Below are 192,916 nucleotides of genomic sequence, written 5' to 3'. Positions count from 1 at the left end.
AGTGGGGGAGCCAGCGGGCGCGGGGGTAGGCGGCGTGGCCGGTGGGGCGGGATTGGGTGGGCGGGGTGGTGGGGCGGCTGGGTTGTTGGGGTTGGTGGCTGGGTTCGCCGGTGGGGTGGGGATTGCTGTGCAGGCGCGGATCAACGGGCAGTTGGGGGCGGCGCTGGGGGATGGGGTTGTGGCGGCTTTGGTGTCGTTTTCGGTGGGGTTGGCGATCTTGGTGCCCGTTGTCCTGGGGTCGGGGGACGGGCGGCGGGCGGTGCGGCGGTTTGGGGTGGCGGTGCGGGAGCGGCGGTTGCGGGTGTGGCAGTGCCTCGGGGGTGTGGGTGGGGCGCTGTACGTGACGACCCAAGGGGTGACGGCGTCGGTGCTCGGGGTGGCGGTGTTCACCGTCGCGGTGGTGGCGGGGCAGGTGGTGAGCAGCCTGGTGGTGGATCGGGTGGGGGTCGGGCCGGGTGGGGTGGTGGCGGTGACGTGGACCCGGGCGGTGGGGGCGGCGCTCGCGGTGGTCGCGGTGGGGGTGGCGGTGTCGGATGAGTTCGGCAGGCCGGAGGCGTTGTGGCTGGCGGTGGTGCCTGCCGCCGGTGGGGCGGCGATGGGGTGGCAGCAGGCGGTGAACGGGCTGGTCGGGGCGGCCTCGGGAAGCGTCACGTTCGCCACGATGGTCAACTTCGCGGTCGGGACGGTGGCGTTGGTCGTCGTCGCGGCGGTGGATGTCGCCGTGCGCGGGCTGCCCGAGGCCGCGCCCGGTGAGTGGTGGCTCTACCTCGGCGGGTGCATCGGGGTCCTCGCCCTCAGCGCCGCCGTCTTCGCCGTGCGCCATATCGGCGTGCTGCTGCTCGGCCTGGCCGCGGTGTGCGGGCAGCTGGTCGGCTCGATCGCCGTGGACCTGCTCGGGCCGGGTGTCGACGCGGCCACGCTGGCGGGTGCGGCGGTCACGCTCGTCGCGGTGGTGGTGGCCGCGGCCCGTCAGCCCGCAATGAGAGGATGACGGCCGTGACCGCGACGATTCTCGACGGCAAGGCCACCCGTGACGCCATCCTCGACGAGCTGCGCGTGCGCGTCGCGGCCCTCGCCGAGGAGGGGATCGTGCCGGGGCTCGGCACGATCCTGGTGGGCGACGACCCGGGTTCGCAGGCGTACGTGCGCAGCAAGCACAACTTCTGCCGCAAGATCGGCATCAACTCCATCCGCCGCGACCTGCCCGCGAGCACCACGCAGGCCGAGCTGGAAGCCACGATCGATGAGCTGAACGCCAACCCGGACTGCACCGGCTACCTCGTCCAGCTCCCCCTGCCCGGCCACCTCGACGCGGGCCGCGCCCTGGAGCGCGTCGACCCGGCCAAGGACTCCGACGGCCTGCACCCGACGAACCTCGGCAAGCTGGTCCTCGGCGACTCCGCCCCGCTGCCGTGCACCCCGGTCGGCATCGTGGAGCTGCTGCGCCGCTACGACGTCCCGCTCGCCGGCGCCCGGGTCACCGTCGTCGGCCGCGGCGTCACCGCGGGCCGCCCGCTCGGGCTCCTGCTGACCCGCCGCAGCGAGAACGCCACCGTCACCAACTGCCACACCGGCACCAAGGACCTCGCCGCCGAGGTCCGCCGCGCCGACATCGTCGTGGCCGCCGCGGGCAGCGCGGGCCTGATCACCGCCGACATGGTCAAGCCCGGTGCCGCCGTGCTCGACGTCGGCGTCACCCGCACCGAGTCCGGCCTGGTCGGCGACGTGCACCCGGATGTCGCGAAGGTCGCGGGCTTCCTGGCTCCGATGCCCGGCGGCGTGGGCCCGATGACGATCGCCATGCTGCTGCGCAACACCGTCGAGGTGGCCGAGCGGAACCTGCGCGGGTGAGCGAGCCAACCCGCCACCCCGCCCTGGTGCACCTGCCGTTCGTGCTGGTCATGGCCGTGGTCACGGTCGGGATCGTGCGGATCAGCATGTACAACTGGCGCGAGGGCAGCGTGTGGATCGGCCTGGCGCTGTTCTTGGCCGCCGGTCTGCGCGCGGTGCTGCGCGACGAGCAGGCCGGGCTGGTCGCCATCCGCAGCCGCCCGGTCGACGTGCTCAGCTACGCCGGTTTCGGCGCGATGGTCATCGCCGTCGCGGTGACCATCGAGGGCGGGCCGCTCAACTAGCCCGCGTGAGCTGCCCGATGCGGGTCAGCGTGTCGGCCTCCGACAGCGCCGTGCTCAGCAGCTCGACCACGACCCGGTCGTAGTGCTTGACCTCGGCCGGGTCCTCCACGAACAGCCGCGACGTGCGCTTGTCGAGCACCACGACCGCGCCCCGGTGCGGGAACTGGAGCCGCTGGAAGGACCCGCCGAGGCCGGGGTGCCCGTGCGCCAGGTCCGGGATCAGCCGCAGCGTCACCGTCCGCCGGGCGCCCGCCTCGATGAGGTAGCGCAGCTGCTCGCGCATGACCGTCCGCCCGCCGACGGTGTTGCGCAGCGCCGCCTCGGCGATGATCGCGTAGTAGCGCGGCGGGTTCGGCCTGCGCAGCACCGACTGCCGGTGGATGCGCTGGGTCCAGCGGTCGAGCACGGCGTCGTCGTCCAGCATCGAGACCTCGCGCAGCGCCGCCTGCGCGTAGGGGACGGTTTGCAGCAGCTCGGGGATCAGCGCGGACTGGTAGTCCACGAGCATCGCCGCGCGCGCTTCCAGGAACCGCAGCGCCGCGTCCGTGCCGTCGCCCGCGAGGCTGCCCGCCACGTCGAGCAGGTCCTCGCGGCTGAGGCCGGTGACGCCGTAGAGGCCCAGCAGGGCGGCGACGTCGTCGGGGGCCTGGGCGGCGCGGCCGTTCTCCATCCGGCTCAGCTTCGCCGCGCTGATGCCGACCTTCGCCGTCACCTCGGCGAGGCTGAGCCCGACGCGGTCGCGCTGGGTGCGCAACTCCGCGCCCAGCAGTGCGATGCGCACGTCGGTCACGCGCTCTCCTTCGGGTTCCGGGCTGATCAGCGTCATGATCGCCGCCGCGCGCGACCGCGCGGTGCCGTCGTCGGCGGTGTCGCGGCAGAACCACCCGATGGGGTCGCCGGAGACCCTGCTCACCGTGTACCGCGCCGAGTCCGCGAGGTTGGTAGCCTCCTGTCCGCCGGGCGACGCCGCAGGCATGGCAGCCCGCTGATCTCTTCGGGAGGGACTGCCAAGTGGCACCCGTCAACGTGACCGTCACCGGAGCCGCGGGCCAGATCGGCTACGCGCTCCTGTTCCGCATCGCCTCCGGCCACCTGCTCGGCCCCGACACCCCGGTGAGCCTGCGGCTCCTGGAGATCCCGCAGGCGGTCAAGGCCGCCGAGGGCACGGCGATGGAGCTGGACGACTGCGCGTTCCCGCTGCTGTCGGGCATCGAGATCACCGATGACCCGAAGAAGGCCTTCGACGGCGTCAATGTGGCCCTGCTCGTCGGCGCGCGCCCGCGCACCAAGGGCATGGAGCGCGGCGACCTGCTGGAGGCCAACGGCGGCATCTTCAAGCCGCAGGGCGAGGCGATCAACGCAGGCGCCGCTTCGGACGTGCGCGTGCTGGTGGTCGGCAACCCGGCCAACACCAACGCCCTCATCGCCCAGTCGCACGCCCCCGACGTCCCGCGCGAGCGCTTCACCGCGATGACCCGCCTGGACCACAACCGCGCGCTGTCGCAGCTGTCGGCGAAGCTGGGCCGCCCGATCACCGACATCAAGAAGCTGACCATCTGGGGCAACCACTCCGCGACCCAGTACCCGGACCTGTTCAACGCCGAGATCGACGGGCAGTCCGCGGCCGCGCTCGTCAACGACGAGGCCTGGCTGGCCGACACCTACATCCCGACCGTCGCCAAGCGCGGCGCGGCGATCATCGAGGCCCGCGGCGCCTCCAGCGCGGCTTCTGCGGCCAACGCGGCCATCGACCACATCCACGACTGGGTCAACGGCACCCCCGAGGGCGACTGGACCTCCATGGCCATCCCGTCGGACGGCTCCTACGGCGTCCCGGAGGGCATCATCTCGTCCTTCCCGGTGACCTGCTCGGGCGGCGAGTACTCCATCGTCCAGGGCCTGGAGATCAACGACTTCTCCCGCGCCCGCATCGACGCCTCGGTCGCCGAGCTGGTCGAGGAGCGCGACGCCGTGAAGTCCCTCGGCCTGCTCTGATCCCCCCGCGGGTACGCGGACCCCTCCCGACCCGGGGGCAGACCCCCGTGTCTTGATGCTATCGGCGGCCACCGACAAAGCCGGGGCGTGACTCGGCCGGGCCACGTCGAGCTGTAGGCGAACGGCCCCTTTCCGCACCGGGAAGGGGCCGTTCGGCTTGTTACGGTGCCCGGGTGAGCCTGATCGCCTGGCCGGTGCCCGCGCCGGACCTCCACGCCGACGTCCACCCCGCCCTCGCCGAGGCGGCCAGAGCCGCCTCCGCCGCGTACGGGGTCATCCGCCGCTCGCACGGTCGCACCGCCCTCGCCGAGGAGGTCGCGATGGGCGCCGACGGCACGCCGACCATGCGGGTCGACGCCGCGGTCGAGGACGCGATCGCCGAATCGGCGCAGCGCAGCGGGGTCAACCTGTTGTCGGAGGAAGCCGGGTTCCTCGACCACGGGTCGGCGCTGACGCTGGTGGTCGACCCGGTCGACGGATCGGCCAACGCCGCGTCCGGGGTCCCGCTGTCGTGCTTCGCGGGCGCGCTGGTGCGCGACGCCTCCCCCAGCGAGGCGCTGACGGTGTGGCTGGACACCGGCCGCACGTGGTGGGCGCGCACGGGCCACCCGACGCCGTACCGGACCAGCGGGCGCACGTCGCTGGACGGTGCGACGGTCAACCTGCTGCGCCCCCGCCGGTCCAACCGGGACGCCTGGCTGCGGGTGCTGGACCGGGCGGGCAGGCTGCGTGTGCTCGGCACGACGTGCCTGGAGACCGTCCTGGTCGCCGAGGGCTCGGTCGACGCGTTCGCCGACGCGGGTTCGGACACGCTGCGCATCTGCGACCTCGCCGCCGCCATCGTCACCGTGCCCGCCGCGGGCGGCGCCGTCATCGATGCCCGCGGCCGTCCCCTGGAGTTCGACCCGGACCTGACGCGGCGCTGGTCCGGTGTGGCCGCCGCCACCCCGCAGCTCGCCGACGACTTGGCCGCCACGATCCTCGGATGAGTGGCGACTAACGCGAAAGGATTGCGCTTTGTGGACGAAGTACTACTGAGCGGGGAATCGAACCGGTAATAGCGCATTCACCGCAGTGATCTTCCCCCAATCGAGGGAAACCGCAGGTAGCGGCGTCACGGTCTGCTGCCGCACGCGTTTCTCTGCTGACGGACTCGCGGACGACCAACACCGCGGGCCTGGATGATCAGGGAGGCACTGATGAACCGCGAGCACACCGAGCAGCTCATCTCGCGCTACGGCGGCAGCATCCCGGTGCGGTCCCGGTGGACCTACCGCACCGAGGAGCCGTTCACGGTGTCGGCCGCCTTCCAGACCGACAACGACAGCTGGGTCGAGTGGGTCTTCGCCCGCGACCTCCTGCTGACCGGTCTCACCGCCCCCGCGGGCGAGGGCGACGTCCGCTTCCGCCCGGGCGAGGAGTCCGGCCAGCGCGTCCTGCTGGTCGAGATCGAGTCCCCCGACGGCCACGCCATGCTGGTCATGGACCACGCCGACGTCGCGGGCTTCGCCGCGGCGACCGCCGCGCTGGTCCCCGTCGGCGGGGAAGACGACTTCTTCGACGTCGACGCCCTGATCGCCGAGATCACCAACGTCTGAGCCACCGCCCTCCCGCGGTAAACGGCGGCCGCCCACCCCTGACGAGGGGTGGGCGGCCGCCGGTCTTCGCTCTTACAGGCAGGCCTGCGACAGGGTGTTGAACGCGTCGAGCTTCTGCTGGGTCCAGTCGGCCAGGTTCTGCGGGTCCAGGTTGGCGGGGATCTCGCGCAGCTGGTCGGCCATGCCGGTCAGGGCCTCGCTGAGGGTGGTGTCGCCGACGTCCTGGGCGAGGGTGTTCAGCTCGTCGGCCTTCTGCTGGGCTTCCTCGACGGCCTGGTCGGGGTTGCTGGTGTCGGGGGTGAACCCGGCCAGCTCCAGCGCCTTGACGCAGACGCCCGCCTTGTCGGCGACGTTGCCCGCGGTGTTGGCGGCCTCCTGGATCTCCGAGCAGGCGGTGAGCGCGCCGAGCAGCGCGGCGGCGGTCAGGGTGGTCGCAATCCGAGAACGCATCGTGGCCCCGTCTGTTCGGTGGTTTTCGGACGCCAGGCTACAGATCACCCGGACCGGAACGCGCTGCCGGTGCTCGGCTCGCCCGGCTCCCCGCCCAGGCAGAGCGCGGATTCGCGGTCGTCGGTCGGCAGGAGTTCCACGCGCCAGCCCGCGGTGTCGCGGGTCGCGCGGGCGGCCATCACCTCCGCTGAGCAGGCCTGGGCGACTTCCGGCAGCTTCAGCAGCTCCGCGCCGGGCAGGCCCTCGGCCTCCGGCGGCAGCACGACGCCGCTGAACGCCTGCCACGAGTGCGACTCCGCGCACGGGACCGGGCGGGCGGTGAAGATCATGTCGGAGGTGGTGACGATGCCGCCGAAGCATCTGTCGGTGACGCAGTAGCCGCTGGCCTCGTGGCCGTCGCACGCGACCATGCCCGCGGGCAGGGCGGGCGGCTCCGGGGGCGTGGTCGTCTCCTGGGTCGTCGGGGGCGCGGCGGCGGCCGTGTCGTCGGTGGGCAGCAGACCGCGGGCGAAGAAGCCCGCGGCGAGGAGCACCGCGACGGCGACCGCCGCGGCGACGCGCCGGGGCGCGCGGGAGCGGCGCTCGGCCATCCTCGGCAGCGCCGGGACCGGGCGCAGGCCGCTCAGCTCGTCGCGCAGCTGCTCGGCCGATGTCGTGCGGTGGGCGGTGTCGGGGGACAGGGCGCGCAGCAGCGCCGTGTTCAGCGCCTCGGGGGCGTTGCGCAGTGGCGGGACCGGCGTGTTCAGGGCCCCGACCAGCTGGTCCATCGAGTTCGCGGGCCACGGGATGTTCCTCGGCAGCGAGCCCGCGAGCAGCGTGTAGAGGGTCGCGGCGAGGGAGTAGATGTCGCCGCCGGGCGTCGGCGCGGCCATCGCGAAGACCTCGGGAGCGGCGTAGTGCGGGCTCAGCGCGCCGACGGTGATGGTGCTCTCGGCGTGCGCGTCGAGGATCGCGGCGAGTCCGAAATCGGCCAGCTTCACCGCGCCGAAGGCGTTGATGAGGATGTTCGCCGGCTTGATGTCGCGGTGCAGGATGCCCATGCCGTGCATGCGGGCGAGCGCGTCGGCCAGCTTCGCGCCCATCTCCACGACCTCGTCGACCGGCAGCGAGCCGCGCTGGGCGAGCACGTCGGACAGCGAGCCGCCCGTGCACAGCTCCATGACGATGTAGGGCCTGCCGTCCTCGGCGATCCCCGCGTCGTAGACGTTGACGACGTTCGGGTGCCCGGACAGCCGCGCCGCGGCGCGCGCCTCCCTGAGGAACCGGGCCTGGTCGCGCTCGGTGCTCAGCACGCGGTTGTCGAGCTTGACGGCGACATCGCGGTCGAGCTGGTGCTGACGGGCCAGGAACACGGCGCCGAACCCGCCCTGGCCGAGGGGCCGGACGAAGGTCAGGCCGGGGACCGTTGGAAGCATGTCGCGGACTCTGGCACAGTAGATCTCCCATGGACGAGCCGCCCACCGTCATCGCCCGAGCAACCGGAGCCGCGGGAGAACTCGTCTTGCGCCGGTCGGGCGAGCACCACGAGATCATCGCCGACGGCATGTTCCTGATGGACACCCGCGCGGGCGACTCCGAGCGCCTGCTGGTCAACGCCGCCGCCGACCGCATGCCCGCGGGCGCGTCCCTGGTCGTCGGCGGCCTTGGCGTCGGCTACTCCCTCGCCGCAGCCCTGGCCAACCCCCGCGTCGGCGAGGTCGTCGTCGTCGAGCGCGAACCGGCGGTCATCGACTGGAACCGCTCCTACCTCGGCAACTCCACCCTCCTGGACGACCCGCGAACCCGCTGCGTGGAAGCCGACCTGGTGGCGTGGCTGTCCACTGTGGAAGAGAAGTTCGGCGCCATCTGCCTGGACATCGACAACGGTCCGGAGTGGACGCTGGACGGAAACGCGGGGCTGTACGGCGAGCGCGGCCTCCATGCCCTCGCCGGCCGGACGGGTGTCCTCTCCGTCTGGAGCGCCAATGCCACCCCCGCCTTCGCCACCCGCCTGCGCACCCACTTCGCCGAAGTGACCGAACTCCCCGTCCCCGTCCCCCGCGGCGAACCGGATGTCGTCTACCTGGCTAGTCGGCCTTCGCCTTCGCGGCCTTCTTGAACGCCCGAACCTGCTGCAGCGAGTCGGCGTCCACCACGTCGGCGACACTGCGCTTGGACCCCTTGATGCCGTAGTCGCCCGCGGCCTTGCGCCAGCCGTAGGGCTGCACGCCGAGCTGCTTGCCGATCAGGGCGAGGAAGATCTTGGCCTTCTGCTCCCCGTAGCCCGGCAGCGCCTTCAACCGCGTGAGCACGACCTCAGCGGTGGGCTTGTCCTTGGTCCAGATCTGCTCGACGTCCCCGTCGTACTCGTCGACGAGGTACCGGCAGAGCGCCTGCACCCGCTTGGCCATGCTGCCGCCGTAACGATGGATGGCAGGCGGCGTCGTCGCAAGCGCGGCGAACTCCTCGGCGTCGTAGTCGGCGATGACCCGCACGTCCAGCCCACCGATGCGGTCGAACAGCTTCTTCGGCCCGTTGAACGCGACTTCCATCGGGATCTGCTGGTCACAACAAAAATGTTTATGTATGACTATGGTCGCCCGACTGGCTTAGTGCTAGTGGCTGTCAGTGGATCTCGGGCGCGCTAACATGATCCACTGAACAAGGGGGTTAAGTGAGCGCGCCAGAGTCCAGTGATGGCTATGTATACGCAGACGAGGGAAAGTCGGCTGAAGAACGGCACCGGTCGGCAGTGCACGCGCTTGAGTCAAAAGTTGACGAGCTGCGAGCTGCGCGCTCCGCGCGTCGCCTCCACTATTTGTGGTTAATTGCGAGCATTGTTGCGGTAGTCCTACTGGGGTATAGCGGAGCTCTTGCCTTCTGGCAGGCGGATCCTGATTCGCTTCGGGTTATCGGCCTGATTTCGGTTGTTCTCTCAACGGTCGGCGCTTCATACACATTGGTGAAGAAGCGCCCAGCCCTGGTCGACTTGAATTTCGAGGCCCGCCAACTCCTACACGTTAAGCACTCTCTGGCGGCCAAGGTCCCCGTAGACTCTGTCGAAGCTCTAAGAATCTATCGAGAGTCCTCCCTCGACCTTGTTGAGCAATTCCGAAGGAATGCCACCCGTAATCGAGGGGTGCATAACGCTTTTCAGGGATTCGTTATTGCGGGTTCCATCATGGGATCGACGATGACGGCACTTGTAGGTGAGCTGCCCGATATTCGATGGTACGCCACTGTTGTGACTGCATTGGTGAGCATCTCGGCGGGACTGACTGGATACTTCAAGTTTCGAGAGCGTGGGTACAATGAACAATCCACCGCAGATGACATTGAGCGACATTACAATGCTGTCCAGTTTCGAATCGGCGAGTATCAACTAGCTGGTGGTGAAAGTGAAGAGGAGGCGGAGAAGATTCGGCTTCGCAAATTCGCCGAGAATGTGGAGAAACTTAAGGAGGAGCAACGGAAGCGAGAGCTTCAGCTTGAACAATCTCCAGGTGCTTCCGAAGAGCGTACTTAGCTGAAGATTCTACTGTGCGGACCGATCGGGAGGGCGTCGGAAAATTGTCGCGGATCGAGGATGATCGCGGTAATCTGCTTCGCTTCCCCGGGTGCAGAGGTGGCCAGGGTTACGTGTCGACCTTGGCCACAGCCTTCCTGGCCTTCTTGTAGGCGCGAACTTCTTGGAGGGTTTCGGGGCTGGTGACGTCGGCGACGGACATGCGGGTGTTGGTGCCGCCGTAGTCGCCTGCGGCTTTGCGCCAGCCGTAGGGGGTGACGCCGTATTGCTTGCCGAGGAGGGCGAGGAAGATCTTGGCCTTCTGCTCACCGAAGCCCGGGAGGGCCTTGAGGCGTTTGAGGACCTCAGCTCCGGTGGGCTTGTCCTTGGTCCAGATCGCGGCGGTGTCGCCGTCGTAGTGGTCGACGATGTACTGGCAGAGTGCCTGCACTCGCTTGGCCATGCTGCCGCCGTAGCGGTGGATGGCGGGTGGGGTGGTGGCGAGGGCGGCGAAGGCGTCGGGGTCGTAGGTGGCGATTTCGTGGACGTCGAGTTTGTTGCCGAGGCGGTCGTAGAGCTTCTTGGGGCCGTTAAAGGCTACTTCCATTGCGATTTGTTGATCTAGCAGCATGCCGATCAGCAGGGCGAGGGGTTCGCGCTCCAGAAGGGCGTCGGCCTCGGAGTTTTGGGCGATGCACAGCTTCGGCGTCATGGCGGAAGGATCGCATATGGGGCGTCCTGGGCCTTCCCCAGACGCGGGTAGTGCCATCCCGTCGACCTGGCGTAGCCCGATCAGGGGGGAGTAGGGCCGCAACCTTCGGTGGGGGTGAGGGGCGGTGCCAGGATTGCGGCCCTGGTCCGGCCTGATAGCCCTTCGGGAGGTCGGCGGGATGGCACGGGCGATCACCAGCTGACAGGACCGGAAGGGCGTTGCGGCCATCCCGGAGATCTGCCTGCCCGGCGAGGGCGTTCTTTGCGGGTCGTCGCGCGGCTGGCGAGGCTTGCCGCCGGTGAGAGTGCCGCCCGGGCGGGCGGAGCGGAGCGGGAGCCCGCCCGTGGCGTGTGCTCTCACTGGTCGGCGGCAAGCGGTGCCAGGTCGCGCGTTCGCGCCGCGCGGCGGCGCGCTTGATGAGGGAGAAGAAAGTCTGAACCAGGGCTATCCGGCTCGGCGCTGCTCGCGGATGTGTTCGGCCCAGGTCTCCTCGGCGGTGGTCTTGTAGCCGGTGCCGATGACCTGCCAGGTGCCGAAGCGGTCCGTGTGGTCGGGAAGGGGCGGGAGTCCGGCGCTGTCGCGGGCCTGGGTGGCTCGGTGGTCGGCGCGGTCTCGGCGGATGGTGGTCAGGGTGGTGGAGTAGCGGCGGCTCTTGGTGGAGAAGTGGCCTCCGTAGCCCAGCATGTGCGCCCAGTCCCGTAGGCGGGGGTAGTGGGTGGACTCGGCCCAGCAGGCTTCGATCATGCGGCGGGCGTGTGGCGTTAGTCCTCGGATGCGGTCCAGGTGCTGGATGTTGCGCAGCGGGCGGTTGACGGTGCCTGCGGCTTCGGCGCCCTTCGTGGCGTACTTAGCGATGTAGCGGGCTACACGCTTGTCGGTCCATCCGGCGTCGGTGGTGATGGGGCGGATGTCGAGCTGCTTGCCCCAGCGGAGGGTGCGGCCTGGGAGAGCGACGGTGGCGGAACGGGCTGCGGTGGTGATGGCGCTGGTGAGGTCGTCAGCGGTGATGCCGAAGGGTGGGTGTTCCGCGGGGCCGTTCGGGCCGTCGAGGCGGACCACGGCGTGGAAGTGGACCAAGCCGCGGCTTTGGTACTCGGCGACCTTGGCGTACTCAGCCCGGAGGTGGTCGTTCAGCTTGGAGCGGGGCACGGCCAGGTGCTCGGCGAGCTGGCGGCGCAGGTAGACGGTGAAGACGTGCCACAGTTCGGCCGCGTGGTGGTTCCAGAGAACGGCTCCGGCGTAGTCGTACGTGTCGGGGTCGATGGCTTGGCCCAGCTTCGGGTCGTCCTCCTGGTGCCGGGACAGGCAGGTTGGGCCGTTGTCACGGGGGTGGCAGGGACGGGTTCGGCCGTCTCGGGACAGGCTCCGGGAGTGGACGGGTCCGAACGATGGGGCCGTGAAGGTGGCGAACACGCGCGGATGAGCGGCGACCGACTCCGGGACGTCTCGACCTCCGGCTAGGCCGGAGCGGATGAGGTGGAAGGTGTCGTCGGCGTAGACGCGGGCGCAGGACTCGCAGCGGCTTGCTCGGCGGTTGCCGCAGGCGGTGAGCAGGTAACCGGTGGGTTCGTCTGCGGTGTCGTAGGTGGCCAGGACTTCGCCAGTGGTGGTGTCGACGGTTGATGAGCTGCCGACCAGGCGGATGGGGTGGGTGCATCCGCCTGCGGCGGTGACCATCTCGCGCCAGCGGTGGAAGTCGGGGGCGGCGGCGCGTTCGCCGAGGTGCTGCATCCAGCGTGGGAGGTCGGTCATCACGCGGCCTCCGCCCACTGCTGGACGGGCTCGGGCTCGTGACGGGTGAGACGGCGGCCGATGATGGCGTTGGTCCGCGCCAGCGCTCATCGGTCCACGGCGGGGCGGAGGCTGCTACGCGCTCGGCCCACGTCCAGAGTTCTTCCTGCTGCTCCAACGCAAACACTTCCATTCATGCTTGCGGCGGGCGCGCGACAAGGGAGAAGTTCGCTGCTGCTGCATGAATGGAAGTGTTTGCGTTCGCGGCTCTGCATGACCGCAGCCCGTGGGCTCGTCTCTGTGTGTTTTGTCCGCAGCTATGGATGTCAAGGAAGTCGCGTCGCGGCTCGCCTGGGGTTATGGATGGTCGGCAGGGGTGGCTGGGTCAGCCGTCGGAGGAACCACCCCTGCCGACCTCGGTCGACTCACCCCGTCCGGGGTGGCGTGAGTGAGTCGGCCGGGACTGTGGGGTGCGACCTGAGGTCGCGGACGGCGCGTTGCAGCTCGGTGATGAGCATGGTCGCGCCTGCCGAGGTGAGGCCCAGGAGAACGACGGATCGGTCACCGACCACCTGGACCGAGATGACGGCGTCTTCCTCGTGGATGGCCATGTTGAGAGGGGTGTGCTGGCGAACCATCGCGACGGCGACCGGTAGACCGTGGCTCCTGGGTATCGCGCTGCTCGTCATGGGTGCTCCCTCCTCGTGCCGTTCACGATGCGGTCACCGCGGCTCGATTCCCACGACCTGAGTGACTGAGATATCCAGTTTGTGGATAACCGCAGGTCAGAGCGTGAGTGCGTGGTTACACTCGGTTCGATGGGCACTGCGCGGACCTGCACGGGATGCGGCGCACGGCTGGCGGCGGACAACCGCCAACCGATGTGCAGCCCTTGCACGCGCCGCGAGTCCCGCAGGGCTGAGGCACCGGAGAAGCCCGAGGAGTTCTGGCGACGGCCCGCCCTGCGCGACGCCTTCCGGGCTCGGCACTTCGGCCAGGTCGTGTACGCCTATCGGTACGAGCACCGGCCGGTGCTGACTCAGGCCAGGGTGGGGCGGTGGCTCGGACTCACCCAGGGGCAGGTGAGTCGGCTGGAACGATCCGAGCCAGTGCGGGACCTGGCCAAGCTCGATTCCTGGGCGCGGGTGCTGCGGATTCCGCAGACGTACCTGTGGTTTCAACTGGGGGAACAACCAGTCAGCGCATACCCGGGCGGCCTCGAAGCACCTAGCCTCCGTGACGACTCGGCGGAAGGGGATGACGTGCGGCGGCGGGATCTGTTCAAGGTGGCGGGGCTGACCGGGTTCGGGTGGTTCGGGCCGTCGGTGCCTGCCGCTGCGGTGGGGCGGAAGCTCGGGGCCGCCGAAGTGGCGACGGTGCGGGAGATGACTCGGACGTTCCGGCGGCTCGACAACCGCTTCGGGGGTGGGCACGCGCGGGCGACGGTGAGCAGCTACCTGGCGTCGGACGTGGCCCCGATGCTGCGGGACGTCCGTTCGACGGACGAGGTGCGCTCGGAGCTGTTCGGGGCCGTGGCTGAGCTGAACCAGCTCGCCGGGTGGATGGCGTACGACGTGGGGGACGCGGACACGGGCGGAAAGCACCTGCGACAGGCACTGCGGCTGTGCCAGGACGTGGACGACGATGCGCTGGCGGCGGAGATGCTGGCCGGGATGAGCCATCAGGCGGCGTTCTTCCGGTCCGGGGCGATCGCGGTCGACCTGGCGGAGGCTGCGCGGTCGAATGCTGCTCGATCGGGGCTGGCGGCGCTGGTGTCTGAGTCGGCGGTGATGGCGGCGCACGGGTATGCGTTGCAGGGGCACGCTCGGCCGTGCCTGGATGCGTTGGGGGAGGCCGAACGCGCGTTGTCGTCTGCTGAGGGGCAGGACGCGCCTGAGTGGCTGGGGTACTTCGATGGGGCGTACTTGGCGGCGAAGTTCGCGCACTGCTTCCGTGATCTTGGGCGGCCGGTGGATTCCGAGGTGCACGCTCGGCGGTCGTTGGAGATGAGCGAGGGGTACGACCGGGGGAAGCTGTTCAACCTGTCCGTGCTGGCGTCGGCGCTGGCTGATCAGGGGCGGGTGGAGGAAGCGTGCTCGACGGCCTCGATGGCGGTGAGCATGGCCGGGAGCGTGCGGTCCGTGCGGACGGTGGCGTACCTGGCGGATGTGGGGCGCAGGTTGACGCGGTACCGGTCGGCTGAGCCGGTGAGGGAGTTGTTCTCGGCGATGTCGGCGGCGTCGATCCCGGTGCCGGGGCGTTAGCGCTCGGCGAGGACGAACATCAGGCCGAGCTGCGCGCCTGCGCCGATGATCTCGCCCTTGGAGATGCGGTCACGGACGGTGTCCAGGGCGATCCACTCGACGCGGGCGGCCTCGTTGATATCGGGGCCTTGGCCGGTGTCCTCCGCGCCTTCGGCTGCGTAGATCAGGTTCTCGAAGTCCGCGGTTCCGGCGAGGGGCTGGAAGGTGGTCAGGGGGCGGATGGTGCGGGGTCGCCAGCCGGTCTCCTCCTCGACTTCGCGGGCGGCGCAGATCTGTGGGTCTTCGTCGGGGTCGACGTAGCCACCCGGGAGTTCCCAGGTCCAGCGATCCATGATGAAGCGGTGGCGGTAGATCATCAGGGCGTGTGTGCGCTCGTCGTTGAGGACGACGGTCATCGCGGCCTTGGGCATCCGCAGGACGTACTGCTCAAACGTCACGCCGTCGGGCAGCTCGACGTGCGCGATCGACAAGTCGAGTCGTCGGGTGCTGTCGACCGGCCGCTCACCGTGGATGGTCCACAGCGTTGAACTAGATGTTTCCTCTTTCTCTACCACTCCAACGACGGTACCCGAGTAGCGCTCGGACAGTAAGACTGGCCGGATGGGATGGACAACATGGTCAAACGTGTTGATAGCGCTTCTGGGTGTGACTGTCGGCGTTCTGAAGGTGTGGGAGACGCATCGGGCGAGATCTGTTCGTCTGACCGAACTCAAAACGATGGCCGAGTTGGCCAATCTACTTCCGGACAAGAGCGCAGCTCGGAAGTCGACGATCGAGCACATCGAAGCTCGGATTTCGAACTTGGTTCGTGACGAGCAAACCAAGCGACGCGACGCCACCGGCTTCACGCTCGGTCTGCTCTTCACGGCAGGCGGTCTGTGGGCTACCTATGGCGCGATCAGTTCAAATTCCTGGTTGTGGGCATTAGCAGTACCGCTACTTATCTTCGGAGTTACCGGGATCGTGCAGGATGGCGTCCCCCGGGAACGGGACGAGCGGGGGCGCGCCCTGCGAGGCTCACGTAACAACTCAAAGAAGTAGAGGTCCTCATTCTTTGCTGCGCCAGACCAACTCCAACCGATCTGGCGTGAAGCCGCGACGGCCGTTTGCGGGGAGCACGACTACCGCCACCAGCGCCTCTTCGATGAGCGCGCGCCTCTGAGCCAGCGGGAGGGCAGGCCAGTCCATGCGGAGAGTCGGGTGAGTCGGCGACATGGCGGACCGGGAAAGCCAGCGTTCGCGGTCGGCCAGGAGAGCGGACTCCTGGGCTTCGAGGTCGGGCAGCATGGAGAAGTAGCGCGCGGCGGAGATAGTGCGGGCCTTACGCGCTTTGGCCAGTTCTTCGAGGTCGGCGCGGACCTCGGCTAGTTCGGCCTCGTTGGGCCAGGGTTCGGGCTCGGTGGTGGCCTTGCGGCGTTGAGCCTCTAGCTCGTACTTGGCGATGACGGCGGCGGTTACCCACTCGTCGGTTTCGTTGCCGGGGATGCTGACGCCTCCGCCGCAGCCGCCTTGGGACTTGGACTCGCAGGTGTAGTAGAAGCGGGTGGGGTCTTTGACTCGGGTGTGGTGAGCTTTGAGGGCGCGGAGTTTGCCGGTGCAGTCGGGTTTGCCGCAGCGGAGGGTGCCGGTGAGGAGGTAGGTGCGGGTGTTCTTGCCTCGGCCGGAGAGAGTGCGGTCGCCGATGATGGCGGTGACGGACTCCCAGTCCTCGACCGAGAGGATCGGGGTGAACTGGCCGATGACCGGGTTGCCGGAAGTGTCGCGGACGATCTCGACGTGGAAGGTGTCTTTGCCCGTGTCCGGGTTGGTTTCGCGGACGTTGCGGGAGCGGTAGCCGCAGAGGCGGGGGTTGCGGAAGACGGTCTTGACCGCTTGGGGAACCCACTTGTTGCCCAGTGGGGTGGTGATTCCGCGGTCGTTCCAGTCGGCGACGATGGCGGCGATGGGGGCACCTGTGCGGAGGCGTTCCGCGGCTTCTCTGATGAGGGCGGCTTCGGGCTCGTTGAGGGTGCGCTTGTCGGGTTGCCAGCCGAAGGGGCGACGGCCTCCGGTGGGGATGCCCGCTTGTTCCAGGGCGCGGTGTTTGCGCTTGACGCGACGGGCGGTGTCGGCGGACTGCTTGTTGTTGGTGGCTACGACGATGCGGGCGACTGTGCGGCCGTTGTCGGTCAGCAGGTCCAGGGTGCCGGTGATGTCGATGATGGGGCGGCCGAAGTGTTCGACTACTTCGATGGCGTCTTCCAGGTGGCGGTTGTCGCGGGTTAGGCGGTCGATGTCGTAGACGACCAGGCCGTCGATGCGGGTGCCGTCGTCCAGGTGGCCTCGCTTGAGGTCGTTGAGGGCGGCCTCGAAGACGGGGCGGATGACTCGGTAGCCGAAGCGGCCGTCGGGCAGTTGGACGCGCTTGCGCTTCCAGGCTGAGGTGTGGGGCTCCACGTAGGTGTGGGCGTAGGTGCCGCCTCGGTACTCCACATAGGAGCGGCAGTCCTTCTCCTGCTCGTCGCGGCCTCGGATGTCCTTGCCGCTGACGGGGAGCCTTGAAGGCGTAGCAGGGTCCAGCTCGAACGACAGGCGGACCAGCCCGGCGAGGTGCAGGCCGGACAGGTCGCCCCAGTGGGCGCGTCGTACCTGGTCAGCGGTCATGCTCTAGTCATACATCAAGCAACGTGCTGGTTGAGCAGCATGCCGATGAGCAGGGCGAGGTGGCTCTGCTCCAGCAGGGCGTCGGCTTCGGGGTTCTGGGCGATGCAGAGCTTCGGGGTCATGGGCGACATCGTGGCATGACTGGGGGCACGGCGAGGTGACCGCGCACCTTGAGTGGGGGAGGTACCCAGGTACCCTTGGGTACCGGAGGTCAATCATGAGTGCTTCGCCAGTGAAGGTGGATCAAGAGACACACGCGCTCATCGCGCATGCGGCGACGGCGCTGCGCGTCAGCCAGAAGGATCTTCTGGCAGCCGCAGTACGGGAGTACCTCGGCGCGCACCGTGAGGAGATCCGCGCTGCGCTCCGTCGCACAATGGAGGCGCTCGATGGAACGAATGCTTCCCGGGGTGCCGCGTTGAGCGGATTGTCACGGGAGCGGCTTGATGAGCTGGGTGGAGTCCGCGAGCCCTGATGACCGTTCGTCCCACTTTGCGGTGCATGCGAGATGGCCTGCGCGTTGCCCTGCCGACAGTCGATGTCCCGCTGAACGAGATTGATCATCCAGTGGTGCGGAAGGCGAACGAGCAGTTCGCTGAACCGACCGGGCCGCGCGAGCGCGTACGCGGCCTCGACGACATCGTGGCCTTCAAGGTGAAGATCCAGCGGTGGCGCGGCGCTGTCCTGGACGACCGGGAGCCGAGCTGGTTGCTTGCCGCAGGCATCCGCGAGGATGGCAGCCGTGATGACTTCTACGAAGCGTTGACGAGTTCTGCCAAGGCTGCCCGCGCTCGCCTGAACGCGGAGGGTGTTCCGTCAGGCGGCAAAGAGACCTTCTCCGGACCTTGGCTTCCGACAGAGGACGACCGTGATCGTTACGCTGCCGAGGGTGCTGGGCGCCTGCTGGCAGAACTTGAGTCGATCATCGGCGAGTTGGTGTGCAAGTCCCTGCTTGATGGACGAGAGCACGAAGGTCAGATCGCCGGAGCCGAACGGGCTCACGCTCAGCGGGTCGCGCTACGTCATCATCCAGAACCTGAGCTTCCGCAACTGGGACGACGACGCGATCAACATCGAGTCCGGGTCGACCAACGTCTGGGTGGACCACAACTCGTTCACCAACGGCTATGACGGCGCTGTCGACGTCAAGCGCGGCTCGGACTTCATCACCATCTCGTGGAACCGCGTCTACGGCCACGACAAGTCCATGCTGCTCGGCCACAGCGACGACAACGCCAGCCAGGACCGCGGCAAGCTGCGCGTGACCTACCACCACAACTGCTTCGACGGCTCGGCACCCGCCACCCGCGCGTGCGGTTCGGCAACCCGGTCCACGTCTACAACAACTACTACCGCGACAACGAGTACGGCGTGGCGTCCACTATGAACGGTGGTGTCCTCGTTGAGGGCAACTACTTCGAGGGCGTCGACGAGCCGACCCTGGTCGGGTACGCGGGCTCGGACCCGGGCACGCTGGTGCAGCGCAACAACGTGTTCGTCAGCTCCGGCTCGCCGGAGTCCGCGGGCTCGGTGAACAGCATCCCCTACTCCTACAGCCTGCAGAGCGCGGCCAACGCGAAGTCGTCCGTGCAGTTGGGCGCGGGCGCGCGCTGACCCCCGCCTGGCGGGCCTGGTCGCTCCCCGGCCCGCCAGGCGGCAACCACAACCCTGTCGCGTCCCGGGTTGCCGGGAGCGGTGCTCGGGCGCAGGCTTGCCGGGACGAAAGGAGCACGTCCATGGCGGTTTGCGATGTCTGTGGCAATGACTACTGGATGGCCTTCGAGGTCCGCACGGTCAGCGGGCAGGTCCACACCTTCGACTCCCTGGAGTGTGCCGCGACCCGGATCGCGCCGGTGTGCGAGCACTGCAAGTGCCGCATCCTCGGGCACGGGGTCGAGGTGCACGGCCGGTTCTTCTGCTGCGCGCACTGCGCGCGCAACTCCGGCGAGGACCTCGGCGCCCAGATCCGCGACGCCGTCGGAGCCCACCCCGGCTAGGTCCAGGGGAGCAGGTTGATCCCGTCGAGCATGGGCAGCGCGCCCGCGCGCTGCAGGGCCGCGGCGGACATCCAGATGGCGACGCCGGTGATGGCCGGGCCGACGATCGCCATCTCGACGCGGCCGCCGGTCCGCATCCGCATGATCTTCGGCGGGGCCACCGGGTACCACGTCTTCCAGGCGATCGGGACCGGCCACAGGATCGGGCAGCCCTGCTCGGTGATGGCGTCGCCGAGGTAGTGGGCGATGCAGCCGATGGCCACGGCGACCCCGCACGCGGCGGCGTCGGGCGAGGTCGGGTCGGTCCATTTCAGACAGGCGTAGGTGAGGACCAGGCTGGTGCCGGTGATCCAGAGCGCGTCGTTGCGCGGGCACCACTTGTGCATCAGGCCGCGGACGGCGAGTCCGCAGAAGAAGAACATGAGGACCGGCAGCGCCCAGGACCTGCTGGTCTGGATGATGGCCGTGGTGACCACGGCGGCCACGAGCGCGAAGACGAGCGTGTGCGTCAGACCGCGGTGGCCGCCTTGGCGCTTGGAGTCGCGGCTGGTCCTGGTGGCCTTGTAGACGAGGCTGCTCAGCCAGTTGATCAGCTTCGACGCCGCAGCCGACACCGGGCCGAAGGTCGTGGAGACCGTGGACTCGGGGTGGTCGAGGTCGGGCAGCAGCGCCGCGCCCGAGGCCAGCACGGCGCCGACCAGCCAGCCCTTGACCGACAGCTCGCCCAACGCCGTGCCGCCCGCCAGCGCGGTCGCCGCCGCCCAGCCCGCCAGCCCGCTCATCGCGTGCGTCGGTCCCGTCGCCATCGGCCCCTCCACCTAATCCGCACGCCCTGCGCGTCGGGAAACCCTACGATCTGTGGGGTGCTGCGACCCACGTACCCGATCACGACACCCCGACTCGCCCTGCGACCCTTCACCCCGGCCGACCTGGACGCCCTCTACAAGATCCAATCACGTCCGGACGTCATGGAGCACCTGTACGAGCAACCCCGTACCGCCGACGAGGCGCGGGAGACCCTGCAGCGGTACATGGCGGTCACCGCGCTGGAGAAGGAGGGCGACGCCCTGCGGCTGGCGGTCACGGTGGACGGGCAGGTCATCGGGCACGTGATGCTGGAGTGGCTGAGCGAGGCCAACCGCGGCGGCGAGATCGGCTTCGTCCTGCACCCCGACCACCACGGGCGCGGCTACGCCACCGAGGCGGGCCGGGAGATGCTGCGGCTGGGCTTCGACGGCCTGGGCCTGCACCGGATCATCGGCCGTCTGGACGCGGCGAACACGGCGTCGGGGCGGGTGCTGGCGAAGCTGGGGATGCGCAAGGAGGCCCACTTCGTGAAGAACGAGTGGGTCAAGGGCCGATGGGCCGACGAGGCCGTCTACGCGATGCTCGCCGACGAGTGGTCCGCCCGCTGAGCCTGCGATGAGCCGATTGCCGGATCGTTGAGCGATGCAATCGTTGAGTAATCTGATCGTTGAACGATAGGATCGTTGAACGATCGCGGGGAGCGGGCGGGATCCGCGGCGATCCGAACGTTCATCCGGCGGATTTCCGGCGGCGGGGCGTCTGCGCGCGGTCGGGGTGGTGGGTCTGGCCTAGCATCGGCACCCGGTGAGAGTGCCCACTACGGGCACCGTTGTCGACCCGCTACCAGTACGCTTGTACCGTTTTCGCGGGCAGCCCACAGGCGAGAGGAGCATCGCGGCTCATGGCCAAGATCAAGGTCCAGGGAACCGTCGTCGAACTCGACGGCGACGAGATGACGCGGATCATCTGGCAGTTCATCAAGGACAAGCTGATCCACCCGTACCTGGACGTCAACCTGGACTACTACGACCTGGGCATCGAGCACCGCGACGCCACCGACGACCAGGTCACCATCGACGCCGCCAACGCCATCAAGGAGCACGGCGTCGGCGTCAAGTGCGCGACCATCACCCCGGACGAGGCCCGCGTCGAGGAGTTCGGCCTCAAGCGGATGTACGTCTCGCCCAACGGGCAGATCCGCAACATCCTCGGCGGCGTGGTCTTCCGCGAGCCGATCATCATCCGCAACATCCCCCGGCTCGTCCCCGGCTGGACCAAGCCGATCATCATCGGCCGCCACGCGCACGGCGACCAGTACAAGTCGACCAACTTCAAGGTCCCCGGCGCGGGCACGGTGACGATCACCTACACCCCGGCCGACGGCTCCGAGCCGATCCAGCACGAGGTCGTGAAGATGCCCGAGGACGGCGGCGTCGTCATGGGCATGTACAACTTCAACAAGTCCATCGAGGACTTCGCGCGGGCCAGCTTCTCCTACGGCCTGCAGCGCGACTACCCGGTGTACATGTCCACGAAGAACACCATCCTCAAGGCCTACGACGGCGCCTTCAAGGACATCTTCCAGGCCGTCTTCGACGCCGAGTTCAAGGCCGAGTTCGAGGCCAAGGGCCTGACCTACGAGCACCGCCTCATCGACGACATGGTCGCCGCGGCCATGAAGTGGGAGGGCGGCTACGTCTGGGCCTGCAAGAACTACGACGGCGACGTCCAGTCCGACACCGTCGCGCAGGGCTTCGGCTCGCTGGGCCTGATGACCTCGGTGCTGATGACCCCGGACGGCAAGACCGTCGAGGCCGAGGCCGCGCACGGCACCGTGACCCGGCACTTCCGCCAGCACCAGGCGGGCAAGCCGACCTCGACCAACCCGATCGCGTCGATCTTCGCCTGGACGCGCGGGCTGCAGCACCGCGGCAAGGTCGACGGCACGCCCGAGGTCACCGGCTTCGCCGAGACCCTGGAGCGCGTGGTCATCGAGACCGTCGAGAGCGGCAAGATGACCAAGGACCTGGCGCTGCTGGTGAGCAAGGACCAGCCGTTCCAGACCACCGAGGAGTTCCTGAACACCCTGGACGAGAACCTGCAGAAGGCCATGGCGGGCTGATCTTCCCGGACACGGCGGGGCCGCGCGGAGACTTCCGCGCGGCCCCGCCGTCGTGACCGGCCTGTTCGGGACAAGCCTGTTCGGGACAAGCCTGTTCGGACAAGCCTGTTCGGGTGGTTCGGGTTGTCAGGGGTGCCCGCATGCGCGACCGTGGGCACGTTGGGTTGACCCGGGTGGGGAGGCGTCGTGCTGGTGCCGAAGCGGGCGCTGATCATCGGTGGCATCGCGGTGGTCGGCGTCATCTACTCGATGGGCGTCGAGAAGCCAGGCGCCGTGCCCGCCAGCGGCGCCGGGGCCTGCAAGGTCGTGGTGACCGCCGACGTGCTCAACGTGCGGGAGAAGCCGGACGTGGCCTCCAAGGTCGTCGGGAAGTTCAACCAGGGCGCCGAGACCGTCGCCGACAAGGTCGTGCAGGACGGGTTCCGCAAGCTCGCGGCGGGCAAGTGGGTGTCCGAGGAGTTCGTGAAGCCGCTGCCCGGCCACGACTGCGGATGATCGGTTCATCCGACCTACACCACGGCCCTGCGTAGTTGATCGACTACCCCCTTCCGGCCGCTTGGCGCGCCGAGGGATACGCTCGCCGACGTCAGCGCGTGATCTTCACCGTTGTGGGTCACGTGTGGTTGACACACTCGGTAGTTTCTTGTCGGTCCACGCAGCGTGCTTAGTCCAATCGAGGGACGGTGCATCGGTGTCAGGCGTATCGGCGACGCTCGCCCAAGTGACGGCCACCGTCAGCGAGGGTGGCGTGCTGGTCGGGATCCTCGCGGTCGTGATCGGCGGTGGAGGGCTCCTGCTGGGGCTGCTCCGGCGCCGTCGCGTCGAGGTGAAGGCGGCCCTGGTGGCCAAGGCCGCGCGCGTCGCGGTGGACGAGCCCGCGCACAGGTGAGCCCCCGCGGCCCTGGGGACCACGGGGGCTCGACTGGGGAGATCAGCGCCTGACGGCGTCAAGCGCGTCGATCAGGCCCGCTCCGTAGAACCCGCGGCCGGACGTGCCGCCCTCGCAGTTCGCCAGCCAGGTGCCCGTGCCGTCCGGGTCGTACACCCCGCCCGCCGGGCAGGCAATGCGGTCGGCGTCGCGCTGCAGTTCGATGACCGTGCGCGAGGAGCTCCAGCCCGGGTGGGTGGAGCGCAGCAGCGCCACGACGCCCGCCGCGTGCGGGGCCGCCATGGACGTGCCCTGCTTGTAGCCCCAGGCCCCGTTGAACGTCGTGGACAGCACCCGGCCGTTGGCGTCCGGGGTGGTCGGGATCTGGCGCGAGTCGCCGCCGGGCGCGGCGACCTCGGTCTCGCCGACGCCGTAGTTGGAGAAGAAGGACTTGCGGCCCTCGACGCCGGTCGATGACACGCCCACCACGCCGCGGACCTCGGCGGGCAGCTTCACGCACTGGTTGCCGGTGAGCCTGCTGACCGGGGTGCCGTTGTTGGGGCTGCCCTCGTCCAGGATGTCGTGGGCGAGGTCCCAGTTGCTGTTGCCCAGCGCGGCCACGTTGACCACGTCCTTGCGGGCGGCGTAGTCGACCGCGCGGGTCACCGCGGTGGCGACGGCGCGCTGGTCGGGGTCGTCCTTGCACCACAGGTACCAGGGGTCGACGAAGTAGGAGCTGTTGGTGACCGAGATCCCGCGCTCGGCGGCCCAGACGAAGCCGCAGATGGCGAACTCGGGGTAGATCATGCCCTCGTCGTTGACGACCTTGATCGCGGCCAGCCGGACGTTGGGCGCCACGCCCGCCACGCCGACGCCGTTGCGCGCCGCGGCGATGATGCCCGCGACGTGCGTGCCGTGGTCGCTGGTCGTCGGGGCCCACGCGGCCGGGGAGGTGTCCGGCACGCCGCGGTCGGTGCAGCCGACCGAGCGGCTCGCGTCGAGGTTCGGGGCCAGGTCCGGGTGGGTGGCCTCGATGCCGGAGTCGATCACGCCGACGACGACGCGGCGGCTGCCGCCGCTGACCGCGTTGGCCTTGTCGGCGCGGATGGCCTTCATGTTCCACTGGTTGGCGGCCAGCGGCTCGGCCTCGGCCGACCTCGCCGCCGCGGGCGCGGTGACGACATCGGTCGTGGCTTCCAACGACCGGTCGGCGGCGGCCAGTGCTGTCGGAGCGGCCGCGGGCTGGGCCAGCTCGGCCAGGTTGCGGGTGGCGCCCGCGCCCTGCACGCCGGGCTTGCGCCGCACGGCCGAGGCGAACGCCGCGCTCGGCGACGCGGCGACGACGACGCCGATCTGCGGCCAGCTCTGCACGACCGAGCCGCCGGACTCGCGCACCGCCTTCTCCACGCGCTTGAGCGCGTGGCCGGGGGCGCCGAGCACGACGAAGTGGGCGCTGGGGCCGTCGTCGGCGGGGGCCGCCGCGGCCGGTGAGCCCGCGGCGGTGGCCAGGCTCGCTGCGCACACCGCCGCGAGTGCCGCGCCGGTGAGTCGGGATCTGTGCACTGGGGTACCTCCGAACCCTCGGTGTCCGGTATGTCCGCGCCGGTCGGGCGCGGTTCCGGCCGCACGCGAACCTGCCACCCGCCGACCCTAGGAGGCAATCGGCCGGACGGCTCAGCAGCTCACCCGACCGGGGCGCGCCGGGCCGGGCCTGGGAGAATCGCGGCGTGTCCGCCGAGAACGTCCCCGCAGAGAGCCCGGCCCGCCTCCCGCGCGTGCTGTCGGGCATCCAGCCCACCGCCGACTCGTTCCACCTGGGCAACTACCTCGGTGCCGTCCGCCAGTGGGTCGCCCTGCAGGAGACGCACGACGCGTTCTACTTCATCGCCGACCTGCACGCGATCACCGTCGAACACGACCCGAAGCTGCTGCGCAAGCGCACCCGGGTCTCCGCGGCGCAGCTGTTGGCCCTGGGGCTGGACCCGGCCCGCTCCACGCTGTTCGTGCAGTCGCAGGTGCCCGAGCACGCCGAACTCGGCTGGATCATGCAGTGCCTGACCGGGTTCGGCGAGGCGGGCCGCATGACGCAGTTCAAGGACAAGTCCGCCAAGCAGGAGACGGTCAGCGTCGGGCTGCTCACCTACCCGATCCTGCAGGCCGCCGACATCCTGGTCTACCGCTCGGAGTTCGTCCCGGTCGGCGAGGACCAGCGCCAGCACCTGGAGCTGACCCGCGACCTGGCCCAGCGCTTCAACACCCGCTTCGGCAAGACGTTCCCGCTGCCCGCGCCGTACATCCTCAAGGACACGGCCAAGATCTACGACCTGCAGGACCCGAGGGCCAAGATGAGCAAGTCGGCCTCCAGCCCCGGTGGCATCGTGGAACTGCTGGACGACCCGAAGGTCTCGGCGAAGAAGATCCGCTCCGCGGTGACCGACGCCGAGCGCGAGATCCGCTTCGACCAGGAGAACAAGCCGGGCATCAGCAACCTGCTGGGCATCTACTCCGCGCTGACCGGCCGGACGGTGGACGAACTGGTCGCCGACTACGACGGCAAGGGCTACGGGGACCTGAAGAAGGACCTCGCCGATGTGGTCGCGGACTTCGCGGGCCCGGTGCGCGACACCGTGAAGTCCTACCTGGACGATCCGGCGGAACTGGACAAGATCGTCGCGGCGGGCTCGCAGCGGGCCAGGGAGATCGCGGCGGGGACGCTCGCGCGGGTCTACGACAAGGTGGGCTTCCTGAAGGGGTAGCCGTTCGAGTGGCGGGTGATCTCGGCGCTACCTAGGGTTCAATGGTGGCAGACGAGAAGTCCGGCGAGACCAAGGTCGAGCGGCTGCGGCGCACGAAGCCGGGCATCGACCACCTCTTCCGTGCCAATGAGGCGTTCACGGAGCGCTACGGCAACCACTTCGCGGCGTCGATCACGTACTTCAGCGTGCTCTCGCTCTTCCCGCTGCTGCTGATCTCCTTCGCGCTGCTCGGTTTCGTCCTCGCCGGGCAGCCCGACCTGCTGAAGTCGCTGCAGGAGGGGATCACCTCCGCGGCCCCGGAGAACCTGCGCGGGCTGCTGACCGATCTGGTCAACACCGCCATCGAGGAGCGCGGCCGGGTCGGTCTGATCGGTCTGCTCGCGGCGGCGTACACCGGTCTGGGTTGGATGAGCAACCTGCGGGACGCGCTGACGGCGCAGTGGGGGCAGAAGCACGAGGAGCGGCCGTTCTTCAAGGGGATGGGGCTGGACCTGCTGGCGCTGCTCGGACTCGGGCTGGCGATGGTGCTGTCGTTCGGGCTGAGCGCGGTGGGCAGTGGGCTCGCCGGGTGGCTGCTGGACCTGGTGGGGCTGGGTGACGTCGGGTGGGCTCGGGTGGTGCTGTTCTGCATCACCACGGCGCTGGCGTTGGGGGCGAACTGGCTGATCTTCTTGTGGGTGATCGCGCGGTTGCCGCGCAAGCCGGTCAGTGTGAAGTCGGCGGTGAAGGGGGCGCTGGCGGCTGCTGTCGGGTTCGAGCTGTTGAAGACGATCGGGACGATTTACCTGAACTCGGTGCTGGGTGGGCCGTTGGGGTCGCTGGTGGGGCCGATCGTGGGTTTGCTGGTGTTCGCGAATCTGGTTTCGCGGTTCCTGCTCTATGTGACGGCTTGGACGGCTACGGCTGCTGAGAATGTGGTGGAGGAGGATGTCGAGGCTCCGCCGCCTGCGGTGATCAAGCCGGTGGTGACGGTTGGGGGGCGGCCCAATGCTCGGCAGGCTGCTGGGTTGTTGGGGGTTGGGGCTGTGGTGGGGCTGGTGGTGGGGAAACGGCGGCGGTCGGTGGAGTAAGCCTTCCGCGTGGCTGCTGTGGGCTGCTGTCGGGTGGGGGTGGTGGGGAGCTGGTTGGTCTCGTTGGGCGAGGGGCGTGGCGCCTGGCGCGTTGCTGTGGTGGTGGGAGCGGCCTCAGGCCGTCGGGGTAGGGGCGTAGCGCACGTTGTGGCTTGGTGAGGCGGAAGTGGCGCGCTTCTGTGCCTGCTGGGCAAGGGAGTGGCTGGCCCGGGGTGGTGCGGGTGGAGAGGTTCGGGTCAGGCTGTCGCCCTGGCGGCGGCTCGGGCGGCTCGGGCTCGGGCGGCGCGCTTCTTGCGGATGAAGAGGGCCAGGCCTAGGAGGATGGCCAGGCCTGCGGCGACGACCAGGGGCATGCCGTAGGTGCCGAAGGCTGAACGCTCGCCGGCGGGGGGTTGGGCCTGCTGGTCGCCGCCGTCCGCTGGTGGGGCGACGGTGGGGGTGGCGGTGGCGTTGGTGGGGCCGGTGTCCGGTTTGGGCTGGACGTTGGGGGCGGCGGTGACCAGTTCGCCGACGGGCTTCTGGGAGGCGGTCAGCAGGTCGAAGCCGTAGTCCAGCAGCAGGGCGCCCTGGCGGGACAGGGGATCGGGGTTGGGTTCGCCGCGGAGGAGGACTACCGCGATCCTGCGACCGTCGCGTTCGGCGCTGCCGAGGTAGGTGTGGCGGGCGGAGTCGGTGAAGCCCGTTTTACCGCCGGTGAAGCCCTGGTAGGCGCCCCAGAGGCGGTTGTCGTTGTAGAGCTGGAAGCCTGCCCGCTCGCCGTAGCCGGGGAAGGGCATCGAGCGGGTCGAGATGGCCTTGGCGATCTCGTCGTGCTCCATGGCTTCGCGGAAGATCAGGGCGACGTCGTAGGCCGAGGTGCTCATGCCGGGGCCGTCGAGGCCCGATGGGGTGGCGGCGCGGGTGTCGAGGGCGCCGAGTTCGGCGGCGAGGGCGTTCATCTTGTCGAGGGCCACGTCCACGCCGCCCAGGGCGCCCGCGAGGGCGTGGGCGACGTCGTTGCCCGAGCGCATCAGCAGGGCGTTGAGCAGCTGTTCGACGGTGTACTCGCCGCCGGGGCCGATGCCGACGCGGGTGCCTTCCTGGTTCGCGTCCTCCTGCGTGCCCTTCACCACCTGCTCGGGGCGCAGTTCGCGGACCACGACGATGGCCAGCAGGACCTTGATCAGCGACGCGGGGCGCTCGCGGGCGTGCGGGTCCTTGGCGGCCAGGACGGCGCCGGACTCGACGTCGGTAATCGTCCAGGCGGCGGCGTTGACCGCGCCGGGCAGTTCGGGGGCCCCGGTCGGCAGCACCAGGCCGCACTCGCCCATGCGGGTGCCGCCGACGGGCTCCTCCGGCACGGGCAGCGGCTGCGGGGTCGGGTCGCCCGGCTTGGGCTCCTCCGAGGTGTCGATCGGCGGCGGCGGGCGGTCGTGGTTGCGGCACTGGGCGCTGGTCTGCATCAGCGGCTCGCCAGTGGCGCCCGGCTGCGCCGCCGCGGGGGCGGCGGTGAGCAGGGCCAAGAGGGCGGCGACGGTCCCGCGGGCTGCGAAGCGCACGCGGCCAGGGTAGACACCATCACGATAGGGCCACGATCCGGCCTATCACCCACACGGGCGTGCCCGGTGTCCGCGCCGGTCGCGGCGGGTGTGAGGATGCTCCCGTGCTCCCGTGCGCCACCATGGGAGAGGGACGCGACCGGAGAGGAACTCGCCGTGGAGTTCGTTCGTCTGCTGCTTGTCTTCCTGCACCTGCTCGGCATGGGCCTGCTTGTCGGAACTTTCCTTGTGCAGATGCGCGCGAGTGACGGGACGCTGAACAAGGGCTGGCTGCACGGCGCCGGTCTGCAGTTGCTCACCGGCTTGGCCCTGATGGGGCTGGCTCCGCTGACCGACGCCGAGTACAGCCACGTGAAGCTGGGCATCAAGCTGGTCGTCGTGGTGGCCATCGCCGGGATCGCGTTCGCCTTCGCCCGCAAGACGCCGCTGCCGAAGTGGGTCGGCCCCGCGCTCGGCGGGCTGGTCGTGCTGAACGTCGGCCTGGCCGTCTTCTGGACCTGAGCGGGCGGGCTGCGGGCGTTCACCGCCGGTAGTCGGGTTAGGGTCTCCTGTCACCGCCGCCCACGACGACCCGGGGGGACCTGTGTCACTGGCCGTCGAGAACCCGGCGCGCCCCGAGCCGCAACCCGTGAAGCGCACCGCGAAAGCGGGCTACCGGCCTGAGATCCAGGGCCTGCGCGCGCTCGCCGCGATGCTCGTCGTGGTCTACCACGTGTGGTTCGGCCGCGTCTCCGGCGGCGTGGACGTGTTCTTCCTGCTGTCCGGGTTCCTGGTGACCGGTCAGCTGCTGCGCTCCGCCGAGCGCGGCGGCCTGAAGCTGCGGCGGGTCTGGGCGCGGATGGCGACGCGGCTGTTCCCGGCCGGGCTGTTCGTGCTGGCCGTGCTGCTGGTGGTCTCGCCGTTCGTCCTGCAGCCGAACCAGTGGGGGCAGACGATCCGCGAGATCGTCGCCTCGGCGCTCTACCTGGAGAACTGGCAGCTCGTCGCCGCGTCGGCGGACTACTTCGCCGCGCACAACGAGGCCAGCGTCGTGCAGCACTTCTGGTCGCTGGCGATCCAGGGCCAGTTCTACCTCGTGTGGCCGCTGCTGGTGCTGGCCGTCGGCCTGGCGGCGCGGCGCTTCGGCTGGCCGCTGCGCACGGTCCTGTTCAGCACCATCACGGCGATCCTCGTCGCCTCCCTGGCCTTCTCGGTCTACCTCACCGACGCCGACCAGCAGCTGGCCTACTTCCACTCGCTGACCCGCGCCTGGGAGTTCGCCCTCGGCGGGCTGCTCGTCTTCGGCCTGGCCGAGGTGAACCTGCCCAAGTACGCGCGCGTGCTGCTCGGCTGGGCGGGCGTGCTCGGCCTGGTGTCCTGCGGGATGCTGCTGCAGGTCGGCACCGTCTTCCCCGGGTACGCGGCGCTGTGGCCGACGCTGTGCGCCGCCGCCGTCATCGTGGCCGCGACCTCCGGTTCGCGGGTGGGCGTCGACCGGTTCCTGGCGACCAAGCCGATGGAGTACCTCGGCAACCTCAGCTACTCGCTGTACCTGTGGCACTGGCCGGTGCTGGTGCTGTACCTGGTCGCCCGCGAGCGCGTCGAGGTCGGGCTGGTGGGCGGCGCCGGGATCATCGCGCTCTCGCTGGTGCTGGCCGCGCTGACCTTCCACTTCGTGGAGGAGCCCGCCCGGCGCGGGCGCTGGATCAACCTGCGGGCCCGCAACGGGATGGCGTTCAGCGCGCTGGTCATGGTCCCGGTGCTGGTCGGGGCGGGCGTCTGGCAGTGGCGGCTGGACGACACGACCACCACCTACGAGGTCGCGGCCGGTGACCCGAACTACCCGGGCGCACTGGCGCGGACCCCCGGGTTCACCTACACCGGCAGCCCGGACGTGGAGCCGGTGCCGCCGTTGGCGGCGCTCGCGCAGGACTGGTCGCGCGGCAAGCACACCTGCGAGGACTCGAAGTACTTCGCCGAGCTGAAGGTGTGCCGGACGGCGCCGCCAGGGCAGCCGAAGGGCACGATCATGCTGGTCGGCGACTCGCACGCCCAGCAGCTCTACGGGGCCGTCGTGCCGATGGCCGCCTCCCACGACTACGACGTGCTGCGGCTGATGCGGGGCGCGTGCCCCTTCTCCACCCGCTCCGAGGTCGCGGGCAACGAGAAGTCCGAGGGGTGCGTGGCGCACAACCGGGCGGTGATCTCCGAGGCGATCGACCGCAAGCCCGACGTCGTGCTCACCTTCGCGACCCGCGACGTCCGCGAGGGCAACACCGAGGCCACCCCGGACGGCTTCGTCGAGGCGTGGCGCGAGCTGGACGCGGCGGGCATCCCGGTGGTCGCCGTCCGGGACAACCCGCGGTTCAAGACCGGGCCCGCGCAGTGCGCGGCGAAGCACGGCTGGGAGGACCGGCGCTGCTGGGTGCCGCGCGAGGACATCCTGGCCGAGCGGCCCCCGTACGCCGACATCGCGAACGTGCCCGACAACGTCACCTTCGTGGACTTGAGCGACTACCTCTGCCTGCCCGACCGCTGCGGTCCGCCGATCGGCAACGTGCAGGTCTACATGGACTTCAACCACGTCTCCGGCACGTTCATGAAGACGCTGGCGCCGATCCTGGACGAGCAGATGGCGCCGGTGATGGGCTGGGGCTAGCCGTGAGCGTCCCGAGCTAGACCAGCTCGGGGTCCAGCACGTCCGGGGAGAGGGCGTGCTGCACGACCATCGCGGCGGCCCCGAGCATGGCGGCGCTGTCGGCGGTCTGGGACGGGACGATGCGCAGGTGCTCGGTGGCCAGGGGCAGCGAGCGGCGGTAGATGGCCTCGCGGACGCCCGCCAGGAGCATCTCGCCCGCCTGCGACAGCGAGCCGCCCATGACGATCAGCGACGGGTTGAACAGGCTCACCCCGCCGGCCAGCACCTCGCCGATGTCGCGTCCGGCCTGGCGGACCGCCTGGCCCGCCGTGGGATTGCCCGCTTGGACCAGCTCCACGACGTCCTTGCTGGTGCGCGCCGGGATGCCCACCGCGGTGAGCTGGGCGGCGATGGCGGGGCCGCTGGCCACCGCCTCCAGGCAGCCGGTGTTGCCGCAGCGGCAGGGCACGTCGCCCGCGCCGGGGGCCAGGATGTGGCCGAGGTCGCCCGCCGCGCCGACCGCGCCGCGGTGCAGGGCGCCGTTGCTGATCAGGCCGGAGCCGATGCCGGTGGCGACCTTCACGACGATCATGTGCTGCTCGGTGGGGTGGCAGCGGGTGTGCTCGCCGAGGGCCATCAGGTTGACCTCGTTGTCGACCAGGACGGGCACCGCGAAGTCCCGCTGCACGCGGGCGGGCACGTCGTAGCCGTTCCAGCCGGGCATGATCGGCGGGTTCGTCGGGCGGCCGGTGGAGTGCTCGACCGGGCCGGGCAGACCGATGCCGATGCCTGCGACGGGCGCGCCGTGCCGCTCGACCAGGCCGCGCCAGGTGGCGGCCAGGGTGCCGAGGACGATGTCGGGCCCGTCGGCGATGTCGAGGTCGATGCGCTCGGTGGCCAGCGGCTCGCCGGTCAGGTCGGTGACGGCGACCGTGGCGTGGGTGGCGCCGACCTCGGCGGCCAGCACCAGCCTGGAGCGGGAGTTGAAGACGAAGCGGCTGGCAGGCCGCCCGCCGGTCGACGCCCCGTTGCCGCGGTCGGACACCAGCCCGGCGTCGACCAGGGCGTCGAGCCGGGCGCGGACGGTGGAGCGGGCCAGCCCGGTCTCGGCGACCAGCTCGGCGCGGGTGCGCGACTGACCGTCGCGCAGGAGCCGGAGCAGCTCGCCGGGAGTGGCGCTCGGGGACATCTGCACGGGTACCAGACTAGCGGCAATACCGAACGAAACTGTGACCAACCTTGTCAATGTTTTGCTCACTGACCGCCATAAGGGTGGGATGGTTTTCATGGTTACCGGTCGGTAATATCCGGGCATGGGTTCGCGCCGGAAGTACGACATCGTTCTGTTCGGGGCCACCGGGTTCACCGGCGAGCTGACCGCGGAGTACCTGGCCAGGCACGCCCCGGCGGGCTGCCGGTGGGCGCTGGCGGGGCGCAACCAGGCGAAACTCGCCGGAGTTCGGTCCCGCCTGGCGTCGATCGACCCGGAGTTGGGGTCGATGGACCTGCTGGTGGCCGACGTCGGGGACGCGGAGTCGGTGGCCGCGGTGGCGTCGGCGGCGCGCGTGGTGATCACGACCGTGGGGCCGTATGTGGCGCACGGGGACCCGCTGGTGGCGGCCTGTGCGGCGGCGGGGACGGACTACGTCGACCTGACCGGGGAACCGGAGTTCGTTGACCAGACGTATGTGCGTCACCACGCGACCGCCGTGGCGTCCGGGGCGCGGCTGGTGCACGCGTGCGGGTTCGACTCGATTCCGTACGACCTGGGTGTGCTGCACGCCGTGACGGAGTTGAAGGCCTCGGGGGCGGTGGCGGTCGAGGGGTTCGTGCGGGCTTCGGGGACGTTCTCCGGCGGGACCTACCAGTCGGCGGTCACGGCGTTCGGGCGGATGAAGGCCAGTGCGGCGGTGGCGGCGCAGCGCCGGGAGCTGGAGGAGCGGCCCGCCGGGCGTCGGGCGCGGGGGGCGGGGAAGCCGCATCGGTCGCGGTTCGGGTGGTGGGCGTTGCCTGTTCCGACTGTTGATCCGCAGATCGTGCTGCGGTCGGCTCGGGCGTTGGAGGTCTATGGGCCCGACTTCACCTATGGGCACTTCTTGGCGTTCAAGCGGTTGCCGACTGTGGTGGGTGTTGTTGGCGGGGTGGGGGTGTTGTTCGGGTTGGCCCAGGTGTCGCCGGTGCGGAACTGGTTGTTGGGGCGGGTGAAGTCGGGGGAGGGGCCGTCGGCTGAGCGGCGGGCTCGGTCGTGGTTCAAGGTGCGGTTCGAGGCTCGGGGGGATGGGCGGCGGGTGGTCACCGAGGTCAGTGGTGGGGACCCGGGGTACGGGGAGACGGCGAAGATGCTGGCGGAGTCGGCGTTGTGTTTGGCGTTCGACGAGTTGCCCGCTTGTTCCGGGCAGGTGACCACGGCGGTGGCGATGGGGGAGGCGTTGACGTCGCGGTTGGTGAAGGCGGGGATCTCGTTCAGCGTGCTGGAGGGCTAGGCCGTGTGCTGATTCCGGGAGTCGGTCGCCGCAGCTCGCCGCCGGGTCAACGACCGTTGCCGCGAGGATGTGGTAGCCGCCTTCCGCGGCTTCCATGAACGACTCGTCGGCGAATGCTCGGCGAGGGAGACCGCTCGACACGGGGACAGGGTGACAAGGGTCGCCCTCGCCCGATCGGGATACCCCGGAGACGCGGCGAAGGCTCCCGCTGTGGGGCGGGAGCCTTCGCCGTGATGGGTGTGGGTGTCAGGCCGTGACCTCGCCTCGGCGGGCGGGGGCGCTGACGTCGTGGAGGAAGTGGGCGACCTCCTTGTACGAGGCCCAGAAGCCCATCTCGACGTACGGGATTCCCTTCTCGGCGCAGTACTCCATCGTCAGTTGGCGGGCCCTCGCCAGGGAGCCCTGGGGCATCGAGGGGAACAGGTGGTGTTCGATCTGGTAGTTCAGGCCGCCGTACATGAAGTCGATCAGGGGGGACGGGTTGATGTTGCGGGAGGTCAGGACCTGGCGCTCCAGCCAGTCCAGGGTCTCCTCCTCGCCGTCCCTGATCTCCATGCCCTTGTGGTTCGGGGCGAAGATCATTCCGAAGTAGACTCCCATGACGGCCTGCTGGATCAGCAGGAAGGCGATGGCCAGGGCGGGGGAGAGGACCAGGAAGGCGCAGGTGATGTAGATCGCCAGGCGGGCGAGGATCAGGGCGGCTTCCAGGAGGGGGTTCTTCACCTCCCGCCTGATGATCATCTTCCAGGCGGTCTTCTGCATCTTGTAGGACTCCAGCGTCAGGAGCACGAAGAACAGGACGGCCTGGTAGCGGACGATGAAGCGGCCGACGCGGGAGCGGGTGGCGTACTGCTTGATGTCGAAGATCGCGGTGCGCCTGCCGATGTCGGGGTCCAGCGTCAGGTGGTTGGGGTGGCTGTGGTGGCGGTTGTGGTGGTTGACCCACCAGCCGTAGGAGAAGCCGTTGATCAGGTTCGCGTGGGTGTAGCCGACGACGGTGGCCGATGCCTTGGCGCGGAACATCGACTTGTGGCCCGCGTCGTGGAACATGAAGGACGCCTGGGCGCACCAGACGCCGATCCAGACCGCGTTGGCCAGCTGCCACCAGGAGTCGCCGATGACGAAGAACGCGCCGATGCCCAGGGCCAGCATCGCCAGGTTCACCGCGATCCTGCGGTAGTACCAGCCCGACTGGAGGTCGAGCAGGCCCTCCGCCTTGACGCGCTTGAGCAGCTCGGTGAAGGTCGCCGAACCCGTGTTGGCCCCCCGCGCCGCAGGTGCGAGGGTGCTGACTTGCGTGGACTGCATTCCGTGGCTCCTTAAGCGACAAGGGGAGACGGGGCCAGCGTGGTGGGCCGGGCTGATCCGGGGCTGACCCTGCGGTGATCAGCCCGCGAGGGCCTCGTGCAGGGCGGCCAGGGTGTCGTCGGCCGCCTCGGCGACCGCCGGGTCGTCCGGGGCGCCGAAGATGCCCATGAGCTGGCCGACCGTGGCCTGCATCAGTTCCTCAGTGGACATGGGTGAACTCCGATCAGAAGGCGCCGCAGGCGCGGAAGACGTGGGCGAAGGCGTGCAGGGACGCGCGGTCGGGGAAACCGATGTACTCCGGGATCACCAGCGACGGCGCCCACTTCTGCTTGTAGGCCAGCTGGCTCTGCGCCGGGTACAGGTCGCCGCCCTGGGCGAACAGGGCGTGCATCAGCCACTGGTAGCCCAGGTTGTGGCCGGTCAGCTCCTGAGTGGAGTCCAGGCCGGTGAACGGGGTGAACCCGAAGTGCAGCCACGGCACGCCCTCGCCGCGGAAGGTCTCGATGGCGACGGAGTTGATGGCCTCCATCAGGCCGGGGGAGGTCTCCGGGATGCGCCGGGACAGGTCGTGCATCCAGCCGTGCCGGGTGCCGTACACCGGCGAGTAGGAGATGTAGCCGACCGGGCGGTCCTCGATCGAGCCGACGAACAGCCGCCGGTACGGGCCGCCGTCGCCGCCGGTCTCGCCGACGAGGAACTCCAGCTGGTGGGCGCCCTCGCCCTTGGAGCCCAGCCACGCGCGGTCGATCTCGGTGATGGAGCCCTGGTAGTGCTCGGCGTTGACCTCCTCGACGGTCAGGCCGTTGCGGAAGGCGCGGGAGATCTTGTTGCGCAGCTGCATGAAGCGCGAGCCGCGCAGGGTGAAGTCCGGCAGCGACACCGCCCAGGACGCGCCCATCTGGTTCACGGTGAAGCCGTGCCTGGCGTAGATCTCCGCGTCGTGGCGCTGGAGCTGGACGGTGACGACCTTGCAGTCCAGGGACCGCGCGTAGTCGAGGAAGGCGGTCAGCAGCTTGCCGTAGTCCTCCGGTGGGGCGAACACGCCGCCGAACTGCACGAGGTAGTCGCCCGCGCGCCGGTAGGCGACCGCCCCCTGGATGCCGGGGCTGGTGAAGGTCGCGGTACCGGAGTTGAGCGCGAGGAAGGCGGACGGGTTCTCCGCCTGCGTGTACGCCCGGATCGCGTCCAGCGCCGGGATTGCTGTCCTGCTCACTGTGCTGGTCACGCCTGGCACCCCTTTCTGCGTTTCGTCGGCGAGGCCTGTGAAGTAGAACATCGCGGCTATAGCTGGGAAAGCGGCTGTCAGGACACCATCAGGTCCTGGTCAGACGCACTGGGGATGGTGCACTCTCGGCCGCCGACCCCTCGGCGGTGGCACGGATGCGCGGGGAGCGGGCGATGGGCGGGCCGGTGACGGACCAGGTTCTGGTGATTGCGAACCCCACCGCGGGGACGGCGAAAGCGGAGCTGGTGGCCGCGATCCGCGACGCCTGCGCCGCGCACGCCGAGACGTCGTTGCACGTCACGACCGCGCGCGGGGACGCGACGGAGACCGCGCGGCGCGCCGTCGCCGCGCGCACGCCGCCCGGGCTCGTGGTGGTCGTCGGCGGCGACGGCACCGTGCGCGAGGTCGTGGAAGGCATGATCGACACGACCTCCTCGACACTGCTCGTGCTGCCCGGCGGCACCGGGAACTCGGTCTACCGGATGCTCTGGGGCGACCGCCCGTGGCAGGAGGCCGTCCGTGCCGTGTTCGGCGGACAGGCCGCGCGCCGCAGGCTCGACCTGGCCCGGCTGGCGGAGACCGGCGCCGTGGTCTGCCTGGGCGCGTGCTCCGGCGTCGTCGCCGAGGCGCTGGAGTTCGCCCGCCGCACCCCGATCACCGGCCGTGGCCGCTACACCAAGGCCTTCGCCGACGCGTGCGCCGCGCACAAGCCCTACCCCGGCCGCGTCAGCGTCGACGGCAAGGTCCTCTACGAGGGCGACACGGTGCTGGCCAACGTCGGCGGCGGGCGCTACCGCGGCGGGCAGTACCTGCTGCTGCCGATGTCGGAGCTGACCGACGGCCTGCTCGACGTGTGCGTCATCAGCGGCCAGGTGGACCCGCTGCGCGTGCCCGACCTGATCCGCACCGGCGCGCACCTCGGTGAGCCGGGCGTCTACTACGGACGCGGCAGCCGCGTCGAGGTCGAGCGCACCGACGGCGCGAACCTCGTCTTCGAGCACGACGGGGAACTGCACGCCGACACCGCAGGGTCGATGACCCTGCGGGTCGCGCCCGGCGCGCTGCCGGTCTGGGCCGACGCCGCCGTCGCCGCGGGCCCGGACTGGTGAGCGGGCTGACCCGGCTGGCGGACTGGGCGGCCGGGCTGGCCGACGGCGACATCCCGGCCAGGGTGCGCGAGTACGCCGCCAGCCAGGTGCTCTCCCAGCTGGCCGCCATCCGCGCGGGCGGCGCCCACCCGACCGGCGCCAAGATCATCACCGCCTTCGGCGGCCCGGCCCAGCCCGACCGCAAGGCCGCCGCCGGGGTGCTCGCGGCGGTCGGGTCGTTCCTCAACCTGGACGACACCGCCTACGCGGGCCACCTGTCCAACTCCACGGTCGCGGTGCCGCTGGCCTACGCCGCCGACGGCCCGAGCCTGATCACCGCCGTCGTCGCCGCCAACGAGTGCGCCGCCCGGATCACCGCGGCGGCCACGCTGGGCCCGCTGCGCGGGCAGAGCGCCATGCACACGCACCTGGCGGGCGCGGTCGCCGGCAGGCTCAAGGCCGAGGGCGCGCCGCCGGGGGTGTGGGCGGACGCGCTGGCGATCGCCTTCGCCATGCCGCACTGGCCGATGCTGCGCTCGTTCCTGGCCTGCGAGGCCCGCGCCGTGGCCACCATGGCCCCGGTGCGCGCGGGCCTGGACGCCTGCGACGCCGCCCGCGCGGGTATCGCCGGCGCCCACGACATCCTGGAGCACCCCGACGGCTTCCTCGCCCGTTACGCCGACGTGCCGCTGCCCGAGCAGGTCGACCACGCCCTCGGCGAGCAGTGGCACACCGAGACGCTGTCGTTCAAGCTGCACCCCGGCGGCCCCGGCATCGACGCCGCCGTCGACTGCGCCGCCGACCTCGCCCCGGTCACCGACCCCGACGACATCGCCGAGGTCCTGGTCGAGGCGTCGGCCTACACGCTCATGGCCCAGCGCACCGCCGAGCGCTACCTCGACGGCCCGGACAGCCCGCTGGGCGCACTCGTGCTGGACGTGCGCTACCCGGTCGCCACGGCGCTGCTCAGCGGCCACTTCACCGCCGCCGACCTCGGCAGGCCCGCGACCGCGGACCCCGGGCGGCGGGCGCTGGCGGCGAAGGTGCGCCTGGTGCACGACCCGGAGATGACGCGCGCGCTGCTGGAGTCCGACGCGCCTTTCGGCGCCGCGCTGCGCATGGCGGGGCCGCGGGCCCAGGCGTGGCTGGCCGACTACGGCCTCACCGCCCCGGAGAACGTCCAAGGCGACTTCAGCGCGGCCACCAAGGCCACGCCCGCACGGGTCACGGTCGTGCACGGCGACGGGCGCAGGCGCTGCCGGGAGCGCGCGATTCCGCGCGGCGCCGCCGGGCCCGAAACGCGGGCGGACCACATATCCCTGATACGGGAGAAATTCATCGATTCCGGCGGCGACGCCGCAATTGCCGAACGTGCCGCGAGCCTGGATTCCATGAATGCCAGCGACTTTCGGTCCTGGCTGCGTGCGGCGCTGACCTGATCAACCGTCATCACCGGGCTGTCAGGAGCCGGTCAGACGATCCTGCGAGAGTCGTCAAGTGTGGCGCGGGGCGAATGCGCGCCGGGAATCGTCACGTACCCGCTGAAATGTCGGGAAGGGCATGCGATGAAGCTAATCGAGGGAGACCCCAACCAGCTGGCCGGGGGAGCGGCGCCGGGTCGGGAGAAGCCGCTGCGCAGCTACGACCTGTTCATCGGCGGCAAGGACGTCCCCGGTGACGGGTGGGTCTACACCACCAGCGCCTCCTCGCTGTTGGAGGACGTCTTCACCAGCATCAGCCTCAAGCGCGCGCTGGAGAAGAACCCCGACGACGAGGCGTCCAACCACCGCTACGTCGTCGGCCGCTGCGCCGTGGCGAGCACCGAGCACATCGACGAGTCCCTGCAGGCCGCCGCCGACGCGGCCAAGGAGTGGGCTCGCGTCCCGCTGGAGCGCCGCCTGCGCCTGGGCGAGATGTTCCGCCGCACGCTGCTGGCCAACCAGGACGAGTTCCTGGAGCTGCTGGTGGCCGAGTCGCACCCGGTCAAGCTCGCCCGCTGGGAGCTGAGCTGCCTCTACCAGCTGTACGGGCAGGAGTCCGTGCAGTGGTACGCCGAGCAGATGCACAAGGAGTTCTTCTACGGCTCCCGCAAGCTGATCGTGCGCCGCCAGCCCGACGGCGTGGTGTGCTTCAACCCGCCGCAGAACGCCGCCGGTCCCTCGGCCGCGCTCGCGGTGCTGCCGCTGATGGCGGGCAACGCCGTCGTCGTGCGCGCCCCGCGCAGCATCCCGCTGTCCACGATGTACCTGTGCCGCGAGCTGATCGCCCCGCTGCTGGAGGAGGTCGGCGCCCCGCCCGGCGTGCTCAACGCCCTGTGCAGCAACCCGAAGCAGACCACCGACCGCTGGATCGAGAGCCCGCTGGTCAACGACATCTTCTTCGTCGGCGGCTCCGAGGAGGGCCTGAAGCTGCAGGAGCGCTGCATCGCCAACGGCAAGAAGCCGATCCTGGAGCTGGCGGGCAACGACTCGATCGTCATCTGGAAGGACGCCGACCTCGACGCCGCGACCGAGGCGATCCTGGAGTGCTTCTACGGCTCCGGCCAGATCTGCATGGTGCCCAACTGCGTCGTGGTGCACCCCGACGTCGCCGACGAGCTGATCGCCAAGATCCGCGAGCAGATCGTGGACGTCAAGCCCGGCTACCCGGACCAGGAGGACGTGCTGCTGTCCCCGGTGCGCCGCGCCGAGAAGTTCTTCGCCCTGCAGAAGCAGGCCATCGAGCTGGGCGCCGAGCTGATCTCCGGCGGCGGGCGCATGGAGGTCGACGGCACCCCGTCGGAGACCGGCGTCTTCCTGCAGCCCACCGTGCTGCGGGTCAACGGCCTGGCCACCTCGCGCGAGACCGACATGGTCAAGCACGAGACGTTCTTCCCGCTGCTGCCGGTGATCGTCCCGGAGGCCTCCACCGACCCGGAGCTGCTGGACGCGTTCATCGAGTTCGTCAACACCAACGACTACGGCCTGCGCAACTCGCTGTGGGCGCAGTCCAACGAGGTCATCGACCAGTTCGTGCAGCGCATCGTCAACGGCGGTCTGCTGAAGGTCAACGACTCCCACATCGGCTTCCTGCCCTACCTGCCCAGCCACGGCGGCACCGGTCTGACCGGCGGCGTCTACGGCGAGGCGAACTACCCGATGCTCAAGACCTCGCACGTGCAGGGCGTGAGCATCGCGACCGGCATCCGCCCGCGCCAGGCCGTCTTCGACGGCGCCTGACCCGGCCCCCCACCCAGGCGTCCCCCGGAGGTCTCCACCATGCGTTCCCTCGAAGCGGCCCGCGAGGTCTGCGAGCAGTTCCACCCCGGTCTGGTCTCGGCGCTGAAGGAGTTGACCTTCGCCGAGCGCGAGACCCCGGGCAGCCCGGTCATCGACCTGTTCCGCGCCCACGAGGGCGTGGGGCTGCTGGTGCCGGAGAACCACGGCGGCGCGGGCGCGGACCTGGTGCAGGCCGTGCAGGTGATGCGGGCGCTGGGCTCGCTGTCGCCGTCGCTGGCGGCCGCGGCGACCATGCACCACTTCACCGCGGCGACGCTGTACGCCCTGGCCCCGACCGAGGGCCGCCTGACCGGCGCGCAGATCGACCTGCTCAAGTCGGTCGTGCCAGACCGCAAGATCATGGCCTCGGGCTGGGCCGAGGGCCGCACCGAGCAGAACATCCTCGCCCCGGCGGTCAAGGCCACCCCGGTCGAGGGCGGCTACCTGCTCAACGGCAGCAAGAAGCCGTGCAGCCTCTCCGGGTCGATGGACGTGCTGACCGCCAGCATCGCGGTGCCGGGCAAGACCGGCGAGCTGGAGCTGGCGATGGCGCTGATCCCGGCGGCGAGCGCGGGCATCACCACACACCCGTTCTGGGGCAACGACGTGCTCGCCGCCGCGGAGTCCGAGGAGGTGCGTCTGAGCGAGGTCTTCATCTCCGAGGACCTGGTCATCCGCACCACCGACGAGGACCCCGAGCGCATCGAGGCGTTGCAGCTGGCCGGGTTCGTCTGGTTCGAGCTGCTGATCTCCGCGGGCTACGTCGGCGCGGCCAGCGCCCTGGTGGAGAAGGTGCTGGAGCGCGGCCGCGGCAGCGCGGGCGAGCGCGCCCAGCTGGCCATCAAGGTCGAGTCCGCCTACGGCCTGCTCGAAGGCGCGGCGCGCGGCGTGCTCGACGGCGTGGACGGCGAGGAGGCCGTCGCCTCGGCGCTGGTCGCCCGCTACGGCGCCCAGCAGCTGATCGCCGACTCCACCGCGGCGGCGCTGGAGCTGCTGGGCGGCCTGGACTTCATCGTCTCCGCCGACAGCGCGCGCCTGGCCACCGGTGTGCGTCCGCTGGCCTTCCACCCGCCGTCGCGGGCCTCCGCCTCCGAAGCGCTCGTCGAGTACTTCACCGGCGGCCCGCTCGTCCTGTCCTGAGAGGACCAACCATGACCGCGATGGCGAAGGCCCACGAGCCGCACACGCAGGTCGCCGAGCACGGCGCTTCCGAGCAGCACGTGCTCGGGCTCTACCGCAAGCACCTCAGCCGGGGGCGCGCGACGCTGGCCGAGCTGTTCGGCTGCCACGTCGAGCACCACTCCGAGGGCGCGTGGATGACCACCTCCGACGGGGAGAAGTTCCTCAACTGCGGCGGCTACGGCGTGTTCATCCTGGGCGCGCGGCACCCGATCGTGCTGGAGGAGGTGCAGCGCCAGCTCGCCACCAACCCGATGGGAACCCGCATCCTGCTGGAGCCCACCGCGGCCGAGGCCGCGGAGATGCTGTGCTCGGTGGTGCCCAAGGGCCTGGAGCGCGTGCACTTCTCCGTCTCCGGGGCCGAGGCCGTGGAGACCGGGCTGAAACTGGCCCGCGCCAACGGGTTCAAGCGGACCGTGTCGATGGTCAACGGCTACCACGGCAAGTCCCTCGGCGCGCTGTCGGCGACGGCCAAGGACGTCTACCAGCGCCCGTTCCGCCCGCTCATCCCGGACTTCGCGCACGTGCCCTTCGGCGACACCGACGCGCTGGAGGCCGAGCTGAAGGCGCACCCGGGGCAGACCGCGGTGATTCTTGAGCCCGTGCAAGGAGAAGCGGGTGTGATCCTGCCTCCGGCGGGGTACCTCAAGCAGGTCGAGGGACTCGTGCGCGAGTACGGCGGCTTCCTCATCCTCGACGAGGTGCAGACCGGCATGGGCCGCCTCGGCGAGTGGTGGGGCGCGGACCTGGAGGAGATCACCCCCGACGTCCTGCTCACCGGCAAGGGCATCGGCGGCGGTGTCATGCCGGTGTCGGCGGCCATCGCCACCCGCAAGGCCTTCAAGCCCTTCGACAAGGACCCGTTCGTCCACACCGGAACCTTCGCGGCGATGCCGGTGCTGATGGCCGCGGTCAAGGGCTCGATCAGGGCCCTGCAGGAGGAGCGCCTGGTCACCAGGGCGATGGAGCTGGGCACCGCCCTGCTGCCGCGCATCGCCGACATCGCCTACCGCAACATCGGCCACCTGGTGAAGGACGTCCGCGGCCAGGGCCTGCTGATCGGCGTCGAGCTGGTCGAGCCGGGCCTGGCGGGCGAGCTGCTCACCGAGCTGTTCAACAACGGCATCGTGGCCAACCACTCGATGACCGGCAGCGCCGTGGTGCGGTTCACCCCGCCCGCGATCCTGACCGACGTCGAGGTGCAGACCCTGCTCAGCGCGTGGGACCAGGCCACCCGCGACCTCATCGCCAACTCCGCGACCATGCCCGGGGGGCACTGACATGCGACACGTCGACCTCGAAGCCACCGTCAAGAACGCCACCGCCGAGGACGTGCTGCGCGCGCTGATCCGGTTCGACCGCTACCCCGAGTTGGCCCCGCACGTGCGCGCCACCGAGGTCATCGAGACGCTGCCCAGCACGTCGGCCTCCTCCAGCTGGGAGCTGTACTTCCGCAGCGGCATCCTGCGCTGGCTGGAGAACGAGACGATCGACCTCGAGGCCCTCACGGTCGTCTTCGAGCAGGAGGACGGCGACTTCGACGTCTTCGAGGGCACCTGGGCCTTCCGCCAGGAAGGCGCCGACACCGTCGTGCGCTTCGACGGCGACTTCGACTTCGGCATCCCCTCCATGGAGGGCATCCTCGACCCGATCGCCGAGCGGGTCATCCGGGAGACGGTGGCCTGGGCCATCGACGGCTCCTTCCCGGAGGTGTCCTTCGCGGGCGACCTCCAGCTCACCCCCGCCACCGCGGCCACCCCCGGCCAGTAGCACCCGCAGGAGTCCGTCATGGACCAGTTGAACCCCTACGAGACGCCCAACACCTTCAAGGCACACCGGGCCGAGTACCTCTTCGGCGTGGTCGTGGTGACCGGCCTGATGGTGTGGAACATCTCCGAGATCCGCTGGTGGGTCGCGATCGGGCTGTTCTTCTACATCGACCTCATCGGCTACCTGCCCGGGGCCATCGCCTTCAAGAAGGCCAACGGCGGCCCGATCGCCAAGGGGTACTACGTCCTCTACAACGTGATGCACTCGTTCATCACGCAGGGCACGGTCATCCTCGTCTGGTGCCTGACCATCGGTCCGGAGTGGGCGCTGCTGATCATCCCGTTCCACCTGTTCGGCGACCGGGGCCTGTTCGGCAACTTCATGAAGCCGCTGGCCCTGCCGTTCGAGCCGGTCGCCCAGCCCGCGTACCAGAAGATGCTGGACGAGCTGGGCATCGACCAGAAGGGCCCGGAGGGCGGGCACGGCCCCGCCGCCGAGGCCGAGAAGCCGGAGCCCGCGCTCGCGGGCCGCTGAGGGGAAACCACCCGGAGATGACTACCCACGAGATCGCGCCCGAGGCCGACTTCGACAGCGCGCCCAGCCTGCTGGACGGCGCCAAGGAGCTGGTGCTCACCGCCGACCACTGCAACCTCGCCTACTGGTTCACCGACGTCGCCCAGGGCACCCTCGCCGGGCGCGGCGCCACCGGGCACGCCCCGGACGCGCTGGTGCCGGACTACATGCGGCAGAAGGGCCACCCGCTGCGGGAGGCCCTGGTGCTGGAGTTCGGCTTCCGCGCGCTGTCGGAGGAGCTGGCCACCCGGGTGCTGTCGTACTACGTGGCCAACGCCCCCGGCATCCCGGAGATGGAGTTCTTCGCCACCCAGCTCATCGATGAGGCCCGCCACGCCAGGGTCTTCCGCGAGCACCTGGTGGAGATGGGCGTTCCCCGCGACCGCCTCTTCGCCGAGATCGAGGAGATGACCGAGGACTACCGCCGCCGGGTGCTCTCCCCGGTGGAGGACTACGCGCTGGACATCGTCCGCGACCGCAAGGACTTCTACGGCGGCGTCGCGGTGTTCACCATCGTCATCGAGGGCGTGCTGGCCCCGGCCGCCGAGCTGAGCGAGCGCAAGTGGGGCGTGCTGGACCCGGCGGCGGGCGAGATCTCCCGCGGCACCTCCATCGACGAGATCCGCCACCTGGTGGTCGGCTCGACCATCCTGCGCGATCACCTGGTGCGGACGCCGGAGTACAAGCCCCGGCTGCTGGAGATCCTGGAGGCGGGGCGCCGGCTGTGGAACGAGGTGCCCGACCGCGAGTACGTGATCCACCGCGAGGAGCTGTTCCAGGAGGGCATGCGCCGCCACGCCGACCTGATCGGCGACTACGAGCTGTGGCCGGGCGTGCGCATGCTCGACACCACCCCCGACGAGCGCTACGACGCCGCCGAGCGGTGGACCGACGAGATGGCCGAGGCCCGCATGAGCTTCATGGGCCTGCCCACCGACTGGCTCTCCGGCGGCGCCTCCGCCACCGAAGCGGCCTGAACCCGGCGTTCCGCCGGCTGGACATGACCACCACAGGTTAAGGAGAACGCCGTGTTCGAGACCCTCAAGAACATCCTGGTCGACAAGCTGAAGATCAGCGGGGACCAGATCGTCGCCGAGGCCACCAAGGAGGACATCGAGCTGGACTCCCTGGCCGTTGTCGAGCTGTCGCTGGTGCTGGAGAAGGAGCTCGGGCTCAAGATCAGCGACGACGAGCTGATGGAGCTGGACACCGTCGGGGAGATCGTGGCCCTCATGGAGGCGCGCGCCGCCGGGAGCGTGACGGTCTGATGGCAGGCCCCGACGACGTCGCGGTGACCGGCCTCGGGCTGGTCACCCCCGGCGGGATCGGGGTCGAGCCCAGCTGGGCGGCCGTGTTGTCGGGCCGGTCCCGCGCGGCACACGACCCCGTCCTGGCCGGCAACCCGGTGTCGATCTCCTGCCGGGTGCCGGGCTTCGACCCCGCCGAGCGCCTCGGCGGGCGCAAGGCCCACCGCCTCGACCGGTTCGTGCAGCTGGCGCTGGTGGCCGCCCACGAGGCGGTGGCCGACGCGGGGCTCGACACCGCGACCTGGGACGGCGCCAGGGTCGGCGTGGTGATCGGCAGCGCGGGCGGCGGCGCGGAGACCTTCGAGGCCAACCACCGGGTTCTGCTCGAGGAGAACCCGGCGTGGGTCTCGCCGCTGCTGCTGCCGATGCACCTGTCGAACATGGCCGCGGGCCAGGTGGCGATGGAGTTCGGCGCGCGAGGGCCGAACATGGTGGTGGCCACGGCGTGCGCGTCCGGGGCCACCGCGATCGGCATCGCCAAGGACCTGCTCGTCATGGACCGCTGCGACATCGTGCTCGCGGGCGGCACCGAGGCGCTGCTGAACCCGGTCACCATGGCGGGCTTCGCCCGCATGGGGGCGCTGTCGAAGCGGGACGAGGCGCTGCTGGCGTCGCGGCCCTTCGACATCGACCGCGACGGGTTCGTCGGCGCGGAGGGCGCCGGGATGATGGTGCTGGAGCGGGCCCGCGACGCGGCGGCGGCGGGCAGGCGGGTGCGTGGGCGGGTGCTGGGCTACGGCGCCACCGCCGACGCCCACCACGTCACCTCGCCCGATCCGGGTGGGGCCGGGGTCCAGGCGGCCATCACCGCGGCGATCGCGGAAGCGGGCGCGTCGGCATCGGACGTGGTGCACGTCAACGCGCACGGGACGTCCACCCCGCTCAACGACCTGGTCGAGGCGCAGGTGCTCGGCCGGGTCCTGCCGCACCGGCCGGTGGTGACCTCCACCAAGGGCGTCACCGGCCACATGATGGGCGCGGCGGGCGCGGCCGAGGCCGTGTTCTCGGTGCTCGCCATGGAGCACGGGGTGGCGCCGCCGACGGCGAACACCACCCGGCTGGACCCCCGCATCGACATCGATGTCGCCTTCCAGGCGACCCCGGTGCCCAGGGGGCTCGTCCTGAGCAATTCTTTCGGGTTCGGCGGACAGAACGCGGTGCTGGCCATCGCGGCCGCCTGATCCACGCCCCGGGCGGGGGCCGTGCGCTGCGGCGCGCGGCCCCCGTTCGCGTTCTGCGCGCCCGTCAGTCCGGTCTCAGAACCGGATCAGGCCCCCGTAGTTCGATTCTGGTGCCCGTACACGTCTTTCGGAGGCGGACCATGACCGCACGCACTGTCGAGGCGCTGCTCGCGCTGCCCGCCTCGGAACGGCCCGACGCGCTGGAGGCGGCCGTGGCCGCCGAGTTCCGCGCCGCGATGCTGATGGAGGAGGGCGAGGAGCTGCCGCTGGACACGGCGTTCTTCGAGCTGGGCCTCACCTCGCTGCGCATCACCGACGTCAAGCGCAGGCTCGAAACCGCGCTGGACTGCGAGATCAGCGCCAACGCGCTGTTCAACCGCCCCACGGTGCGCGACCTCGTCGCCTACCTGATGTCCGACGTGCTGGTCGAGGTCTTCCCGACCGCGGCGTCGGCCAAGACCCCGGTGGAGGCCGGGGTGAGCGCGTCGGACAAGGCCTTGGTCGACGACCTGCTGCAGGACCTCTACCGAGCCTGACGCCCTGATCGACAGCCTGACTGGAGCTGATCATGACCGAGCCGGATCTGCGGGCCGCTCTCGCGCGCCAGCAGGCGACCATCCGCGAGCTGATGCTGGAGAAGTACGAGCCGATCGCGATCGTGGGCATCGGCCTGCGCTTCCCCGGCGAGACCCGCTCGCCCGCCGAGTTCGCCGAGTTCCTGCGCGCGGGGCGGTCGGGGATCGGCCCGCTGCCGACCGACCGCTGGGACGCCGAGGCCTACCTGCCCGACGGCGAGGCCCCGGGCAAGATCCGCGCCGAGAACGGCGGCTACCTCGACCAGCTGGACGAGTTCGACGCCGGGTTCTTCAACATCTCGCCCAAGGAGGCCCAGTACATGGACCCCCAGCAGCGGCTGCTGCTGGAGACCACCTGGGAGGCCCTTGAGCACGCCAACATCGACCCGACGCCGCTGCGCAAGGGCACCGGCGGGGTGTACGTGGGCGCCAGCTCCATCGACTACGCCTTCGAGATGGACCAGCTGGCCCCGGCCGAGCTGGACGGGCACCTCGCCTCCGGTGTCACGTTCTTCCCGCTCTCCGGCCGGCTGTCCTACTTCCTGGGCTGGCACGGCCCGTGCATGACCGTCGACACCGCCTGCGCGTCGGGGCTGACCGCGATCCACCTGGCCGTCAAGGGGCTGCGCTCGGGGGAGTGCGAGATCGCGCTGGCGGGCGGTGTCAACGCCCTGCACCACCCGCGCACGCAGGTCATCTTCTCGGCGGCGGGCATGCTGGCCGAAGACGGCCGCTGCAAGACCTTCGACGACGCCGCCGACGGCTACGCCCGCGCCGAGGGCTGCGGCATGCTCGTCCTCAAGCGCCTCTCCGACGCCCGCCGCGACGGCGACACCGTGCTGGCGCTGATCCGCGGCTCGGCGGTCGGCCAAGACGGCGACAGCGCCGGGCTGACCGTGCCGAACGGGCCCGCGCAGGAGAAGGTCATGCGCGCGGCCATCGCCGCCGCCGCGCTGGAGCCCAAGGACCTGTCCTATGTGGAGGCCCACGGCACCGGCACCCCGCTGGGCGACCCGATCGAGATGGGCGCCATCGCCGACGTCTTCGGCGACTCCCACACCCCGGACGCGCCGATCCCGGTCGGCTCGGTGAAGACCAACCTCGGGCACATGGAGCCGGTGGCCGGCGTCGTCGGCGTCATCAAGACCGTGCTGCAGATGCGGGAATCCACGATCTTCCCGCACCTCAACCTCACCCAGCTCTCCGGCCGCATCCCGTGGTCGAGCTACCCGGTGGCCATCCCGACCGAGAACACCCCGTGGACCGCGCCGGTCAAGCGGGCCCTGGTCAACAGCTTCGGCTTCGGCGGCACGATCTCCGCCGCGGTGCTGGAGCAGGCCCCGCCCGCACCGGTCCGTGAGGTCCAGCCGACCCCGGAGGCGGGCGCGGTGTTCGCGATCTCGGCGAAGAACCGCCGCTCGCTGGCGGGCCAGATCGCCCGCTACCGCGAGTACCTGGCCGCCAACCCCGACGTCGACGTCGCCGAGCTGGCCCGCACCGCGACCACCGGGCGCGCGCACTTCCCGCTGCGCGTGGCGGGCCTGGTCGGCGACGCCGCCGGGCTCGACGCGTTCCTGGCCCGCCAGGAGGACGCCGACACCGCGGTGCCCGAGGCGCGCAAGCTGGCGTTCCTGTTCACCGGCCAGGGCTCGCAGTACCTGGGCATGGGCGCGACGCTCTACCGCGACTACCCGCTGTTCGCCTCGATCGTCGACGACCTCGACGCGCTCTTCGCCCCGCTGCTCGGCGAGTCGGTGCGCGCGCTGCTGCTCGGCGACGCCCCGGACGGGCTCATCGACCAGACCCGCTTCACCCAGGCCTCGCTGTTCACCCTGGAGTACGCCCTCGCCCAGCTGTGGATCTCGTGGGGCGCCAAGCCGACCGCGCTGATCGGGCACAGCATCGGCGAGGTCGTCGCCGCCACCGTCGCCGGGCTGTTCACCGTGGACGACGCGGTGACGCTGGTCGCGGCGCGCGGGCGGCTCATGCAGTCGGTCAGCGCGCCGGGCGGGATGGTCGCGGTCACCGCGGCCGCCGCCGACGTCGAGCCGCTGCTGACGGGCTACGCCGACCTGGCGATGGCCGCCTACAACGCGCCGGAGCAGTGCGTGATCTCCGGCGGCTCCGCGTCGCTGGACGAGGTCGTGGCGGTGCTGCGGGAGCGCGGGATCAGGGCCAAGGCGCTCGCGGTCTCGCACGCCTTCCACTCCCCGCTCATGGCCGAGGTGTTCGAGGAGTTCCGCGCGGTCCTGGCAGGCGTCTCCTTCCACGAGCCCCGGCTGACGCTGATCTCCAACCTGACCGGCAAGGTCGCCCGCTTCGGCCAGATCTCCGACCCGGAGTACTGGGTGCGCCACATCGGCGAGGCGGTGAACTTCGCCGCGGGCATGGCGGCGCTGCAGCGGCGCGGCAAGCACGTGTTCGTGGAGATCGGCCCGTCGGCGGCGCTGTCGGGGCTGGCGAAGAAGTGCGTCACCGCCGACGAGCACCGCTGGCTGACCAGCGTGCACTCCAAGGACCCCGAGGGCGCCACGATCCGCAAGTCGCTGGCCCAGCTCTACACCGCGGGCCTGCCGGTGGACTGGGCCGGGTTCCACGGCACCCCGGCCACCGCGCTGACGCTGCCGCTCTACGCCTTCGACCGCAAGCGGTTCTGGCTGCCGGAGGGCAAGGGCGCGCTGCTCGCCCGCTCCGGCGGGCACCCGCTGCTGGGCGCGGAGGTCGCGCCCGGGGAATACCGCGCGTCGGTGCCCTCGATCGACGCGGGCGGGGTGATCGACCTGCTGTTCGCGGTGCAGGACGCGGTCTTCGGCGAGACGTCGCGGCCGGTCACCAAGCTCCGGCTGCACCAGCCGCCCGCGACCGCCGAGGACGAGTCGGTCGACCTGCGCACGGTGGTCACCGAGGTCGGCGACGGCGCGCGGGTGGAGGTCTTCGCCAATGACGCCCCGCTGGCCACCGCCGTGCTCGGCGCGGAGCCCGCGCTGCCCGGCGTCGACCTCAGCGAGGGCATGCGGGAGGTGGCGCTGGCCGGGCCCGAGGGCTCGACCGGCGAGTTCCTGCCCGCGGCGCTGCTGGCCGAGGTGTGGGGGTCCGTGCTCGGTGAGGCGGAGTACGGGCCGGTGCGCGCCACCCGCGTGGTGCTGGCCAAGAAGCCGCGAGCCGCGGAACTGCGCGCGGTCATCCGCCAGTCCCCGGCCGTGCAGGTCGATGAGGACCTGGTCATCGACGCCCTGGTCTACGAGGGCTCGCGGGTGGTGGCCTCGCTGGAGGGCGTGGGGCTGCGCAAGCGCGACGGCGAGACCCCGCGCGACTTCCTGCACCGCATGCACTGGGTGCCAGAGCCCACCGAGGCCGCCGACTCCGCCCGCACGGTGCTGCTGATCGGCGCGGACGCCCCCGCCGACACCCGCGGCGCGGCCGTCGTCGGCTCGCTGGCCGATGGCCCGACCGACGTGGTGTTCGTGTGGCAGCGCGTCGACGGCACCGGCGTGCAGCGGCTGCGCGCGGAGAACGAGCACAACTTCACCCGCCTGCTCGGCGAGCTGAAGACCCTCGCCGACAACGGCTTCGGCCGCGGCCAGCGGCTGTGGCTGGTGACCGACGGCGCGCAGGTCGTGCCCGGCCACCCCGTCGGCGACGGCCTGGCCGCCTCGACGCTGTGGGGCTTCGCGCAGGTGCTGCTCAACGAGTACCCCACCTACCGGCCCACCCTGGTCGACACCGACTCCCTGGAGGACGTGTTCGCCGAGGTCACCGCGGCTGCCGGTGATGACTTCCAGGTCGCCTACCGCGGCGGCGAGCGCCACGTCAAGCGCTTGCGCGCCTACCGGCCCGACCTGGAGGACGACGTCCGGGAGACCCCGGTCCGCGGCGACCGCACCTACCTGATCACCGGCGGGCTCGGCGCGCTCGGCCTGGTCACCGCCGAGAAGCTGGTCGACCTGGGCGCCCGGCACATCGCGCTGGTCGGCAGGCGCGGCACCCCGGCCGCCGACGCCCTGGACACCTGGGATCGCCTGCGGAAGCGCGCCGAGGTCCGGGTGCTGCTCGGCGACCTCAGCTCGGCCGAGGACGTGCGCCGCATCGTCGGCGCGGTCGCGGGCGGGGAGAACCCGCTCGGCGGCGTCGTGCACGCGGCGGGCGGGCTGGCCGACGCCCCGATCGCCCAGCAGAGCTGGGAGAGCCTCGACGGCCTCTTCGGGCCCAAGGTGTACGGGTCGTGGCTGCTGCACCAGGCCACCTCGGCGCTGGAGCTGGACTTCTTCGTCGCCTACTCCTCGGCCGCCTCGGTCGTCGGCGGCATGTCGCAGTCCAACTACGCCGCCGCCAACGCCTTCCTCGACCAGCTCTGCCACCAGCGCGTCGCCGACGGGCTGCCCGCCCTCGCCGTCAACTGGGGCCCGTGGTCGCAGGTCGGCATGTCGGCGCGGCTCTCCGAGCTGCACGTCAAGGCCCTGGAGCACGAGGGCGTGCACTACTTCACCCCGGAGAAGGCGCTGCGCGCGCTGGCCGTGCTGCTGCGGCGGCCGTGGCCCCAGGTCGCCGCGGGCGAGGTCGACTGGGCCCGGTTCACCGCGGCCAAGCCGATCGCCAGCGGCCTGTACTGCGAGCTGCACACCCGCGACGCCGACTCCGGCGGGCTCGACCTGGTCGCGCTCGCGGCGATGGCCGAACCGGACCGGATCACCGCGCTGCGCGAGCACATCCGCGCCACCGTGGCCCGCATCCTGCACATCGACGACCTCGCCGACGTCGACCCCAACAGCGAGTTCGTCCGCCTCGGCATGGACTCGCTGGCCTCGGTCGACCTGAAGAACTCGGTGGAGTCCGCGGTCGGCGTGCCGCTGCCCTCCGGGGTCACCTTCGACCACCCGACGCCCGCACGGCTCGCGGAGTTCGTGGACCGGTGCATGAGCGCGCCCGCCGTGGCCGCGTGAGGAGCAGGACATGAGAGAGAACTGGACGCTGAACGCGACCTCGGCCAAGCACGCCGCCGAGCGCGGCGGGCACCCGGCGATCCTGTGCGAGGACCGCACGGTCACCTACGCCGAGCTGCACCGGGAGTCCAACCGCACCGCGCACCGCCTGCTGGCCTCCGGGCTGGCCGTCGGCGACCGGGTCGCCTACCTGGGCCTGGAGTCCGAGCTGTACTACGAGATCGCGCTCGGCTGCGCCAAGGCCGGGGTGGTGCTGGTGCCGGTCAACTGGCGGCTCACCGCCGACGAGGTGGACCACATCCTGCGCGACTCCGGGGCCACGACGCTGTTCGTGGAGCGCGAGTTCGCCGGGCTGGCCGAGCGGATCAAGCCGGAGCTGGCGTCGCTGGAGTCCATCGTGGAGATGGACGCCATCGCCCGCGGCGACGGCTTCCGCGACTGGAAGGGCGAGGCGGCCACGACCGACCTGAGCGCGCCCACCGGCCCGGACGACGCCATCCTGCAGATCTACACCAGCGGCACCACCGGCTTCCCCAAGGGGGTGGTGCTGGCCAACCGGGCGTTCTTCAGCCTGCCCGCCGCCCAGGCCGAGGCCGGGGTGTCCTGGTTGGACTGGCTGCCCAGCGACCGCAGCCTGATCTCGCTGCCCGGCTTCGGGATCGCGGGCATGGGCTGGTTCATGCACGGCTTCAACGCCGGGGCCACCAACGTCGTCATGCGGATGTTCATCAGCGAGGAAGCCGTCAAGCTGGTCGAGCGCGTCGGGGTTACCACGACCTTCGCCGCGCCCGCCATGCTCCAGATGATGATCGAGGAGCGCGGCGTCACCCAGGAGACGTTCCGCTCGCTGCGCAAGGTCGCCTACGGCGCGGCGCCGATCTCCTCGGAGCTGCTGGAGCGGCTCATCGACATGCTGGGCTGCGAGTTCGCCCAGATCTACGCGGCCACCGAGACCGGCACCTGCGCGGTCTGCCTGCCGCCGGAGGACCACGTCCCCGGCTCGCCGCTGCTCAAGGCCGCGGGCAAGGCCTGCGCCGGCCACGAGATCAAGGTCATTGGCCCGGACGGCGCGGAGCTGCCGGTCGGGGAGATCGGGCAGGTGTGCATCAAGACGCCCGCGCACATGCTCGGCTACTGGAACCTGCCCGAGGCCACCGCCAAGACCCTCGTCGGCGACTGGCTGCACATGGGCGACGCGGGGTACCTGGACGAGAACGGCTACGTGTTCCTCTGCGACCGCATCAACGACACGATCATCCAGGGCGGGCAGAACATCTACCCCGCCGAGATCGAGCGCGCGCTCGCCGGGCACCCCGCGGTGCTCGACTCCGCGGTGATCGGCCTGCCGCACCCGCTGTGGGGCGAGGCCGTGCACGCCTGCGTCGTGCTGCGCGATGGCCAGGCCGCCACCGCGCGCGAGCTGATGCGCTACCTGTCCGGCCGCATCGCCGACTACAAGATCCCGACCGAGTGGGAGTTCCCGGAATCCGTGCCGCGGAATCCGTCCGGGAAGATCCTGCGCCGCGTGCTGCGCGAGGAGCGCTTGACCGAAAGGGCATCCCGATGACCACCCCGGCCGTGCGGATCGGCGCGCTGCTGCCGACCCGCGAGATGGCGATCCTCGACGTCTTCTCGATCACTCCGCTGCTGGACTTCGCGCGGCGCGCGGAATCCCTCGGCTACGACTCCCTGTGGACCGGCGACTCGCTCACCGCGCGCACCCGGCTCGACCCGTTCGTGGTGCTCTCGGCGGTCTCGTCGGTCACGCTGTCCATCGGGCTGGGCACGGCGGCGCTGACCGCGTCGCTGCGCCACCCGCTGCTCGGCGCGAACATGGTGACCTCGCTGGACCACGCCTCCGGCGGGGGCCGCCTGACCCTCGGGCTCGGCGCGGGCTTCCCGATGCCCGAGAGCGAGGACGAGTTCACCAACCTCGGCGTGCCCTTCACCGGCCGCGTGGGCCGCCTGGACGAGACCGTGCGCTACTGGAAGACGACCTGGTCGGCGCGGTCGAGCGACGTGCGCGCCCACGAGGGCAAGCTGTGGCGGCAGGACGGGCTCGACCGGCTCGCCGCCCCCGCCACCGCGGGCGGGCCGCCGCTCTGGCTGGCCAGCAGCGACACCCCGAAGGTGCTGGCGCGGGTGGCGAAGCTCTACGACGGCTGGCTGCCGTTCCTGCCCACGACCTCGGCGTACTCCGCGGCCTGGGGCCAGGTCCAGGACCTGGCGGGCGAGGCGGGCCGCGAGGGCGCGGTCACCCCGGCGCTGTACGCGACGCTGAACATCAACCCCGACGCCGACAAGGCCAAGACGGCGCTGGACGACTACCTGCAGGGCTACTACGGCCGCCCGCTGGAGGTCATGTCGACCTTCCAGGCCTACGGCTGGGGCAGCGCCGACGACTGCGCCGAGTGGATCGCGGGCTACGTCGAGGCGGGCGCCCGCCACATCATCATCCGGATCGGCTCGCTCGACCCCGGCGACCAGCTCGAACAGCTGGCCGCCGACGTCCTGCCCGCCGTGCGCCGACTGGGGGTCGCGCTGTGACCAGCTGGTTCGAGACCGCCGCCGGGGACCCGGACGCGCCGCTGCGGCTGTTCCTGCTGCCGCACGCGGGCAGCGGCGGCACCATCTACCGCAACTGGGGCTCGCTGCTGCCCGGCGACATCGCCCAGCACGTCGTGTGCGCCCCCGGCCGCGAGCGCCGCTTCGGCGAGGAGGCCTACACCGAGATCGAGCCGCTGGTCGACGCGCTGTACGACGCGCTGCTCGACGAACTCGACGACCGGCCGTACGCGATGTTCGGGCACTGCCTGGGCGCGCAGCTGGCCTACCGGGTGGCGGTCAACATCCACCGCGACGGCGAGCGCAAGCCGCTGCTGGTCGGGGCGTCGGGCTGGGCGCCGGAGGGCTTCCAGCAGTCGACCTACGAGCAGAGCCAGATGCCCGAGCCCGACCTCATCGAGTGGATGAAGACCCTCGGCTCCTTCCCCCAGGAGGTCTACGGCGACCCGGCGGTGATGCAGCGCATCATCCCCGCCCTGCGCGCCGACCTCGCCGTCGTCTCGACCTATGTGGACGACGCCGCCGACTGCGGTGTGCCGCTGGTCAGCTACAGCGGCAAGTCCGACCCGCTGATGTACCCGGGCGCGATGGAGTCCTGGCGCACCCGGTCCCCGGAGTTCCTGGGCAACAGCGAGTTCACCGGAGACCACTTCTACATCGACACCCCCGAGCACGCCGTCGCCGTGACCGCGGACCTGACGCGGCACCTGCAGCGCAGGATGTCGCTGGTATGACCGTGTCCGATCACCTGCGGCCGGGCACCGAGCTGATCCTGGCGCAGCTGCCCTTCGCCCGGCTGCTGGGCGTGCGCCTGGTCGCCGCGGGGGCTTGCGAGGTCCGCGGCGAGCTGGACTGGTCCCCGGAGCGGTGCACGGTCATGTCGGCCATGCACGGCGGGGCGCTGATGGGCCTGGCGGACACCGTCGGCGGCATCCTCGCCTACCTCAACCTGCCCGCGGGCGCGGCCACGACGACCGTCGAGTCCAAGACCAACTTCCTGCGCGCGGTGCGAGAGGGGGTGGTCACGGCGGTCTCGCGCCCGATGCACGTCGGCGCGCAGTTCATCGTCTGCCAGACCGACCTGCTGGACGACACCCGCGCCCTCGTCGCCCAGACCACCCAGACCCAAGCGGTGCTCCGTCGCTGACAGAGCACTGACAGTCCACTGATAGACCACTGACAGAACCCTGTTTCACCCTGTTGGGCAATGGCTTTCCGGCTGCCGCCACGCGATGCTGGTACCGGAACGACTCGGATAGGAGATCCCCGTGACCACGACCGCGCACGGCTCATCGCGACTGAGCGACACCCCCGCCCCCACCACCTCGGGCGCGACCCTGCTCCGCCGCTTCCTGGCCCTGGACGCCGTCGTCACCACCGGCAACGGCCTCATCTACCTGGCGTTCTCCTCCTGGGCGGCCGAGCTGCTCGGCGTCAACGCCACCGCCCTGGTCGCCATCGGCGCCTTCCTCACCGCCTTCGGCCTCGGCGTCGGCGTCCTGGCCCTCAACACCCGCCCGTCGACGGTGGGCACGACGGTGGTGGCCGACGTCAACATCGTCTGGGCGGTGGCCAGCGTCGCCGTCGCCGCCTTCGGCCTGATGGGCGCGAACACGATCGGCACGCTGTGGACCCTGGCCCAGGCGGCCGTCGTCGGCGGGTTCGCCGGGTTGCAGCTCTACGCGCTGAAGAAGTACAAGACCGAGCGCTGAGACGTCGCACGACCAGAGGCCGCCCCACCCCCTCCCGGGTGGGGCGGCTTCGTCCACGTCGGGGGTATCCCGGTGGACGCGGGCCGCGCCTCGCGGCGACGATGGCCCGCTGGACGGTGTTCCTGGCAGCGAGACCAGCGGCGTGTTCTGCGCGATCGGCTTCCACGGCGTCGCGCTGCGGACCGTCCGGTGGGAACTCGCCGAGCGCCTGGTGGACGAGCGGGTGGACGTCCGCGTGGTCGGCGAGGACTCCACCGGGGCCGCGGTGGTCGAGCTGAGGTCGCCCGCGCCGAGCGCGGTGGCCGACGCGGTCGGCCGGGTTCGGCGCTTCGCGCGTGCGGCGCAGGCGCGGGTGGTGGTGGAGAGCGACCACCCGACCGCGGTGCCGGGCGCGCGCAGATCTCGCCGAGGCGACGACCCACGGCTCGGGCACGTGCGCTCCCGGGACTGGGGCCGCGCCGGTCCCCGGGCAGCTGGGGTTCTGGGAGTGGGGTGGGGTGCGCTACTACAGCTGGGACGCCGAGCCGCCCGCCAGACTGATCCGGCAGGCAAGGGCGGGCCTCGCCGTGGGCAGCTCCGGCGTCGTCGTCGGCGTGTGGTGCCGATGACGACGCCGACTCCCGACGACCCAGCCGGCGCACCGGTCTGGGAGAACTACATCGTCGCCCAACTGGCACAAGCCGCCCTGGGCGCCATCCCCCGCAACGCACCTCTGCTCGGCGTCTCGGCCGACGGCTACGACTGCCCGTCGTTCGGTGCGGGCTGGTGGTTATCGGTGGACAACAGCCGGGCCATCGGTTGACGATGTGGGTGTGGACGGTAAGAGCCGGGAGATCTTCATCGACGGACTTTCGGTCACCGAGGTCCGTGCGGTGGTGCTGCGGGCGCCGGGTGTCGGACTTACGGAGGACGACGGGCCGATGGGCGCGGGCGTCCTGCGCGTGCGGCCCAACGACGCGGCCGACGGTGCTGCCGGGGCCGACTTCACCCGGTGGCCGGTCATCGCCGAGATCAGCCGGGTGCCGGGGGAGGAGACCTATTCCCCTCGGGGGCCCGACGACAGGATGCGGCTGATCCTCTTGCTGGAGGAACTGCGCGAGGCGGGTGGGCGCGCGGTCGTGGTGAGTGATCCGGGTGAGGAGCTGAGGTTCCTCGGGGGCGTCCTGCTGTTGCGGGAGAGCGAGCTGCGTGTGGTCCGGTTCCCCGCCGTGCGGGCCGGGATCGTCGCGGCCGTGCGGGCACTCGCCGCGTCGGGTCCACCCGCCGACGACCTCGCCGCGCACCTGCGCGTCCTGCACGACACGTGCGTCCTCCCCGACCCGACCGCCGCCATCGGCGACTACCTGCGCTCGACGGAGGAAGCCGCCGCGCTCATGCCGCTCAAGCACGCGCTCGACGGCGCGCACCCGACCGTCGCCGAAGCGGCGCGCACCGCCCTGGCTGCCTTGGCGGCGCATCCCCCGTCGGCGGACATCGACCTCGGCGGCGTGGAGGAACCCTGGGTCGTCTTCGCGCCCAGCGCCTCGTCGTTCGCCGACACCCAGGTGCGCTCGGTGGAGTCCCGCGGCGGGCGGGTGCACCACCTCCAAGCGCAGGACCTGCTGGACGACGCCGGAGTCTTCCGCGCGTTCTCCACCGCGCTGTCCTTCCACGGATACTTCGGCTGGAACTGGGACGCCATGATCGACTGCTTGGGCGACCTGTGCGCTGCCGCGACCGATCACGTCGCCGCTCTCTGCGTCATCCACGCGGCCGACGCCCTGACCGACCCCGAGCACGTCCAACTGCTCATCTCAAGCCTGGTCTACGGCGCCGAACGGTCCTGCCTGGACTACGACGACCTCGGCGAGTCGGTCTACGGCCCGCCCGTCCCCCTGAACTTCCTGTTCCTGCTCGACTCAACCACCCCGGCCGACCTGGCCACCAGGCTCACCGGCCGCACCGACCTGGTCGTCTCCGAGACCGACGACCTGGTCACCGTCACCCTCCACCCCGACGAGTGGGCAACGTCCTGGCGGCGCGACTCCCGAGCGCGACCGAGGATGTCCTCGGCCAACGCCGCGCCGGTGACGACCGTGAGTGAAGTCCGATTCGTCGAGATGAGAGCTGAGATCATCAGCGCGGTGCACGCGCTCGCGGACGTCGAGTACCAGCAGCGGGTGTGGGTCCGGCGGGAGTACCCGCACGAGAACGTCTACGACGACTTCGGCACGAACGTGCACATCCTCTGCGACGACACCTCCGTGCTGGAGAACCCGTTCGGGGCCGTCGGGGTGTTCCTCAGGTCTGCCGAGGAGGCCGAGGCGCTCCTGCCGCTGCGAACGGCGATGGATGGCCTGCTCGACCAGCTCGGCGGGCAGCTGGAGGACATCCAGTACATAGAGTCCCCGTTGTGGCCTCCTGTCGTCGCTGCCGCGAAGACGGCACTGGTCGCGCTCACCTCATCGGAGACTGACCACCGGTAGGACTGCGAGGAACTGACGTGCTTGACGACGACGTGTTGCGCTGCTCGGTCGACGACCTGGTCGCGGCCCTGCGGCAGGCGTTGGTCGCCTTGGTGCCGGTCGCTGACCGGCTGCTGATGGGGTGGCGGGTGGAGGGGGAGGAGCACGTGGACTGGGAGCTCCTGTCGAGCGCGGTCTTCGACGCGTGTGTCGGCGGTCCTGTGCGGGCTGAGATCGGCCGGGTGGACGATGAGCTGCCATTGGCCCGGTACGACATCGACCAGATGGACTTCGCCCGGTTCAGCTGGATCCGGGTGGAGGCGCCAGACCATGGCGACTGCCTCGTCATGATCAGGCTGGTGACCGGGTCGGAGCCGTTCGACTCAGTGCGGGTGGTGTCGCTCGACCCGGTGTCGGGCGCTGCGCGCGGGCGGCTGGTCCTGCCCTACGAACGGTGCCGGTTCGCCTTCGTCCGCAGGACACGCGGTGGGCGGGAGACCGTCGTCCGCGATGTCACCGCGGTTGAGTGAGGGCCGACTCGCACGCGGCGCTGCGAGACGAACGCTGACGTCCGCCATGCTGAGAGGTGTGGGCGTGTCGAGCGAGGAAGTTTCCGGTCCGGTTGACCGCTACTCCCGCAGGAACCTCGACGTGTGCTCGTCCGCGGGCAGGAAGGTCTCGATGGCCAGTTCCGAGACCGTCACGTCCAGGGGGGTGTTGAAGGTGCTCGCCGTGGTGACGAAGCTCAGGATCGTGCCGTCGCACTCGACCTGGAACGGTTGGGCCACCAGGCCGGGGTCCGGCAGCGGGCAGTTGCCGCCGAGGGCTCCGCGCACGATCTCGTAGGTCAGCACCTCTTCGTACAGCTCGTGCAGGGGGCTGTCCGGCCAGGCGGCCAGTTGCCGCTGCATCCGGTTGAGCATGTACAGCCGCCAGGCCGGGAAGTGCACCACCCGGGGCGCAAGGCCGTCCGGGTGGAGCACCGCGCGCATCAGGTTGGTGGACAGGGTCGGGTCGACGCCGGCGAGCATGACCCGGTGGACCCCGGTGTTGACGGCGACCATCTGGTAGCCGCCGTCGAACACCAGGGCGGGGAACGGGTCGTAGGCGGCCAGGAGGGTTTCCAGGCTGGACCGCAGGGGGACCATCTCGGCGGAGTCGAGGGACAGTTCGGAGTAGACGGGGGCATAGCCCGCCGCCACCAGGAGAGTGTTGCGCTGGCGGACGGGGACGTCCAGGTGTTCGGCGAGTTTGAGGAGCATGGCCTGGGACGGTTTGCTGCGGCCGGTCTCGACGAAGCTGAGGTGCCGGGCCGAGCTGTCGATGGCCAGGGCGAGGTCCAGCTGGCTGATCCGCCGCCGCTGCCGCCACTGCCTGAGCATGGGTCCCACCGTCATGGCTATCCCTTCACGTACTGCTCCACCTCGACGCCCGTGGTGCGGTCGCCGAGGGCGAGGAGGACGACCACCATCACCGCGATGCACCCCGTGATGACAGTGAACAGCATCCCGGCCCCGTAGGTGGTGAGCACCGGCAGCAGGGCGAAGGGGATGGCGGCGGCGCTGAGGCGGGAGAACGAGTACGCCATGCCCGCCGCCGTCGAGCGGATCTGGGTCGGGTACTGCTCGCCGAGGAAGACGTGCGATGCATTGGCGAAGATGTTGCTGACCAGCGTGTAGCCGATGCCGAAGGCGATCATCAGCGGCACCTCGTCGGACAGGCCGAAGCCGAGGCCGAAGCCCGCCATCGCCACCGCGGAGCCCGCCAGCAGGGTCTTGCGCTCGAAGCGGTCCATCAGCGGCACCGACAGCAATGACCCGATCGGGTACCCGATGAACGACACGGCGACGTAGCCGATGCTGGCGATGATGCCGAAGCCCTTGGCCGCCAGCACCTGCGGCGCCAGCGTGCCGAAGCCGTAGTACGCCGTCACCGACAGGACGCTGAACGTCCACAGCACGAGCGTTCGCCTGCGGTACTCCCGCGCCAGCAGCGCGCGGACACCGGGACGCTTGCCGGTCGGCTTGGGCGAGGGGATCGGCGCCGGGCTGGTGATACCCGCCTCGCGCTCCATGGAGCGCACCAGGGCGTCGGCCTCCTCGTCGCGGCCCTGCACCGACAGCCACCGCGGCGACTCGATCAGCTTGCGCCGCAGCACCCACACGATCGCCGCGCCCAGCGCGCCGAGGACGAACAGGATGCGCCACCCGTCGATTCCCGCGACCTGCTGCGGCGCCAGCCACAGCGCGGCGAACCCGACGGCGGGCACACCGCAGAACCCGGCGGTGTAGGCCCAGGCGATGAAGCGGCCGCGCTTCTTGGCGGGGAGCATCTCCGCCAGGTAGCTGTCCGACAGCGCGTTCTCCGCACCGATGCCGACCCCGGCGATGAACCGCGTCACGATGAGCCACGCCGCGTTCGGCGCGAACGCCCCGAGGAGGGTGAAGAACGAGTAGATCCCCAGGTTGAGCATGAACGCCCGCCGCCGCCCGTAGCGGTCGGCGAAGCGGCCGAGGAAGATCGACCCGAAGAACTGCCCGACGAACGCCGAGGCCAGCATCAGCTTCAGCGCGGTGCCGTCGAAGGCGAAGTCCGCCTGCAGCACCTTGGCGATCGTGCCGGACAGGTTGCTGTCGAAGAAGTCGAAGAACAGCCCGATCCCGATCACCAGCGTCAGGTGCCGGTGACTGGTGAGCACCGGCAATCGTTCCATCCGCTCGGAGATGGTGGCCGCCTGCGGTGCGGTACGGGTGGGCACGGCTAGGGTCTCGGACATCGGCTCTCCCACGGGGAACGGCGAAAGGGAGAGAACGCGCCTCTCCCTTGGTATCCATTGTGGTGCCGCCCGCTGATCACCTGCTGACGGTCGAGTTGTCCACAGCCGTCGCATCGCTGTGGAAACCGATCTTGGCGGCGGCATGGCCTGGCGGTGGTGCTGTGTGGAGAGGAGGTGATCACCGCGGCTCGGACTCGGGCGGAACCGTTGTGAGGCGGGCAGTTCCGCTTGGGTGGTGCGAGGGCGCGCTGGATGCCGGGCCGCGGGCTCGGCGGAGGGCGACATCCGCGAGGGCAGGCGGCGGCCGGGGGAGCGGCGGCGACCAGGGAGAGGTAGCGGCCGGGGACAGGCGGCGGCAGGGGAGCGGCAGCGGCAAGGGGGAGGCGGCGGCCGGGCGGCGGAGTGCCGGAACGGGAGTTCTCGGAAAGCGAGGAGGTGTGGAGCGCCAACAGGTTCGGCCTCGGGTGAGGAGATCGCGCATGGTCGACGCTGGTCGTCTGGACAGCGGCGCCACCCCGAGGACGAGTCGGGGCGGCGCCGCCGGGTCTACGGGTGGATGCGGTCGAAGCCGATGAAGAGGCGCTCGGGGCCGCGCAGGTTCACGTGCGGGCGGTAGGTCAGCAGGTCCTCGTCCACGACGGGGTTGCGCACCCGCCGGGCGAACTCCGACAGGGCGATGCCCGCCTCCAGCTTCGCCAGGCTCGCGCCGATGCAGAAGTGCGGGCCCGCCGCGAACGCCAGGTGGTGGTTGGCCGCGCGCCGCGGGTCGAAGCGGTCCGGGTCGGCGAAGGCGGCCGGGTCGCGGTTCGCCGCGGCGAGCAGCAGCATGATGACGCCGCCGTCGGGCACCGGGACGCCCTCGATCAGCATCTCGCGGCGGGCGACGCGGGTGACCATCTGGGCGGGGGTGTCGTAGCGCAGCACCTCGTCCACTGTCGCCGAGGCCAGCGCCGGGTCCTCCCGCAGCGTCGCGAGCGCCTCGGGGTGGCGGGTCAGGGCCAGGATGCCGTTGGCGATCAGGTTCGCCGTCGACTCGTAGCCGCCGACCAGCAGCAGTGAGCACGTCGCCAGCAGCTCGGCTTCCGAGAGCGCGTCGCTGGTGCGCTCCAGCTGCACCAGCCGCGAGAGCAGGTCGTCGCCGGGGCGCACGCGGCGGTAGGCGATGAGGTCGGCGAAGAAGGACCGGAAGCCGTTCTTGGCCAGCTCGATGTCGGCGACGACGACGGGGTCGCCGAGGTCGGTCGCCGGGTCGAGCGCGCGGACCAGCCGGTTGGACCAGTCCTGCAGGATGTCGTGCTCGCCGGCGGGCACGCCGAGCAGCTCGTTGATGATCGTGACCGGCAGGACGTTGGCCAGCTGGGAGACGGCGTCCATCGCCGTCGCCTCGCCCGCCTTGTCGAGGGCGACGCGCACGATCTCGCGGATGCGCGGCTCCAGGTTGGCGATGACCCTCGGGGTGAACGCCTTGGCGACCAGGCCGCGCAGCCGGGTGTGGTCGGGGGCGTCCATGGACAGGAAGGAGTCGGCGGGGACCTCGTCCGGGGTGGCGCCGAAGGTGGCGCCCAGCAGCGAGCGCTCCCGGTCGCTGCTGACGGTCGGGTCGCGCAGCACCGCGGAGCAGTTGCGGTAGTCGCCCACGACGACCAGCGCGCCATCCAGCTCGGCCCTCGGCGCGGCGCGCAGCCCGGCGAGCACCGGGTACGGGTCGGGGCGGTTGGCGGGGTCGAACAGGGTGGCCAGGGAGGGTTCCGCGGTCACGGTCATGGTCTTTCACCCCTCGTGTGCAAGCCCCGCGGGGCGTGTCTCAGATGACGACACGATATCAGGGTGCTGTGACAGATCAAGGTCCGAATACGTGAGGATTGCTTGATTCCCAACGGATGCGGGCACGGCGGAGCCGGACCGGGTCAGCGCATCCCGGTCCGGCTCGACATCCCAAGGTCGCAGGCCCGCCTGATCCGGCGCTGACGGCCCTCACCAGCACGGTGGCGCCAGGACCTCCAGCACGGTGGCGACGAAGTTGAACCCGACACCCACCCCGAACACCAGGACCCGGTCGCCCTCGGACAGGCCGGGGGCCATGTGGTCGAGGCCCGCGAACTGGTCGCCCGCGCCGAGGTGGCCGACGGTCCGACCGAAGTCCCAGGCCGTCTGCTCCCGGGTGAAGCCCAGCGCGTCCCAGTTCTCCCGCTGCCCCTGGCCGCGGTAGATGAACGGCAGCACCGCGCGGCGGATGTCGCCCTGCTCGACGCCGGCGTCCGAGAGCGCCTGGTCGCGGGTCTTGAGCATGGCCACCTCGATGCGCTCCCAGCCGTCGGCGGCGGCCGGGGTCTGCACGTGCTGGGCGAGCCTGCGCAGCACCGGCACCGGAGCCTCGGTGCCGGGGGCGAAGCGGAACTCCTCGCTGCCGCGGCCGAAGCCCTCCAGCGAGTTGTCGGCGAAGGCGGTGGTGGCCACGATCCTGGCGAAGCCGCCGCGCGTGGAGAGCGCCACCGCGGTCCCGGCGTCGCCGAAGATCGTGTACATCTGCGAGTTCCACCGGTCGAAGGCGGGCGCGGCGAAGTTGTCGCCGGTGGTGATGAGGGCGTTGTCGGCGTACCCGGCCTCCAGGTAGGCGGTGGCCAGGTGCACGCCCGCCATACCGCCGCAGGAGCGCTGCTGCAGGTCCATCGAGACCGCACGCGCCCCGACGGTCTCGTTGGCGACGTAGCTGGCGGTGCCCCACATGTCCAGGCCCTGGAACCACAGGCTGGAGTGCAGCAGCAGGTCGAACTCCTGGGCGGGTAAGCCCGATCGCGCTATGGCCTCCCGGCCCGCGGCGATGGCCAGCTCCGGGCCCGCGACGCCGTCGGAGACGGCGATCGAGTCGTAGCCGAGGCCGGTGTGCATCTCGTCGGTCAGGCCTTGGGCTTCGGCCTGGCCGATCGGGACGAGTCCGGGCAGCGACGTGGCGGTGGCGGCGATGAAGACATCCTTTGTGCAACGCACAGTAATGCACCCCTTACAGCTGTTCACGGGCGGTATTCGCGGACAATGTCGAGATGTGCGCTGATCCTTCGTTGACAGCGCTCTGACCCGCCTTCCGGTGAGAGATTCCCGGGAGTATGCGCAGCTCAGAAGCTGATCAGCGGCGCGTCAGCCGGAGGGGATTGACTCCTGTCACCTCGTAGGAAGGCCGATAAATGACCACCGTGGGCACGGCTGTGAAAAGCACCGGATTGCTCGCAGTGCTGCTCGCCTGCGACTTCATGATCACGCTGGATTTCTTCGCCGTGAACGTCGCGCTGCCCGCCATCGCCGCCGAACTCGGCGCCGGACCGGCGGCCGTGCAGCTGGTCGTCGTCGGCTACGGCCTGGCCTACGCGGCCGGTCTGATCACCTGGGGCAGGCTGGGCGACCTGCACGGCCGCCGCCGCCTGTTCGCCATCGGCCTCGGCCTGTTCACCGCCGCGTCGGCGGCCTGCGGGCTGGCGCCGTCGGCGGGGCTGCTCGTCGCCGCGCGCGTCCTGCAGGGCGTGGCGGCCGGGATGATGGCCCCGCAGGTCCTGGCCATCCTCGGCACCTCGTTCGACGGCCCGGCCAGGGTGCGCGCGTTCGCCGCGTTCGGGCTGGCCAAGGGCATGGCGGGAGTCTTCGGCCAGCTCATCGGCGGCGCGCTGATCACCGCCGACGCCGACGGGCTCGGCTGGCGGCTGGTCTTCCTCGTCAACATCCCGATCGGCCTGCTCGCGCTGCTGCGCGTCCGCTCGGTCATCCCGGAGTCCCGGGTGGACGGTGGCGTCCTGGACGGGCGGGGCGCGGCGCTCGCGGCGCTGGCGCTGACGGCGTTCGTCCTGCCGCTGGTCGTCGGCCGGGAGCAGGGCTGGCCGGTGTGGGCGTGGCTGTCGCTGGCGGGCGCGGTGGTGCTGGCCGCGGTGTTCGCGCGGGTGCAGAAGCTCGTCGACGTGCGCGTGTTCTCCCGGCGCGGGTTCACCAGGGGCGCGCTGCTCACCACCGGCTACTACGCGGCCATGGGCGCGTTCCTGCTCGTGCTGTCGCTGTACCTGCAGGACGGGCTGGGACTCGGCCCGCTGGGCGCTGGCCTGCTCTACACCGCCCTGGGCGCGGGCTTCCTGGTCGTGCTGGTGCGCGGTCCCGCCGTGGTCACCCGGCTGGGCGGGCACCGGGTGATCGCCATCGGCGCGCTCGCGCTCAGCGCGGGCTGGGTCGCCCTGGCGGGCACGGTGCTCGCCACCGACGAGCCACTGTGGTTGGTGCCCGCGCTGCTGGTGTGCGGGCTCGGCATGGGCCTGGTCATGGCCCAGCTGACCGCCACCGCCATCGCCGACGTCCCGCCCGAGCAGGTCGGGGCCGCCTCCGGGGTGCTCAACACGGCCATCCAGGTCGGCAGCGCGGTGGGCGCGGCGGCCATCGGGGTCGTCTTCTACGGCGTCGCGGGGCCAGCGGCCGCGCTCGCCGCCAGCCTGGGCGCCCTGGCGGCGCTGGGCATCGTCATCGCCGCTTCGGTTCCGAAATGAGGTCCACCATGTCCGCGTTGGTCGTCTCGGCCGCCTACGACCAGGCCCGTCAGCCGCACCTGCGGGAAGTGCTCTCCCGCATGGCCGAGGAGGCGCAGAAGCTCACCTGGCCGATCGAGCGCCTGCACGCCCTGCGGGACGAGCGCCTGCGCGATCTGGTCCGCCACGCCAAGGCCAACTCCCCCTGGCACGCCGAGCGCCTGCGCGACGTCGACCCCGACGGCCTCACCGGCGACGACATCCGCCACCTGCCGGTGATGACCAAGGCCGACGTCATGGCCAACTGGGACGACATCGTCACCGACCGGCGGCTCACCATGGCCATCGCCCAGGAGCACCTCAACTGGGTCACCGACAACGGCCCGGCCTACCTGTTCGACCAATACCACATCGTCACCACCGGCGGGTCCTCCGGACTGACCGGGCTGTTCCCGTGGGACTACGAGGGCTGGCTGCAGGCGGGCCTGGGCTCGTGGCGCCTGATGCCGTGGGTCGTGCAGAACCTGCACCTGTCCCCGCCCCGGGGCGCGTTCATCGGCGCCGCCCACGCCTCCCACATGTCGGACGCGATCCGGGCGACGTTCGACATGGGCGACAACAGCGTCAAGGTGCCCGTGACCCTGCCGCTGTCGCAGATCGTGGACGCGCTCAACGAGTTCCAGCCCAACCAGATGCTGGCCTACCCGTCCATCCTGTGGCGGCTGGCGCTGGAGCAGCTGGAGGGCAGGCTGAACATCAAGCCGGAGGTCATGCTGGGCGGCGCGGAGCCGCTGTTCCCGCACCAGCGCAAAACCATCGAAACCGCCTTCGGCGCCCCGGTCATCGACTTCTACGGCACCTCAGAGACCTGGATGCTCGCCTGCTCGATGCCCGGCCGCGAGGAGATGCACCTCGGCGAGGACCTCCTGGTCGCCGAACCGATCGACGCCACCGGCGCCCCGGTCCCGGCGGGAACCACCAGCGCCAAGCTCCTGGTCACCAACGTGATCAACAAAGTCTTCCCACTGATCCGCTACGAGATCGCCGACGAGGTCCTCTTCCTGGCCGACGAGAACCCCGGCCCCTGGACCGGCCGCCGCATCGCCCCCGTCTCCGGCCGCCACGACGACGTCTTCGAGTACGGCGAAACCCCCACGGGCGAACAGATCTACGTGCACCCGTACGTCTTCTGGACCCCCCTGTGGGACTCCCGCATCGCCCAGTACCAGGTCCGCCAGACCCGCACCGGCGCCGACGTCTCGGTGGAACTACGCACCGACTGCGACCTCCGCCCCATCCGCGACGCCCTGGTGAACGCCATGCTGGAAGCAGGCCACCCCGACCCGGTCGTCACGATCACGGTGGAGGACATCCCCCGCCACCCGGTCTCCGGCAAGATCAAGAACTTCGTGGCCTTCAAGAAGCGCAAGTAGCCAGCAGCACATGCCACCCGGGCCCCGGCGCACCGCCGGGGCCCGGCCGTTCTCCCCCAAGCGCGCCCCACGAACGAGCGCCGACCAAGCCCCTCACGAACGAGCGCTGACTCCACCCCGTCGGACCCACCCGCTCAACCTGAGGGAGGACTCCACGGAACCGGGAACTACCGAGCGAAAGCCTCGATCACCCGCTGCAGGTACTCCCGCAGCTGACTCCGCTCAACAGCCCGCAACGTCTCCTCCAACCGAGCCCCCGCCCCCGCCGTCACCACCTCAGCCTCCCGCAACACCGCCCACCCCTTCGCGCTCAACCGCGCCAACAGCACCCGCTCATGGATCTCCGACGGACTCCGCTCGATCAGCCCCCGCTCACCCAGCTTCGCCAGAACCGCCGCCATGCTCTGCGGCGTGATCAGGCAGAGCCGCGCGAGGTGCGCCCCCGACAGGTCCGGCTTCTCCGCCAGCACCGCCATCGTCGAGTACTGCCGCACCGTCAAATCCAGGCCGCGCAACAGATGCGCGGTCTCTGTCGTGATCGCGTGCTCGGCGGTCCGGAGTGTCGCCCCCAGCTCCTGCAAGCCCGGTGGCCCCGCAGACGTCATCCGGACCCCCTCAGCCAAGCGCGGCCACCGCGGTGGGGCCAGCGAGAGCAGTGTAGCAGGACTCTCTGCTGTATCAGAATACGAACATTGCAGTGCGCGAAAGGAAGGGGCCGCCGCTGCGCGCGACGGCCCCTCCGGTGGGACTCACTTGCCGCCGAGGACCTTGGTGGCGCGTTCGAGGTACTCGGCGAAGCGGGAGAGCTCCTCGGGGGTGAACTCGGCGGCCAAGCCCTGTTCCAGCTCGTTGGCCTTGACGTCGGCCCGCTTGAGCAGCGCGCTGCCCGCGCGGGTCAGCTTGGTCACGAACACCTTCTGGTGCACGCTCGACGGCGTCCGGGTGATGAGCCCCTTCGCCTCCAGGTTCGCCAGCACCGTCGCCATGGTCTGCGGGGTGACCGCGCAGATCCTCGCCAGCTGTGCACCGGACGCGCCGGGCAGGTAGGAGAGGACGAGCAACCCGGCATACTGCGGGACGGTGAGGTCGAACGCGCGCAGTGCCGCGGCTTTCGCCGTGGTTAGCGCCTGCTCGGCACGCTTGATGGCGTGGCCGGGACGGCGGGCGATCTCCGCCTCCAGGTCCGCCATGCCAGACCGTGTATTCAAGCCAGCCTCCTGTTATGAATCCGACTTATGATAAGTCCATCGGACCGGAGCCCACAACCGCGCGTCGAGGTGTTCCCGGGGGCGGCCCGCCGGTGTAAGGTTCCTGAGTCGGGTGAGGCCCTTGATAGCTGTGTCCAGCTAACCTGAAGGACGCTCATGAACAAGCGATCGGCAGGCGGGCGCAAGCGCCCCCGATCACCCGGCCGCGGCGAATCGTCCCACGTTCCCATCTCCGGCCCGCCCGTGCACGTCAACCGTCGGGCGGGTCCCCGGGGCTCGATCTAGCCGGGGGGTGCCACCGAACGGCCCATTGTCAGTACTCTGATAGTGGGCTGCCGGGCACGATTTTGTCCGCACTTCCGCTGGGCGCTAACGATGACGAAAGCCTTGTCCGACAAGGTGTTCGACGGGTCGCGGAGGCGACCCGGGACGCTTGACTTCGAGTGCTCTCCGTGGTCATCATTCTGATGGGACTAAGGCATCCGAAGATAAGTAAGTACTCTGATACTCGGCAGAGGTTTTACACGAGGGGATTCCCAGCTCATGGACATCAGGCACCGGCCCACCACCCACCTCGTCGGGGAACGCTTCGCCGCCTTCGCGGCCAACGACGGCGTCGAGACCGTCAACCGGTTCATCGGGAACATCCGCGCGGGCTTATACGACGAACTGGCCGAGCCCGTCCGGCTCGGCGTCGGTCAGGGCGTCGACGCCTCCGACTGGGAGGTCGTCGCCACGGAGCTGGCCAAGCGGGGTCTGCTGACCTCCTTCCGGCTGCCCGCCGTCCCGGTGCCGGTCGCCAGGGACCTGGTCCACAAGCGCTGCCCGGAGAACGTCATGCTGGCCGACGCCAGACGCCGCGGCCCGCTGCGCCTGGCCGCCCGCCTGAACCTGTCCGACATGAACGAGCTCGTGCTCGACCACGTCACCGGCCAGCACGTCGCGGGCATGGTCCTCATCGAGGCCTCCCGCCAGCTCATGCAGCTGACCAACCACGAGTTCGTCGTCAACGACGAGGCCCACTCCTTCGTCCTGTGCTCGCTCGCCGCGGCCTTCGAGGGCTACGTCTTCCCCCTCGCCGTCGACATGGAGTGCTCGCTGACCAAGGTGGACGACTCGCGACCCGCCCGCCGGGAGTACGCCGCCGAGGTCGTGATCAGCCAGGGCGGCGCCGCGAAGGCGACCGTCCGCGCCGAGTACCAGATCGTGCGCACCCGCAGCCTGGTGCGCCAGGAGGCCATGCTCGCGGGCAAGGCCGCCACCACGCCCGCCGAGCCCGAGGTCGTCCCGAGGATCTGCGCCCCCGCCGCCCGCCGCGGCGAGCGCGTCGGCGCGTCCTGACCGCTCGTCCGGGCGGGCGCGCCGGGAAGCGCGAGCCGCCCCGGCGCTGCGGAAATCAAGCCTCGCAAGAGAAGCACGATGGGATGAGCGCGCCGCCCGCCGGGGGAGGCATGGCCTCGGCGGTGGGTCGGGCGCGGTGTGCGGTGCTCATGGGCGGTATCCCGATGCCTGACTCGGGAACGCTGGAGAATCACCTGAACGAGTAGTCCTGGTCGCGGTCGCGGGTGCAGTGGCCGCCCAGGGTGGCCGCGAGTGGCCGGCTTGTCGGGCGATGCGCTTACTATCCTTGCCAGCAAAGGGAATCCGAGTGTCCATAGGCTGCTCGTAAAGCAGCCCTCAGGTTATCTCGGTTACGGGTAAGGGAGATTACCCGCTGGCGGGTGTGGAGGTGGTGTCGGCGTGCGGGTGCGCGTTGGGGCTCGGGTGGCGCGGCGGTTGTTGCGGTACGAGTTGGAGCGGATGTGTGCCGCGGCGGGGGTGACGCACGCGGAGATGGGGGCCCGGCTGGGGGTGTCGCGGGCGTCGTTCAGCCAGGCCGTCGCGGGCAAGAACCTGCTCAGCAGGCCGGCCATGGAGGTGCTGGCGACGCACCTCGACGTGGTGGGCAGGCTGCCGTGGCTGATCGAGCTGCTGACGCTGGCCCGGGGCCCGCTGGGCGAGGCCGCCGGTGTCCGCGACCAGGAGCTGGCCATCGGGCTGGAGGCGGTCGCGGTGCGGGTCGAGGTGTTCGACCCGCTCGCGGTGACCCCGCTGCTCCAGGCGCCCGGGTACGCGCGCGGGCTGGCAGGCGCCGCGCACGCCGACGCGGTGGCGCTGCGGCAGGGGGTGCTCACCGCGGGCGAGCCCGCCGAGCTGGATTGGGTCGCCGACGAGTCCGCGCTGCGCAGGCCGGTCGGCGGGCCGTCGGCGATGGCCGAGCAGCACGCCCACCTGCTGGCGATGGCCGACCTGCCGAACGTCACGATCCGGGTGCTCCCCGCCGGGGGCGGGCCGCCGCGCCCCGGCGCCTTCCAGCTGATCAGCACCCAGGACGCGGTCGTGGCTTGCCAGGAGACGCGCCGCGCGGCCCACTACTACACCGAGCCCGACGCCGTCGCCGACTACCGCGCCCTCTTCGATGAGCTGCGGGAGCGGGCCTACGACCCCGGCGCCTCCCGAGACCTCATCGCGGGCCTGGGTGCGCCTGCGGGGTGATCACCCGCGGATGGACTCGCCCCTGGCCTCGGTGCGGGCCGCCGACGTCACGGGCCGGGGCTGCAGGGCGGGGTCGTGGGCGAGGATGGCCATCTGGCACTTCATGAGGACAGGGGAGGGCTCGACGCCCAGTTCGTCCATGAGGCGGTTGCGCATGCGCTGGTAGGCGGCGAGGGCGTCGCGCTGGCGGCCACCCCGGTACAGGCCGACCATCAGCTGCTGGCACAGGCGCTCGTTGAGCGACTCGCTCTCCACCAGCTCGCTGAGCTCGGCGATGATCTCGTTGTGCCTGCCGATCTTCAGCTCGGCGTCGAACAGGCGCTCCAGGGCCGCGGCGCGGTACTCCTTGTAGCGCACGGCCGCGGCCTGGCAGATGAAGCCGCCGAGGTTGCCGCCGAAGGTCGGGCCGCGCCAGAGGGTTAGCGCCTGGCGCAGTCTGGCGATCATGTCCTGGGGGGCGAGGCCGGTGTTGGCGCGCACGTCGAGCAGGGCGTGGGTGAACACGTCAGCGTCGAAGGCGTCGTCGTTGAGGCACAGGCGATAGCCCGATGGCATGCTCAGGAAGCGGGCGGACTTCTCGTCCGGGTCGACGGAGCGTAAGCGCCTGCGCAGGCGGCTGATGTGCGCCTGTAAGGCGTTCTCGGCGTTGCGCGGGGGGTTGTGCTCCCAGAGCTCCCCGATCAGCGAGTCCGTCAGGACCAGCCGGTCGTGGTTGACCAGCAGGGCGGCCAGCAGTGTGCGCTGGAACGTCCCGTTGATCTCGACGGGTTCCCCTCCCGCTTGCACCTCGATGGGTCCGAGGATTCGATAGGTCAGCATGGTCAACTCCTGTGGCTGGTCGGGCGCGGGCCGGACCGCTCGGCACTATGGATGCTGTCATGTATCAGGGCTCTGATGCAACCCTGATTCCGATACTAATCAGGGTTCATGGATCGGCGTGCCGGTTTGCCGCAGAGTGTCGGAGCTGGTCAGTGCCACATCAAGGCAGCGTCAGCCGACGCGGTGAGCATCGAACGCGCCGAACCGTCAACCCCGATGAGGTAGCGATGTTCCTGCACGGAAAGCGAGTGCTCGTCACCGGCGTGGTGTCGACCAAGTCCATCGCCCACGCCGCGGCGAGACTGGCGATCGAACAGGGCGCCCAGGTGACCCTGACCGGCTTCGGCCGGGGCCTGCGCATCACCCAGCGGCTGGGCGACGACCTGGGCGCGGAGGTGCTGGAGCTCGACGTGACCCAGCCCGAGCACATCGCCGCCGCGGTGCGCAGGATCGAGGAGAAGTGGGGCGGCCTCGACGGCATCCTGCACTCGATCGCCTTCGCCCCGTCCGAGGCGCTCGACGGCGGCTTCCTGACCGCGGAGTGGGAGCAGGTGGCCACCGCGCTGCACGTCTCCACGTACTCCTACGTCGCGCTGGCCAACGCGTTCGCGCCGCTCATGCCGGGCGGCTCGGTCGTCGGCCTCGACTTCGACGCCACCGTCGTCTGGCCCGGCTACGACTGGATGGGTGTGGCCAAGGCGGGTCTGGAGAGTGCCAACCGCTACCTGGCGCACAACCTCGGCCCGCGCGGCATCCGGGTCAACCTCATCGCCTCCGGGCCGCTGAAGACCATCGCGGCCAACGCGATCAAGAGCTTCGGCGTGTTCGAGACGGTGTGGCGCGAGCGCGCCCCGCTGGGCTGGGACGAGGAGGACGCCACCCCGGTCGGGCGCGCGGTCTGCGCGCTGTGGTCGGACTGGCTGCCCGCCGTGACCGGCGAGGTGATCCACGTCGACGGCGGCGTGCACGCCGTCGGGGGCACCGCCCCCAAGGCGGCCGAGATCACCGAGATCACCGAGATCACCGGCGACGTGGCCGCGATCCGATGAGCATCCCCCTGGCCGAGCTGGTCGAGCACACCGGCGCCGACATCGGGGTCTCCGGGTGGTACCCGCTGACCAGCGAGCACGTGGAGCGCTTCGCCGAGGCCACGCGGGACTTCCAGTGGATCCACCTCGACGCCGAGCGCGCCGCCGACGGCCCGTTCGGCGGGCCGATCGCGCACGGCATGCTGACGCTCTCGCTGCTGCCCACGATGGTCACCGACACCTTCGCCGTCGACGGCGCCGACATGGTGATCAACAAGGGCTTCGACAAGGTGCGCATGGGCAAGCCGGTCCCGGTGGGATCGCGGGTGCGCGGGGCGATGCGGCTGGCCGAGGTGCGCCTGCGGCCCAAGGGCTATACCGAGGTGACCCTGGACGTCTCGGTGGAGGTCGAGGGTGCCAAGGGCGCGGCGCTCACCGCCGAGATGATCTTCCTGTACCACGCGGAGGTGGCATGACCCCCGACGCCAGGACCGCGCTGCGCAAGCTCGCCTCCGGGGTCGCGGTGCTGACCTACCGCGACGGCGAGCGCGCCCACGGCGCGACTGTCAGCTCGGTCAGCGCGGTCTCGCGCGAGCCGCTGCTGCTGGCCGTCTGCCTGGGCGCCACCTCGCGCTTCGCCGAGCTGGTCGCCGCGCCCGGCGCGCGGTTCGGGGTGAACCTGCTGCGCGCCGAGCAGGCCCCGCTGGCAGGCTGGTTCGCCGACCCGCGCCGCCCGCTGGGGCTGCGCCAGTTCGACTGCGTGGACTGGCTGCCCGACGGCTTCAGCGGCGCCCCGCTGATCGAGGGCTCGCTGGCGGGCATGGGCTGCGAGGTGGTCTCGGCCTCGATCGCGGGCGACCACGTCCTGCTCGTCGCCGAGGTCATCACCGGCGCGCCCGGTGCGGGCCTGCCCCTGCTCAGCTTCGCCGGACAGCTGCACGACGGGGACCTGCGCGGGCTGCCGGAGCGCCAGCCCCACCCCTACGCCACCGAGGAATCCATGGGAGCGATCCGATGACGCCTACCGAGCCGGCGCCTGGTCGTCGGGCACAGTCGCGTGCCTGCCTGCCGCGCCCAAGGGGAACGGGACGCGGCTTGAGCACTGACACCCGCCGATCAGCACTGTTCCCGCCCAGCGGGACCACCATGGAGAAACTCGGGGAGGCGGGGCGATGACCGCGGCAGTCGTGACCGGGGTGGGGGCCTGCATCCCGCCCCGCGTCGTCACCAACGACGAGCTGGCCGGCTACCTCGACACCTCCGACGAGTGGATCCGCTCGCGCACCGGGATCGCCTCGCGGCGGTGGGTCGACCCCGGGGTCTGCACCAGCGACCTGGCCGTCGCGGCCGGGGAGCTGGCGCTGCGCTCGGCCGGCCTGACCGAGGTCGACGCGGTCGTGGTCGCCACGACCACCCCGGACCGGCTGTGCCCGGCGACCGCGCCGGAGGTGGCGACCCGGCTCGGCATGACCGGTGTCTCCGCCCACGACGTCAACGCCGTGTGCACGGGCTTCCTGTACGGCCTGGCGAGCGCGGTCGGGCTGATCGCCTCGGGCAACGCCGAGACGGTGCTGATGATCGGCGCGGAGACGTTCTCCACCATCCTGGACCCCCAGGACCGGGGCACCGCGGTGATCTTCGCCGACGGCGCGGGCGCGGTGGTGCTGCGCGCGGGCGAGCCGGAGGAGCCCGGGGCGGTCGGGCCGATCGTGCTGGGCAGCGACGGCAGCCTGTCCGACCTCATCCAGGTCCCGGCCGGTGGGTCGCGCCAGCGCTCGTCGGGGGCGCTGGCGCCGCCGGAGGACTACTTCTTCCAGATGCGCGGGCGCGAGGTCTACCGGCACGCCGTGGAGCGGATGGCGGCCTCGGCGCAGGCGGCGATGGTCAGGGCCGGGATGAGCATGGCCGACGTGGACAAGTTCGTGCCGCACCAGGCCAACAACCGCATCTCGGTGGCCGTCGGGCAGCGCCTGGGCCTGACCGACGGGCAGACAGTGTCCAATGTGGACCACATGGGCAACACCGCGGCGGCCTCGATCGGCGTCCTGCTGGCCGAGGCGTCGGTCGACGGGGGGATCAAGGCCGGGGAGCGGCTGCTGCTGACCGCCTTCGGCGGCGGGCTCACCTGGGGCGCGACGACGCTGGTGTGGCCGTCGCTGACCGCCCACCTGGCCGTGCTGCCCCGGCCGGTCAGCGCGGTCGCCGTCTAGGCCCGGTACCCGGACCAGCCGCCGAGGCGCGCCCGCGCCCGGCGGCTTTCCGGTCTGAGTTCAGCGAGTCCGCCCTGGAGATCGGGGCGCCCGGTGTTGAATGTCCGGCAATCGGATGCCCGGGAGGACTGGCATGGTCGAGCAGGCGCCGCGGGTGGGCAGCCGGGAGCAGGGGCGGCTGCTCGCCGTGCTCAGAGACGAGGGCGCCCAGTCGCGGGTGGCGCTCGGCGAGCGGCTGGAGCTGCCGCGCGCGCGGCTGGCCGCCGAGCTGGGCAGGCTGATCGATGAGGGGCTGGTCGCCGTCGGCGGGCCCGCCGCGAGCCGGGGCGGGCGGCGCTCGACGCTGGTGCACCTGGCCGACGAGCTGCGCGTGGTCGGCGTCGACGTCGGCGTGACGTCGGTGACCGCCGCGGTGACCGACGGCCGCTGCGAGATCCTGGCCAGCGACAGCGAGGAGTGCGACATCCGGCTCGGCCCGGTGGAGGTGCTGCGCCGCGTGCGCGCGCTGGCCGGGCGGGTGCTGGAGCGGGCGCCGGGCAGGCTGGTCGGGGCGGGCATCGGGCTGCCGGGGCCGGTCAGCTTCCGCGACGGCATGCCGGTCGCGCCGCCGATCATGCCCGGCTGGGACCGCTACCCGGTGCGCGACGACCTCGGCGGGGCGCTCGGCTGCCCGGTGGTGGTGGACAACGACGTCAACGTCATGGCGCTCGGCGAGCGGCACTCGGGTGTCGCGCGGTCGCTGGACGACCTGGTCTTCGTCAAGATCGGCACGGGCATCGGCTGCGGGATCGTCGTCGGCGGGCGGGTCTACCGCGGCGTGGCGGGCACGGCGGGCGACATCGGGCACATCCGGCTGGACGACTTCGGACCGCCGTGCGCGTGCGGGGAGGTCGGCTGCCTGGAGGCCTACTTCGGCGGCGCGGCGCTGGCCCGCGACGGGCTCACCCTGGCCAGGACCGGGCGCTCCCCGGTGCTGGCCGACGCGCTGGCCGCCACCGGCGTGGTGACCGCGCGCGACGTCGGCACGGCGGCGGCGTCGGGGGACTTCGCCGCGGCGAGCCTGGTGCGCGAGGGCGGGCGCAGGCTGGGGCAGGTGGTGGCCTCGCTGGTCAGCTTCCTCAACCCGGGCATGGTCGTGATCGGCGGCGGGGTGTCGCGGATGGGGCACGCGCTGCTGGCGGAGGTGCGCAGCGCGGTGTACCGGCGCTCGCTGCCGCTGGCGACCGGGAACCTGCCGATCGTGCTGTCTGAGCTGGGCGACGAGGCGGGCGTCATCGGAGCGGCGTGGTCGGCGACGGACCGGGCGTTCGGCTGAGGGAGCGCTCTCACCCGATTGGGTGATGTCTCAAATGTGACAGTCATAAACTCGCCAACTCGGACCATAAGGCGATGGTCGGCGAGGGTTTGGGCTGCTAGCGGCACACTTTTGCCGTCGATGAGCAAAAGTCGGGTCGATCCGCTCGTCCCTTCGGACTATTGCGAGCGATATCCCTGGTCAACGAGGCTGCGGCGTGTGAGGTGAGCCACCTCGCGCGGGACTCGAACCGGAGGCGCAGTGCTGCTCCAGATGACCGGCATCGTCAAGAGCTTCCCCGGGGTGCGCGCGCTCGACGGGGTCGACTTGGCGGTCGAGCCCGGCGAGGTGCACTGCCTGCTGGGCCAGAACGGCGCGGGCAAGTCCACCCTCATCAAGATCCTCGCCGGGGCCCACCAGCCCGACGAGGGCGAGATCCTCTGGCAGGACCGCCCCGTCAGGCTCTCCAGCCCGGTCGCCGCCCTGCGCATCGGCGTGGCCACCATGTACCAGGAGCTGGACCTGGTCGACGGCATCTCCGTCGCCGAGAACATCTACCTCGGCCACGAGCCCGCGGGTTTCGGCTTCGTGCGCAAGTCCGCCGCGCGCTCGGCCACCGCCGCGCTCATGCGCAGGCTCGGCCACCCCGAGATCCACCCCGACCGCGAGGTCGGCACGCTCTCGGCCGCCGCGAAGCAGCTGGTCTCCATGGCCCGCGCGCTCGCCCACGACGCGCGCCTGATCGTCATGGACGAGCCCACCGCGGCGCTGGCCTCCGACGAGGTCGACAACCTCTTCCGCATCGTCGCCGAGCTGACCGCCGACGGCGTCGCGATCATCTACATCAGCCACCGGCTGGAGGAGATCCGGCGCATCGGCAGCCGGGTCACCGTCATCAAGGACGGCGGCACCGTCGCCACCGGCCTGCCCGCCGACACCCCGACCTCGCACCTGGTCGACCTGATGTCCGGGCGCAAGGTCGAGACCGTCTTCCCGCACCGCGACGTGTCCACCGTGGACACCAGCGACGAGGTGCTGCGGGTCGAGGGCCTGACCCGGCGCGGGGAGTTCGCCGACATCAGCTTCTCCGTGCACGCCGGGGAGATCCTCGGCATCGCCGGGCTGGTCGGCGCGGGCCGCAGCGAGATCGTCGAGACCATCGCGGGCGCGCGCAGGCCCGACGCGGGCACCGTCACCGTCGGCGGGCGCAGGCTGCGCCCCGGCAGCGTCTCGGCCGCGGTCAAGGCGGGCGTCGGCCTGGCGCCGGAGGAGCGCAAGAGCCAGGCGCTGCTGCTGGACCTGCCGCTGGCCCACAACGTCACCCTCGCCAGCCTGCCCAGCTACAGCAAGGCGGGCTGGATCGACCGCTCCCGCGAGCACCGCGACGCCCGCGACACGCTGGAGCGCCTTGAGCTGCGCCCGGCCGACCCGCGCAGGCTCGTCGGCACCTTCTCCGGCGGCAACCAGCAGAAGGCGGTCGTCGCCCGCTGGCTGGTGCACGGCTGCCGGGTGCTGCTGCTGGACGAGCCCACCCGCGGCGTCGACGTCGGCGCCCGCGCCGAGCTGTACCGGCTCATCCACGAACTGGCCGCCTCCGGCGTCGCCGTCGTGCTGGTCTCCAGCGAGGTCGCCGAGGTGCTCGGCCTCGCCGACCGGGTGCTGGTGCTGCGCGAGGGCTACATCGCCGCCGACCGGCCCGCCGCCGAGCTGACCGAGGCGGCCGTGCTGGACATCGTCATGGAAGGAAGCGTCGCAGTGGACACCACCGCCGACGGGATCGTCGCGCACGAGGAAACCAGGGAGGCGATCTGATGGCGGCGCCGGAGAAGGCACTGCCCGACGGCGGCTCGGTCGAGACGGGCGCGCCACCGCCCCCGCCGAACCCGCGGTCGTCGGTCGGCTGGCTGGACCTGCGGCTGGCCGGGCTGCTGGGCGTGCTGATCGTGCTCTGCATCGTCGGCTACGCCACCAAGCCCGAGAGCTTCCTGACCGAGGCCAACATCTCCACGATGCTGCGGCTGGCCGCGGCCATCGGCGTGGTGAGCGTCGGCATGACGTTCGTGATCATCAGCGGCGGCATCGACCTGTCCGTCGGCTCGATCGTGGCGCTGGCCAGCGTCTGGGCCACGACACTGGCCACGCAGTCCTACGGGCCCGTGGTGATGGTGCTGTGCGCGCTGCTGGTCGGCCTCGGCTGCGGCTTGGTCAACGGAGTGCTGATCTCCTACGGGAAGATAGTCCCGTTCATCGCCACACTGGCGATGTACGCCTCGGCGCGCGGCCTGGCCGAGCGGCTCTCCGGCCGCCGCACCCAGGTCGTCAGCGAGCGGGGCTTCACCGACTTCTTCCGCGGCGACTTCCTCGGCGTCCCGGTGCTGATCTGGATGCTGGCGCTGGTCTTCGCCGTCGGCTGGGTCGTGCTCAACCGCACCACCTTCGGGCGGCGCACCTTCGCCGTCGGCGGCAACGCCGAGGCCGCGCGGCTGGCGGGCATCGACGTCAAGCGGCACACCGCGATGGTCTACGGCATCGCCGGGCTCTGCTGCGGCATCGCCGCGATCATGGTCGTGGCCCGCACCACCTCCGGCGCCTCGACCAACGGCCTGTTCTACGAGCTGGACGCGATCGCCGCGGTCGTCATCGGCGGCACCCTGCTCAGCGGCGGGCGCGGCTCGCTGATCGGCACGCTCATCGGCGTCCTGATCTTCACCGTGCTCAACAGCATCTTCACCCAGAACAACCTCGACACCGACATCCAGAACATCGCCAAGGGCGTGATCATCGTCGCCGCGGTCCTGTTGCAGCGCACGACCTCCCGCCGCTCCGCCGGAAGAACGTAACGCTCGACCAGGACGGCCCGCCGCACCCGGTCACCGCTCCCACCACCCGCACACACCCGCTGGAGATTCGCCATGCCCTCGTTCGACCGCCGCAAGTTCCTGTGGGGCTCCTCAGCAGTCGGGGCCTCCGCCGTCCTGGTCGGCTGCACCTCCAACACCGAGCCGTCGGCCAACACCAACACCGCCGCCGTGGCGGGCCAGGGCGAGGACAGCGCGCCCGGCGCGCCGGTGACCATCGGCTTCTCGGCCCCGGCGGCCGACCACGGCTGGATGGCGGCCATGACGAAGAACGCCCGCGCCCAGGCCGAGCAGTTCTCCGAGGTCACCTTCAAGGCCACCGAGGGGACCAACGACGTCAACCAGCAGATCGCCCAGGTCGAGTCGCTGATCAACGAGAAGGTCAACGTCCTGGTGATCCTGCCCTTCGACGGCAAGGCGCTCACCGCCGTGGGCCGCCAGGCGATGGACGCGGGCATCCCGGTCGTCAACGTCGACCGCGTCTTCGACACCGCGCTGGCCTACCGCGCCTGGATCGGCGGCGACAACTACCGCATGGGCGTCAACGCGGGCGACTACATCGGCCAGCAGATGAAGGCCAAGAACATCAGCAGCCCGATCATCGGCGAGGTCGCCGGGATCGACTCCCTGCCGCTGACCCAGGAGCGCAGCAAGGGCTTCGCCGACGCGCTGGCCAACCACGGCTTCAAGGTCGGGCCCCGCGTCGCCGCGCAGTTCACCCCGGAGTCCGGCGAGCAGCAGACCTCCAACCTGCTGCAGGGCGCGCCGAAGCTCGACGCGCTGTGGAACCACGACGACGACCAGGGCATCGGCGTGCTGGCCGCGATCGAGGGCGCCGGCCGCAGCGAGTTCATCATGGTCGGCGGCGCGGGCTCCAAGAACATGATGGACCTGATCAAGGCCGACTCCGGCGTGGTCAAGGCGACCGTCCTCTACAGCCCGTCGATGGCGTCCTCGGCCATCGCGCTGGCCCGGCTGCTCGGGCAGGCCAAGGGCATCGGCGGCCTCGCCGAGCACGAGATCCCGGCATCGATCACCACCTACTCGGCCGTGGTCACCAAGGAGAACGTCGACCAGTACGCCGACGTGGGCTTCGAGTCCTGACCAAGCGAATCGTTGACCAGTCGGATTGTTGAACGATCCCACAAGATTGATCGTCTGATTGTTCAACAATCTGATTGTTCACCGAGTGAACCCGGGGAGTGCGGCTAGTGATGGAGGGCGTGGGATGAGCAGCGGGGAAATCGGCGTCGGGATGATCGGGCACGCGTTCATGGGGGCCGTGCACTCCCATGCGTGGCGCACTGTGCACCGGTTCTTCCCGGTGCCGCTGACGCCGCGGCTGGCGGTGCTGTGCGGGCGCGACGCCGCGCGCACGGCGGACGCGGCGGCGAGGTTCGGCTGGGCCGACGTCGAAACCGACTGGCGGGCCGCGGTCGCCCGCGACGACGTGCAGCTGGTCGACATCTGCACGCCGGGGGACACCCACGCCGAGATCGCGCTGGCCGCGCTCGCCGCGGGCAAGCACGTGCTGTGCGAGAAGCCGCTGGCCAACTCCGTCGCCGAGGCCGAGGAGATGGCCGCGGCGGCGGAGGCGGCCGCGGCCAGGGGCGTGCGGGCGATGGTGGCGTTCAACTACCGCCGCGTGCCCGCGCTCGCCCTGGCCCGCAAGCTGGTCGCCGACGGCCGCCTCGGCCAGATCCGGCACGTGCGCGCGGTGTACCTGCAGGACTGGCTCTCCGACGAGAACTCGCCGATGACCTGGCGGCTGCGCAAGGACAAGGCCGGGTCCGGCTCGCTCGGCGACCTCGGCGCGCACATCGTCGACGCCGCCCAGTGGGTGACCGGGCAGGACATCACCGGGGTGTCGGCCATCGCCGAGACCTTCGTGCGGTCGCGCCCCGCCGAGGGCGGCTCGGCGGGGAACGGCCAGATCGCCGCGGGCGGGGTCGCGATGGGGGAGGTCGCGATGGGGGAGGTCACCGTGGACGACGCGGCGCTGTTCCTGGCACGCTTCTCCGGCGGGGCGCTGGGCTCCTTCGAGGCGACCCGCTACGCGCTGGGGCGCAAGAACGCGATGCGGCTGGAGGTCAACGGCAGCCGGGGCAGCATCGCCTTCGACTTCGAGTCGATGAACGAGCTGAGCTTCTTCGACGGCGACGTCCCCGGGGCCGAGGCGGGCTTCCGGCGCATCCTCGTCACCGAGGCCGACCACCCCTACGTCGGCGCGTGGTGGCCGCCGGGCCACCTGCTGGGCTACGAGCACACCTTCACCCACGAGGTCGCCGACCTGCTCGACGCCATCGCCGGGGGCACCGATCCCGCCCCGAGCTTCGCCGACGGGCTGCGGGTGCAGCGCGTGCTGGCGGCGGTGGAGAACAGCGCGTCGGCGGGCTCCACCTGGACGCCCGTCGGGACAGCGGGCGGCGCGGTCAACGGCCGCGCGGAGATGGAGGGGGCAGCGGTCAGCTGACCCCAGCCGGGTGACGCCGCCCCGGCGTGCGGGCCGGGGCGGCGCACCGAGCAGAAAGGAGACACAGCCCTTCCAGGTCGGAGAACCCCGCCTGCGCGGGGAACGACCGGGGGGCAACGGACCTTCCTGGTGTTCCCAGTGCTGAGAACGAGGAGAGCTTACCTGTGCTAGGCAAGAGAAGTCGTCTCACCCGGCGAGCGGGCGCCACCGCCCTCGCCGTCGCCACCGGGCTGAGCGGGATGATCATCACCGCCGCCCCCGCCGCCGCTCACGGAACCCACGTGCTGGTCTTCTCCAAGACCGCCGGGTTCCGCCACGACTCCATTCCCGACGGCATCGCCGCGATCCAGAACCTGGGCGCCGAGCACGGCTGGGAAGTCACCGCCACCGAGGACGCGGGCGCGTTCACCGACGAGAACCTCGCCGACTACGCCGCCGTCGTCTGGCTCTCCACCACCGGCGACGTGCTCAACGACGCCCAGCAGGGCGCTTTCGAGCGCTACATCGAGGGCGGTGGCGGGTACGCGGGCGTGCACGCCGCCGCCGACACCGAGTACAGCTGGCCCTGGTACGGCGAGCTGGTCGGCTCCTACTTCAAGTCCCACCCGCAGAACCAGGACGCCGACGTCCTGGTCGAGGACCACGACCACCCCTCGACCGCGCACCTGCCGGGCACCTGGTCGCGCTACGACGAGTGGTACAGCTACCAGTCCAACCCGCGCGGCAACGTCAAGGTGCTCGCCGCCCTGGACGAGACCAGCTACACCCCGACCGACCCGTCCGGCGACCACCCCATCGTCTGGTGCCACGGGGTGGGTGAGGGACGCTCCTGGTACACCGGCATGGGCCACACCAAGGAGTCCTACGCCGAGCCGGACTTCCTGACCCACCTCAAGGGCGGCATCGAGTACGCCGCCGGGGTCACCCCGGCCGACTGCGCCCCCGACCCGGACGCCCCGCCGACCGACGCCGACTTCGACCAGATCACCCTGGCCCGCGGCGAGGAGAAGACCGGCGAGCCGATCGCGCTGGCCGTGCTGCCCGACCGCAAGGTGGTGCACACCTCCCGCGACGGCAGCGTCTGGCTGACCACCCCGGAGGCCACGACCACGCTGGCCGGGCAGATCCCCGTCTACAACCACGACGAGGACGGCCTACAGGGCGTCGCGGTCGACCCGGACTTCGCCACCAACCGCTGGCTCTACCTGTACTACGCGCCGCCGCTGGACACCCCGGCCGGTGACGCCCCGAACGAGGGCACCCCGGCCGACTTCGAGCGGTTCAAGGGCCACAACCAGCTCTCCCGCTTCAAGCTGACCGAGGAGGGCACCCTCGACGCCGCCAGCGAGCAGCGCATCCTGCAGGTGCCCGCCGACCGCGGCCTGTGCTGCCACGCGGGCGGTGAGATCGACTTCGACGCCGACGGCAACCTCTACCTGTCCACCGGCGACGACACCAACCCCTTCGCCTCCGACGGCTTCACCCCGATCGACGAGCGCGCCAACCGCAACCCGGCCTACGACGCGCAGCGCTCCTCGGGCAGCACCAACGACCTGCGCGGCAAGATCATCCGGATCACCGTGCAGGAGGACGGCGGCTACACCATCCCCGAGGGCAACCTGTTCGCCCCCGGCACCGACAAGACCAAGCCCGAGATCTACGCGATGGGCTTCCGCAACCCGTTCCGCTTCGCGGTGGACAAGGCCACCGGCTGGATCCACCTCGGCGACTACGGCCCCGACGCCGGCTCGGCGAACCCGGCGCGCGGCCCCGGCGGCCAGGTCGAGTTCAACCTGGTCAAGGAGCCGGGCAACTACGGCTGGCCGTACTGCGTCGGCGACAACACACCGTTCATCGACTACGACTTCGCCACCAGCACCTCCGGCGCGGCGTTCGACTGCGCCGCCCCGAAGAACACCAGCCCGAACAACACCGGCCTGGTGGACCTGCCGCCCGCGCAGGCGGCGTGGATTCCCTACGACGGCGCCTCGGTGCCGGAGTTCGGCGGCGGCGGCGAGTCCCCGATGGGCGGTCCGACCTACCAGTTCGACCCGGAGCTGGACCTGGTCACCAAGTTCCCGGAGTACTTCGACGGCAAGAACTTCGCCTACGAGTGGGACCGCGGCTGGATCAAGACCATCGACGTCGGGCCGAACGGGGAGCGCGGGGCGATCACCCCGTTCTTCAACTCGATGGAGCTGACCCGGCCGATGAACCTGGAGTTCGGCCCGGACGGCTCGCTGTACGTGCTGGACTACGGCAGCGGCTACTTCGGCGGCGCCGAGGACTCGGCGGTCTACCGCATCGACTACACCAGGGGAAACCACACCCCGGTGGCGAAGCTGAGCGCGGACAAGACCTCCGGGCCCGCTCCGCTGACGGTGAACTTCGACCCGGCCGGGACCGCCGACGAGGACGGCCCCGAGCTGACCTGGGCGTGGGACTTCGACGGGGACGGCACCACCGACTCCACTGAAGAGGGCCCGGTCACCCACACCTACGACACCGTCGGGCAGTACAGCGCCAAGCTGTCGGTCACCGACCCGACCGGGCTGACCGGCTCGGCCAGTGTGGTGGTCAACGTCGGCAACACCCGCCCGGTCGTGACGATCACCGCGCCGGTCAACGGCAAGGTGTTCTCCTTCGGCGACCAGGTGCCCTTCAGCGTGACCGTCACCGATCCCGAGGACGGCGAGATCGACTGCTCGAAGGTGACCGTGGAGTACATCCTCGGCCACGACAGCCACGGCCACCCGCTGTCGCGGGAGATCGGCTGCGAGGGCACGATCGCCACGCCGAACGACGGCGGGCACGGGGTGGACGCCAACATCTTCGGCGTCATCAACGCCTCCTACACCGACGGCGGCGGCGAGCCCGGCTCGACCCCGCTGACCGGCTCGGACGAGGTCATCCTGCAGCCCAAGACCAAGCAGGCCGAGTTCTTCACCACCAACAGCGGCGTGCAGGTGGTCGAGGGCGCGGGCGCGATCGGCAACAAGCGCGTCGGCTACATCGACAACGGTGACTGGATCATGTTCGACCCGGTGAACCTGGAAGGCGTCTCCGGCATCGGCTACCGGGTCTCCTCCGGCGGCGCGGGCGGGGTCATGGAGGTGCGCTCCGGCGCGCCCGACGGCCCGCTGGTGCAGTCGGTTTCCGTCGCCAACACCGGCGGCTGGGAGACCTTCGCCGACATCCCGGCGGCGGCGATCACCGACCCGGGCGGCACGCACCCGCTGTACCTGGTGTTCAAGGGCTCGGGCTCCGGCGGGCTCTTCGACATCGATGAGATCCGCTTCGACACCTCGGGCACGGTCGCGCCGAGGCAGCTGGTTCCGGCTGAGTCGTTCACCGCATCGCAGGGCGTGAACCTCTTCGACGACCCGGCGGCGCAGGACGGCCGCCAGGTGGGCGACATCGAGAACGGCGACTGGATCGCCTTCGACAACGTCGACCTCTCGCAGGCCACCGGCCTGGGCTTCCGGGTCGCCTCGGACACCCAGGGCGGCACGATCGAGGTCCGCTCGGGCGCGGTCGACGGCCCGCTGCTGCAGACGACGACCGTCGGCAACACCGGCGGCTGGCGTTCCTACGCGGTGCTGGAGCCCGCCGAGTTCACCCGGCCCGAGGGCCCGGGGACGCTGTACTTCGTGTTCACGGGCGGCGCGGGCGCGCTGTTCGACGTCGACACGATCGTCGTCGGCGGGCAGTGGAGCACCAGTTGCACGCCGCAGACGCCGGAAGAGGGCTACCGCAGCCTCTACAACGGCTCCGCCGAGCAGCTGGAAGGCTGGCGGATGGCCGGTCCTGGCGAGTTCGTCCAGGACGGCTGCGCGATGAAGTCCGTCGGCGGCATGGGCCTGCTGTGGTTCCCCGAGGAGTTCGGCTCCTACAGCCTCAAGCTGGACTGGAAGCTGGCCGGGGACGACAACTCCGGTGTCTTCGTCGGGTTCCCCGACCCGGGCGACGACCCGTGGATCGCGGTCAACCAGGGCTACGAGATCCAGATCGACGCCACCGACGCCCCCGACCGCACCACCGGCTCGGTCTACTCGTTCCAGAGCGCCGACATCGCCGCCCGCGACGCCGCGCTCAAGCCGCCGGGGCAGTGGAACGCCTACGAGATCACGGTGACCGGCCAGGTCATCAAGATCTTCCTCAACGGCGCGCTGATCAACGAGTTCACCAGCACCGACCCGGCCCGCGACCTGACCCAGGGCCACATCGGGCTGCAGAACCACGGCAACGGCGACGACGCCTGGTTCCGCAACGTGCGGATCAAGGAGATCGACGCCACCGCGCCGACCACCACCGCCGCCACCGACCCGGCGCCCGCCGCGTCCGGCTGGCACACCACCGCGCCCGTCGCGGTGACGCTGTCGGCCAACGAGGAGGGCAGCACCGAGTACAAGGTCGGCGCGGGCGCGTGGACGGCCTACACCGAGGCGTTCACCCTCGGCGAGGGCGTGCACGCGGTGCAGTACCGCAGCACCGACGCCGCGGGCAACGTGGAGGCGGCCAAGACCCTGGACGTCAAGGTCGACGCCACCGCCCCGCTCACCGAGGCCGTGTTCGACTCCGACTGGAACAACGCCGACGTCGCCGTGGTCCTGACCGCGAGTGACGCGGGCTCGGGCGTGGGCGCCACCGAGTGGAGCCTCGACGGCGGTCCCTGGACCCCCTACACCGGGCCGGTCGCGGTCTCCGGCGACGGTGAGCACGCGCTGCTCTACCGCAGCCGGGACAAGGCGGGCAACGCCGAGACCGACAAGGCCGCGACCATCAAGATCGACGCGACCGCGCCGACCCTGCTGGTCTCCGGCATCGCTTCCGGCCGGGTTTACGGCGACGCCACGGATCTGGTGGTGTCGTGGACCGGCGAGGACGAGACCTCCGGGCTCAGGTCGGTCACCGGCAGGCTGGACGGCAAGGCGCTGACCTCCGGCGCCCTGGTCGCCCTGCACACGCTGGCGCTCGGCACGCACGAGCTGGTGGTCACGGCCGTGGACAAGGCGGGCAACCGCACGGTCAGCAGGCTGCCGTTCGCGACGACGACGTCGTTGCGCGACATCGGCCAGCTGCTCGACCGGTTCAAGGCGACGAACCGGTTGTCCGCGGCCAACTACAACCAGCTGTCGAAGCAGCTCGCCAAGGTCCGCAAGGCCGAGGCGGCGGGCAACGACAACAAGGCGGTCAAGGAGCTGGACAAGTTCAAGGGCCTGCTGCCGAAGGTAACGGACCAGGCCGTTCGAGCGGTGCTCTCCCGAGACGCCGACCACGTGCGCGGGGTCCTGACCGGATCAGCCGAGAACAGGAGGTCCGGTCGGCAGTAGATCGACGCGGCCGGGGGGAGCGACCCGCTCCCCCCGGCCCCGGCAGGAAGGGGAAGGCGATGACGGTGTCCGCATCGGGGCGCGTTGGCCTGTGGCTGGTCGGCGCGCGGGGCTCGGTCGCGACCACGGCGGTGTGCGGGCTGGCGGCGCTGCGCGCCGGGCTCGCCCCGGCGACGGGCTGCGTGACCGAACGGCTGCCGGGGGCCGTGCTGCCCGCCTGGGACGACATCGTCGTCGGCGGGCACGACCTGGTGACCACCTCGTACGAGAAGCGCGCCGAGCACCTCTCGCGCGCGGGCGTCATCCCGCACCACCTGCTCGCCCCGGTCGTCCCGGCGCTGCGCGCCGCCGACGCCGAGGTCCGCGACGGCTACCACCCGACGACGCACCGCGGGCCCCAGGCGCTCGCGGTGCGCCGCCTGGCCGCGGACCTGGAGACCTTCCGCTTCAAGCACGAGCTGGAGCGCGTCGTCGTGGTGAACGTCGCCTCGACCGAGCCCCCGGTCCCGCACGTGCCCGCCTTCGAGTCGTGGTCGGCGCTGTCGGCGGCCCTGGACGACCCGGCCCTGTCGGTGCTGCCCCCGAGCAGCGTGGCCGCCTGCGCCGCGCTGACCGCGGGCTGCTCCTATGTGGACTTCACCCCGTCGACCGGCGTCGCGATCCCGGCGCTGGACGAGCTGGCCAGGCACAACGGCGTCCCGTACGCGGGCCGCGACGGCAAGACCGGCGAGACCCTGCTGCGCACCGCCCTGGCCCCGATGTTCACCGACCGGGCCCTGCGCGTGCTGTCCTGGTCGGGCACCAACCTGCTCGGCGGCGGCGACGGCGCCACCCTCGCCGACCCGGCGTCGGCGGCCAGCAAGCTGCGCTCCAAGTCCGACGGCCTGGCCACCCTCCTCGGCGGCCCGGTCAGCGCGCCCCTGCACATCGACAACGTGCCGGACCTCGGCGAGCAGAAGATCGCCTGGGACCACGTCACCTTCGAGGGCTTCCTGGGCGCCAGGATGAGCCTGCAGTTCACCTGGACCGGCCTGGACTCCGCCCTGGCCGCCCCCCTGGTCCTGGACCTGACCCGCCTGCTGGCCGCCGCGCACGCGTCCGGGATCAGCGGTGTGGTGCCCGAGCTGGGCTTCTTCTTCAAGGACCCCTTGGGCTCCGAGGAACACCGCTTCGACCACCAGAGCGCCACCCTCACCGCGTGGGCCCAGACCCTGGGTGGTGCCCGGTGAGGGCCTACGTCGAACTCGTGCGCGCTCCGGCGGCGCTGACCGTCCTCGGCGACACCGTCGCCGGGGCCGCCTTCGCCGGTGGGCTCCCGGGCCGCGCCGCGCTGCTGCCGCTGGCCTCGGTCGCCTTCTACTGGTCCGGCATGGCCCTCAACGACTGGTCCGACCGCGCCCTGGACGCCGACGAACGGCCGGAGCGGCCCATCCCGTCCGGGCGGGTCGAGCCGGGCACCGCGCTGGCGGTGGCCGCCGGGCTGACCGCGGCGGGGTTCGGGCTCGCCGCGGTCGCCGGGCGGCTCAGGGCCGCCGTGCCGCTGGCCGCCGCCGTCTGGGCCTACGACCTGCTCCTCAAGAACACCCCGGCCGGTCCGCTGGGCATGGCCGCCTGCCGCGGGCTCGACGTGCTGATGGGCGGCGGACGCCCCGCCCTGCCCGCCGCGCTCGCCATCGGCGGGCACACCCTCGGGGTCACCGCCCTCTCCCGCGGCGAGGTGCACGGCACCAGCACCGCCGTCGCCCGGGGCGTGCTCGGCGGGACGGCCGCCGCCGCGCTCGCCGCCGCGACCGGGCGCGCCCGGTCCTGGAGGCACCGCCTCCTCGGGACCGCCGGAGCCGCCGCCTACGCCGGGTTCGTCGGCCGCGCGCAGCTCGCCGCCGTCCAGGCGCCCGACGCCGTGACCGTCCGCACGGCCACCAAGGCGGGCATCCACGGCATGGTCCCGCTGCAGTCGGCGCTCGCCGCGCGCGCCGGGTCCGCCCGCGCCGCGCTGCTGGTGGCGTGCGCGCTGCCGCTGGCCCGCCGCCTCGGCAGGAAGGTGGGCCCGACGTGACCTACGACCTCGGCTACGGCACCAACGGCTTCGCCAACCACCGCCTCGATGACGCGCTCGCCGTGATCGCCGACCTCGGCTACACCGGCGTCGCCCTCACCCTCGACCACCACCACCTCGACCCCTACGGCCCCGACCTCGCCGCCGAGACCGCCAGGGTCGCGCGCAGACTCGCCGGGCTGGGCCTGCGCGTGGTCATCGAGACCGGCGCGCGCTACCTGCTCGACCCGACCCGCAAGCACCACCCCACCCTGGTCAGCGACAGCCAGGAGCGCCGGGTCGACTTCCTGCTGCGCGCCAACCGCATCGGCGCCGAGCTGGGCGCGGACTGCGTCTCGTTCTGGTCGGGCATCCGCCCCGCCGACATCGACGAGGACACCGGCTGGAAGCGCATGCGCGAGGGCGTGGCCCGCCTGCTGGAGGCCGACCCGGCCATCCCGTTCGCGCTCGAACCCGAGCCCGGCATGCTCGTGCAGCACCTGGCCGAGGCCCTGTCGCTGCGCACCGAGCTGGGCGGCCCCGAGCGCCTGGGCATCACCCTGGACGTCGGGCACTGCGTGGCCGTCGAGCCCGACGACGCCGCCACCTGCGTGCGGATGGCGGGCGAGCTGCTGCTCAACGTCCAGCTGGACGACATGGTGCACGGCGTGCACGAGCACCTGGAGTTCGGCGATGGCACCCTCGACCTGACCGGCACGCTGGCCACGCTCACCGAGATCGGCTACACCGGCCTGGCCGCCGTCGAACTGCCCCGGCACAGCCACGCCGCCCCCGACGTCGCCCGCCGCGCGCTGGCCGCGCTGCGCGCCGCCGCCGCCCCGCCGTGGCTGGTCGACGCCGAGGACGCCGTGCGCCGCGACCCGACCGCCATCCGCACGCTCTTCCCCGCCGTGGGCCGCCACGTCGGCCGGGCCCCGGCCCGCCCGCGGGTGGACCCGAACGGGGTCGTGCACGGCACCGTGGACGACGCCGCCCGCGCGCGGCTCGTCGCCGCCCTGCCCGACGCCGCCGAGCTGCCCGACCTCTACCGCTACGGCGACGACGCGGAGAAGCGCGGCGTGCTGCGCGGGCTCACCCCGGACACCGACCCGGCGGTCGGCCTGCCGATCGTGCTGGACGCGCTGCGCACCAACGACACCCGCATCGTCGGCGCCGCGCTCGGCCCGTTCGCCGCCGCCCACCTGGACCGCCACGCCTGGCGGCACGGGGTGCTGAAGTTCCTGTTCACCGGCATCCCGCTGGCCGCGGTCGCCCGGCTCGGCGAGCTGGCCGACGACGAGCTGGCCAGGATGGTGGCCGACTTCGCCGCCGAGCGCCAGGCCGCCGGACGCCCCGTCCCGGCCGACGCCGCCGACCTGCTGGGAAGGGCTGCCCGCGCATGAGGATCTTCGACCCGCACATCCACATGACCTCGCGCACCACCGACGACTACGAGGCCATGCACGCCGCGGGCGTGCGCGCCGTGGTCGAGCCCGCGTTCTGGCTGGGGCAGCCGCGCACCAGCGCGGACTCCTTCGCCGACTACTTCGACGCCCTGATCGGCTGGGAACGCTTCCGCGCCGCGCAGTTCGGCATCCGCCACCACTGCACGATCGCGCTCAACCCCAAGGAGGCCAACGACCCGCGCTGCACCCCGGTGCTGGAGCTGCTGCCGCGCTACCTCGGCAAGGACGGCGTCGTGGCGGTCGGCGAGGTCGGCTACGACTCGATGACCCCGGAGGAGGACGCCGCGTTCGCCCGGCAGCTGGAGCTGGCCGTGGAGTTCGGGCTGCCCGCCCTCGTGCACACCCCGCACCGCGACAAGGCCGCAGGCACCGCCCGCACGCTGGCCGTGGTGCGCGAGTCCGGCCTGGCCCCCGAGCGTGTCGCCGTCGACCACCTCAACGAGGTCACGGTGAAGGAGGTGCTGGACTCCGGCTGCTGGATGGGCTTCTCCATCTACCCGGACACCAAGATGGACGAGACCCGCATGGTCGCCATCCTCCAGCAGTACGGCACCGACCGGATGCTGGTGAACTCCGCGGCCGACTGGGGCCGCTCGGACGTGCTCAAGACGGCCAAGACCGCGCGGGCGATGCTCGACGGCGGCTTCTCCGAGTCCGATGTGGACAAGGTGCTGTGGCAGAACCCGGTGGACTTCTACGGGCAGAGCGGCAGGCTCAACCTGGAGGAGCTGCCCGGGTTCAGCCCGTCGGCGGAGACGTTCTCCGGCAACTCGGTGCTGCGCGGAGGTCGCCAGTGACATTCCGACGGACGCTGTCCTATTGCACCAACGTCCACCCGGCGGAGAGCGTCGAGGGCATCGTCGAGCAGCTGGACCGCTTCAGCGTGCCGGTCCGCGAGGCGCTGGGGGCCGACGTCCTGGGCCTGGGCCTGTGGCTGCCCGCCCCGGCGGCCCGGCACCTGGCCGCCGACCCGGCCGCGCGCCGCCGCTTCCGCGCCGAGCTGACCGCGCGCGGATTGGTCGTGCAGACGCTCAACGCCTTCCCCTACCGGGGTTTCCACGAACCGGTGGTGAAGCACTCGGTCTACCACCCGCGCTGGTCGGAGAAAGCCCGCCTGGACTACACCCGCGACTGCGCGACCGTGCTGGCCACGCTGCTGCCCGACGACGCCGAGTACGGCAGCATCTCCACACTGCCGCTGGGCTGGCGCACCGAGTGGACGACGGCCGACGACGCCCGCGCCACCGCCGCGCTGGCCGACCTGACCGACTACCTGCGCACCCTGGCCCGGCCCGTTCGCCTGGCCGTCGAGCCGGAGCCGGGCTGCGTGCTGGACACCGTCGCCGACGCGGTGGGGTGGCTGGCGCACCGCGTCGACCCGGAGTTCGTCGGCCTGTGCCTGGACACCTGCCACCTGGCGGTGTCCTTCGCCGACCCGGCGGCGGCGGTCGGCTCGATCGAGGACGCGGGCCTGCGGGTGTACAAGGTGCAGGCGTCCAACGCCCTGGAAGCGCCCGCGGGGGAGTCCGAGGCGCTGCGGCGCTTCATCGAGCCGCGCTACCTGCACCAGGTTCGCGCCCGCACCGCCGACGGGGCCGTGCACAAGGCCGACGACCTGCCCGCCGCCTACGCCGAGCTGCCCGCCGACGCCCCCTGGCGCGTGCACTTCCACGTCCCCCTGCACGCCGAACCGCAAGCCCCCCTGCGCACCACGACAGATGTCCTGCGCACCGCCGTCGCGAGCCTGGACGGCACACCGCACATCGAGGTCGAGACCTACACCTGGACCGTGCTGCCCGGCGGGGTGGTGCGCGAGGACCCGATCACCGGCATCGCCGAGGAACTGCGCTGGGCCGAGAACAACCTGGAAGGGGTGCGCGCGTGAAGCCGCTGGTCGTCATCGACGTCGTGGGGCTCACCCCGGCACTGCTCAGGCACATGCCGAACCTCGCCGCGCTTACCAGCCGCGCCGAGCTGGGCACCGTGCTGCCCGCGGTGACGTGCAGCGCGCAGTCCACCTTCCTCACCGGGCTCATGCCCAACCAGCACGGCATCGTCGGCAACGGCTGGTACTTCCGCGACCTCGGCGAGGTCTTCCTGTGGCGCCAGCACAACAAGCTGGTCCAGGGCGAGAAGCTGTGGGAGACCGCGCGCCGCGAGCACCCGGAGTACAAGGCCGCCAACATCTGCTGGTGGTACGCGATGGGCGCGAGCACCGACGTCACCGTCACCCCGCGCCCGATCTACCACGCCGACGGCCGCAAGTCCCCCGACGCCTACGTCCGCCCGCCGGAGTACCACGACCGGTTGGTGGCCGAGCTGGGCGAGTTCCCGCTGTTCCAGTACTGGGGCCCGACGGCGGCGCTGGCCTCCAGCCAGTGGATCGTCAAGGCGGCGCTGAAGACCTTCGCCGAGCACCGGCCCAACCTGCTGCTGGTCTACATCCCGCACCTGGACTACGACCTGCAGCGCTACGGGCCGTCCTCGCCGCAGGCGGTGCAGGCAGCCAAGGACGTCGACAGCGCCGTCACACCGCTGCTGGACCTCGACGCCGTCACCGTGGTGCTCTCGGAGTACGGCATCACCGACGCCGAACGGCCCGTGGACATCAACCGGGCCCTGCGCGAGGCGGGCCTGCTGGAGGTCTACACGCAGGCGGGCATGGAGTACCTGGACCCGTGGACCTCGCGGGCCTTCGCCGTCGCCGACCACCAGGTCGCCCACGTCTACACCGACGAGCCCGCCAAGGTCCGCGACCTGGTGGCGGCCCTGCCCGGGGTGGACGAGGTGCTCGACCGCGACGAGCAGGCCCGCTACGGCATCGACCACGAGCGCTCCGGCGACCTGGTGGCCATCGCCGAGCCCACGGCGTGGTTCACCTACTACTACTGGCTCGACGACGAGCGGGCCCCCGACTTCGCCCGCGGCGTCGAGATCCACCGCAAGCCCGGCTACGACCCGGCCGAGCTGTTCTTCAACCCGAGCGACCCGCTGGTCAAGGCCAAGGCGGCGGCGAACCTCGCGCGCAAGAAGCTGGGCCTGCGCTACGCCATGAACGTCGTCCCGCTGGACCCCGCGCCCGTGCGCGGCACCCACGGGCGCCTGCCCGAGACCCCCGACGACGGCCCCGTGCTGCTGTCCACCGCCGACCTCGGCGCCGACCGCTTCGCCGCGACCGACGTCCGCGACCTGCTGCTGTCCCTGCAGGGACTGAAAGGAAACGCACGATGAGCCGACCAGTGACCCTCTTCACCGGCCAGTGGGCTGACCTGCCCTTCGCCGAGGTCTGCGAGCTGGCCGCGAAGTGGGGCTACGACGGCCTGGAGATCGCCTGCTCGGGCGATCACTTCGAGGTCGACAAGGCGCTCGCCGACGAGGACTACGTGCCCGCCAAGCTGGCGCAGCTGGAGTCCCACGGCCTGAAGGTGTGGACGATCTCCAACCACCTGGTCGGCCAGGCCGTCTGCGACGACCCGATCGACTTCCGCCACCGCGACATCCTGCCCGCCCGCATCTGGGGCGACGGCGAGCCCGAGGGCGTGCGGCAGCGCGCCGCCGCCGAGATGGCCGACACCGCGCGCGCGGCGCGCAAACTCGGCGTGGACACCGTCGTCGGGTTCACCGGGTCCAAGACGTGGAAGTACGTGGCGATGTTCCCGCCGGTCTCGCAGGCGGTCATCGACGACGGCTACACCGACTTCGCCGAGCGCTGGAACCCGATCCTGGACGTCTACGACGAGGTCGGCGTGCGCTTCGCCCACGAGGTGCACCCCTCGGAGATCGCCTACGACTACTGGACGACCCGCAAGGCCCTCGACGCGCTCGGCAACCGGCCGGCGTTCGGGCTCAACTGGGACCCGTCGCACTTCGTCTGGCAGGACCTCGACCCGGTCGGCTTCATCCTCGACTTCGCCGACCGCATCTACCACGTCGACTGCAAGGACACGAAGAAGCGCTTCGACGGCCGCAACGGCCGCCTCGGCTCGCACCTGGCCTGGGCCGACCCGCGCCGCGGCTGGGACTTCGTCTCCACCGGCCACGGCGACGTCCCGTGGGAGCAGTGCTTCCGCGCCCTCAACGCCATCGGCTACACCGGCCCGATCTCGGTGGAGTGGGAGGACGCCGGCATGGACCGCCTCCGCGGCGCGGAGGAAGCCGTCCGCTTCATCCGCGACCTGCAGTTCGACCCGCCCACCACCTCGTTCGACGCAGCCTTCGCCACCGAACGCTGACCCCAGCGCAGAGGAGAAGCCCATGACCACCCGCCGCACGTTCCTGCGCGGTGCCGCAGCGGGCGCCGCCGCCATCGGCGCGGCAGCCGCCGTCCCCGGCACCGCCTCAGCGCACGGCTTCCGCCGCGTGCTGCGCGAGAGCATCAGCATCCAGCTGTACACGCTGCGCGGCATCATCGGCGACAACCCCGAGCCGGTGCTGGAAGCGCTGGCCGACATCGGCTACCGCAAGGTGGAGATGGCCGGCCTCTACGGCCGCACCGCCACCGAGATGGCCAGGATGCTGCGCCGCCACCACCTGCGCGCCACCTCCACCCACACCGGCCTCGACGGCGACCTCAACCAGGTCATCTCCGACGCCAGGACCCTGGGCCACCGCTACGTCGTGGTGCCCTACGTCAACTACCCGACCATCGCGGAGTGGACCGCCTTCGCCGACCGCCTGGAGAACGCGGGCAAGGTCCTGCGGCGGGCGGGCCTTCAGGCGGGATACCACAACCACGCGCACGAGTTCGAGCCGATCGACGGCAAACGCCCGATGGACGTCATCGCCCGCCGCACCACCGCCCGCAACGTCCATTTCGAACTGGACCTGTACTGGGCCGTGGTGGCCGAGGTGGACCCGGCGCGCTTCTTCTGGCAGCACCTGCCCCGGGTCCGCCAGTACCACGTCAAGGACCGCGCTGCGGACGGCGGCTTCGCCGACCTGGGCACGGGCACGATCGACTTCCGGAAGATCTTCGCCAAGACGTGGGTCCAGGAGTACATCGTCGAGAACGACCAGCCCGCGGACGCCCTCGTCACGGCCGAGGTGGGCTACAACTACCTGCGCGACCTGCGTTACTGATCCCGGGGTGCGGGCGCCGGGTGGTCCCCCCGCGCCCGCACCCCGTTCCCTCAGGGGTTCCCCCAGGGGGGGGGGGTTCCTCAGGGCAGTGCGTTGCGCAGGCGGATGCCGCTGAAGCCCAGGCTGCCGGCGACGACGGCGTCCCAGAAGGCGTGCAGGCGGGGCAGGACGCGCAGTTGGATTCCCGCGGCCTCGTGCAGGGCGAACAGGTCGCCGACCGGCTCGGGCGGGCCGAGCGGGATGACCGTGGTCGTGGCGACGTGAGCGCTGTCGCCTCGCGCGGTGAACTGGTCGGCGGGGAGGCGGTAGGCGTAGAGGCGGGTGGTGCGGATGGCCTCCAACCAACCGTGCTCGACGGCGTGGACGCGGTCGCCGCCGCCGGGGCCGAGGATGCGGTCCCGGTCGGCGGCGGTGGTGGCGGGCACCGCCCACGCCATCGCCCTCGGGCACTGGCGGGGAAACCAGTAGTCGGGGCAGTTCGCGGCGTCGACGGCCCAGACGTACGGCTCGGCCTGACGGGCGGTGCGGGCGACGTGGGGGGTGAAGGCGGTGATCGTGGGGTCTTCGGAGAAGTGCAGCACCTCGCCGGCTTCGGCGCGACCGTTGAGCATATGTCGATGATGCCGGGTCAGGCGATCGCCGGGGCGGGCCGCGCGGTCCATAGCCCTTTGCCTCGACGCGCTGCCCGTGTGAGAATCCCGCCGCCGGTGTGTCGGGGGAGTCCCACCGGGTACTGAGGGGAAAGTCGATCGTGAGAGTTCCTGTGCCGCCCAGGGCTGCCCTGGGCGCTTTCGTCGCGGCGTTGGTGGCCTCGGGGGTGACCGCGGCGCTCGCGCCGCAGGCCGCGGCCGCCACCGCCGGGGTCCTGCCGTCGAGTTGGGCGCAGACCGACGTCCGTGCGCCGCTGTCGGCCGTGACCAGCGGCTCGACCGTCCGGATCGGCGCCTGGGGCGGGTCGCGCGGCGAGTTCCACCTGTCGAAGGCGTACTTCACCTTCGACATCAGCGCCTTCGCGGGCGCGACGGTCAGCGGCGCCTCGCTCGTGCTGCCCGAGACCGCGGCCGCGGACTGCGCGAAGCCGCGGGCCACCGAGGTCTGGTGGGTCACCCCGACGCGCCCGCTGTCCTGGGCGTGGCAGCCGCGCGAGCGCGTGCGCCTGGCGGACCCGCCCACGACCTCCCTGTGCGTCGCCGAACCCCGGTGGGACGCCCGCGCCGTGGTCGACCGGGCCGTCGCCGAGGGCCGCGCCACCCTGACCGTCGCCGTGCGGATCGCCGCCGCCCGCCAGGGCGACCGCGCCTACGGCCGGACCATCACGACCAAGCCCGCGCTGATCGTCGACCACAACACCGCACCCCCGGTCCCGACGGCCGTGTCCCTGGTCAACGGCAGCGCCGGCACGCCCTGCGGTGATCAACCGCTGCTGTTCGGCCGCGGTGGCATGCGCGCCGCAGCGCGGGTCAGCGACCCCGACGGCGACTGGATCACCAGCCGCTTCGCCTTCTGGCCGACCGCGGACCCGTCGGCGCGGGTCGAGCGCGTGAGCGGCCGGACTCCCGGCGGACCGGTGCAGGTCGACCTGCCCGACGAGGTTCTCGCCGAGGGCGTCGAGTACGCGTTCTCCGTGCGCGCCGAGGACGACCTCGCGGCGTCCCCCTGGTCGCCGCCGTGCGTGTTCCACTTCGACCGCACCGCGCCCGAGCACGCTCCCGCGGTCACGTCCACGACCTACCTGGAGAACGTCAGCTACCCCGGCACCGGGGGCGTCGGCGTCGCAGGCGTGTTCACCTTCACCGGCGCCGACGTCGCCCGGTTCCTCTACGACAACGGCTCCGAGGCCTTCCAGTCGGTCGACGCCGTCGACGGCTCGGCGACGGTCACGCTGACCCCCGAGCGCGACGGCCCCGCGTACCTGCGGGTGATCGGCGTGGACGCCGCGGGCAACCGCACCGAGCCGACGTACTACCACTACTGGGTCCGCGACACCCGGCCCGTCATCGAGGCCCCGCGCGGGATCTACGGCACCCCGTTCCCGGTGACCTTCCGCGCCTCGCAGGAGGGCGCCGAGACCGCGCACTACACCATCGACGGCGTGACGACCTCCGTCCCGTTGGTCGACGGCACGGCCGGGGTCGAGCTGCTGATCCCGGCCCCGCCCGGCCCGGTGCTGACCGTCTGGACCACCACGTCCGACGGCACGGCGTCCCAGCGGGCTGTCCTGGACTTCGCGGGACCGATCGAGGAGACCTGACGGACCGCTCCGTCCGGAGAGGCCCCCACCCGGGTGGTGGGGGCCTCGCCGCGTCCGGGGATCGGGCATGATCGGACGACTGTCGGGTGCGGGGAGGCGGGGTGTCGGGTTCGGCGCGGGTGTTGCGGGGGATCAACGACGTGGCGGTGCTGCGGCACCTGCTGGCGCGCGGGCCGGTGAGCCGGGTGGTGCTGGGGGAGCTGACCGGGCTGACGAAGCCGACGGTCAGCCAGGTGGTGAAGCGGCTGGCGGCCGACGGGCTGGTGCGCTCCAGCGGGCACACCACCGGGAAGCCGGGGCCCAACGCGGAGCTGTACGCCGTGGACGCGGAGGCCGGGTTCGCGGCGGCGGTGTCGGTGCGGGCGGGGTCGCTGGTGGCGTCGGTGTGCGATGTGGCGGGGGTGGTCCGGGGGACGGCGGAGGTCACCGGTTTGGGTGATCCGGCGGCGGATGTCGCCGAGGCGGTGAAGGCGGCGGCCCGGCGCGGGCGGGTGGCGGTGGCGAGGCTGGGGGCGGTGCAGGTCGCGGTGCCCGGCGCGTACGACCCGGCGGCCGACGCGGTGCGCCTGGTCGACGTCGCGGGGTGGGACCAGCCGGGGGTGGGGCTGGCGATCGGCAGGCGGTTGCGGGCGCCGGTCGCGGTGGACAACGACGTCAACCTGGCCGCGGTGGCCGAGCGCTCGCGCGGCGCGGCGGCGGGGCTGGGCTCCTTCGCGCTGCTGTGGCTCGGCGAGGACGGGTTGGGTCTGGCCGTCGACCTCGCCGGGCGGCTGGTGCGCGGGGCCCGGGGCGGGGCCGGGGAGATCGGCTACCTGCCCGTCTCGGCAGGCGGGGACTTCCACGCCCTGGTCAGCGGGGCCGCCGTCCGCGACTTGGCCAAGGAGCACGGCCTCAGCGCCAGGACCGGTGCCGGTGCGGTGGCCAAGGCGTTCGCCACCGACGGGCACGACGGCTTTCGGCAGGCCCTGGCCCGGCGCGTCGCGCGCGGGGTCGCCGCGGTGGTCGCGGTGATGGAGCCGCCGGTGGTGGTGCTGGCGGGCGAGGTCGGCCGCGCCGGCGGCGAGCCGCTCTGCTGGGAGGTGCGCGCCGCCCTGGCGGAGCTGTCCGTCCTGGTCGCCGACATCGTCCCCAGCGCCGTCGACGGCGACACCGTCCTCACCGGCGCCGTCGAGGCCGCCCGCGAGCGGGTGTGGGCGGCGATCCTCGACAGCCGCTGATCACCCGTCGGAGGCGGAGAAGCCCCCGCCGCGAACGGCGAGGGCTTCCCGAGCGGGTCGGAGTCAGCGGCGGAACAGCAGTGCGCGCTTGACCTCTTGGATCGCCTTCGTGACCTGGATGCCGCGCGGGCACGCGTCGGTGCAGTTGAAGGTGGTGCGGCAGCGCCAGACGCCTTCGGCGTCGTTGAGGATGTCCAGGCGTTCCTGGGCGCCCTCGTCGCGGCTGTCGAAGATGAAGCGGTGGGCGTTGACGATCGCCGCCGGGCCGAAGTAGCTGCCCTCGGTCCAGAACACCGGGCAGGAGGTGGTGCAGCAGGCGCAGAGGATGCACTTGGTGGTGTCGTCGAAGCGCTCGCGGTCGGCGACGGACTGGATGCGCTCGCGGCTGGGCTCGTTGCCGTAGGTGATGAGGAACGGCTTGACCGCGCGGAAGGCCTCCATGAAGGGCTCCATGTCCACCAGGAGGTCCTTGTGGACGGGCAGGCCCTTGATCGGCGCGATGGTGATCGTGGTGTGCTTGCCCTTGGCCGCCATCAGGTCCTTCACCAGGACCTTGCAGGCGAGCCGGTTCACGCCGTTGATCTGCATCGCGTCCGAGCCGCAGATGCCGTGGGCGCACGAGCGGCGGAAGGTCAGCGTGCCGTCGATGTACCACTTGACGTAGTGCAGCAGGTTCAGCACGCGGTCGGTCGGGAGCGCGGGGACGCCGAAGGACTGCCAGGTCGGCTCGCTGTCGGTCTCCGGGTTGTAGCGCAGCATCTTCACCGTGACGGTGACGGCGCCGTCCGGCACCGGGGGCATGCTGCCGCGGATTCCCGCCTGCTCAGCTGTCGCGGTCATCAGTACTTGCGCTCCATCGGCTTGTACCGGGTGAAGGTCACCGGCTTGTAGTCCAACCTGATGTCGGACTTCAGGCCCTCGCCCTGCTTGTAGAACATGCTGTGGCGCATGTAGTTCGTGTCGTCGCGGTTGGGGTAGTCCTCGCGGGCGTGGCCGCCGCGGGACTCCTTGCGCTCCAGGGCGCCGACGACGAGGACCTCGGCCAGCTCCAGCAGGAAGCCCAGCTCGACGGCCTCCAGCAGGTCGGTGTTGAACCGCTTGCCCTTGTCCTGCACGGTGATGTTGGCGTAGCGGTCCTTGAGCGCCTGCACGTCGTGCAGGGCCTGCTTGAGGGTCTCCTCGGTCCGGTACACCGACGCGTTGGCGTCCATTGTGGCCTGAAGCTCGGTGCGGATGTCGGCGATGCGCTCGCTGCCGTGGTCCGACAGCAGGTGCTCGACCTGGCCTGCCACCAGCGCGCCGGGGTCGGCGGGCAGGTCGACGAAGCCGTGGCCGACCGCGTACTCCGCCGCGGCGATGCCCGCGCGGCGGCCGAAGACGTTGATGTCCAGCAGCGAGTTGGTGCCCAGGCGGTTCGCGCCGTGGACGGACACGCACGCGCACTCGCCCGCGGCGTAGAGGCCCGGCACGACGTTGTCGTTGTCGCGCAGCACCTCGCCGTGGACGTTGGTCGGGATGCCGCCCATCGCGTAGTGCGCCGTCGGGTAGACCGGCACCGGCTCCTCCACCGGGTCGACCGCGAGGTAGGTGCGGGCGAACTCGGTGATGTCGGGCAGCTTGGTCTCCAGGACCTCCGCGCCCAGGTGCGTGCAGTCCAGCAGCACGTAGTCCTTGTTCGGACCCGCGCCGCGGCCCTCCAGCACCTCCAGGGCCATCGACCGGGCGACGATGTCGCGCGGGGCGAGGTCCTTGATGGTGGGGGCGTAGCGCTCCATGAACCGCTCGCCGGAGGCGTTGCGCAGGATCGCGCCCTCGCCGCGGGCGCCCTCGGTGAGCAGGATGCCCAGGCCGGCCAGGCCGGTCGGGTGGAACTGGTAGAACTCCATGTCCTCCAGCGGCAGGCCCTTGCGGTACACGATGCCCATGCCGTCGCCGGTGAGCGTGTGCGCGTTGGAGGTGGTCTTGAAGACCTTGCCGAACCCGCCGGTGGCGAACACGACCGCCTTGGCCTGGAAGACGTGGATCTCGCCGGTGGCCAGCTCGTAGGCGACCGCGCCGGTGCAGACCGGGCCGTCCTCGGTCTCGGTCATGCAGATGTCGAGGACGTAGAACTCGTTGTAGAACTCGATGCCGTGCTTGACGCAGTTCTGGTACAGCGTCTGCAGGATCATGTGGCCGGTGCGGTCGGCGGCGTAGCAGGCGCGGCGGACCGCGGCCTCGCCGTGGTTGCGGGTGTGGCCGCCGAAGCGCCGCTGGTCGATCTTGCCCTCGGGCGTGCGGTTGAACGGCAGGCCCATCTTCTCCAGGTCGAGGACGGCGTCGATGGCCTCCTTCGCCATGATCTCGGCGGCGTCCTGGTCGACCAGGTAGTCACCGCCCTTGATCGTGTCGAAGGTGTGCCACTCCCAGTTGTCCTCTTCGACGTTGGCCAGCGCGGCGCACATGCCGCCCTGCGCCGCGCCGGTGTGCGAGCGCGTCGGGTAGAGCTTGGTGAGCACGGCGGTGCGGGTGCGCTGACCCGCCTCGATGGCCGCGCGCATGCCCGCGCCACCCGCGCCGACGATCACGACGTCGTACTTGTGGAACTGCATGACAGCCGCTTCCCTAGTTCGCGCTGATGTTCGGGTCGAAGGTGAAGATCACGTACGTGCCCAGCAGGAGGATGACCACCATCGAGACGTAGAGCATGATCTTCAGCCAGAACCGCGTCGAGTCCTTGCGGGCGTAGTCGTTGATGACGGTGCGCAGGCCGTTGCCGCCGTGGATCTCGGCCAGCCACAGCATCGACAGGTCCCAGATCTGCCAGAACGGGCTGGCCCAGCGCCCGGCCACGAAGGCGAAGTCGATGCGGTGCACGCCGCCGTCGACGATGTTCATGATGAACAGGTGTCCCAGCACGAGCACCACCAGCGCGACGCCGGAGATGCGCATGAACAGCCACGAGATCATCTCGAAGTTGCTGCGGCGCGCGGCGGGCCTGCGCGGGGAGCGGGGCTTGTCCAGTGCGACGGTCATGTCGGTCAGCCCCCGAACATCTCGGTGATCGTGCGCTCCAGCATGTAATAGGCGCCGGGGATCATCACCAGCACCCAGACGCCGAGGATCGTCCACAGCATCGGCCTCTGGTAGCGCGCGCCCTTCTCCCAGAAGTCCACGAGCATGATCCGGATGCCGTTGAGCGCGTGGTAGAGCACGGCCCCGACGAGGCCGACCTCCAGCAGGTTCACCAGCGGCGTCTTGTAGGTGGCGATGATCTCGTCGTACGCGTTCGGCGAGACGCGCACCAGCGCGGTGTCGAGCACGTGCGCGAACAGGAAGAAGAAGGTCGCCACACCGGTGATCCGGTGCGCCACCCAGGACCACATGCCGGGGTCGCCGCGGTACAGCGTGCCGCGCCCCGTCTTCCCGGTGGTGATGGCCGAGTCGGACATCGAGTACCGGACCTCCAACGTCGCTGATGGACAACTGGCCCGTTCGGATGCCTCACGAAACCGGCCGTGACCTGTCGGATGCTAGCCCCGTCCGACACGGAGCACCCAACGCGCCGATCCTCTCTGTGACCGAAGACGCACACGGGCGGTCATCCACAGGGCGCGAAGTTCGCCCCTCGATCAGGACTCCGGGGCGCGTGGCCTGGCGAAGGGGGCGGGTGGGCCTCCGGTGGGGATGCGGGGCTCCGGCATGGTTGTTTGTGCTGGTCACCGGGTGATTCCGAAGAATCGGAGTGCTCGGGTGGTGTGGTGCTGGACGGGGAAGACGTGCGCGATGGCGGGAAAGGCGACGCCGGGGGTGGCCGGGTCGGCCCGCGTCGGTGGGCCAGGACCAAGGCCACGCTGCGCTCGTCCGTGCCCATCCCGTGGGTGATCAGGTACGCGTGTTCTCCCAGGGCGGGCCTGGTGCGGGAGGTAGTGGTCGCTTGTGATGGTGGACACGTGGTGCGCGCCGCGCTCGACGAGACGGCGGGCGTGGCGACGATCCTCGGAACCGTCTCCACCATGGCGGACGACACCGCGTGATCCGGGGCACGTGGGTCGGCGTCAGCCGGGGATCGCTCGCCCGATCGGGACGGTCCGGTGAGGAAACCGCGACTTGCTTCGGCAAACGGTAACTCTGTGTATACCAATCGGGACCTGTGGTGCGACATGGAGTGCCGATTCGGTCGGATCCCCAACAATTGGGTCACGGCGAGCGCCTTGGGACAGGTAGGGGAATACCAGCGGGTACGGTCTCGCGGATAGCTAACGGAGACCCGGTTACCCCGGGGCACCTCGGAAGGAGAAAGCCTTGCGCCGAATGCGAGGAGTTCGTCTCGCCGCCGGGCTGTTCGCGCTGGGCCTCGGCCTGGCGTCTTGCGGCTCGGACACTGCTGAGCCGGGTGGCGGGGGCACCTCGGGCGCGCCTGCGCCGTCGTCGATCAAGGTCGGGCTGGCCTACGACATCGGTGGCCGTGGTGACCAGTCGTTCAACGACTCCGCCGCGCGCGGGTTGGACAAGGCCAAGGCCGAACTGGGCATCGAGTTCACCGAGCTGGAAGCCGCCCAGGGCGAGACCGACCCGCAGAAGGAAGACCGTCTGCGCCAGCTGGCCGAGAGCGGCCACAACATCATCATCGCCGTCGGGTTCGCCTACGAGACCTCCCTCTCCGCAGCCGCCGCGGACTACCCGGACGTCAAGTTCGCCATCATCGACAGCGAGGCCCCGGCCGCCGACAACGTGGCCAACCTGGTCTTCGCCGAGGAGCAGGGCTCGTTCCTGGTCGGCGTCGTGGCGGGCCTGAAGAGCAAGGCGGGCAACGTCGGCTTCATCGGCGGTGTCAACACCCCGCTGATCCAGAAGTTCGAGGTCGGCTTCGAGCAGGGCGTCAAGGCCGTCAAGCCGGACGCCACCGTGCAGGTCAAGTACCTGACCCAGCCGCCGGACTTCACCGGCTTCAACGACCCGGCCAAGGGCGAGACCTCCGCCAACGGCATGCTCGACGCGGGCGCCGACGTGGTCTACGCGGCCGCGGGCGGCTCGGGCTCCGGCGCCTTCAAGGCGGCCAAGGCCAAGGGCGCGCTGGGCATCGGCGTCGACTCCGACCAGTACAACCTGCCCGCCCTGGCGGACGTGAAGGACGTCATCATCACGTCGATGGTCAAGCAGGTCGACGTGGCGGTCTTCGACATCATCAAGTCGGTCAAGGACAACCAGTTCGCCAAGGGCAAGAAGGTCTACGACCTGGCCGCGGGCGGTGTGTCCTTCTCCACCAGCGGCGGCAAGATCGACGACATCGTCGCGCAGGTCGAGGAGTACAAGACCAAGATCACCTCTGGCGAGATCACGGTCAAGGCCACCAAGTAAGGAACTACCGCGGCGGACCCGGGCGATCTCTGCCCGGGTCCGTTCCGCTTCCCCTGCTACGTAAGGAACCCCGTGGCATCCGATCAACCGGGCGGCGACCCCGCCCTCGCCGTCGAGCTGACCGGGATCACCAAGCGCTTCCCCGGCGTCATCGCGAACTCCGACGTGAACATCGCGGTGCGCCCCGGCACCGTGCACGCGCTGGTGGGTGAGAACGGCGCGGGCAAGTCCACGCTGATGAAGATCCTCTACGGCATGCAGCAGCCGGACGATGGCCAGATCGCCGTCGACGGCAGACCGGTGCGGTTCAGCTCCCCCGGCGACGCCATCCGGGTCGGCATCGGCATGGTGCACCAGCACTTCATGCTCGCCGACAACCTGACGGTGCTGGAGAACGTGGTCCTCGGCGGTGAGCCGGGCAGCGCGGTCGCCCTGGACTTCGCCTCGGCGCGCAAGAAGATCAAGGAGATCTCCGACGCCTACGGGCTCGGCGTGCGCCCGGACAGGCTGGTGGACGAGCTGGGCGTCGGTGAGCGCCAGCGGGTGGAGATCCTCAAGGTCCTCTACCGCGGCGCGCGCATCCTCATCCTGGACGAGCCGACCGCCGTGCTGGTGCCGCAGGAGGTGGACGAGCTCTTCGGCAACCTGCGCGACCTCAAGGCCGAGGGCCTGACGATCGTCTTCATCTCGCACAAGCTGGACGAGGTCCTCTCCGTCGCCGACGACATCACCGTCATGCGCCGCGGCACCACGGTCGCCAGCGTGTCGCCGAAGGAGACCACCGCCCGCAAGCTCGCCGAGCTGATGGTCGGCAGCGCGCTCCCGGTGCCGGAGCTGCGCGACTCCACGGTGACCGACCGCGCGGTGCTGACCGTCGAGAACCTGACGCTGCGCGACGCCGACGGCCGCGCGGTGCTCGACAACCTCAGCTTCACCATCCACGCGGGCGAGGTGCTGGGCATCGCGGGCGTGGAGGGCAACGGGCAGGCCGAGCTGGTCGAGGCGCTCATGGGCATCCGCAAGCCGGACACGGGCTCGGTGCACCTCGGCGAGCGCGACATCACCCGCGACTCCACGCTGACCCGCCGCGAGGCGGGCATCGGCTACATCCCCGAGGACCGCCACCGCCAGGGCGTGCTGCTGGAGGCCACGCTCTGGGAGAACCGGGTGCTCGGGCACCAGACCCGCAAGCCGAGCGCGGGCGGGGCGCTCATCAACCGCCGCGCCGCCAAGGCCGACACCGAGCGCATCGTGCGCGACTACGACGTGCGCACCCCGGGCATCGAGGTGCACGCCTCGGCGCTCTCCGGCGGCAACCAGCAGAAGCTGATCGTCGGCCGGGAGATGTCGGGCGACCCGGTGCTGCTGATCGCCTCGCACCCCACGCGCGGCGTCGACGTCGGCGCGCAGGCCGCGATCTGGGAGCACATCCGCCGCGCCCGCGCCGAACACCTGGCGGTGCTGCTCATCTCCGCCGACCTCGACGAGCTGATCGGCATGTCCGACACGCTGGCCGTCATCCTGCGCGGCCGCCTCGTCGCCGACTACGACCCCGCGACCGTCACGCCGTCCGACCTCGGTTCGGCGATGACCGGAGCCGGGAGGGATGCCGAATGAGGACCCTGTCCGCGCGCTCGGTCCTGCTGGGCCTCGCCGCCCCGATCGGCGCGCTGCTGTTCTCGGTGCTGGTGTGCGCGCTGATCCTGATCATCTCCGGGCACTCCCCGGTGGCCACGGTGGACTCGATGGTGACCGCGGCCGGCAGGCCGCGCACCTCGATCAACTCGATCAACAGCGCCATCCAGTACTACCTGGCCGCGGTCGCGGTGGCGATCGGCTTCCGGATGAAGCTGTTCAACATCGGCGTCGACGGCCAGTACCGGCTCGCGGCGATGCTGTCCGCGGCGATGGCGGGCGCGGCGTTCATGGAGTCGCTGCCCGGGTTCGTCCGCGTCGCCCTGACCATCATCGCGGCCATGCTGGTCGGCGCGGTGTGGGCCGGGATCGCGGCGCTGCTGAAGGTGACCCGCGGCGTGAGCGAGGTGATCACCACGATCATGCTCAACGCCATCGCCACCTACCTGGTGTCCTACCTGCTCAACCCGGCGCGGCTGGCGGAGTCGGTGCCCGGGTCCAACAACATCAGCACCCCGGAGATCACCGAGGGCGGCCGGGTGCCGGGCATCGAGATCCCGGGCTCGACCTCGCCGCTGTTCGGCCTGGTCTTCCTGGCCGTGGCGGTCGGCTTCGGCTACTGGTTCCTCTTCGCCAGGACCCGGCTCGGGTTCGAGATCAAGGCGACCGGGCTCAGCGAGTCCGCCGCGGTGGCCAGTGGGGTCAGCGTCAAGAAGATGGTCATGGTCTCGATGCTGCTCTCCGGGGCGGTCGCGGGTCTGATCGGCATGCCGCAGCTGCTCGGCTCCTCGCACGCCTACGCGCTGGACTTCCCGCCGGGCCTGGGCTTCATCGGCATCGCGGTCGCGCTGCTGGGCCGCAACCACCCCATCGGCATGGCCTTCGCGGCGCTGCTGTGGGGCTTCCTGGACAACTCCTCCAACGCGCTGGACATCTCCGGTGTGCCGCGCGAGATCGTGCTGATCATGCAGGGCGTGATCGTGCTGTCCGTCGTCGTCGCCTACGAGCTGGTGCGCCGCTACCGCGTGCGCGCCGAGCAGCGTGACGTCGGCAGGGCGCTGAGCGCGAACAAGCAGGACGCCAAGACCGAGGAGGTGTCGGCATGAGCGGCGGACTCGCGGTGGTGGAGACCGCGGCGCCGGTGAAGCGCGGCAAGCCCTCACCGATGCTCTACGTGCTGATCGCGGTCGCGGCGCTGCTGGTGCTCTCCGCGGTGCGGGTGATCACCGGCGCGACCGACCTGACCGCGACCGGATCGTGGCAGGCGGCGCTGACGGCGGCCGTGCCGATCGCGATGGCGGGCCTGGCCGGTCTGTGGGCCGAGCGCGCCGGTGTGATCAACATCGGCCTTGAGGGCATGATGGTGCTGGGCACCTTCGGCGCGGGCTACGCGGGCTACCAGTGGGGGCCGTGGGCGGCCATCGGGTTCGGCGTGCTGCTGGGCGTGCTCGGCGGCGCCCTGCACGCGCTGGCGACGGTGACCTTCGGCGTCGACCACATCATCTCCGGTGTGGCCATCAACCTGCTGGCCCCCGGCGCGGCGCTCTACCTGTCCAAGCAGTTCTTCTCCGACGCGCCCGGCGGCGGGCAGAAGCAGTCCCCGCGCATCGCCGACGCGGAGAAGGTGTCGGTCCCGGGGCTGCCGGACCTGCTCGGCTCCGTCGAGCGCAAGGGCTGGTTCTTCGTCTCCGACGTCGCGGGCATCCTGCGCGGCCTGACGACGGAGGTGTCGCTGCTGACGCTGCTGGCGGTGGCGCTGGTCATCGGCTCGGTGTACGTGCTGTGGCGCACGCCCTTCGGCCTGCGGCTGCGCTCCTGCGGCGAGGCCCCGGTGGCGGCGGAGTCCCTCGGCGTCAACGTCTACAAGTACAAGTACTACGCCGTCGTCGCCTCGGGCGCTTTCGCCGGGCTCGGCGGCGCGATCCTGGCGGTCAGCTCGGGGCAGTTCCGCGACGGGCAGACCGGTGGCCGCGGCTTCATCGGCCTGGCGGCCATGATCTTCGGCAACTGGCGGCCAGGCGGAATGGCCACCGGCGCGGGTCTCTTCGGCTACACCGACGCGCTCGCGCTGCGCGGCTCGATCGCGGTGCACGCGCTGTTGCTGCTGCTGGCGATCGCGCTCGTCGCGGTCGCGGTGTGGCAGTACCGCCTGGGCGCGCCGGTCCTGTCCGGTGTGGCCGCCGCGATCGGCGTGGCGTTCGCCTGGTGGTACTTCTCCAGCGACGAGCTGCCGCCGGAGCTGGTCGGCACCGCGCCGTACGTGGTGACGGTGCTGGTCCTGGCGCTGGCCTCGCAGCGGCTGCGCACACCCAAGGCCGTCGGTGAGATCTACCGCAAGGGCCAAGGCAAGTGACCGATTGGGACGCCCTGCGCGCCGCGGCGGTGTCGGCCGCCGCGCTGGCCTACTGCCCGTACTCCGGGCTCCAGGTCGGCGCGGCGGCGCTGGTCGACGACGGTCGGCTGGTGACGGGCTGCAACGTGGAGAACGCCGCGTACGGCGTCGGGCTGTGCGCGGAGTGCGCGCTGGCGGGCCAGCTGCGGCTGACCGGCGGCGGGCGGCTGGTGGCGCTGGCCTGCCGCAGCGGCACCGGTGAGCTGCTGATGCCGTGCGGGCGCTGCCGCCAGGTCATCTACGAGCTGGGCGGGCCGGACTGCCTCATCGACACCCCGCGCGGCCCGCTGCCGATGTCGGCGGTGCTCCCCGACGCGTTCGGCCCGGAACAGCTACCGTGACGGCCATGCACACCGCTGTGGACGTCATCCGCGCCAAGCGCGACGGCAACAGGCTGACCGACGACCAGATCGACTGGGTCATCGCGGCCTACACCCGCGGCGACGTCGCCGACGAGCAGATGTCGGCGCTGGCGATGGCGGTGTTCCTCAACGGGATGGACGCCGCCGAGACGGCCCGCTGGACGGCGGCGATGATCGCTTCGGGGTCCACTTTGGACCTCAAGGTGGACAGGCCGACGGTCGACAAGCACTCCACCGGCGGCGTCGGCGACAAGATCACCCTGCCGCTGGCCCCGCTGGTCGCCGCGTGCGGGGCGGCGGTGCCGCAGCTGTCCGGGCGCGGCCTCGGACACACCGGCGGCACGCTGGACAAGCTGGAGTCGATCCCCGGCTGGCGGGCGCGGCTCTCCGACGCCGAGATCGCCGCTCAGCTGGCCGACGTCGGCGCGGTGGTGTGCGCGGCGACCGAGGGCCTGGCGCCCGCCGACCGCAAGCTCTACGCGCTGCGCGACGTCACCGGCACGGTCGAGTCGATCCCGCTGATCGCCAGCTCGATCATGTCGAAGAAGATCGCCGAGGGCGCCGACGCGCTGGTGCTGGACGTCAAGTGCGGGTCCGGGGCGTTCATGAAGACCCCCGGCGACGCCCGCGCGCTGGCGGCGGCCCTGGTGGAGATCGGCGTCGCCCACGGGCGCGAGGTCTCGGCGCTGATCACCGACATGTCGGTGCCGCTGGGCCGCGCGGTGGGCAACGCGCTGGAGGTCGCCGAGTCGGTCGAGGTGCTGCGCGGCGGCGGCCCGGCGGACGTGGTCGCGCTGACGGTGGCCCTGGCGAAGGAGATGCTGACGCTGGCCGGTCTGTCCGATGTGGACCCCGCCGAGGTGCTGGCGTCGGGGCGGGCCTACGAGGTCTGGGAGCGGATGATCCGCGCCCAGGGCGGCGACCCGGACGCCGAGCTGCCCGTGGCGCGGCACGTGCACGCGGTGAAGGCCGAGCGCGACGGCGTCGTGGCCTCGATGGACGCCTACGCCGTGGGCGTCGCGGGCTGGCGCCTGGGCGCGGGCCGGGCCCGCAAGGAAGACCCGGTGCAGGCGGCGGCAGGCGTGCTGTGCAAGGCCAAGCCGGGCGAGCGCGTCGCCGCCGGGGATGTCGTGCTGGAACTGCACACCGACACCCCGGACGCCGTCGACGGCGCCCTGGCCGCACTGCACGGCGCGTTCACCGTCGCCGACGACGCGCCCGCCCACGGCCCGCTGGTGCTGGACACGATCCGCGGGTAGGTCCTAGGCCCAGATGGCGGCCGAGAGGCCGTCGCTGAAGGTCTCGGGCGGGTCGGGGTAGCTGACGGCCTCGCCGAGGCGGACCCGGCGCGCGGTCCAGGCGAGGACGGCGGCGTCGAGGACGTCGTCCACCCCGGCCTGCTTCCCCGCCTCGCCGAGGTCGTCCGGCAGGACGATGCCCGCGCCCGCCAGCAGGGCGCGGCGGGCGGCGGCGCCCGCCCAGGTCTTCTTCCCGGTGACCAGGCGTTCCCCGGCCAGGTGCCGGAAGCTGACCTCCGGGTGGGCCTCGACCACCTCGCCGGGCGCGGTGGTGCGCACCCAGGCGTCGACCTCCAGGACCTTGGGGCGCAGCGAGTACGCCTGGATGGAGATGCCGCTGCCCGCGACGCGGCGGTTCACCTCGCTGGCGGCGGCGTGGTCGGTCTCGGCGATGGCGGCGCGGGTCGGGGTGAGGAACACCGAGGAGCCGACCTGCTTCTTGGCGAGCAGATCGGCTTGCCTGGTGCTGCCGTCCGGCAGGCCGATCGGCATGTCGACGGCGGTGATGTCCGCGGCTCCGGCCCGCTCGGCCAGCGCGGTGATGCTCGCGCCGAAGACCGCGTGGACCTCAAGGTCCTCCAGCACGATGCCGATCCAGCCCGACTTGCACGCGTCCACGCCCAGCACCCGGTCCATGCGCCCGATCGTCTCACCCCGGCGTGCCCGCGTGCTGCGGTTCGCGCTGCCGCTCGCCGCGCTCGCGCTGCTTGCGCCTGCGGCCCGGCCGGACGCCCGCCCGCATGCTGGCCGTCGCGGGGGTCTGCGCGGCGCTGCCGCCGGTGGCGGTGCTCGCCCCGGCCTCTACGAGCCGTGGATGTACGACGTGTTCGCCGTCGCCACGGTCACCGCCAATGTGCTGCTGCTGGTGGGGGTGCTGATCACGGTCATCGCCGTGGTCCTGGCCGCCGGTGCGCTCGGGGCGTTCGTCGCGCGGGAGCGGTCAGTCTGAGCGGACGCTCTCGGCGCCGTCGAGGATGCGCTCCAGGCCGAAGACGAAGTCGACGTCGGGGTCCTCGTCGGGGTCGAAGGTGAACACGCCCGCGCGGATCGCCTTCGTCAGCTCGGGGAACTCCGACTCGGTGACGACCGCGTCGAGCACCGCGCCGTAGTCGACCATCATCGTCTCGGGGTCGGCGTTGGCGGACTCCAGGTCGGCGCTGAGCGTCGCCCAGCTGCGGACGTAGCCGCTGAGCAGCAGGAGCACGGCCATCGCGTCGCCGGGGGCGAAGCCGGTCGCCAGCCGCAGGCCCGCCTCCATCCAGCGCAGCTGGTTCGGCGTGGCGGGCGGGCCGGTGATCGGCACCCGCATGATCCACGGGTGGGCGCGCAGCGTCGCCAGGTAGGAGCGGCTCCACAGCTCCAGGCCGCTGCGCCAGTCCTCGGCCGTCATCGGCGGCGGCGGGCCGCCCGCGCGGTCGAGCATGAGCGCGATCAGCTCGTCCTTGGAGCTGATGTAGCGGTAGAGCGACATCGGCTTGGTGCCCAGCTCGGTGGCGACCCGGCTCATCGACAGCCCCTCGATGCCCTCGGCGTCGGCGACGGAGACCCCGGCGGCGATGACGCGCTCCAGGCTCAAAGCGGGCTTCGGTCCACGGGTGGGTTTGCCCTGCTTGCCCCAGGCGGCGGCCAGGTAGCCAGGTAGCTCGGTCATGGTCCCCCGCAGGTCGTGGTTGACGGCCATCCTAGCTACTGCGTATAACTTACGCAGTTGTGCGTATGACGTACGCAGTTAGAGGGGGTTCCCGTCATGTCCGATCGTCGCGCCTGGGCCGGTCTCGCCGTCCTGGTGCTGCCCTGCCTGCTGATCTCCATGGACATCAGCGTCCTGTTCTTCGCCCTGCCCTTCATCGCCGCCGACCTCGGGCCCACCGGCCCGGAGCAGCTGTGGATCATGGATGCCTACAGCTTCACGCTGGCGGGCGGCCTGATCACCATGGGCGCGGTCGGCGACCGCGTCGGCCGCCGCAAGCTGCTGCTCCTCGGCGCGGCGGCCTTCAGCGCCGCCTCCGTCGCCGCCGCCTACGCGCCGACGGCCGAGCTGCTCATCGCCGCCCGCTTCCTGCTCGGGGTCGCCGGGGCCACGCTGCTGCCGTCCACGCTGTCGCTGATCAGGACCCTGTTCCCGGACGACGCCAAGCGCAAGGTCGCCATCGCGGTGTGGACCGGCGGCATCACCATCGGCGCGTTCATCGGTCCGATCGCGGGCGGCCTGCTGCTGGAGTTCTTCTGGTGGGGCTCGGCGTTCCTGATCAACCTGCCCGCCATGGCCCTGCTGCTCGCGCTCGGCCCGATGCTGCTGCCGGAGACCCGCAACCCCGACGCGGGCCGCTTCGACTTCCCCGGCGCGGTGCTGTCCATGGCCGCGATGCTCGCGGTGGTCTACGGGATGAAGAAGACCGCCGTCGAGGGCGTCGAGCCCGTGCCGGTGGCCGCGCTGGTGCTCGGGCTCGTGCTGGCGGTGGTCTTCCTGCGCAGGCAGCGGCGCATCGCCTACCCGCTGGTCGACCTCGCGATGTTCGGCGACCGCACCTTCGGGACGGCGATCGGGATCAACCTGGTCGCGATGTTCTGCTTCATCGGCTCGATGATGTTCACCAACCAGTACCTGCAGCTCGTGCTCGGCATGCGGCCCTTCGAGGCGGCGCTGTGGTCGCTGGTGGTGGTGCCGTTCATCGCTGTCGGCATGACCGTCTCCGGAGTTCTCGCCCAGCGCCTGCGGATCGCGCCGCTGGTCGCGGGCGGCCTGGTCGTGCTGGCGTCGGGGTTCGCGGCCCTGGCGACGCTGGAGGTCGACTCCGGGCTGTGGGTGGTGCTGGCCGGATCGGGTCTGGTCGGCGCGGGCGTGCTCGTCACGACCACGCTCACCGGCGACCACGTCCTGTCCACGGCGCCGGAGGAGAAGGTCGGCTCGGCCTCAGCGCTGGCCGAGACCGGCACCGAGCTGGGCGGCGCGCTGGGCATGGCGGTGCTCGGCACCGTCGGCGCGGCCGTCTACCACCGCGAGATGGCGGGCGCGGTCGCCGGGCTCCCGCCGGAGGCGGCGGCCACGGCCCAGGACACCCTCGGCGGCGCGGCGGCGGTGGCCGCGCAGACCCCGGGCGGTGAGGCGCTGTTCGCGGCGGCGGAGAGCGCGTTCGTCAGCGGGCTCACCACGACGGCGGTGTCGGCGGCGGTACTGGTGCTGGTGCTGACGGTTCCGGCGTACCGGGCGCTGCGGAAGGTGCCCGCGCCGCGTCGTGAGGCGGTCGCGGCCTAGCGCAGGTCGGCCATGGCCGAGGCGAGGCGGGCGTGGTCGGCGGGGACGATGGTCAGCCAGTCGCCCGCCGGGCGCAGCAGGTAGCGGCCCTCGGCGGTGTCCACCCAGGTGACCGGGTCGGGGCGGCGGTCGACGGTGGCGCGGCCGTTGCCGGTGTGGCCGGTGGCGGCGGCCAGGGCCGTGTGCGCCTCGGGTTCGCGGATGCCCGCGTCGCGCAGGACGCCCAGGAAGGCGATCGGGGACCGCTGGGCGCAGGCGGCGTCGTAGTCGGCGCGGCGCAGGGTGGCCGAGCGGCCGGGGCCCGCGGGCAGCGGGGGCAGGACGCTGACGGCGGTGTCGACGGCGGTGCCCGGCCGGGCCCACCAGAGGTGCGCTTCGGCGCCGTCCCAGGTGAGCGCGGCCGTCGCGGTCCTGGTCTCGGCGACGGTGGCCCGGCCCGAGCCCCCGGCGAAGGCCAGGTCGATGTCGATGGAGGCGGCGGGATGGGCGAGGACGTCGACGAGGTCGGCGAGGTCGGGGTGCGGGTGCTCCAGCGTGCCGAGCCCGCGGTGCGCCAGCTGTGCCGAGCACACCGCGTGTATCCGCGCCTTGTCCGCCGCCGTCGCCCCGAACCGCAGGGAGCCGATGGGGGAGGCGGCCTCGGAGACGCGGGCCCAGAGGGCGGCGAACTCGACGGTGGCGAGGCGCAGCGGGTACTCAGGCACCGAGCACCGGCGGGGCGACGGGGGTGTGCGCGCCGAAGACGTCGGAGTCCTCCTGCAGGTAGGCGGGGGTGCGGTGTTCGTGGTCCTCTTCGGGCCGCATCCCCGAGCCCGCGCCCATCCCGCCCATCGCGCCGCCTCCCGAGCGACCGCCCGCGGCGGGCTGCGCCTGGGGGCGAGTCTGCTCGGCCGGGGTGGTGCGGGCGGCTTCCTGGCCGCTGACCGGTCGGGGGGCGGGCTCGTCGCGGGTGCCGGGGCCCGCGGGGGTGTTGGTGGTGCCGAGGACGCCGTTGGCGGCGTTGCCGCCGGGGAGCCCGGTGGTCGCGCTGGAGCCGCCGGAGCCGCCTGGCCCGTCGACCCCGCCGGACGGCGTCGTCGTCTCCGGACCGCCGTAGACGATGACCGGACTGACCGGCGCCGCGAACGCCGGAATGCTCCCGTCGACCTGGCTGGACCCGTGCTGGAACCGCGCCATCACCTCGGCGGCCTCGCGGTGCGCCGCGTCGGCCTGCTGCCGTGGCGGCACCGACACCACCGGGGCCGCCACCTGCTGACCGTGGAACCGCGGCCGACCCGAATCGGGCCCGCCGTGCCACTGCGCGAGGCCCGCGTCCTTGCCGCCGTGCCAGTGCGCCACACCGGAGTCCCCGCCCGCGGCCCACTGCGGCCTACCCGCGTCCGCGCCGCCGATCCACTCGCGCCCACCCGGACGTCCGCCGCCCTCCGGCCCGCGACCGGGCGGTTCCGGCACGACCGCGCACTCCCCGCCGTGCCACTGCGGCACCGGCTCGGGCATCGCCGCCCTCGCCCACTCCAGGTGATCGGCCTCAGCGTGGATCGCGTGGCGCACCTGCTCGGCCCGCAACACCGTCTCGACCGCCCAGGCCAGCACGGTCCGCATCCCCTCCCGGGCCTTGGCCGCGGCTTCCCCCTGCCACCCGGCCTCGGACGCGCTCACCGCCTTCCCCAGCCGATCGACGATGTCGTGCAGCTCCTGAGCCACATCGGCCCACTGCTGCGCGGTCCGCTCGGCCTGCGCGGTGTCGCCGCCGGAGTGGACCATGCGGTACAGCTCGGCGTGCGGCCACGCCATCCAGTCGACGGGCTCGGCCAGCGAGGTCGGCTCCTGCGGCGGGGGGACGGGGTACGGGTAGGGCACCAGCACCTCACACCTCCCGGTACAGCCGCGCGGCGGCGTCGTCATCGGCATCGACGGTGCTGTCCACGGCCTCCCGGACCGTGACCGCGAGCTGGTCGAGCACCCCGGCGAACTGCGCGAGAACGGTCCCCGCCGATTCCTCGTGCCCGGCCGCGGCGGTGGAGATCCGCGCGGAGACGATCCGCCCGACCCAGTTGTCCCCGAACGCCAACGGCGAGGCCAACTCGGTGTCGGCGACGGCCCGCAGCCCGTCCACCCGCAGGCGGGCCTCGTCAATGGCGGCGATGAGCGCCTCAGCGGACTCCGCCTCGATGACCACATCCCCGGCCTCGACAGCCGAGCGAACATCTCCGACAGCGCCCGCCGCTTCGGCGAACGCGGGCATCTCCGTCATGGGGAGCAGGGTACTTACCGCCCCGCGGCGACGGCCGACGATTGCCCAAGACGACGACGGCCGACATGCCGTCCGACTCACCCAGAGTCGGACGGCGCCGGCGGTGTCCCAGAACTACGCCCCCGCGGGGACGTCGTTCTCCTCGTTCTCCTCTTCGCGCTTCTCCAGGGCCTTCCCCGGCTTGGTCCCGTTCGTCCGGCGACGCGGGTTCTGCCGGGGCAGCGTGGTCGGCGGCTGCGGCGTCGGCTGGCTGCCGCCGAGCATCAGCTCCGCGAAGGTCGCCATCGCCTCGTCCAGGTGGCCGCCGATCCGGCGGACGGACTCCTCGTTGCTCTTGCGCACCAGGGACTCCACCGAGGTGCTGTCCGGCTGCTTGCCCAGCGCCGCGTCCACCTTGCTGAACTCGGACTTGATCGCGCCGCTCAGCTCGCCGATCTTGCCGGTGAAGCCGTCCTCCACCGCGTCGAGGCGGGTGGTCATCTCGTCCAGGCGGGTGGTGACGCGCTCCAGGCGCTCGGCCAGGGTCTCCAGGCGGTCGCTGGCGTCGACGGTCTCCTGGGTCTCGCGCAGGGCCTCGCGCAGGGCCGAGGTGGCCTCGTCCAGCTTGCCGTGGACGGCGGTGCCGGTCTCGCCGAGGGAGGCGGCCAGGGCCTCGCGGGTCTCGGTGAGGGCGGCGGAGGCGGTGTCGAGCTTGGCGTGGAGGGAGTCGTTGGTCTTGCCGACCCGGGTCTCCACGGTCGCGACGGCGTCGGTGGTGCGGGAGACGGCGTCGGCGATGCGGGTCTCGGCGGCGGTGACGGCGCCGGCGACCGAGTCGGCGGCGGAGGTGGCGCGGGTGGCCACGGACTCCGAGGTCTCGCCGATCTGGCGGGCCAGGGCGTCCTTGGTGCCGTCGAGGTGCTCGTGCACGCCCTCGTCGACCTCGTCCAGCCTGCCGCGCAGGGCGGTCTCCATGATCTCGATGCGCTCGCGCACCGGGCCCGACGTGCTGGACGGGACGTTGTCGATCTTGGTGTCCTGCTTGTCCAGGTGGTGGTCGAGCTCGTCGATGCGGCGGTGGATGTTGGAGAGCTTGTCCTCCAGGCCGTCCATCCGGCCCGCGACTCCCTCGAAGCGGCCCGCGACGCCGTCGAGGCGGCCGTCGAGCTGGGCGAACGGGGTGGCGAGCTTGTCCACGATGGTGTCGACGGCGCGCGCCAGGGCGGCGATGGCGGTGTCCTGGGCCTCCAGCTTGCGCAGCGCGGCGTCCAGGCGGTCGGCCAGGACGGCGGTCTCGGAGCGGTCGGGCATCTCCGAGAGGCGCTTGCGCACCGCGCCGATGGACTCCAGGGGCGACAGGCGCGCGTGGATCTCGTCCAGGGCGTCGAAGATCTGCTGCTGTTCACTCTCACGGATCTCGGCCGCGCGCGTGAGCATGTTGCGCATCCGGTCGAACGACACCGTGTGGTTGTTTTCGTTCACGGAGGTGACCTTCGTCCTGGGTGGGGGATGTGGAGACGGGAAGGAGCCTAACCACTGCCCGGAGCCGCCCTTACACCACCCGTAGATAATGCCGCTTGCCCAACACGCGTTATTGGGCCGTTTGGCGGATCAAGCTCCGATGCGCGGTGAACCATACGTGACCCGTCCGTTACTCGAACGGGTGACGTCGGGGCTGAGTACCGTGTGTCCATGTCGACCCCGCTCACCGCGGACACGATCCGCCAAGCACCCAAAGTCCTGCTTCACGACCACCTCGACGGCGGCCTGCGCCCGGCCACCGTGCTGGACCTCGCCGACGCGGCTGGCTACCGCGCCCTGCCGCGCGAGGACGCCGCCGCCCTCGGCGCCTGGTTCCGGGAGTCGGCCGACTCCGGCTCCCTGGTGCGCTACCTGGAGGGCTTCGCCCACACCTGCGGGGTCATGCAGAACGAGGACGCGCTGGCGCGCGTCGCCGCCGAGTGCGTCGAGGACCTGGCCGCCGACGGCATCGTCTACGCCGAGGTGCGCTACGCCCCCGAGCTGTTCACCGAGGCCGGTCTCGGGCTCGACCCGATCGTCGAGGCGGTGCAGGCCGGGTTCCGCGAGGGCGAGCGCCGCGCCGCCGCGGCGGGCCGGACCATCCGCGTCGGCACGCTGCTGTGCGCGATGCGCCAGAACGCGCGCTCGCTGGAGATCGCCGAGCTGGCCGTGCGCTACCGCGACGCGGGCGTCGTCGGCTTCGACATCGCGGGCCCGGAGGCGGGCTTCCCGCCCACCCGCAACCTCGATGCCTTCGAGTACCTGCGCCAGCAGAACGCGCACTTCACCATCCACGCCGGTGAGGCGTTCGGGCTGCCCTCGATCTGGGAGGCGATCCAGCACTGCGGCGCCGAGCGGCTGGGTCACGGCGTGCGCATCGTGGACGACATCAAGGTCGACGCCGACGGCGGCGCGCACTTGGGCAGGCTGGCCTCCTACGTGCGCGACCGGCGCATCCCGCTGGAGATGTGCCCCACGTCCAACCTGCAGACCGGCGCCGCGTCCGCCATCGAAGATCACCCCATCGGACTACTGACGCAGCTCCGCTTCCGGGTGACGGTGAACACGGACAACCGCCTGATGAGCGGCTGCACCGTGACCAGCGAGATGGCCGCCCTGGTCGAGGCGTTCGGCTACGGCTGGGCCGACCTGCAGTGGTTCACCGTCAACGCCATGAAGTCGGCGTTCATCGACTTCGAGGAGCGCCTGGACATCATCAACACGGTGATCAAGCCCGGCTTCGCCCGGCTCATGGGCTGACGACCGGCACCCCGGCCGCGCGGGCGGTGGCGAGCACGCTCGCGGCGACGGCGGGCAGCCACAGCACGGCGCGGGCGGCGGCGGACGGCGCGTGCACCGCCGCCCGCCACCGCCCCCGCGCCACGACCGCCCACGGCACCTCGGCCCCGTCCTGGAAGACCCCCGCGACCAGCCCGCCCGCCCCGGCGGCGAGCCGGGTGGCGACCTTGCGCGCGGCGAAGCGGGTGCCGGGCGGGGCGAGCCGGGCGGCCTGTGCCCCGACCTCACCGGCCAGGCCCGCGGTGAGGGCCGCGCGCAGCCGCCGGGTCCTGACCTCGGCGACGTCGGCCCAGGCGATGGTCTGGGCGTCGAAGCCGATGGCCAGCGGGCTCAGGTGGACCGCGCCGACGCGGGCGAACGCGCCGGGCAGCGCGCCGCCGCCGGGCAGCAGCGCCGCCAGGGTCGCCTCCCACGGCGCGGTCACCGGGGCGGCGGGCATCGGGATCACGCAGGCACCCGGCGGGCCCGCGTGTCCCACAGCGGGTGCCGGTAGGCCTGCCACCACAGTTCGGCGGCGATCAGCCCGGCGATGACTCCCACCGGGTCGAACTCCCAGGCGAACTTCTGCTCGGAGAAGAACCCGCTGAGCGCGCTGGCCGCGAGCGCGACGGCGGCGGTCCAGCGCCTGCGCAGCAGCAGCCCGAGCACCGCGGCGCCCACGACGTACGTGCCGCCGGCCACGACCATCGCGGCGGTCGCCATCGACAGCTTCACCATCAGCAGCCGGCGGATGGCCTCCGGGTCGCGCTCGTGCTTGGCCAGGCTCTTGGGTCGCGCCTGTTCGGGGATGTGCGACAGCGCGTGCAGCTGGTCGTACATGTCGACCATCACCGGGTACGCACCGACCCACACCAGGAAGACGAGGAAGCCGACCAGCACCAGCCCGGCCGACTCGGGGCCGAATTCGTGCTGGTCGCCGCGCTGGTACCGGCCGAGGAAGACCGCCGGGATCAGCGCGGCGGCCAGAGCGGGCGCGAACAGCGCCGGCGGGACCCCGGCCATCCCGACTCGGCGCGTGGCGACGATCAGCGCCGCGGGCAGCCCCAGTGCGATCGCGGCGAAGACCGGGTCGCCGACGCCGAAGAACAGGGCGAGGAACGCGGTGGCCGACCAGAAGAGGCCGAACACGACGAGCCGGTGCGCCTTGTTCTCGATCAACCAGGGGACGACGTTCTCGACGATCTTGCGAAGCCAATCGGTCACGGGACACTCCCAATCTGCAACCGTTGCAAATCGTCGTAGTTTACTGATCGCCCTGAGAGGTGCAAGCGTTGCACCGTGCAAGGATGGCGGCATGTCGGTCAGCGCGGAGAGCAGGCGCAGGCTCGGCCGGGAACTGCGCGAGCTGCGGGAACGGGCGGGCAAGAGCCTGGAGGAGGTGGCCGAGCGGCTGGACTGCTCGGTCGCCAAGGTCAGCCGGATCGAGACCGGCCAGGTCGCGGTCCGGGTGCTCGACCTGCGCGAGTTCCTGGACAGCTGCGGGGTCGGCGGGGCCCGGCGCGCGGCGCTGCTGGCGGTCGCGCGCCAGCAGCAGCGCAAGGACTGGTGGCGCGAGTACGCCGACCTCATCAACGACGGCTACGACCACTACGTCGGCTACGAGGAAGAGGCCACCGCGATCCTGGAGTACCAGCCGCAGTGGATTCCCGGCCTGCTCCAGACGCACGGCTACGCCCGCGCCCTCGCCGAGGCCTTCGGCGTCGCGCCCGAGAACGCCGCGCGGGTGGCCGACCTGCGGATGGCCCGGCAGTCGGTGCTGCGCAAGGCCGACCCGCCCGCGCTCGACGTCGTCGTCGACGAGTCGGCCCTGCTGCGCTCCTGCCCCGACCCCGAGGAGATGCGGGCCCAGCTGCGCAGGCTGCTGGAGCCGGGCCCGCTCGTGCGGGTGCTGCCACTGGCCGCCGGGATGCACCCGGCCCAGCCCGGCGGCTTCATCGTCCTCGGCCTGGGCCCCGGCGACGCCGTCGCCTACACCGACGACCTCGCCGAAGGTCGGCTGGTGACCACCCCGACCCTGGTGGCCCGGTTCACCCGCGTCTTCGACGCGTTGCGCGAAGTCGCTCTCTCTCCCGGTGATTCGCGCGCGTTCATCGAAGCTCTGCTCGACTGACCGCCCCGAGGAACACCCGCCAGGCGGAACCGCCGAACGCGATCTCCGCCACCGGGCTCTTCGCGTCGCGCACGGCGATCCCCGGCTCGGGGAACGCCACCTCGACGCAGGTCGCACCGTCGCCGCAGCGACTGCTCTTGATCCACTCGATGTCGCTCATGGCGACCATGCCAGCGCCTGGACCCGCCGTGAACGCCCAGCTCCGGACGCTTCTGGACAGGACCGGACGTCGCCGTCCGACTACCTTGGGTCAGGACCAGGGGGAGGGCGCATGGCCGACGGTCCCGATCCGACACGGGTGAGCGACCTGCCGGGCCTGGCCGAGGAGCTGGGCCTGCTGCGGGTCCGCGCCGCCCGGGGCACCGGCAGGCCGATCGTCAGCCTGGCCGAGCTGACCCGCCGCATGGGCCTGCCCGCGACGAGCAAGTCCACCGTCCACAGCCACGCCACCGGCCGCACCCTGGCCCCTGCCGAAGCCCTGGACGCCATGGTGATCGCCCTGGGCGCGACCCCGGACGAGCAGCGCGCCTGGGCCGAGGCCTGGTTCCGGGTGGCCGCGTCCCGCCACGGCACCCGACCCGCCGCCGCGGTCCCCGGGCCAGGTCGGGAGGACTCCCCGCCTGCCGCTCCGCCTGCGGTGAGGGCGCGGCCGAGGTACCGGGCGGCCGCGCTGGTCGTGGTGCTGGTCCTGGTGGTCGGCGCCGACCTGCCCGCCCGAACCGCGCCCCACCCGGACGCCCCGGCGGCCATCCAGGTCGTCGACCTTCCCCACCGTCCGCCGTTCCTGGCGAAGCTCCGCAACGCCGCCACCGGCAAATGCCTCTCCCGCAATGGCGCGTTCACCCACCCGGCCGACTCCGAGAAGGTCGGCCAAGCCGTCTACCAGTGGGAGTGCGCGGCCTCGGACAACCCGGGCCACCACCTCGTCATCGCCCCCGTCGGGACCAGGTGGCAGATCCGCAGCAGCACCCGCACCGCCCTCTGCCTCGCCGCCGACGGCGCGCCAGGCGACGAACAGCGCTACCGCCAGTGCGACACCGCCGATGACCGTTACTTGTGGACGATCCAGGGCGCCGTGCCGGACTCCATGACGATCCGCAACCACGACACCGGGCTCTGCCTGGCCCACCAAGGCGGCGACCCCGACATCCACATCCGAGTCCTGCAACGCCCCTGCGCCACGGGCGACGACGCCCGCTGGCGAATCGAGGACTACCCGCCCCTCAACAGCGGCCACTGCCCCAGGACCAGCCTCGGCGTGCGCAACCACGAAAGCGGTCACGTCCTTCCCGTCGTGATGCTGCCGTCAGGCCCCACGGCGCACGGCTGCGCGGTCACCATCGAGCGGTCCGGCCGCTGCCTCACCGCCGATGCCCGGTGGAGCGCCTGCACCCCGGGTCACCGCTGGATCCCCGAGTGGGTGGGCGAGGTGGACGGGGAACTCTGGACCCGCCTCCACTCGGCCACGACCACGAGCCGCTGCCTGGAGGCCACCCCGGAGCCCAGGGTCGTGCCGTGCGACGAGGAGTGGGACCAGCAGTGGAGCGTCGAGAACCCCTGACATGACAGCGCGCCCGCCCGGTGGTCACCGGACGGGCGCGAGCGTCACGTCGTTCAGCGGGTCTGCAAGCGGTCCTCGAAGTCCTGGACCAGCTTCGCCCACGCGGCCGACTCGGCGTCGAACGGCGCGCTCGGGGCCAGCCGGGTCGGGTCCGGGGCGAGGATGAAGGACACCAGCCACCCCAGGCTCTCCGACTGCCCCAGCGCGGTGGCCACGCTGTCGTCCTCGGCCCACTCGGCGGCGTCGGTCAGCAGCTCGACGGCCAGGTCCAGCTGCACGGGGTCGACGGCGTCCACACCCTCGGCCAGGTCCTCGTTCAGACCCTGCAGCACGTAGGTGTTGTCCTCTTCGACGTCGATCTCCAGGCTGCCGTCGGTGGCCTTGGAGTGCACGTCCTCCCAGGTCGAGACCTTGGCGAGGTCGTTGTCGTCGAACTCGCCGACGGCCAGGTACTTGGCCAGCCCGCGCACCGACGTGGCGACGTCGATCTTGCCGTCCTTCCCGAGGAAGATCGGCTTGTCGTCCAGGTAGCAGCGCAGCGTGTAGTACTCCGACCCGTCGGAGATGATCTTGATCGGGTCGATCCCGACCTCGCCCCAGAACCCGACGGGAGCCTCGTCGGCCTGCTCATCGGACTCCTCCTCGGCGTCGGCGTCCTCAGCCGCGGCGGCCTCGGCGGCGGCCTGGAACGCGGCCAGCTCCTCGGCGGCCTTGTCCAGCTCGGGCCCGGTCACCTCGGGGACGGTGACGACGGAGTCGAGCGCGTCGAGCAGGTCGTCCCACTTGTCGATGACCGTCTTGGCCAGGTCGTTCCACAGCCGCTCGCCATCGCGCCCGGTGAACGGGTAGGTGCCCTGGTCGAGCACGGCGAAGCCGTCGGCGGAGTCGAGGATCTCGTGGACCTCGTCCAGCTCGCACACGTCGGCCAGCGACCGGATGATCGAGACGATCTCGGCCAGCTCGCCGATGGTCCAGGTGTCGGGCTCCTCGGCGACCAGCTCGGGCACGCCGACCAGGTCGTACTGGTGGGCCTCGGCGGGGATCAGCTCGGCCACGGTGAGGGCCGGGACGTGGTTCCACGCCGGGTGGTCGATGAGGTCGTGGTCCTCGGCGGTGCGCACGAACGCCGCCAGGTGGGCGGTGTCGGTGAAGGCGTAGAGGTCTTCCTCGTGGCCGAGGAACGCTTCCCACTCCTCGCCGTCCTCCCGCCAGCGGGGCGCCCACAGCGTGACGAGGTCGCCCTGCGGCAACCCCAGCTCAATGGGGACGATGTCCTGAGCCATGGGAGGTCCTCCTGGTCGCGGCAGGGGCTCGGGTGCCTGGGCAGCCTACGGGGTGAGGATCACACGGATTCACCTAGGCTCCTACCCGGTTTCTCACCGGTCGGACCGCAGGAAGGACAGGTCGAACGACAGCGGGTCGTCGTCGTCGCCGTCTTCGGTCCGGGGGTCGGGTTTGCGCTGCTCAGCGGCGGCGAAGCGCTCGTCGCGGCGGCGCTGGAACTCTTCGGCGGTGATGCTCGGGCGGCCCTGCTGCCGGGCGGGCGCGGCGTGCCCGGAGATCAGCTCGACGGCGTAGGTGAGGTTGTCCCCGAGCAGGGGCGCGAGCCGGTTGTAGCCCGCCTGTGTCGCGTTGGCCAGGGCGGCGTGGGCCACGTGGACGAGCAGCCTGCCCAGTTCGGGCCCCCAGCGGACGGCGTCCTGGCGCAGCCACACGTCCAGCAGCTTGCCGCGCCCGTCCACGGTGACCCGGACCGTCTGGTACTGGTCCATCGCGGTGCCGGTGACCTCGGCGAGGACCTTCTCCACGTTCTCCAGGGCCTCCTGGCGCGCGCGGCCGTCCTCGATGAGCTGGCGGGTGGAGCGCTCGACGGGAACCCGGTCGGTCATCGCCGCCTGCCGGGCAGCCGGCCGGGGGGTGTCCCCAGGGGATTGTCGTAGTCGGCGTCGGAATCGTCCTCGTCGACGGGCTCGTAGCCGAGCGAGGCGAGGTGCTTCTCCCCGCCGGGGCCGAGGACGGGGGCCAGCGCGGCGTGCATCGCCCCGCCCGCCCGCCGGGTCGCGTGCGCGGCGACGGCCATGATCTGCGCGGCCAGCGCCTCGGAACCCTGGCGCAGCGCGTGCGGCGCGATGACGATCTCGGTGGGCAGACCGCCCGGCTTGACCTCCACGGTCACGCCGCCGTCGCCGCTGCTCGCCCGCCCGCTCACCGGCCCGAACCGGCCGAGCCGCTCGGCGGCCTCGGCGCTGGTCCGCTCGACCTTGGCGGCGACCGAGTCCAGCTCCCGGTCGATGTCGATGTCCACGTCCCAACCTTACGGCCGGTGCCTGCCCGGGGACGGGTGAATCCGCGCGCGGTGTCAGAAGCGGTCGAGGCGGCAGCCCGCCAGTACGGCCTCGGTGGTGCCCTCGACCACCTCGCGCGCCACCGCGCGGCCCACGGCCGCGGCGAGGGTGACCGCCGAGTGCGTGACCGCCAGGTAGAGGCCGGGCACCTCGGGGACGGGGCCGATGATCGGTTCGCCGTCGGCGGGCATCGGGCGCGCGGCGACCCGGGAGCGGAGCAGGTCGACGTCGGGGGCGCGGAAGGTGGAGCGGATGGCGGCGAGGGTGCGCTCGGCCGAGTCGGCGGCGGCGTGCAAGCTGCTCGGGGTGGCCTGCCGCAGGTCGAAGTCGGCGGTGTGGACCACGGTGCGGACCAGGCCGGGCGGGGCGCTGAAGCGGAACAGCGTCGCGGGCGACGGCTCGACCGGCACGTCGACTCCGAGCGGCGCGGCCAGCGCGGCCGTGGCCACCCCGGCCGCGAGCACCACGGTGTCCCCGGCGCAGAACCCGGCGGCCGTCTCGACCCCGCAGGCCCGCCCCTCGGCATCCCTGCGGATCGCGGTGACGGGGGCGCCCATGCGCATCGTGGTGCTGTGGGAGCGCGCGCCGGTGATCATCCGGTTGACGACGCCCACCGGGTCGACGGAGCCGTCATCCGGTGCCCACACGGCCCAGTCCGGGGGCCGCCGCAGGGCGGGTTCGAGCCGTGCCGCTGTCGCCGTGTCCACGATCTCCTGGCCGGGCCCCGCCTGCGGCGAGGTGTCGGCCGCGCCCCAGGACAGCGAGCCCGACCAGGTCACCGGCAGTCCGGGCAGCTCGGCTTCGAGCCTGCGGTACTCCCGCGTCGCGCTCCGGCGCAGCTCGGCGGCCGGGCCCGTGCGCACGCCCGCCGCCCCGATCCAGGCGAAGGAGTCCCCGGTGACGCCCGTACCCGGGACCGCCACCTCGACCACGGTCACGACCGCGCCGGCCCGAGCCGCGTGGTAGGCCACCGACGCGCCGGTGACGCCCGCCCCGACGACCACCACGGACCGGGGCGCGCTCACCCCGTCGGGCGGTAGAAGCCGACGAAGGGCATGCCCGCGTTGGTGGTGCGCAGCGGGCCGACCTGCACCGGGTCGCCCGCCTCCACGATCTGGCCGTTGCCGATGTACATGGCGACGTGGCCCTCCCAGCAGATCAGGTCGCCGGGCAGGAGCTGGTCGGCCGAGGGGACCTCGGCGCCGATGTCCTGCTCGCGGGAGGTGCGCGGGATCTCCAGGCCGCCCTCGCCGTAGGCGTACTGGGTCAGGCCGGAGCAGTCCAGGCCGACGCCGGGCGACGTGCCGCCCCAGACGTAGGGGACGCCCAGCTGGGACAGAGCCGCGCGGACGGCGCGGGCGGCCGTCTCGTTGGGGGCCTCGACGCTGCTGCCGTCGGGCAGGTTGACCATGACCCCGGTGCCCGGCTGCGGCGGGATGGCCACCGGCAGCCTGCGCTTGGTGACCGCGCCACCGCCGCCCCCACCGCCGCCGGAGTCCCCGCCGCCCCCGCCGCCCCCGCCACCGCCGCCGGAGCGGTCGGCGTAGGTGGCCGGCGGGCTGCCGGACGCCGAGGAGGTGGTCGTGCCCGAGTCGCCGGTGAGCTTGGTGACCACGCCCGTCAGCTGGGTCATGACCTTGTCGAGGTTCATCGACGTGTCGCCGGTCAGCTGGCCCGCGTAGCGCGCCAGCTCGGTGAGCTTGCGCTGCGCGCCCGCGGTGTCCCCGGCCTGGCGCAGGGCGGCGGCGGCCGACAGCAGCTCGGCGGCCTTGCGGTTGAACTCGTCCAGCTGGGCCTGGTTGACCTTCTGGCCGACCTTGAGGATCTCCCCGGCCTCGCGGACGGCGGTCTGCACCTCGGTGCTGTAGCTGGAGAGCGCCTTGCTGCGCGAGGACTGCGCGGCGACGTCGCCCTCGTGGGCGAGCGCGCCCTGGCCCGTCCAGCCGGAGCGCAGCGAGGAGGCGTGCCGGTCGGCGTCGTGGCCCGCCGTGTCCACAGTGGAGGCGATGGTGGCGTGCCGGGCGCCGTAGGTGTCGATGGCGGCGTCGTCGGTGGCCAGGTGGCGCTGGGCGGTGGCGGCGGGCTGGACCATCGGGTCCAGCAGGTCGCGGGCGCTCACGCGCCCTCACCCGCGGCGCGGCGCAGGTTGCGGGCCTCGTCGTCCTCGACGCCCTCGAAGTTCACCCACGTCCTGGCGACGGCCTCGGCGGTGCCGCGGTAGGACTCGGCCAGGCCGTTGACGTCGGCGACCTGGCGCTGCGCCGCCGCGCGCAGCGCCGCGGTCAGCCCGACCTCGTCGCCGATCTTGGAGAACGCGCCGTCGCCGAGGTCGAGGCCGCCGGTGACGCCCCTGAGCTGGTCGGCCAAGGGCCGCAGGCCTGCGGTGTAGGCGTGGAAGGCATCGGCCTCCCCGTAGTACCCACCGACGTCCGACTGGCTCATCAGCGACTCCCCTCTAGTCGGACGTTGGACGCACGTCCTCCCTCGCAGGCTCCCCCGATTACACACCCATCGGGTGCCAGACGGTCTTGGTTTCCAGGAAAGCCCGCAACCGGGTGATGCCCGGGTCGGCCAGCCAGTCCGGTTCGGACCCGCGCAGCACCCGCTTCACCGTGCCCGCCGCGGCCCGCTCCAGGTCGGCGCGCTGCTCGGGGGCGCAGCCGACCAGGTCCAGGGCGTTGACGTCGGCGTGCGCGGCCAGCCACGGGGCCATCTCCGCGGTGTGGCCGGTGATCAGGTTGACCACGCCGCCGGGCACGTCGGAGGTGGCCAGCACCTCGCCGAGGGTGATGGCGGGCAGCGGCCGGTCCTGGCTGGTCACCACGACCGCGGTGTTGCCGGTGGCGATGGCGGGCGCGAGCACGCTCACCAGGCCCAGCAGCGAGGACTTCTGCGGCGCGAGCACGCCGACGACGCCGCTGGGCTCGGGCACCGAGAACGAGAAGTACGGGCCCGCCACCGGGTTCGCCGCGCCGAAGACGGTGGCGACCTTGTCGGTCCAGCCCGCGTACCAGACCCAGCGGTCGATCGCGGCGTCGACGAGCTGCGCGGCCTTCTTCGGCTGCACGCCCTCGCCCGCGGCGACCTCGGAGACGAACTGCTCGCGCCGCCCCTCCAGCACCTCGGCGACGCGGTAGAGCACCTGCCCGCGGTTGTAGGCGGTGGCGCCCGACCACTTGCCGAACGCGCCGCGCGCGGCGACGACCGCCTCGCGCAGGTCCTTGCGCGAGCCCTGCGCCGCGTTGGCCAGGAACTTGCCGCGCGCGTCGGCGACGGGGTAGGTGCGCCCGGACTCCGAGCGCGGGAAAGCACCGCCGACATAGAGCTTGTACGTCTTGGACACCGTCAGCCGATCAGACATCGAGGTACGCCTCCAGACCCGCGCGGCCGCCCTCGCGGCCGAATCCCGACTCCTGGTACCCGCCGAACGGGGCGGTCGGGTCGAACCGGTTGAACGTGTTGGCCCAGACCACGCCGGCGCGCATGCGGTCGGCCATCCACAGGATGCGCGAGCCCTTCTCGGTCCAGATGCCCGCGGAGAGCCCGTAGGGGGTGTTGTTGGCCTTGGCCAGCGCCTCGTCGGGCGTGCGGAAGGTCAACACCGACAGCACCGGGCCGAAGATCTCCTCGCGGGCGATGCGCATGGCCTGGCTGACGTTCGCGAACACCGTGGGGGCGAAGAAGAAGCCCTTCTCCGGCACCGGGCACGGCGAGGTCCAGCGCTGCGCGCCCTCGTCCTCGCCGGAGGCCACCAGCTCCTGGATCTTGGTGAGCTGCTCGCGGGAGTTGATCGCGCCGACGTCGGTGTTCTTGTCCAGCGGGTCGCCGACGCGCAGGGTGGCCACCCGGGTGTGCAGCTTGGCCAGCAGCTCCTCGGCGACGGATTCCTGCACCAGCAGGCGGGAGCCTGCGCAGCAGACGTGGCCCTGGTTGAAGAAGATGCCGTTGACGATGCCCTCGACGGCCTGGTCGAGCGGGGCGTCGTCGAAGACCACGTTCGCGGCCTTGCCGCCCAGCTCCAGGGTCAGCTTGCGGTTGGTGCCCGCCAGCGAGCGCTGGATGATCTTGCCGACCTCGGTCGAGCCGGTGAAGGCGACCTTGTCGACGCCGGTGTGGTTGACCAGCTCGGCGCCGACGTCGCCCGCGCCGGGCAGGATGTTGACCACGCCCGGCGGCAGGTCGGCCTGCTGGATGATCTCGGCGAGGACGAGCGCGGTCAGCGGGGTCGTCTCGGCGGGCTTGAGGACCACGGTGTTGCCGCAGGCCAGCGCCGGGGCGATCTTCCAGGCGGCCATCAGCAGCGGGAAGTTCCACGGGATGACCTGGCCCGCGACCCCCAGGGGCTTGGGGTCGGGGCCGTAGCCGGCGTAGCCGAGCTTGTCGGCCCAGCCGGCGTGGTAGAAGAAGTGCGACGAGGCCGTCGGCACGTCGACGTCGCGGGACTCCTTGATCGGCTTGCCGTTGTCCAGCGACTCCAGCACGGCCAGCTCGCGCCCGCGCTCGGCGATCATCCTGGCGATCCGGTAGATGTACTTGGCCCGCTCGGACCCGGGCATGCGGCCCCAGGTCTTGTCGTAGGCGCGGCGGGCGGCCTTGACGGCGCGGTCGACGTCGGCGGAGTTGGCCGTGGAGACCTCGGCCAGCACCTCCTCGGTCGCCGGGTTGACCGTCTTGAGCGGCTCGCCGCCACCCTCGACGAACTGCCCGTCGAGGAACATCCGGTACGCGGGCTTGAGGTTCGCGATCGCCCGCGACTCAGGCGCGGGCGCGTAGTCCCAGGTCATTAGTCCACCGTTACGTAGTCGGGGCCGCTGTAGTGGCCGGAGCGCTGCGTGCGGCGCTGCATGAGCAGGTCGTTGAGCAGGCTCGACGCGCCGAAGCGGAACAGGTGCGGGTCCAGCCAGGCCGGGCCCGCCACCTCCTGCACGGCCACCAGGTAGCGGATCGCGTCCTTGGTGGTCCGGATGCCGCCCGCGGGCTTGACCCCGCGCAGCTCGCCGGTGGCGGCGTGCCAGTCGTGGACGGCCTGGAGCATGACGTGCGTGACCGGCAGGGTCGCGGCGGGCGAGACCTTGCCGGTGGAGGTCTTGATGAAGTCGCCGCCGGCGAGCAGGCCCAGCCAGGACGCGCGGCGCACGTTGTCGTAGGTGGCCAGCTCGCCGGTCTCCAGGATGACCTTGAGGTGCGCGTCGCCGCAGGCCGCCTTGACGGCCTTGATCTCCTCGAAGACGGCCATGTAGCGCCCGGAGAGGAACGCGCCGCGATCGATCACCATGTCGATCTCGGTGGCGCCGGCGTCCACGGCCATCTTGGTGTCGGCCAGCTTGATCTCGCGGCTGGAGCGGCCCGAGGGGAACGCGGTGGCCACGCTGGCGATGCCGATGCCGGTGCCGTCGAGCGCCTTGACCGCGGTGGCCACCATGTCGGGGTAGACGCAGACCGCGCCGACCTGCGGGACGTCGGGGAAGTCGGGGTCGGGCCTGCGCGCCTTGGCGCACAGCGACCGCACCTTGCCCTCGGTGTCGGCGCCCTCCAGCGTCGTCAGGTCGACCATCGAGATCGCCATGTCGATCGCCTGGAGCTTGCTGTCCTTCTTGATGCTGCGGGTCCCGAGCCCCGCCGCCCGCTGCTCGACCCCCACCTGGTCGACACCGGGCAGCCCGTGCAGGAACCGCCGCAGCGCGGTCTCGTCTCGCGTGGCGTCGGCGAACTCCGCGGGCGGAGCCCCGGACGTCGCTGTCTGGAGGTCGGACATGGAGCCGAGTCTAGAACCCACGGGTAACCCGATCGCGTCACACGGGTGCGGCGGGGTCAGAACACCTCGGGCGCGACGCGGATGGCGGTGGCGACGGCGTAGACGAGCAGGGTGGAGCCCATCGCGACGCCGATCGGGAAGCTCGGGGTCAGCGGGCGGCGGCGGACCCAGGCCGTCACCGCCACGACCAGGGCGCACTGGACGACGCCCAGGACGATCATCGACCAGTCGTCCAGCATCAGGCCGAGCGGCACGAAGTGCAGGGCGACCACGATCGCCACCCACGAGGCGAAGTACCGCTGCAACCCCCGCTTGGCCAGCACCAGGCAGCCCAGCCCGGCCGCCACGACCTCGGCCGCGACGATCACCCCGAACCAGTGGTACTGCCCGTCCAGCGCCGTCGGCGTGTCCCAGAACCGCGCCACCTGGATGCCGCCGCCGATCGCGACGAGGATGCCGACGACCGAGCCCGCGCCCAGCCACGGCCGGGCCTTCTCCGGCGGGCCTTCCTGCGCCCAGCCCAGCCACACGCAGGTCATCAGTCCGAACCAGGCCGCGCTGAACAGCGCGTCCCGCAGCAGCGCGGCGGTCACTCTTCTTCGATCTCTTCCCGGCGCTTCTTCTTCGGCTTGCGCGGCGGCTTGACCTCGACGGCGCCCATCATCGCGAAGCCGGTGACCCGCACGACCGGTGAACCGGGCGGGCCCTGGGTGAGGACCTTGTTCTCGAAGCCGCCCATGAACCCGGCGCCGGTGACGTGCACGGTGACGTCCTCGGGCACCCGCACCTCGACCCCGCCCATCAGGGCGAACGCCTGGATGACGGTCTCGCGGGCCTCGAAGCGGGCCTGGGTCAGGTCGATCTCGACGCCGCCCATGATCGCCACGGCGCTGAAGGTCGGCGGGATCGTCCACGGGCCCTTGCGCTCGGAGCCGGACATGATCGCGATCGCGCTGGAGGACGTCCCGCGACCCCCGATCCGGGCCGAGGGCACCCCGGCCTGCGGGACGGCGGGCTGCGTCGTCGGGCGGCCCGCGTGGGCGACGGGCAGGTCGCGGATGACCGGCTCCAGGTCGCCGAACGTCTTGGCCGCGTACACGCTGTCGAGGCGTTCTTCCAGCTCACCGACGGTGAGTCTGCCTTCGGCCATCGCGTCGTGCAGGATCTTGGCGAAGCGCTCCCGGTCGGCGTTGGACGCGCGCATCTCGTGCGGACCGGGGACGGCGGGCAGGTCACTCACGCAGGTGAGCCTAGCCCCTCGCGGGGTCCGCGGTCCGACAGTCGGGCCCGCACGCGGTGCTCAGACCACCCACGTGCCCCTCGACCGGTCCGATGAACGGGCGCAGCCGCGGTCCCGTGTGCCTGCCGCGGACCCCGGAACGCGGTCCGCTTGTGCCTGCGGGCCCCCGGCGTGAGCGAGCTCCCGCCGCGCACGTGTCCGCTAGATTCCGCTGCATGGACGTCCGCACGATCGACCACCCCCTCGCCAAGAGCCGCCTCACCGTCATGCGCGACGCGCGGACCGACAACGCCACCTTCCGCGCCGCCCTGCACGAGCTGACCATGATGCTCGTCTACGAGGCCACCCGCGACGCCCCGCTGCGCACCGAGCGCATCCACACCCCCGTCGCCCGCACCGAGGGCCACTGGCTGGCCAACCCACCCCTGCTCGTCCCCGTCCTGCGCGCCGGCCTCGGCATGGCCGACCAGGCCCACCGCCTCATCCCCGACGCCCAGATGGGCTTCGTCGGCCTGGCCCGCGACGAGCAGACCCTCCAACCCACCCCGTACATGGAGTCCCTGCCCGAATCCCTCGCCAACCGCCCCGTCTTCGTCCTCGACCCCATGCTCGCCACCGGCGGCTCGATGGCCTACACCATCCGCCTCCTGGTCGACCGCGGCGCGACGGACGTCACCGCGATCTGCGTCCTGGCGGCTCCTGAGGGCGTGAAGTGCCTTGAGGAGTCCGGCTTGCCGGTCCGGTTGGTCACGGCGAGCGTGGACGAGCGGCTCAACGACTCCGGCTTCATCGTCCCCGGCCTGGGCGACGCCGGTGACCGCCAGTACGGGGCCGTTTAGTCCTACCCCGACCGGGTGAACGGTGGAACCGGTCGGGCGCAGCGGAGTCGTACCCCCCGACTAGGGGGTTCGACGTGACATCAACCGGTTTCACCGCTGAGCTGGACGCGCTCGCGCCAGTGGCCAACGAAACGCTGCCGTCCGTGGCCGGGGTGGTCGACGCGCAGCACGAGGTCGCTTCCGCGCACGAGGGCCTGCAAGGCGCGGGGACGTTCCACGCCGTCGACCCGATGCAGCGCGCCTACGCCCGGTTCACGGATCTGATCGGCGACCGGCTGTGGTTGGGCTCGGCGCGCATCGAGGACACCGCCCAGGTGCTCAAGGAGATCATCGACACCTACCGCAGGGCGGATGGCCAGTGACCGAGGTCGCGTGGGTGACGGACTCCGAGCTGGGCATCGCCGCCCACCGCCTCGGCGAGAAGATCATCGAGATGTACGCCAAGGCGGAGATCGGCAGCGTCGGCGGCTTCGGCCCCAACCACGACGGCACGCTGATCGAGTCCGTCATCCTCGACGCCTCGGACTTCACCTCCCTCGACCCGCAGAAGATCATCGACGAGTCCGAGCGGATGCGCTCCGTCGTGCTGGCGCTGGGCGGCCAGGGCCAGGCGAAGGCTGATCTGGACCAAGCCGCGACGATCCTGGCCACCCGGTGGTCCGGTGAGGCCGCCGGCCGCTTCCACGACCAGATGAAGTTCATCCAGTACTTCCTGGAGGACCACGCGCGCGCCGCGGAGCGGCCGATGGTCGCGCTGGGCATGGCGTTGGCGGTGTCGGTGCAAGCGCGCTCGAACTACCTGCACCTCGCCGAGGGGACCATCGTCGCCTGCGACCAGGAGATCACCGCCCAAGTCCAGCGCACCGCCGAGGCCGACACCAAGCGCACCGCGACGCTGATCAACTCTGTGCTCGGCCTCTTCTCCAACCAACCCGGCGAACTGGTGGTGAACGGCATCGAGTCGGTCGTGTCCATCACCGCCGCCGAGATGGAGATCGATCTGAAGGTGTCGAACGCGCCAGAGGTGGTCATGGCGTACACCCGCGGTCGAGATCAGCTCAGGGCGGACTACGACGACGCGCTTACTCAGGTGACGCAGTGGCTGGATCGGGAGTCCGCAGGGCTGAGCGCGAGCGAGGTGACGTTGTTCCGGCCTCTCCCGGCGTCCTACTCACCGTCCAGCCCGGACTTCCGGTACGAGATGTTCGCCAGCGGTTCCAGAAGCGTGGCCGAGTTCGGTCCCGTGGTGGAACGTGATGGGCGCGACAGTGGTGCGCCGGATCCGGACAGCCCGGTGTCCAGGAGGTTGGCGGAATGAAGCGCGGCATAGTGCTCTTGGTCTTCGTCTGCGCTGCTGGGTGTGGCACGAATGTGGACACTCCTCCGCTGCCGATGACCACCTCCACCGCTGCGACCACCGTGACCACGCCTCCGGAGATCAGTGAGTCGGTCGCGGTTGAACCGCTGTTGAAGGACCCCTGTGCGGCGGTGTCGATGTCGACCCTGCGGGATCTGGGTGTGCCGTTGGTGCCTGCTCGCATCGAGGTGGACGCGGCGGTGGGGTGCCGATGGGAGGAAGGTTCGGTGGGCACGGGGCTCGGTGTGATCGTTCATCCCGGCCACGACCCGCTGGAGGGCGTGTTCGACCGTTCCGGGGTGCAGCAGATCGATGTCGCGGGGTTTCCGGCGTTGCGGTTGGGGGTCAAGCCGGAGTCGTTGTGCCAGGTGTGGGTGAAGACCGCTCCTGATCAAGGGATCAGCGTCAACTACCGCTCGTTCGACCGGCCCATCGATGCGTGCGGCGGAGCTACCGCGGTCGCCTCGGAAGTGGCCGGCGCGCTACGACGATGAATGGTGTCACACGGCGGCGAGACCAGATGCGCGCTGACTACGACGGTGCACTGACCCAGATCACGCAAGGGCTGGACCGGGAGAGCTTCGGCAGCTGGTTGGCGGCGGGGGCGGATCAGGGTCTCAGCGTTACCTATGGTCCGGTGGTGCTGAATCCAGACTCTTGCGCTGGCGCGGTGGCCGGGGACCTCGCTGGGAAGCTGCGAGGGTAGGGACGTGCTTTCCAACGCAGAAAGCGAGAGCAGGCGAACGTCACGTGGACGGTCCGGGGTGAGGCGACTGTTCGCGGTGGGGGTACTGCTCATCGCGGCTGGTTGCACCACCGAACCGCTGTCTGAACCGCTGCCGCCGCCGGAGCCATCCGCCGTGCCGACGCTCCCGGACGTGGCCGAGCCCGTCAGCGTCACTGGTCTCGACCCGTGTGCCGCAGTTGACGTCGACACGCTGCTCTTGCTTGAACTCCCGGAAGCGGGGACCCCGATCACCTACTCCGATGGCACGTCGTGTGAATGGGAGAAGGATGGGTCGACGGGGCGACGGTTGGTGGTGACCATGGTCGAGCGCGATCCGGCGGCCACCTACATCGACATGCCGGGAGCGGAGGTCGTCGATGTGGACGGCTTTCCCGCTGTGATCGGGCCCGGCAAGCACACCCACCGTTGCCAGTTCAGCGTGAGGACGATGTCGAACTCCGGTTACACCGTCGGCTATGGCGCAGCCGACGGTGATGTGGAGAAACCGTGTGGCGTTGCTCGGCAGGTGGCTGTGCAGGTGGCGGCGAAGTTGCGCGATCGCTAGGCGGAGAAACCCCGGGGATCTCACGTTCCCGCGAACAGGGGAACGCCCACTCTGGACACAAGGAGCCCGCTGCCCTGCGCTGGTGCTGAAGAACTTGGGGATCGTGGCGGCCGTGCTCGTCCTGTGTGCCTGTGGAGTGCCCGAGCGGCCCGAGGGGGTGGCCGTGACCTACGGCCGGGACGCGCTGCGGGAGGTCGCCGAGCAGGTGGCGGGGAAGCTTCGGGGATGAGTGGTATCACGGTGGTACCATCCCGGGTATGGCCATGACCTTGCGGCTCTCCGATGAGGAGAACGCCCGCCTCGATGAGCTCGCTGTCGCCGAGGGGCGGTCCAAGCAGGAGATCCTGCGGCTCGCGCTGAACGACCGGTGGGCTCGGCTGCACAAGGAAGAGCAGCTCAGTGAGGTGCTCGGGCGGGTTCTGCCGCGCTACCGCACCCTCCTCGACCGGATCGGGACGGTTTGACCGCCTACCTGGATGCTGGGGACCTGCTCGTGCTGGCCGCGGCGGTGACCGGGGGTGATCTGGTGGTGCGGGATCTCGGGCTGCTCGATTCCGCGGCGCACCGGCCGCGGGCGACGGTGCTCGGGGTGGAGGCCTACGACACGCTGTGGCTCAAGTCCGCCGCGCTGCTCGACTCCGTGGTGCGCACGAGGCCGTTGGCCGAGGGGAACTGGCGGCTGGGGTGGGTCGCCGCGGTCACGATGTGCGATCTGAACGGGTACTGGGTCGACGCGGACACCGACACCGCGCTCGACCTGGTGCGGGAGGTCGGGCGCGGTGCCGTCGAGGTGCCGAAGATGGCTGAGCACTTGGAGGCTTGGGCGGTGCCCAAGAGCTAGGCAACCGTGCAGGCCGTGCCGTTCAGGGTGAAGGCGGCGGGTTTGGCGGTGCTGCCGGTGTGGGTGGCCTGGAAGCCGAAGGACGCCGAGCCGCCCGCCGGGATCGAGGCGTTCCACTGCACGCCGCGGGCGGTAACCGCCCCTGTCGAGGGGCTGACGGTGGCGTTCCAGGCGCTGGTCACCGTCTGGCCGCCGGGGAGGGTGAACGCCAGCGACCACGTCGGCGCGGCGCTCGTGCTCGACACCGAGACCTGTGCGGTGAAGCCGTTGTTCCAGGCGTTGACCGTGTACGTCACCCGGCAGCCCGAGCCGCCGGGGGGAGGCGTCGTGGTGGTCGTCGTGGTGGTCGTCGTGGTCGTGGTGGTGGTCGACACCGGTGGCTGGGTCGTGGTGATGCCGAAGAACTGGAGCGCCATCAGGGCCATGCCGTTGGACAGCAGGTTGTGCCCGGTGCCCTGCATGCTGATCGCCTCGACCTTGTCCGAGTACCGGGTGCGGGTCCAGTTGGCCTGCGGGGAGTCGGTCGAGGTCGGGGTCTGGGAGAGGCCGTGGACGTTGGTCCACTGCTTGATCTCCTCGCCGAAGTTCGGGTAGCGCAGCGTGTCGTCGGTGGTGCCGTGCCAGAGCTGCATGCGCGGGCGGGGACCGGTGTAGCCGGGGTAGGCGGCGCGGACCTGGTCACCCCACTGCTGGGCGGTCTTGATCAGTTGGCCCTGGGCGCACTGGCTGTTCCACGACGAGCCGTCGGTGGTGGCGAAGCAGCCGAAGGGCACGCCCGCGAAGGCCGCGCCGCCTGCGAAGACCTCCGGGTAGGCGCCCAGCAGGACGTTGGTCATCATGGCGCCGGAGGACACGCCGGTGGCGAAGACCTTGGCCGGGTCGCCGCCGTGCTGGGCGAGGACGTGCTTGACCATCGAGACGATGCCGAGGGAGTCGCCGCCGCCGTTGTGGGTGAGGGTGGCCGGGGAGGACACGTCGAAGCAGTTGCCGCTGCGGTTGGCCGACGGGTAGATCACGATGAAGCCGTACTGGTCGGCCAGCCGGGCGAACTCGGTGTTCTGGTGGAAGACCGGCCCGGTGCCGGTGCAGTAGTGCGAGGCCACCAGCACGGCGGGGCGCTGGGCCACGCGGTCGGGCACGTAGAGGTGCATGCGCAGGTTGCTGGGGTTGCTGCCGAAGTTCGTCACCTCGACCAGCGACGCCGCCGCAGCGCCCGGCGCGCCGACCACCAGCGCCGCCGCGGCCAGCGCCGCCGACGCCCCGGCGGCGAGCGCCGCCCACAGCCGCCTCACGGCTTCACCGCCACGGGCTCGCCGCCGCGCACCGCGATCCGGCCGGCGCACAGGCCGCGCTCGGACAGCTCCGCGACGATCCTGGGGACGGCGGCGATCGTGGTGGGGATGCCGTCGTGCATCAGGATGATCCCGCCAGGCTCCAGCGCCCGCGCGCGTTCGACGATCTCGTCGGTCGACACGCCCGCCCAGTCGCGGGAGTCGACCGACCACAGCACCTGGGTCATGCCCAGCGCCTTGGCGGTCGCGGCGACCTCGGGGTTGGTGGCCCCGTAGGGCGGGCGGAACAGGGTCGGCCAGGTGCGGTTGACCTTGAGGGTGGCCAGCTGGGTCTGCACCAGCTCGGTGAACACCTCCCGCTCGGTCAGGCCGGTGAGGTCGGGGTGGGTCCAGGTGTGGTTGGCGATCCAGTGGCCCGCGGCCTGGGTCTGCCGCTGCAGGCGCGGATTGGTCTTGATGTTGGAACCGACGGTGAAGAATGTCGCGCGGGCTCGGGAGTCGCGCAGAGCGGCCAGCAGGCCGGTGGTCGTCGCGGCATTCGGGCCGTCGTCGAAAGTGAGGGCGACATATCCGTTTGTGCAGCTCTTGGCGGCTGCTTGGGCTGGATAGGCGAGTGCGGCGACAGCGAGCAAGGCCACAGTCGCGGCTTTTCGCAATTGTTTCCGGGACATTCCTCCACTATCGCCAGATGGCAATGTGACGAGCAATGCCGTCGAATTTCTTTCGCGACGAACGTCCGCCACCGCCGGATGAACGGCGGCCGAGCGGTTGACCTGGAGCGCGCTCCAGCTCCTACGGTCGTGGGGTGACCTACGCGATTGCCGAAGCCGCGCACCGCAGCGGGCTGTCGATCGACACCCTCCGCTACTACGAGCGCATCAGTCTGATCGACCCGCCCGCGCGCGACTCCGGCGGCAGGCGGGTCTACACCGACGAGGACCTGGGCTGGCTGCTGTTCCTCACCAAGCTGCGCACGACGGGCATGCCCATCAAGCTGATGCGGGAGTATGCCCGCCTGCGCCACCTCGGCGAGTCGTCGGTGGCCGCGCGCAAGCAGATCCTGGAAGAGCACCGCGCCGACGTCCGCGCCCGCATCGAGGAGCTGCGGTCCTGCGTCGAGGTCCTCGACTACAAGATCGACAACTACGACCGCATCGTGTCGGGCGCCGACCCGGCCGAGCCAGGGGAGACCACGTGGAAACTCGCGCACTCGGCGAGCTGACCAGCCCGGCCCAGGGCCTGGGCTGCATGGGCATGAGCGACTTCTACGGCGCGGGCGAGGACAGCGAGTCCATCGCCGTCATCCACCGCGCCATCGAGCTGGGCGTCACCCACCTCGACACCTCCGACATGTACGGCCCGCACACCAACGAGCGCCTGGTCGGCCGGGCCATCGCCGACCGCAGGGACAAGGTCCTGCTGGCCACGAAGTTCGGCGTCGTCCGCGACGGCTCGGACCGGGCGCTGCGCGGCGACGCCGAGTACGTGCGCCAGGCGTGCGACGCGTCGTTGCAGCGGCTGGGCGTGGACCACATCGACCTGTACTACCTGCACCGCGTCGACCCGACCGTGCCGATCGAGGAGACCGTCGGGGCGATGGGGGAGCTGGTGGCGGCCGGGAAGGTGCGGCACCTGGGCCTGTCGGAGGCGAGCGCGTCGACGCTGCGGCGGGCGGCGGCGGTGCACCGGATCGCGGCGCTGCAGACGGAGTGGTCGCTGTGGAGCCGCGATATCGAGGCCGAGATCCTGCCGGCGGCGCGCGAGCTGGGTGTGGGGATCGTGGCGTACTCGCCGCTGGGGCGCGGGTTCCTGACGGGGCGCTTCGCCAGCCGGGAGGATCTGGGGGCCGATGACTTCCGGGCGGTCGGGCAGCCGCGCTTCGCCGAGGGGAACTTCGAGGCGAACCTGGCGATCGTGGCGGCGCTGCGGGAACTGGCAGGCGAGCGCGGGGTGACGGCGGGGCAGCTGGCGCTGGCGTGGGTGCAGAGCCGGGGATCGGATGTGGTGGCGATCCCGGGGACCAAGCGGGTGAAGTACCTGGAGGAGAACGCGGCGGCGGCGTCGGTTGTGCTGTCCGATGAGGACGTTCAGCGGATCTCGGCGGCGGTGCCCGCCGCGGTCGGCGGGCGCTACACCGAGGCGGGGATGGCCTCGATCGACGGGTAGCGCCGGGGCGGTGTCCACCGCTGCTCGTGGGGAGTACGGTTCGGCTGACGTTTCTCTCTGGGAGGTTGGCTGTGGACACCGTCCTGTGGGTCATCGCGTGGGTGCTGGCGGCGGTCTTCCTGGGGGGTGGGCTGGCGAAGGTGGTCCAGCCCAGGGAGAAGCTGGTCGCGATGGGGCTGGCGTGGGCCGAGGACTTCTCGCCCGGGATGATCAGGCTGATCGGGGTGCTGGAGGTGCTGGCGGCGATCGGGCTGGTGCTGCCCGCGCTGCTGGACATCGCGCCGGTGTTCGTGCCGCTGGCGGCGGTGGGGCTGGTGCTGGTGATGGCGGGGGCGATCGTGGTGCACGTGCGGCGCAAGGAGATGCCGCAGGTGGCGGCGAACGTCGTGCTGCTGGCGCTGGCCGCTGTGGTCGCGTGGGGGCGGTTCGGGCCTTACGCGTTCTGAGGCGGGCCCGCGTGCGATCTCCGCTGTCAGGGCGTGACGGTGACCGTGGTTGCGGTGACCGGGGCAGTGGTCGCCGGGGGCCTGACCGGGGCCGTGGTGGTGGTGGTCGTCGTCGTGGTCGTCGTCGTGGTCGTCGTTGTGGTGGGCGGGGCGGTCGCGGGGGTCAAGGGGAGTTCGGTGGCCGCGGGCAGGGTCATGGCGGCGATGACGACGGCCGCCGTGGTGGTGGCGCTGGCGGCGATGGTGATGGCGCGGCGGCGTCGGCGGACGCGGCGTCCCCGGTCGATGACGTCGGCGGCGGTGAAGGTCGCCGGGAGGGCGTGGCCGTCCAGGTCGGTGAAGGTGCGCTTGAGGTGGTCCTCGACCATCAGCGGTCTCCTGCGGTGATCGGGGCGTAGGTCGGGCCGAGGCGGGCGCGCAGGGTGGCGAGGGCTTTGGCGGTCTGGCTCTTGACGTTGCCCTCCGAGCAGCCGAGGGCGTCGGCTGCGTCGGTGATGGACAGGTCGTGCCAGAAGCGCAGCACGACCGTGGCGCGCTGGCGGGGCGGCAGTGCCGCCAGCGCCGACCACACCGCCTGCCGGTCCTCGCCGAGCATCGCGGGAACCGGCAGGTCCGGGACCGCGTCGGTGAGGCGTTCGCGGCGCCAGCGGGCGCGGCGGCGCTCGGCGAGGAAGGTGCGGACGGCGACCTGGCGGACGTAGGGCTCCAGGTCGCCGTGCAGGCCGAGGCGCGGGCCCGCCAGGTAGAGCTTGAGGAACGCGGACTGCACGATGTCTTCGGCCTCGTGGTGGTTGCCGCACAGCAGGAACGCGGTGAAGCGGACCGAACGGGCGCAGTCGTCGAAGCAGCGGGTGAAGTCCGCGTCCCAGCCCATGTCTGTCAGCGGCCCGGTGTGGTGGGGATGGTGGTGGTGGGGCGGGTCGTGGGGGGCCTGGTGGTGGCGGTGGGGCGAGGGGTGACGGGGATGGTGGTGGTGGGGCGGGTTGTCGGGGGTCGGGTCGTGGTGGGGACGGTGGTGGTGGGGCGGGGGGTGACGGAGATCGTGGTGGTGGGGCGGGTTGTGGGGGGCAGGGTGGTGGGGCGGGGCGTGACCGGGATCGTGGTGGTGGGGTGGGTGGTGACGGGCGCCGGGATGTTCGGGTCGGTGTCTGCGCCCAGGGCCAGCGCTGTGGGGACACCGATGCCGAGACCGCCGATCACCACGGCCGCCGCGACCGCAATTCGTGTGCGCACACCTGCTCCTCGTTCGTGGGCCGCCCGGAGGTGGTGGCCCTTCACCCGGATATATGCCGGTGGCGGGGCGGTGGGTTGCCTCGGAACGCGAAAGAGAGGCCCGGCGCGTGCCGAGCCTCTCTTTCCGGTGTTCAGTGTCCGGCCCCCCGCCGCCAGGTTATCCCGCGTGTGAGGTGGGAAGTGGCTTGGAATCGGGGGGTGTGGACAACTGGGGGGCTACTTGCAGAGGACGAGGAGCACGCCGAGGGTGGAGCAGGTGGCGCGGGACTTGTCGTTGGCCGCGTTGGGGTCGGCGGGGGTGCTGGTGGTGCGCTGGGCGGTCAGCGTGAAGGTGGTGATCGCCAGGGGGTTCAGGGGGGAGGCGAACTTTCGGGTGATGGAGCCGTCGGTTGCCAGGGCGCCCGTGGAGCAGCTCAGAACGGATTCGACCATCGTGCAGCCGGTGCCGGGGGTGATGCGGATGCCTCGGGGGACGGCGATGGTGACCGCGCCGGACTCCAGGGCGTCGGGGCCCTGGTTGCGGATGGTGAGGGTGTAGTCGATCTTGGCCACCAGGATGCCGACGGTGGGGCGGGCCGTCAGCTTCACCGACAGGTCGGCGGCCGGGGGGTTGGGGGAGGTGGTGCGGTTGAGCAGCACCGAGATGCCGTCGGCGTGGCGGTTGGTGGTGACGAGGTCGGCGCGGCCGTCGGTGTCCAGGTCGGCGGCGTGGACCTCGGTGGGCCAGGTGCCGACGCCGAGGGTGGTGGCGGGGGTGAAGGTGCCGTCGCCGTTGCCGAGGACCGCCACGGAGTCCTGGCCCGCGACGGTGGCGGCCATGTCCGCGTCGCCGTCGCCGTCGAGGTCGGCCACCGCGACGCCGTAGGGGTTGGGGCCGACGGGGATGGTCACCGGGGAGGTGTAGGCGGGGCCGGAGAGGACGCTGACGGAGCCGCCGCCGTGGTTGGCGGTGGCCAGGTCGAGGACGCCGTCGCCGTCGAAGTCGCCCGCGGCGATGTCGATCGGGTTGGTTCCGGCGGGGAAGGACAGCGGCGCGGCGAAGGTGCCGTCGCCCGCGCCCTGGTAGATGGAGACGGTGCCGGAGTTGAAGCCCGCCGTGGCGATGTCGGTGCGGCCGTCGCCGTCGAGGTCGGCCAGGACGACGCCGCGGGAGTAGCCGCCGCCCGCGATGTCGGTGGCCGCGCCGAGTGCGCCCGCGCCGGTGCCCAGCAGCACGGAGATGCCCTCGGGGCGGGAGATGACCACGTCGGCCTTGCCGTCGCCGTTGAGGTCGCCCGCGGCGATGCCCTCGGCGCCACCGGAGACCGGGTAGCCCACGCGCGGGGCGAAGGTGCCGTCGCCGTTGCCGAGCAGGACCGACACCTCGCCGATCGTGGTGACCGCGACGTCGGTCTTGCCGTCGCCGTTGAAGTCGCCCGCGGCCAGGCCCGAGGGCTCGGGGCCGGGGTAGACCGAGGCCGACGCGCCGAACGCGCCCGCGCCGGTGCCCAGCAGCACGCTCAGCTCGTACTGGTAGCGGTCGGCGGTGACCAGGTCCGGCTTGCCGTCGCCGTTGAGGTCGGCGGAGATGACGGACTCCGGGTGGTTGCCCGTCGGGTAGTCCACCCGGGGCGCGAAGGTGATCGGGCCTGCCGCCGCGGCGGACGGCGCGATGACCACGGCCGTTGCCGTGACCAGCGCCAGCGCTGCGGTCACCCGGACGCGCATGCTCATCTGGGACTACCTCTCCGGTGGGGACATCTGGGGCGTCGCAGTCGGCATCGCTGCGGGGGCCCTGTCCGTTTCTCCCGATTCGCTCCGTGTCGTGTCCCTTTCGGACCGTAACCGGGGTTCGCCCTGGTCACGAAGGTCCACAACGACTTGATCACAGCAACGAGGCGGCCACGGTGGAGCCCAGCTCGCGGCAGCGGTCCAGGTCGTCGGCACTGGGTTGGCCGAGGACGACCACCGGGGCCGCGACGGGCTTCCAGCCGAGGCCCGTGGCGACGCGCTCGACGCTGGCGACCGCGCCCTCGGTGCCCTCGTTGCCGTGGACATAGAGGCCATAGGGGGTGTTCCGGCCCGCGTCGAGGGTGGGGTAGTAGACGGTGTCGAAGAAGTGCTTGAGGGCGCCGCTCATGTAGCCGATGTTGGCGGGGGTGCCGAGGAGGACGCCGTCGGCGGCGAGGAGGTCGGCGGGGGAGGCGGAGAGGGCCGGGCGGCGTTCGACGGTCACCTCGGACAGCTCGGGGTGGCGCGCGCCGGAGAGGGCGGCCTCGAAGAGGGCGTGGGTCGCGGGAGACGGGGTGTGGTGGACGACCAGCAGGGTGGGCATGGCGTCCAGGGTAGCGGTGGTGGGGGAGGAGTTGTTGTTGCGCAACGGGTTCGCCGTGTCGGATGTCGTGCTCTCGGGCCTTGTGGGTGTGTCGACGGTGCGCCCGGGGGGAGTGCTTGCGGGTTAGGAGGGTTACCGGAACCTGGTCGGGATGTGTTGGGGGGCAGGGAGAGGGCGGCGGGGACCGGGGGTGGACGGGTCACGCGGGGGAGGGGCGCGGACCGTCCTGGTAGGGGTGGTAGGTGGAGATTTCTCTTTGCGGGTGCGGAAAGCAGGCCCGTTCGGGTGGCGTTCGGTGGCGGACAGGGCGGATGATCGTCGGGCGACGTAGGTTGCGGGGGATGGAGAAGTCCGCCGGGACCGGTCGCAGCGGGGGCGGGAACGGGCCTGGGGGCGGCAGTGTCATGACCCACCGGATGGTCCACGTCGCCGGGCCCGCGTAGCAGTCGGCGACGTGGGTGGGGGCGAAGGCGTCGAGATCGGGGGCGCGGGGAGTGCGGTAGGCGAGGGAGTGGTTCTCGGAGACCAGGATCAGGACGTCCCAGAAGTCCGGCCAGTCCAGGACTGCGGCGATCTCGTCGCGGTTCTCCATGAAGTGCAGGAGCCAGCGGCGCTCGCGCAGACGCTCAAGCCAGTAGTCCAGGTCCTGTGTGGAATCCATACGGGAGACTGTAGAACCCCTGCGGGGGAAAGGTTTGACGTTTGAGAGTGCAGAAAGAGGTGACGAGGTGTCCGGGAAGCGGAAGGCGCCGCAGGCGCGGGATCGGGTGCTGGGGGCGCAGCTGCGGGCGTTGCGGCTGAGCCATACGGACCTGGGGGTGGAGGAGGCGGCGCAGGCGGCTCAGGTCTCGTCCGCGACGATGAGCAGAACGGAGAACGGGAAGCGGCACATCACGGTGGAGGACATAGCGGTTCTCTGCACGCTGTATGGGGTTCCGTCTGTGCAGCGGTCGGCTTTGGTGGATGCCGCGCAAGCGCCGACGCAGGATGGGTGGTGGGAGGGTCCTCTGCCGGGAGCGCCCATGGAAGTCGGCACGCTCGCAAGCTATGAGTCGGTGGCAACCGCGTTGACTGACTGGTCGATGGCGCTGATTCCCGGTCTGTTGCAGACGCGCGCTTACGCAATGGGTGTGCTGTCCGTGCAAGGTGTGGATCAGAGTGCCTTGGACGGCTACTGGAAGGTGAGGGTGCACCGCCAAACGGCGCTGCCCAGGTTCGACTACGTCGCCTACATCCATGAACTGGCGCTGTACACGCCTTTTGGTGGCGTGGGTGCGCTGAAGGAGCAGTTGGTGCACCTCGGGCACGCCGCCGATCGGGGGCTGGGTGTTCGCGTGGTGCAGGCGCGCGTTCCGCTCGCAGCGCTAGCCCATCCGTGGCTGATGCTGGAGTTCCCCAAGGATGAGCCGATTCTGCACGTGGAGCTGTTCGAGAGCGCGGTCCATCTGCACCCACCTGCGGTGGAGCCCTATCTGCGGGCGCGGGGGGAGCTTGCCGCCGCATCGCTTTCATGGGTGGAAAGCCGTAAGCTGATCGAGAGGCTCGTAGAGAGGTTGTGAGCATGCAGTGGCGTAGGTCGTCCAAGTCCGGCTCTGGAAGCAACTGTGTTGAGGTGCGGCAGGATCTGTCCGCGCTTCGGGACAGCAAGAGCCCCTCGGCTTCTGTTGAAACCTCGGTGGAAGCGGTGCGGGCGCTGGTCGTCTGGAGCCGTCGTTCGTGATTCTGGCTGAGCGGCTCGACATCGAAGCAGCACCTGGATGGGTGATCCCCCTGCTCTTCGCCGTCCAGGTGCTGCTCGTGTTCTCCTTCGCGCTGATGGCCTACCTGACGCTCACCGACCGGCTCCCGCCCAACCGCTACTTCGGCATCCGCACCAAGCGCACCCGTTCCAGCCCCGAGGTGTGGCGGCAGGTGCACCGGGGCTTCTTCCCGTTCGCTCTGGCGATCGCCTTCGTCGCGCTGGTCGGGCTCGTGCCGATGGCGCTGACCGCCGACTCCGGGCCCGGCCTGTTCATCGCGCTGTGGGTCGCCGACGGGCTGATCGTGGTGCTCGCGCTCGTGGGCACGGTCGTCGCCCAGCGCGGGGTCGGGAAGGCCTGAGCGGGCTCAGGCCGTCCTCGTCCAGCGCCACACGTTGTCCACGCGCGTGCCGGGCTCGCCTTCCGGGGACGGGAAGTCGCTGACCACGCCTTCCACCTTCTCCGTCTTCCACGCTGATTCCGGCAGCGAGAGCACCTCCACCACGGCCTCCAGCGTGGGGAACTCCACGTGCGTGGGCTGCTTGTGCCAGGACGGCCCGCTGCCGTGCATCACCACCAGCAGCGTCCCGCCGACCGCGACCGCGCCCGCCGCCTGGCTCAGCACGCCGTCCTGGTCGAAGGCGACCGGCGACTGGAGGAACTGGGCGCTGACCAGGTCGAACTCGCCCTCCGGGAAGGTCTTGCCCAGCTCGTGGCGCTCGAAGGAGATCCGGTCGGCCACGCCGGACTCCTCGGCGAAGGCCGCCGAGCGCTTCAGCGCCGTCTCCGAGATGTCGACGCCGGTCACCCGCCAGCCCCGCGCGGCCAGCCACACCGCGTCGCCGCCCTCGCCGCAGCCCAGGTCGAGCGCGGTGCCCGGGGTCAGGTCCTCGACCTCGCGCACCAGCAGCTTGTTGGGCTTGCCGCTCCAGAACCGCGCGTTCTCCTGGTAGCGGCCTTCCCAGTACTCGGTGGGGTCCATGTCGGACTTGATCATCGTCTCGCTCCTCTCGACCGGTGCTGCCAGGATGCGGCCGGTCTCGCGGAAACGTCAAACTTCGTTGCCGAAATCGCAACGAGTGCTCAGCGCAGCAGCTCCCCGGCCCGCTCGGCGAGGGCGTCGAGCCTGGCGTGCGCCGCCGCGCGCTCGGCGACCGGGGCGACGACCTCCAAGTACGCCTTGACCTTGGGTTCCGTGCCGGAGGGGCGGATGATCACCCGGACGCCGTCGCCGCGCAAGCGCAGGACGTCAGCCTTCGGGAGCAGGTCCTCGACGGTGACCGGGACGCCCGCCAGCTCCGTCGGCGGCGTGGCGCGCAGCTCGGCCATCAGGGCCGGGATGCGGGCCGGGTCGGTCACCCTGATGGAGACCTGGCGGGTCAGGTGCAGGCCGTGGCGCTCGGCGAGGGAGTCCAGCGCGTCGAGGAGCGTGCGGCCGGCGGCCTTGAGGGTGGCGGCGAGGTCGCAGGCCAGGACGGCGGCGGAGATGCCGTCCTTGTCGCGGACGGAGTCCGGGTCGCAGCAGTGGCCGAGCGCCTCTTCATAGGCGTAGACCAGGCCGGTGCCGTGGCCGTCGCCCGCGCGGACCAGCCACTTGAAGCCGGTCAGGGTGGCGTCGTAGCGCACGCCCTTCTCCCGGGCGATCGACTCCAGCAGCGACGACGAGACGATCGTGTTGGCCGCCAGCGCGGTGGGGGGCGCGCCGGTCAGCATGTGCTCGCCGAGCAGGGCGCCGGTCTCGTCGCCGGAGAGCATCCGCCAGCCGTCGGGGGCGGGCACGCCCACGGCGCAGCGGTCGGCGTCGGGGTCCAGGGCGATCGCGATGTCGGCGCCGACGGCCTCGGCGCGGGCCAGCAGCAGGTCGGTGGCGCCGGGCTCCTCCGGGTTCGGGAAGCCCACGGTCGGGAAGTCCGGGTCGGGCTCGGTCTGCTCGGGGACCAGCGACACGTCGGTGAAGCCGGCGCGGTGCAGGGCCAGCGACAGCGGACCCGCCCCGACGCCGTGCAGGGCGGTGGCGACGACCTTGAGCGCGCGGGCGCTGCCGCGCGGCAGGGTGGCGACCCTGGCCAGGTAGTCCTCCAGCGGGTCCACCGTGCTCGCGCCGGGGGTGCGCGGGACCGAGACGGCCGCCGGGGTGGCGGCGATCTCGGCCTCGATCTCGCGGTCGGCGGGCGGGACGATCTGCGTGCCGTCGCCCAGGTAGAGCTTGTAGCCGTTGTCGGCGGGCGGGTTGTGCGAGGCGGTTATCTGCACGCCGGCGACCGCGCCCAGCTTGCGGACCGCGTAGGCCAGCACCGGGGTGGGCAGCGGGCCGGGCAGGACGCGGGTGTCGAAGCCCGCCGCGTGCAGGACCTCGGCGGCGTCGGCGGCGAAGGCCTCCGAGCCGTGCCGGGCGTCGCGGCCGACGACCACGATCCCGCTCTTGCCCTGCTTGGTGAGCCAGGACGCCAGACCCGCTGTCGTGCGGATGACGACGGCGCGGTTCATGCCGTTCGGGCCCGCGCGGACCGGGCCGCGCAGGCCGGCCGTGCCGAAGGCGAGCGGGCCGGCCATGCGGTCGGCCAGTTCGGCGGTCGCGTCGGCGTCGCCGCCCAGCGCGCGGGCGAGCACGGCTTGCAGCTCGGCGCGGTCGGTCTCGCTGGGGTCGTCGGCGATCCAGCGGAAGGCGCGGTCGCGCAGGTCCGGCGTCAGCCTCATGCGCGGGCGATCAGGTCGCGCAGGAAGCCGCCCAGGGCGACGGCGGACTTCTGGCCCGCCTCCAGGACCTCCAGGTGGTTCAGGGGCTCGCCGCTCATGCCCGCGGCCAGGTTCGTCACCATCGACAGGCCGAACACCTCGACCCCGGCGGCGCGCGCGGCGATGGACTCCAGGACCGTCGACATGCCGACCAGGTCCGCGCCCCAGGAACGGAACATCCTGATCTCGGCGGGGGTCTCGAAGTGCGGGCCCGGGAGTCCGACGTAGACGCCCTCGGTCAGGCTCGGGTCGATCTCCTTGGCCAGCGCGCGCAGGCGGGGGGAGTACAGGTCGGTCAGGTCGACGAACTGCGCGCCGGTCAGCGGGGAGCGGGCCGTCATGTTGATGTGGTCGCTGATGACGATCGGCTGGCCGATGCGCGCCTCCGGGACGAGGCAGCCCGCGGCGTTGGTCAGGATGACCGACTTCACCCCGGCGGCGGCGATCGTGCGGATGCCGTGCACCACGCGGTTCATGTGCACGCCCTCGTAGAGGTGCGTGCGGCCCAGGGTGATCAGCACCTTGCGGCCCTCGACGTCCACCGAGCGCACGGTGCCGCCGTGGCCCTGCACGGTCGGGGCGAGGAAGCCGGGCAGCTCGGCCAGCGCGATCTCGGCCTCGGGCGTGCCGAGCACGTCCGCGGCGGGCCGCCAGCCGGAGCCGAGCACCAGCGCCACGTCGTGGCGCGCGACGCCGGTGCGCTCGGCGAGTGCCTGCGCCGCCTGCTCGGCGACGCCCTGGGGATTGGTCTCGATGTCGGTCACGGCGGCGAGCCTACGCGGGCTGCTCCACCCGCCGCCGGGCGTTCGCGCGCAGAACCAGGAAGACCGGCAGGACCAGCGGCGACAGCATGATCAGCAGGACCAGCAGCGGGCCCATTGCGAAGGGGTTCATGTCCAGCCTGCGCGACTCCAGGAAGACCCAGCGGCCGAGGAACAGGTCCCAGGCGAGGATCTGCGTCCACAGCAGCGCGATGGCGCGGTCGTCGGCGACGAGGTCGCGCAGGACATCCAGCGACGGGCTGGTCACCGCGGCCCAGACCTCCGGGAAGATCGGGACGGCGAGGACGGCCCAGATGACGACGCCGGGCAGCACGATCAGCGGGCTGCCGATGACGGTCTGGGTGACCGACCAGCGCGGGGCGACGACCATCAGCAGCCAGAACGGGACCGTGACGTAGAAGGCGAGGTCGAAGAGGAAGGAGGTCACGAGGCCACCAGTTCCCGGTCGGCGGACTTGGCCCAGGACACGCCCGCCGCGCCGCCGCCGACGATGACCGCGAAGGTGGCCAGGGTCAGCCAGTCGGGGCTGAGCAGGGCCTGGCCGCGCAGGGCCTGCCAGGTGGTGAGGGCGATCAGGGCGGCGTAGACGAGACCGGCGGTCCAGATCATCCGGACGCGGACCTCCTCGGACCTGAGGACGGCCCAGCGGGCGGCCAGCAGGGTCAGGGCGAGGGCGATCAGGGGCAGGGCCTGCAGGGCGTGCAGGCCGACGAAGTGGGCGACGCGCAGGTCTCCGCCGGTGGTGCTCCAGTTGGTCAGCGGCATGCCGGGGCCGCCCTCGACCACGCCGACGGAGTGGGTGCCCGCGAAGCCCTCGCGGCTGCTCTCCCGGGTGGTCATGAGGACGCCGAGCAGCATGCCGACCAGCGAGATGCCCAGGCCGAGGCGGATGGCGAGGGTGTTCGCGCGGCCGCCGAGGCGGCGCGCGCCGATGATCACCGAGGCGACGAAGGTGGCGATCCAGAAGATGATGATGGTCATCCCCATGAGGTTGAACAGCAGCGCGTCGAAGTCGGTGGCGATGTTGAAGTGGCTCTCCTTGCCGCGCACGGTCTGCGTCAGCAGGATCACCATCTCACCGAGGGCGGTCAGGATGATCACGGCGGAAGTGATGTTGAGCGTGGTCGAGCGCTTGGGCAGCAGCGAGATCAGCCAGGCCCAGGCGAGACCGAAAGCCATGAAGGACAGGGAGAACTTCAGCGGCTTGAGCCAGACGGGAGCGCCGAGCAGGACCCGGTCGTCCAGGATGAGGCCCCCTACGGAGACGGCGGCGACGGCCGTCATGACTACGGTGAAGAGGATGAACGGACGGTTCCAGCTGGCTAACATGGTGGTGCTCCCATGAATGGATAGTGGTGCTCGCTGCTTTCGATAGTTACACTATCCACGTGGGGTCCGCAACAGCAATGCGGGAGAACCCTGAGATCGACCCGGAGGTACGGCGCGTGCGGATCGCCGAACTGAGCAGGGAAACCGGCGTGCCGGTGCCCACGATCAAGTTCTACCTGCGGGAAGGGGTGCTTCCCGCAGGTGAGCGGACCAGCAAGAACCAGGCCCGCTACGACGAGTCGCACATCCGCAGGCTCCGGCTGATCCGGGCCATGGTCGACTTGGGCGGGCTGTCGCTGGCCTCGGTGCGGGAGATCGTGGCCGCGATCGACGACCAGGAGAGCGACGACGACCAGCTGATGGGGAGGGTGTCCAAGAGCCTGATCCCCGAGGTCGACGCGGTGGACGACGCGTCGCTGGCGGCCGTGGAGGCGGTGCTGGCGGAGCTGGGGTGGGAGGACGCCTGTTCGCATCCCTCGGCGCGGACGCTGGCGGCGGTGTTGGCGGCCGGGCGGGAGCTGGGGCACGACTTCGCGCCTACTTTTGTGGCGCACGGGCGGGCGTGCGAGGAGGTGGCGCGGGCGGATCTGGACTACGTGGAGGGCAAGGACGTGGACCAGATGCTGGAGAGCGTCATCGTGGGGACGCTGTTGGGGGACACGGCTTTGGCGGCACTGCGGCGGATCGCCCAGACGGTGGAGTCACATCGGCGGTACGGGGTGGACGAGGACGAGTAGGGCCGCCCCCTGGTCGAGGGCGGCCCTGGGGCTACACCAGGTCGGTCAGCTTGTCCCTGGCCTCCGGCGCGGCGATGCGGCTGGCGTCGGCGGCGGTGTCGTCGGCTTCGGACTGGGAGGCGCGTTCGGCCGCCACCCGGGAGAGGTAGAGCTGGGCCTCGTGCTCGCGGGTCTTCTCGTCCCAGCCGAGGACCTCGCCGACCAGGTCGGCGACCTGGCGGGCGGAGTCCGCGCCGCGGTGGGGGTACTCGATGCTCACCCGGAGCCTGCGGGCCAGGACGTCCTCCAGGTGCAGCGCGCCCTCGTGGCTGGCGGCGTAGACGGCCTCCACGCGGAGGTAGTCGGCGGCGCCGTCGAGGGGTTTGAGGAGGTCGGGGCGGTCCTTGGCGAGTTCCAGGACCTCGTGCAGCAGGGAGCCGTAGCGGTCCAGGAGGTGGCGGACGCGGTAGGGGTGCAGGCCGTGTTCGGCGGCGAGGAGGTCGGCCTGGTTGACCAGGGCGTGGTAGCCGTCGGCGCCCAGGAGGGGGACCTGGTCGGTGATGCTGGGCTGGAGCCTGCCGGGCAGGTCGACCGAGGCGGCGTCGACGGCGTCGGCGGCCATCACCCGGTAGGTGGTGTACTTGCCGCCCGCGATGGCGACCAGGCCGGGCGACACCCGGGCGACGGCGTGCTCGCGGGAGAGCTTGGAGGTCTCCTCGCTCTCGCCCGCCAGCAGGGGGCGCAGACCCGCGTAGACGCCCTCGATGTCGTCGTGGGTCAGCGGGCGGGCCAGGACCGTGTTGACGTGGTCGAGGATGTAATCGATGTCGGCGCGGGTGGCGGCCGGGTGGGCCAGGTCCAGGTTCCAGTCGGTGTCGGTGGTGCCGACGATCCAGTGGTTGCGCCACGGGATGACGAACAGCACCGACTTCTCCGTGCGCAGGATCAGGCCCGACTCGGCGATGATCCGGTCCTTCGGGACCACGATGTGCACGCCCTTGCTGGCCCGCACCCGGAACCGGCCGCGGCTGCCGGAGACGCGCTGCAACTCGTCGGTCCAGACGCCGGTGCAGTTGATGACGGCCTCGGCGCGGACGTCGGTCTCGCGGCCGTCCTCCACGTCGCGCACCCGTACCCCGGTGACCCTGTCGGACTCGCGCAGGAAGCCCACGACCTGGGTCGACGTGCGCACGACCGCGCCGTAGTGCGCCGCCGTGCGGGCGACGGTCATGGTGTGGCGGGCGTCGTCGGCGATGGCGTCGAAGTAGCGGATGCCGCCGATGAGGGCGTCGCGCTTGAGGGCCGGGACCAGGCGCAGCGCGCCCGAGCGCGACAGGTGCTTCTGGCCGGGGACGCTGCGGGCGCCGCCCATCGTGTCGTAGAGGAACAGGCCCGCCGCGGTGTACGGGCGCTCCCAGACGCGGTTCGACAGCGGGTAGAGGAAGCTGACCGGCTTGACCAGGTGCGGGGCCAGGCGGGTCAGCATCAGCTCCCGCTCGCGCAGGGCCTCGCGCACCAGGCCGAACTCCAGCTGCTCCAGGTAGCGCAGGCCGCCGTGGAAGAGCTTGCTCGACCTGCTGGAGGTCCCCGAGGCCAGGTCACGCGCCTCGACCAGGGCCACCTTGAGCCCCCGGGTCGCCGCGTCGAGCGCCGTGCCGACGCCGACCACCCCGCCACCGACCACGACCACGTCGAAGCGCTGCTCGCCCAGGTCCGCCCACGCGCGCTCGCGCTGTTCAGGCCCGAGCGCCCCGCCGAACCGGTCCGCTGTGGAGTGTTGCCCGCCCACGTTCCCACCTCCGGTCGTCACCCGCCCCACGCTACCTCTCCGCGCCCTGGCCGGCTGTCCGTCGGGCGGGGAGAAACCTCACGCCGGGCGGGCGGGTTGTCCGCGGGGACAGCCTCGGATGTGGACGCGGGGCGCGTCGCGCGTTCGGGTGACAGGTGCGTCGATGTGGCTGTTTACAGCAGGTGCCGCCAGGGGTAGCGTCCGAGGTCACTCAGGGTAGGCACCGTCGCCGCCCGCGCGGGAGGCCGCCCTCTAGGCAGGTTGAGGGGAGACCGACGTGGACCTGACCTTCGGCGAGATCCTTCTCTGGGAACTGATGGGCACCGCGGCGCTCACGCTGTTGGGCTGCGGCGTCGTGGCCAACACGGTGCTCAAGAAGTCCCTGGGTTTCAACGGCGGCTGGCTGCTGATCAACTTCGGCTGGGGCTTCGCGGTCTTCGTGGGCGCCAGCATCGCCGCGCCGTCCGGGGCGCACCTGAACCCGGCCGTCACCGTGGGACTGCTCTCTTCGGGGCAGCTGCCGTGGGCCGATGTGCCCGCGTACTTCCTCGGCCAGTTCATCGGCGCGTTCATCGGCGCGGTGCTCTGCTGGGTGACCTACAAGATGCAGTTCGACACCCATGACGAGCCGGAGAACACGCGCGGCATCTTCTGCACCGGGCCGACGGTGCCGAACCGGTTCTGGAACACCGTGACCGAGGTCGTCGGCACGTTCGTGCTGGTGATCTGGATCCTGACCTCGCCGACGATCTCCATGCAGGACGGCGGCGTGCCGAACTTCGGCAACTCCGCGCTCGGCTACGCCGCGGTGATGTTCGTCGTCGTCGGTATCGGCAACTCGCTGGGCGGCCCCACCGGGTACGCCATCAACCCCGCGCGCGACCTCGGACCGCGCATCGCCTACGCGGTGCTGCCGATCCGGGGCAAGGGCCCGGCCGACTGGGGCTACTCGTGGGTGCCCATCGCGGGTCCGCTCATCGGCGCGGTCCTCGCCGGACTGCTGACCCAGATCCTGCCCGGCTGACCACCCGTCTAGGAGAGGCGAACATCTGATGACGAAGTACGTGGCCGCGATCGATCAGGGCACCACGTCGACGCGGTGCATGATCTTCACGCACGACGGCAAGGTGGCCGCGATCGACCAGCGCGAGCACAAGCAGATCTTCCCGCGCGCGGGCTGGGTCGAGCACGACCCGGCCGAGGTCTGGGAGAACACCAGGGCGGTGGCGGCGGGCGCGCTGGCCAAGGCCGACCTGGCCGTCTCCGACATCGCCTCGGTCGGCATCACCAACCAGCGCGAGACGGCCGTGGTCTGGGACCGCCGCACCGGCGAGCCGGTCTACAACGCCATCGTCTGGCAGGACACCCGCACCGACAAGATCGCCACCCAGCTGGGCGACCTCGGCGGCGGGCAGGAGCGGTACCGGTCCACGACCGGGCTGCCGCTGGCGACCTACTTCTCCGGGCCCAAGGTCCGCTGGATCCTCGACAACGTCGACGGGGCCCGCGAGCGCGCCGAGGCGGGCGACCTCATGTTCGGCAACATGGACACCTGGGTCCTGTGGAACATGACCGGCGGGGTCGACGGCGGCGTGCACGCCACCGACCCGACCAACGCCTCCCGCACCCTGCTGATGGACCTGTCCACACTGGACTGGGACGCCGACATCGCCGGGGAGATGGGCATCCCGCTGTCCATGCTGCCGCAGATCCGGTCATCGTCGGAGGAGTACGGCAAGGTCCGCGCGCGCGGCGCGCTGGCGGGCGTGCCGATCGCGGGCATCCTGGGCGACCAGCAGGCCGCGACCTTCGGGCAGGCGTGCCTGTCGCCGGGCGAGGCCAAGAACACCTACGGCACCGGCAACTTCGTGCTGCTCAACACCGGCACCGAGCAGGTCATGAGCGAGAACGGCCTGCTCACCACCGTCTGCTACAAGATCGGCTCGGCGGACCCGGTGTACGCCTTGGAGGGCTCGATCGCGGTCACCGGCTCGCTGGTGCAGTGGATCAGGGACAACCTGGGCATGATCGGCAGCGCGGCCGAGATCGAGGAGCACGCCCGCCAGGTCGAGGACAACGGCGGCTGCTACTTCGTCCCGGCGTTCTCCGGGCTGTTCGCGCCCTACTGGCGCTCCGACGCCCGCGGCGCGATCGTCGGCCTGACCCGCTACGTCAACAAGGGCCACCTGGCCAGGGCGGTCCTGGAGGCCACGGCGTTCCAGACGCGCGAGGTCATCGACGCCATGAACGCCGACAGCGGGGTGCCGCTGACCGCGCTCAAGGTGGACGGCGGCATGGTCGCCAACGAGCTGCTCATGCAGTTCCAGGCCGACATCCTCGGCGTGCCGGTCATCCGGCCGGTCGTCGCCGAGACGACCGCGCTCGGCGCGGCCTACGCGGCGGGCCTGGCCGTCGGGTTCTGGGACAGCGAGGACGACATCCGGGCCAACTGGGCCAAGGACAAGGAGTGGACCCCCGAGCTGTCCGAGGACAAGCGCGACCGCACCTACGCGAAGTGGAAGAAGGCGGTGACCCGCACCTTCGACTGGGTGGATGACGAGGACTGACCACCCTCGCCGCGACGCCCCCCGCATCCGCGCCATGCGGGGGGCGTCGCATCATCTGGTGGCGGTCAGCGGGGTGCGGGCGGCCGGTCTGGGGACCTGGCCGATGCCGCCGCAGCGCTTGCAGAAGTCCCTGCGGTTGGGCGCGAGGCCGGAGCCGAGGCACTCCGGGCATTCGGTGCGACGGGACATGGTCGCCTCCATCACGAATCGGGTCTCCAGACGTACCGGCTCCGTGGAGCGCTGCGAAAGGTCATTGGGCGCGTTCACCCGACCTTGCGACGCCATGATCACGCAGCGGGTAGCCGTACCCGACGGTGACCGGGAAGTCACCGCCCGATCGTGGAGACCTTAGTCAAGATCGTCGTGGCGCATCAGGCGGCGTCCCGCTTCGGTGATCGAGCCGGACAGCGACGGGTAGACCGAGAAGGTCAGGGCCAGGTCATCGACGGTCAGCTGGTTCTGCACGGCCAGCGCGATCGGCAGGATCAGCTCGCTGGCGCTCGGCGCGACGATCACCCCGCCGATCACCACGCCGGTGGCCGGGCGGCAGAACAGCTTGACGAAGCCGCGGCGCAGGCCCTCCATCTTCGCCCGCGCGTTGGTCGCGAGCGGGAGCATGATCGTGCGCGCCGGGACCTCGCCCTTGTCGATGGTGGCCTGGCTGATGCCGACGGTGGCGATCTCGGGCTGGGTGAAGACGTTCGCCGCGACGGTCTTGAGCTTGATCGGGGCGACGCCCTCGCCCAGGGCGTGCCACATCGCGATGCGGCCCTGCATGGCCGCCACCGAGGCCAGCATCAGCACGCCGGTGCAGTCGCCCGCGGCGTAGACGCCGGGCACGGGCGTGCGCGAGACCCGGTCGACGGCGATGAAGCCGCCGGGGGCCAGCTCGATGCCGACGCGCTCCAAGCCGATGTCGGAGGTGTTGGGGACCGAGCCGACGGTCATCAGCGCGTGGCTGGCGCGGACGGTCTCCCCGCCCTTGAGGTGCACGACCACGCCGTCGCGGTCGCGGTCGATGCGCTCGGCGCGGGCATGCTTGACCAGCGTCGTGCCGCGCTCGGCGAAGACGTCCTCCAGCACCACGGCGGCGTCGGCGTCCTCGTGCGGCAGCACCCGGTCGCGGCTGGAGATGACGGTGACCTTGACGCCCATCTCGATGAACGCCGAGGCGAACTCCGCGCCGGTCACGCCGGAGCCGACGACGACCAGGTGCTCGGGCAGCTCCTCCAGGTCGTAGATCTGACGCCAGTCGAGGACGCGCACGCCGTCGGGCTCGGCGCCGGGGATCACCCGGGGGGTCGCGCCGGTGGCGATGAGGACGACGTCGGCGTCGATCACCTCCGACTCCCCGGCCAGGGTCTGCACGGCGACGCGGTGCGCGGCCAGGCCCGCGCGGTCGTCGCAGAAGCGGGCGGTGCCGCTGAGCAGGCGGATGCCCTCGCGCTGGAGGCGGTTGCGGATGTCGGCCGACTGGGCCAGCGCCAGGCCCTTGACCCGGCCGCGCACGACCGGCAGGTGCACCGTGGAGTCGACGTCGTCGGTGCCGATGCCCAGCTCGTCGGCGTCGCGGAAGGCGTTGCGGGCCGCCGCGGAGGCGATGAACGTCTTCGACGGGACGCAGTCGTAGAGCACGCAGGCCCCGCCCAGCCCGTCCCGCTCGACCACGGTGACCTCGGCCCCGTGCTGCGCCGCGACCAGAGCCGCCTCGTAGCCGGCGGGCCCACCGCCCATGATCACGATCCTGGTCACCGGGGTTGCCTCCACTCTCACGCGTCCGCCGACACCCTATGCGCCGTCCGCGCAGGGCGAACGCTGACCCGCGTGCCCGCCTGCCGCCACCGCTCACACTCGCTACGCTGTCCGGGTGCCGCTCTACGCCGCCTACGGCTCGAACATGGACCCCACCCAGATGGCCAAGCGCGCCCCGCACTCGCCGATGGTGGGCGCGGGCTGGCTGGTCGGCTGGCGGCTGACCTTCGGCGGTGAGGACCTTGGCTGGGAGGGAGCGCTCTCCACGATCGTCGAGGACCCCGACTCGCAGGTCTTCGTCGTCATCTACGACGTGGTGGACGACGACGAGAACAACCTCGACCAGTGGGAAGGGCCGGAGATGGCCCTGCACTCCAAGATCCGGCTGCGGGTGCAGACGATGGAGGGGTCGGTCCTGGCGTGGCTGTACGTGCTGAACGACTATGAGGGCGGACTGCCCTCGGCGCGGTACCTGGGGGTCATCGCGGACGCGGCCGAGGCCGCCGGGGCTCCCGCGGACTACGTGTCGGACCTGCGGACACGGCCGTGCAACGGAATCGGTCCGGCTCCGACGAGCTGACAACCCCCGGCCGGGGTCAGGCGTCTCCTCCTCCGTGACAGCCGTCACTCGTAGGGGAGGAGATTGCGATGCGAGGCAAGTGGGGCAGACGGATCGCCGCAGCGGTGATCGCCGTGGGGGCCGTCGCGGCGCTGACGTCGGGGACCGCCGCGGCGACGCAGGGGTACTGCGGGCTCTCGTGGGGATCGCTGCCGAAGACGGCGGCTCCGTCCACGACGGGGGAGCTGACGGGGGTGCGCGGCGGGCGGCACCAGTGCTGGGACCGGCTGGTGATCGACGTCCGGTCGCCCGGGGCTGACGGGTACACCGTGCGCTACGTCGACCAGGTGTACATGGACGGCTCGGGGGAGCTGGTGCCGCTGCGCGGCGGGGCCAAGCTCCAGATCGTGGCGACGGCGCCCGCCTACAACGAGGCGGGGGCGCCGACGTACACGCCCGCGAACCGCGCCGAACTGGTGAACGTCGGCGGGTGGGACACGTTCCGGCAGGTGGCGTGGGCCGGGTCCTTCGAGGGGCAGACGACGGTGGGGCTCGGCGTCCGGGCCCGGCTGCCGTTCCGGGTCCTGGTGCTTGACGGGCCGGGGACGGGATCGCGCCTGGTGATCGACGTGGCCCACCGCTGGGAGTAGCGGTCCGGGGACCGCGTCGCTCGTGGCGCGGTCCCCGCTGTCTGCGGGTTTCCAGTTCGGACGATTCCCTCCACTTTGTCGACCGCCGTGGCTACATTCGGACACGGTGTGTTGGCGGATATCACTGGGGGTGATGATGTCGGACTTCTACACGGATGCTCAGGGTCGTCGGAGGCCGATCACGAAGAGGCGAACGCCCGCCGTGGTCGTCGCGGGGGTGGTCGCAGTGGGGGCGATCGCGGTCGGAGGCGGCGGGCTCGGTGGTGTGGGGGGTGGGGCCGGTTCGGTCGTGGGTCACGGATCGGTCGGCTCGGTGCGCCTGGGCGGGTCGCCCGCGCAACTGCGGGCGCGCAAGGCCGACGCGCAGAAGTCCGCGGCTCGGGGCGACCTCGACCGGGCGTGGAGCCGGATGGGGGTGCGGCAGGTGCGTCGGGCCGCCACACAGCGGGCATCCTGCGTGGGCGCTTCCTTCGGCCGGGTCCAGGACTTCTTGGCCCGACACGGGTGCACCCGGCTGGAGCGGGTGTTGTTCACCGTCGCCGACAGCTCAGGCAACACCGCGGTGGTCTCGATCGCGTGGGTGGGGCTGCGCGGGGCGGGGACGGCGCGGCGGTTCGCGGTGCTGATGGACGAGCAGGGTTCCGGCGACATCGCTCCACTCGGCGGATCGGTGCTGGACCTCGGTGACGTGCGGTTCACCGGGCTGCGCTACGGCAGGGTGAGCAACGGCGCGTCCGTCACCGTCGCCGAGGCGGAGAACGTGCTGGGCGGTCAGTTCGACCACGACTCGCTCGACGCGATCGCCGAGGTGGCCGCGTTCGCGCCTCGGCGGTGAGGGGGTCAGCCGCGCAGGGCGCGGACCACTCGGGACGGGCTGGGGCGGCCCAGCTGGGTGGACATCCAGGCGCTGGTGTCGGCCAGTCTCGCCAGATCGACGCCGGTTCTGACGCCCAGGCCGTCGAGCATCCAGACCAGGTCCTCGGTGGCCAGGTTGCCGGTGGCGGACTCGGCGTAGGGGCAGCCGCCGAGGCCGCCCGCGCTGGAGTCCACTGTGGTCACGCCGGCGCGGAGGGCGGTCAGCGTGTTGGCGAGGGCCTGGCCGTAGGTGTCGTGGAAGTGGACGGCCACCGCGGAGATGGGGACGCTTCTGGTCACGGCGGTGAGGACGGCCTGGACGTGGCCGGGGGTGGCGGTGCCGATGGTGTCGCCCAGGGAGAGTTCGGTGCAGCCCATCGACATGAGGCGGGTGGCGACGGCGGCCACCTGGGCGGGGTCCACCGGGCCCTCCCAGGGGTCGCCCCAGCACATGGAGACGTAGGCGCGGACGGCCAGGCCTTCGGCGGTGGCGCGGGTGACCACGGGCTCGAACATGGCGTACTGCTCGTCCAGGGAGCGGTTGAGGTTGCGCTTGGCGAAGGTCTCGGTGGCGCTGCCGAAGATGGCGATGTGGCGCACGCCCGCGGCCAGGGCGCGGTCGAGGCCCTTCTCGTTGGGGACCAGGACGGGGTAGCGGACACCGTCCACAGGGGAGAGAGCGGCGAGGACGTCGGCGGCGTCGGCGAGCTGGGGGACCCACTTCGGGTGGACGAAGCTGGTCGCCTCCAGGGTCGTCAGGCCCGCGTCGGCCAGGCGGGCGAGGAACTCGACCTTGACGTCCACCGGGACGACTGTCTGCTCGTTCTGCAGGCCGTCGCGGGCGCCCACCTCCCAGATGGTGACCCGGGACGGGAGGTCCGAGGGCACCACCTGGGGCAGGCCGAGGTCACTGGCGGCCATCGACCCGGCTGTAATCGTCGTTGGGGTTGTCGTTGACCTCGCGGTAGAGGAGGGTGTGGACCTTCTCCACGCGCGGGATGTCGTCGAACTCCAGGGGCTCCTGGGCGCTCGACTCGATGATCAGCGTGCCGCAGCCGACGATCCGGTCGATCAGCCCGTGCTCGAAGCGGACGCTGGAGATCCGCGACAGCGGAATGTCGATCCCGGTCCGGTTGATGACGCCCTCGCGGGCCATCACCCGATCGGTGGTCACGATGAAGTGGGTGGTTCGCCACCGCACGAACGGCACGAAGAACAGGAAGATCACCAGGATCAGCGCGAGCGCGCCGAGGATGATCCAGGCGATCGTGGCCCAGGTGAGGTCCTGGACGAGGATGGCGGCCCAGATGCCCAGGCCCAGCACCACGATGAGGTACAGGTAGGGCAGCAGCAGCATCTTCCAATGCGGGTGCTTGTGGAGCACGACACGCTCGCCATCGCTGAGCAGGTCGTCGGGGTAGGCCACGGTGGTCCCTCCGTTCGCGCCTTGACAGGGCAACCGTACCGCTCTGACTACGCCAAAGCGCGCAGATGCACCACGTCACCCGCCGAGATCGCCCGAGCGGTCCCGTCGACGTCCACCACCAGCCGCCCCTCGGCGTCCACCTCGACCGCGAGACCCTGCCTGGCCTCGTCGCCCGGCAGCTCCACGCGGACCCGCTGGCCCAGCGTCGCGCAGTTGGCGCGGTACTCGGCGAGCAGGCCGGAGGTCGCCAGGTCGCCGCCCGCGCCGCGCCAGGAGCGCTCGACCTCGGCGAAGGAGCGCAGCAGCGCCAGCGCCACCTCGGCGCGGTCGACGTTCGCGCCTTCCTCGTGGAAGGAGGTCGCGGGGAGACCGCCCGCGCCCGCGGGGACCTCGCGGGGGAGTCGGCCGACGTTGACGCCGATGCCGACGACGACGGCGTCGCCGGTGACCTCGGCGAGGATGCCCGCGCACTTGGCCATGGAGGCTCCGGCGAGGAGGTCGTTGGGCCACTTGAGGGAGGCCATGAGGCCGACGTGGCGGGCTGTCCGGACCAGGGCCACGCCTGCCACCAGGGACAACGCGCCGAGCTTGGCGGCGGGGACGGTCGGGCGGAGGAGGACGCTGAGGTAGAGGCCGGACTCCGGCGGGGAGACCCACTCGCGGGAGCGGCGGCCCCGGCCCTCGGTCTGCTCCTCGGCGATGAGGACCGTGCGGTCCTGGGCGTCTGGGTCGGCCATGAGGTCGGCGTTGGTGGAGCCGGTGGTGGCGACGACGTCTAGGGCCGCGTATGGGCCGTCGTCGACCAGGGCCTTGCGCAGGGTGTCGGCATCTAGTGCGGCCATGGTTGCCAGCGTAGAGGGCTGGAGCCCGGCTGACCCGTCGGAGCTGGGAAGGGGCAGCCGGGCACCGGGATGGTGCGACCTTGAGCGCGGTGGAGGTCAAGTCACGCTGTTCGCCGCGCACGCCCGCCTCAGCGACGGCGCTCGGGGGAGGTGGGGGACAGAGGAGCTGAACCACGCGATCATCCCGCTGCCTGCGGCGGAGTGGGGAGCTGGACGAGCCGTTCGGCACCACCTTCGAGGGCACGGAGCTGCGGGCGGCGACCGCCGCCTGAGGCGGTGATGTGAGCTACGACTAAGCGCCAATCGCGTTAACCGTCGCTAATGTGGCCTCCCATGAGCAGCGCGACCGAGCCGATCGGGCAGGTGCAGGCCGGGGAGCCGGACCTCCACACCACGGCGGGCAAGCTGGCGGACCTCTACCGCCGGTATGACGAGGCCGTGCACGCGGGCTCCGCGCGTGCGGTGGAGAAGCAGCACGCCAAGGGGAAGATGACCGCGCGCGAGCGCATCGACCTGCTGCTCGATCCCGGGTCGTTCGTGGAGTTGGACGAGTTGGCGCGGCATCGGTCCACGAACTTCGGGTTGGAGAAGAACCGGCCCTACGGTGACGGGGTCGTCACCGGGTACGGGACGGTCGACGGGCGGCCGGTGTGTGTGTTCAGCCAGGACGTGACCGTGTTCGGGGGCTCGCTGGGGCAGGTGTACGGGGAGAAGATCGTCAAGGTGATGGACCTGGCGATCAAGACCGGGCGGCCGATCGTCGGGATCAACGAGGGCGGTGGCGCGCGCATCCAGGAAGGGGTCGTGTCGCTGGGGCTCTACGGGGAGATCTTCTCGCGCAACGTGCGGGCCTCGGGGGTGGTGCCGCAGATCTCGCTGATCATGGGGGCGAACGCGGGCGGGCACGTCTACTCCCCGGCGCTGACCGACTTCATCGTCATGGTCGACAAGACCTCGCAGATGTTCATCACCGGGCCGGACGTGGTCAAGACCGTCACCGGTGAGGAGGTGACGCTGGAGGAGCTGGGCGGCGCGCGCACGCACAACACCAAGTCCGGCGTCGCGCACTACATGGGCGCCGACGAGGAAGACGCGATCTCCTACGTCAAGGAGCTGCTCTCCTTCCTGCCCTCCAACAACCTCTCCGACGCCCCCGTCTTCCCCGGCTTCGCCGAGGACGGCTCGGTCGCCGAGAACGTGCAGGACACCGACCTCGAACTCGACGCGCTGATCCCGGACTCGGCCAACCAGCCCTACGACATGCACGAGGTCATCACCCGGGTCGTGGACGAGGGCGAGTTCCTTGAGGTGCACCCCCTCTTCGCGCCGAACATCGTGGTCGGGTTCGGGCGGGTCGAGGGGCGCAGCGTCGGGGTCGTGGCCAACCAGCCGACGCAGTTCGCCGGGTGCCTGGACATCGACGCCTCGGAGAAGGCGGCGCGGTTCGTGCGCACGTGCGACGCGTTCAACATCCCGGTGCTGACCTTCGTCGACGTGCCCGGCTTCCTGCCCGGCACCGACCAGGAGTTCGACGGGATCATCCGGCGCGGGGCGAAGCTGATCTACGCCTACGCCGAGGCAACCGTGCCGCTGGTCACCGTCATCACCCGCAAGGCCTACGGCGGCGCGTACGACGTCATGGGGTCCAAGCACCTCGGCGCCGACATCAACCTGGCCTGGCCGACCGCGCAGATCGCCGTCATGGGCGCCTCCGGTGCGTCGAACATCCTGCACCGGCGGACGCTGCAGGCGGCTCTCGAAGCAGGCGAGGACGTCGACGCGCTGCGGGCCAAGCTCGACCGCGAGTACGAGGACACGCTGCTCAACCCGTACGTCGCCGCCGAGCGCGGCTACGTCGACTCGGTCATCCCGCCCTCGCACACGCGCGGGTACGTGGCCCGTGCCCTGCGGATGCTCAGCGACAAGCGGGAGAGCCTGCCGCCCAAGAAGCACGGGAACATCCCGCTGTGAGCGCCGAGGAGAAGCCGCTGTTCAGCGTGGTCAAGGGCGAGCCGACGGCCGAGGAGCTGGCTGCCCTGACCGCCGTCGTGCTCGCCGCCGCCTCCGGTGGCGGCGAGCCGGAACGCCCGCCCGCCTCGGCGTGGGCGGCGCGCTCCGGGCAGACCCGCAAGCCGCTGGACCACGGGCCCGGCGCCTGGCGCGCGTCCGGCCTGCCCCGCTGACGACTCTCACGCACCCGCGCCCGCAGCACGGCCTAGGCTCTCCGCAGACTTCCAGGAGGGCGTGAGGCATGCGGGAACGGCCGTGGGTGGGGCTGGCCGCGCTGTGCGCCTGCTTCTTCCTGGTGATGCTGGACTCCACCATCGTCACCGTCGCCGTCCCGGCGATCCTCACCGGCCTGGACTCCACGCTGAACCAGGTCATCTGGGTCAACAGCGTGTACCTGCTGGCCAACACCGTCCCGCTGCTGATCACCGGCAGGCTCGGCGACCGCTACGGGCCCAAGCGGGTGCTGCTGGTCGGGCTCGCGGTGTTCCTCGCCGCGTCCGTCTGGTGCGGACTCGCGGGCTCGGCCGGCTCGCTCATCGCCGCCCGCGCCGTGCAGGGGCTCGGCGCGGCGCTGATGACGCCGCAGACGCTGGCGTTCATCACCCGGCTGTTCCCGGCGGACAAGCGCGCGGTGCCGATCGCGGTGTGGGGCGCGGTGTCCGGGGTGGCGACCATCGCCGGGCCGGTCATCGGCGGGCTGCTCGTGCAGCACGCGGGCTGGGAGTGGATCTTCCTGCTGAACCTGCCGATCGGGCTGGCCGGGCTGGTCGTCGGCGCGGTGTTCCTGCCGGACTGGCGGCCCAGCGGGCGGGTCCGCTTCGACACCCTCGGCGCGGTGCTCGCCTCGGCCGGGCTGGCGCTGGTCGTCTTCGGCGTGCAGAACGGGCAGCACTACCAGTGGGGCGCGATCATCGGGCCGCTGTCGGTGCCGGTGGTCATCGGGATCGGGCTGCTGCTGCTCGGCGGGTTCCTCATCCAGCAGCGCCGGGTCAGGACCGACCCACTGCTGCCGATGGGCCTCTTCGCCAACCGCACCTTCGGCGCGGCCAACCTGACCCACGCCGCGCTCGGGTTCGCCACCACCGGCATGTTCCTGCCGCTGGTCATCTACTTGCAGACCGTCCTCGGTCTGGACCCGCTCGCCTCGGCGCTGCTGTGCGCGCCGATGGCCGTCGGCGCCGGGATCGCCGCGGTGGCGGCGGGCAGGCTGTTCTCCTCGGCGGGCGCACGGCCGCTGGTGGTCGCCGGGCTCGGCGCGCTCGCCCTCGGAGTGGTGTCCCTGTCGGTGCTGGCCGAGCCGGACACCGCGCCCGGCGCGCTGATCCCCGGCCTGGTCGTGGCGGGCATCGGCATCGGGCTGGTGTTCTCCCCGCTGACGGCCGCGGCCACCATCGGGCTGCCGCCGCAGCTGGCGGGCGCGGCCTCCGGGGTGTTCAACACCTCGCGGCAGGTCGGCGGGGTGCTCGGGTCGGCGTCGACCGGGGTGCTGTTGCAGGTCTGGCTGAGCTTCACCGTGCCCGCGGCGGCACGCGACTACGCCGAACTGCTGCCCGCCGGGTACCGGCGCGAGTTCGTCGAGCGGATCAGCGCCGCGGCCAACACCGCCAGCCAGTTCGGCGGCGAGAGCCCGGCCGTGCCCGCTGACTGGTCGCCGTCGCTGGCCGAACGGGTGCGCGACCTGGCCACCGACGCCTTCCACCTCGGGTTCACCAACGCCGCCAAAGCCACGCTGGTGCTGCCGGTGATCGTGCTCGTCCTCGGGATGATCGCCGCCGCGGGCCTGCGCACCCCCGTCCTGACCCGCAAGCCGTGACCGCGGGCCGCTGGGCGCTGGTCGCCGTGCTGCTGGCGGTGCTGTGCGCGCCGACGCGCCCGGTCGCGCCGGTGAGCACCCCGATCCACTCCTACGCCGACGCCGTGCGGCACACGGTGTGGGTCGACACCGGCACCGCCCGGGTGGCCGCCGACGTCATCCGGCCGAGGACCGCCAAGCCCGTCCCGGTGATCATGGTGACCAGCCCGTACAACACGACGCTGGGGCGCGGGCTGGAGGAGCAGCTCAAGGCCTACGACCTCAGCGGCGCGCCGACGTCGTTCCCGCTGTTCCTGGACAACTACTTCGTGCCGCGCGGGTACGCCGTCGTGCAGGTCGACCTGCCGGGGTCGGGGCGGTCGAGCGGGTGCCTGGACGTCGGGGGGCCGGGGGAGGTCGGGGCGGCGAAGGCGGTGGTGGACTGGCTCAACGGGCGGGCCACGGGCCACACGTCGGTCGCCGGCGGGGAGACGGCGGCGGCGACCTGGTCGACCGGGGACGTCGGCATGGTCGGGAAGTCCTGGGACGGGACCATCGCCATCGGGCTGGCGGGCACCGGGGTCGAGGGACTGCGCACCATCGTCCCGATCGGGGCGATCTCGTCCTGGTACGACTACTACCGGGCCAACGGGACCGAGCTGGACAGCGGCACGCCCGCGGGGTTGGCGGCGCAGGTCGACAACGACAAGGGCTGCCCGTACGGCGGCCTGGCCGCCCCGTCGCTGAACCCCGACGACGAGATGTGGCGGGCCCGGGACTACCGGCGCACGGCGGGGAACGTGCGGGCCAGCGTGTTCGCGGTGCACGGGCTGGGGGACACCAACGTCCGGCCGCTCCACTTGGGACTGTGGTGGCCGCTGGTGACCACGCCGAAGCGGATCTGGCTGGGGCAGGCGGGGCACGCCGACCCGTTCGACTTCCGGCGCGCGGAGTGGGTCGCGGCTCTGCACCAGTGGTTTGACCATTACCTGCTGGGGTTGGACAACGGGGCACCCACCGGGTTGTCGGTGGAGCATGCGCCCGATCGGTGGTCGGAGTACCCGGGGTGGCCGGCTGGAGGGTCGGTGGAGTACCGCCCGACGGCGGACGGGGGGTTGGGGGCGGTTCCGGGGGAAGGGGTGTTGGCGTTCGCGGATGACCAGCGGCCCGCCGAGGCTTGGCTCACTGATCCGGAGTCGGGGCGGTTGCTGTTTCGCACCCCGCCGTTGACGGTGGAGACGCGGTTGTCGGGGGTGGCGTCGCTGCGGCTGGCGGCTGAGGGGGACCGGGTCAGCGCGGTGTTGGTGGACTTCGGGCCGGTCCGGGCTCGCGACCGGGCGGATGAGGGCGTGCGGAAGGTGGGGAGTCGGTCGTGCTGGGGGGAGAGCACGGGGGTGGACAGTGCTTGCTACCTGGACACGGCCACGCCGACGAGTGTGGTGGATCGGCGGGTGCTGGCCACGGCGTGGGCTCGGGCGGGTGGGGTGGTGGAGTTTCCGCTGGGGGCGGTGGACGTGGTGATTCCGGCTGGGCATCGGGTGGGGTTGGTGGTGGGGGGGACTGATCGGGCGGCGTTGCCTGAGGGGGGTGGTGGGGAGGTTCGGGTGGATCTGGCGGGGACGGTGCTGCGGCTGCCGGTGGTGTCGGGGTTCTAGGCGGGTGTACTGGGTGGGGCAGCGGCTGCGCGCGGCGGTGGACAGCGCGGGTCGCTCGTGCGCGGTCGGCGTGGCAACTCCGGCGGTGAGCAGGCGGCGGCAGGCGCGCACCCCGGAGAAGCGGTGGGTGTGGTCCCGCGGATGGCGATCTCGGGGGCTTCTAGACTTTCGAGGTGCTGTTCGTACTCGCGTCCCAGTCCCCTGCCCGGCTCGGTGTCCTGCGGGCGGCGGGGACTGATCCCGTTGTGCGGGTCTCCGGGGTGGACGAGGACGCCATCATCGCTGGGCTCGGGGAGGCCAAGCCCGTTGACGTCGTGCTGGCGCTGGCCGAGGCGAAGGCGCGGGAGGTGGCGGGGGAGTTCGAGGACGCGCTGGTCATCGGGTGTGACTCGATGCTGCACTTCGGTGGGGAGTTGGTCGGCAAGCCCGCGTCGGCTGAGGTGGCGCGGGAGCGGTGGCGGCGGATGGCGGGTGGGAGCGGGGAGCTGTTGACCGGGCACGCGCTGCTGCGGGTGCGTGGCGGGGAGGTCGTCGGGGTGGCGGCGGGGACCGAGGGGACGGTTATCCGGTTCGGGGCGCCCAGCGAGGCGGAGATCGAGGCGTATGTCGCCACGGGGGAGCCGCTGAAGGTCGCGGGGGCGTTCACGCTCGACGGGCTCGGGGGCTGGTTCGTCGACGGGGTCGACGGGGACCCGTCCAGCGTCATCGGGATCAGCCTGCCGCTGCTGCGGCGGCTCCTGGGGGAACTCGGCGTGTCCGTGGCGTCGCTGTGGGTCAACCGGTAGGCGGGTGGCTGTTCCGGCAAGTGGGAGTGCCGCCGGTCACCCGTTCGGCGGGGAAGAAACCCACTCGTGGGCTGGTTTGATGCCAGTGATGAGGTCCTTCCGTGTCATCGCGCTGACCGAGCGCCTGCACGTCGATTTGCGGCGGCAGGCCAGCTCGCTGTGTCGCGCTGAGCGCTAAAGCGCCGGCAGACCAGTCATCCCACCCTGCCCTCTCCCCGCACGGCCTCTCCCCTGGAGCCCTGACATGTCCACAGACGCCTCCCCCGACGCCCAGCCGCGATCCGGCAACCGGCGCACCCTGATCTTCGGCCTCACCGTCCTCGCCGGTCTCGTCCTCGGCGCGGTGCTCGGCCTGATCGCCAAGGCCACCGAGGCCGACTGGCTCGTCACGACCCTCGACACCATCGGGTCGATCTTCACCTCGCTGCTGCAGTTCACCGTCATTCCGCTGGTCTTCACCGCGATCGTCGTCGGGTTCACCAGCCTGCGCGGACTCGGCGGCGCGCGCACCGCTACCCGGCTCGGCGGCAAGACGCTGCTGTGGTTCGGGATCACCTCGCTCGTCGCGGTGCTCATCGGCATCGTCGTCGGGCTGATCTCGGGCACCGGCAACGGTGTCAGCGTCACCCCGAGCGAGGCGGCGCTGGAGCGCCTCGCCGAGCGCGACCAGGGCGACTGGCTGACCGTCCTCAACGGACTGGTGCCGAGCAATGTGGTCTCCGCCTTCGCCGAGGGCGAGATCCTGCAGGTCGTCTTCGTCGCGGTGCTCGTCGGTGTCGCCACCTTCGCCCTCGGCGATCGGGCCAAGCCGTTCGTGACCTTCAACCAGGCCGTGTTCGACGTCATCCAGAAGATCCTCGGCTGGATCATCCGACTCGCCCCGATCGGCGTCCTCGGCCTCATCGGCAACGCGTTCGCCACCTACGGCAACGAGTTCGTGCAGCCGCTGCTGTCGCTGATCGCCTCGGTGTACATCGCCTCGGCGCTGGTGCTGTTCGTGGTCTACCCGCTGCTGCTGAAGTTCGTCGGCGGCGTGAGCCCGAAGACCTTCTTCGCCAAGGCGTGGACCGCGTTGCAGTTCGCGTTCGTGTCCCGCTCCTCGGGCGCGACGCTGCCGCTGAGCCGCCAGACCGCGGTCAACCTCGGCGTCGAGCCCGGCTACGCGGGCTTCGCGGTGCCGCTGGGCACCACGACCAAGATGGACGGTTGCGCCGCGCTGTACCCGGCCATCGCGACGATCTTCATCGCGAACATCTTCGGCTACTCGCTGAGCTTCTGGCAGTACGTCGGCATCGTCGCGGTCGCGGTGTTCGGCGCGTTCGCCACGGCGGGCACCACCGGGTGGTTCACCATGCTGACCCTGACGCTGAGCACCATCGGCCTGCCGCCGGAGCTGATCGCCACCGGCGTGGCCATCGTCTTCGGCATCGACCCGATCCTGGACATGATCCGCACCGCCACCAACGTCGGCGGGCAGATCACCGTCCCGGTGCTGGTCGCCCGCGGCGAAGGGCTGCTGGACGACGAGGTGCTCAACCGGCCCAGTGAACCGCCGCTGCTGGAGGAGCGCAAGGACGAGCGCAAGGACGAGCGCGCGCCGGTCCCGGCGTAAGAGCCACGACCAGCTGAGGGCCGTCCCCGCTCGGGGCGGCCCTCAGCCGCACTCGCCCAGGCGGGCCGAGGACAGCGCGACGGAGGGGTAGCCGGGCAGCTCGGCGGTGGAGGCGTACTGCCGCGTGCAGCCCACCGTCGTGCCCGCCAGGGTGAACACCTGCCCGTAAACGCCGTACTCGCACGCCTCGTCCGAGCACTGCGCCGCGATGACCTCCGGCCCGGAGTCGGCGACGACGTTGTTCAGGCCCAGGAAACCCGCCGTCGACAGGTACGGGCGCTCCAGCTTGCTCCACTTGTCCGAGCGCCCCACGACCACGACGCCGGTGAGACCCTGCTCTCCCTCCGCGCGCACCAGGCACGCCGAGATCGACGCCGGATAGCACTGCAGCGGACCGGATTCGACGAGCCTGCCGATGCCGCCGACCTCGATCACCCGGCTGGCCCCCGGGCTGCCGATGCGCAGTCTGCCGGTCATCCCGCCGGAGTCGGCCACCAGCTCGATGCGGGTGTCACCCAGCGTGGCCGCCCCGACCACCCGGCAGGGCTCGCGCAGGCAGCCGCCCGCCGCCGGGCCGGTGCTCGGCGGCGGTGGGGGCGGAACGGACGGGATGCCCGCGATCTGGGTCTGGCTCCTGGTCAGCGCCGCGCCGCCCAGGGCGCCCGCGAAGACGAGAGCGCCGAGCACCGCCGTCGCCACGACGGCGCGGGGCGTGCGCCGTGCCACAGCGGACCACCTCCCCCGCACAGGTTTACTCCGTACGAGGGACAGTAACCGCCTGATTGTGGGGTTGCTCTCGGTTCCGAGAACACGTCACTTCCGTAAACTCCCCCCACAGCCCGCGCGACTCAAGGAGGAACGGCGTGACCAAGGCCTTGACCAAGGTCCTCATCGCGAACCGGGGCGAGATCGCGGTCCGGGTCATCCGGGCCTGCCGGGACGCCGGGCTGACCAGTGTCGCCGTCTACGCCGACCCCGACCGCGACGCGGTGTTCACCCGCCTCGCCGACGAGGCCTTCGCCCTGGGCGGCAGCACGCCGGGCGAGAGCTACCTCGCCATCGACAAGGTCCTCGACGCCGCCAAGCGCTCCGGCGCCGACGCCGTGCACCCCGGATACGGCTTCCTCTCCGAGAACGCCGAGTTCGCCCAGGCCGTCATCGACGCCGGGCTCGTCTGGGTCGGCCCCGACCCGCAGGCCATCCGCGACCTCGGCGACAAGGTCACCGCGCGGCACATCGCGATGCGCGCGGGCGCGCCGCTGGTGCCCGGCACCAAGGAGCCCGTCGGCGGACCCGACGAGATCATCGCCTTCGCCCAGGAGCACGGCCTCCCGGTGGCCATCAAGGCCGCGTTCGGCGGCGGCGGGCGCGGCCTCAAGGTCGCCCGCACGCTGGAGGAGATCCCCGAGCTGTTCGACTCCGCGGTGCGCGAGGCGGTCAGCGCCTTCGGCCGCGGCGAGTGCTTCGTGGAGCGCTACCTGGACAAGCCGCGCCACGTCGAGGCGCAGGTGCTGGCCGACAAGCACGGCGGCGTGATCGTCGTCGGCACCCGGGACTGCTCCTTGCAGCGCCGCCACCAGAAGCTGGTCGAGGAGGCCCCCGCGCCGTTCCTCACCGACGAGCAGCGCGCCGACATCCACGCCTCGGCCAAGGCGATCTGCAAGGAGGCGGGCTACTCCGGCGCGGGCACCGTGGAGTACCTCGTCGGTCTCGACGGGACGATCTCCTTCCTGGAGGTCAACACCCGTCTGCAGGTCGAGCACCCGGTCTCGGAGGAGACCACCGGCATCGACCTCGTGCGCGAGCAGTTCCGCATCGCCGCCGGGGAGCGGCTGCGGTTCACAGAGGACCCGACGCCGCGCGGGCACTCCATCGAGTTCCGCATCAACGGCGAGGACGCGGGCCGCGGCTTCCTGCCCGCCCCCGGCACCGTGACGAAGTGGATCGCGCCGGAGGGCCCCGGTGTGCGCGTGGACTCCGGTGTGGAGTCCGGCACGGTCATCGGCGGGCAGTTCGACTCGCTGCTGGCCAAGCTGATCGTGACCGGCGCCACCCGCGAGGACGCGCTGGCGCGGTCGCGGCGGGCGCTGGACGAGCTGGTGGTCGAGGGCATGGCGACGGTCACGCCGTTCCACCGCGCGATCGTGCGCGACCCGGCGTTCGCCTCCGAGGAGTTCACCGTCCACACGCGCTGGATCGAGACGGAGTGGGACAACACCGTCGAGCCGTTCGCGGGCGGCGCGGACGCCGAGGAGGCGCAGCCGCGGCAGAACATCGTCGTGGAGGTCGGCGGGCGGCGGCTGGAGGTCAGCCTGCCGGGGACGCTGTCGGTGGGCTCCGGCGGCGGCGGCGTGGCGGCGAAGGCCAAGCCGCGCAGGCGCGCGGGCGGCAAGGGCGGCGCTGCCGCCTCCGGCGACGCGGTCGCCGCGCCGATGCAGGGCACGATCGTCAAGGTCGCCGTCGAGGACGGCGCGACCGTGGCCCAGGGCGACCTGATCGTCGTCCTGGAGGCGATGAAGATGGAGAACCCGGTCACCGCGCACAAGGCGGGCACCGTCAGCGGCCTCGGCGTCGCCCCCGGCGAGTCGGTGACCACCGGCGCGGTCCTCTGCGAGATCAAGGACTGAGCCGAGGACCGGCATCCCGGAGTCACTGAGAGCGACCTCAGCTGCGCGTGCCCGCTGATCCGTAGGATCGTGGGGTGAGCGAGCCAGCGTGGGAGCACGTCCGCATCGGGGACACCGAGCGGGAGACCGCGCTGCGCGCCCTCGGCGAGCACATGGGCGCCGGGCGGCTCACCGTGGACGAGTACGGGGAGCGCTCGGCCCGCGTCGCCACCGCGAAGACGCGCGGCGACCTGGCCGACCTCTTCGCCGACCTGCCCGAGCCGCGCCCCCGCTTCGGCCCGATCACCCCGCCGCCCGCCTACCCGCCGCCCGCCTACCCGGCGCCTGCCTACCCGCCGCCGCACTACGGCCACCACCACCCCGTGCCCGTGCACCCGTCGCGACCGCCCGCGCGGCGCTGGGACCCCGCGACGATCGCGGTGGCCGTGCTGGCCTTCGGCGTCCTGCTGGTCGGATTCCGGTGGGGCGTGCCGTTCGTGCTGCTGCCGATCCTGCTCGTGGTGCTCATCTCCCGCAGACGGCGTTTCTGAGCGGCTTCTGGCGCGCTCCCGGTGGGCAGTAGGTTGACCAGGTGGAACCGGTGGAGATCAACGCGGGCAAGTACTACCTGCGCGCCCTGCGCGCCGACGACCGCGTCGACGACCGGCCCGCCGTCCTGGAGGGGTTCACCGACCCGATCAGCAGGCGGTGGCTGGCGCACATCGCCGTCTACGACCTCGCCTCCGCGGGCGCCTACATCGCCCAGCGCGCCGTCGACTGGGAGAACGAGACGCGGTTCTCCTGGGCGGTCGCCGACCAGCTGACCGGCGCGCTGCTCGGCGAGGTGCTGCTCAAGGAACTGGACCTCGGCGCGGGCGTGGGCGAGGCGGGCTGCTGGACGCACCCGTCCGCGCGCGGGCAGGGCCTGGCCACCGAGGCGCTGGGGGCGATGATCCGGTTCGGCTTCGGCGGCCTGGGGCTGCGGGAGATCTTCTATCGGCACGAAACGGCCAATACGGGCTCGGCCAAGGTCGCGGCCAGACTCGGGTTCTCGCAGGTGGAGGTCGTGGACGGCACCACGGTCCTGCACCTGCGTAACGACTGAGCGACCGTCACGACGTTCAGGGGGAACCGACCGGCGGCCGTGAGCGTCTGGAAAACAGTTGGCCAACAACGGTCGTTTCCGAGGGTGGCCACTCGATAGAGTGGACGCACCACGGGCGGTGACGGGGAGGCGGCATGCCGGAGCAAGACCTGCTGAGGGTGGAACCGGGCGCGGTGCCCGAGCTGCGCAGGGCGTTCCTGTCCGCGCTGACCACCGTCGACCGGCAGATCGAGCTGGCCAAGGCCGAGATCAGGGTCGCGCCGTGGGCGGGCGACCCGGTCAGCGCCTCGGCGGCGGAGTCCGTCAACGCCCTGTCCAGCCATGTCGAGGGCGCCGCGCTGGAGGCGCTGCTGGCCTTCCGCGCCCAGCTCGACGCCGCGGTGGACAACCTGGACAAGACCGCCGAGCAGTACCAGGGCCTTGAGGACGACAACACCGCATCGGTGAGCCAGACGATCGAGGACGGCGCATGACCGACACCCAGGCCCCGCCCGCCCAGACCCAGCCCGCCGAGGACGGGACCCGCTGGCGCGGGTTCAGCCACGAGGAGCTGTACCGGATGCTGCACGAGGGCCCCGGCGCGACCGCGTCGGCGACCCCGTCGCGGCGCTGGGCCGAGCTGACCGCAGCCCTCGACGAGGTCGGCCACCAGCTGGAGACCTCGCTGAGCGCCGCGGGCACCGGCTGGGTCGGCCGGGCCGCGGGCGCGGCCTACCAGCGGCTCATCCCGCTCTCGGCCTGGGCGAAGACGACCTCGGAGAACGCCGCCACCATGCGGGTGGCCGTGGAGAACCAGGGCGACCACATCGCCAGGGCCCGCGCGGACATGCCCGCCCCCGAGGGCGTCACCCCGATGGCCCCCGACCCGACCGTGCCGCCCGCGGTGCAGGTCGTCGGCGCGCAGACCGACGCCGAGCCCGTCGAGGCCGCCAAGGCCGCGGGCGAGCAGCGCGCGGTCGAGGTCATGACGGCCTACGAGAACAACACCAAGCAGAACCTCGCGGTCCTGGCCCCGTTCGAGAACCCGGCCGCGGTCGTGCGCGCCGGCGGGGTGCAGCGCGGCGGCGGTCCCGGCGTGCGCTTCGGCACCGGCGTCTCGGGCGTGGTCGGGCACGTGGGCGACCCGCACGACCGCGCCGACCACCGGCCGGGTCCCCGCGAGCCCCACCACCTGTCCGGCACGGGCGCCTCCGGCGCCCAGGCCGACCTGGTGCGCCCGCAGCGCCCGCTGCTGCCCGCGCCGGGAATGCTCGCCGGAGCCGCTCCCATGGAGAACTTCGGCGCGGGACCGGTCGCCCTCGGCGCCCCCCGCGGGGGCGACCGTGTCCGAGAGCGCCGCGCGCCCGGCCACGCCATGGGCGCGGGCGCGATGGGCGCCGACTCCGCCCACCACGGCCGCGACCCGCACGGCTCGACCTCCGGCGCCGACCGCGGCGCACTGGCCCCCGGCGCACCGCCGCCGCACGGCGCGGCGGGCGCCCCCGTCGGCGGCGCCGGCGCCGCGGGTGCGGGGGGCGGCATGGACAAGATGGGCCCGCGGCGCTTCGGCACCGAGGCGATCGGCTCGGCCCAGTGGTTCGCCGACGCCGCCGACGGCCCCGCCCCGCGCGCGGTCGCGGGCCGCAACCGCGACCTGGGCGACACCGAGAACGTGACCGAGAACGTCTCCGTCGACGGCGAGGACCACACCCTGCCGCCGTCGGTGATCGGCGGCTGACGGGCCTGGTGGGTTCGGTGGGCTCCGGCCTGTTCGCCGAGGACGCGCCCGCGGTGGAGCTGTCCGCGGTGGAGTTCGACGTGCTCGGCGAGCGGCTGGGCGTCGAGGAGTTCCCCGTCGTGCTGCGGGTGCCATCGCCCGGCCGCTCCACGGCCGAGCGGGCCGCCCTGGTGCGCGCCGCGTGGGACGGGCTGGCCCGGCGCGGGCTGGCCGACCACCCCGAGATCGACCCCGGCCTGGCCGGGATGCTGGCCGTCCTCGCCCGGCCCGAGTCCGCCGTCGACGTGCGGGTCTGGGGCGGGCGGGAGACCAGGGCGCTGGCGGCGCTGGCAGGCGGCACGGCTGTGCTGGCCGTGCTCACCGAGGGCGCTCTGCGGCTGCGGGAGATCGATGGCGGCCTGGCCCGGCACGCGGTGTCGGTCGCCCCGCCGGTGCCCGCCGGGAGCGGGCGCTCGGTCACCCTGCCGACCGCCGACCTCGCCGCGGCGGCCCCGGCGGGCGACCTCGCCGCCGCGCTGGCCGCGCGCGGCGTGCGCGGCGACGACGCGCGCGGGCTCGGGGAGATGATCGGACCGCTGGCCGCGCGCGGGCAGTTCGGCTGCGCGCACCGCGACCGCTACGGCAGGCGGCGGCGCACCGGGCGGACGGTGAGCTTCTTCGACACCGCCGACGGCCGCTACGTGCAGCTGGTCTCGGTCAACGCCGACGGCGTCAGCTGGACGACCATCGCCCCGGCCGACCGCCGGGCGATGCTCGCCCACGTCGAGGAGCTAGTCAAGGAAGTTTGACATGGTGTCTGCTTAGCTTTACATTCCCGCTCATGGCCTACGAGCACAAGAGCGCCTGGATCGACCTCGTCGTCGCGCTCGCCGGCTACGGCGTCTACCTCGCCGTGGTCCTCTCCCGCGCGGGCGGCGCGCCACTGGCCGAGGTCGCCTACACCGGGCCGCTGCTCGTCTCGATCGGCGCGGCCATTGCGGCCGGCATCGTCCTGCGCATCGCCGTCGGGGTGATCAAGCGCGACACCGCCACCGACGAGCGCGACCGCGAGATCGGCCGCTTCGGCGACCACATCGGACAGTCGTTCGTGATCGTCGGCGCGGTCGCGGCGATGGCGCTGGCCCTGCTGGAGGCGGGACACTTCTGGATCGCGAATGCGGTATACCTCTGCTTCGTGCTCTCCGCCAGCCTCGCCGCCGCCGCCCGGATCGCCGCCTACCAGCGCGGGCTGCACGCGTGGTGAAGTCCACGAAGGTCACCAACTCGATCCGCGCGCTGCGCTTCGCCCACGGCCAGATGACGCAGGCCGACCTCGCCGAGCGGGTCGGCGTGACCCGGCAGACGGTGATCGCCATCGAGCAGGGCAAGTACTCGCCGTCGCTGGAGATGGCCTTCCAGATCGCCCGCGTCTTCGGCGTCGGCCTGGACGAGGTCTTCCAGTACCCCGATTAGGCCGCCGCGACCGCGAACCCGGCGGTGATCTCGGTGAACAGCCCGGAGCGCGCCGAGCCCTCCTGCTCGATCGGGACCGTCAGCGACACCACCCACAGGTCCTCGCCGACCGGGCGGACGTCGGCGAAGGTCACCCTGGCCAGGTCCGGGAGCGGCGAGCCCGGGGCGTCCGGGAAGGACTCGACGGTGCGGTAGGTCAGGCGGACCCCGGTCTCGCCGATCGGGGTGGAGGCGACCAGGCGGTACTCGGGGGCCCGGCCGCGCAGCGCCGCCTCGTACTCGGGCACCTTGTGCCCGCGCAGGTACCCGGGGAAGCGCTCGACCACGAGGTCGGCGGTGCCGGTCGGGGCGACCCAGTGCACGCGGGTGCTGTCGGGCAGGGTCTCGGCCGAGCGCTGCTCCACGAACTTGACCCAGTCCTCGGGCACCGGCACGGAGAACCCGCCGCCCTGCTCGCCCGCCAGCGTGGCGGCGTCCGCGCCGCGCGGCACCAGGCGCGTCACCGGGGTCTCCGGCGGGGGCGGGGCGGTCGTCGTGGTCGTCGCGGGCAGCACGGGCTCGCCGCCGACCGTCCTGGCCAGCGCGAACCCGCCCGCCGCCGCGCCGCCGAACACCACGGCCGCGACCAGGGTCAGCACCGCGGCGGCGACCGCGCCCCGGGAGCGGACGGCGGGCGGGTCGAACGGCAGCGGGCCGGGCGCGGCGGCCAGCGGCACGCTCAGCTCGCCAGGTGACTCCGGCCGGGCGGGCGCCGGGGTCTCCGCCGGTTCCTCGGCGGGCCCCGGATCGGGACTGTCCTCGGGGCTCCCGGTGGGCGCACCGGTCTCGGCGGGGGGCCCGGCAGGTCGGGTGATGACGGTCTCGGCGTCGGCGGCCGAGGTGCGGATGTCGGCGAACACGGAGATCCCCGGCGCGGGCTGCATCGGGTGCAGCAGCGCCCTGACCTGCTGCAGCGGCATCCGCGCGGCGGGGTCCTTCACCATCAGGCCGGTGATGACCTCGCGCAGCGGGCCGTCGTGCTCGGGCAGCGGCACGTCGCCGTCGACGACCCGGTGCAGGGTCTCCAGCACCGGCGCGTCCGGGTCGTAGGGGGCGCGGCCCTCGACCGCGGCGAACAGCGTCGCGCCCAGGCCCCACAGGTCGGCGGCGGGGGTGACGGCCTCGCCGGAGACGACCTCGGGGGCGATGTAGGCGGGTGAGCCGAGCATGATCCCGCTGCGGGTCAGCGTGCGCTCGGAGACGTTGCGCGCGATGCCGAAGTCGGTCAGCTTGACCGTCCCGCTCATGCCGTCGGTGCCGACCAGGACGTTGCCCGGCTTCACGTCGCGGTGGGTGATCCCGGCGGCGTGCGCGGCCAGCAGCCCGGAGGCCACCGCACCGCCCAGCACCGCGGCCTGGGCGTCGGTGCACGGGCCGTTGAGCCGCAGCACCTGGGCCAGGCTCAGCGACACCACGTACTCCATGACCACGAACGGCTCGTCGCCCTCGCTGACCACGTCGTGCAGGGTCACCACGTTGGGGTGGGCCAGCACCGCGATCGCGCGGGCCTCGCGCAGCGTGCGCTCGCGCAGCTCGGCGGCCTCGGCGTCGGACACCCCGGGCTGGCGGCGCACCTCCTTGACCGCCACTGGGCGGCGCAGATGCTCGTCGTAGGCCGACCAGACCACTCCCATGGCCCCCTGGCCGATGACCCCGCGCAGCCGGTACCGGCCTCCGATGAGGCGCTGCCCGGCTGCACTGGTCGACACGGGCGCCATCATCCCTGATGGGAGCGCGGGCCGGTGGGAAAGCCCACACAACGGCCGAACCGGGCCGTCCGGCCGGGATCATCAATCCGGACGTTTCACAGACTTCGCCCGAGGAGGATCCGTAGCATGCCGCGCATGACATCGGATGGCCTGGTGCTCGCGGGCGAGCACCCGGAGGCGACCCGCGCCCAGTGGCGCGAGCTGGTCGCGGGCGTGTTGCGCAAGACCGGCGACGTGCCGGACGACGTACCCGTGGAATCACTGCTCACCACACGCACCTACGACGGCATCGACATCGCCCCCCTCTACACCGCCGAGGACGCCGACGGCGCGACCGCCGGGATGCCCGGCCTGCCGCCGCACACCAGAGGCGCGCGCCCCGACGGCCACATCGCCACCGGGTGGGACGTGCGCCAGCGCCACGCCGACCCGGGCACCACCCCCGCGACGCTGCTGGCCGACCTCGAACACGGCGTCAGCTCGCTGTGGCTGGTCGCGGGCGAGTCCGGCATCCCGATCGGCCGCCTCGGCGACGTGCTCGCCGACGTCTACCTCGACCTCGCCCCGGTCACCCTCGACGCGGGACCGGAGTTCGCCGACGCCGCCGCCGAGCTGCTGCGCGTGCACGCCGACAAGGGCGTGCCCGCCGCCGAGACCCGCGGCAGCCTGGGCGCCGACCCGATCGGCCACCAGGCCCGCACCGGCACCGCGCCGGACCTGCGCGCCGCCGCCGCGCTCGCCGCGGACGCCGCGGGATTCCCGAACCTGCGCGTGATCACCGTCGACGGACTGCCCTTCCACGACGCGGGCGGCTCCGACGCCCAGGAGCTGGGCGCGGCCATCGCCGCGGGGGTGGCCTACCTGCGCGCGCTCACCGGGGCCGGACTGAGCGCCGAGCGGGCCGCCCAGCAGCTGGAGTTCCGCTTCGCCGCCACCGCCGACCAGTTCCTCACCATCGCCAAGCTGCGCGCCGCGCGCAGGCTGTGGGCACGGGTGGCCGAGGTCAGCGGGTTCACCGCCGCCCAGCGCCAGCACGCCGTCACCGCGACCGCGATGCTCAGCAAGCGCGACCCGTGGGTCAACATGCTGCGCGCCACGCTCGGCTGCTTCGGCGCGGGCGTCGGCGGCGCGGACGCGGTCACCGTGCTGCCCTTCGACGCCGCGATCGGCCTGCCCGACGCCTTCTCCCGCCGCATCGCCCGCAACACCCAGGCGGTGCTGCTCGACGAGTCGCGGCTGGCGGGCGTCATCGACCCGGCGGGCGGCTCCTGGTACGTGGAGAAGCTCACCGACGACCTCGCGCGCGCCGCGTGGGCGTGGTTCACCGAGATCGAGCGCGCGGGCGGCGTCGTCGCCGCGCTGGACTCCGGTCTCGTCGCCGAGCGGCTCGCCGAGACCTGGGAGCGCCGCCGCGACAACCTCGCCCACCGCCGCGACGCCCTCACCGGCATCAGCGAGTTCCCCAACCTGGGCGAGAAGCCGGTCGAGCGCCCGGCCGCGCCGCCCGCGCCGACCGGCGGCCTGCCGGTGGTGCGCTACGGCCAGGACTTCGAGGCCCTGCGCGACCGCGCCGACCGCGCCCTGGCCGAATCCGGCGCGCGGCCGACGGTCTTCCTCGCCACCCTCGGCCCGGTCGCCGCGCACACCGCGCGCGCGACCTTCGCGGCGAACCTGTTCCAGGCGGGCGGCTTCCAGACCCCCGACGCCGGGGCCGCCGACGCCGCCACCGCCGCCGAGCGCTTCGCCGCCAGCGGCGCGGCGATCGCCTGCCTGTGCGCCTCCGACCGGACCTACGCCGCTGACGCCGCGGACGCCATCGCCGCGCTGCGGGCCGCGGGCGCGGCCAAGGTGCTGCTGGCGGGCAAGCCGTCCGACGCCTACGCCGTCGACGGATTCGTGCACGTGGGCTGCGACGCTCTCGGCGTCCTGCGCCAGACCCACGACGACCTGGGAGTCCCGGCATGAGCACCATCCCCGACTTCGGCGCCGTGGAGCTGGGCGAGCCCAGCCCGGCCGGACAGGCCGAGTGGACCGCGGCGCTGCACGAGGCGACCGGCAAGGGCGCGGACGCGCTGGCCTGGGAGACGCCCGAGGGCATCGCGGTCAAGCCCGTCTACACCGCCGAGGACACCGCGGGCCTGGACTTCCTGGGCACCTACCCGGGCATCGCGCCGTTCCTGCGCGGCCCGTACCCGACGATGTACGTCAACCAGCCGTGGACCATCCGCCAGTACGCCGGGTTCTCCACCGCCGAGGAGTCCAACGCCTTCTACCGCCGCAACCTCGCCGCGGGCCAGAAGGGACTGTCGGTCGCCTTCGACCTGGCCACCCACCGCGGCTACGACTCCGACCACCCCCGGGTGGCCGGTGACGTCGGCATGGCGGGCGTGGCCATCGACTCCATCTACGACATGCGCACGCTCTTCGACGGCATCCCGCTGGACAAGATGAGCGTGTCGATGACCATGAACGGCGCGGTGCTGCCGGTGCTGGCGCTCTACGTCGTGGCCGCCGAGGAGCAGGGGGTGAGCCCGGACAAGCTGGCCGGGACCATCCAGAACGACATCCTCAAGGAGTTCATGGTCCGCAACACCTACATCTACCCGCCGCGGCCGTCGATGCGGATCATCTCCGACATCTTCGCCTACACCTCGGCGAACATGCCCAAGTACAACTCGATCTCCATCTCCGGCTACCACATGCAGGAGGCCGGGGCGACCGCCGACCTGGAGCTGGCCTACACGCTGGCCGACGGCGTCGAGTACATCCGGGCGGGCCGGGGCGCCGGGCTGGACGTGGACACGTTCGCGCCGCGGCTGTCGTTCTTCTGGGCGATCGGCATGAACTTCTTCATGGAGGTCGCGAAGATGCGCGCGGCCCGGCTGCTGTGGTCCAAGCTGGTCAAGGGCTTCGAGCCGAAGTCGGCGAAGTCGCTGTCGCTGCGCACGCACTGCCAGACCTCGGGCTGGTCGCTGACCGCCCAAGACGTCTACAACAACGTCGTGCGCACCTGCGTGGAGGCGATGGCCGCCACCCAGGGGCACACGCAGTCGCTGCACACCAACGCCCTCGACGAGGCGCTGGCGCTGCCGACGGACTTCTCCGCGCGCATCGCCCGCAACACGCAACTGTTGTTGCAGCAGGAGTCCGGCACGACGCGGGTGATCGACCCGTGGGGCGGCAGCGCGTTCGTGGAGCGGCTGACCGCCGACCTCGCGGCCAAGGCGTGGGGTCACATCACCGAGGTCGAGGCCGCGGGCGGCATGGCGCAGGCGATCGACGCGGGCATCCCCAAGCTGCGCATCGAGGAGGCCGCCGCGCGCACCCAGGCGCGCATCGACTCCGGGCGCCAGCCGGTCATCGGCATCAACAAGTACCGGCTCACCGAGGACGAGCAGATCGACGTCCTCAAGGTCGACAACGCCGGTGTGCGGGCCCAGCAGATCGAGAAGCTGCGGCGGCTGCGCGAGGAGCGCTCCGCCGAGGACGTCCAGTCGGCGCTGGACGCGCTGACCAGGGCCGCCGACGCCGACGGCAACCTGCTGGAGCTGGCCATCAGCGCCGCGCGCGCCAAGGCGACCGTCGGGGAGATCTCCGACGCCCTCGGCAAGGTGTGGGGCAGGCACTCCGCGCAGATCCGTACGATCTCCGGTGTGTACCGCGATGAGGTCGGCCAATCGTCCGGTGTGGACTCCGCGCGGGCGGTCGTGGACGCCTTCGCCGAGGCCGAGGGCCGCCGCCCGCGCATCCTGGTGGCCAAGATGGGCCAGGACGGGCACGACCGCGGCCAGAAGGTCATCGCCACCGCCTTCGCCGACCTCGGCTTCGACGTCGACGTGGGCCCGCTGTTCTCCACCCCCGCCGAGGTCGCCCGCCAGGCCGTCGAGGCCGACGTGCACATCGTCGGGGTCAACTCGCTGGCCGCCGGGCACCTGACGCTGGTGCCCGCGCTGCGCGGCGAGCTGGCGGAGCTGGGCCGCGAGGACATCATGATCGTCGTCGGCGGCGTCATCCCGCCGCAGGACTACGACGAGCTGCGGGCCGCGGGCGCCGCGGCGATCTTCCCGCCCGGCACCGTCATCGCCGACGCCGCCGCCGAGCTGCTCGGCAAGCTCGCGGAGCAGCACGGGCACTCGCTTGGGTAGGACCGTGGACGTCGGCGAGTACGCCAAGGGCGTGCTGGCGGGTGACCGGGGGCTGCTCTCGCGCGCCATCACCCTGGTCGAGTCCCGCCGCGCCGACCACCGCGCCCTCGCCCAGGAACTGCTGGTCGAGCTGCTGCCGCACGCGGGCGGCGCGCACCGCGTCGGCATCACCGGCGTCCCCGGCGTGGGCAAGTCGACGTTCATCGACACCCTGGGCATGAACCTGATCGGGGCGGGCAGGCGGGTGGCCGTGCTGGCCGTCGACCCGTCCTCGACCAGGACCGGCGGCTCGATCCTCGGCGACAAGACCCGCATGGCGCGGCTCTCGGTCGACCCGGCGGCGTTCATCCGCCCGTCGCCCACCTCCGGCACCCTCGGCGGCGTCGCCAAGGCGACCCGGGAGACCATCGTGCTGATGGAGGCGGCGGGCTACGACACCGTCCTGGTGGAGACCGTCGGCGTCGGGCAGTCGGAGACGACCGTGGCCAACATGGTCGACTGCTTCCTGTTCCTGACCCTGGCCCGCACGGGCGACCAGCTCCAGGGCATCAAGAAGGGCGTCCTGGAACTCGCCGACGTCATCGCCGTCAACAAGGCCGACGGCGACCACACCCGCGAAGCCCAGCGCGCCGCCCGCGAACTGGCCTCGGCCCTGCGCCTCATGCGCAACCCGGAGGCCACCTGGCAGCCGCCGGTGCTGACCTGCAGCGGCGCGGAGAACCTGGGCCTGGACACCCTGTGGGAGCAGATCGAGCAGCACCACAAGGCGCTCTCGGCCTCCGGCGAACTGGCGGAGAAGCGCCGGCGCCAGCAGGTCGACTGGACCTGGGCGATGGTCCACGACACCCTGCTCACCCAGCTGCGCGAACACCCGGCCGTGCGCTCGCAGGTGCCGGAACTGGAACGGCGGGTCCGCGACGGCGAGCTGACCGCGACGTTGGCCGCGCAGGAGATCCTCCGGCTGTTCGAGGGGTGATCAGTCCGGGGTCGACAGCGGCATCCCGTCCCGCGAGCCCGCCACGGCGTCGCTCAGGAGCAGGCGCAGCTCCTGGGTGCGCCGCAGCGACTCGTCCTTGAGTGTGTCGGCGGAGTAGGCGCGCCAGTCCCACTCCGGGTTCCCGCTCATCGGCGCCACCACCCGCCGCCCCCACCGGCCGAGCCGTGCTCCAAGGCGACCGTCGGGCCGTACTTGGCCGACATGGTCGCGATCGACCAGCTCTCGATCTCTCCCGGTACTCCCGCTGCGCCGAATCGGACAGCTGCGCGCGCGACTCGACGTGGCGGTTCGCCACCAGCAGTGCGCATCCGGGCACGATCGGTGCCACATCGGCGACCAACGTCAAGTCCGCCGACGACGCGATGGTCTCCGAGCCCACCTCACTCGGCGAGGCGAACGGGCGGAGGGGGCGAGCGGGCTGTCGGTCAGGACGTGGCACGGCGGGCAGTGACCCGCCGCCGCGGTCGCCAACGGGTCGGTGCTGCGCATGCTGTATCGCTTGCTTTGCGAGTGCATCAGGATGAGCGGAGCGTAGAGGTGGGTGAGCTGGCGCAGCACGTTTTCGGCGTGGTGCCGCCCGTGGTGATCGCCCGTGACCCGGTTGGCGTATCTGCGTGGAGGGGGGCGGTGCGGCTACGCTGGTGGTGATCACTGACGCCCTGGAGGTCGCGTGTCCCGGCTGCTGACCGGAATGCTCGTCGCGGTGGCCGTGCTCGGCGCGGTCGCGCTCGGACCCGTGGCGACGGAGGCGGTGGCGCAGACGACCGCGCCCTCCGGGCCGACGCTGAACCCGCCGACCGAGCAGGACTCGGCCGACAGCAAGCAGAAGGTGGTCATCGCCGTCGTGGCGATCGCGCTGCTCGGCATCGTGGTCTACGGGAACCGGGTCCGCCACAAGAAGGCGAAGAAGTAGGCGCTCGTCGCCCCGTCCCGGCCGATCGTCTTGATCATTAGACCAGTCGGGGCGAAGCGCGCCCGCCGCTCACCGCTTCCACCGTGCCGCCCGTCCAGCCGAGCACGGTCACGGGCGGCGACGTCAGCACCGCATGGTGCACTATTGACCGCAAATGAGCATCGGAAGCGCATTCGAGCAGGTCAGTGGAGGGGTCGCGTGACTGTGTTGGAATCGCGGCCCGACATGCCCGCGGACCCCGGCAGGGGTCAGCGCGGGGGCAGAGGAGCCGATCCCGCCGTGCTGATCACCCCCACCGGCGTCAGTATGCCCAGTGTGGATGACCTCGGAGCGGGACGCGGGCCCGCCTGGCTGGACGACTGGCTGGCGGCCAACACCGGCGACGTGCTGGCCTGGTTCCGCCACATCCACGCCCACCCGGAGCTGTCGCGCCGCGAGTTCGCCACGACCGAGCTGGTCGCGGGGCTGCTCAAGTCCTACGGCCTGGACCCGGAGATCCTGCCCGGCGGCACCGGCCTGATCTGCGACATCGGCGAGGGCGAGCGCTGCGTCGCGCTGCGCGCCGACCTCGACGCGCTGCCGATGACCGAGGACACCGGCCTGCCCTACGCCTCCACCGCCCCCGGGGCCGCGCACACCTGCGGTCACGACGCGCACACCGCGATCCTGCTGGCCACCGGCATCGCGCTGGCCTCGGGGCCGCCGCTGCCCGGCCGCATCCGGCTGATCTTCCAGCCCGCCGAGGAGGTCATGCCCGGCGGCGCGCTGGAGGTCATCGACGCGGGCGGGCTCGACAGCGTCGACCGGATCTTCGGGCTGCACTGCGACCCGCGGGTCGAGGTCGGCCGGGTCGGCACCCGGGTCGGGGCCATCACCTCGGCCACCGACCTGCTCGAACTGCGCCTGACCTCCCCGGGCGGGCACACCTCCCGCCCGCACCTCACCGCCGACCTGGTGCACGCGCTCGGCAGCGTCATCACCGGCCTGCCCGCGCTGCTCTCGCGCCGGGTCGACCCGCGCTCGGGCACCGTGCTGGTGTGGGGCGCGGTGCACGCGGGCGAGGCGCCCAACGCCGTCCCGCAGGAGGGCGTGCTGCGCGGCACCCTGCGCACCGGCGACCACGACGTGTGGATCGGGCTGGAGCCGCTGGTCTCCGGGCTGGTCCAGGCGCTGCTCGCGCCCACCGGCGTCGGCTTCGAGCTGCAGCACCGCCGCGGCGTGCCGCCGGTGATCAACGAGCGGGAGAGCACCCAGATGCTGCGCTCGGCGATCGGGACAGCGCTCGGCGAGGACGCGCTGGCGGGCACCAAGCAGTCCAGCGGCGGCGAGGACTTCGGCTGGTACATGGAGCACGTGCCGGGCAGCTTCATGCGCCTGGGCGTCTGGGACGGCGAAGGCCCCATGCGCGACCTGCACCAGCCGACCTTCCAGCTGGACGAGCGGGCCCTGCTGACCGGCATCCGGGTCATGACCCACACCGCGATGACCGCCCTGACCTGGACCCCGCAAGCCGACTGAATCTGGCGGGAACCGAGGCGCCGGTGCCCCCGTCCAACGGTCGACCGGAGTCTGTCCGGGTGTATCCGCGGAGGTGGCGATGGGTGCCGATCACCGGGCCCTGGTCGATGAGCTGCTCGCGGATCACCGGCGCAGCCGCGACCAGCTCGCCGAGGTGCAGCGCGCGCTGAGCGCCGTCGCGTGCGCGGCCGCCAGCCCGTGCGGCACCGTCACCGCGACGGTGTCCGCGCACGGCGCGCTCGTCGCGCTCGACATCCGCGACGACGCCTACCGCACCCACCCGCCGGGCGCGCTCGCCCAGGTCGTGGTGGGCACGGTCGCCGAGGCGAGCGCCCGCGCCGCCCGCGCCGCCGACGAGGTCATGGCCCCCGTGCTGCCCGCAGGGACGGACCCGGCCGCGCTGCGCTGCGGCCTGGCCGACCTGAGCGCCGCCGAGGTGGCCCCGCCGGTCGAGGAGTTCGACTTCGAGCGGGCCACCTGGCTGGAGTCCGACCGGGACGGGGGCGCGCGGTGACCGGCTTCGAGGTCGACCCGGGCGCGCTGGCCGCCCGCGCGGGCGAGTTCGGCGACCTGGCCGAGCGCGCCTCGGCCATCCACCGCGACCTGGCCGACCGCCTGTCCTCCCTCGGCACGTGCTGGGGCGCGGACGCCGTCGGCGCGAGCTTCGCCGCCGCCCACACCCCCGGCGCCGAGGCCACCCTCGGCGACCTGGGCGCACTGCCCGGCAGGCTCGGCGAGGTCGGCGACCGCCTGACCGACACCGCGGCGCGCTACGCCGCCACCGAGGCCGACACCACCGCCGCGCTGGGGGGCACCGATGGGCATTGAGCTGCCCCCCGAGCTGGCCCCCCTCGCCGCGGCGACGGGCGTGCGCTGGCCGGAGGCCGACGAGGACGCCATGCGCGCCGCCGCTGCCGCCTGGCGCGAGGCCGCCACCCGCATGACCACCCTGACCGGCGACGCCGACACCACCGCCAGCTCCGCGTTCGGGGCGTTCAGCGGCGAGGCGGCCGACGCGGCCAGGGCGCACTGGACGGGATACGTCGGCGCGGACAGCGGACACCTGACGGTGACCGCGCGCGGCTGCCTCGCGGCGGCCGACCGGCTGGAGCACGCGGCCGAGCAGGTCGGCGCGGCGAAGGTGGAGATCGTCCGGCAGCTGGTCGACCTGAGCAAGAACACCGAGGCGGCGCGGGCCGTCGGCACCCCGGCGGCGCTGCTGGGGGTCGACACCGGGGTCAGGGCCACGGCGGCGAACCTGGCGGCGGTGACGGACACGCTGGTGGGCGCGGTGGCGCCGGGCGGGCCCGACGTGACCTCGACGCGCCAGGTGGCGCAGGCCAACCCCGGTGCGCGCCCGGTCGAGGCGCCGTCCCGGGGCGGCGTCGCGGGCGGGCTGATCAGCGGGGTGACCACGACCGTGCGGAGCACGGTCGGGGAGGTGGCCGCGGGACCGTCGGGGGAGCGTGCGGACGGGCCGCTCGGCGGGGTGACCACGGCGGTGCCGGGGGTGGCCGCCGTGGGGAGCGGGGACGGTCAGGGGCAGGGCTCCGGTGGGCTGCTGGGCGGGGTGACGGGTGCGGTGCAGGGTGCGGTCAGCGGGGTGAGCGGGGTGGTGGAGCAGGCCGTCGGCGGAACGGGTGGGCAGGGCTCCGGCGGGTTGCTGGGCGGGGTGTCGGGGGCGGTCAGCGGGGAGGTGCAGCAGGCGGTTGGCGGGACAAGCTCAGGTGGGTTGCCGGGCGGGACAGGCTCCGGTGGGTTGTTGGGCGGGGTGACGGGTGCGGTGCAGGGCGCGGTTGGCGGGGTGAGTGCGGTGGTTGAGCAGGCCGTAGGTGGGACGGGTGGCGGCCGGGAGGGAGGCGCTGGTGGGGTGCTGGGCGCGGTGCAGGGAGCGGTCGGCGGGGTGAGCGGAGCCGTCGAGGGTGCGGTGTCGGGGATCGGCGACGTGGTGGGCGGTGTGGTTCGGGAGACCGGGGGGCTGGTGGGCGGAGTGACCGACGTGGCGGGAGGCGTGGTTCAGGGGGCCGGGGAGCTGGTCGGGGGAGTGGCTGACTCCGTGGGTGGCGCGGTGCGGGGGGCCGGGGAGCTGGTCGGCGCCGTCGCGGACGGGGTGGGCGGCGCGGCCGACCGGGTCGGCGACACCGCGGGCGGTGGGGTGGCGGACACGGTCGTGGGACAGGACGCGGGCGGCGGGCGCGAGGTGGCGGGCGGCGGGGCCGTCGAGTCCGCCGTGCGGCCAGGGCCCGCGGACGAGTGGGCGATGGACCTGCCGACCCCGCCCGCCGGGATGCCGGTGGTGGAGACGGTGCAGGCGGCCTCGGCCGCGGTGCTGGACGCGCCCGCCGCGAGCGCGCAGCCCGGTGGCGGGGCCGCGCCGGTGGCGGCGGCACCGGGCGCGGCCGGCGCGGCGGGGGCCGTCGCGGGAGTCGTGGGCGGTGCGGGGGGACCCGCGCTGCCCGGTCCCCGCGCGCACTCGGGCGCGCCGATGCGCGCCGACCTTCCCCAGCAGGGCGACAGCCGTGCCCACGACCAGCGCGGCCAGGACCAGCGCGGCCAGGACCAGCGCGGCCAGGACCAGCGCGGCCAGGACCAGCGTGCGCAGGACCAGCGGGGCCAGAGCGGGCGGGCCGACGGCACCGGGGAGCACCGGATCGGCGAGCCCGACGACGCCTCCCCGTTCGACCCGTTCGATTCCGACGACAGCGAGCCGACGCCCGCCGCCGGGTTCGCGGCCGTTCCGCTGGTCGTCCCGCCAGGCGCGTTCCTCGGCGGGGCGAGCGGGAGCAAGCCCTTCGGCGCGCCCGCCGCGCCGCCCGCCGAGCGCAGCGGGCTCGCCCGGCTGCCGGGGGTGTTCGCGGGGGCGGCCATCGGGGACGCGCACCGCGACCAGCTGTCGCTGTTCCTGCTGCACCTGTTCCCGATCGGGCACCTGCCGCAGGTCGTCGACGAGCCGCACCTGCAGCTGCCCGCGCCGCAGGCCGAGGTGGACTACGCCGCCGGACTGCGGTTCCCGCCCGACGACCATCCCGACGCCCGCCTGGTCGACGCGACCACGCCGGCCCCCGTCACCCGCACCGAAGGCGGCTCGACCGCCCGCATCGCCGAGGTGTACGACCCGCTGGGCGGCATGCACGAGCGCGACTGGGAGCGGCGCTTCCTCGTCCGGCCCGCCGACGGGCGCGGCCGGGCCGAGTACGCGTGGCCGCCCGGCGAGCAGTACCCCGAGGGCGGCTGCGCCGACGGCGAGCCGGTCGTGCTGGAGCCGGGCACCCCGCTGGACCGCGTGGGCACGCCGGAGGGGCGGGTGTTCGCCGAGGACGCCACGCCGTTCGCCGCCCGGTCGCTGCCGCCCGCCCAGCTCGACGCGCCGCTGCGCCGCTACACCGTCGTGCGGCCGCTGCCCGCGTGGCGGACGGCGTCGGCGCCCTGGTTCGCCCAGCGCGGCGGGGGCATCCGGCTGCGCACTACCCGGTCGGCCGTCGAACTGGTGGCGCTGGGGTACCTGGTCGAGATCACGGAGGACGAGCGGTGAACGCCGATTCCATCGCCGAGTGGCTGCGCGCGGTCGGCGTCCCCGACCAGGTCGTCTCCATCGGGGCCGAGGTGGACAACACCTGGTGCCTGCTGCGCGACCCGGCGGGCGACGCCTGGGAGGTGTTCTGGCGCGAGCAGGGCAACCGCTACGACTGGGCGCGCTTCAGCAACGAGCAGGTCGCCTGCCACTACCTGTTCGGCAGGCTGGTGTGGTCGCAGGTCGTGCGGGGCGCCGTCGGCGTGCTGCCCGCCTCGGCCAAGTAGGGCTCAGCGGCGCAGGACGTCCAGCACGGCGTCGTGCAGCAGGCCGTTGGTGGACACCGCCGAGCCGCCGTCGAAGCGGGCCGCGCCCGCCAGGTCGGTGAAGCGCCCGCCAGCCTCCTGCACCAGCACCTGCACCGCGGCCACGTCCCACGGGTTCACGATGGCCTCGGCGGCGACGTCGATCGCGCCCTCGGCCACCAGGCAGTGCGACCAGAAGTCGCCGAACGCCCGGTTCTCCCAGCAGGCGTCCACCAGATCCAGGTACTTCTCCCGCGAGTGGAACTCCGTCCACGTGCCCAGGTGCGTGGTCGACAGGTACGCGTCCGACAGCGCGGCGACCCCCGAGACCGACAGGCGCAGCGGGTCGCCGCCCGCGCTCAGCCACGCGCCCTCGCCGCGCGCGGCGTGCCAGCGCCTGCCCAGCGCGGGCGCGCTGACCACGCCGACCACCGGCGCGCCGCCCTCGACCAGCGCGATCAGCGTCGCCCAGGCGGGTACACCGCGCAGGAAGTTCTTGGTGCCGTCGATCGGGTCCAGCACCCAGGTGCGGCCCGCGCGGACCTGGCCGCCGCGCTCCTCGCCCGCCACCGCGTCCCCGGGGCGCTCCTCGGCGATCATGGCCCTGACCGCGTCCTCGACGGCGGTGTCGGCGTCGGTGACCGGGGTGCGGTCGGGCTTGCTGGTCACCACGAGGTCGCGCGCCCGGAAGCGCGCCGAGGTGATCCCGTCGGCCAGGTCGGCGAGGCGGAGGGCGAAGTCGAGGTCGCTTGACACGCTCGCGATCGTGTCACGCCTACGCTGTGCACCGTGAGCGTGGTGCTTCTGGCCGAGGACGACACGGCCATCGCCGAACCGCTCTCCCGGGCGCTGCACCGGGAGGGCTATGAGGTCGTGGTCGTCGGCGACGGCCACCGGGCCCTGGACGTGGCCACCGCGGGCGGCTCCGACCTGCTGGTGCTCGACCTCGGCCTGCCCGGCCTCGACGGGCTCGACGTGTGTAGGCGGCTGCGCGCGGCGGGCCGCACCATCCCGGTGCTGATGCTGACCGCCCGCGCCGACGAGGTGGACTTCGTCGTCGGCCTGGACGCGGGCGCCGACGACTACGTCGCCAAGCCGTTCCGCCTGGCCGAGCTGCTGGCCCGCATCCGCGCGCTGCTGCGCCGCCAGGCCCCGGGCGCCATCGACGTCAACGGCGTGCGCATGGACCTCGCCGGCCGCGTCGTCACCGTCGACGGCGCGGAGATCAACCTGGCGAACAAGGAGTTCGAGCTGCTGCGCGTGCTCATCCAGCGCGCCGGGCAGGTGGTGACCCGCGAGGAGATCCTGTCCGAGGTGTGGAGCGACCCCGAGCTGAAGGGCAGCAAGACCCTCGACATGCACATGTCGTGGCTGCGCCGCAAGCTCGGCGACGTCGGCCCGCGCGCCGCGGAGCGGCGCATCTCCACCGTGCGCGGCGTCGGCTTCCGGTTCAACGCGGACTGACGTGCGCCGCCGCATCCTGATGGCGATCATGCTCGCGGTGCTGGTCACCGCGTGCTCCCTGGGCATTCCGCTCGGCTACACCGCGCTGCAGATCGTCGAGCAGATCACCCGCGCCGACCTGGCCACCCGCGCCCAGCAGATGGCGGCGGTGCTGGACGAGGAGATCGCCAACCGCCGCCCGGTCGACCTGCGCAAGGTGGCCGTGGTCATCCCGCCGGGCGGGCGGCTGGAGGTCATGCTGCCCAGTGAGGGCACCCGGGTGCTCGGGCCGGAGATCGAGGGTGACACCGTCGAGGAGTCCGTGCCGATGGTGCAGCGCGGCACGGTGCGGGTGATGGTCCCCGACGGGCAGATGCGCACCCAGCAGACGCAGGTCGCGCTGCTCGTGGCGCTGGTCATCATCATCACCATCGGGATCGGCGCGGCCGTGGCGACGGTCACCGCCAAGCGCATCGCACGGCCGCTGCGCCACGTCGCCGACCGGGCGAGCAGGCTCGGCGCGGGCGACTTCCGCCTCGACAGCACCCGCTACGACCTCGCCGAGCTGGACTCCGTCGCCGAGGCCCTGGACGCCTCGGCCACCGCTCTGGGCCTGCTCATCCAGCGCGAGCGCGACCTCGTCGGCGACGTCTCCCACCAGCTGCGCAGCAGGCTCACCGCCCTGCAACTGCGGCTGGAGACGCTGGCCACGATGTCGGACGAGGAGACCGCGGCCGAGGCCCGCGCGGGCCTTGCCCAGGCCGACCGGCTCGCCGAGGTGCTCGACGAGCTGCTGGCCGCGGCCCGGGTCGCCCGCTCCGGCGGCGCCGAGGTGGTGGACCTGGCCAGGGAGCTGACCGCCATCGCCGAGGAGTGGCGCAAGCCGCTGCGCCAGGACGGGCGCTCGCTGCGGCTGCGGCTGCAGGCCAACCTGGTCGTGCGGGCCACCCCGGCGCGGCTGCGCGAGGTCATCGGCGTGCTGCTGGACAACGCGCACCGCCACGGCGGCGGCACCGTCACGCTGACCGCGCGGCTGAGCGGGGAGACCGTGGTGGTGGAGGTCGCCGACGGCGGGCTGGGGGTGCCCGACGAGCTGGTGCCGCACATCTTCGACCGGGGCGTGTCGGGGGCGGGCTCGACCGGGCTCGGCCTGGCCCTGGCGCGGGCGCTGGTGGACTCCGACGGCGGCAGGCTGGAGCTGTCCACGGCGCGCCCGGCCACCTTCTCGGTGTTCCTGCGCATGCCGAAGGCGGGCGACTTCCCGGGCGTGCGGTGGCCCGCCGAGAAGATTCCGCGCTAGTCGTAGGTCTTCTGCTCGCGGAGCTGGTCGGGGAAGACCCACTTGCGGAAGCCCCAGAACCGGAAACCGGTCGCCAGCAGCATGCCGATGATCGAGCCGGAGATGAAGTCCGCGGTCTCCTGGACCAGCAGGCTGACGTGCGGGGTCTCCAGGTCGAGGACGTAGCGGGAGATGTAGGGCGGGATCAGGTTGATGCCGACGCCGCAGCCGCTGATCAGGAAGAACAGGGCCGCCTCGTGGTGGCGTTCGCGGCCGCCTCTGGTGCGGAAGGACCACTCGCGGTTGAGCACGTAGGACACGATCGTGGCGATGATGACGGCGATCGCCTTCGCGGTGATCGGCTTGTCCTCCAGGACCGTGAACTTCAGCACGAACCAGATGGCGTTGTCGATGACGAAGGTGGTCGCGCCGACGATCCCGAACTTGAGCAGCTCGCGGTGCTTGAGCAGCACCTTGCGCAGCGGCGCGGGCATGATGGCGAGCACCGATTCGACTACGGACACCGCCGCAGTCTACGGATTCGCGGCGGTCACGCCGCCTTGTCCGCCGGGGCGGGGACCGTGCGCAGGCGTCGCACGCGGGCGTCGGCCTGGGGGAAGACCCACTTCTTGAACGCCCACCAGCGGAAGACCATGGCCAGCAGGGTGCCGAGGACGATTCCCGAGGCGAAGTCGGCTACCTCCTGGGTGAACCTGGAGACCTCGGGGACCTTGAGGTGGAAGAGGTAGCGGGAGGCTGCGAGGGGGGCGGAGTTGATGGCCACGCCGATGCCGCTGATCAGGAAGAAGAGGGCTGCTTCGTGGGGGCGTTCGCGGCCGCCTCTGGTGCTGAAGGACCACTCGCGGTTGAGCACGTAGGACACGATCGTGGCGATGATGACCGCGATGGCGAGGGCGGTGACGGGGTTCGCGGTGAGGACGGTGAGTTTGAGGGTGTAGTTGACGGCGTTGGTGACGACGAAGCAGATGGCTCCGACTGTGGCGAAGCGGAGGAGTTCGCGGTGCTTGGCCAGGGTGGCTTGGACCGGTTCCGGGAGGTGGGACAGCACGGTCTCTGCGAACGCCATGTGGGCGGAGTTTAACCAGGCGTTTCGGGGGGTGGTTGATGAGGTCCGTGCCCTCGTGGTTCCGAGGGCGTGCCCTTCGCGGTTCCGCGAGTGTGCTGGGTGTGTCCGATGGAGTGGAGTTGTTTCCGCAGCGCCCCTTCTCTCCCCGCAGAATCAACTCCACCCCATCGGACAGTTGGCGGGAGGGTGTTGCGTTGGAGCGGGTGGGGGCGAAAGTTCTTGCGGACTGGGGTTTTGTGCCCGTGCCCGTGCCCGTGCCCGTGTGCTCGTGCGCCGTGTTCGTGTGCCTGTGTTCCTGTGTCAGCAGGGGAGGTCCCAGCGGAGCCATTTGGGTAGTGCGCCGTGGCAGAGGGGGGTGAGGTCCAGGACGGGGTGCTTCTTGGACGTGGTGGGCGGGGGTGTCGTGGGTGCTGTTGTGGGCTTGGAGGGGCGCGTGGTGGTGGGCTTGGTGGTGGGGGGCTT

The 192,916-nt window shown here is 71.8% G+C and carries 197 protein-coding genes and 1 pseudogene; 125 read left to right on the top strand and 73 right to left on the bottom strand.

Annotated elements, in window-relative coordinates:
- Position 1 precedes the first annotated feature (1 nt).
- From ACFPM7_RS26505 to ACFPM7_RS26495, 3 genes are read left to right on the top strand one after another with little or no spacing between them, the layout of a single operon-like run.
- The gene (locus ACFPM7_RS26505) at positions 2 to 991 is read left to right on the top strand and encodes a DMT family transporter (RefSeq protein ID WP_378250506.1); all 990 of its coding nucleotides are present in this window, start codon (positions 2 to 4) and stop codon (positions 989 to 991) included.
- A gap of 5 nt (positions 992 to 996) precedes the next feature.
- Positions 997 to 1,851: a bifunctional methylenetetrahydrofolate dehydrogenase/methenyltetrahydrofolate cyclohydrolase gene (locus ACFPM7_RS26500; RefSeq protein WP_378250505.1), complete on the top strand. Its 855-nt coding sequence runs from the start codon at positions 997 to 999 to the stop codon at positions 1,849 to 1,851.
- The gene (locus ACFPM7_RS26495; RefSeq protein WP_378250504.1) at positions 1,848 to 2,135 is read left to right on the top strand and encodes a DUF3017 domain-containing protein; all 288 of its coding nucleotides are present in this window, start codon (positions 1,848 to 1,850) and stop codon (positions 2,133 to 2,135) included. The genes ACFPM7_RS26500 and ACFPM7_RS26495 overlap by 4 nt, the downstream gene beginning before the upstream one ends.
- On the opposite strand, the gene ACFPM7_RS26490 is transcribed toward ACFPM7_RS26495, so the two are convergent.
- Positions 2,128 to 3,048 carry a helix-turn-helix domain-containing protein gene (locus ACFPM7_RS26490; protein ID WP_378250503.1) on the bottom strand — a complete coding sequence of 307 codons (921 nt, stop codon included), beginning with the start codon at positions 3,046 to 3,048 and terminating at the stop codon, positions 2,128 to 2,130. The genes ACFPM7_RS26495 and ACFPM7_RS26490 overlap by 8 nt on opposite strands.
- A gap of 98 nt (positions 3,049 to 3,146) precedes the next feature.
- On the opposite strand from ACFPM7_RS26490, the gene ACFPM7_RS26485 reads away from it, so the two are divergent.
- From ACFPM7_RS26485 to ACFPM7_RS26475, 3 genes are all read left to right on the top strand, one after another.
- Positions 3,147 to 4,130 carry a malate dehydrogenase gene (locus ACFPM7_RS26485; RefSeq protein ID WP_378250502.1) on the top strand — a complete coding sequence of 328 codons (984 nt, stop codon included), beginning with the start codon at positions 3,147 to 3,149 and terminating at the stop codon, positions 4,128 to 4,130.
- 173 nt (positions 4,131 to 4,303) lie between these two features.
- A complete protein-coding gene (locus ACFPM7_RS26480; protein WP_378250501.1) occupies positions 4,304 to 5,119 on the top strand; it encodes an inositol monophosphatase family protein in 816 nt (271 codons plus the stop codon).
- A gap of 210 nt (positions 5,120 to 5,329) precedes the next feature.
- Positions 5,330 to 5,728, top strand: a complete 399-nt coding sequence (locus ACFPM7_RS26475; RefSeq protein ID WP_378250500.1) for an SsgA family sporulation/cell division regulator — start codon at positions 5,330 to 5,332, stop codon at positions 5,726 to 5,728.
- Between the two features lie 72 nt (positions 5,729 to 5,800).
- Here ACFPM7_RS26475 and ACFPM7_RS26470 read toward each other — a convergent pair whose 3' ends face one another.
- Together ACFPM7_RS26470 and ACFPM7_RS26465 are read right to left on the bottom strand one after the other, a co-directional pair.
- Positions 5,801 to 6,178 carry a bacteriophage spanin2 family protein gene (locus ACFPM7_RS26470; RefSeq protein WP_378250499.1) on the bottom strand — a complete coding sequence of 126 codons (378 nt, stop codon included), beginning with the start codon at positions 6,176 to 6,178 and terminating at the stop codon, positions 5,801 to 5,803.
- Positions 6,179 to 6,222: 44 nt separating this feature from the next.
- Positions 6,223 to 7,593: a serine/threonine-protein kinase gene (locus ACFPM7_RS26465; protein WP_378250498.1), complete on the bottom strand. Its 1,371-nt coding sequence runs from the start codon at positions 7,591 to 7,593 to the stop codon at positions 6,223 to 6,225.
- A gap of 29 nt (positions 7,594 to 7,622) precedes the next feature.
- Here ACFPM7_RS26465 and ACFPM7_RS26460 point away from each other — a divergent pair, with 29 nt between their 5' ends.
- Positions 7,623 to 8,276 carry a polyamine aminopropyltransferase gene (locus tag ACFPM7_RS26460; RefSeq protein ID WP_378250497.1) on the top strand — a complete coding sequence of 218 codons (654 nt, stop codon included), beginning with the start codon at positions 7,623 to 7,625 and terminating at the stop codon, positions 8,274 to 8,276.
- On the opposite strand, the gene ACFPM7_RS26455 is transcribed toward ACFPM7_RS26460, so the two are convergent.
- A complete protein-coding gene (locus ACFPM7_RS26455; protein ID WP_378250514.1) occupies positions 8,245 to 8,751 on the bottom strand; it encodes an HhH-GPD-type base excision DNA repair protein in 507 nt (168 codons plus the stop codon). The two genes, ACFPM7_RS26460 and ACFPM7_RS26455, sit on opposite strands and share 32 nt — an antisense overlap.
- Before the next feature lie 80 nt (positions 8,752 to 8,831).
- Here ACFPM7_RS26455 and ACFPM7_RS26450 point away from each other — a divergent pair, with 80 nt between their 5' ends.
- Positions 8,832 to 9,683, top strand: a complete 852-nt coding sequence (locus ACFPM7_RS26450) for an SLATT domain-containing protein (RefSeq protein ID WP_378250496.1) — start codon at positions 8,832 to 8,834, stop codon at positions 9,681 to 9,683.
- Between the two features lie 109 nt (positions 9,684 to 9,792).
- Here ACFPM7_RS26450 and ACFPM7_RS26445 read toward each other — a convergent pair whose 3' ends face one another.
- The 3 genes from ACFPM7_RS26445 to ACFPM7_RS26435 form a co-directional block, all read right to left on the bottom strand.
- Complete coding sequence (locus ACFPM7_RS26445; RefSeq protein ID WP_378250495.1) at positions 9,793 to 10,374, bottom strand: HhH-GPD-type base excision DNA repair protein; 582 nt, start codon at positions 10,372 to 10,374, stop codon at positions 9,793 to 9,795.
- 444 nt (positions 10,375 to 10,818) lie between these two features.
- Entirely contained in the window at positions 10,819 to 12,126 is a 1,308-nt protein-coding gene (locus ACFPM7_RS26440; RefSeq protein WP_378250494.1) for a replication initiator, read from the bottom strand.
- Positions 12,127 to 12,530: 404 nt separating this feature from the next.
- Positions 12,531 to 12,794, bottom strand: coding sequence for a hypothetical protein (locus ACFPM7_RS26435; protein WP_378250493.1), 264 nt, complete (start codon positions 12,792 to 12,794; stop codon positions 12,531 to 12,533).
- A gap of 129 nt (positions 12,795 to 12,923) precedes the next feature.
- Here ACFPM7_RS26435 and ACFPM7_RS26430 point away from each other — a divergent pair, with 129 nt between their 5' ends.
- Positions 12,924 to 14,369 carry an XRE family transcriptional regulator gene (locus ACFPM7_RS26430; protein ID WP_378250492.1) on the top strand — a complete coding sequence of 482 codons (1,446 nt, stop codon included), beginning with the start codon at positions 12,924 to 12,926 and terminating at the stop codon, positions 14,367 to 14,369.
- Here ACFPM7_RS26430 and ACFPM7_RS26425 read toward each other — a convergent pair.
- A complete protein-coding gene (locus ACFPM7_RS26425) occupies positions 14,366 to 14,923 on the bottom strand; it encodes an NUDIX hydrolase (RefSeq protein WP_378250491.1) in 558 nt (185 codons plus the stop codon). The genes ACFPM7_RS26430 and ACFPM7_RS26425 overlap by 4 nt on opposite strands.
- A 46-nt stretch (positions 14,924 to 14,969) precedes the next feature.
- Between ACFPM7_RS26425 and ACFPM7_RS26420 the strand changes: the two genes are divergently transcribed.
- Entirely contained in the window at positions 14,970 to 15,410 is a 441-nt protein-coding gene (locus ACFPM7_RS26420) for a hypothetical protein (RefSeq protein ID WP_378250490.1), read from the top strand.
- Between the two features lie 6 nt (positions 15,411 to 15,416).
- Here ACFPM7_RS26420 and ACFPM7_RS26415 read toward each other — a convergent pair whose 3' ends face one another.
- Positions 15,417 to 17,012, bottom strand: a complete 1,596-nt coding sequence (locus ACFPM7_RS26415; protein WP_378250489.1) for a recombinase family protein — start codon at positions 17,010 to 17,012, stop codon at positions 15,417 to 15,419.
- Between the two features lie 217 nt (positions 17,013 to 17,229).
- On the opposite strand from ACFPM7_RS26415, the gene ACFPM7_RS26410 reads away from it, so the two are divergent.
- From ACFPM7_RS26410 to ACFPM7_RS26390, 4 genes and pseudogenes are all read left to right on the top strand, one after another.
- Positions 17,230 to 17,487 (top strand): hypothetical protein, encoded by a 258-nt coding sequence (locus ACFPM7_RS26410; RefSeq protein WP_378250488.1) that lies wholly within the window; start codon positions 17,230 to 17,232, stop codon positions 17,485 to 17,487.
- 26 nt (positions 17,488 to 17,513) lie between these two features.
- Positions 17,514 to 18,143: a hypothetical protein gene (locus ACFPM7_RS26405; protein ID WP_378250487.1), complete on the top strand. Its 630-nt coding sequence runs from the start codon at positions 17,514 to 17,516 to the stop codon at positions 18,141 to 18,143.
- Positions 18,037 to 18,626 (top strand): annotated as a pseudogene (locus ACFPM7_RS30415) (pectate lyase family protein). Before ACFPM7_RS26405 ends, ACFPM7_RS30415 begins: the two are co-directional and overlap by 107 nt.
- A 122-nt stretch (positions 18,627 to 18,748) precedes the next feature.
- Positions 18,749 to 19,009, top strand: coding sequence for a Prokaryotic metallothionein (locus ACFPM7_RS26390; protein ID WP_378250486.1), 261 nt, complete (start codon positions 18,749 to 18,751; stop codon positions 19,007 to 19,009).
- Here the strand turns inward: ACFPM7_RS26390 and ACFPM7_RS26385 are convergent.
- Positions 19,006 to 19,815, bottom strand: coding sequence for a metal-dependent hydrolase (locus ACFPM7_RS26385; protein WP_378250485.1), 810 nt, complete (start codon positions 19,813 to 19,815; stop codon positions 19,006 to 19,008). The genes ACFPM7_RS26390 and ACFPM7_RS26385 overlap by 4 nt on opposite strands.
- Before the next feature lie 57 nt (positions 19,816 to 19,872).
- On the opposite strand from ACFPM7_RS26385, the gene ACFPM7_RS26380 reads away from it, so the two are divergent.
- From ACFPM7_RS26380 to ACFPM7_RS26365, 4 genes are all read left to right on the top strand, one after another.
- On the top strand, positions 19,873 to 20,424 hold the full coding sequence (locus ACFPM7_RS26380; RefSeq protein ID WP_378250484.1) for a GNAT family N-acetyltransferase: 552 nt from the start codon (positions 19,873 to 19,875) through the stop codon (positions 20,422 to 20,424).
- Positions 20,425 to 20,717: 293 nt separating this feature from the next.
- Positions 20,718 to 21,938 carry an NADP-dependent isocitrate dehydrogenase gene (locus tag ACFPM7_RS26375; RefSeq protein WP_378250483.1) on the top strand — a complete coding sequence of 407 codons (1,221 nt, stop codon included), beginning with the start codon at positions 20,718 to 20,720 and terminating at the stop codon, positions 21,936 to 21,938.
- Positions 21,939 to 22,124: 186 nt separating this feature from the next.
- Positions 22,125 to 22,433: an SH3 domain-containing protein gene (locus ACFPM7_RS26370; RefSeq protein ID WP_378250482.1), complete on the top strand. Its 309-nt coding sequence runs from the start codon at positions 22,125 to 22,127 to the stop codon at positions 22,431 to 22,433.
- 196 nt (positions 22,434 to 22,629) lie between these two features.
- On the top strand, positions 22,630 to 22,827 hold the full coding sequence (locus ACFPM7_RS26365) for a hypothetical protein (RefSeq protein WP_378250481.1): 198 nt from the start codon (positions 22,630 to 22,632) through the stop codon (positions 22,825 to 22,827).
- A 42-nt stretch (positions 22,828 to 22,869) separates the two neighbouring features.
- Here the strand turns inward: ACFPM7_RS26365 and ACFPM7_RS26360 are convergent, their stop codons facing one another.
- Positions 22,870 to 24,369, bottom strand: coding sequence for a S8 family peptidase (locus tag ACFPM7_RS26360; protein ID WP_378250480.1), 1,500 nt, complete (start codon positions 24,367 to 24,369; stop codon positions 22,870 to 22,872).
- A gap of 164 nt (positions 24,370 to 24,533) precedes the next feature.
- On the opposite strand from ACFPM7_RS26360, the gene trpS reads away from it, so the two are divergent.
- Entirely contained in the window at positions 24,534 to 25,562 is a 1,029-nt protein-coding gene (gene trpS / locus ACFPM7_RS26355; RefSeq protein ID WP_378250479.1) for a tryptophan--tRNA ligase, read from the top strand.
- 41 nt (positions 25,563 to 25,603) lie between these two features.
- Positions 25,604 to 26,632, top strand: coding sequence for a YhjD/YihY/BrkB family envelope integrity protein (locus ACFPM7_RS26350; RefSeq protein ID WP_378250478.1), 1,029 nt, complete (start codon positions 25,604 to 25,606; stop codon positions 26,630 to 26,632).
- Positions 26,633 to 26,868: 236 nt separating this feature from the next.
- Here the strand turns inward: ACFPM7_RS26350 and ACFPM7_RS26345 are convergent, their stop codons facing one another.
- Positions 26,869 to 28,170 (bottom strand): D-alanyl-D-alanine carboxypeptidase family protein, encoded by a 1,302-nt coding sequence (locus tag ACFPM7_RS26345; protein ID WP_378250477.1) that lies wholly within the window; start codon positions 28,168 to 28,170, stop codon positions 26,869 to 26,871.
- Positions 28,171 to 28,326: 156 nt separating this feature from the next.
- Between ACFPM7_RS26345 and ACFPM7_RS26340 the strand changes: the two genes are divergently transcribed.
- Positions 28,327 to 28,671 carry a hypothetical protein gene (locus ACFPM7_RS26340; protein ID WP_378250476.1) on the top strand — a complete coding sequence of 115 codons (345 nt, stop codon included), beginning with the start codon at positions 28,327 to 28,329 and terminating at the stop codon, positions 28,669 to 28,671.
- Between the two features lie 127 nt (positions 28,672 to 28,798).
- A complete protein-coding gene (locus ACFPM7_RS26335) occupies positions 28,799 to 30,808 on the top strand; it encodes an acyltransferase family protein (protein WP_378250475.1) in 2,010 nt (669 codons plus the stop codon).
- Between the two features lie 16 nt (positions 30,809 to 30,824).
- Here the strand turns inward: ACFPM7_RS26335 and ACFPM7_RS26330 are convergent, their stop codons facing one another.
- On the bottom strand, positions 30,825 to 31,976 hold the full coding sequence (locus ACFPM7_RS26330) for an ROK family transcriptional regulator (RefSeq protein ID WP_378250513.1): 1,152 nt from the start codon (positions 31,974 to 31,976) through the stop codon (positions 30,825 to 30,827).
- 124 nt (positions 31,977 to 32,100) lie between these two features.
- Here ACFPM7_RS26330 and ACFPM7_RS26325 point away from each other — a divergent pair, with 124 nt between their 5' ends.
- Positions 32,101 to 33,270, top strand: coding sequence for a saccharopine dehydrogenase family protein (locus ACFPM7_RS26325; RefSeq protein ID WP_378250474.1), 1,170 nt, complete (start codon positions 32,101 to 32,103; stop codon positions 33,268 to 33,270).
- Positions 33,271 to 33,516: 246 nt separating this feature from the next.
- On the opposite strand, the gene ACFPM7_RS26320 is transcribed toward ACFPM7_RS26325, so the two are convergent.
- The 3 genes from ACFPM7_RS26320 to ACFPM7_RS26310 form a co-directional block, all read right to left on the bottom strand.
- Positions 33,517 to 34,578, bottom strand: coding sequence for a fatty acid desaturase family protein (locus ACFPM7_RS26320; protein ID WP_378250473.1), 1,062 nt, complete (start codon positions 34,576 to 34,578; stop codon positions 33,517 to 33,519).
- 78 nt (positions 34,579 to 34,656) lie between these two features.
- Entirely contained in the window at positions 34,657 to 34,788 is a 132-nt protein-coding gene (locus ACFPM7_RS26315; RefSeq protein ID WP_378250472.1) for a hypothetical protein, read from the bottom strand.
- Between the two features lie 13 nt (positions 34,789 to 34,801).
- Positions 34,802 to 35,803 (bottom strand): bifunctional lysylphosphatidylglycerol flippase/synthetase MprF, encoded by a 1,002-nt coding sequence (locus ACFPM7_RS26310; protein WP_378250470.1) that lies wholly within the window; start codon positions 35,801 to 35,803, stop codon positions 34,802 to 34,804.
- A 155-nt stretch (positions 35,804 to 35,958) separates the two neighbouring features.
- On the opposite strand from ACFPM7_RS26310, the gene ACFPM7_RS26305 reads away from it, so the two are divergent.
- The 20 genes from ACFPM7_RS26305 (at position 35,959) to ACFPM7_RS26210 (ending at position 58,924) form a co-directional block, all read left to right on the top strand.
- Complete coding sequence (locus ACFPM7_RS26305) at positions 35,959 to 36,912, top strand: diacylglycerol/lipid kinase family protein (RefSeq protein WP_378250469.1); 954 nt, start codon at positions 35,959 to 35,961, stop codon at positions 36,910 to 36,912.
- A complete protein-coding gene (locus ACFPM7_RS26300; RefSeq protein ID WP_378250468.1) occupies positions 36,909 to 38,330 on the top strand; it encodes an MmgE/PrpD family protein in 1,422 nt (473 codons plus the stop codon). The genes ACFPM7_RS26305 and ACFPM7_RS26300 overlap by 4 nt, the downstream gene beginning before the upstream one ends.
- 126 nt (positions 38,331 to 38,456) lie before the next feature.
- On the top strand, positions 38,457 to 40,109 hold the full coding sequence (locus ACFPM7_RS26295) for an aldehyde dehydrogenase family protein (protein ID WP_378250467.1): 1,653 nt from the start codon (positions 38,457 to 38,459) through the stop codon (positions 40,107 to 40,109).
- A gap of 39 nt (positions 40,110 to 40,148) precedes the next feature.
- Entirely contained in the window at positions 40,149 to 41,288 is a 1,140-nt protein-coding gene (locus ACFPM7_RS26290) for an acyl-CoA dehydrogenase family protein (protein WP_378250466.1), read from the top strand.
- A gap of 11 nt (positions 41,289 to 41,299) precedes the next feature.
- Positions 41,300 to 42,607: an aspartate aminotransferase family protein gene (locus ACFPM7_RS26285; protein ID WP_378250465.1), complete on the top strand. Its 1,308-nt coding sequence runs from the start codon at positions 41,300 to 41,302 to the stop codon at positions 42,605 to 42,607.
- A gap of 1 nt (position 42,608) precedes the next feature.
- On the top strand, positions 42,609 to 43,097 hold the full coding sequence (locus ACFPM7_RS26280) for a type II toxin-antitoxin system RatA family toxin (protein ID WP_378250464.1): 489 nt from the start codon (positions 42,609 to 42,611) through the stop codon (positions 43,095 to 43,097).
- Between the two features lie 18 nt (positions 43,098 to 43,115).
- Positions 43,116 to 43,631 carry a hypothetical protein gene (locus ACFPM7_RS26275; RefSeq protein ID WP_378250463.1) on the top strand — a complete coding sequence of 172 codons (516 nt, stop codon included), beginning with the start codon at positions 43,116 to 43,118 and terminating at the stop codon, positions 43,629 to 43,631.
- Between the two features lie 17 nt (positions 43,632 to 43,648).
- On the top strand, positions 43,649 to 44,647 hold the full coding sequence (locus ACFPM7_RS26270; RefSeq protein ID WP_378250462.1) for a VlmB-like protein: 999 nt from the start codon (positions 43,649 to 43,651) through the stop codon (positions 44,645 to 44,647).
- Positions 44,648 to 44,698: 51 nt separating this feature from the next.
- On the top strand, positions 44,699 to 44,938 hold the full coding sequence (locus ACFPM7_RS26265; protein ID WP_378250460.1) for an acyl carrier protein: 240 nt from the start codon (positions 44,699 to 44,701) through the stop codon (positions 44,936 to 44,938).
- Positions 44,938 to 46,158, top strand: a complete 1,221-nt coding sequence (locus ACFPM7_RS26260; RefSeq protein WP_378250459.1) for a beta-ketoacyl-[acyl-carrier-protein] synthase family protein — start codon at positions 44,938 to 44,940, stop codon at positions 46,156 to 46,158. Before ACFPM7_RS26265 ends, ACFPM7_RS26260 begins: the two co-directional genes overlap by 1 nt.
- 140 nt (positions 46,159 to 46,298) lie before the next feature.
- On the top strand, positions 46,299 to 46,694 hold the full coding sequence (locus tag ACFPM7_RS26255; RefSeq protein ID WP_378250458.1) for an acyl carrier protein: 396 nt from the start codon (positions 46,299 to 46,301) through the stop codon (positions 46,692 to 46,694).
- Between the two features lie 32 nt (positions 46,695 to 46,726).
- Positions 46,727 to 51,673, top strand: a complete 4,947-nt coding sequence (locus ACFPM7_RS26250; RefSeq protein ID WP_378250457.1) for an SDR family NAD(P)-dependent oxidoreductase — start codon at positions 46,727 to 46,729, stop codon at positions 51,671 to 51,673.
- 10 nt (positions 51,674 to 51,683) lie between these two features.
- Positions 51,684 to 53,240: a long-chain-fatty-acid--CoA ligase gene (locus ACFPM7_RS26245; protein ID WP_378250456.1), complete on the top strand. Its 1,557-nt coding sequence runs from the start codon at positions 51,684 to 51,686 to the stop codon at positions 53,238 to 53,240.
- On the top strand, positions 53,237 to 54,220 hold the full coding sequence (locus ACFPM7_RS26240; RefSeq protein WP_378250455.1) for an LLM class flavin-dependent oxidoreductase: 984 nt from the start codon (positions 53,237 to 53,239) through the stop codon (positions 54,218 to 54,220). The genes ACFPM7_RS26245 and ACFPM7_RS26240 overlap by 4 nt, the downstream gene beginning before the upstream one ends.
- Entirely contained in the window at positions 54,217 to 54,972 is a 756-nt protein-coding gene (locus ACFPM7_RS26235; protein ID WP_378250454.1) for a thioesterase II family protein, read from the top strand. Before ACFPM7_RS26240 ends, ACFPM7_RS26235 begins: the two co-directional genes overlap by 4 nt.
- Positions 54,969 to 55,385: a PaaI family thioesterase gene (locus ACFPM7_RS26230; RefSeq protein ID WP_378250453.1), complete on the top strand. Its 417-nt coding sequence runs from the start codon at positions 54,969 to 54,971 to the stop codon at positions 55,383 to 55,385. Before ACFPM7_RS26235 ends, ACFPM7_RS26230 begins: the two co-directional genes overlap by 4 nt.
- 121 nt (positions 55,386 to 55,506) lie before the next feature.
- Positions 55,507 to 55,950 carry a hypothetical protein gene (locus ACFPM7_RS26225; RefSeq protein WP_378250452.1) on the top strand — a complete coding sequence of 148 codons (444 nt, stop codon included), beginning with the start codon at positions 55,507 to 55,509 and terminating at the stop codon, positions 55,948 to 55,950.
- A 142-nt stretch (positions 55,951 to 56,092) separates the two neighbouring features.
- Positions 56,093 to 56,752: a hypothetical protein gene (locus ACFPM7_RS26220; protein WP_378250451.1), complete on the top strand. Its 660-nt coding sequence runs from the start codon at positions 56,093 to 56,095 to the stop codon at positions 56,750 to 56,752.
- A 10-nt stretch (positions 56,753 to 56,762) separates the two neighbouring features.
- Positions 56,763 to 58,415: an SCO4402 family protein gene (locus tag ACFPM7_RS26215; protein ID WP_378250450.1), complete on the top strand. Its 1,653-nt coding sequence runs from the start codon at positions 56,763 to 56,765 to the stop codon at positions 58,413 to 58,415.
- 17 nt (positions 58,416 to 58,432) lie between these two features.
- Positions 58,433 to 58,924 (top strand): hypothetical protein, encoded by a 492-nt coding sequence (locus ACFPM7_RS26210; protein ID WP_378250449.1) that lies wholly within the window; start codon positions 58,433 to 58,435, stop codon positions 58,922 to 58,924.
- A 99-nt stretch (positions 58,925 to 59,023) separates the two neighbouring features.
- Here the strand turns inward: ACFPM7_RS26210 and ACFPM7_RS26205 are convergent, their stop codons facing one another.
- The 4 genes from ACFPM7_RS26205 to ACFPM7_RS26190 all read right to left on the bottom strand — a co-directional run bounded on the left by ACFPM7_RS26205 (position 59,024) and on the right by ACFPM7_RS26190 (position 64,158).
- Positions 59,024 to 59,776, bottom strand: coding sequence for a helix-turn-helix domain-containing protein (locus tag ACFPM7_RS26205; protein WP_378250448.1), 753 nt, complete (start codon positions 59,774 to 59,776; stop codon positions 59,024 to 59,026).
- Between the two features lie 17 nt (positions 59,777 to 59,793).
- On the bottom strand, positions 59,794 to 61,170 hold the full coding sequence (locus ACFPM7_RS26200) for an MFS transporter (protein ID WP_378250447.1): 1,377 nt from the start codon (positions 61,168 to 61,170) through the stop codon (positions 59,794 to 59,796).
- A gap of 546 nt (positions 61,171 to 61,716) precedes the next feature.
- On the bottom strand, positions 61,717 to 62,934 hold the full coding sequence (locus tag ACFPM7_RS26195) for a cytochrome P450 (protein WP_378250446.1): 1,218 nt from the start codon (positions 62,932 to 62,934) through the stop codon (positions 61,717 to 61,719).
- Positions 62,935 to 63,144: 210 nt separating this feature from the next.
- Positions 63,145 to 64,158, bottom strand: coding sequence for a ketoacyl-ACP synthase III family protein (locus ACFPM7_RS26190; protein ID WP_378250445.1), 1,014 nt, complete (start codon positions 64,156 to 64,158; stop codon positions 63,145 to 63,147).
- A 260-nt stretch (positions 64,159 to 64,418) separates the two neighbouring features.
- Between ACFPM7_RS26190 and ACFPM7_RS26185 the strand changes: the two genes are divergently transcribed.
- Both ACFPM7_RS26185 and ACFPM7_RS26180 read left to right on the top strand, forming a co-directional pair.
- On the top strand, positions 64,419 to 65,687 hold the full coding sequence (locus tag ACFPM7_RS26185) for an MFS transporter (protein WP_378250444.1): 1,269 nt from the start codon (positions 64,419 to 64,421) through the stop codon (positions 65,685 to 65,687).
- 8 nt (positions 65,688 to 65,695) lie between these two features.
- Positions 65,696 to 67,099, top strand: a complete 1,404-nt coding sequence (locus tag ACFPM7_RS26180) for a phenylacetate--CoA ligase family protein (RefSeq protein WP_378250443.1) — start codon at positions 65,696 to 65,698, stop codon at positions 67,097 to 67,099.
- Between the two features lie 167 nt (positions 67,100 to 67,266).
- Here the strand turns inward: ACFPM7_RS26180 and ACFPM7_RS26175 are convergent, their stop codons facing one another.
- Together ACFPM7_RS26175 and ACFPM7_RS26170 are read right to left on the bottom strand one after the other, a co-directional pair.
- Complete coding sequence (locus tag ACFPM7_RS26175; protein ID WP_378250442.1) at positions 67,267 to 67,704, bottom strand: MarR family winged helix-turn-helix transcriptional regulator; 438 nt, start codon at positions 67,702 to 67,704, stop codon at positions 67,267 to 67,269.
- A 144-nt stretch (positions 67,705 to 67,848) separates the two neighbouring features.
- Positions 67,849 to 68,289 (bottom strand): MarR family winged helix-turn-helix transcriptional regulator, encoded by a 441-nt coding sequence (locus ACFPM7_RS26170; RefSeq protein ID WP_378250441.1) that lies wholly within the window; start codon positions 68,287 to 68,289, stop codon positions 67,849 to 67,851.
- Between the two features lie 561 nt (positions 68,290 to 68,850).
- On the opposite strand from ACFPM7_RS26170, the gene ACFPM7_RS26165 reads away from it, so the two are divergent.
- Both ACFPM7_RS26165 and ACFPM7_RS26160 read left to right on the top strand, forming a co-directional pair.
- Complete coding sequence (locus ACFPM7_RS26165; RefSeq protein WP_378250440.1) at positions 68,851 to 69,648, top strand: AfsA-related hotdog domain-containing protein; 798 nt, start codon at positions 68,851 to 68,853, stop codon at positions 69,646 to 69,648.
- Positions 69,649 to 70,047: 399 nt separating this feature from the next.
- A complete protein-coding gene (locus ACFPM7_RS26160; protein ID WP_378250439.1) occupies positions 70,048 to 70,842 on the top strand; it encodes a Scr1 family TA system antitoxin-like transcriptional regulator in 795 nt (264 codons plus the stop codon).
- Here the strand turns inward: ACFPM7_RS26160 and ACFPM7_RS26155 are convergent, their stop codons facing one another.
- Positions 70,843 to 71,661 carry an AfsR/SARP family transcriptional regulator gene (locus tag ACFPM7_RS26155; RefSeq protein ID WP_378250438.1) on the bottom strand — a complete coding sequence of 273 codons (819 nt, stop codon included), beginning with the start codon at positions 71,659 to 71,661 and terminating at the stop codon, positions 70,843 to 70,845.
- A gap of 227 nt (positions 71,662 to 71,888) precedes the next feature.
- Here ACFPM7_RS26155 and fabI point away from each other — a divergent pair, with 227 nt between their 5' ends.
- From fabI to ACFPM7_RS26065, 18 genes are all read left to right on the top strand, one after another.
- On the top strand, positions 71,889 to 72,710 hold the full coding sequence (fabI, locus tag ACFPM7_RS26150; protein ID WP_378250437.1) for an enoyl-ACP reductase FabI: 822 nt from the start codon (positions 71,889 to 71,891) through the stop codon (positions 72,708 to 72,710).
- On the top strand, positions 72,707 to 73,165 hold the full coding sequence (locus ACFPM7_RS26145) for a MaoC family dehydratase (protein WP_378250436.1): 459 nt from the start codon (positions 72,707 to 72,709) through the stop codon (positions 73,163 to 73,165). Before fabI ends, ACFPM7_RS26145 begins: the two co-directional genes overlap by 4 nt.
- Positions 73,162 to 73,707 carry a flavin reductase family protein gene (locus ACFPM7_RS26140; RefSeq protein WP_378250435.1) on the top strand — a complete coding sequence of 182 codons (546 nt, stop codon included), beginning with the start codon at positions 73,162 to 73,164 and terminating at the stop codon, positions 73,705 to 73,707. The genes ACFPM7_RS26145 and ACFPM7_RS26140 overlap by 4 nt, the downstream gene beginning before the upstream one ends.
- 154 nt (positions 73,708 to 73,861) lie before the next feature.
- A complete protein-coding gene (locus ACFPM7_RS26135) occupies positions 73,862 to 74,899 on the top strand; it encodes a beta-ketoacyl-ACP synthase III (RefSeq protein WP_378250434.1) in 1,038 nt (345 codons plus the stop codon).
- Between the two features lie 133 nt (positions 74,900 to 75,032).
- Positions 75,033 to 76,214 (top strand): ROK family transcriptional regulator, encoded by a 1,182-nt coding sequence (locus tag ACFPM7_RS26130; protein ID WP_378250433.1) that lies wholly within the window; start codon positions 75,033 to 75,035, stop codon positions 76,212 to 76,214.
- A gap of 252 nt (positions 76,215 to 76,466) precedes the next feature.
- Complete coding sequence (locus ACFPM7_RS26125) at positions 76,467 to 78,005, top strand: sugar ABC transporter ATP-binding protein (protein ID WP_378250512.1); 1,539 nt, start codon at positions 76,467 to 76,469, stop codon at positions 78,003 to 78,005.
- On the top strand, positions 78,005 to 79,033 hold the full coding sequence (locus ACFPM7_RS26120; RefSeq protein ID WP_378250432.1) for an ABC transporter permease: 1,029 nt from the start codon (positions 78,005 to 78,007) through the stop codon (positions 79,031 to 79,033). The genes ACFPM7_RS26125 and ACFPM7_RS26120 overlap by 1 nt, the downstream gene beginning before the upstream one ends.
- Positions 79,034 to 79,105: 72 nt before the next feature.
- The gene (locus ACFPM7_RS26115; protein WP_378250431.1) at positions 79,106 to 80,155 is read left to right on the top strand and encodes a substrate-binding domain-containing protein; all 1,050 of its coding nucleotides are present in this window, start codon (positions 79,106 to 79,108) and stop codon (positions 80,153 to 80,155) included.
- 124 nt (positions 80,156 to 80,279) lie between these two features.
- On the top strand, positions 80,280 to 81,524 hold the full coding sequence (locus ACFPM7_RS26110) for a Gfo/Idh/MocA family protein (protein ID WP_378250430.1): 1,245 nt from the start codon (positions 80,280 to 80,282) through the stop codon (positions 81,522 to 81,524).
- Positions 81,525 to 81,763: 239 nt separating this feature from the next.
- On the top strand, positions 81,764 to 86,857 hold the full coding sequence (locus ACFPM7_RS26105; RefSeq protein WP_378250511.1) for a ThuA domain-containing protein: 5,094 nt from the start codon (positions 81,764 to 81,766) through the stop codon (positions 86,855 to 86,857).
- A gap of 59 nt (positions 86,858 to 86,916) precedes the next feature.
- Positions 86,917 to 88,086 (top strand): inositol-3-phosphate synthase, encoded by a 1,170-nt coding sequence (locus ACFPM7_RS26100; RefSeq protein ID WP_378250429.1) that lies wholly within the window; start codon positions 86,917 to 86,919, stop codon positions 88,084 to 88,086.
- Positions 88,083 to 88,913, top strand: a complete 831-nt coding sequence (locus ACFPM7_RS26095; protein ID WP_378250428.1) for an SCO3242 family prenyltransferase — start codon at positions 88,083 to 88,085, stop codon at positions 88,911 to 88,913. Before ACFPM7_RS26100 ends, ACFPM7_RS26095 begins: the two co-directional genes overlap by 4 nt.
- The gene (locus tag ACFPM7_RS26090) at positions 88,910 to 90,295 is read left to right on the top strand and encodes an EboA domain-containing protein (protein WP_378250427.1); all 1,386 of its coding nucleotides are present in this window, start codon (positions 88,910 to 88,912) and stop codon (positions 90,293 to 90,295) included. The genes ACFPM7_RS26095 and ACFPM7_RS26090 overlap by 4 nt, the downstream gene beginning before the upstream one ends.
- Positions 90,292 to 91,155: a TatD family hydrolase gene (locus ACFPM7_RS26085; RefSeq protein WP_378250426.1), complete on the top strand. Its 864-nt coding sequence runs from the start codon at positions 90,292 to 90,294 to the stop codon at positions 91,153 to 91,155. The genes ACFPM7_RS26090 and ACFPM7_RS26085 overlap by 4 nt, the downstream gene beginning before the upstream one ends.
- Complete coding sequence (gene eboE / locus ACFPM7_RS26080; protein WP_378250425.1) at positions 91,152 to 92,243, top strand: metabolite traffic protein EboE; 1,092 nt, start codon at positions 91,152 to 91,154, stop codon at positions 92,241 to 92,243. The genes ACFPM7_RS26085 and eboE overlap by 4 nt, the downstream gene beginning before the upstream one ends.
- Positions 92,240 to 93,589, top strand: coding sequence for an alkaline phosphatase family protein (locus tag ACFPM7_RS26075; RefSeq protein ID WP_378250424.1), 1,350 nt, complete (start codon positions 92,240 to 92,242; stop codon positions 93,587 to 93,589). The genes eboE and ACFPM7_RS26075 overlap by 4 nt, the downstream gene beginning before the upstream one ends.
- The gene (locus tag ACFPM7_RS26070) at positions 93,586 to 94,590 is read left to right on the top strand and encodes a sugar phosphate isomerase/epimerase family protein (protein WP_378250423.1); all 1,005 of its coding nucleotides are present in this window, start codon (positions 93,586 to 93,588) and stop codon (positions 94,588 to 94,590) included. The genes ACFPM7_RS26075 and ACFPM7_RS26070 overlap by 4 nt, the downstream gene beginning before the upstream one ends.
- 22 nt (positions 94,591 to 94,612) lie before the next feature.
- A complete protein-coding gene (locus ACFPM7_RS26065) occupies positions 94,613 to 95,437 on the top strand; it encodes a sugar phosphate isomerase/epimerase family protein (protein WP_378250422.1) in 825 nt (274 codons plus the stop codon).
- Between the two features lie 80 nt (positions 95,438 to 95,517).
- Here ACFPM7_RS26065 and ACFPM7_RS26060 read toward each other — a convergent pair whose 3' ends face one another.
- On the bottom strand, positions 95,518 to 96,048 hold the full coding sequence (locus ACFPM7_RS26060; protein WP_378250421.1) for a DUF6886 family protein: 531 nt from the start codon (positions 96,046 to 96,048) through the stop codon (positions 95,518 to 95,520).
- Positions 96,049 to 96,188: 140 nt separating this feature from the next.
- Here ACFPM7_RS26060 and ACFPM7_RS26055 point away from each other — a divergent pair, with 140 nt between their 5' ends.
- Together ACFPM7_RS26055 and ACFPM7_RS26050 are read left to right on the top strand one after the other, a co-directional pair.
- On the top strand, positions 96,189 to 97,688 hold the full coding sequence (locus ACFPM7_RS26055; protein WP_378250420.1) for a hypothetical protein: 1,500 nt from the start codon (positions 96,189 to 96,191) through the stop codon (positions 97,686 to 97,688).
- A 101-nt stretch (positions 97,689 to 97,789) separates the two neighbouring features.
- Complete coding sequence (locus ACFPM7_RS26050) at positions 97,790 to 98,905, top strand: ROK family transcriptional regulator (protein WP_378250419.1); 1,116 nt, start codon at positions 97,790 to 97,792, stop codon at positions 98,903 to 98,905.
- Positions 98,906 to 98,968: 63 nt separating this feature from the next.
- On the opposite strand, the gene ACFPM7_RS26045 is transcribed toward ACFPM7_RS26050, so the two are convergent.
- From ACFPM7_RS26045 to sdhC, 4 genes are read right to left on the bottom strand one after another with little or no spacing between them, the layout of a single operon-like run.
- Positions 98,969 to 99,745 carry a succinate dehydrogenase iron-sulfur subunit gene (locus tag ACFPM7_RS26045; protein ID WP_378250418.1) on the bottom strand — a complete coding sequence of 259 codons (777 nt, stop codon included), beginning with the start codon at positions 99,743 to 99,745 and terminating at the stop codon, positions 98,969 to 98,971.
- Positions 99,745 to 101,496 carry a succinate dehydrogenase flavoprotein subunit gene (gene sdhA / locus ACFPM7_RS26040; protein ID WP_378250417.1) on the bottom strand — a complete coding sequence of 584 codons (1,752 nt, stop codon included), beginning with the start codon at positions 101,494 to 101,496 and terminating at the stop codon, positions 99,745 to 99,747. The genes ACFPM7_RS26045 and sdhA overlap by 1 nt, the downstream gene beginning before the upstream one ends.
- A gap of 13 nt (positions 101,497 to 101,509) precedes the next feature.
- A complete protein-coding gene (locus ACFPM7_RS26035; protein WP_378250416.1) occupies positions 101,510 to 101,920 on the bottom strand; it encodes a succinate dehydrogenase hydrophobic membrane anchor subunit in 411 nt (136 codons plus the stop codon).
- Positions 101,921 to 101,925: 5 nt separating this feature from the next.
- Positions 101,926 to 102,336: a succinate dehydrogenase, cytochrome b556 subunit gene (sdhC, locus tag ACFPM7_RS26030; RefSeq protein ID WP_378250415.1), complete on the bottom strand. Its 411-nt coding sequence runs from the start codon at positions 102,334 to 102,336 to the stop codon at positions 101,926 to 101,928.
- Positions 102,337 to 102,645: 309 nt separating this feature from the next.
- Between sdhC and ACFPM7_RS26025 the strand changes: the two genes are divergently transcribed.
- From ACFPM7_RS26025 to ACFPM7_RS25995, 7 genes are all read left to right on the top strand, one after another.
- Positions 102,646 to 102,921, top strand: coding sequence for a hypothetical protein (locus ACFPM7_RS26025; RefSeq protein ID WP_378250414.1), 276 nt, complete (start codon positions 102,646 to 102,648; stop codon positions 102,919 to 102,921).
- A gap of 277 nt (positions 102,922 to 103,198) precedes the next feature.
- Complete coding sequence (locus ACFPM7_RS26020) at positions 103,199 to 104,245, top strand: BMP family lipoprotein (RefSeq protein ID WP_378250413.1); 1,047 nt, start codon at positions 103,199 to 103,201, stop codon at positions 104,243 to 104,245.
- A gap of 72 nt (positions 104,246 to 104,317) precedes the next feature.
- Positions 104,318 to 105,862, top strand: coding sequence for an ABC transporter ATP-binding protein (locus ACFPM7_RS26015; RefSeq protein ID WP_378250412.1), 1,545 nt, complete (start codon positions 104,318 to 104,320; stop codon positions 105,860 to 105,862).
- Positions 105,859 to 106,986 (top strand): ABC transporter permease, encoded by a 1,128-nt coding sequence (locus tag ACFPM7_RS26010; RefSeq protein WP_378250411.1) that lies wholly within the window; start codon positions 105,859 to 105,861, stop codon positions 106,984 to 106,986. Before ACFPM7_RS26015 ends, ACFPM7_RS26010 begins: the two co-directional genes overlap by 4 nt.
- Positions 106,983 to 108,233 (top strand): ABC transporter permease, encoded by a 1,251-nt coding sequence (locus ACFPM7_RS26005; RefSeq protein ID WP_378250410.1) that lies wholly within the window; start codon positions 106,983 to 106,985, stop codon positions 108,231 to 108,233. The genes ACFPM7_RS26010 and ACFPM7_RS26005 overlap by 4 nt, the downstream gene beginning before the upstream one ends.
- Entirely contained in the window at positions 108,230 to 108,613 is a 384-nt protein-coding gene (locus ACFPM7_RS26000) for a cytidine deaminase (protein ID WP_378250409.1), read from the top strand. The genes ACFPM7_RS26005 and ACFPM7_RS26000 overlap by 4 nt, the downstream gene beginning before the upstream one ends.
- 5 nt (positions 108,614 to 108,618) lie before the next feature.
- On the top strand, positions 108,619 to 109,893 hold the full coding sequence (locus ACFPM7_RS25995) for a thymidine phosphorylase (protein ID WP_378250408.1): 1,275 nt from the start codon (positions 108,619 to 108,621) through the stop codon (positions 109,891 to 109,893).
- A 3-nt stretch (positions 109,894 to 109,896) separates the two neighbouring features.
- On the opposite strand, the gene ACFPM7_RS25990 is transcribed toward ACFPM7_RS25995, so the two are convergent.
- Positions 109,897 to 110,568: a DUF429 domain-containing protein gene (locus tag ACFPM7_RS25990; RefSeq protein WP_378250407.1), complete on the bottom strand. Its 672-nt coding sequence runs from the start codon at positions 110,566 to 110,568 to the stop codon at positions 109,897 to 109,899.
- On the opposite strand from ACFPM7_RS25990, the gene ACFPM7_RS25985 reads away from it, so the two are divergent.
- Positions 110,567 to 110,881 carry a hypothetical protein gene (locus ACFPM7_RS25985; protein WP_378250406.1) on the top strand — a complete coding sequence of 105 codons (315 nt, stop codon included), beginning with the start codon at positions 110,567 to 110,569 and terminating at the stop codon, positions 110,879 to 110,881. The two genes, ACFPM7_RS25990 and ACFPM7_RS25985, sit on opposite strands and share 2 nt — an antisense overlap.
- Here the strand turns inward: ACFPM7_RS25985 and ACFPM7_RS25980 are convergent.
- Positions 110,873 to 111,583, bottom strand: coding sequence for a TetR/AcrR family transcriptional regulator (locus tag ACFPM7_RS25980; protein WP_378250405.1), 711 nt, complete (start codon positions 111,581 to 111,583; stop codon positions 110,873 to 110,875). The genes ACFPM7_RS25985 and ACFPM7_RS25980 overlap by 9 nt on opposite strands.
- A 96-nt stretch (positions 111,584 to 111,679) precedes the next feature.
- Here ACFPM7_RS25980 and ACFPM7_RS25975 point away from each other — a divergent pair, with 96 nt between their 5' ends.
- A complete protein-coding gene (locus ACFPM7_RS25975) occupies positions 111,680 to 113,188 on the top strand; it encodes an MFS transporter (protein WP_378250404.1) in 1,509 nt (502 codons plus the stop codon).
- Here ACFPM7_RS25975 and ACFPM7_RS25970 read toward each other — a convergent pair.
- The 4 genes from ACFPM7_RS25970 to ACFPM7_RS25955 form a co-directional block, all read right to left on the bottom strand.
- The gene (locus ACFPM7_RS25970; protein WP_378250403.1) at positions 113,185 to 113,892 is read right to left on the bottom strand and encodes an ESX secretion-associated protein EspG; all 708 of its coding nucleotides are present in this window, start codon (positions 113,890 to 113,892) and stop codon (positions 113,185 to 113,187) included. The two genes, ACFPM7_RS25975 and ACFPM7_RS25970, sit on opposite strands and share 4 nt — an antisense overlap.
- Positions 113,885 to 115,048, bottom strand: coding sequence for a WXG100 family type VII secretion target (locus ACFPM7_RS25965; protein WP_378250402.1), 1,164 nt, complete (start codon positions 115,046 to 115,048; stop codon positions 113,885 to 113,887). Before ACFPM7_RS25965 ends, ACFPM7_RS25970 begins: the two co-directional genes overlap by 8 nt.
- Positions 115,049 to 115,055: 7 nt before the next feature.
- Positions 115,056 to 115,442 carry a hypothetical protein gene (locus ACFPM7_RS25960; protein WP_378250401.1) on the bottom strand — a complete coding sequence of 129 codons (387 nt, stop codon included), beginning with the start codon at positions 115,440 to 115,442 and terminating at the stop codon, positions 115,056 to 115,058.
- 114 nt (positions 115,443 to 115,556) lie between these two features.
- Positions 115,557 to 116,867 carry a hypothetical protein gene (locus tag ACFPM7_RS25955; protein WP_378250510.1) on the bottom strand — a complete coding sequence of 437 codons (1,311 nt, stop codon included), beginning with the start codon at positions 116,865 to 116,867 and terminating at the stop codon, positions 115,557 to 115,559.
- Between the two features lie 246 nt (positions 116,868 to 117,113).
- Between ACFPM7_RS25955 and ACFPM7_RS25950 the strand changes: the two genes are divergently transcribed.
- The gene (locus ACFPM7_RS25950) at positions 117,114 to 118,202 is read left to right on the top strand and encodes an adenosine deaminase (RefSeq protein ID WP_378250399.1); all 1,089 of its coding nucleotides are present in this window, start codon (positions 117,114 to 117,116) and stop codon (positions 118,200 to 118,202) included.
- Here the strand turns inward: ACFPM7_RS25950 and ACFPM7_RS25945 are convergent.
- Entirely contained in the window at positions 118,192 to 118,689 is a 498-nt protein-coding gene (locus tag ACFPM7_RS25945; RefSeq protein WP_378250398.1) for a hypothetical protein, read from the bottom strand. The two genes, ACFPM7_RS25950 and ACFPM7_RS25945, sit on opposite strands and share 11 nt — an antisense overlap.
- Positions 118,686 to 119,444, bottom strand: coding sequence for a hypothetical protein (locus tag ACFPM7_RS25940; RefSeq protein WP_378250397.1), 759 nt, complete (start codon positions 119,442 to 119,444; stop codon positions 118,686 to 118,688). The genes ACFPM7_RS25945 and ACFPM7_RS25940 overlap by 4 nt, the downstream gene beginning before the upstream one ends.
- A 91-nt stretch (positions 119,445 to 119,535) precedes the next feature.
- Here ACFPM7_RS25940 and ACFPM7_RS25935 point away from each other — a divergent pair, with 91 nt between their 5' ends.
- Entirely contained in the window at positions 119,536 to 120,351 is an 816-nt protein-coding gene (locus tag ACFPM7_RS25935) for a helix-turn-helix domain-containing protein (RefSeq protein ID WP_378250396.1), read from the top strand.
- Here ACFPM7_RS25935 and ACFPM7_RS25930 read toward each other — a convergent pair.
- On the bottom strand, positions 120,329 to 120,511 hold the full coding sequence (locus ACFPM7_RS25930) for a DUF397 domain-containing protein (RefSeq protein ID WP_378250395.1): 183 nt from the start codon (positions 120,509 to 120,511) through the stop codon (positions 120,329 to 120,331). The two genes, ACFPM7_RS25935 and ACFPM7_RS25930, sit on opposite strands and share 23 nt — an antisense overlap.
- Positions 120,512 to 120,622: 111 nt before the next feature.
- Between ACFPM7_RS25930 and ACFPM7_RS25925 the strand changes: the two genes are divergently transcribed.
- Positions 120,623 to 121,912: an RICIN domain-containing protein gene (locus tag ACFPM7_RS25925; RefSeq protein WP_378250394.1), complete on the top strand. Its 1,290-nt coding sequence runs from the start codon at positions 120,623 to 120,625 to the stop codon at positions 121,910 to 121,912.
- 53 nt (positions 121,913 to 121,965) lie between these two features.
- Here the strand turns inward: ACFPM7_RS25925 and ACFPM7_RS25920 are convergent, their stop codons facing one another.
- The 11 genes from ACFPM7_RS25920 to ACFPM7_RS25870 form a co-directional block, all read right to left on the bottom strand.
- The gene (locus tag ACFPM7_RS25920; RefSeq protein ID WP_378250393.1) at positions 121,966 to 123,195 is read right to left on the bottom strand and encodes a primosomal protein; all 1,230 of its coding nucleotides are present in this window, start codon (positions 123,193 to 123,195) and stop codon (positions 121,966 to 121,968) included.
- A gap of 93 nt (positions 123,196 to 123,288) precedes the next feature.
- Positions 123,289 to 123,801 (bottom strand): YbaB/EbfC family nucleoid-associated protein, encoded by a 513-nt coding sequence (locus ACFPM7_RS25915; RefSeq protein WP_378250392.1) that lies wholly within the window; start codon positions 123,799 to 123,801, stop codon positions 123,289 to 123,291.
- On the bottom strand, positions 123,798 to 124,217 hold the full coding sequence (locus ACFPM7_RS25910) for a YbaB/EbfC family nucleoid-associated protein (RefSeq protein WP_378250391.1): 420 nt from the start codon (positions 124,215 to 124,217) through the stop codon (positions 123,798 to 123,800). Before ACFPM7_RS25910 ends, ACFPM7_RS25915 begins: the two co-directional genes overlap by 4 nt.
- Positions 124,218 to 124,271: 54 nt before the next feature.
- Entirely contained in the window at positions 124,272 to 125,282 is a 1,011-nt protein-coding gene (locus tag ACFPM7_RS25905; protein ID WP_378250390.1) for an NAD(P)/FAD-dependent oxidoreductase, read from the bottom strand.
- Positions 125,279 to 126,376, bottom strand: coding sequence for a C40 family peptidase (locus tag ACFPM7_RS25900; RefSeq protein ID WP_378250389.1), 1,098 nt, complete (start codon positions 126,374 to 126,376; stop codon positions 125,279 to 125,281). The genes ACFPM7_RS25905 and ACFPM7_RS25900 overlap by 4 nt, the downstream gene beginning before the upstream one ends.
- Positions 126,373 to 126,699, bottom strand: a complete 327-nt coding sequence (locus tag ACFPM7_RS25895; protein ID WP_378250388.1) for a hypothetical protein — start codon at positions 126,697 to 126,699, stop codon at positions 126,373 to 126,375. The genes ACFPM7_RS25900 and ACFPM7_RS25895 overlap by 4 nt, the downstream gene beginning before the upstream one ends.
- Before the next feature lie 58 nt (positions 126,700 to 126,757).
- Positions 126,758 to 127,618, bottom strand: coding sequence for an aldehyde dehydrogenase family protein (locus ACFPM7_RS25890; protein ID WP_378250387.1), 861 nt, complete (start codon positions 127,616 to 127,618; stop codon positions 126,758 to 126,760).
- On the bottom strand, positions 127,611 to 129,041 hold the full coding sequence (locus ACFPM7_RS25885; RefSeq protein WP_378250386.1) for an aldehyde dehydrogenase family protein: 1,431 nt from the start codon (positions 129,039 to 129,041) through the stop codon (positions 127,611 to 127,613). The genes ACFPM7_RS25890 and ACFPM7_RS25885 overlap by 8 nt, the downstream gene beginning before the upstream one ends.
- Positions 129,041 to 130,012: a deoxyribose-phosphate aldolase gene (deoC, locus tag ACFPM7_RS25880; RefSeq protein WP_378250385.1), complete on the bottom strand. Its 972-nt coding sequence runs from the start codon at positions 130,010 to 130,012 to the stop codon at positions 129,041 to 129,043. The genes ACFPM7_RS25885 and deoC overlap by 1 nt, the downstream gene beginning before the upstream one ends.
- 56 nt (positions 130,013 to 130,068) lie before the next feature.
- Positions 130,069 to 130,605: a hypothetical protein gene (locus ACFPM7_RS25875; protein ID WP_378250384.1), complete on the bottom strand. Its 537-nt coding sequence runs from the start codon at positions 130,603 to 130,605 to the stop codon at positions 130,069 to 130,071.
- A complete protein-coding gene (locus tag ACFPM7_RS25870; RefSeq protein WP_378250383.1) occupies positions 130,602 to 131,252 on the bottom strand; it encodes a DUF1707 SHOCT-like domain-containing protein in 651 nt (216 codons plus the stop codon). Before ACFPM7_RS25870 ends, ACFPM7_RS25875 begins: the two co-directional genes overlap by 4 nt.
- Positions 131,253 to 131,467: 215 nt before the next feature.
- Between ACFPM7_RS25870 and upp the strand changes: the two genes are divergently transcribed.
- The 8 genes from upp to ACFPM7_RS25830 all read left to right on the top strand — a co-directional run bounded on the left by upp (position 131,468) and on the right by ACFPM7_RS25830 (position 135,581).
- Entirely contained in the window at positions 131,468 to 132,091 is a 624-nt protein-coding gene (gene upp / locus ACFPM7_RS25865) for a uracil phosphoribosyltransferase (RefSeq protein ID WP_378250382.1), read from the top strand.
- Between the two features lie 74 nt (positions 132,092 to 132,165).
- A complete protein-coding gene (locus ACFPM7_RS25860) occupies positions 132,166 to 132,453 on the top strand; it encodes a hypothetical protein (protein ID WP_378250381.1) in 288 nt (95 codons plus the stop codon).
- Positions 132,450 to 133,409 (top strand): hypothetical protein, encoded by a 960-nt coding sequence (locus ACFPM7_RS25855; RefSeq protein ID WP_378250380.1) that lies wholly within the window; start codon positions 132,450 to 132,452, stop codon positions 133,407 to 133,409. The genes ACFPM7_RS25860 and ACFPM7_RS25855 overlap by 4 nt, the downstream gene beginning before the upstream one ends.
- Positions 133,406 to 133,942: a DUF3558 family protein gene (locus ACFPM7_RS25850; protein WP_378250379.1), complete on the top strand. Its 537-nt coding sequence runs from the start codon at positions 133,406 to 133,408 to the stop codon at positions 133,940 to 133,942. The genes ACFPM7_RS25855 and ACFPM7_RS25850 overlap by 4 nt, the downstream gene beginning before the upstream one ends.
- 270 nt (positions 133,943 to 134,212) lie before the next feature.
- Entirely contained in the window at positions 134,213 to 134,740 is a 528-nt protein-coding gene (locus ACFPM7_RS25845) for a DUF3558 family protein (RefSeq protein WP_378250378.1), read from the top strand.
- An 82-nt stretch (positions 134,741 to 134,822) separates the two neighbouring features.
- Entirely contained in the window at positions 134,823 to 134,969 is a 147-nt protein-coding gene (locus ACFPM7_RS25840) for a hypothetical protein (protein WP_378250377.1), read from the top strand.
- A 28-nt stretch (positions 134,970 to 134,997) separates the two neighbouring features.
- Positions 134,998 to 135,204 (top strand): ribbon-helix-helix protein, CopG family, encoded by a 207-nt coding sequence (locus ACFPM7_RS25835; protein ID WP_378250376.1) that lies wholly within the window; start codon positions 134,998 to 135,000, stop codon positions 135,202 to 135,204.
- A complete protein-coding gene (locus ACFPM7_RS25830) occupies positions 135,201 to 135,581 on the top strand; it encodes a type II toxin-antitoxin system death-on-curing family toxin (RefSeq protein WP_378250375.1) in 381 nt (126 codons plus the stop codon). Before ACFPM7_RS25835 ends, ACFPM7_RS25830 begins: the two co-directional genes overlap by 4 nt.
- On the opposite strand, the gene ACFPM7_RS25825 is transcribed toward ACFPM7_RS25830, so the two are convergent.
- Positions 135,578 to 136,873: an extracellular catalytic domain type 1 short-chain-length polyhydroxyalkanoate depolymerase gene (locus ACFPM7_RS25825; protein WP_378250374.1), complete on the bottom strand. Its 1,296-nt coding sequence runs from the start codon at positions 136,871 to 136,873 to the stop codon at positions 135,578 to 135,580. The genes ACFPM7_RS25830 and ACFPM7_RS25825 overlap by 4 nt on opposite strands.
- On the bottom strand, positions 136,870 to 137,511 hold the full coding sequence (locus tag ACFPM7_RS25820; protein WP_378250373.1) for a polysaccharide deacetylase family protein: 642 nt from the start codon (positions 137,509 to 137,511) through the stop codon (positions 136,870 to 136,872). The genes ACFPM7_RS25825 and ACFPM7_RS25820 overlap by 4 nt, the downstream gene beginning before the upstream one ends.
- 167 nt (positions 137,512 to 137,678) lie before the next feature.
- Between ACFPM7_RS25820 and ACFPM7_RS25815 the strand changes: the two genes are divergently transcribed.
- The 3 genes from ACFPM7_RS25815 (at position 137,679) to ACFPM7_RS25805 (ending at position 139,485) form a co-directional block, all read left to right on the top strand.
- Positions 137,679 to 138,095 carry a MerR family transcriptional regulator gene (locus ACFPM7_RS25815; protein WP_378250372.1) on the top strand — a complete coding sequence of 139 codons (417 nt, stop codon included), beginning with the start codon at positions 137,679 to 137,681 and terminating at the stop codon, positions 138,093 to 138,095.
- Entirely contained in the window at positions 138,068 to 139,039 is a 972-nt protein-coding gene (locus ACFPM7_RS25810; protein WP_378250371.1) for an aldo/keto reductase, read from the top strand. The genes ACFPM7_RS25815 and ACFPM7_RS25810 overlap by 28 nt, the downstream gene beginning before the upstream one ends.
- Before the next feature lie 71 nt (positions 139,040 to 139,110).
- Entirely contained in the window at positions 139,111 to 139,485 is a 375-nt protein-coding gene (locus tag ACFPM7_RS25805) for a DoxX family protein (RefSeq protein WP_378250370.1), read from the top strand.
- 26 nt (positions 139,486 to 139,511) lie between these two features.
- On the opposite strand, the gene ACFPM7_RS25800 is transcribed toward ACFPM7_RS25805, so the two are convergent.
- The 6 genes from ACFPM7_RS25800 to ACFPM7_RS25775 all read right to left on the bottom strand — a co-directional run bounded on the left by ACFPM7_RS25800 (position 139,512) and on the right by ACFPM7_RS25775 (position 143,693).
- On the bottom strand, positions 139,512 to 139,853 hold the full coding sequence (locus ACFPM7_RS25800; protein ID WP_378250369.1) for a hypothetical protein: 342 nt from the start codon (positions 139,851 to 139,853) through the stop codon (positions 139,512 to 139,514).
- On the bottom strand, positions 139,853 to 140,359 hold the full coding sequence (locus ACFPM7_RS25795) for a SigE family RNA polymerase sigma factor (protein WP_378250368.1): 507 nt from the start codon (positions 140,357 to 140,359) through the stop codon (positions 139,853 to 139,855). The genes ACFPM7_RS25800 and ACFPM7_RS25795 overlap by 1 nt, the downstream gene beginning before the upstream one ends.
- Positions 140,360 to 140,364: 5 nt before the next feature.
- Positions 140,365 to 140,718, bottom strand: coding sequence for a hypothetical protein (locus tag ACFPM7_RS25790; protein WP_378250367.1), 354 nt, complete (start codon positions 140,716 to 140,718; stop codon positions 140,365 to 140,367).
- 216 nt (positions 140,719 to 140,934) lie between these two features.
- Positions 140,935 to 142,431 carry an FG-GAP repeat domain-containing protein gene (locus ACFPM7_RS25785; RefSeq protein WP_378250366.1) on the bottom strand — a complete coding sequence of 499 codons (1,497 nt, stop codon included), beginning with the start codon at positions 142,429 to 142,431 and terminating at the stop codon, positions 140,935 to 140,937.
- Positions 142,432 to 142,582: 151 nt separating this feature from the next.
- Positions 142,583 to 143,032 (bottom strand): flavodoxin family protein, encoded by a 450-nt coding sequence (locus ACFPM7_RS25780; RefSeq protein ID WP_378250365.1) that lies wholly within the window; start codon positions 143,030 to 143,032, stop codon positions 142,583 to 142,585.
- A gap of 199 nt (positions 143,033 to 143,231) precedes the next feature.
- Complete coding sequence (locus ACFPM7_RS25775; RefSeq protein WP_378250364.1) at positions 143,232 to 143,693, bottom strand: hypothetical protein; 462 nt, start codon at positions 143,691 to 143,693, stop codon at positions 143,232 to 143,234.
- Between the two features lie 67 nt (positions 143,694 to 143,760).
- Between ACFPM7_RS25775 and ACFPM7_RS25770 the strand changes: the two genes are divergently transcribed.
- From ACFPM7_RS25770 to ACFPM7_RS25760, 3 genes are read left to right on the top strand one after another with little or no spacing between them, the layout of a single operon-like run.
- Complete coding sequence (locus ACFPM7_RS25770) at positions 143,761 to 144,591, top strand: helix-turn-helix domain-containing protein (RefSeq protein WP_378250363.1); 831 nt, start codon at positions 143,761 to 143,763, stop codon at positions 144,589 to 144,591.
- 2 nt (positions 144,592 to 144,593) lie between these two features.
- Positions 144,594 to 144,752 carry a DUF397 domain-containing protein gene (locus tag ACFPM7_RS25765; protein ID WP_378250362.1) on the top strand — a complete coding sequence of 53 codons (159 nt, stop codon included), beginning with the start codon at positions 144,594 to 144,596 and terminating at the stop codon, positions 144,750 to 144,752.
- A gap of 41 nt (positions 144,753 to 144,793) precedes the next feature.
- Complete coding sequence (locus ACFPM7_RS25760; protein ID WP_378250361.1) at positions 144,794 to 145,132, top strand: SdpI family protein; 339 nt, start codon at positions 144,794 to 144,796, stop codon at positions 145,130 to 145,132.
- 6 nt (positions 145,133 to 145,138) lie between these two features.
- Here ACFPM7_RS25760 and ACFPM7_RS25755 read toward each other — a convergent pair whose 3' ends face one another.
- From ACFPM7_RS25755 to ACFPM7_RS25735, 5 genes are all read right to left on the bottom strand, one after another.
- Positions 145,139 to 145,768: an SAM-dependent methyltransferase gene (locus tag ACFPM7_RS25755; RefSeq protein WP_378250360.1), complete on the bottom strand. Its 630-nt coding sequence runs from the start codon at positions 145,766 to 145,768 to the stop codon at positions 145,139 to 145,141.
- An 86-nt stretch (positions 145,769 to 145,854) separates the two neighbouring features.
- Positions 145,855 to 147,468, bottom strand: a complete 1,614-nt coding sequence (locus ACFPM7_RS25750; RefSeq protein WP_378250359.1) for a phospho-sugar mutase — start codon at positions 147,466 to 147,468, stop codon at positions 145,855 to 145,857.
- A complete protein-coding gene (locus ACFPM7_RS25745) occupies positions 147,465 to 148,271 on the bottom strand; it encodes a purine-nucleoside phosphorylase (RefSeq protein ID WP_378250358.1) in 807 nt (268 codons plus the stop codon). The genes ACFPM7_RS25750 and ACFPM7_RS25745 overlap by 4 nt, the downstream gene beginning before the upstream one ends.
- Positions 148,272 to 148,281: 10 nt before the next feature.
- Positions 148,282 to 148,716, bottom strand: a complete 435-nt coding sequence (locus ACFPM7_RS25740) for an ABA4-like family protein (RefSeq protein ID WP_378250357.1) — start codon at positions 148,714 to 148,716, stop codon at positions 148,282 to 148,284.
- Positions 148,713 to 149,573: a hypothetical protein gene (locus tag ACFPM7_RS25735; protein WP_378250356.1), complete on the bottom strand. Its 861-nt coding sequence runs from the start codon at positions 149,571 to 149,573 to the stop codon at positions 148,713 to 148,715. Before ACFPM7_RS25735 ends, ACFPM7_RS25740 begins: the two co-directional genes overlap by 4 nt.
- Before the next feature lie 161 nt (positions 149,574 to 149,734).
- On the opposite strand from ACFPM7_RS25735, the gene ACFPM7_RS25730 reads away from it, so the two are divergent.
- Positions 149,735 to 150,355 (top strand): MerR family transcriptional regulator, encoded by a 621-nt coding sequence (locus tag ACFPM7_RS25730; protein ID WP_378250355.1) that lies wholly within the window; start codon positions 149,735 to 149,737, stop codon positions 150,353 to 150,355.
- Positions 150,356 to 150,386: 31 nt separating this feature from the next.
- On the opposite strand, the gene ACFPM7_RS25725 is transcribed toward ACFPM7_RS25730, so the two are convergent.
- Positions 150,387 to 152,123, bottom strand: coding sequence for a glycerol-3-phosphate dehydrogenase/oxidase (locus ACFPM7_RS25725; protein WP_378250354.1), 1,737 nt, complete (start codon positions 152,121 to 152,123; stop codon positions 150,387 to 150,389).
- Positions 152,124 to 152,406: 283 nt separating this feature from the next.
- Here ACFPM7_RS25725 and ACFPM7_RS25720 point away from each other — a divergent pair, with 283 nt between their 5' ends.
- Positions 152,407 to 153,147 (top strand): MIP/aquaporin family protein, encoded by a 741-nt coding sequence (locus tag ACFPM7_RS25720; RefSeq protein ID WP_378250508.1) that lies wholly within the window; start codon positions 152,407 to 152,409, stop codon positions 153,145 to 153,147.
- A 28-nt stretch (positions 153,148 to 153,175) separates the two neighbouring features.
- Complete coding sequence (gene glpK, locus ACFPM7_RS25715) at positions 153,176 to 154,690, top strand: glycerol kinase GlpK (protein WP_378250353.1); 1,515 nt, start codon at positions 153,176 to 153,178, stop codon at positions 154,688 to 154,690.
- Between the two features lie 51 nt (positions 154,691 to 154,741).
- Here glpK and ACFPM7_RS25710 read toward each other — a convergent pair whose 3' ends face one another.
- Together ACFPM7_RS25710 and ACFPM7_RS25705 are read right to left on the bottom strand one after the other, a co-directional pair.
- The gene (locus ACFPM7_RS25710) at positions 154,742 to 154,879 is read right to left on the bottom strand and encodes a hypothetical protein (RefSeq protein WP_378250352.1); all 138 of its coding nucleotides are present in this window, start codon (positions 154,877 to 154,879) and stop codon (positions 154,742 to 154,744) included.
- 159 nt (positions 154,880 to 155,038) lie between these two features.
- Positions 155,039 to 156,442, bottom strand: coding sequence for an NAD(P)H-quinone dehydrogenase (locus tag ACFPM7_RS25705; RefSeq protein WP_378250351.1), 1,404 nt, complete (start codon positions 156,440 to 156,442; stop codon positions 155,039 to 155,041).
- A 115-nt stretch (positions 156,443 to 156,557) separates the two neighbouring features.
- Here ACFPM7_RS25705 and ACFPM7_RS25700 point away from each other — a divergent pair, with 115 nt between their 5' ends.
- The 3 genes from ACFPM7_RS25700 (at position 156,558) to ACFPM7_RS25690 (ending at position 158,486) form a co-directional block, all read left to right on the top strand.
- Positions 156,558 to 157,022, top strand: coding sequence for a gamma-glutamylcyclotransferase (locus ACFPM7_RS25700; protein WP_378250350.1), 465 nt, complete (start codon positions 156,558 to 156,560; stop codon positions 157,020 to 157,022).
- A 68-nt stretch (positions 157,023 to 157,090) separates the two neighbouring features.
- Positions 157,091 to 157,651, top strand: a complete 561-nt coding sequence (locus ACFPM7_RS25695; RefSeq protein ID WP_378250349.1) for an AMIN-like domain-containing (lipo)protein — start codon at positions 157,091 to 157,093, stop codon at positions 157,649 to 157,651.
- A 289-nt stretch (positions 157,652 to 157,940) separates the two neighbouring features.
- Complete coding sequence (locus tag ACFPM7_RS25690) at positions 157,941 to 158,486, top strand: hypothetical protein (RefSeq protein WP_378250348.1); 546 nt, start codon at positions 157,941 to 157,943, stop codon at positions 158,484 to 158,486.
- A 5-nt stretch (positions 158,487 to 158,491) separates the two neighbouring features.
- Here ACFPM7_RS25690 and ACFPM7_RS25685 read toward each other — a convergent pair whose 3' ends face one another.
- Genes ACFPM7_RS25685 through ACFPM7_RS25675 form a run of 3 tightly spaced genes read right to left on the bottom strand, consistent with a single transcriptional unit; the run spans position 158,492 to position 160,774 of the window.
- A complete protein-coding gene (locus tag ACFPM7_RS25685; protein WP_378250347.1) occupies positions 158,492 to 159,427 on the bottom strand; it encodes a hydroxymethylglutaryl-CoA lyase in 936 nt (311 codons plus the stop codon).
- A complete protein-coding gene (locus tag ACFPM7_RS25680) occupies positions 159,414 to 159,932 on the bottom strand; it encodes a PH domain-containing protein (RefSeq protein ID WP_378250346.1) in 519 nt (172 codons plus the stop codon). Before ACFPM7_RS25680 ends, ACFPM7_RS25685 begins: the two co-directional genes overlap by 14 nt.
- Positions 159,933 to 159,979: 47 nt before the next feature.
- On the bottom strand, positions 159,980 to 160,774 hold the full coding sequence (locus ACFPM7_RS25675; protein WP_378250345.1) for a biotin--[acetyl-CoA-carboxylase] ligase: 795 nt from the start codon (positions 160,772 to 160,774) through the stop codon (positions 159,980 to 159,982).
- A gap of 333 nt (positions 160,775 to 161,107) precedes the next feature.
- Here ACFPM7_RS25675 and ACFPM7_RS25670 point away from each other — a divergent pair, with 333 nt between their 5' ends.
- The 7 genes from ACFPM7_RS25670 (at position 161,108) to ACFPM7_RS25640 (ending at position 168,628) form a co-directional block, all read left to right on the top strand.
- Positions 161,108 to 162,745, top strand: a complete 1,638-nt coding sequence (locus tag ACFPM7_RS25670) for an acyl-CoA carboxylase subunit beta (RefSeq protein ID WP_378250344.1) — start codon at positions 161,108 to 161,110, stop codon at positions 162,743 to 162,745.
- Entirely contained in the window at positions 162,742 to 162,957 is a 216-nt protein-coding gene (locus tag ACFPM7_RS25665; protein WP_378250343.1) for an acyl-CoA carboxylase subunit epsilon, read from the top strand. The genes ACFPM7_RS25670 and ACFPM7_RS25665 overlap by 4 nt, the downstream gene beginning before the upstream one ends.
- 68 nt (positions 162,958 to 163,025) lie before the next feature.
- On the top strand, positions 163,026 to 164,597 hold the full coding sequence (locus tag ACFPM7_RS25660; protein ID WP_378250342.1) for a DHA2 family efflux MFS transporter permease subunit: 1,572 nt from the start codon (positions 163,026 to 163,028) through the stop codon (positions 164,595 to 164,597).
- On the top strand, positions 164,594 to 166,231 hold the full coding sequence (locus ACFPM7_RS25655; protein ID WP_378250341.1) for a CocE/NonD family hydrolase: 1,638 nt from the start codon (positions 164,594 to 164,596) through the stop codon (positions 166,229 to 166,231). The genes ACFPM7_RS25660 and ACFPM7_RS25655 overlap by 4 nt, the downstream gene beginning before the upstream one ends.
- Before the next feature lie 173 nt (positions 166,232 to 166,404).
- Complete coding sequence (locus tag ACFPM7_RS25650; protein ID WP_378250340.1) at positions 166,405 to 167,016, top strand: Maf family protein; 612 nt, start codon at positions 166,405 to 166,407, stop codon at positions 167,014 to 167,016.
- Between the two features lie 79 nt (positions 167,017 to 167,095).
- On the top strand, positions 167,096 to 167,194 hold the full coding sequence (locus tag ACFPM7_RS25645) for a putative leader peptide (protein WP_378250339.1): 99 nt from the start codon (positions 167,096 to 167,098) through the stop codon (positions 167,192 to 167,194).
- Between the two features lie 66 nt (positions 167,195 to 167,260).
- On the top strand, positions 167,261 to 168,628 hold the full coding sequence (locus ACFPM7_RS25640; protein WP_378250337.1) for a dicarboxylate/amino acid:cation symporter: 1,368 nt from the start codon (positions 167,261 to 167,263) through the stop codon (positions 168,626 to 168,628).
- A gap of 42 nt (positions 168,629 to 168,670) precedes the next feature.
- On the opposite strand, the gene ACFPM7_RS25635 is transcribed toward ACFPM7_RS25640, so the two are convergent.
- A complete protein-coding gene (locus tag ACFPM7_RS25635) occupies positions 168,671 to 169,354 on the bottom strand; it encodes a hypothetical protein (protein ID WP_378250336.1) in 684 nt (227 codons plus the stop codon).
- A gap of 137 nt (positions 169,355 to 169,491) precedes the next feature.
- Between ACFPM7_RS25635 and ACFPM7_RS25630 the strand changes: the two genes are divergently transcribed.
- The 8 genes from ACFPM7_RS25630 (at position 169,492) to ACFPM7_RS25595 (ending at position 175,508) form a co-directional block, all read left to right on the top strand.
- A complete protein-coding gene (locus tag ACFPM7_RS25630) occupies positions 169,492 to 171,255 on the top strand; it encodes an acetyl/propionyl/methylcrotonyl-CoA carboxylase subunit alpha (RefSeq protein WP_378250335.1) in 1,764 nt (587 codons plus the stop codon).
- Positions 171,256 to 171,329: 74 nt separating this feature from the next.
- Complete coding sequence (locus tag ACFPM7_RS25625; protein WP_378250334.1) at positions 171,330 to 171,785, top strand: DUF1707 SHOCT-like domain-containing protein; 456 nt, start codon at positions 171,330 to 171,332, stop codon at positions 171,783 to 171,785.
- A 41-nt stretch (positions 171,786 to 171,826) separates the two neighbouring features.
- Complete coding sequence (locus ACFPM7_RS25620; RefSeq protein WP_378250333.1) at positions 171,827 to 172,339, top strand: GNAT family N-acetyltransferase; 513 nt, start codon at positions 171,827 to 171,829, stop codon at positions 172,337 to 172,339.
- 134 nt (positions 172,340 to 172,473) lie between these two features.
- The gene (locus ACFPM7_RS25615; protein ID WP_378250332.1) at positions 172,474 to 172,812 is read left to right on the top strand and encodes a transcriptional regulator; all 339 of its coding nucleotides are present in this window, start codon (positions 172,474 to 172,476) and stop codon (positions 172,810 to 172,812) included.
- Positions 172,809 to 174,056 carry a PPE domain-containing protein gene (locus ACFPM7_RS25610; RefSeq protein WP_378250330.1) on the top strand — a complete coding sequence of 416 codons (1,248 nt, stop codon included), beginning with the start codon at positions 172,809 to 172,811 and terminating at the stop codon, positions 174,054 to 174,056. Before ACFPM7_RS25615 ends, ACFPM7_RS25610 begins: the two co-directional genes overlap by 4 nt.
- Before the next feature lie 17 nt (positions 174,057 to 174,073).
- On the top strand, positions 174,074 to 174,844 hold the full coding sequence (locus ACFPM7_RS25605) for an ESX secretion-associated protein EspG (RefSeq protein ID WP_378250329.1): 771 nt from the start codon (positions 174,074 to 174,076) through the stop codon (positions 174,842 to 174,844).
- A 32-nt stretch (positions 174,845 to 174,876) separates the two neighbouring features.
- On the top strand, positions 174,877 to 175,299 hold the full coding sequence (locus ACFPM7_RS25600; RefSeq protein WP_378250328.1) for a hypothetical protein: 423 nt from the start codon (positions 174,877 to 174,879) through the stop codon (positions 175,297 to 175,299).
- Positions 175,293 to 175,508 carry a helix-turn-helix transcriptional regulator gene (locus ACFPM7_RS25595; protein WP_378250327.1) on the top strand — a complete coding sequence of 72 codons (216 nt, stop codon included), beginning with the start codon at positions 175,293 to 175,295 and terminating at the stop codon, positions 175,506 to 175,508. Before ACFPM7_RS25600 ends, ACFPM7_RS25595 begins: the two co-directional genes overlap by 7 nt.
- On the opposite strand, the gene ACFPM7_RS25590 is transcribed toward ACFPM7_RS25595, so the two are convergent.
- The gene (locus tag ACFPM7_RS25590; RefSeq protein ID WP_378250326.1) at positions 175,505 to 177,265 is read right to left on the bottom strand and encodes a serine/threonine-protein kinase; all 1,761 of its coding nucleotides are present in this window, start codon (positions 177,263 to 177,265) and stop codon (positions 175,505 to 175,507) included. The two genes, ACFPM7_RS25595 and ACFPM7_RS25590, sit on opposite strands and share 4 nt — an antisense overlap.
- 126 nt (positions 177,266 to 177,391) lie before the next feature.
- On the opposite strand from ACFPM7_RS25590, the gene ACFPM7_RS25585 reads away from it, so the two are divergent.
- From ACFPM7_RS25585 to meaB, 3 genes are read left to right on the top strand one after another with little or no spacing between them, the layout of a single operon-like run.
- Positions 177,392 to 179,221: a methylmalonyl-CoA mutase family protein gene (locus tag ACFPM7_RS25585; protein WP_378250325.1), complete on the top strand. Its 1,830-nt coding sequence runs from the start codon at positions 177,392 to 177,394 to the stop codon at positions 179,219 to 179,221.
- On the top strand, positions 179,218 to 181,401 hold the full coding sequence (gene scpA / locus ACFPM7_RS25580; RefSeq protein WP_378250324.1) for a methylmalonyl-CoA mutase: 2,184 nt from the start codon (positions 179,218 to 179,220) through the stop codon (positions 181,399 to 181,401). Before ACFPM7_RS25585 ends, scpA begins: the two co-directional genes overlap by 4 nt.
- A complete protein-coding gene (gene meaB, locus ACFPM7_RS25575; RefSeq protein WP_378250323.1) occupies positions 181,394 to 182,377 on the top strand; it encodes a methylmalonyl Co-A mutase-associated GTPase MeaB in 984 nt (327 codons plus the stop codon). Before scpA ends, meaB begins: the two co-directional genes overlap by 8 nt.
- On the opposite strand, the gene ACFPM7_RS25570 is transcribed toward meaB, so the two are convergent.
- A complete protein-coding gene (locus ACFPM7_RS25570; RefSeq protein ID WP_378250322.1) occupies positions 182,378 to 182,527 on the bottom strand; it encodes a hypothetical protein in 150 nt (49 codons plus the stop codon).
- A 541-nt stretch (positions 182,528 to 183,068) separates the two neighbouring features.
- Between ACFPM7_RS25570 and ACFPM7_RS25565 the strand changes: the two genes are divergently transcribed.
- The 6 genes from ACFPM7_RS25565 (at position 183,069) to ACFPM7_RS25540 (ending at position 188,627) form a co-directional block, all read left to right on the top strand.
- Positions 183,069 to 183,311 (top strand): hypothetical protein, encoded by a 243-nt coding sequence (locus ACFPM7_RS25565; protein WP_378250321.1) that lies wholly within the window; start codon positions 183,069 to 183,071, stop codon positions 183,309 to 183,311.
- A 198-nt stretch (positions 183,312 to 183,509) separates the two neighbouring features.
- Entirely contained in the window at positions 183,510 to 184,829 is a 1,320-nt protein-coding gene (locus tag ACFPM7_RS25560) for an amidohydrolase (RefSeq protein ID WP_378250320.1), read from the top strand.
- Positions 184,830 to 184,908: 79 nt separating this feature from the next.
- The gene (locus ACFPM7_RS25555; RefSeq protein WP_378250319.1) at positions 184,909 to 185,343 is read left to right on the top strand and encodes a YbaB/EbfC family nucleoid-associated protein; all 435 of its coding nucleotides are present in this window, start codon (positions 184,909 to 184,911) and stop codon (positions 185,341 to 185,343) included.
- Entirely contained in the window at positions 185,340 to 185,657 is a 318-nt protein-coding gene (locus ACFPM7_RS25550) for a WXG100 family type VII secretion target (protein WP_378250318.1), read from the top strand. The genes ACFPM7_RS25555 and ACFPM7_RS25550 overlap by 4 nt, the downstream gene beginning before the upstream one ends.
- On the top strand, positions 185,647 to 188,361 hold the full coding sequence (locus tag ACFPM7_RS25545; protein WP_378250317.1) for a glycohydrolase toxin TNT-related protein: 2,715 nt from the start codon (positions 185,647 to 185,649) through the stop codon (positions 188,359 to 188,361). The genes ACFPM7_RS25550 and ACFPM7_RS25545 overlap by 11 nt, the downstream gene beginning before the upstream one ends.
- Positions 188,358 to 188,627: a hypothetical protein gene (locus tag ACFPM7_RS25540; protein ID WP_378250316.1), complete on the top strand. Its 270-nt coding sequence runs from the start codon at positions 188,358 to 188,360 to the stop codon at positions 188,625 to 188,627. The genes ACFPM7_RS25545 and ACFPM7_RS25540 overlap by 4 nt, the downstream gene beginning before the upstream one ends.
- A gap of 3 nt (positions 188,628 to 188,630) precedes the next feature.
- Here the strand turns inward: ACFPM7_RS25540 and hisN are convergent, their stop codons facing one another.
- Positions 188,631 to 189,410 carry a histidinol-phosphatase gene (hisN, locus tag ACFPM7_RS25535; RefSeq protein WP_378250507.1) on the bottom strand — a complete coding sequence of 260 codons (780 nt, stop codon included), beginning with the start codon at positions 189,408 to 189,410 and terminating at the stop codon, positions 188,631 to 188,633.
- A 24-nt stretch (positions 189,411 to 189,434) separates the two neighbouring features.
- Here hisN and ACFPM7_RS25530 point away from each other — a divergent pair, with 24 nt between their 5' ends.
- On the top strand, positions 189,435 to 190,109 hold the full coding sequence (locus ACFPM7_RS25530; RefSeq protein ID WP_378250315.1) for a response regulator transcription factor: 675 nt from the start codon (positions 189,435 to 189,437) through the stop codon (positions 190,107 to 190,109).
- Position 190,110: 1 nt separating this feature from the next.
- Positions 190,111 to 191,388, top strand: coding sequence for an ATP-binding protein (locus tag ACFPM7_RS25525; RefSeq protein WP_378250314.1), 1,278 nt, complete (start codon positions 190,111 to 190,113; stop codon positions 191,386 to 191,388).
- Here the strand turns inward: ACFPM7_RS25525 and ACFPM7_RS25520 are convergent.
- The gene (locus ACFPM7_RS25520; protein ID WP_378250313.1) at positions 191,385 to 191,891 is read right to left on the bottom strand and encodes a GtrA family protein; all 507 of its coding nucleotides are present in this window, start codon (positions 191,889 to 191,891) and stop codon (positions 191,385 to 191,387) included. The genes ACFPM7_RS25525 and ACFPM7_RS25520 overlap by 4 nt on opposite strands.
- Positions 191,892 to 191,917: 26 nt before the next feature.
- Positions 191,918 to 192,454 (bottom strand): GtrA family protein, encoded by a 537-nt coding sequence (locus ACFPM7_RS25515; RefSeq protein ID WP_378250312.1) that lies wholly within the window; start codon positions 192,452 to 192,454, stop codon positions 191,918 to 191,920.
- Between the last annotated feature and the right edge of the window lie 462 nt (positions 192,455 to 192,916).

The organism is Actinokineospora guangxiensis, from assembly GCF_042657845.1.
GTDB classification, from domain to species: domain Bacteria; phylum Actinomycetota; class Actinomycetes; order Mycobacteriales; family Pseudonocardiaceae; genus Actinokineospora; species Actinokineospora guangxiensis.
Note: the sequence above shows the minus strand (reverse complement) of the source record. Positions and strands in the feature narration are given on the sequence as shown.

Bases quoted from the DNA above. Each gene is read 5' to 3' on its own strand.
- ACFPM7_RS25775 (WP_378250364.1), bottom strand. From the start codon at position 143,693: ATGGATTCCACACAGGACCTGGACTACTGGCTTGAGCGTCTGCGCGAG.
- ACFPM7_RS25590 (WP_378250326.1), bottom strand. From the start codon at position 177,265: ATGGCGCCCGTGTCGACCAGTGCAGCCGGGCAGCGCCTCATCGGAGGC.
- ACFPM7_RS25975 (WP_378250404.1), top strand. From the start codon at position 111,680: ATGTCCGATCGTCGCGCCTGGGCCGGTCTCGCCGTCCTGGTGCTGCCC.
- ACFPM7_RS26410 (WP_378250488.1), top strand. From the start codon at position 17,230: ATGAGTGCTTCGCCAGTGAAGGTGGATCAAGAGACACACGCGCTCATC.
- ACFPM7_RS26475 (WP_378250500.1), top strand. From the start codon at position 5,330: ATGAACCGCGAGCACACCGAGCAGCTCATCTCGCGCTACGGCGGCAGC.
- ACFPM7_RS25925 (WP_378250394.1), top strand. From the start codon at position 120,623: ATGGCCGACGGTCCCGATCCGACACGGGTGAGCGACCTGCCGGGCCTG.
- ACFPM7_RS26325 (WP_378250474.1), top strand. From the start codon at position 32,101: ATGGGTTCGCGCCGGAAGTACGACATCGTTCTGTTCGGGGCCACCGGG.
- ACFPM7_RS26330 (WP_378250513.1), bottom strand. From the start codon at position 31,976: ATGTCCCCGAGCGCCACTCCCGGCGAGCTGCTCCGGCTCCTGCGCGAC.
- ACFPM7_RS26415 (WP_378250489.1), bottom strand. From the start codon at position 17,012: ATGACCGCTGACCAGGTACGACGCGCCCACTGGGGCGACCTGTCCGGC.
- ACFPM7_RS26420 (WP_378250490.1), top strand. From the start codon at position 14,970: ATGGGATGGACAACATGGTCAAACGTGTTGATAGCGCTTCTGGGTGTG.
- ACFPM7_RS26405 (WP_378250487.1), top strand. From the start codon at position 17,514: ATGCGAGATGGCCTGCGCGTTGCCCTGCCGACAGTCGATGTCCCGCTG.
- ACFPM7_RS25835 (WP_378250376.1), top strand. From the start codon at position 134,998: ATGGCCATGACCTTGCGGCTCTCCGATGAGGAGAACGCCCGCCTCGAT.
- ACFPM7_RS25660 (WP_378250342.1), top strand. From the start codon at position 163,026: ATGCGGGAACGGCCGTGGGTGGGGCTGGCCGCGCTGTGCGCCTGCTTC.
- ACFPM7_RS26350 (WP_378250478.1), top strand. From the start codon at position 25,604: ATGGTGGCAGACGAGAAGTCCGGCGAGACCAAGGTCGAGCGGCTGCGG.
- ACFPM7_RS25750 (WP_378250359.1), bottom strand. From the start codon at position 147,468: ATGAGGCTGACGCCGGACCTGCGCGACCGCGCCTTCCGCTGGATCGCC.
- ACFPM7_RS25885 (WP_378250386.1), bottom strand. From the start codon at position 129,041: ATGACCTGGGACTACGCGCCCGCGCCTGAGTCGCGGGCGATCGCGAAC.
- ACFPM7_RS25600 (WP_378250328.1), top strand. From the start codon at position 174,877: ATGGCCTACGAGCACAAGAGCGCCTGGATCGACCTCGTCGTCGCGCTC.
- ACFPM7_RS26045 (WP_378250418.1), bottom strand. From the start codon at position 99,745: ATGACCGCGACAGCTGAGCAGGCGGGAATCCGCGGCAGCATGCCCCCG.
- ACFPM7_RS25795 (WP_378250368.1), bottom strand. From the start codon at position 140,359: ATGGGCTGGGACGCGGACTTCACCCGCTGCTTCGACGACTGCGCCCGT.
- ACFPM7_RS25785 (WP_378250366.1), bottom strand. From the start codon at position 142,431: ATGAGCATGCGCGTCCGGGTGACCGCAGCGCTGGCGCTGGTCACGGCA.
- ACFPM7_RS25990 (WP_378250407.1), bottom strand. From the start codon at position 110,568: ATGGACCGGGTGCTGGGCGTGGACGCGTGCAAGTCGGGCTGGATCGGC.
- ACFPM7_RS26085 (WP_378250426.1), top strand. From the start codon at position 90,292: ATGAGGATCTTCGACCCGCACATCCACATGACCTCGCGCACCACCGAC.
- ACFPM7_RS26435 (WP_378250493.1), bottom strand. From the start codon at position 12,794: ATGACGAGCAGCGCGATACCCAGGAGCCACGGTCTACCGGTCGCCGTC.
- scpA (WP_378250324.1), top strand. From the start codon at position 179,218: ATGAGCACCATCCCCGACTTCGGCGCCGTGGAGCTGGGCGAGCCCAGC.
- ACFPM7_RS26195 (WP_378250446.1), bottom strand. From the start codon at position 62,934: ATGACCGTGACCGCGGAACCCTCCCTGGCCACCCTGTTCGACCCCGCC.
- ACFPM7_RS26135 (WP_378250434.1), top strand. From the start codon at position 73,862: ATGACCGCGGCAGTCGTGACCGGGGTGGGGGCCTGCATCCCGCCCCGC.
- glpK (WP_378250353.1), top strand. From the start codon at position 153,176: ATGACGAAGTACGTGGCCGCGATCGATCAGGGCACCACGTCGACGCGG.
- ACFPM7_RS26230 (WP_378250453.1), top strand. From the start codon at position 54,969: ATGACCGTGTCCGATCACCTGCGGCCGGGCACCGAGCTGATCCTGGCG.
- ACFPM7_RS25765 (WP_378250362.1), top strand. From the start codon at position 144,594: ATGCAGTGGCGTAGGTCGTCCAAGTCCGGCTCTGGAAGCAACTGTGTT.
- ACFPM7_RS25585 (WP_378250325.1), top strand. From the start codon at position 177,392: ATGACATCGGATGGCCTGGTGCTCGCGGGCGAGCACCCGGAGGCGACC.
- ACFPM7_RS25980 (WP_378250405.1), bottom strand. From the start codon at position 111,583: ATGACCGAGCTACCTGGCTACCTGGCCGCCGCCTGGGGCAAGCAGGGC.
- deoC (WP_378250385.1), bottom strand. From the start codon at position 130,012: ATGTCCGACCTCCAGACAGCGACGTCCGGGGCTCCGCCCGCGGAGTTC.
- ACFPM7_RS26035 (WP_378250416.1), bottom strand. From the start codon at position 101,920: ATGACCGTCGCACTGGACAAGCCCCGCTCCCCGCGCAGGCCCGCCGCG.
- ACFPM7_RS26125 (WP_378250512.1), top strand. From the start codon at position 76,467: ATGACCGGCATCGTCAAGAGCTTCCCCGGGGTGCGCGCGCTCGACGGG.
- ACFPM7_RS26285 (WP_378250465.1), top strand. From the start codon at position 41,300: ATGACCGCGATGGCGAAGGCCCACGAGCCGCACACGCAGGTCGCCGAG.
- ACFPM7_RS26185 (WP_378250444.1), top strand. From the start codon at position 64,419: ATGATCACGCTGGATTTCTTCGCCGTGAACGTCGCGCTGCCCGCCATC.
- ACFPM7_RS26060 (WP_378250421.1), bottom strand. From the start codon at position 96,048: ATGCTCAACGGTCGCGCCGAAGCCGGCGAGGTGCTGCACTTCTCCGAA.
- ACFPM7_RS26445 (WP_378250495.1), bottom strand. From the start codon at position 10,374: ATGACGCCGAAGCTGTGCATCGCCCAAAACTCCGAGGCCGACGCCCTT.
- ACFPM7_RS26305 (WP_378250469.1), top strand. From the start codon at position 35,959: ATGCGCGGGGAGCGGGCGATGGGCGGGCCGGTGACGGACCAGGTTCTG.
- ACFPM7_RS26240 (WP_378250455.1), top strand. From the start codon at position 53,237: ATGACCACCCCGGCCGTGCGGATCGGCGCGCTGCTGCCGACCCGCGAG.
- ACFPM7_RS26375 (WP_378250483.1), top strand. From the start codon at position 20,718: ATGGCCAAGATCAAGGTCCAGGGAACCGTCGTCGAACTCGACGGCGAC.
- ACFPM7_RS25995 (WP_378250408.1), top strand. From the start codon at position 108,619: ATGCACACCGCTGTGGACGTCATCCGCGCCAAGCGCGACGGCAACAGG.
- ACFPM7_RS25960 (WP_378250401.1), bottom strand. From the start codon at position 115,442: ATGACGGAGATGCCCGCGTTCGCCGAAGCGGCGGGCGCTGTCGGAGAT.
- ACFPM7_RS25890 (WP_378250387.1), bottom strand. From the start codon at position 127,618: ATGTCTGATCGGCTGACGGTGTCCAAGACGTACAAGCTCTATGTCGGC.
- ACFPM7_RS26170 (WP_378250441.1), bottom strand. From the start codon at position 68,289: ATGGCGGACCTGGAGGCGGAGATCGCCCGCCGTCCCGGCCACGCCATC.
- ACFPM7_RS25545 (WP_378250317.1), top strand. From the start codon at position 185,647: ATGGGCATTGAGCTGCCCCCCGAGCTGGCCCCCCTCGCCGCGGCGACG.
- ACFPM7_RS25670 (WP_378250344.1), top strand. From the start codon at position 161,108: ATGAGCAGCGCGACCGAGCCGATCGGGCAGGTGCAGGCCGGGGAGCCG.
- ACFPM7_RS25955 (WP_378250510.1), bottom strand. From the start codon at position 116,867: ATGCGCAACATGCTCACGCGCGCGGCCGAGATCCGTGAGAGTGAACAG.
- ACFPM7_RS25935 (WP_378250396.1), top strand. From the start codon at position 119,536: ATGTCGGTCAGCGCGGAGAGCAGGCGCAGGCTCGGCCGGGAACTGCGC.
- ACFPM7_RS26270 (WP_378250462.1), top strand. From the start codon at position 43,649: ATGACTACCCACGAGATCGCGCCCGAGGCCGACTTCGACAGCGCGCCC.
- ACFPM7_RS25710 (WP_378250352.1), bottom strand. From the start codon at position 154,879: ATGTCCCGTCGCACCGAATGCCCGGAGTGCCTCGGCTCCGGCCTCGCG.
- sdhA (WP_378250417.1), bottom strand. From the start codon at position 101,496: ATGCAGTTCCACAAGTACGACGTCGTGATCGTCGGCGCGGGTGGCGCG.
- ACFPM7_RS26245 (WP_378250456.1), top strand. From the start codon at position 51,684: ATGAGAGAGAACTGGACGCTGAACGCGACCTCGGCCAAGCACGCCGCC.
- ACFPM7_RS25515 (WP_378250312.1), bottom strand. From the start codon at position 192,454: ATGGCGTTCGCAGAGACCGTGCTGTCCCACCTCCCGGAACCGGTCCAA.
- ACFPM7_RS26465 (WP_378250498.1), bottom strand. From the start codon at position 7,593: ATGCTTCCAACGGTCCCCGGCCTGACCTTCGTCCGGCCCCTCGGCCAG.
- ACFPM7_RS25640 (WP_378250337.1), top strand. From the start codon at position 167,261: ATGTCCACAGACGCCTCCCCCGACGCCCAGCCGCGATCCGGCAACCGG.
- ACFPM7_RS26100 (WP_378250429.1), top strand. From the start codon at position 86,917: ATGACGGTGTCCGCATCGGGGCGCGTTGGCCTGTGGCTGGTCGGCGCG.
- ACFPM7_RS26130 (WP_378250433.1), top strand. From the start codon at position 75,033: ATGGTCGAGCAGGCGCCGCGGGTGGGCAGCCGGGAGCAGGGGCGGCTG.
- ACFPM7_RS26175 (WP_378250442.1), bottom strand. From the start codon at position 67,704: ATGACGTCTGCGGGGCCACCGGGCTTGCAGGAGCTGGGGGCGACACTC.
- ACFPM7_RS26385 (WP_378250485.1), bottom strand. From the start codon at position 19,815: ATGGCGACGGGACCGACGCACGCGATGAGCGGGCTGGCGGGCTGGGCG.
- ACFPM7_RS26205 (WP_378250448.1), bottom strand. From the start codon at position 59,776: ATGCTCAGGCAGTGGCGGCAGCGGCGGCGGATCAGCCAGCTGGACCTC.
- ACFPM7_RS26320 (WP_378250473.1), bottom strand. From the start codon at position 34,578: ATGCAGTCCACGCAAGTCAGCACCCTCGCACCTGCGGCGCGGGGGGCC.
- fabI (WP_378250437.1), top strand. From the start codon at position 71,889: ATGTTCCTGCACGGAAAGCGAGTGCTCGTCACCGGCGTGGTGTCGACC.
- ACFPM7_RS25685 (WP_378250347.1), bottom strand. From the start codon at position 159,427: ATGGCCGCCAGTGACCTCGGCCTGCCCCAGGTGGTGCCCTCGGACCTC.
- ACFPM7_RS25915 (WP_378250392.1), bottom strand. From the start codon at position 123,801: ATGACCGACCGGGTTCCCGTCGAGCGCTCCACCCGCCAGCTCATCGAG.
- ACFPM7_RS26165 (WP_378250440.1), top strand. From the start codon at position 68,851: ATGGACATCAGGCACCGGCCCACCACCCACCTCGTCGGGGAACGCTTC.
- ACFPM7_RS25675 (WP_378250345.1), bottom strand. From the start codon at position 160,774: ATGGCCGCACTAGATGCCGACACCCTGCGCAAGGCCCTGGTCGACGAC.
- ACFPM7_RS26070 (WP_378250423.1), top strand. From the start codon at position 93,586: ATGAGCCGACCAGTGACCCTCTTCACCGGCCAGTGGGCTGACCTGCCC.
- ACFPM7_RS25610 (WP_378250330.1), top strand. From the start codon at position 172,809: ATGACCGACACCCAGGCCCCGCCCGCCCAGACCCAGCCCGCCGAGGAC.
- ACFPM7_RS26145 (WP_378250436.1), top strand. From the start codon at position 72,707: ATGAGCATCCCCCTGGCCGAGCTGGTCGAGCACACCGGCGCCGACATC.
- ACFPM7_RS26440 (WP_378250494.1), bottom strand. From the start codon at position 12,126: ATGACCGACCTCCCACGCTGGATGCAGCACCTCGGCGAACGCGCCGCC.
- ACFPM7_RS25780 (WP_378250365.1), bottom strand. From the start codon at position 143,032: ATGCCCACCCTGCTGGTCGTCCACCACACCCCGTCTCCCGCGACCCAC.
- ACFPM7_RS26470 (WP_378250499.1), bottom strand. From the start codon at position 6,178: ATGCGTTCTCGGATTGCGACCACCCTGACCGCCGCCGCGCTGCTCGGC.
- ACFPM7_RS26255 (WP_378250458.1), top strand. From the start codon at position 46,299: ATGACCGCACGCACTGTCGAGGCGCTGCTCGCGCTGCCCGCCTCGGAA.
- ACFPM7_RS25695 (WP_378250349.1), top strand. From the start codon at position 157,091: ATGCGAGGCAAGTGGGGCAGACGGATCGCCGCAGCGGTGATCGCCGTG.
- ACFPM7_RS25800 (WP_378250369.1), bottom strand. From the start codon at position 139,853: ATGGTCGAGGACCACCTCAAGCGCACCTTCACCGACCTGGACGGCCAC.
- ACFPM7_RS25950 (WP_378250399.1), top strand. From the start codon at position 117,114: ATGTCGACCCCGCTCACCGCGGACACGATCCGCCAAGCACCCAAAGTC.
- upp (WP_378250382.1), top strand. From the start codon at position 131,468: ATGGACGTCCGCACGATCGACCACCCCCTCGCCAAGAGCCGCCTCACC.
- ACFPM7_RS26155 (WP_378250438.1), bottom strand. From the start codon at position 71,661: ATGCTGACCTATCGAATCCTCGGACCCATCGAGGTGCAAGCGGGAGGG.
- ACFPM7_RS25615 (WP_378250332.1), top strand. From the start codon at position 172,474: ATGCCGGAGCAAGACCTGCTGAGGGTGGAACCGGGCGCGGTGCCCGAG.
- ACFPM7_RS26390 (WP_378250486.1), top strand. From the start codon at position 18,749: ATGGCGGTTTGCGATGTCTGTGGCAATGACTACTGGATGGCCTTCGAG.
- ACFPM7_RS25755 (WP_378250360.1), bottom strand. From the start codon at position 145,768: ATGATCAAGTCCGACATGGACCCCACCGAGTACTGGGAAGGCCGCTAC.
- ACFPM7_RS26460 (WP_378250497.1), top strand. From the start codon at position 7,623: ATGGACGAGCCGCCCACCGTCATCGCCCGAGCAACCGGAGCCGCGGGA.
- ACFPM7_RS26010 (WP_378250411.1), top strand. From the start codon at position 105,859: ATGAGGACCCTGTCCGCGCGCTCGGTCCTGCTGGGCCTCGCCGCCCCG.
- ACFPM7_RS26140 (WP_378250435.1), top strand. From the start codon at position 73,162: ATGACCCCCGACGCCAGGACCGCGCTGCGCAAGCTCGCCTCCGGGGTC.
- ACFPM7_RS25645 (WP_378250339.1), top strand. From the start codon at position 167,096: ATGCCAGTGATGAGGTCCTTCCGTGTCATCGCGCTGACCGAGCGCCTG.
- ACFPM7_RS25895 (WP_378250388.1), bottom strand. From the start codon at position 126,699: ATGAGCCAGTCGGACGTCGGTGGGTACTACGGGGAGGCCGATGCCTTC.
- ACFPM7_RS26065 (WP_378250422.1), top strand. From the start codon at position 94,613: ATGACCACCCGCCGCACGTTCCTGCGCGGTGCCGCAGCGGGCGCCGCC.
- ACFPM7_RS25735 (WP_378250356.1), bottom strand. From the start codon at position 149,573: ATGACGGCCGTCGCCGCCGTCTCCGTAGGGGGCCTCATCCTGGACGAC.
- ACFPM7_RS25850 (WP_378250379.1), top strand. From the start codon at position 133,406: ATGAAGCGCGGCATAGTGCTCTTGGTCTTCGTCTGCGCTGCTGGGTGT.
- ACFPM7_RS26250 (WP_378250457.1), top strand. From the start codon at position 46,727: ATGACCGAGCCGGATCTGCGGGCCGCTCTCGCGCGCCAGCAGGCGACC.
- ACFPM7_RS25570 (WP_378250322.1), bottom strand. From the start codon at position 182,527: ATGAGCGGGAACCCGGAGTGGGACTGGCGCGCCTACTCCGCCGACACA.
- ACFPM7_RS25555 (WP_378250319.1), top strand. From the start codon at position 184,909: ATGGGTGCCGATCACCGGGCCCTGGTCGATGAGCTGCTCGCGGATCAC.
- ACFPM7_RS26005 (WP_378250410.1), top strand. From the start codon at position 106,983: ATGAGCGGCGGACTCGCGGTGGTGGAGACCGCGGCGCCGGTGAAGCGC.
- ACFPM7_RS26020 (WP_378250413.1), top strand. From the start codon at position 103,199: ATGCGAGGAGTTCGTCTCGCCGCCGGGCTGTTCGCGCTGGGCCTCGGC.
- ACFPM7_RS26275 (WP_378250463.1), top strand. From the start codon at position 43,116: ATGGACCAGTTGAACCCCTACGAGACGCCCAACACCTTCAAGGCACAC.
- ACFPM7_RS26280 (WP_378250464.1), top strand. From the start codon at position 42,609: ATGCGACACGTCGACCTCGAAGCCACCGTCAAGAACGCCACCGCCGAG.
- ACFPM7_RS26430 (WP_378250492.1), top strand. From the start codon at position 12,924: ATGGGCACTGCGCGGACCTGCACGGGATGCGGCGCACGGCTGGCGGCG.
- ACFPM7_RS25920 (WP_378250393.1), bottom strand. From the start codon at position 123,195: ATGGCTCAGGACATCGTCCCCATTGAGCTGGGGTTGCCGCAGGGCGAC.
- ACFPM7_RS26115 (WP_378250431.1), top strand. From the start codon at position 79,106: ATGCCCTCGTTCGACCGCCGCAAGTTCCTGTGGGGCTCCTCAGCAGTC.
- ACFPM7_RS26290 (WP_378250466.1), top strand. From the start codon at position 40,149: ATGCGTTCCCTCGAAGCGGCCCGCGAGGTCTGCGAGCAGTTCCACCCC.
- ACFPM7_RS26260 (WP_378250459.1), top strand. From the start codon at position 44,938: ATGGCAGGCCCCGACGACGTCGCGGTGACCGGCCTCGGGCTGGTCACC.
- ACFPM7_RS26110 (WP_378250430.1), top strand. From the start codon at position 80,280: ATGAGCAGCGGGGAAATCGGCGTCGGGATGATCGGGCACGCGTTCATG.
- ACFPM7_RS25930 (WP_378250395.1), bottom strand. From the start codon at position 120,511: ATGAGCGACATCGAGTGGATCAAGAGCAGTCGCTGCGGCGACGGTGCG.
- ACFPM7_RS26120 (WP_378250432.1), top strand. From the start codon at position 78,005: ATGGCGGCGCCGGAGAAGGCACTGCCCGACGGCGGCTCGGTCGAGACG.
- ACFPM7_RS25985 (WP_378250406.1), top strand. From the start codon at position 110,567: ATGCGCCCGATCGTCTCACCCCGGCGTGCCCGCGTGCTGCGGTTCGCG.
- sdhC (WP_378250415.1), bottom strand. From the start codon at position 102,336: ATGTCCGACTCGGCCATCACCACCGGGAAGACGGGGCGCGGCACGCTG.
- ACFPM7_RS26315 (WP_378250472.1), bottom strand. From the start codon at position 34,788: ATGTCCACTGAGGAACTGATGCAGGCCACGGTCGGCCAGCTCATGGGC.
- ACFPM7_RS26295 (WP_378250467.1), top strand. From the start codon at position 38,457: ATGAAGCTAATCGAGGGAGACCCCAACCAGCTGGCCGGGGGAGCGGCG.
- ACFPM7_RS26180 (WP_378250443.1), top strand. From the start codon at position 65,696: ATGTCCGCGTTGGTCGTCTCGGCCGCCTACGACCAGGCCCGTCAGCCG.
- ACFPM7_RS26105 (WP_378250511.1), top strand. From the start codon at position 81,764: ATGATCATCACCGCCGCCCCCGCCGCCGCTCACGGAACCCACGTGCTG.
- ACFPM7_RS26200 (WP_378250447.1), bottom strand. From the start codon at position 61,170: ATGTCCGAGACCCTAGCCGTGCCCACCCGTACCGCACCGCAGGCGGCC.